Annotated in this window: 158 protein-coding genes (1 of these 158 cut by a window edge); 81 read left to right on the plus strand and 77 right to left on the minus strand. The window is 40.6% G+C overall.

Annotation, left to right across the window (positions count from 1 at the left end):
* The 22 genes from PASHI_RS06465 to PASHI_RS06570 all read left to right on the plus strand — a co-directional run.
* Nucleotides 1-1280, plus strand: the 3' portion of a protein-coding gene (locus PASHI_RS06465) for a Mu transposase C-terminal domain-containing protein (protein ID WP_062564970.1). The gene continues 907 nt to the left of window position 1, outside the view; only the last 1280 of its 2187 coding nucleotides appear in the window; its start codon lies beyond the left edge, outside the window; it ends in the stop codon at nt 1278-1280.
* Nucleotides 1281-1290: 10 nt separating this feature from the next.
* Nucleotides 1291-2853: an ATP-binding protein gene (locus tag PASHI_RS06470; protein WP_062564971.1), complete on the plus strand. Its 1563-nt coding sequence runs from the start codon at nt 1291-1293 to the stop codon at nt 2851-2853.
* Nucleotides 2853-3782 carry a TniQ family protein gene (locus PASHI_RS06475; protein WP_062564972.1) on the plus strand — a complete coding sequence of 310 codons (930 nt, stop codon included), beginning with the start codon at nt 2853-2855 and terminating at the stop codon, nt 3780-3782. The genes PASHI_RS06470 and PASHI_RS06475 overlap by 1 nt, the downstream gene beginning before the upstream one ends.
* A gap of 4 nt (nt 3783-3786) precedes the next feature.
* Nucleotides 3787-5397 carry a TnsD family Tn7-like transposition protein gene (locus PASHI_RS06480; protein ID WP_062564973.1) on the plus strand — a complete coding sequence of 537 codons (1611 nt, stop codon included), beginning with the start codon at nt 3787-3789 and terminating at the stop codon, nt 5395-5397.
* A 75-nt stretch (nt 5398-5472) separates the two neighbouring features.
* Complete coding sequence (locus PASHI_RS06485) at nt 5473-5790, plus strand: hypothetical protein (protein ID WP_062564974.1); 318 nt, start codon at nt 5473-5475, stop codon at nt 5788-5790.
* Between the two features lie 322 nt (nt 5791-6112).
* Nucleotides 6113-9619 (plus strand): DEAD/DEAH box helicase family protein, encoded by a 3507-nt coding sequence (locus PASHI_RS06490; RefSeq protein ID WP_062564975.1) that lies wholly within the window; start codon nt 6113-6115, stop codon nt 9617-9619.
* Nucleotides 9616-11577 carry a hypothetical protein gene (locus tag PASHI_RS06495; RefSeq protein ID WP_062564976.1) on the plus strand — a complete coding sequence of 654 codons (1962 nt, stop codon included), beginning with the start codon at nt 9616-9618 and terminating at the stop codon, nt 11575-11577. The genes PASHI_RS06490 and PASHI_RS06495 overlap by 4 nt, the downstream gene beginning before the upstream one ends.
* 5 nt (nt 11578-11582) lie before the next feature.
* Entirely contained in the window at nt 11583-12239 is a 657-nt protein-coding gene (locus tag PASHI_RS06500) for a hypothetical protein (RefSeq protein ID WP_062564977.1), read from the plus strand.
* Nucleotides 12240-12343: 104 nt separating this feature from the next.
* Nucleotides 12344-13510 carry a hypothetical protein gene (locus tag PASHI_RS06505; RefSeq protein ID WP_062564978.1) on the plus strand — a complete coding sequence of 389 codons (1167 nt, stop codon included), beginning with the start codon at nt 12344-12346 and terminating at the stop codon, nt 13508-13510.
* A 459-nt stretch (nt 13511-13969) separates the two neighbouring features.
* Nucleotides 13970-14308 (plus strand): hypothetical protein, encoded by a 339-nt coding sequence (locus PASHI_RS06510; RefSeq protein ID WP_062564979.1) that lies wholly within the window; start codon nt 13970-13972, stop codon nt 14306-14308.
* A gap of 666 nt (nt 14309-14974) precedes the next feature.
* On the plus strand, nt 14975-17659 hold the full coding sequence (locus PASHI_RS06515; protein WP_062564980.1) for an ATP-binding domain-containing protein: 2685 nt from the start codon (nt 14975-14977) through the stop codon (nt 17657-17659).
* A gap of 23 nt (nt 17660-17682) precedes the next feature.
* A complete protein-coding gene (locus PASHI_RS06520; RefSeq protein WP_062564981.1) occupies nt 17683-20493 on the plus strand; it encodes an ATP-dependent DNA helicase in 2811 nt (936 codons plus the stop codon).
* Between the two features lie 2 nt (nt 20494-20495).
* Nucleotides 20496-22439 (plus strand): tetratricopeptide repeat protein, encoded by a 1944-nt coding sequence (locus PASHI_RS06525; protein ID WP_062564982.1) that lies wholly within the window; start codon nt 20496-20498, stop codon nt 22437-22439.
* Between the two features lie 27 nt (nt 22440-22466).
* Complete coding sequence (locus tag PASHI_RS06530; protein WP_062564983.1) at nt 22467-23729, plus strand: hypothetical protein; 1263 nt, start codon at nt 22467-22469, stop codon at nt 23727-23729.
* Nucleotides 23730-24466: 737 nt separating this feature from the next.
* Nucleotides 24467-25471, plus strand: a complete 1005-nt coding sequence (locus PASHI_RS06535) for a leucine-rich repeat domain-containing protein (RefSeq protein ID WP_062564984.1) — start codon at nt 24467-24469, stop codon at nt 25469-25471.
* A gap of 500 nt (nt 25472-25971) precedes the next feature.
* Entirely contained in the window at nt 25972-27813 is a 1842-nt protein-coding gene (locus PASHI_RS06540; RefSeq protein ID WP_156426465.1) for a hypothetical protein, read from the plus strand.
* 18 nt (nt 27814-27831) lie between these two features.
* On the plus strand, nt 27832-29589 hold the full coding sequence (locus PASHI_RS06545; protein ID WP_062564986.1) for a HEAT repeat domain-containing protein: 1758 nt from the start codon (nt 27832-27834) through the stop codon (nt 29587-29589).
* 592 nt (nt 29590-30181) lie between these two features.
* Complete coding sequence (locus PASHI_RS06550) at nt 30182-31048, plus strand: lipase family protein (RefSeq protein WP_062564987.1); 867 nt, start codon at nt 30182-30184, stop codon at nt 31046-31048.
* A gap of 9 nt (nt 31049-31057) precedes the next feature.
* A complete protein-coding gene (locus tag PASHI_RS06555; protein ID WP_062564988.1) occupies nt 31058-32140 on the plus strand; it encodes a DUF4785 domain-containing protein in 1083 nt (360 codons plus the stop codon).
* Nucleotides 32141-32622: 482 nt separating this feature from the next.
* The gene (locus PASHI_RS06560) at nt 32623-33345 is read left to right on the plus strand and encodes a hypothetical protein (RefSeq protein WP_062564989.1); all 723 of its coding nucleotides are present in this window, start codon (nt 32623-32625) and stop codon (nt 33343-33345) included.
* Nucleotides 33346-34090: 745 nt separating this feature from the next.
* Nucleotides 34091-34675: an acyl carrier protein phosphodiesterase gene (locus tag PASHI_RS06565; protein WP_062564990.1), complete on the plus strand. Its 585-nt coding sequence runs from the start codon at nt 34091-34093 to the stop codon at nt 34673-34675.
* A 673-nt stretch (nt 34676-35348) separates the two neighbouring features.
* Nucleotides 35349-36887 (plus strand): glutamate synthase-related protein, encoded by a 1539-nt coding sequence (locus PASHI_RS06570; RefSeq protein ID WP_062564991.1) that lies wholly within the window; start codon nt 35349-35351, stop codon nt 36885-36887.
* 363 nt (nt 36888-37250) lie between these two features.
* On the opposite strand, the gene PASHI_RS06575 is transcribed toward PASHI_RS06570, so the two are convergent.
* The gene (locus tag PASHI_RS06575) at nt 37251-37559 is read right to left on the minus strand and encodes a hypothetical protein (RefSeq protein WP_058585610.1); all 309 of its coding nucleotides are present in this window, start codon (nt 37557-37559) and stop codon (nt 37251-37253) included.
* A 159-nt stretch (nt 37560-37718) separates the two neighbouring features.
* Between PASHI_RS06575 and PASHI_RS06580 the strand changes: the two genes are divergently transcribed.
* Nucleotides 37719-39032: a hypothetical protein gene (locus tag PASHI_RS06580; RefSeq protein ID WP_062564992.1), complete on the plus strand. Its 1314-nt coding sequence runs from the start codon at nt 37719-37721 to the stop codon at nt 39030-39032.
* Nucleotides 39033-39172: 140 nt separating this feature from the next.
* Here the strand turns inward: PASHI_RS06580 and PASHI_RS06585 are convergent, their stop codons facing one another.
* Entirely contained in the window at nt 39173-40120 is a 948-nt protein-coding gene (locus PASHI_RS06585; RefSeq protein WP_062564993.1) for a GlxA family transcriptional regulator, read from the minus strand.
* 119 nt (nt 40121-40239) lie between these two features.
* Between PASHI_RS06585 and PASHI_RS06590 the strand changes: the two genes are divergently transcribed.
* A complete protein-coding gene (locus PASHI_RS06590) occupies nt 40240-40776 on the plus strand; it encodes a cysteine hydrolase family protein (RefSeq protein ID WP_062564994.1) in 537 nt (178 codons plus the stop codon).
* Here the strand turns inward: PASHI_RS06590 and PASHI_RS06595 are convergent.
* Nucleotides 40757-41656, minus strand: a complete 900-nt coding sequence (locus PASHI_RS06595; RefSeq protein ID WP_062564995.1) for a LysR family transcriptional regulator — start codon at nt 41654-41656, stop codon at nt 40757-40759. The genes PASHI_RS06590 and PASHI_RS06595 overlap by 20 nt on opposite strands.
* A gap of 106 nt (nt 41657-41762) precedes the next feature.
* Here PASHI_RS06595 and PASHI_RS06600 point away from each other — a divergent pair, with 106 nt between their 5' ends.
* On the plus strand, nt 41763-42596 hold the full coding sequence (locus tag PASHI_RS06600) for a type 1 glutamine amidotransferase domain-containing protein (RefSeq protein WP_062564996.1): 834 nt from the start codon (nt 41763-41765) through the stop codon (nt 42594-42596).
* 43 nt (nt 42597-42639) lie between these two features.
* Nucleotides 42640-43794: an iron-containing alcohol dehydrogenase gene (locus PASHI_RS06605; protein ID WP_062564997.1), complete on the plus strand. Its 1155-nt coding sequence runs from the start codon at nt 42640-42642 to the stop codon at nt 43792-43794.
* A 180-nt stretch (nt 43795-43974) separates the two neighbouring features.
* Here the strand turns inward: PASHI_RS06605 and PASHI_RS06610 are convergent, their stop codons facing one another.
* A complete protein-coding gene (locus tag PASHI_RS06610; RefSeq protein WP_062564998.1) occupies nt 43975-44448 on the minus strand; it encodes a YqhA family protein in 474 nt (157 codons plus the stop codon).
* 189 nt (nt 44449-44637) lie between these two features.
* Here PASHI_RS06610 and PASHI_RS06615 point away from each other — a divergent pair, with 189 nt between their 5' ends.
* Entirely contained in the window at nt 44638-45360 is a 723-nt protein-coding gene (locus PASHI_RS06615) for a hypothetical protein (RefSeq protein WP_062564999.1), read from the plus strand.
* A 69-nt stretch (nt 45361-45429) separates the two neighbouring features.
* Here the strand turns inward: PASHI_RS06615 and PASHI_RS06620 are convergent, their stop codons facing one another.
* The gene (locus tag PASHI_RS06620; RefSeq protein ID WP_062565000.1) at nt 45430-46098 is read right to left on the minus strand and encodes a DUF1826 domain-containing protein; all 669 of its coding nucleotides are present in this window, start codon (nt 46096-46098) and stop codon (nt 45430-45432) included.
* Nucleotides 46098-47294: a zinc metallochaperone GTPase ZigA gene (gene zigA / locus PASHI_RS06625; protein WP_062565001.1), complete on the minus strand. Its 1197-nt coding sequence runs from the start codon at nt 47292-47294 to the stop codon at nt 46098-46100. The genes PASHI_RS06620 and zigA overlap by 1 nt, the downstream gene beginning before the upstream one ends.
* Nucleotides 47295-47730: 436 nt before the next feature.
* Here zigA and PASHI_RS06630 point away from each other — a divergent pair, with 436 nt between their 5' ends.
* The 4 genes from PASHI_RS06630 (at nt 47731) to PASHI_RS06645 (ending at nt 55190) form a co-directional block, all read left to right on the plus strand.
* Nucleotides 47731-49797, plus strand: a complete 2067-nt coding sequence (locus tag PASHI_RS06630; RefSeq protein ID WP_062565002.1) for a catalase — start codon at nt 47731-47733, stop codon at nt 49795-49797.
* Between the two features lie 60 nt (nt 49798-49857).
* Nucleotides 49858-50835, plus strand: coding sequence for a DNA topoisomerase IB (locus PASHI_RS06635; protein WP_062565003.1), 978 nt, complete (start codon nt 49858-49860; stop codon nt 50833-50835).
* A 135-nt stretch (nt 50836-50970) separates the two neighbouring features.
* A complete protein-coding gene (locus PASHI_RS06640; RefSeq protein ID WP_062565004.1) occupies nt 50971-51957 on the plus strand; it encodes a Kelch repeat-containing protein in 987 nt (328 codons plus the stop codon).
* A gap of 155 nt (nt 51958-52112) precedes the next feature.
* The gene (locus PASHI_RS06645; protein WP_062565005.1) at nt 52113-55190 is read left to right on the plus strand and encodes an Ig-like domain-containing protein; all 3078 of its coding nucleotides are present in this window, start codon (nt 52113-52115) and stop codon (nt 55188-55190) included.
* A gap of 138 nt (nt 55191-55328) precedes the next feature.
* Here the strand turns inward: PASHI_RS06645 and PASHI_RS06650 are convergent, their stop codons facing one another.
* Together PASHI_RS06650 and PASHI_RS06655 are read right to left on the minus strand one after the other, a co-directional pair.
* Nucleotides 55329-58127: a TonB-dependent receptor gene (locus PASHI_RS06650; protein WP_062565006.1), complete on the minus strand. Its 2799-nt coding sequence runs from the start codon at nt 58125-58127 to the stop codon at nt 55329-55331.
* A 313-nt stretch (nt 58128-58440) separates the two neighbouring features.
* Complete coding sequence (locus PASHI_RS06655; RefSeq protein WP_062565007.1) at nt 58441-59226, minus strand: IclR family transcriptional regulator; 786 nt, start codon at nt 59224-59226, stop codon at nt 58441-58443.
* Nucleotides 59227-59658: 432 nt separating this feature from the next.
* Here PASHI_RS06655 and PASHI_RS06660 point away from each other — a divergent pair, with 432 nt between their 5' ends.
* From PASHI_RS06660 to PASHI_RS06675, 4 genes are all read left to right on the plus strand, one after another.
* On the plus strand, nt 59659-60801 hold the full coding sequence (locus tag PASHI_RS06660; RefSeq protein WP_062565008.1) for a Gfo/Idh/MocA family protein: 1143 nt from the start codon (nt 59659-59661) through the stop codon (nt 60799-60801).
* Nucleotides 60802-60820: 19 nt separating this feature from the next.
* Nucleotides 60821-62596 (plus strand): sodium:solute symporter family protein, encoded by a 1776-nt coding sequence (locus PASHI_RS06665; protein ID WP_062565009.1) that lies wholly within the window; start codon nt 60821-60823, stop codon nt 62594-62596.
* A gap of 262 nt (nt 62597-62858) precedes the next feature.
* Nucleotides 62859-64355, plus strand: coding sequence for an alpha-amylase family protein (locus PASHI_RS06670; protein ID WP_062565010.1), 1497 nt, complete (start codon nt 62859-62861; stop codon nt 64353-64355).
* A gap of 263 nt (nt 64356-64618) precedes the next feature.
* Entirely contained in the window at nt 64619-65620 is a 1002-nt protein-coding gene (locus tag PASHI_RS06675; protein ID WP_054560730.1) for a family 43 glycosylhydrolase, read from the plus strand.
* A gap of 67 nt (nt 65621-65687) precedes the next feature.
* Here the strand turns inward: PASHI_RS06675 and PASHI_RS06680 are convergent, their stop codons facing one another.
* Nucleotides 65688-66500 (minus strand): DUF2306 domain-containing protein, encoded by an 813-nt coding sequence (locus PASHI_RS06680; protein WP_244269375.1) that lies wholly within the window; start codon nt 66498-66500, stop codon nt 65688-65690.
* A 224-nt stretch (nt 66501-66724) separates the two neighbouring features.
* Here PASHI_RS06680 and PASHI_RS06685 point away from each other — a divergent pair, with 224 nt between their 5' ends.
* The gene (locus PASHI_RS06685) at nt 66725-67861 is read left to right on the plus strand and encodes a helix-turn-helix domain-containing protein (protein WP_244269376.1); all 1137 of its coding nucleotides are present in this window, start codon (nt 66725-66727) and stop codon (nt 67859-67861) included.
* A 3-nt stretch (nt 67862-67864) separates the two neighbouring features.
* Here PASHI_RS06685 and PASHI_RS06690 read toward each other — a convergent pair whose 3' ends face one another.
* Together PASHI_RS06690 and PASHI_RS06695 are read right to left on the minus strand one after the other, a co-directional pair.
* A complete protein-coding gene (locus tag PASHI_RS06690) occupies nt 67865-69592 on the minus strand; it encodes a response regulator (RefSeq protein ID WP_062565012.1) in 1728 nt (575 codons plus the stop codon).
* Between the two features lies 1 nt (nt 69593).
* Nucleotides 69594-70133 (minus strand): heme NO-binding domain-containing protein, encoded by a 540-nt coding sequence (locus PASHI_RS06695; RefSeq protein WP_062565013.1) that lies wholly within the window; start codon nt 70131-70133, stop codon nt 69594-69596.
* A 192-nt stretch (nt 70134-70325) separates the two neighbouring features.
* Between PASHI_RS06695 and PASHI_RS06700 the strand changes: the two genes are divergently transcribed.
* A complete protein-coding gene (locus tag PASHI_RS06700) occupies nt 70326-71930 on the plus strand; it encodes a sensor domain-containing diguanylate cyclase (protein WP_062565014.1) in 1605 nt (534 codons plus the stop codon).
* A gap of 116 nt (nt 71931-72046) precedes the next feature.
* On the plus strand, nt 72047-73633 hold the full coding sequence (locus PASHI_RS06705; protein ID WP_062565015.1) for an RICIN domain-containing protein: 1587 nt from the start codon (nt 72047-72049) through the stop codon (nt 73631-73633).
* 57 nt (nt 73634-73690) lie between these two features.
* Here the strand turns inward: PASHI_RS06705 and PASHI_RS06710 are convergent, their stop codons facing one another.
* Nucleotides 73691-74839 (minus strand): hypothetical protein, encoded by a 1149-nt coding sequence (locus PASHI_RS06710; RefSeq protein WP_062565016.1) that lies wholly within the window; start codon nt 74837-74839, stop codon nt 73691-73693.
* Between the two features lie 264 nt (nt 74840-75103).
* On the opposite strand from PASHI_RS06710, the gene PASHI_RS06715 reads away from it, so the two are divergent.
* Genes PASHI_RS06715 through PASHI_RS06725 form a run of 3 tightly spaced genes read left to right on the plus strand, consistent with a single transcriptional unit; the run spans nt 75104 to nt 76718 of the window.
* The gene (locus PASHI_RS06715) at nt 75104-75958 is read left to right on the plus strand and encodes an alpha/beta hydrolase (protein WP_244269377.1); all 855 of its coding nucleotides are present in this window, start codon (nt 75104-75106) and stop codon (nt 75956-75958) included.
* Complete coding sequence (locus PASHI_RS06720; protein WP_062565018.1) at nt 75955-76512, plus strand: DUF2975 domain-containing protein; 558 nt, start codon at nt 75955-75957, stop codon at nt 76510-76512. The genes PASHI_RS06715 and PASHI_RS06720 overlap by 4 nt, the downstream gene beginning before the upstream one ends.
* Nucleotides 76512-76718 (plus strand): helix-turn-helix domain-containing protein, encoded by a 207-nt coding sequence (locus PASHI_RS06725; protein WP_054560721.1) that lies wholly within the window; start codon nt 76512-76514, stop codon nt 76716-76718. The genes PASHI_RS06720 and PASHI_RS06725 overlap by 1 nt, the downstream gene beginning before the upstream one ends.
* On the opposite strand, the gene PASHI_RS06730 is transcribed toward PASHI_RS06725, so the two are convergent.
* Nucleotides 76715-77485 (minus strand): AraC family transcriptional regulator, encoded by a 771-nt coding sequence (locus PASHI_RS06730; protein WP_062565019.1) that lies wholly within the window; start codon nt 77483-77485, stop codon nt 76715-76717. The genes PASHI_RS06725 and PASHI_RS06730 overlap by 4 nt on opposite strands.
* 156 nt (nt 77486-77641) lie before the next feature.
* On the opposite strand from PASHI_RS06730, the gene PASHI_RS06735 reads away from it, so the two are divergent.
* Nucleotides 77642-77890, plus strand: a complete 249-nt coding sequence (locus PASHI_RS06735; RefSeq protein ID WP_054560719.1) for a hypothetical protein — start codon at nt 77642-77644, stop codon at nt 77888-77890.
* Nucleotides 77891-77934: 44 nt separating this feature from the next.
* On the opposite strand, the gene PASHI_RS06740 is transcribed toward PASHI_RS06735, so the two are convergent.
* Nucleotides 77935-78585, minus strand: a complete 651-nt coding sequence (locus PASHI_RS06740) for a tellurite resistance TerB family protein (protein WP_062565020.1) — start codon at nt 78583-78585, stop codon at nt 77935-77937.
* A 182-nt stretch (nt 78586-78767) separates the two neighbouring features.
* Here PASHI_RS06740 and PASHI_RS06745 point away from each other — a divergent pair, with 182 nt between their 5' ends.
* The 5 genes from PASHI_RS06745 (at nt 78768) to corA (ending at nt 82512) form a co-directional block, all read left to right on the plus strand.
* Nucleotides 78768-79151: a hypothetical protein gene (locus tag PASHI_RS06745; RefSeq protein ID WP_055021296.1), complete on the plus strand. Its 384-nt coding sequence runs from the start codon at nt 78768-78770 to the stop codon at nt 79149-79151.
* A 167-nt stretch (nt 79152-79318) separates the two neighbouring features.
* On the plus strand, nt 79319-79531 hold the full coding sequence (locus PASHI_RS06750) for a helix-turn-helix domain-containing protein (RefSeq protein ID WP_054560716.1): 213 nt from the start codon (nt 79319-79321) through the stop codon (nt 79529-79531).
* 30 nt (nt 79532-79561) lie between these two features.
* Nucleotides 79562-80176 (plus strand): hypothetical protein, encoded by a 615-nt coding sequence (locus tag PASHI_RS06755; protein ID WP_062565021.1) that lies wholly within the window; start codon nt 79562-79564, stop codon nt 80174-80176.
* Between the two features lie 28 nt (nt 80177-80204).
* Entirely contained in the window at nt 80205-81434 is a 1230-nt protein-coding gene (locus PASHI_RS06760) for a serine hydrolase domain-containing protein (RefSeq protein WP_062565022.1), read from the plus strand.
* Nucleotides 81435-81555: 121 nt separating this feature from the next.
* Nucleotides 81556-82512: a magnesium/cobalt transporter CorA gene (gene corA, locus PASHI_RS06765; RefSeq protein WP_062565023.1), complete on the plus strand. Its 957-nt coding sequence runs from the start codon at nt 81556-81558 to the stop codon at nt 82510-82512.
* Nucleotides 82513-82572: 60 nt separating this feature from the next.
* On the opposite strand, the gene dps is transcribed toward corA, so the two are convergent.
* From dps to PASHI_RS06780, 3 genes are all read right to left on the minus strand, one after another.
* Nucleotides 82573-83091, minus strand: a complete 519-nt coding sequence (gene dps / locus PASHI_RS06770) for a DNA starvation/stationary phase protection protein Dps (protein ID WP_054551887.1) — start codon at nt 83089-83091, stop codon at nt 82573-82575.
* A gap of 226 nt (nt 83092-83317) precedes the next feature.
* On the minus strand, nt 83318-83737 hold the full coding sequence (locus tag PASHI_RS06775) for a CBS domain-containing protein (protein WP_054551886.1): 420 nt from the start codon (nt 83735-83737) through the stop codon (nt 83318-83320).
* A gap of 79 nt (nt 83738-83816) precedes the next feature.
* Nucleotides 83817-84827, minus strand: coding sequence for a substrate-binding domain-containing protein (locus tag PASHI_RS06780; RefSeq protein WP_062565024.1), 1011 nt, complete (start codon nt 84825-84827; stop codon nt 83817-83819).
* Between the two features lie 167 nt (nt 84828-84994).
* Between PASHI_RS06780 and PASHI_RS06785 the strand changes: the two genes are divergently transcribed.
* Entirely contained in the window at nt 84995-85798 is an 804-nt protein-coding gene (locus PASHI_RS06785) for a LytR/AlgR family response regulator transcription factor (protein WP_062565025.1), read from the plus strand.
* Between the two features lie 82 nt (nt 85799-85880).
* The gene (locus tag PASHI_RS06790) at nt 85881-86402 is read left to right on the plus strand and encodes a cytochrome b (protein ID WP_062565026.1); all 522 of its coding nucleotides are present in this window, start codon (nt 85881-85883) and stop codon (nt 86400-86402) included.
* On the opposite strand, the gene PASHI_RS06795 is transcribed toward PASHI_RS06790, so the two are convergent.
* The gene (locus tag PASHI_RS06795) at nt 86399-87442 is read right to left on the minus strand and encodes a GGDEF domain-containing protein (RefSeq protein WP_062565027.1); all 1044 of its coding nucleotides are present in this window, start codon (nt 87440-87442) and stop codon (nt 86399-86401) included. The two genes, PASHI_RS06790 and PASHI_RS06795, sit on opposite strands and share 4 nt — an antisense overlap.
* 248 nt (nt 87443-87690) lie before the next feature.
* Complete coding sequence (locus PASHI_RS06800) at nt 87691-88281, minus strand: LysE family translocator (protein WP_055198399.1); 591 nt, start codon at nt 88279-88281, stop codon at nt 87691-87693.
* 99 nt (nt 88282-88380) lie between these two features.
* On the opposite strand from PASHI_RS06800, the gene PASHI_RS06805 reads away from it, so the two are divergent.
* The gene (locus tag PASHI_RS06805) at nt 88381-88830 is read left to right on the plus strand and encodes an Lrp/AsnC family transcriptional regulator (RefSeq protein WP_062565028.1); all 450 of its coding nucleotides are present in this window, start codon (nt 88381-88383) and stop codon (nt 88828-88830) included.
* A gap of 98 nt (nt 88831-88928) precedes the next feature.
* On the plus strand, nt 88929-89738 hold the full coding sequence (locus PASHI_RS06810) for a hypothetical protein (protein ID WP_062565029.1): 810 nt from the start codon (nt 88929-88931) through the stop codon (nt 89736-89738).
* A 24-nt stretch (nt 89739-89762) separates the two neighbouring features.
* On the opposite strand, the gene PASHI_RS06815 is transcribed toward PASHI_RS06810, so the two are convergent.
* The 9 genes from PASHI_RS06815 to PASHI_RS06855 form a co-directional block, all read right to left on the minus strand.
* On the minus strand, nt 89763-90464 hold the full coding sequence (locus PASHI_RS06815) for a (2Fe-2S)-binding protein (RefSeq protein ID WP_062565030.1): 702 nt from the start codon (nt 90462-90464) through the stop codon (nt 89763-89765).
* A complete protein-coding gene (locus PASHI_RS06820; RefSeq protein ID WP_062565031.1) occupies nt 90439-92838 on the minus strand; it encodes a GNAT family N-acetyltransferase in 2400 nt (799 codons plus the stop codon). Before PASHI_RS06820 ends, PASHI_RS06815 begins: the two co-directional genes overlap by 26 nt.
* Nucleotides 92839-92857: 19 nt before the next feature.
* Nucleotides 92858-94045, minus strand: a complete 1188-nt coding sequence (locus PASHI_RS06825) for an MFS transporter (protein WP_062565032.1) — start codon at nt 94043-94045, stop codon at nt 92858-92860.
* Nucleotides 94042-95334, minus strand: coding sequence for a lysine N(6)-hydroxylase/L-ornithine N(5)-oxygenase family protein (locus tag PASHI_RS06830; RefSeq protein ID WP_062565033.1), 1293 nt, complete (start codon nt 95332-95334; stop codon nt 94042-94044). The genes PASHI_RS06825 and PASHI_RS06830 overlap by 4 nt, the downstream gene beginning before the upstream one ends.
* On the minus strand, nt 95327-96871 hold the full coding sequence (locus tag PASHI_RS06835) for a pyridoxal phosphate-dependent decarboxylase family protein (RefSeq protein WP_062565034.1): 1545 nt from the start codon (nt 96869-96871) through the stop codon (nt 95327-95329). Before PASHI_RS06835 ends, PASHI_RS06830 begins: the two co-directional genes overlap by 8 nt.
* A gap of 467 nt (nt 96872-97338) precedes the next feature.
* Nucleotides 97339-97908 carry a PepSY-associated TM helix domain-containing protein gene (locus PASHI_RS06840; protein WP_062565035.1) on the minus strand — a complete coding sequence of 190 codons (570 nt, stop codon included), beginning with the start codon at nt 97906-97908 and terminating at the stop codon, nt 97339-97341.
* Nucleotides 97901-98371: a DUF4920 domain-containing protein gene (locus tag PASHI_RS06845; RefSeq protein ID WP_062565036.1), complete on the minus strand. Its 471-nt coding sequence runs from the start codon at nt 98369-98371 to the stop codon at nt 97901-97903. The genes PASHI_RS06840 and PASHI_RS06845 overlap by 8 nt, the downstream gene beginning before the upstream one ends.
* Before the next feature lie 89 nt (nt 98372-98460).
* Entirely contained in the window at nt 98461-99096 is a 636-nt protein-coding gene (locus PASHI_RS06850) for a response regulator (protein WP_054560701.1), read from the minus strand.
* Nucleotides 99097-99099: 3 nt separating this feature from the next.
* A complete protein-coding gene (locus PASHI_RS06855) occupies nt 99100-100197 on the minus strand; it encodes a sensor histidine kinase (protein ID WP_062565037.1) in 1098 nt (365 codons plus the stop codon).
* Nucleotides 100198-100399: 202 nt separating this feature from the next.
* Between PASHI_RS06855 and PASHI_RS06860 the strand changes: the two genes are divergently transcribed.
* From PASHI_RS06860 to PASHI_RS06870, 3 genes are all read left to right on the plus strand, one after another.
* Nucleotides 100400-101212 carry a MipA/OmpV family protein gene (locus tag PASHI_RS06860; protein ID WP_062565038.1) on the plus strand — a complete coding sequence of 271 codons (813 nt, stop codon included), beginning with the start codon at nt 100400-100402 and terminating at the stop codon, nt 101210-101212.
* Between the two features lie 15 nt (nt 101213-101227).
* Entirely contained in the window at nt 101228-101881 is a 654-nt protein-coding gene (locus PASHI_RS06865) for a hypothetical protein (protein WP_054551859.1), read from the plus strand.
* A gap of 112 nt (nt 101882-101993) precedes the next feature.
* Nucleotides 101994-103361, plus strand: coding sequence for an alkaline phosphatase PhoX (locus PASHI_RS06870; protein WP_062565039.1), 1368 nt, complete (start codon nt 101994-101996; stop codon nt 103359-103361).
* Nucleotides 103362-103375: 14 nt separating this feature from the next.
* On the opposite strand, the gene PASHI_RS22135 is transcribed toward PASHI_RS06870, so the two are convergent.
* From PASHI_RS22135 to PASHI_RS06885, 3 genes are all read right to left on the minus strand, one after another.
* Nucleotides 103376-104068: an ATP-dependent Clp protease proteolytic subunit gene (locus tag PASHI_RS22135; protein WP_062565040.1), complete on the minus strand. Its 693-nt coding sequence runs from the start codon at nt 104066-104068 to the stop codon at nt 103376-103378.
* Between the two features lie 43 nt (nt 104069-104111).
* The gene (locus PASHI_RS06880) at nt 104112-105032 is read right to left on the minus strand and encodes an alpha/beta fold hydrolase (RefSeq protein ID WP_062565041.1); all 921 of its coding nucleotides are present in this window, start codon (nt 105030-105032) and stop codon (nt 104112-104114) included.
* Nucleotides 105033-105186: 154 nt separating this feature from the next.
* Complete coding sequence (locus PASHI_RS06885; protein WP_062565042.1) at nt 105187-107556, minus strand: TonB-dependent receptor domain-containing protein; 2370 nt, start codon at nt 107554-107556, stop codon at nt 105187-105189.
* A gap of 415 nt (nt 107557-107971) precedes the next feature.
* Between PASHI_RS06885 and PASHI_RS06890 the strand changes: the two genes are divergently transcribed.
* The 3 genes from PASHI_RS06890 (at nt 107972) to PASHI_RS06900 (ending at nt 113542) form a co-directional block, all read left to right on the plus strand.
* Complete coding sequence (locus PASHI_RS06890) at nt 107972-109225, plus strand: MFS transporter (protein ID WP_062565043.1); 1254 nt, start codon at nt 107972-107974, stop codon at nt 109223-109225.
* A gap of 143 nt (nt 109226-109368) precedes the next feature.
* Nucleotides 109369-112929, plus strand: a complete 3561-nt coding sequence (locus PASHI_RS06895) for an ImpA family metalloprotease (RefSeq protein ID WP_062565044.1) — start codon at nt 109369-109371, stop codon at nt 112927-112929.
* A 139-nt stretch (nt 112930-113068) separates the two neighbouring features.
* Nucleotides 113069-113542 (plus strand): VOC family protein, encoded by a 474-nt coding sequence (locus tag PASHI_RS06900; RefSeq protein WP_062565045.1) that lies wholly within the window; start codon nt 113069-113071, stop codon nt 113540-113542.
* Here PASHI_RS06900 and PASHI_RS06905 read toward each other — a convergent pair.
* Nucleotides 113539-115179: a BamA/TamA family outer membrane protein gene (locus tag PASHI_RS06905; RefSeq protein WP_156426467.1), complete on the minus strand. Its 1641-nt coding sequence runs from the start codon at nt 115177-115179 to the stop codon at nt 113539-113541. The genes PASHI_RS06900 and PASHI_RS06905 overlap by 4 nt on opposite strands.
* 233 nt (nt 115180-115412) lie before the next feature.
* Here PASHI_RS06905 and PASHI_RS06910 point away from each other — a divergent pair, with 233 nt between their 5' ends.
* Nucleotides 115413-116726 (plus strand): DASH family cryptochrome, encoded by a 1314-nt coding sequence (locus PASHI_RS06910; protein WP_062565047.1) that lies wholly within the window; start codon nt 115413-115415, stop codon nt 116724-116726.
* 115 nt (nt 116727-116841) lie between these two features.
* Entirely contained in the window at nt 116842-118524 is a 1683-nt protein-coding gene (locus PASHI_RS06915; protein ID WP_062565048.1) for a sensor domain-containing diguanylate cyclase, read from the plus strand.
* Here PASHI_RS06915 and PASHI_RS06920 read toward each other — a convergent pair.
* The 8 genes from PASHI_RS06920 to fucP all read right to left on the minus strand — a co-directional run bounded on the left by PASHI_RS06920 (nt 118510) and on the right by fucP (nt 128171).
* The gene (locus PASHI_RS06920) at nt 118510-119079 is read right to left on the minus strand and encodes a DUF2799 domain-containing protein (protein ID WP_062565049.1); all 570 of its coding nucleotides are present in this window, start codon (nt 119077-119079) and stop codon (nt 118510-118512) included. The two genes, PASHI_RS06915 and PASHI_RS06920, sit on opposite strands and share 15 nt — an antisense overlap.
* A gap of 119 nt (nt 119080-119198) precedes the next feature.
* The gene (locus tag PASHI_RS06925) at nt 119199-120866 is read right to left on the minus strand and encodes an asparagine synthase-related protein (protein ID WP_062565050.1); all 1668 of its coding nucleotides are present in this window, start codon (nt 120864-120866) and stop codon (nt 119199-119201) included.
* 112 nt (nt 120867-120978) lie between these two features.
* On the minus strand, nt 120979-122862 hold the full coding sequence (locus PASHI_RS06930; protein WP_062565051.1) for an acetate--CoA ligase: 1884 nt from the start codon (nt 122860-122862) through the stop codon (nt 120979-120981).
* A gap of 149 nt (nt 122863-123011) precedes the next feature.
* The gene (locus PASHI_RS06935; protein WP_062565052.1) at nt 123012-125228 is read right to left on the minus strand and encodes a tetratricopeptide repeat protein; all 2217 of its coding nucleotides are present in this window, start codon (nt 125226-125228) and stop codon (nt 123012-123014) included.
* A 2-nt stretch (nt 125229-125230) separates the two neighbouring features.
* Nucleotides 125231-125986, minus strand: coding sequence for a substrate-binding periplasmic protein (locus tag PASHI_RS06940; protein ID WP_062565053.1), 756 nt, complete (start codon nt 125984-125986; stop codon nt 125231-125233).
* An 84-nt stretch (nt 125987-126070) separates the two neighbouring features.
* Nucleotides 126071-126451: a hypothetical protein gene (locus PASHI_RS06945; protein WP_054560682.1), complete on the minus strand. Its 381-nt coding sequence runs from the start codon at nt 126449-126451 to the stop codon at nt 126071-126073.
* The gene (locus PASHI_RS06950) at nt 126451-126801 is read right to left on the minus strand and encodes a hypothetical protein (protein WP_054561182.1); all 351 of its coding nucleotides are present in this window, start codon (nt 126799-126801) and stop codon (nt 126451-126453) included. The genes PASHI_RS06945 and PASHI_RS06950 overlap by 1 nt, the downstream gene beginning before the upstream one ends.
* A gap of 80 nt (nt 126802-126881) precedes the next feature.
* The gene (gene fucP / locus PASHI_RS06955; RefSeq protein WP_058585556.1) at nt 126882-128171 is read right to left on the minus strand and encodes an L-fucose:H+ symporter permease; all 1290 of its coding nucleotides are present in this window, start codon (nt 128169-128171) and stop codon (nt 126882-126884) included.
* Nucleotides 128172-128326: 155 nt separating this feature from the next.
* On the opposite strand from fucP, the gene PASHI_RS06960 reads away from it, so the two are divergent.
* The gene (locus tag PASHI_RS06960) at nt 128327-129457 is read left to right on the plus strand and encodes an ROK family transcriptional regulator (protein ID WP_062565054.1); all 1131 of its coding nucleotides are present in this window, start codon (nt 128327-128329) and stop codon (nt 129455-129457) included.
* 33 nt (nt 129458-129490) lie between these two features.
* On the opposite strand, the gene PASHI_RS06965 is transcribed toward PASHI_RS06960, so the two are convergent.
* Both PASHI_RS06965 and PASHI_RS06970 read right to left on the minus strand, forming a co-directional pair.
* The gene (locus tag PASHI_RS06965) at nt 129491-131530 is read right to left on the minus strand and encodes a S9 family peptidase (RefSeq protein WP_062565055.1); all 2040 of its coding nucleotides are present in this window, start codon (nt 131528-131530) and stop codon (nt 129491-129493) included.
* A 141-nt stretch (nt 131531-131671) separates the two neighbouring features.
* Entirely contained in the window at nt 131672-132904 is a 1233-nt protein-coding gene (locus PASHI_RS06970; protein WP_062565056.1) for a TMEM143 family protein, read from the minus strand.
* 236 nt (nt 132905-133140) lie between these two features.
* Here PASHI_RS06970 and PASHI_RS06975 point away from each other — a divergent pair, with 236 nt between their 5' ends.
* The 3 genes from PASHI_RS06975 to PASHI_RS06985 all read left to right on the plus strand — a co-directional run bounded on the left by PASHI_RS06975 (nt 133141) and on the right by PASHI_RS06985 (nt 136361).
* A complete protein-coding gene (locus PASHI_RS06975; RefSeq protein ID WP_062565057.1) occupies nt 133141-134049 on the plus strand; it encodes a GGDEF domain-containing protein in 909 nt (302 codons plus the stop codon).
* Nucleotides 134050-134108: 59 nt separating this feature from the next.
* Nucleotides 134109-134693: a YqaA family protein gene (locus PASHI_RS06980; RefSeq protein WP_055021262.1), complete on the plus strand. Its 585-nt coding sequence runs from the start codon at nt 134109-134111 to the stop codon at nt 134691-134693.
* Nucleotides 134694-134774: 81 nt separating this feature from the next.
* Nucleotides 134775-136361: an L-lactate permease gene (locus tag PASHI_RS06985; protein ID WP_062565058.1), complete on the plus strand. Its 1587-nt coding sequence runs from the start codon at nt 134775-134777 to the stop codon at nt 136359-136361.
* Between the two features lie 58 nt (nt 136362-136419).
* Here PASHI_RS06985 and PASHI_RS06990 read toward each other — a convergent pair whose 3' ends face one another.
* Complete coding sequence (locus tag PASHI_RS06990) at nt 136420-138348, minus strand: phytase (RefSeq protein ID WP_062565059.1); 1929 nt, start codon at nt 138346-138348, stop codon at nt 136420-136422.
* Nucleotides 138349-138406: 58 nt separating this feature from the next.
* Complete coding sequence (locus PASHI_RS06995; protein ID WP_062565060.1) at nt 138407-140704, minus strand: TonB-dependent receptor plug domain-containing protein; 2298 nt, start codon at nt 140702-140704, stop codon at nt 138407-138409.
* A 284-nt stretch (nt 140705-140988) separates the two neighbouring features.
* Here PASHI_RS06995 and PASHI_RS07000 point away from each other — a divergent pair, with 284 nt between their 5' ends.
* Nucleotides 140989-141906 carry a GGDEF domain-containing protein gene (locus tag PASHI_RS07000; protein ID WP_062565061.1) on the plus strand — a complete coding sequence of 306 codons (918 nt, stop codon included), beginning with the start codon at nt 140989-140991 and terminating at the stop codon, nt 141904-141906.
* Nucleotides 141890-142888: an AraC family transcriptional regulator gene (locus tag PASHI_RS07005; RefSeq protein WP_062565062.1), complete on the plus strand. Its 999-nt coding sequence runs from the start codon at nt 141890-141892 to the stop codon at nt 142886-142888. The genes PASHI_RS07000 and PASHI_RS07005 overlap by 17 nt, the downstream gene beginning before the upstream one ends.
* Before the next feature lie 32 nt (nt 142889-142920).
* Here the strand turns inward: PASHI_RS07005 and PASHI_RS07010 are convergent, their stop codons facing one another.
* From PASHI_RS07010 to PASHI_RS07020, 3 genes are all read right to left on the minus strand, one after another.
* A complete protein-coding gene (locus PASHI_RS07010; RefSeq protein ID WP_062565063.1) occupies nt 142921-143991 on the minus strand; it encodes a cytochrome-c peroxidase in 1071 nt (356 codons plus the stop codon).
* A complete protein-coding gene (locus PASHI_RS07015; protein WP_062565064.1) occupies nt 143984-146635 on the minus strand; it encodes a TonB-dependent receptor plug domain-containing protein in 2652 nt (883 codons plus the stop codon). Before PASHI_RS07015 ends, PASHI_RS07010 begins: the two co-directional genes overlap by 8 nt.
* 289 nt (nt 146636-146924) lie before the next feature.
* Nucleotides 146925-149684, minus strand: coding sequence for a cadherin-like domain-containing protein (locus tag PASHI_RS07020; RefSeq protein WP_062565065.1), 2760 nt, complete (start codon nt 149682-149684; stop codon nt 146925-146927).
* Nucleotides 149685-149945: 261 nt separating this feature from the next.
* On the opposite strand from PASHI_RS07020, the gene PASHI_RS07025 reads away from it, so the two are divergent.
* The 3 genes from PASHI_RS07025 to PASHI_RS07035 all read left to right on the plus strand — a co-directional run bounded on the left by PASHI_RS07025 (nt 149946) and on the right by PASHI_RS07035 (nt 153166).
* The gene (locus PASHI_RS07025) at nt 149946-151298 is read left to right on the plus strand and encodes a magnesium transporter (RefSeq protein ID WP_062565066.1); all 1353 of its coding nucleotides are present in this window, start codon (nt 149946-149948) and stop codon (nt 151296-151298) included.
* A 157-nt stretch (nt 151299-151455) separates the two neighbouring features.
* Nucleotides 151456-152193, plus strand: coding sequence for a hypothetical protein (locus PASHI_RS07030; protein ID WP_208855482.1), 738 nt, complete (start codon nt 151456-151458; stop codon nt 152191-152193).
* Between the two features lie 67 nt (nt 152194-152260).
* Nucleotides 152261-153166 carry a tetratricopeptide repeat protein gene (locus PASHI_RS07035; RefSeq protein WP_062565067.1) on the plus strand — a complete coding sequence of 302 codons (906 nt, stop codon included), beginning with the start codon at nt 152261-152263 and terminating at the stop codon, nt 153164-153166.
* Here PASHI_RS07035 and PASHI_RS07040 read toward each other — a convergent pair.
* From PASHI_RS07040 to PASHI_RS07050, 3 genes are read right to left on the minus strand one after another with little or no spacing between them, the layout of a single operon-like run.
* Nucleotides 153163-153711: a hypothetical protein gene (locus PASHI_RS07040; protein WP_062565068.1), complete on the minus strand. Its 549-nt coding sequence runs from the start codon at nt 153709-153711 to the stop codon at nt 153163-153165. The two genes, PASHI_RS07035 and PASHI_RS07040, sit on opposite strands and share 4 nt — an antisense overlap.
* A gap of 59 nt (nt 153712-153770) precedes the next feature.
* The gene (locus tag PASHI_RS07045; protein WP_062565069.1) at nt 153771-154466 is read right to left on the minus strand and encodes a response regulator; all 696 of its coding nucleotides are present in this window, start codon (nt 154464-154466) and stop codon (nt 153771-153773) included.
* Nucleotide 154467: 1 nt separating this feature from the next.
* Nucleotides 154468-155985 carry an ATP-binding protein gene (locus PASHI_RS07050; protein WP_062565070.1) on the minus strand — a complete coding sequence of 506 codons (1518 nt, stop codon included), beginning with the start codon at nt 155983-155985 and terminating at the stop codon, nt 154468-154470.
* A 231-nt stretch (nt 155986-156216) separates the two neighbouring features.
* On the opposite strand from PASHI_RS07050, the gene PASHI_RS07055 reads away from it, so the two are divergent.
* Complete coding sequence (locus tag PASHI_RS07055) at nt 156217-157098, plus strand: dioxygenase family protein (RefSeq protein ID WP_062565071.1); 882 nt, start codon at nt 156217-156219, stop codon at nt 157096-157098.
* A 62-nt stretch (nt 157099-157160) separates the two neighbouring features.
* On the opposite strand, the gene PASHI_RS07060 is transcribed toward PASHI_RS07055, so the two are convergent.
* The 4 genes from PASHI_RS07060 to PASHI_RS07075 form a co-directional block, all read right to left on the minus strand.
* A complete protein-coding gene (locus PASHI_RS07060; RefSeq protein WP_062565072.1) occupies nt 157161-159680 on the minus strand; it encodes a TonB-dependent receptor plug domain-containing protein in 2520 nt (839 codons plus the stop codon).
* 137 nt (nt 159681-159817) lie between these two features.
* Nucleotides 159818-160798: a GGDEF domain-containing protein gene (locus PASHI_RS07065; protein WP_082710884.1), complete on the minus strand. Its 981-nt coding sequence runs from the start codon at nt 160796-160798 to the stop codon at nt 159818-159820.
* Between the two features lie 150 nt (nt 160799-160948).
* A complete protein-coding gene (locus PASHI_RS07070) occupies nt 160949-161326 on the minus strand; it encodes a DP-EP family protein (protein WP_062565073.1) in 378 nt (125 codons plus the stop codon).
* Nucleotides 161327-161349: 23 nt separating this feature from the next.
* Nucleotides 161350-164604 (minus strand): nSTAND1 domain-containing NTPase, encoded by a 3255-nt coding sequence (locus tag PASHI_RS07075; RefSeq protein WP_062565074.1) that lies wholly within the window; start codon nt 164602-164604, stop codon nt 161350-161352.
* A gap of 235 nt (nt 164605-164839) precedes the next feature.
* On the opposite strand from PASHI_RS07075, the gene PASHI_RS07080 reads away from it, so the two are divergent.
* Together PASHI_RS07080 and PASHI_RS07085 are read left to right on the plus strand one after the other, a co-directional pair.
* On the plus strand, nt 164840-165268 hold the full coding sequence (locus PASHI_RS07080; protein ID WP_062565075.1) for a hypothetical protein: 429 nt from the start codon (nt 164840-164842) through the stop codon (nt 165266-165268).
* Entirely contained in the window at nt 165265-165456 is a 192-nt protein-coding gene (locus PASHI_RS07085; RefSeq protein ID WP_054551820.1) for a helix-turn-helix transcriptional regulator, read from the plus strand. The genes PASHI_RS07080 and PASHI_RS07085 overlap by 4 nt, the downstream gene beginning before the upstream one ends.
* 46 nt (nt 165457-165502) lie before the next feature.
* Here the strand turns inward: PASHI_RS07085 and PASHI_RS07090 are convergent, their stop codons facing one another.
* Nucleotides 165503-166693, minus strand: a complete 1191-nt coding sequence (locus tag PASHI_RS07090) for an MFS transporter (protein ID WP_062565076.1) — start codon at nt 166691-166693, stop codon at nt 165503-165505.
* A gap of 267 nt (nt 166694-166960) precedes the next feature.
* On the opposite strand from PASHI_RS07090, the gene PASHI_RS07095 reads away from it, so the two are divergent.
* On the plus strand, nt 166961-167812 hold the full coding sequence (locus tag PASHI_RS07095; RefSeq protein WP_062565077.1) for a universal stress protein: 852 nt from the start codon (nt 166961-166963) through the stop codon (nt 167810-167812).
* Nucleotides 167813-167916: 104 nt separating this feature from the next.
* A complete protein-coding gene (locus PASHI_RS07100) occupies nt 167917-170049 on the plus strand; it encodes a TonB-dependent receptor (RefSeq protein ID WP_062565078.1) in 2133 nt (710 codons plus the stop codon).
* A gap of 398 nt (nt 170050-170447) precedes the next feature.
* Here PASHI_RS07100 and PASHI_RS07105 read toward each other — a convergent pair whose 3' ends face one another.
* The 4 genes from PASHI_RS07105 to PASHI_RS21805 all read right to left on the minus strand — a co-directional run bounded on the left by PASHI_RS07105 (nt 170448) and on the right by PASHI_RS21805 (nt 175400).
* A complete protein-coding gene (locus tag PASHI_RS07105; RefSeq protein ID WP_062565079.1) occupies nt 170448-171305 on the minus strand; it encodes an AraC family transcriptional regulator in 858 nt (285 codons plus the stop codon).
* Nucleotides 171306-171390: 85 nt separating this feature from the next.
* Nucleotides 171391-174258, minus strand: coding sequence for a prolyl oligopeptidase family serine peptidase (locus PASHI_RS07110; RefSeq protein WP_062565080.1), 2868 nt, complete (start codon nt 174256-174258; stop codon nt 171391-171393).
* A complete protein-coding gene (locus PASHI_RS07115; protein WP_062565081.1) occupies nt 174258-174809 on the minus strand; it encodes a hypothetical protein in 552 nt (183 codons plus the stop codon). The genes PASHI_RS07110 and PASHI_RS07115 overlap by 1 nt, the downstream gene beginning before the upstream one ends.
* A 450-nt stretch (nt 174810-175259) precedes the next feature.
* Nucleotides 175260-175400, minus strand: a complete 141-nt coding sequence (locus tag PASHI_RS21805) for a DUF2986 domain-containing protein (RefSeq protein ID WP_082710885.1) — start codon at nt 175398-175400, stop codon at nt 175260-175262.
* A gap of 156 nt (nt 175401-175556) precedes the next feature.
* Between PASHI_RS21805 and PASHI_RS07120 the strand changes: the two genes are divergently transcribed.
* Nucleotides 175557-177047: a dipeptidase gene (locus PASHI_RS07120; RefSeq protein WP_062565082.1), complete on the plus strand. Its 1491-nt coding sequence runs from the start codon at nt 175557-175559 to the stop codon at nt 177045-177047.
* 65 nt (nt 177048-177112) lie between these two features.
* On the opposite strand, the gene PASHI_RS07125 is transcribed toward PASHI_RS07120, so the two are convergent.
* The 4 genes from PASHI_RS07125 to PASHI_RS07135 all read right to left on the minus strand — a co-directional run bounded on the left by PASHI_RS07125 (nt 177113) and on the right by PASHI_RS07135 (nt 180187).
* On the minus strand, nt 177113-177904 hold the full coding sequence (locus PASHI_RS07125; protein WP_062565083.1) for a putative porin: 792 nt from the start codon (nt 177902-177904) through the stop codon (nt 177113-177115).
* A gap of 126 nt (nt 177905-178030) precedes the next feature.
* Nucleotides 178031-178459: an OsmC family protein gene (locus PASHI_RS07130; RefSeq protein WP_062565084.1), complete on the minus strand. Its 429-nt coding sequence runs from the start codon at nt 178457-178459 to the stop codon at nt 178031-178033.
* Between the two features lie 89 nt (nt 178460-178548).
* A complete protein-coding gene (locus PASHI_RS21810) occupies nt 178549-178701 on the minus strand; it encodes a DUF2256 domain-containing protein (RefSeq protein WP_082401584.1) in 153 nt (50 codons plus the stop codon).
* Nucleotides 178691-180187, minus strand: coding sequence for a cryptochrome/deoxyribodipyrimidine photo-lyase family protein (locus PASHI_RS07135; protein ID WP_062565085.1), 1497 nt, complete (start codon nt 180185-180187; stop codon nt 178691-178693). Before PASHI_RS07135 ends, PASHI_RS21810 begins: the two co-directional genes overlap by 11 nt.
* A 168-nt stretch (nt 180188-180355) precedes the next feature.
* On the opposite strand from PASHI_RS07135, the gene PASHI_RS07140 reads away from it, so the two are divergent.
* Both PASHI_RS07140 and PASHI_RS07145 read left to right on the plus strand, forming a co-directional pair.
* Nucleotides 180356-180643: an EF-hand domain-containing protein gene (locus tag PASHI_RS07140; RefSeq protein WP_055021451.1), complete on the plus strand. Its 288-nt coding sequence runs from the start codon at nt 180356-180358 to the stop codon at nt 180641-180643.
* A complete protein-coding gene (locus tag PASHI_RS07145) occupies nt 180640-181107 on the plus strand; it encodes a hypothetical protein (protein ID WP_062565086.1) in 468 nt (155 codons plus the stop codon). The genes PASHI_RS07140 and PASHI_RS07145 overlap by 4 nt, the downstream gene beginning before the upstream one ends.
* A gap of 55 nt (nt 181108-181162) precedes the next feature.
* On the opposite strand, the gene PASHI_RS07150 is transcribed toward PASHI_RS07145, so the two are convergent.
* Nucleotides 181163-181762 carry an FMN-dependent NADH-azoreductase gene (locus PASHI_RS07150; RefSeq protein WP_062565087.1) on the minus strand — a complete coding sequence of 200 codons (600 nt, stop codon included), beginning with the start codon at nt 181760-181762 and terminating at the stop codon, nt 181163-181165.
* Between the two features lie 188 nt (nt 181763-181950).
* On the opposite strand from PASHI_RS07150, the gene PASHI_RS07155 reads away from it, so the two are divergent.
* Nucleotides 181951-183873, plus strand: a complete 1923-nt coding sequence (locus PASHI_RS07155) for a S9 family peptidase (protein WP_062565088.1) — start codon at nt 181951-181953, stop codon at nt 183871-183873.
* A 60-nt stretch (nt 183874-183933) separates the two neighbouring features.
* Here PASHI_RS07155 and PASHI_RS07160 read toward each other — a convergent pair whose 3' ends face one another.
* Genes PASHI_RS07160 through yghU form a run of 3 tightly spaced genes read right to left on the minus strand, consistent with a single transcriptional unit; the run spans nt 183934 to nt 186552 of the window.
* Complete coding sequence (locus tag PASHI_RS07160; RefSeq protein WP_054561969.1) at nt 183934-184320, minus strand: hypothetical protein; 387 nt, start codon at nt 184318-184320, stop codon at nt 183934-183936.
* 58 nt (nt 184321-184378) lie between these two features.
* Nucleotides 184379-185677, minus strand: a complete 1299-nt coding sequence (locus tag PASHI_RS07165; RefSeq protein WP_055021473.1) for an MFS transporter — start codon at nt 185675-185677, stop codon at nt 184379-184381.
* A 35-nt stretch (nt 185678-185712) separates the two neighbouring features.
* Nucleotides 185713-186552: a glutathione-dependent disulfide-bond oxidoreductase gene (gene yghU, locus PASHI_RS07170; protein WP_062565089.1), complete on the minus strand. Its 840-nt coding sequence runs from the start codon at nt 186550-186552 to the stop codon at nt 185713-185715.
* A gap of 111 nt (nt 186553-186663) precedes the next feature.
* Between yghU and PASHI_RS07175 the strand changes: the two genes are divergently transcribed.
* A complete protein-coding gene (locus PASHI_RS07175; RefSeq protein ID WP_058585519.1) occupies nt 186664-187038 on the plus strand; it encodes a SpoIIAA family protein in 375 nt (124 codons plus the stop codon).
* Nucleotides 187039-187058: 20 nt separating this feature from the next.
* A complete protein-coding gene (locus tag PASHI_RS07180) occupies nt 187059-188066 on the plus strand; it encodes an endonuclease/exonuclease/phosphatase family protein (RefSeq protein ID WP_341860352.1) in 1008 nt (335 codons plus the stop codon).
* Between the two features lie 286 nt (nt 188067-188352).
* Here PASHI_RS07180 and PASHI_RS07190 read toward each other — a convergent pair whose 3' ends face one another.
* The 3 genes from PASHI_RS07190 to PASHI_RS07200 all read right to left on the minus strand — a co-directional run bounded on the left by PASHI_RS07190 (nt 188353) and on the right by PASHI_RS07200 (nt 190123).
* Nucleotides 188353-188712: a 2OG-Fe(II) oxygenase gene (locus tag PASHI_RS07190; protein WP_062565092.1), complete on the minus strand. Its 360-nt coding sequence runs from the start codon at nt 188710-188712 to the stop codon at nt 188353-188355.
* Nucleotides 188713-188733: 21 nt separating this feature from the next.
* Nucleotides 188734-189324: a rhomboid family intramembrane serine protease gene (locus tag PASHI_RS07195; protein WP_062565093.1), complete on the minus strand. Its 591-nt coding sequence runs from the start codon at nt 189322-189324 to the stop codon at nt 188734-188736.
* A gap of 112 nt (nt 189325-189436) precedes the next feature.
* Nucleotides 189437-190123 (minus strand): type 1 glutamine amidotransferase domain-containing protein, encoded by a 687-nt coding sequence (locus PASHI_RS07200; RefSeq protein ID WP_062565094.1) that lies wholly within the window; start codon nt 190121-190123, stop codon nt 189437-189439.
* A gap of 134 nt (nt 190124-190257) precedes the next feature.
* On the opposite strand from PASHI_RS07200, the gene PASHI_RS07205 reads away from it, so the two are divergent.
* The gene (locus PASHI_RS07205) at nt 190258-191169 is read left to right on the plus strand and encodes a LysR family transcriptional regulator (RefSeq protein WP_062565095.1); all 912 of its coding nucleotides are present in this window, start codon (nt 190258-190260) and stop codon (nt 191167-191169) included.
* On the opposite strand, the gene PASHI_RS07210 is transcribed toward PASHI_RS07205, so the two are convergent.
* The 6 genes from PASHI_RS07210 to PASHI_RS07235 form a co-directional block, all read right to left on the minus strand.
* Nucleotides 191166-191903, minus strand: a complete 738-nt coding sequence (locus tag PASHI_RS07210; RefSeq protein ID WP_062565096.1) for a dienelactone hydrolase family protein — start codon at nt 191901-191903, stop codon at nt 191166-191168. The genes PASHI_RS07205 and PASHI_RS07210 overlap by 4 nt on opposite strands.
* A gap of 89 nt (nt 191904-191992) precedes the next feature.
* A complete protein-coding gene (locus PASHI_RS07215) occupies nt 191993-193222 on the minus strand; it encodes a glycerophosphodiester phosphodiesterase family protein (protein ID WP_062565097.1) in 1230 nt (409 codons plus the stop codon).
* Nucleotides 193223-193257: 35 nt separating this feature from the next.
* On the minus strand, nt 193258-194115 hold the full coding sequence (locus PASHI_RS07220; protein WP_054561959.1) for a carboxylate/amino acid/amine transporter: 858 nt from the start codon (nt 194113-194115) through the stop codon (nt 193258-193260).
* Between the two features lie 99 nt (nt 194116-194214).
* On the minus strand, nt 194215-195642 hold the full coding sequence (locus tag PASHI_RS07225; RefSeq protein WP_062565098.1) for an amidohydrolase family protein: 1428 nt from the start codon (nt 195640-195642) through the stop codon (nt 194215-194217).
* Nucleotides 195643-195787: 145 nt separating this feature from the next.
* Complete coding sequence (locus tag PASHI_RS07230; RefSeq protein ID WP_054561958.1) at nt 195788-197926, minus strand: M3 family metallopeptidase; 2139 nt, start codon at nt 197924-197926, stop codon at nt 195788-195790.
* Nucleotides 197927-198142: 216 nt separating this feature from the next.
* A complete protein-coding gene (locus tag PASHI_RS07235) occupies nt 198143-198352 on the minus strand; it encodes a hypothetical protein (RefSeq protein ID WP_054561957.1) in 210 nt (69 codons plus the stop codon).
* Between the two features lie 197 nt (nt 198353-198549).
* Between PASHI_RS07235 and PASHI_RS07240 the strand changes: the two genes are divergently transcribed.
* Complete coding sequence (locus tag PASHI_RS07240) at nt 198550-199422, plus strand: mechanosensitive ion channel family protein (protein ID WP_058585510.1); 873 nt, start codon at nt 198550-198552, stop codon at nt 199420-199422.
* A 27-nt stretch (nt 199423-199449) separates the two neighbouring features.
* Here PASHI_RS07240 and PASHI_RS07245 read toward each other — a convergent pair whose 3' ends face one another.
* Nucleotides 199450-200778, minus strand: coding sequence for an IS4 family transposase (locus tag PASHI_RS07245; protein WP_062564240.1), 1329 nt, complete (start codon nt 200776-200778; stop codon nt 199450-199452).
* Nucleotides 200779-200868: the final 90 nt, after the last annotated feature.

A 200868-nucleotide genomic window follows, 5' to 3' on the forward strand; every position in this document is an offset into this window, starting at 1 on the left:
AAATAGATAGCACAACGGCTGATGTTTACATTCGTTATGAGTATTCAAACGATGAGCAATTGAGTATTGGGCGTCCAACAATTTACTTTGTTATTGATGTTGTTAGCTCAATGATAGTTGGTGTTCATGTATGTTTTCACGGTCCCGACTGGCAAGCAGAATCGCAAGCACTATTTAATGCTTTTACAGACAAGGTTGAGTTTTGCAGACAGTTTGGTATCGAAATAAGCCATGATGATTGGCCGTGTGCTGATATTTGTAACGAAATAACGTTAGATAGAGGCACAGAAAACAGCCATAACGCGATTACTTCAGTGTTAAAAGGCAAAATTGGTATTAAAGCTGCGAATTTTAATGCCTATCACCGTGGTGACTGTAAAGGCACCGTTGAAAAAGCATTCGATACTATACAAGGAGAAGCAATACCTCAGCACGAAGGTAAGGTTTATAAGGCTCCAAAAAAAGAAGATGCCCATCCATCAAGAGGTGCGGTATATACCTATCGCCAGTTTATGCAACGTTTGATTAAAGAAATCATCCATCGTAACAACACGGCAGCGAGAGTTGATAATCATAATTTTGAAATGTGTCGCGATGAAGTTGGCTTAACACCTCGTGATATTTGGAATTGGGGAATCAAGCAGTCAATTTTTCCACCCATTAAAAAATCTAAAGCCTCGCTGCTGTTTGCTTTGATGAAAAAGGAGCACGCTACGGTCACAGATAAAGGTGTCAGATTTAGAGGTGTGTTTTACAACAGCCCTGAAGTGATGGAACTCAAATGGCTGGATAAAGCGAAGAATGATGGTCGATTTAAAGTGGAAATTCGATATACCGATGTCAATTCTAGCCATATTTGGTGTCGTCATCCTGAGACTAAAAAGATAATTCAAATGGAGATCACGGAGCGAAGTTGTCAATACAAAAACCGACTATGGGCGCAAGTTTTAGCACATCAAGAAAAGCTGAAAGAGCTGCTGGCCCAACTTGATGAGAAGCGTTTTAGTGACCGTATTCTTGTGAATATGTCGCTCGAAGAGCTGGACAATACTGTAAAAGAAGAGCTTCGCAAGCTGAAGAAGTCTCAAGCGGTTAGCCCTGATAAGACTGTAAGAGAAAGAAAACAGCAACATGGTGATATGGAAAAACAAGTTCAATATCAACATTTGTTAATAGCGATGGAAGATGCAGCCAATTTCACTGAAACACCAGTTCCCCATGTGGTAGGTGGTGATGAACTATTAGACCCAACATACAAACGTAAAAATGTCGCAGCATAGGAGAATTCAAATGACAAATATTACATACATTTCACATCCAAACCCTAGCTGCAAAGGCAATCCGTTAATTGAAGGGTTAGGATACCCAATGTTGCAGGAAGAAGTTGAAAAGGCATGCGATGACGGCGTTACGCAATTGGGAACGTTAAACGAAGTTCCAGTTCAATACCACAGTTATTATATCCGAAGCGCAATAGATAATTTGGCTGAATGTTATATTGCCCGTGATGAAGTTTACGCTTTGTATGAGAAACTGCGTCGAATGATTGAAGCGGGGTACATAAATAGAAACCCCGCAGATCCTGTACTCAAAAATAAAATGCTTACGGCTGTTCACCAAGATGATGAAAATCAGCATGATGCGGTTCTCTTGAAAACCATTACGGGGCAGGACATAGATTCTATGCTAAGAGCAAACGGAAGCTTTTTGCTGGCAGGCCTAAGCGGAGCCGGAAAAACGTCTTTGATGCTTCGTATATTAAAGCTAATACAAAACGAGCTTTATCATTCAACTTACATCACTCCTGATGGTAATGAAATAGAAATTGAAGAGCTTCAAATCCCATATCTTTATGTGCAAATTCATAATCGAAAAGGGCAAAAAGCATTTCTAAAGACCGTGATAGAAGCTATTCAAGTCGCTACTAAAATTCCATATTTAACACGTGATGTAAAAAATGTCGATTCAGTTGATGATCTTATTCGTTTAGTTCGTAAATTAATGCTTAAACATTATGTTGGTATATTAGTTATTGATGAGGCTCAGAATATTGCACCAAATTTTGCTACTGATGATGACAAAAAAGCCTTAATTAAAAATGAGAAAACCTCAATTAAATTTATTGAGGAGATTTTTAACCGTATAGGCGTACCACTATTCTTTATTGGCACGTTATCGACTTTAAAGCTATTTGGTAAAGAAGTAACTATTAGCCGCCGAACTCTAATTGATGGGAGTCTTTTATTGTTAGGGGCAGATGTCGAAGGTGGCTTTTGGAACCGATTCTTCAAGGAAATAAACTTGTGTCATTTATTAGATGGCAAGCATGACCCTGAAGAGCACTTAAAGCGTCACCTGCATAGCCTTACACAAGGCATCCCAGCTATCGCGATTAGCTTAATGCGAGCCGTATTGAGTCATATGTCTAAGTTTGACAAGGGTGAGCAAGGCTTGACGATAAAAGCGTTATCTCACGTATTCCGTCAGCAGTTTTCTGAGCTTCAAAAGCCTTTAAAAGCTCTTAAAAATGAAAAATACCACTTATATGAAGACTTAGCGCCTTTAGCTGACTTAGTAGAGATCAATAAAGAGATTTCAAAGCAGTTGGCGGAATCTGAGTTTGAATTAAAAAATCGGGATAAGGAAAAGAAGGAGCAATTGATACTAGACACGGACAAAGAAGCGGAGGCAAAAGTCGAAAAAGAACTGAATAAAGTGCGCAAAGCAAAAGTAAAATCTAAACGGTCTAAAGTACCAGTGATGGATGCCAAGCTAGCTGCAAAAATTGGAACGAAAACCTTGTTGAAAGCTGGCTCTGGCCCAAAATCAAGTATTATCTCGGAAAATTCTTAATGGAGCAGTTACAAAAACTACTTCCCGGCGAAGATTTATTTGGTTTGGTTGGTCGCTCATATGTCATGAGTAGCTATAGGGGTTTCAGTGCTATGCGTCATGAATGGCAATTAACACATTATCGTCATCTGCCGGGCGTATTCATCAGCCGGGATTTTGAAAAACTGATTGAAGCTTTAAAGTTGGCTCCTAGTGATGTTCACGCCAAGCACACATGCTTCAATATGCTCAATTCATCTATTTCTCAAGATGAACTTGAACATCACCGCAATCTTTCAAAGAACGTTACTTTTAACATCAAAGGTAGTGAGCTAGCACAACCTTGGCGTTGGTGTTCTGAGTGTGTAGAAGAGGATATCGAAAGCTTTGGTATCCCCTATTACCATCGTGATCACCAAGTTCCCGGCGTGAAACACTGTTCTAAGCACAAGTGTGCGTTGGTCTCAAAGTGTAATTCATGTGGTAATGATGTAGGCCAATTGAAGCAGCAGCCAATTCCACCATTAGATGGGCATTGTATGAAATGCGGAAGTGAATTTGAGAGCGATACGAGACTTATATCGCCGAAAATGACCGTTGTTGAGTCAATCTGTTTAGATATGGCTTATGGGCGGTTAAATATATCACAGCAGCAACTCGCTTCTAGGGTTCAATATTATCTTGGGATAAGACAAGGTGATATAGAGCTTGATGTTGCTAGAGCCTCGATAAGAGCATTTTATAGAGATATTATCGAGTTTTATGGTGCAGATGAGCTGCGAGTATACTTACATACGGTAAAGGAGCAAAAGCAGGGATTAAAATGCCCAGCGCTCAAAAGTGGGCGAGTGTATAACCAACACTCTATTGGCTTGCCACTTCACCCAGTAGCAATAGCTGTCATTTGGCATTTCTTAAATGAAATGCTCGGCAAAGCAATAGCAGAATGATGTCATGTCTAATTTCAGTTATTCTCAATATATTGAAGGCGAGTCAATTTATGGATTAATCACGAATTACCATGTTGCGAGTTGTAATCGAAGCTGGAAACAGACAAATTTAGATATATTTGGCCGCACACACGTGCGGCTTCATCCGGTATTGCCCAATAACATCAACGCGATAGCACAATTCTTCAAAGTAGAGCCTGTATACTTGCTCAATCATGCGACTGGTTATCCACTATATGCGTTTTCACTGTCGAACCAAGCTTCTAAGCTAAAGAAAGTGCTCTTATCAGCAAAAGGGCAGTTAATTGCGAGTTATTCGCGGCAAGCCCCTTCATCGCTGCCATTAGCCAAGCAACACCGCTATTGTGCAAAGTGTATCGAAGAGTCATTCGAGACGTTTGGTACTTTGGCTTGGCGAATCGAACATCAACTTTACGGTGTAAGCCACTGCCCAGAGCATGGTGAGCCATTACTTTATCTAAGTTCAGGAGAAGGGGGTATAAACAGACACTACTGTTTACCAGAGGGAGGTGAACCAATCTTATTGGAACAAAATGAGAAAGCAGTCCGCCTATCAATCTTTGTCACTAAGTTATATCACTTACTTCAAGAAGGAAATAAGTCTCGAAGCGTGATTGATTTGTATACCGATTGGTTGATGATAAAAGGCTTTTTAACCAAATGCGGGCATATAAGAATGCGCTTTTTGGCTGATGAATTATTTAACTATTGGAAAGAACTATTTGAAGCTACTGAAGAGCTGATACCTCTTGAGTTAAGCAACTTTAATTATGTGGCGGATATCATTCATGAGCGCCGCCCAGTCCATTATTTAAAACACGTTTTGCTAATGGCTTTTCTCGCAAAATCGCCCCAAGATTTTTTTGCTTTGAGTAAAGTACCCAAACCCGCTCCTGAGCTTTTAAAGCAGCAAGACTCAGCATTGGAAAGTAATGTATTAAAGCTTCTTGATGATGGCAGCAGTCTGAGGGAGATCAGCGCTAGTTTAGGAGTATCAGTTGGCTATGTAAAACAACTGGCACTTCGTAATAACTATGAAATTGATCGACGTCGATGGAAGTTAACAGACGAAATAGAGCGAGATGTTTGGCGAAAAGCATTTGTTGGATGTCATAGAGCCGATATTGCAAAACATCATGGCATATCGGTTGGCACTGTTGAACAACTTATTCAAAGCCATAAAGGGTTATCTGATTGGCGACATCATATGGTCATGGCTAAACGAAGAGCGAAAAACCGAGCTGCTCTGTTGCAAGCTATTGGGACCAATCCTCAAATTACGCGAAATGAATTTAAGCGCTCATTTAGTTGTTATATGTGGCTTTACAAGAATGACCGAGAGTGGCTGTATCAAAATTTACCAGCACCACAAGCAAAAAAGTATTACCCATCAGTTGACTGGGCCGCGCGAGACAAATTCCTAGCGATCAAAGTAAAGTGTTTACCTGCCGAATCTAAATCATTATCTGAGTTGGACAGAGCATTAGGTGGACATGGATGGTTGCTTCACGATGCGAAGAAGTTACCTGAGACAATGAAAGAGGCAGCTAAAATTCTTGAAAATTCAATGGGTAGAAAAATAGTTAAGGATTAGCTCCATGGTTTGGTTATGTTTTTAATTGATGATTTCTTATCATGAACCACCCTCTTCATTTCAAAGGCTGGGTTTATGAATACTGTAGTTTCGAATTGGCAAATAGTATCAATTTTTGAAAAAGGTGAGCATGTAGGCGATGTCTTGTGGGCTATATGTGTTGATGATATGACATGCAGGTTTCATCGAGGAGACTATATTTGCACTTCTCAAATAATAAAAGTTAACGTTGACACAGATATAGTTAAAACCGCTAGTGGCAGTATTTACCAATTACTAGGCCAAGGTACGCATTCTTCAATTAATTTCGATGATTTTGAATTATTGAGAAACGGTTTTAGTCCGCAAGAGATAACAAAAATGAAATATGCTTCGAATAGTTCAGTACACTAACACCTCTAGTTATTTTGTAAATATAATTACTAAAAAGTAATTAAAGTTATATTTTCTATATGGTTGTTTTTTTAAATTATTGAAAATAAAGGTTATTATTTTTTGGTTCATACCTTGCTTTGTAATTAGCACTCTTTACTTTAAAAGATTTTTAAAAGTGAACTTCTCTATGATTTATGGCGTTGTTCTCATTTTAACTGGTTGTAATGTATTAAAAACATATACAGCCGAGCATTGTAATCTTAGTATGTATTCTTGTGAGTGTCTCAAAGTGTTATCTAATCTTTGGCGATATTGTTACAAGGAATAAGGATGTGACTAAATGGATAGTGAACTATATAAAGCATATATTGATCTTGCAGGCCCTGAAACTGTCAGACAAGAAGAGGGTTTCATTGCACTGGTAGATGCGCAAACAGGGTTAGGTAAAACCTATCAAGCTACAGAGCTTCAGTTGGAGCATCTAATCAGTGACTCTAGAAAGAAAATCATCTATACCACCAACCTAAGGGTTAATGTTACCGAAGCCTACGAGGCGTTGATTAAAAGAATCAATTTGCATAATGAGCTTTCACCACCTCAAAAAAAACAATTTCTTAAAAACGTCGTTCATATTCCTTCTCAAGAAAGTTCAATTAAATTGCTGCATGAAGATGATTGGCAAGTATTACTTGGAGAAGTTGAAGGAGCACATTATCGCAAGATTAGCATTCTACGAGACAGTATTAAAGTATTGGAACAAGCTGCACAGTCATTAAGTAATCAGCAGTTAAATGATGAATTAAGTGAGCGCTACAGTAAGCTGTTTAGAACGGTTCAATCAATATTCAAAGATAAATTAAACAAAAAAGAGTTCTCAGCAACTTCCGCCGTTAATGGAATACTTGAAAAGTTATTCCCTGCAAGTCGAATCGATGAAGATTCGACTCAAGTTATTTTTATGACTACGGCGAAGTTATTATATCCTTGGCATGCACTTAATAAGAATCACAGGATTAGTGATGTACTAAAAGATTCGTTGATCATTATCGATGAATTTGATCGCCAACAAGGTGAGTTCCTGAGTCACTTATTAAAGGGTGGTAAAGACTTTGATGTTATATCACTCGTTAGAAGGCTTTATTCAAGTTTTCAAAGCTTTAAGGTTCAAGGTGATGATGAATTTACAGGTGTCGATAAGAGCTTTAGTAAGTTCAGAGAGCAATTAAAAGAGTTTGATGCTAACTGGAAAGTAAACCTTCGACCATATATAAATGACGCGACCATTCAGGCAGGCATAGAAAACCAGAATAGAGTGTTTACTATGTTATCTGACAGAATGTCGTTACACACGATTAATTTTAAGCACGATGAGCTTAACTCTAAAATCGACGAGTTTAATGGATCACATGAAATAGGAGCTGGAGGGGAAAAAAGTTCAATCACTTATGTGAACAATGGCAGTCAACTTGTTCGTTCTTTTTGTAATGCTATGCTCAGCGCTACTAACACCTTGTCGAACAATTTGAGAAAAGCTGAAGGTAGTAAATCCCACTCAACCGAAGATCTTATTGTTAAAGTGCTGAACCACTTTGGTCTAGCGGAACTTAGCAAAGATGTCATCTCCTTGTTAAGTGCTAGATTGAGCTTTCGTGTACAAAAAGACTATAAAGCATATAGCTATCATGATAGTGGATTTGAAATAGCCAAGGTTAGTAAGTTTAGTGAATTAGATAATACCGCTACAGCAGCAACTTTTGAGTTAGCTTTGACGCCGACAGGGTTACTAGCAAACTGGGTATTGGAGGGAGCTAAAATACTGGGTATAAGTGCAACTGCCACTAGTCCTTCGGCTATTCACAACTTTGATTTAGCGTACCTTGGTAACGTATTAGGTGATAAATTTAAGCAGTTAAATGAGTTTCAAAAGCAAGGAATACAACGAGAGTATTTATCAAAGCGCCGCTATAAAGAACATCAGGTTAACATCGATGTACAACCTATCTCTGAAAACGAATTGCGTGGAGGGATTGATCTTCTATACAAAGAGTTCTTGGGAGCTAACATTGATGAGTTGATGTTAGAAAACAGATTATGTCAATTGCTAGAAGCTTCACCAAAATCAATCTCGTTTGCAAAAAATAGGGTGAACAAGTTAATTGGTGCTATTAAAAGGTTTTCAGAACATCATTCTAATCGATATCTGTTTTGCATGTTAAACAACAGCTACAAAGGACATGAATTTTTTAGGTTCATGGAATTTGTGGGCTGCAAATATGGAGTCAGAATTTTTGAGAACATAAATGCTGCCTCTTTTAGAAATGAGAAGTTTAACTCTGTTCTTCAATTGCTAGAGGAATCAGAAGAAAAAGTTGTAGTAATAACCAACTATCAAGCTACTGGGGCAGGGCTATCACCATCATATAAAGTTAATAATATAAGTGATTTTATTTATATTGGCCCAGAAGGTGAGCCACCACTACAAAATAAGACAGATATCGACTCAATATATATTGAACAACCTAAGAGTCTTATTGGTAGTTTTATTTTTGAAGATCAACCTGCGGAAGATAGAAGCCTTGCGATAAAGAAAAATATCCACGATGCACTAATGCTCCATGAAAAAGAGGTTATTGTTGCCAATGATGTGAAGCCAATTTTGAATAAGTTCATTGCGACTAATGCCAAGGGAATGTCAGTAAGTTCTTTGATTGGCTTTTATAAAGATACTGACGACTATAGATATGCTGTATTTAGGTATATTGAGCAAGCGTTAGGGCGTATGTGTAGAACTGAATTAAAGCAGAAAGAGATATGCATCATGTTTGATGCTGAGTTTGACTTCATTCAAACATTGGCATCAGATAACCGAGACTTGGCTTATTTATCTGTTGAGTACTCTTCTCTAATTTCGAAAATAAAATCAGACTTTAAGTATGAAGCAAAACAGAAATTAACTCATTCATACTCGGTTAAAGCGAGCCGGAACCACGCGCATATTCAAAGGTTAATCACGAGTGTCTACCGTCACCAAAATAGTGATGCGATTGGTCAATATAATCGATTAAGAAGTCTCGTACTGCAAGCACCAACAGCGTCAGAAATGCCAATTGGGGAGCGAAATCGATACTACATCCGGTCTAAAGTTTTAGGGAGCTATAGTTACCATATTGACTATAAAGACGAAAGCGGGGTAACGCAGGTGTTTATAAACTCTGACGATTATGCTGGTCAGAAAATCGTCTCAGATTCATCCGCTAAGTTGGATGCTCTCATGCAGAACGAAGTTGTCAAAGAACACTTTAATAAAAATGGATTCGCAACCTCATTTGGAAAACATGAATACCTAATAGCCCCCGCAATGTATGACATATACATGGGCGCACTAGGAGAAGAAACTGTTTTTGCCGTACTAAATGAGTTTGGCTATCAGGTAGAAGAAATGCCTGAAGGCACCATTGAATGGTTTGATGGCTTTTTAGAAATTGGCAATAGAATTTTATTGATTGATGTAAAACATTGGGATGTTGAAAAGTCATGCTTACAAAGGGATGACACGATTGAAAAGTGTAAAGCCAAACTGGAAAACATAAAGAAAAAAATACCAGAGCCTTTCAATGGCAAGCAAATACAAGCGATGTATATCAACGTGTCTTATGAAGACGGCAGTACAATAACAGGATCACATTTTTCTAATGGTGGAGAGTTGCTTGTTGAATCTGCTAAGTTGTTAGAAGCTGATGTTATCGATGTGCCCGGTATAATCGATATCAATACGGGACAGTCTAATATCCCGCCAATGGAACAACTATTAAACTTTCTTGAAACTTTAAAAGGATTTAGTAAATGAGCAGAAGCCTTACGACATTAATCGATGTAGTCATTAACCATGCTGAATTAGCCAAATTATTCGATCTTTACCAAGTTAGTTTTAGCACAGAAAAGCAGCAATTAAGTTGGGGTAAAAAGCTATCTAAAATTGATAAACATACATCGCCACTTGGTTTAATCTCGCATGGTGGAAAATATTGGATACTTTTAGATAAAGATGCAGAAGCACCAAAGAAACTCCCTGATATAGGGTTTGTGTCATCTAGCTTCGTAGATTGCGATGATCTATTGATAACTCGTTTGCTAACTAGAGCTTTAGGGAAATTGTCAGGAGAGCAAGTCTTTTCAGGTTTGGGTGAGACATACCTTTATTTAGAGACTGATAGTTTCAAAAAAGAAACCGTTCATAAATGTGTAAGCGTTGATATTAAAGAAAGTTTGCGCTTTGACTCCATGTTTATTGAGCTTAAAGGGACTGTTTTTTGCCCTACTGAAATGGTTTTTAAACCTCAAGCCGTTATAGAGCAAGCTCCTAAGTTTTCTTTTGATCTGACAACAGGAATGTTAAATCGGGATAAGAATGGCTCGCTGATGATAAATAGTCCGGGAAAAGGGAAGTATACAAGTAATGCTATTGATATATCGGGGCAAAAACCAATTTCGCTTAGAAAATCTAGAACTGGTGCACTACATCACTATGTCAGTTTGATGAACAAGACGTTTAATAAAGCATTTGAGATGAGTTTAAAACAGATTAATGCGGATTGGCGACAACATTACGGCAATGCAGAAATTAAAGCTGTATATAATAAAATCTACGATGTTGTGAACACCACTGGTGGTATTAACATTGTTAACGCTTCACTTTCTGAAGAAGGCTATAGAAAGCTTCAAAATGAAGAATGGCCTGTAAAAGTTAATTTCATTGCTAATGATGAGCTTAATGATAAAACGCCAACACTTGTTGTATTAGATAGTAAAGCAGAATATGAAACTGCTGGATTAGAAGATAAAAAACAGTCCTTTTATGGTCAAAATAAGGTTGTGCAAAGTACTTACAACAAAACGGTCATAACTAAAGATAGTAAAGCTTTAAAGGTTTTAATAGATACTTGGGTAAAAGAAATAGCGATTAAGCTGGAGTGCAAACAGAACCAGTTTTTGATCCAAGAGTTCAATGATTATTATTGGTTTGTGTCGGTTGAACAGCGATATAAGAATGACCCTGTTACTTATCATATTCTTAAGTGTACTGATGGTAATTTTACATATGAGTCAGGTGATGAATTTTATTTTGATGACTTAGGGATAGAGTTACCAGAAAGGCAGCGCTATTTTGAAAAGATACACTATGTAATCGATATGGGGTCGGGTGAGCCTAAAGTATGCTCAATCGTTCATGAAGGCATTGCAGCAGTCCCTGATGGAGCAATACTTTTTGATATTCTCAATCAATTAGAAAAGAGCAGTGTAGAGGGGATTACTAGGCATTATATTGACAACTTTTTATCAGCAAACAGTAAGTCTGGAGATCCATTAATATCACGCCTCAAGTCTTTATTAGAAACATTTCCGAGCAAAGGCGAGTTCTACAAAGACGAAATTAAAAAAGAAGGCATTCAATACCGCTCGAATGCTGAAAAATCCTTTTTCGATGAATACTTTGAGAAGACTGGAATCTTGTTAAATTATTCACTCAAGGGGCAACATAACGAGTATTTGGAATCACAAACAGGTCACTTTTACGATGCGGAACACTCTGCATATTTTGTTGGCATTCCGAAAGGTGGTTTCAAGTTCAGTCGTGGACAATTTAATCACATTCGTTTTTTGGATGGCCCAGATTATTTGAAGCAAAGGTGTGTCGAGTTAACAGCTACTTATTATGTGAGAAATAAGTCAGCAACGGTTTTACCCTTTCCTTTTAAAACGCTCTCAGAATATGTGGAACAACAAACAAGATTCGTGGAGAAATAAACTAAATGATACCAGCAGTATTGTATAGAGGAGCTGTGCCTAACATCTCTGTACAGAGGATTTGTAACTACAATCAAGGAGAGCCTTTAGGGCCGGGAATATATGCCACGGACAGTGAAGATACCCTTAGGTATTATACCAACAGAGGAAGAAGCGGTTATAAGCTCGTTATTGACATCAACTACTTGAACAGAGTTAGTGGAGTCATTGAGTTATCCAAAAAACTCAGAGAACAAAAGCCAGATGTCAAAGACAAACTTTATGTGGTTCTGAAAGAGCATTACGGATTTCTTGATTTAGATGAATCAAAGGAAGTTGTAGATCTTTTGTTCCACAGAGAATATGAAGTCAGCGATTATAATTTAAGGCAAAAAATAAAACATGAACAGCACTTTACTGAATCTCTATGGAAATTTCCGCACTTGATTGTAAAAACGTTTTTTGAATTTATGAAGCCGGAAGTTTGCCAGCCTCCAGAACCTAAAATCGTTCCAAAAGATGAAGACATTATTAAGAGTTTAGTTTCGGAAGGAATATGGATAGGAATTGGGAGTATCGAAGGCACAATTGTTCAGAGTGGAGCGATGGATTCTGGTATGCAATATTTGTTTTATGACGAGAATGCTATATGTAAAAACATAGAGCTTGGTAAGGAGGTTTGATATCTGTAAGGTGAATTGATTTCATTGATAAAACTATTTCGAGACAAAGGCAGTTAGCTGTGCATTTGCTAAGCTCAAATTTTTGGTAATAAGGTCTTGAACTAATGTCGGTCACTAAACTTACTATTGCTGAATTATACGAAGCTGTCTGGCAAAAGCCATTAAAAACACTAGCCGAGAATTGGCATATTGATCCATATGCTCTGAGTAAATTGTGTGATAAACACAAAATTCCACGCCCTCATAATGGTTATTGGACACAAAAAGCGGTTGGTAAAAACATATCTATTAAGCCATTACCGGGCGACATACCTGCATCTCGTTTAATTGATTTATCTTCATTGCAAGGAAATAAACGAGAGAAGTCGAAGGTACAAAGTTGTCCGTTGCCACCACCTAAAAAATCATTGGGCCGATACCCTCTTCTCAAAGGAATAAAACAATCGTTAGCTAAGCCACGTCATAAATATGATTATATTATGACCCAACAATTTGACGATACAAGTGTGCTCCGTCTTGATGTATCCATTGAGCAAAGAGACCGAGCGATAATTCTCATGCACAGTTTAATGTCGGTCTTCGATATTAATGGATGGCTTGTTAAAGTTGATAGTCACCGCTACGAAAAACGATTGACGAATATAGTAATCGTCGATGATGTCGAAATTCAGTTTAGATTGCGTGAGCGATTGAAGCAAAAGAAGCGAGAATTGACAGATAAAGAAAAAGTGGAGAAAGAGCATAATCGGTGGGTGTGGAAAGAAAATATTCTTGTTCCTAGCGGAATACTCCAGCTAAAGATTGATGCACCATTGCCACAAAGTATGAAGTCGTTATTTGAAGACAATACCAAGATTACACTCGAAAACCAGTTAGGCACCTTTGTAGAAAATTTAAGGCATAGTGCTGAGCATAGTAAAGTATTAGAAGATAAGCGGAAGATACAAGAACAAAAATTGAATGAGGAACGTAAGCGCAAAGAAAAGCTTGAACGTGCGATAAAAAGTGAACAAGAGCGAGTTCAGTTATTTCTTGGGATGTTTGCAAAATGGCAACAAGCCAACGAATGTCGAGAGTTTATCAATGAAGTCATTTCAAGTGAACTGGTTAAAGAGTTATCGCCTGAAGAGTTAATTAACTGGAAAATTTGGAGTGAGCGCATTGTTGATAACATAGATCCTCTAAAAAGCCCTGATTTAATGCTGTTGTTTAAGCGAAGCAAAGAGTTGGATGATTCAATAATTGAGGAAGCTTTGTTGAGACAAGCATAAGAGATGAGAAAGTCATATCTCAGGGGTTATAGTATAGGTCCTAACGAGGTTTATTTATTCTTTATGTTTGATCTAATTGAGTATAAAGGAGCCATAACCTTAGACAAGATATCAGAACATGATAGTGTTCATTAATTGTAACTGACTAGAGCTGAATAAATTTCGAAGTGTTGTATTCTCATTGTAGATGGCTTCGACTAGTAATTGCATTAAACTAGCGTTGGCTGATAAACCTGTCGAAGTAACAAAAATATTTATATTTAATCTATAGCTTTAATGAATTTAAGCTATTTAATTCATTGAGTTAGCTCTTTGTTTAAATAATAAACATTAAAATAATTGTTTATTTTAATGTTTATTAAGTCCTTTTAAAACAATGGTTTATTTTTGTTTTTTGCTTGATTTAATTGTTTTTCACTTCTATTACTTTTAAAGTGATAAAACCAATAGGTGATTAAAATGAAAACATTGAAATTCAAGACTCAATCATTCTCAAGTATCAAACAATTTAGTAAAGACTTGCTTAGCAGTAAGCAATTAGAAGTTAACTTGCCTGTTCAATGTCTTGATCCTCACTTCATACCTTTTCATGAGTTTGTCGAAAAATTTAATAAGGTGCTGACGGTAAATCAGATCGATACCGTAACGATACCTAATGCTGCGATTTCAAGTAGATGTATTATTGATATCTTGACTCTACTTATTGAATTAAAAGTTAAAATCACGTTCGAAAAGCGCTTGAACAAGTCTGAAATCAGTAAAATACCTTTGTCTATATTACGACGTATAGAAAATTAGCTATTAGTTCAGAGGCGACGCACTTTTTACCATGCATTTCTAGGATAAATTAAGTTACTTATTTGTAATTAAATCAACATTATACTTACTGTTTTGCTTGTAATTAATTGATAGTTTTGACTTTTGTTTTTGGTCTAATGCTTGTCCTCTATTGATTACTATGGTTATCCAATTCAAATAGGTGTAGCGAGATTATTTAGGCAAAGATATGAAAGAATCAAATCAAGAAACCTTCTGTCATTGCTTTGGTTGTGACAGACCAATCAAAGTCGGTGAAAGAGTACATAGCATTTCCTGTACAAGGGAAACGATTGTCTCATCTAATGCCGTTCAGCCTGACTACGGGGAAGGTTTGGGTACATGGTGCACCCCTTGCTTCTCCGAATTACTAAGAAAAGGCAGTTGTGATGTCGCTGTTGAACATTTCACAAGTGAAGATTAATGGATGAATCTATCAACTTTGTAACTGATTATTTTTGCTAGTAAAAAGCCATTTGAGAGTTGCTTCTTTCTTGTAATGTTTATAAATTAAATCGATAGGTTGATAAATAGTTACGGAAGATCAAAGAAAATATTATTGAATATCAATAATATTTTGTTCGTCCAGATATTTAATTGAGAGCCTCGAAGTTAAAGAACACCAGTTTTTCACAAGGAGTACGGTAGATGGATGTTAATTCCAATTTAAAGAAATTAGCTAATGAAACAGTGGATGTATTAAAGGAAATCGCTGATAAGGCAAAAAACTCTTCATCCCAATCGGATAACTCCAATTCCTCATCCCATCTAGCAGTCGTAAATACTTTTAATGATACTGGTGCTGTGAGTAGCATGAATAAAATTTCGAGTTCTGTTTTAGCTGCTAATCAAGCTCTACAAGATGAACCCGCAATTGCCAGAATCATTTATGATGACGGTGAGAAACGAAGAACGTTATACGTTGCTAGGAAAGGCTCGATTCGGCTAAACGATGATAATGAGTTAGCCAGTTATGGTTCACCAAAAGGACATCTTGCTTCACTAAATGTTGGAGATGAGTATAAAGTACCTATTGATGGTCAACTTCAGTTGGTTGAAGTAATCGAAACGTTAACTATTAAACCTAGTAAAGTCGAAAGTAATTGGGATTCGAGTTATTCAGTTTTTACGTCAGAAGATGAAGAAGTTAGCACTATTGCTCCTTCACTTAGAAAACTTTTTGAAACTGAAATTGACTTCTCAGATACGTCATCTTTAGATTTGCTTCTTTCAGACCAGCCTGACGGTGGCGTAGTTTCAGGTGTTGCGCATCAAGTTAGAGTGGCGATGAGCCTAAGAGATCAACCTATTCTAGATAAAATTCAATCTGAAATATTTAGATTGCCGTTAGATAGCCAGTTAATAATCTTGGGACCACCGGGAACAGGTAAAACAACAACTCTTATTAAGCGTCTGGGCCAAAAGTTAGATATTGATCTATTAGACCCTACTGAAAAATCGAAAATTAACAAGCTAGAATCAGGTGAGGCTGGACATAAAGCTAGCTGGCTTATGTTTACACCGACGGATCTACTCAAACACTATTTGAAAGAAGCTTTCGCTAAAGAGCAAGTACCAGCATCTAATGACCAGCTTAAAACGTGGGATAACTATAGTAATATTTTGGGCCGGAACACACTTTCGATCTTACAATCAGGCAATAGTAGTGGGTTTATTTTAAAACCTGATTGCTATTTAAATGTTAGCGCAAGAAGTAGTTTGCCTACCGTATACGAAGATTTCATTTCATTTCATCAGGTTCGAGTGGCTGATGAATTAAGTTCAAGCATAGAACAACTGTCGTCTTTTGAAGATGAGAGATTAAAGCAAATATGTAGTGGTTTATTAGGCATTAAGGAACGACTTACTGAAAATAACCTAATTGAGTTTTATCGTCAGCTTGAAAAATATCAAGCTGACATTACTCAAACTATTGAAGAAATAAAAGCTGGGACTGACAAGGATCTTAGAGGTTATTTAGCTCTTCAATTTAATAAAAATAAGCAGTTTATTGATGAGTTAACACGCGTCATCAATGATTGGAAAAATGCGAAACTGCAAGATTCAGAAAATGAAGAATTTGATGACGAAGATGAGGAAGAGGTAATTACGACAGCTCAGCAGCAAGCATTCAGTGATTACAAAAAGGCAATCCGAGCACTTGGTAAAGCTAAATTCTTAAAGCGAAGCACTCCTAAGGGAACTTTATCATCCACGATTATTGATTGGCTAGGTGATCGTCTACCTAGTCAAGAGGACCTTATTGACCTTGGTCGTTCAACTGTCATCATGACTGAGCTAAGAAAGTTTAAGAACGCTGAAGTTAGATATCTAAAAGGGATCTCACGCAGTTATCGCTTGTTTCGAAAATCAGAAGAAGTATTTAAGAACTGGTTTGAAAGTACGCCTTCAAAACCAAACTATATTGAACAGTGCGAGTTAGACATTCTCATTCTTGCTAATTTAAAAATAGCTAGAGCACTACTTAAAGAGCGATTTGTTCAGAAAAAAATTGAAAGCTCTGGAGTCATTGCAATTCAATCAGTAGCAAGTAGCTTTAAAAATCAAATCTTAGTTGATGAAGCAACTGACTTTTCTCCGATTCAATTAGCCTGTATGGAATCATTAACTGAGCCATCTATCGGCTCTTTTTTCGCCTGTGGTGATTTTAATCAGCGTATAACGGAGCTTGGAACAAAGAGTACTGAGCAACTAAATTGGATTTCACCAAAATTAAAAACAGAAAAAATTGATGTAGTTTATCGACAGAGTGAATTATTGAATCAATTTGCCAAAGAATTGTTAATGGGGATGAAAGGCGACATTGACTTCGTTGGACAACTGCCTAATAACGCCAATCATAAAGGTGTTCCTCCCGTTATTATTGAAAACACTCATTCAACAGGGGAATGTGTTAGCTGGTTAAAAGACCGTATCCTTGAAGTTGAGAGAAACGTTGGGCAACAAGTGGAAGGGTTACCAACAATAGCGATATTGGTCAATCATGAAGATGAAGTGATACCAATGGCAGAGGCATTAACAAATGAGTTGGAAGATCACAATATTCGTGCGGAAGCCTGTGTTGGAGGCAAATCGTTAGGTGAAGCTAACGATGTGAGAGTATTTGATGTTCAGCACATTAAAGGACTGGAGTTCGAAGCCGTATTTTTTGTGGGTGTTGATGTTCTCGCTAAGAAAAATCCAGAGCTTTTTGACAAATATCTCTATGTTGGTGCGACGAGGGCTGCTACCTTTTTCGGGTTAACGTGTGAAGGGAATGCTCCTAAATTAATTGCAGATCTTAAAACAAGCTTCTGTGATTACTGGCGCTAGTGATAAGAGTTGAAGGAGTAACGATGTCGAATTCAAATTTTTCATTTTTAAGAGATGGTTTTCAGTCTCTAGCTGATTTAGGTGGTGCTGCCGAGGATTATGTCCATCGAGATCCACAGGCCGCATTAGTTAAGTTAAGATGCTTTACTGAGTCGCTAGTAGGTTTTATCTATACAGAGCTTTCAATCGAAATTGATCCTGAAGCGGATTTGTTCAAACGGCTAAATAACAGGGGTTTTAAAGAAGTTGTTGACCACTCTATCGTAGCGAAACTGCATGCTCTGCGTATTGATGGAAATAAAGCGGCCCACAATAATGTTAAACATTCTAAAGAGCATAGTCTCTGGTTGTTGAAAGAAGCATTTTTAGTAGGCAAATGGTTTATCCAGACTATTAAACAAACCTATATTGATATTCCTGATTTTGTTGAGCCTAAACCATTGCCGGGACTAGCAGAAACATTATCTAATAATAAAGATTTGCAAGGGCAATTAGACCAACGCTCAGAAGCATTAAAGAGTGCCGAAGAAGAACTAAAGTTGCTTCGAGAGCAATTAGTTGAAGCACAAAGAACTCAAACTCAAAAATCAGAATATCATGTTCTTGAAGCATTCAAGCAAGCTGGTAAAGCCGCTGCGTCAAGCTTTGATCTTCAAATGAACATTACAAGAAAGAATATTGATATATTTGATGGTTTTCGACAACACTCATTAACTGAATCTCAATCCCAGCTTGTAAAGCAACTGGATCAGTTTTTAAACAAGGGAAATGAGCCTGTTTTTCTTTTAAAGGGTTATGCAGGTACAGGTAAAACGTTTATTACAGAAGGTCTAACGCAATATCTTACAGCAATTGGTCGCCAATTTGTTGTAATGGCTCCTACGGGAAAAGCAGCAAAAGTAATCAGTGATAAAATAGGTCAAGAAGCATCTACCATCCACCGAGTAATTTACAATTACGAAAATGTTAAAGAGTATACTTTGGACGGCCTTGAAGGCTCTGAGACGTTTAAATGTTACGCCGAAATCAAAGTAAATCAAAATACATCTGAGACAGTTTATATTATTGATGAATCCTCTATGGTTTCCGATACATACTCTGATTCAGAGTTCTTTCGGTTTGGTTCTGGTTATTTGCTTAAAGACTTACTCAGTTATGTAAATATTGATCACAACGACCATACAAAAAAAGTTATTTTTATTGGTGATAATGCGCAGTTACCGCCCGTTGGGATGAATATTTCTCCTGCATTGAGCGCTAAATACCTTCAAGATAAGTACCAGCTAAATTCAAGTGAATTTGAGCTTACAGAAGTTGTGAGACAAAAAGCTGATAGCGGTATTATGGACAATGCCAGAACACTAAGAGAGTCTATGCAGGCTGGTGTCTTTAATAAACTAGATTTTCAAGTAAATGAGAAAGATGTCCACGAGCTTTCAAGCGAAAGTCTCCTTACTCGATTTTTAAATGTTTGTGATAACAAGTTAGCAAATACTAAAAACTCCATCCTTATTGCTTCATCGAATGCACAAGTAAGCCAATATAATAGAGTCGTGAGGGAACATTTTTTCCCCATGCAAACTGAAGTCGTTGCAGGCGATAAAATCATTTCTGTTGCGAATCACTATGTAAAAGAAAAAGTTATTACCAACGGTGAATTCGGTATGGTTAGGCGAGTGCTTTCAGGGCCTGAGGTAAAAAAGGTAACACTGCGTAAGAAAGGTGAAGATGGCACTACAATTACTTTTACAGTCGAACTTCAATTTCGAGATGTTGAGTTAGGTTTTAGGGACGAAAATGGCGATGTCAGCTTTTTTGTCTGTAAGATTGTTGAAAACTTGCTCTATAACGATGAGCCAAGTTTAAGCTCTGATGAATATAAAGCATTGTATGTAGATTTTGTTAATCGTCATCCTGAGCTGAGAACTAAGGATAAAAAAAATGAGTTTCGTCTTGAACTATTGGCAGATCCCTATTTTAATGCCTTTAAGGTGAAATTTGGTTATGCCATCACTTGCCATAAAGCCCAAGGTAGTGAATGGCAAAATGTATTCTTAAAATGTAGCTCGCATCATAAAACCCTTAGTCAAGATTACTTCCGATGGCTATACACAGCCATAACAAGATCGTCTTCACAGCTTTTCGTTTTAGATCCTCCCAAAGTAAAATTAGGCACTGGGATCTCGCGTGTTGGAGGAAGCAATAATAACCCGGTAAATGATACTTCTTCTCATAAAGAGCAAGATTTGAATAATTCCAATCCAACATTGAATTGTGAAAACATTCCTGAGGGGAACCAGTTCTTGCGCAATTTGTACTTAGAAGTGAGCAATCAATTATCTAATACAGATATTAAGATAGTTGAGGTTACACATAATCAATATCAAGAAGTTTATCTTTGCCAACTGGGTGAAGAGTTTGGTACAGCAAGAATTTCATACAATAGTAAGAACAAAATATCAGCAGTGAATTGTAGTATGTACAATGCGACTGGCAATTTGTTATCTGAAAAACTTAGTTGTCTTAAAGGTAAACTAATTACTTCTAATTTAGGGTCAGCTTCCACAAATTTTGATTTCCCAGAACCATTTTTAGAGGAATTTCACGACCAATTGACCAACATCCTCAAAGAGCATGACATTTCAATTTCTGAAGTATTAGCGAGAGACTATACGCAAAGGTACAGCTTTCATAGGTCAGGTGAGACTGCCGTTGTTGATATCTTTTATAATGGAAAGAGTCAGTTCACGCGCTTGATGGGCATGAAAAACTTGTCTGGTTCGGAGAAATTAATGCATCAAGTAGAGGGATTGATTGAAGAGGCGTTTAATTAGTAATGTTTATTCAAAACAATAGCTCGTCGTCAAAAACTAACAAGGATGTTTTTGCTTTAAGAAAAGCAGGCAAAATAGACGAAGCATATAATTTAGCCATTGAATTAATTAATAGCTCTCCGAATGATGAGTGGAATGTTAAAGCTTTTGCATGGTGTCTTATCGATCTTGTAAAACGAGATGCCAAGCTCGGCAACAACAATACAACAAATCATTACTTGCAACAGCTTGACTCATTATCAATAGATCCAAATGACGAGATACTAAATAAGCAAGTTTTGTATGTTAGAAATATGGCGAGTCCCATATTTAAAGAGACACAACGAGCAAAGCAAGCGAGTAAAGAAGGGAAGCATCAGTTAGCGATAAATATATATACCAAAGCACTGTCAGAGCAGCCTGATAATCAAGATATTAGGAGCAGTATAGGCTGGGAAATATACAAACTAGCGAAAGCACAATTTAATAATGAAAACGTGAATGTTTTTGCCGTAAAGAAATTGTTGAATGATTACCTAAAACTTAACTGTAATGTTCCTTCTCTGTTACACAGCCTTTTCCTTGGCCTCGCAGACAAGCTTACCAGTCACCACAACTTCAACCTAGCCGCATTTATAAAAATATGGGGAATTCAAAACCTACGTGATGAGGACTTTGAGCCATATGTTGATGACGTCACAGGAAATAGTTATCCAAGTTTGGCCTCAAAGGTTGCTTTGCATGGTACGAAACAAGCAGTTGAACATAATGATCTTGAATCTTTACCTTTGCTATTAGAGGTAATAGATAGAGTTATTCCAAGTTCAGATGACCCTATTTGGTTGGAGTTAAATAAAGCGCGAGCGTTAAACCTACTTGGTGAGTATCAGAAGAGCTTTGATTTGGCAGTAAAAGTTGCAAAGCAAAAGGTTGGTGAATATTGGATTTGGGAGTTACTTGGGGATATACAAGGTAATTATGATAAAAGTAGTGCATTCAATTGTTATTGCCGGGCATTGTCCTCAAATCCAAAAGAAAACTTTATTGCTAACCTCCGATTAAAGTTGGCGGAACTTTTGATTGAACAAGGTAATTACTCAGCGGCAAAATATGAAGTTACTTGTGTTATGGATGCAAGAAACCGTGAGGGATGGTCGATACCAGAGAAAGCCGAGATGTTACAGAGTCAATCTTGGTTTTCGGCCACTGAAGCTGCGGCAAGTAATCAATCTTTATATAAAGATCATGCTGGAAAAGCAGAAGAGGTTTTATTTCAGAACTTACCTTGGATACATGCAAACCTAGGAAGTGTTTTTTCGTTACCAGATAAGCCCAACAAAAAAAGAAGAAAGATATATTTAAATAATAGCGAAGATAGATTTCCAGTGGAGATTACTCTTCCCGAAAATAGATTTTCGTTTTCATCTCTACAAGAGGGAGCTGCTGTTAGGTTTAAAGGTGAGTTAGACAGAATTACCAATCGTTTTACTGCTTATCAATTTGAAACAAGAACAACTGCTAATCAGTGGGATATTTTCTCATCATTTATTGGAGTGGTCGATCATGTAAACGTAGCCAAGAAGCTAGCTCATGTGATTTTTGATAAAGGTGTCGATACCGTTATTCCATTTTCAAAAACACCGGGGCGACTAATCGTTGGTGATTCAATTAAAGCAAAGCTGTCAAAGTCCAAGACAAAACATGGCACCAAGTACCAAGCGTTAACTATTGCCAAGTCTGATGAAAAGGCCAGTACCAATGTTTTAAAAGAATTCAGTGATGATGTCCGTGTTTCTAATGGGCTTGGTTTCACTTCGACTGATATTTTTATTGATAGAAATTTAGTTGAAGGTTGCGGTGTTGAAGATGGTGATATTGTCTCAGGAAAAGCCGTATTAAATTACAACAAGAAAAGATCAAGCTGGGGCTGGAAAGCGATAACTATTAATAATAAAGAGCGCTTTTAATATAAGTTTTGAAAGGGAGTTTTAACGTTGAGTGATGAACAATTTTTTAAGTACATAGATTCAGTTGCACTATGTCAATTTATCAATCAAGCAGAAGAATCAGTGATATATGCGGCTCCGGGGATAAGAAATGAGGTCGCAGACGAATTAGTTAAAATTTCCAGTAAGCTAGGTGATGGGATGGTAACTGTATGTTTGGATGTTAGCGAGCATACGGTTCGAATGGGATTTGGTGATATAGAAGCGATAAGTCAATTAGAGGAAGTATTAATCATAAATAATATCCCTCAATTGCGATTTGCATTGATTATTGTTGACGGTGTTGGCTATAGCTTTTCTCCAACGGCTTTATACCTCGAAAGTGAAAGCTCAACTAGCTTAGGTTTTAATTCAATTAAAATGACAGATGCGCAAGTGCTGGAAGCTACAACTAGGTTATCTCCCGCAGCCAAAGCAATTGCTTTGGCAACTTGCACATCTGAAGAAGAATATCAGAAAATATCAACAACCATTCCTGAGATCCCCAACAATCCGGTTCAACAGTCAGATATTGAGAAAATCGATCATTCTATCAAAGTTAACCCAGTAGCAAAGTTTGATATAACAAGGCAGGTCAGGGTTTATAGCTCATATTTACAATATGTAGAAGTTAAAATGACTGGTGTTGCGATACAGCGGCAAAAGATATCTATACCGAAAGTTTTCCAGTCTCTAGGAGATGAAGACAAGGAATTACAGAGTCGATTGAATACTAGTTTTGATCTGCTTGAAAAAGATAACAAACTATCTTCAAAAGAATTGGAAGACAAATTAAAGCAAATCAGAGACGATTTTTCTCCATCATTAGGAAAAAAGCATGGTCGAGTTATGCTTAAATGCAATAGAGATATATTTGATGAAGAGATTGAGTGTCTAAGAAGCGAGTTAAATGCTCATTCAAAAAATGTTAAAGAAAACCTTCAGAAAAGCATTGATGAATCGATAGACAAAATAGCTAAATATTACACACCTATCGTGGAACGGAATCCACCAAATAAATTGATTGGAACTCTTGGTAAAGACGTCGATAGTGATCAAATATTTAAATGGGCAAAAAGGCAGTTAGAAAGAGTTTTCCCAAGCGCGGAAGGTATGATTCAGAAAATGGAGTTATCTGTTATATTTAAAGATATCACTTACGAAAATCTAAATGATAAAGAGTTTTTAGATGCGGTTTTTAATGCGTTCCCAGATACTAACTGGGAGAAAGCGCATCAAGAATATTTAGCTGCTTCAGAAAGTAGTTCATAGCTTTATAGTGATAACTTGTTAAAAAGCGTGACGTTGTAACCGTAAACAATATAGATTTAAAGTGCATAGTCCGAATCCCTTGCTATTAAAGGGATTCAGGCGGTTTCCAAGTACTATTGCTTATCTAGCGAACTTTTTCTCAATAAAAAGGGGCAAAGTTTCCAACTAGGTTTGAAACAAGGCTTGTCGTAAGTCATTGAAAAATATAGGTACTGAGTTTCCGACTAGATCTGTCGTGATCAATTAAATTCAAATGCCAAAAAGCCGTTGCAGCAATGTAACGGCTTTTTTGTTGGAGAAAAGCTATCAGCTTTCAGCCGTCAGCTGTCAGATTAAAAACACAAGTTAGCGAGTTGCGAGGGGAAAGATCCGAGTTTTGAGGAACGAGATGCGAGTTGTAGGAGGTGTTTTAACGCTGAAAAAAGAGTTATCAGATATCAGTGATTAGAAGTTAGATTAAAAATACTCAAGCTAGCGAGCTTCGAGGGGAAAGAGTAAAGGAGCTTTAAGCCACAAGTTTGAAGTTAGACGTGCCTGCATATTGCTGCGGTTAAACTCGATACTGTAGGCGTGAAATTTATTTCTCGCGAAAAGCCTTAAATGACAACTTTGAAACAACCTGTGTATTTATATGGGTACAACCATCAAAAAACCTGTATTATGCATGCTTTGTTGTTGGGTGGCGAAACCTCTTACTTAACCACCTGATTATGTTGTTGAAAATTTAAGGTGAAATAATGCTAAAAGGGAACTTTGTGAGCATGAACATGGCTTTGGCCTGTTTGTTTGTATTAAATCTTGGGGTTGCTAGTGCTTCGGCTAATGACGATACACCAACAGAGGACGTGGTTGCAGATGCTAATTTCTTAGCGTGTTTACAAGAAAGTGGCTATAAAACTGTGGGTGAGGTGACAAAAATACATTGCAGAGATCGAGGTATTACTTCAGCCAAAGGGATTGAGCATTTTAGTAACTTAACAAAACTCGTCCTCAGTAATGAAGGGGATAGCTTCATAGTTGGTGAAATTGGCGGCATTACAAGTAGGCCTGCCGATAAGAAAGTGCCAAACCAACTGACCGAAATCGACATAAGCCGTAACAGCCAGCTTTTCCTTGTTGATTTAAGCCAAAACAACCTTACGAGTATTGATGTAAGTAACAACGAAGAGTTAGAGACTTTAATGCTGAGTGGCAATAAGCTTTCAAAGCTTGATGTAAGCAATAACAGTAAACTTACATGGATTGATCTTAAAGATAATAAGCTGACAGGCGAATTGACGCTTGTTAATTCTGAACTATATCAACTTAACCTGTCGGGCAATAAGCTCACAAAAGTAAATATACCGAGTGGCATTCGTAACCTTGAGCTTGCAAATAATCAGTTAAAAAACCTAGATTTAAGCAAGTTCAAGATGCTCAGCGAACTAAACCTAGATGCCAACCAGCTTAGCTCTTTAGACATAAGCCATAATAAAAAGTTAACTGCACTTTACGCCAGTAATAACCACTTAAGCACTATCGATTTAACAGCAAACCCCATGCTTCAAGTGCTCTTTTTGTCAAATAACAAATTAAAAAACATTGATTTACGTGAACATGCAAATTTAGTAGATATCAGCCTTTTTAATAATCCACTAAAAAAAGTAGATGTAAGCAAAAGCTATAATTTAGAGCTGTTAGAACTCGACAGTGGTGTTGAGTGCATAGGCATAGGTTGTGCAACAAGGTTTGAAGGGTATTAATAACAGCGTGTTGGGCAGAGCACAGCGAAACTCGATAAGTTAGCGAGGGTAAAGGGGAAAGTTCCCCGAACTCGCAAACTTGTGTTCGTAATCTGATAGCTACAAATGTTGGGTTTCGCTCCGCTCTAACCAACCTACAAGCTGATGCTCTTATGTTCATCGCGCGAAATAAATTTCACGCCTACGGATGAGCATTCCAATTTAAGTATGCGTAGGCACAATCTAATCTGACTTCTAACGACTGATATCTATTATCTCCTTCCTCGTCCCTCGCACCTATTAAAAATTTTTATCCCTCCATAATTCATCCATTATTGTGATTTACCATTTGAAATATGAACCTTTTGTACCCCAGTTTGGGTGGGTTAAAGCTTAACCGTTTCGAAAATAAGTCGGTCGGACTTTGAGTAGAAGTATGAGTTTTATTAATTAATAGTTTGTCGAAATTACAATCAATAATTAGGAATCGTAATATGAATCAGTGTAAAAGGATTAGTGCTGTGTTGACTTTATCCCTACTTTCAATAGTTGGGTGTTCTGATGATGACTCTACCGAACAAGAAGCTGTTGCTAATGTAGCGTTGAAATCTATGAGCCCAGTCTCTGATGACGTTTATCAACCAGGACAACAGATCACAGTTGATTTCAGTACCGAAACAGCCTTATTAACGAATGAACATGTTGGTGTTTCATTTATTTTAATTGAAAGAAGTAAAGTCGCTGAGCTCGAAACTGAAGATGAGCCTGATGGCTACGATTTGGGTGAGTTTTATATTGAGCAGTTACAAGAAGGCGAGCAAAATCATACGGCAACACTAATTTTGCCAAATGAAGATCTCGCTGCGGGTGAATTTATTATTGCCGCTTTTGTTGATACAAGTGGTGTGATCTCAAGTGAAGTTGATGTTACAGATAATAAGTCGCGTGGCATTGAGTCTGGTGACGAAACAACCTACAGCTCAGTAACCATTAGCGATGGTCATTACCATGATTTTGTTTTAGATAAACTTAAAGTAGGCGACGGCTTTGCTATTTTTCCTGGCCCGGGTAAAAGAGATACCACAGGTACTGGTGAACCAACACAGAAAGTACCTGATTTAATAGGTTTTATTAATGCCACCAAATTTGGTAATTCAGTAAACGAGGCTGACATCAGTGCAACAATAACCATCGGCGAAACGACTTATCATGCTCACTTATGGAATGAGCAAGCGCAAGCTTATATGGAGACGATGCGTATTAAGTTTCCTGATCATGAGCAATCTCATTACTTTCCTTGGGATGTTGCAGTAAATGGCGTATTGCTCAAAGCGATACACGATAATTTTGATCACGATGGTGGCGAAAACAGCTTTAGCATGACATTTACCTTCCACGACAACTCTGATGAAATTGAAGCTCATAGCGAAAATAATAGTATTACTGTTGAAGTACCTTATGCGCTTTATCATGATGAAGTGAGTACTGCAGAATCGGTAGAGCTAAATAGTAATAAAACAACAATAGCTTCAGCATCAGCGATGCAGACTACTGCTGCTACAGCAACAACGTTGGCAAAAGTTGGCAGTTGGAGTGCTACTTATGGTGACAGTGACGCTGTAGCAATCAGTCCTTCTTTTTATAGCTATATGAATGTTTCTTCTAGTAATGGTGGTTCTGCTGAGGGGCTAGTTGAAGCAGATTTAGATCTTTACCTATTTGATAAATCAGCGAGTTTGGTTAGTGCCAGTGCTGAAGCGAGTGCAAATGTAAGTGATGGTGAGATTACTTATGCAGCAAACTTTAGTGTGCTGGGTGACACTTTAATTGACGAGGGCGACACGTTAACGGCCTTAGACAAGTCTTTAGGATATAGCTGGAGCGAAGAGCAAAAAGTGGTTGAAACGACGTTCACCATTGTAATTGTTCCGGTTACAGTGGAGGCTGGCGTCACTGGCAGCTTGGATTTAGGAGTTGGTTTAACTTATAGCAATAGCCGAATTGACTTAGGGGGAGATATTGTTACTGCCAGCATGGATGCGTATGCCACTGCAGAAATAAATTTGGGCGTTGCAAGTGGCGGTGTTGGTATAGACTTTTTGATTATTGCAGATACATTTAATGCCACACTTTATGCGGATTTAGCTAAAGCTATCACTGATTCTAAAATAACCTTAGGAATTGATGTAACAAATGATATTGAGGCTATTTCCGGTGAATTTTATGTTTATGTGAAATACCCTAAATACAAGTGGTGTTGCAAGATTAAGACAAAAACCAAAACTCAAACTATCTACGATACCAGTACCTTGTACGATAAAAGCTGGACAATTTTAGACGAATCAGCAACCTTAAATTATTAGTATGAAGGCAAAGGTATAATGCGTTTAATTAAACTGAGTTTATTATTTGGCACTTTATTAGGCTATGCTTCGGCCGCTTATGCAGTGCCTCATTGTACTGTTTGGGGTGAACTTCAATCAAAAGCAGATACTAATATTGTTTCGATGAATAGCCCCTCAAAAAGCCAGTTTGACTTGCTAGGGCGGTTAATTTATCGGCCTTTGTTAGTTGCAGAGAAATTTCACTGGTTGGGTTTTGAGCTGTACCAAGCTCAAGCAAAGTTGAATAAAACAGTGAGTACCAGCAATGAGTATGCAGTGCCTTTTGCTGTGAAAATTAGCAATAACTCAGGTGAAGTTTTAGATTATCGGTTTAACGCTAAATTAAAAGTGGCCGATCAACAAAAGCTGATTGCTTTATACCGTGCCTTTCACCGTGCAAAACCCCCTGAAAATTTACAGGGGGATAAGTACTGGGTTAAAGAGCGTGACGATATCGGTCAGTACAAATCACTCTACACAGTGTTAGCTGATAACAAACTAAAGCGAAATAAACTCAGTTATTTAGAACCAACTGACTCTAGGCAAAGTACTAACGCAGCGAAAAAGCTAATGCAGTTAGAAACGGCGAACATTATTAGTGATGAGTTTATCTTTGAAAACGATAAATGCTGGTTAACAAAAACCCTCGGAAATAGTCATATTCAAGTCAGTAGTAGTGATGGAAGTATGAATATTGAAGTACTGCAAACACTAAGTTTAAATCGCTCGAATCAATCGATACCCAGTGATGCAAGATTACTACAATTACCTGAAGACCCTAATCAATGGGAGAATTTAAGCACAGATTGGGTTTACCCTAAAGCGCCGCCTCAACCCTTAAAAAATACTGAAACGTTTATCACAGCTTTAAAAAGTATGGATTGGCTAGAGGGAGACCGAAAAACGCTTCTGCAATTTCTTTATGACAATGATCAGTATTTGATGAGCTTAAAAGAGCTTATTTCAACTAAATCAATTGCAGATCCTTTGGAAAGTAAATTGTTTATGTACCTAGGTAAGCATGACTCAGTTAATTCAAAACAATTACTGACAGAGGTATTTGTTGAGCCTGGTTTATTTTCTCCAAATCAGCGCTTTAGAAGTTTAATGGCACTAAAATACAGTGAAAAACCGTTAACTGACTTACAGGTTGAGGCGATTTTTGAGTATTCCATGTCATATGGTCTTGATGAAGAAAATTCAAAGCTGGCTCATAGTGCTTTAATGGTAATGGGGGCAATAGCAAAAAATCAGCAGGGCAGTGAGTTTTCAACTCAGTTAACCCAAAAATTAGCTGATTCATTGAGCTCTAGTGCAACGGAGCAAAAAGCATCAGCCCTAATCACCGCACTAGGTAATAGTGGAGACTATGATCATCAACAGCTTATTGGTGATTATTTAGCTGGCGACAGTGCAAGATTACGACTAAATGCGGCAGAGGCCTTGGCAAAAATGCCAAGTAAAACCAGTTTGAATTACTTGAGTAATCAACTAAATCAAGAAACTGATAGTAAAACGCAAGGGGCGATATTAAAGGCTATGGGTAATAATGAGTTAGACGCAGAACAAGTCGATAGTATTTATGCCTTTGCTGACCCTAGTCACCCAAGAGATATTCGCAGCGCCGCTATATCGGCGTTAAGTCAACAAGCGAAGTCAAAACCAGAGGTTAAAAGCCGTTTAAAAGCGCTGGTTAAGACGGAAACTAATCAAAAGAACCTGCGCCAATTGATGAAAGCGCTGTATGGTTCGTAAAAGCATAAGTTAGCGAGATACGAGATACGAGGGGCGAGTTGTAGGAGGCGTTTTAACGCCGAACAGGTAGCAGAGGGTTTACCCCGCGTTCTCAAATTTAAAATACCCAAGTTAGCGAGTTACAAGGGGAAAGGGTAAAGGTACGAGTTTCGAGGAACGAGATACGAGTTGTAGGAGGCGTTTTAACGCCGAACAAAAAATGGAGATATTAGGTATCAGTTGTTAGAAGTTAGATTAGATTGTGCCTGCGAGTAGTTAAATTGAAATGCTCATCCGTAGGCGTGAAATTTATTTCGCGCGATGAACAAAAGAGCTATCAGATTGAAAGTTAGCAAGTTAGAAAGAGTAAAGGGGAAAGTTTACTCGCACCTCGCACCTCGCACCTCGCACCTCGCACCTCGCACCTCGCACCTCGCATCTCGCATCTCACCCCTTCTTTTTCTCCTAAAACCTAATAATTTGTACTTAAAAAACACACAAAAGTTAAATTAATGTAAATTTATTCTTGCTTTCGTACCTGTTTGGTCTATGTTTTTGGTCGGAGGTCACTCCTCCAACCTGATAGATAAAATGACAATCAACAGGAACACACATGAAAATAAAAACACTCTCACTAGTGCCAGCTTTAATGTTGGCAGCGGGTATCAGCCACAGTGCTTTTGCTGCGCAAGGAGTCGCATTTGTGCACGGTACAGGCCAGCAAAGCGATGCGTATAATGACTATTGGACAGGCAGTTTTGTCGACACGGTTCGTCAAGGTTTATCAAACAGTAGTAATTACACGGTCATTAATTGTGACTTTGATCAATACATGTGGGCAGACGCGGCATCTGGCTGTTTAGCAGGGCAGCTCACTACATTTATCAATAATAAAAACATCACTGATTTAACCCTGATCACCCATTCTAATGGCGGTAATGTAGTGCGTTGGATTTTATCTAACCCAACATGGGATAGCCGCTATCCAAATATTATTAGCAAAGTCACGCGTACTATTGCTCTGGCTCCTTCAAGTGGTGGTACGCCGTTGGCTGATGCGGTTATTGCGGGTAATTCGTTCGAGCAAAGCTTGGGTTGGCTTTTAGGTTACGGCAGCGATGCAGTAAAACAACAACAAGTATCCTGGATGGAATCGTATAACGCACAGTGGCTGTATGGCACACCGAACCGCCCAAATTTACCGTCTCGATTCGAAACCGTGGTGGGCAGTGATGTTGAGTCAGCGGTATGGGATAGCGATAGCTATTGTGGCGGTTATCAAAATCAAGTGGGCCTTGAAGTAACGCAAAACTGGTTAGATAGCTGCTCAGATGGCTTTTTAAATTGCAGTTCTCAGTCGTTAGCTGGGGTGGTGTGGTTTACCGATAAATCACGAACCCAAGGTGGTGAGCCTTTGAGTCATCAGCAAAGTCGACGTAACTGTTTTGGCTTGCCAAACATGCTTAAAAACCGAATTTAGGAGCCCGCTATGATTAATAAGTTAACCACAATTGCAACTGCAATAGTGCTTGTAAGCACAGCCGCAAATGCTAATGAGCAAACGGTTTATCAATTTCCTCAAGTTCAACCAGCATCAAGCGCTCAACTACAAACACTTGAAAAAGACAGTGTTGAATATTGGCAGAAAGTTTCGGGTAAAGAGCTTAAGCGTGGTGTGCCTGTTTTTGTAAACCAAGCTGATAACTTTATTCGCATTGCACCAAAAGCACGCTTTGATAGTGGCGAAGTATTTAAGCCTCATGGCTTACAGCTTGATAAGCTGTCGGTGCGAGATGACAACTTTAGACAAATGCCAATGCAAGCCATGGTTGCACGTGAGCAAATGGAAAATGCAGGATTTAGCGATGGCAGTGTTGGATTGAAGCTTGGTCAGGTAAATGGCAAAGCAATGTTAAGAACAAGCCAAGCGCTTAACGATAACGACACCTACTTGCTGCATGTGATTGAAAAAGGCTCGAGCAATGCCTTACATGCTAAATCGCAGTTTAAAGTGAAAGATCAGCAACAACGTGTTGCTATGCAGCTTAGTATGGGTAAAAAGCGCTTTAAAGATAGTGATGTGAAGTTAACACTTTCAAGCCCTGATGGCGAAAAACTAGATGTACGTTACGAAAATGGTGAAGCCGTATTTAATTACCCGCTTGAAACTTTGGGTGCCGCAAATGGTTACTATGAGCTTGAAGCCAGTGTAGACACTAAAGTGAATGGCCAAACGGTAAAACGCTCTATAAAAATGCCGTTTGTGCATAGCTCGCAAACCATTAGTATGGATAAAGCCAAAGTCACTGTGCTTGGTAATAACAAATACCAAGCCAAGGTGCCAGTGCAAGTGACTGACTCTGGCCGCTATGCTATTCGTGCTACGTTAACTGGCAAAGGTAATAAAGGTGAGCGCATCAAACTGGCAACCGTTGAAGTTGCTAAACAGATTGATAGTTACGGCAGTTTCACCATGCCCTTTGCAGTCACTCAAGTAGCCAAAGCCCCGTTCGAGCTGGTGGATATTGAGCTTACCGACCAAACGCGAATGTTAAAGTTTGCTGGGGAGTAAAGGATAGCTCTTATTGTATGTTGGGTGGAGCGAAGCGAAACCCAACAAGTTAGTGAGTTGCTAGGGGAAGGAGCTATCAGCTTTCAGCCGTCAGCTATCAGATTGAAAAGTTAGCAAGTTAGAAAGAGTAAAGGGGAAAGGTACGAGTTTCGAGGGGCGAGATACGAGGTGTTTTAACGCCGAACAAAAATGGAGATATTAGATATCAGTCGTTAGAAGTTAGATTAAAACAAAAGAGCTGTAAGCTTTAAGCTATAAGTTTTGAGTTGATTCTTCCTGCACATCACTATGGCTTAACACGTTACTGTAGGTGTGAAATTTATTTCGCGCGTAATAAATTTTGTTTTTCTCTATGTAGCGCGAAGCGCCTTGGGGCAGTTAGTTTAGTACTTGAACGTAAAGGAAATATATCATTAAGTAGGAATGTTGGCTTAATGGGAAAGTAATGGCAAAATTGTGTTTTAAAAATGGAAACTTAAATAATGGATTATAATCAGCCACTTTCGAAGCACTCCCTAGATTTAAACCTGAGCGACCGAGTTTGGTTTAGATATTCAACTTTCTATAAAAAGCCAGTATTGCAGGCTGATTCTAATACAAAACTAAAGTCGCTACCGGGCCTAGCTGTGCTGTCGGGCGGAGCTGAATTTTTATTTTTCTTTATGACTATCGCTATTGCTGTAATGAGCCTAGTGCTTCAAGAAACGATGCAGCCGATACCTGCTTTTGTAACTTGTGTGAGTTGTTATCTTTGTGTATTTGTTATCAAGCGAATTGTGATTTATAACAAATTTGGATTTGGTCGTAAGTGGGTTATGAGTATATCTAAAGACTCACTCGAAATAGATAGGCAAGCAATAGAGGGTAAAGCTTCAAAAGTTTTGCAAATCGCTAAGGGCGATATCCAAGAAGTCATTTTTAATTATACTTTTCACGGTAGAAGTGGTCATATTGTGAACGAAAAAACGGCCAATTTACACGCTTGTGAAATTCATCAAAAAAGTGGCGATGTTGTTACGCTAGATAGTATGCGAGTAGGTCTTTTTGATGTGCTGTATCTTTTAAAATTCCACGAGTACCCGCTACTATTCAGAAGTACAACTTCAGGCGGTGCAGGTAATATAGTTATTTTGATTATGCGGTTAATTTCTCTTTCTGCGATCATTTCGGCTCTTGTAATGTTGGCATTTAATTTAAAGTCATAAAGGTGAGTTATTTTATGGCTATTAGCTGGTAGGTTGGTTAGAGCGATTTAAACTCAACGTTTGGAGCCATCAGCTTTCAGACGTCAGCTATCAGATTGAAAAGTTAGCGAGATGTGAGTTGTAGGAGGCGTTAGAAGGTATTAGATATCAGTCGTTAGAAGTTAGATTGGATTGTGCCAGCACATAGTTAAATTGAAATGCATACCCGTAGGCGTGAAATTTATTTCGCGCGATATTTCTTAAATCAACGGGTGAGTTGTAGGTCGGGCTTCAGCCCGTAATGTTAGCGAGTTACAAGGGGAAAGGTACGAGTTTCGAGGGAGGAGATACGAGTTGTAGGAGGCGTTTTAACGCCGAAAAAAGTCGATTGGATAGGGAGCCCCCTTTACGAATCCAAAACCAACACTATGCTGTTAGCACCTAGCACCTAGCACCTAGCACCTAGCACCTAGCACCTAGCACCTAGCACCTAGCACTGTAGGCGTGAAATTTATTTCGCGCGATGATCTATTTAAAACGTGCCATGCAAGCATAACGCTTACCAGGCATTTGATTACGCGATATAAAATCGCTGCTACAATTTTGCTAACTCGCTAACTCGCTAACTCGCTAACTCGCTAACTCGCTAACTCGCTAACTCGCTAACTCGCTAACTTGCTAACTTGCTAACTTGCAACTCCTGCCCCTAGACCCTTTTACCTGTATTCTTTTACAATGCATAAAATGACTTTATTTAGAGAATGCGTTGAACTACTTGGCTCACCTTTATTTAGCACAACCGACGGCTGATTCACATTTTGGTAATTTGCTGGGGGACTTTGGTGGGCGTCGGTATTCTGCGCAGTTACCCAATACGGTTAAAAATGGCCTTGAAAATCATTATCTGGTTGATAGGTTTACTGACTCACATCCCCTTGTAAAAGAGGCTAAGCAGTACTTTTCGCCAGCACGTAAACGCTTTGCAAGTGTCGCGATTGATGTGGCGTTCGATCACTTTCTTATTCAGCATTGGCAGCGCTTTAATGACCAACCATTGGCTGATTTCAAACAGCACAGTTATGGTCTTTTAAATGCACGCCAAGCCATGATGCCTTCACGCATGCAGCAAGTTGTGACCAGTATGACCAACAATGATTGGTTTAAAGAATATGAAACACTCGAAGGGGTCGGCCTTGCCCTCGATAACATCGCCAAGCGTATTCGCTTTGCTAATAACTTTACAGGAGCCGCTGACGATATAGCCCGCCACTACCAACAATTAGACGCGGTGTTTTTAGCGTTTTTCCCCGAGCTGGTTGAACATGTGAAGCAAATGGGAGTGGAAAAGTAAAAGCTTTAAGCTGGTAGGTTGGGTAGAACGGAGTGAAACCCAACAAGTTAGCGAGTTACAAGGGGGAAGAGTAAAGGGGAAAGATACGAGTTTCGAGGAACGAGATGCGAGTTGTAGGAGGCGTTTTAACGCAGAACAAAAATAGAGATATTAGATATCAGTCGTTAGAAATCAGATTAAATCAAAAGAGCTTTAAGCTATAAGATTTAAAACCCAACAAACAAGCTGAAACTTGCCCGTAGGCGTGAAATTTATTTCGCGCGATGGTTATTATCAAAGAGGTAATTTGTAAGTCGGGCTTCAGCCCGTGAGTGTTAACGGTTGCTTTTCGCCATAAATAACGATCTACAATGGGTTATATCTGTGAAGTTTGCTTTTAATAATTCCTCTAAAGCGCAGCGCCTCTTATCCTCTATGTGAAAATTACCCACACTGCGGTTTACAAGCCGATTTACCTCTTACTTTAAAATATGAAATGGCTGATATCTTGGCTGCTTGTTGCGGTTATATAGTTGTTAATCGATAGATAAGTAAACTTCTAGGCGCTTAAGAGCTCGTTTTTTAACTGAGCTGAACTACCCTTTGTAAAGCAAGTAAGCCTTGAATTAATACTTACCTCAATCGCAGTACCTTGAACATAGCAATGTAATGTAGCAACCGTGAGGGAACAATAATGAGCAAACCCATAATTGCAGCCGTTTCGCCGAAAAAAGTCACCTTAGAGCAGGGGCAAGAGTATTACTTTTGTGCCTGTGGGCGTTCTAAAAATCAGCCATTTTGTGATGGCTCACATGCCGGAACCGATTTCAAACCCAAAGCATTTACTGCAGAAGAGTCGGGCGATGCCTATTTATGCCAATGTAAGCACACCGCTAATGCGCCATTTTGTGATGGTAGTCACAAGCAATTTGATCAAAGCCAAGTTGGTCAAGAAGGGCCGGGCGTACAAATTCAAGCCTCTGATTCGCCTGTAGCTACTGCAACCAAAGAGGAGCCCACCGTTGAGCTTATTCATCAACTGGCACGTGAAGGGTTATCAAAGCTTGGTCATCATGGCCCTATGGTGTCGATGGGCGTGCCGCGATATCAATTACCTAAGTGGGATGATTTACAACTAATGGTGGCACAAATGGCAACGCAACCTTTAATGGAAGATGTTGCTGTTAATACTGAGCTTGTAATTGGCCCGCGAGCGAAAAAGCCATTAAAGCTGGCTATTCCATTATTTGTTTCTGATATGAGTTTTGGGGCTTTATCTGAAGAAGCTAAAGTATCTTTAGCAAAAAGAGCAGAACTTGCTGGCACAGGTATTTGTTCGGGTGAAGGCGGTATGCTTCCTGAAGAGCAGCAAGCCAATTCACGGTACTTTTATGAGTTAGCAAGTGCAGGCTTTGGTTATAGCGAAGATAAATTAAAGAACGTTCAGGCCTTTCACTTTAAAGGTGGACAAGGCGCAAAAACGGGTACTGGTGGGCATTTGCCGGGCAATAAGAATGTTGGCAAAATCTCTGAGGTTAGAGGAATTGAAGCGGGTACTTCGGCGATTTCACCACCAACATTTAAAGACTTACACAGTGCGGCCGATTTCAAAAAGTTTGCTGATAGAGTACGCGAGGTAACGGGCGGTATTCCAATCGGTTTTAAACTGAGTGCTAATCATATTGAGGAAGATATTCAATTTGCGCTCGATGCGAGTGCCGATTACATCATTCTTGATGGTCGTGGAGGCGGTACAGGCGCAGCCCCTGAAATTTTTAGGGATCATATTAGCGTACCGACTATTCCTGCACTTGCCAGAGCAAGAAAGTACTTAGATGAACAAGGTGCAAGTGATGTTAGTTTGATCATTACAGGTGGTTTACGTTTACCAATTGATTTTGTAAAAGCGCTCGCTCTTGGTGCTGATGGGGTGGCGATTTCAAATAGTGCAATGCAAGCAATCGGCTGTGTTGCTGCGCGTATGTGTAATACCAATAACTGCCCAGCAGGGATTGCCACACAAAAGCAAGACTTACGTCAGCGCTTAAATATTGAAAAGTCGGCAAATCAATTAAAGAACTTTTTTGAAGCGTCAACTGAGTTAATGTCGGTAATGGCTAGGGCATGTGGTCATGACTCTTTAGCTAAGTTTAATGCTAATGATTTAGCAACATGGCACAAAGATATGGCGTTGTTATCTGGTGTTAAGTACGCAGGTGTTGGAATAAGTTAGCGAGTTAGAAACAGTAAAGTTAGCGAGTTAGCAAGAGTAAAGGGGAAAGGTACGAGTTCCGAGGGACGAGATACGAGACGTTTTAACGCAGCACTGGTAGCAGCGGGTTTACCCCGCGTTCTCAGAATAAAAATACCCAAGTTAGCGAGTTGCTAGGGGAAAGAGTAAAGGGGAAAGATACGAGTTTCGAGGGACGAGATGCGAGTTATAGGAGGCGTTTTAACGCCGAACAAAAATGGAGCTATTAGATATCAGTCGTTAGAAGTCAGATTAAAAACTCAACGAGTTAGCTAGTTACTTGACACAAGTGGTAGTCACTCTGGTGTTTTTAACTTGCTAACTTGCTAACTCTCAACTTACCCATTAATCGTCTGGGCCTTTTAGGGTAAACACTAAATGCCTGCGCATGTCTTTTAAAATCACGCCTTTTTTCAGCATTGCGCCACTTAGGCGTTTTTGCCATTTTAATAGCTCTGGGGTCGCTGCATCGAGTGATTGCTGGTTTTCAAATTGAAAACATAAAAGCAATGAGCCTGGGAATAAATGGTATTCCACATCAAACCAGCATTGCAACATGCCTTCAAGTTCTGCGCGACCTTGCTCTTCAAGGGCGTCGGCAACATTTAATACAAGGGCTTGCTGTTTTAATTGTACTTTAGAAAGCTTTTTCATTTAAAAACCAAAATCGAGTCGAAAAACTAATTATACCTAAGCTTTGATTGCTGCAACAACTTAACGTTCATTTGCACTGAGTGAAAAATAAAACTTGCTACCGTATTACACAAATATGGATAATAAAGATTGAATATTTATATTTTAAAGGATTAATAAATGAAGCAATTTCTTAAGCTACCTCTACACACTGCTATCGTACTTGCATTGACTGGATGTGGGGGGAGTTCATCAGACGAAAGCAGCTCTGGAAACCAAGGTTTAGGTGACGGAGGAGCTAGTGATTTACAAACAATATCTTTAAAAGCGCGCAATTATAGCTTTCGATGCTCTGATGTACCTTACCAAGCTGATATTGTCTTCCATGCTGAAAATGGTTCACCGATTGGTTTTGCTAAAACGAATGAAGAGGGAGTGTTCTCTGATACGGTTCCAAAAGGCACTAAACACATCTCAATCTTGGGGGAGACAGTAGAAGACGCTGAAAAATATACGTTTATTTCTTCTGAACTAGATATTGAAGGACGCTCAAACTTAGGTACCTTTAGTTTTTTTGACCCTAGCTTAAACTGTAGTTGTGAAGATTATCAACTTGACACTTCGCAATTAGGAAGTATTTCCTATGACTACACTTTAGGTTTGGATAATGGTACGACATTAGGTGATACTTATTCAGTGTGCCCTGAAGACAATAAACTTTATATTCAAGCTAAATCTAAATATGGCTACGATGCAAAAGCCGCGATTATTGAAATCCCTAAAAACTCAAACACGATAGAAATAAAAGAGTCTGATTTTATCCATCAAGGTGTTGAAGTTCTTGCTGATTATAACCCATATATCGACTATACCAGCACCCGAGGTTATTTTTTAGAAGAGCACCAATATCACCTTATTGATTTTTCATTTCTTAGCAACTCTGAATATCTTTATGTATTCCCATCAGCAACTGAACATAATTTTCATGTTCAAGTAAATTCTGAATCACAAAGTATAGAAAGTGGCACTATGAGAACCACTAGTTATGCTAGAAGTCGTGTGGATAATGACGGTAGCTTTGAACTAACTGCTTTGCCTGAAATTTCAAATGAAATTGGAGACAGCTTACTAAATTTCCTAAGTAGTTCTGATTTGAATTATGATTTTAGTAGTGCTGACAGTCGCTTTGCTCGTGTTTATTGGTCATTTAGCTTTTTAGTTGATGATGCAGCCGCAACGCGTTTTGATTGGCAAATTTCTGGAGGGATCCGAGGTGAAATACCTGACTTATCGTTTGGTAGTGTTTTCGCGGAACCTGTAGCTGACGTTACGGCAGAGAAGGTGAACATTTTACTTTATGGTTATGCTGGTAATAATACAGATAAACAAACTTATGAGCAGCTGTTAGAAACCATTGCTGAGGGGGGGCATCTCGCAAACCCTAAATTTAGTAACTATGTGTATTTATCAATAGATGCGGCAATTAATCGATAACTTCATAAGCCACCTTAGTTAAGGTGGCTTTTTAGAAATTGGTAACATTTAATACAAGGGCTTGCTGTTTTAATTGTACTTTAGAAAGCTTTTTCATTTAAAAACCAAAATCGAGTCGAAAAACTAATTATACCTAAGCTTCATGCTTGGCGGAATGCATTACGCCAGTCTCGCGGTGATAAACCAAACTGAGAACGAAAATGATGGCGTAAAGTAACAGATGAGCCAAAGCCGCATTGCTCGGCTAAATGTTCTAGTGGTAAATCAGTTGACTCAAGAAGTCGCTGTGCGTGGTTTAAACGTTGATTTAACAGCCACTGCCCAACACTCTGTCCAGTAAGCGATTGAAAGTGGCGGGTAAAGGTGCGTCGGCTCATGTGCATTTGCTCTGCGAGTGTATCAATCGTATGGTTGCTAGCTAAGTTTTTTTGCATCTGTTCAAGCAAGCTTGCTAAACGCTCATCAGCAACACTTTCGGGGACGGGTAGGGCAATAAATTGTGTTTGCCCGCCAGTGCGATACGGCGCAGTTACCATCATTCTGGCAATAGTATTAGTTTGCTCGCTTCCTAAAAATTTGCGAACTAAATATAAGCAACAATCAATGGCTGCCGCTGTTCCTGCCGATGTATATAGCCGATTATGTTCAAGGTAAAGCACTTGATTGTTAAGCTTCACTTTTGCAAAGCGCGCTTTGAAGTCATCGCTGTATGCCCAGTGGGTAGTTGCTTCAATATTATCTAAAAGCCCAATGTGCGCTAACGCATAAGCGCCTAAACAAAGCCCTACAATTATAGCGCCACGGCTATGCGCGTTTAGCAAACTGGTTGCTAATTCTTTAGAGGGGGCTGTTTCAGGTGATGGCCAAGACGGAATAATTATAATATCTGCTTGATCAAACTTTGTTATTGAGTGATGCGCTTGAATATCAAACCCCGCGCTTGAGGGCATTACAGCTTTACTTTCGCTGCACACTGCTAAGTTAAATTCTTTGATACCAGCCGAGCGAGCGCCTTCACCAAACACCATGCATGGTACTGCAAGGTGAAATGGACTGATATTTGGAAATGCGAATACTGCAACATTCATGGTAAAGCCTTATCAAACACTTTGGCCCAATATTATCGATAAATGGTGTTTGGGTCACTGTTTGATACGTTAAAAATTCAGCAAACTAGGCGTCAATACAATGAAAAAGGGTTTATACAATGACAAACACAGCATTACTAATTATCGACTTACAGAATGATTACTTTGAGGATGGCGCGTTTCCTTTATGGCAGGCTAAACAAGTAAAAGATCAGCTCGTCGATGTGATAAAACAAGCCACAGAGCGCGGGGTTTTACCTATTCATATTCAGCATGTTGCTGATCCTTCTCAGGGTTTAGCGCCATTTTTTAATGAAGGTACAGAAGGTGTTGATATTCATCCTGATATTTTAAATGCAGAACCAAAAGCCCCTGTGGTTGTAAAACACTATGCAGACAGCTTTCATCAAACTAATTTAGAAGATGTTTTAAAGCAGCATGGTATTAAAAAACTTTTGATCGCAGGCATGATGACGCAAAACTGTGTGACTCATACAGCTATCTCAGAGCAAGCTAAAGAGTACGACGTAGAAGTTTTGACAGATGTGTGTACCACAGTATCTGAAATGCTACATTTAATCGCACTAAATGCGCTTGCCCCACGAGTAAAACTGCTAGACGCAAAACAAGCCTTGCTTAGTTTGCAAAGTAATTAATATTTGCAAAGGCCGAAATAACATCTTTGGCAAATGCAATTCTGGGGTGTTTTAATGCCCCTTTGTTCCAAACTAAGTAAATAATGTTTTCTGGGCCTTCGGGCCCTAGTTGCACAAGCTCCCCGGCTTTTATCTGATCGCGACATAGGTAATCGGGTAATACAGAATAGCCAATACCTGAGCGAATAATATTGCTAATAGCACGTATGTCCGGGCAAATAGCAATGACGTTTGAGTGGCATTTTGCGTTGAATACAGCTTCAAAGTATTGTCTTATCAAAGGCAGCTCTTCATCATAAGCAACGACATTGTAGCTTGAGAGTAAATCTGCGGTAATGGTGCTGTCTTTGATTTCTCTTCCATGCAGACGGTTCATTACCAAAATTAGTTTTTCTTTATCGAGCACTAGGCTATCGAATAGTGCTGGATCAGGCGCTGATGCGGCAATAGCAATATCTGCAGTACCTGATTGCAAGGCATCAAAAATTCTCACTTTATTACCAATATGCAGAACAAGATTTACATTGCCAGATTGTAGTAAGTTGGCAATTTGTGGCCCTGACACACTACTAATATATTCGGCAGGTCCTGCGATATTTATAGTGCCATGTGCGGCATCAGAACGTGCCCGTATCGACATGATCTTTTGCTCTAATATATCGATATGACCAGAAACCTGCAGCGCTAAATCATGTGCCGCTGCAGTGGGGGTAACACCGCGGGCTTTACGCTCAAATAAAGATTTACCAACTACAGCTTCCATTGCTTGAATGTGTGAGGTCACCGAAGGCTGAGATAAGCCTAAATTAGACGCTGCCTTCGTAATATTTTTACAACGATAAACTTCAACAAAGGTTTTTAATTGCGTTAGATAAGACATGTAAATGTACGAGCCATAAATATTCTGATTGCTCCTCTTAATTTATCCGAATTCTACTCGCCCCGCAAACCAACTATGATGGCTGCACTTTCTAAGAGGATGAGTTATGAAAAAGATATTACAGCGACTAACGCTTGTTGCTGCATCAACTATGTCGATGTTTGCAGTGGCGGGTGAAGGTGAGGTGTTGGTTATTTTATCAAGTGAAACAACAATGGATTTAGCTGACGGCCAGAGTATTGAAACAGGCTACTACCTAAATGAGTTTGGAGTGCCAGCGAAAGCATTGGTCGATGCGGGTTATGAGCTTGTACTTGCAACACCCAAAGGTAATGCGCCTCAAGTAGATAAAAAATCAGTGAGTACCGACTACTTTGATGGTGATGAAGCTAAAATGCAGAGCATTCAGCGTTTTGTAGCATCGCTACCAGATATCAAAGATACCGCAAGTTTAAGCGAAATTTTAGCGGGTGACTTAAGCCAATATGAGGCTGTGTTTATCCCAGGCGGCCATGCGCCTTTAATTGATTTAGCAAACAACCCAGAAGTGGGTGAAATTTTGCGTCACTTTAATAAGCAAGGTAAGCCAACAGCGGCAATCTGCCATGGCCCAATTACTTTGTTGTCGGCACAAGTTCAGCCAAATTCTTATTATCAAGCGATAAAAGATGGCGAAAAAGCATCAGCCAATAACTGGATTTATGACGGCTATAAAATGACTATTTTTTCAGACCCTGAAGAGCGTGTTTTTGAAAGCAGTTTAGAAGGTAAAAAGCTTAAGTTTTATCCTGCTATGGCAATGGAAAAGGCCGGTGGAAATATGGCATTCGCTAGTGAGTGGCAGCCTAATGTGGTTGTTGACCGCGAACTCATTACGGGGCAAAACCCGTTTTCAGATAAATTATTAGCAGAAAAGCTTTTAGAAATGTTAGCTAAGTAAATTAGCTAATTAGCAATTTAAACCTAATTTAAGGGGCATTTAAATGTTGAACTTTATTTATAAAAATCAAACCGAAATTTTGTTTGGTAAAGGTCAAATGAGTGAGATCACGTCACGTTTACCAGAAAACGCTAAAGTACTATTACTTTTTGGTGGTGGCTCAATAAAGAAAAATGGCGTATACGACCAAGCAATGAGTGCATTAGCCGATGTTGACGTTATTGAGTTTGGTGGTGTTGAACCTAACCCAACATACGAAACACTAATGCAAGCTGTGGCAACTGCTAAAGAGCAGAATGTTAACTTCATTCTAGCGGTTGGCGGTGGCAGTGTTATTGATGGCGCTAAGTTTGTTGCAGCAGCCTATAACTTTGCAGGTGAGCCGTGGGATATCCTTGTTAAAGGTGCTGAGTTTAGTAACCCGCTTCCTATTGGTGCAGTATTAACTTTACCTGCAACTGGCTCTGAGAGTAACGGTAACTCAGTGGTTACTAAAAAAGAGACGTCGCAAAAACGTGCTTTTTCATCACCGAGTGTGCAACCTGTTTTTGCAGTACTTGATCCTGAATATACTTTTTCGTTACCAGAGCGCCAAGTAAGTAATGGTGTTGTAGATGCGTTTGTACACGTTATTGAGCAGTACTTAACTTACCCAGTAAACGCGCCATTACAAGATCGCTTTGCAGAAGGTATTTTACAAACCTTGATCAGCGAAGGGCCTAAAGCACTAAACGAACCGCAAAACTATGATGTAAGAGCCAATGTTATGTGGTCGGCTACAATGGCACTGAATGGCTTGATTGGTCAGGGTGTACCGCAAGATTGGTCTACGCATATGATTGGTCATGAATTAACAGCACTTTACAATCTTGATCACGCACAAACGCTGGCGATTGTTTTACCTGCGCTAATGCATGTTCAAAAACAGAAAAAGTCTATTAAAATTCAGCAGCTTGGCGAGCGAGTGTTTGGTTTTAATTATAACGATGAAGCCGAACAAATCGATAAAACGATTAAAGCAGTGCAAGACTTCTTTGAAGCAATGGCTGTTAAAACACGCCTTGCTGACTATGACCTTGATGAACAAGCAATCGACGCGGTTGTTAAAAACTTAGAAAAGAATGAAATAACTACTCTAGGTGAACACGGTGATATTGACTTAGCGAAGGTTAAGCAAATATTAGCGCTTGCACTTTAGGGCTTAAATTTAAAGGCGTAACATGAACTGTTACGCCTTTTTAGTGCTCAAAAATTGATTTGCTTGAACTGGCTAAAGAAACCCAAAAGGGAAGTTTACTTGAAAGATTTAATACCGCGATGAAAGAGCAATATCAGCTACGTTACCCTGAAAAAGCAAACTAACGTTGGTGAGTGTTCACTACTTCATTGAGCGCCATGCAAAGGTCGAAGCGGCAACCACAATCGCAATAGAAATACCAAGGTAGAGGGTTTCTATTGTGCCGCCGAATTCAACGGCGTGTTCTAAAAACAGAATCACTAAAATGACGGATGTTACCTGCACTAAGGTAATTTTTAAGTCATGAAAATCTTCGATATGAAAGGCGGCCAAAAACTGGCTACTCTTTGTGGTTGCAGGCGAAATGAATAGCCGGTAAAGGCTGATGGTAATAACTTGAAGAGTAATACCAATCAGTAATAAGTCGAGAATTTTTAAAAGCTCGACTATCATCTCTTTCCCTCCCTTAGCAGAGTCAGGCAAAGATATAACCGTTGTTTTAACAACATTAAAAACGATGTTCACACAGGTTATATAAACAAGTAACGATGAAATTGCTGTAGTGATAATCGCGATGATGACTAAAAACCGACTATTTTGAAAAAGGCGCTCCATATCAGCTCACATATATAAATTTCTTTGTTATACGAAGCTTAGCTGGTTTTTGATTAAATACAGCACGGCCATTAGCTAAGGGGACTTAACTTATTAGTTCTTTGAGTATTAACGTGCGAGCTCTGGTTCTGTATAAATTTAGGAACAAAAAGGTTGCTTCTATTAAGCATTAATACAAAAGGGATTTTTATGGGCTCGATGGCTAAGCACTCACTTGAACTGGATTTAAATGATAAAAAATGGTTTCGATATGCAGCCTTTAAAGGAAAATCGTCACTAACTGAAGAGTCAATAACAGAACTAGAATCTCTCCCAGGCTTAGCGACGTTATCTGGGTGGACCGAAGTTTTTTTTGCGCTTATGGTATGCGCAATTTCGCTATCTAGTTTTTATTTAGTAGATGCTTTTAACCCATGGCTGGCTTTTTTAGTTTGTCTTACAAGCTTTTTATTGGTGTTTATTACCAAACGCATCATGACTTACAAGAAGTATGGCTTTGGTTCTAAATGGGCAATGAGCATAAGCAAGGATGGGCTCAAAATTGATAAATTGACTTTTAAAGAGCACCAAAATCACACTCTCACCATTACTAAAAACGAAATCGCAGAGGTTTTGTTTCACTACACGATGGATCTAAAACGCAAACGAAAGTTTGGCGAACGACGAATTAGATTACCCACTTTGCATGTGTGTGAAATTCACTTAAAAAATGGCGACACCCATGAAATTGACGGGATGCGGGTAGGGCTTTTTAACGTGTTATATTTAATGGTTTTTCATGGCTACCCATTAAGCTTTAAAGGCACTTTTGCTGGTGGTGCGGGGAATGTCTTAATTTTGTTACTAAGGATGTTTGCTCTATCAGCAATTGCAAGTGCGCTTAGTATGCTTTTCATTAATTTAAAGCCATGAGCAGTTGTTGTGTGTTCTTGAATGAAATAGCGCCTATTAGAATTAATAGACGCAGTTGGTACGCTCGTATTAAGCAATAAAGTCGAGGGTTACAAGTAACCGTTTTTCGCCAGCAGCGAGTGCAGGTGAGCGATGCACAAGGCCTTTGCCTTCGTTATTTTGCCAAGTTTCGCCTTTTAATAGGGCTACATCACCCACATTAAGAGAGTGAATTTTAGTACTTGCTGTCATTAATCCTGATTCTTCATCACTTAATCCTTGGTGACCTGCGCCAAGTTTAGTGCGATCAAGCCCTGCATTTTGCAACCACTGTGAGCCACTACCACAATATGTACTGACTAACCGGCAAGGAACTCTGTCAACATGAAAACGTGGGCACATGGCACGTTCAAGTACTCTTAGGCGTAATCCGGTGCGCTTTAACTCAAATAAATAACAAAACATATCAACAAGCTGAGCGAGGTCGGCTTTAAGCTCTTCTGCTTGAGGTAGTTTTTCAAGGGCCTTATTTATGTCAGCCACAATGGTATTTTGATTGATCACAGCGTTAATACTGAGCTCTGGGTTGGCTGTAATACTCTCAGCTACTTCTGATTGCAGCTGCTCTGATAAGCTGCGTTGCCAAATTGCAATATTATGCTCAGGTTTATAAATTTGTGAAAACACCACAGGGCTTAGCGCTGTTGCTGCCGCTGATGGTAGGTTATCAGTGTCATGTTCTATTGCGTAGGCTGTCATTATGCTTCCTCCCAAACAGGAAATGGATCGGGCAGGGTTTGCCAAAGCGCTTTGCCTGCTAATAGTTCATCGTCGCAAAGTAAGCAGTTATCGAGAGCTTGAATGATCGCTGCTTGATTGAGGTTTTGACCAATAAAAACCAGCTCTTGGCGCATATCACCAAAGGGCTCTTGCCATACTTGGTTAATTGAATCTAAGTAGTCGCTATCTGTTGGCCACTGATCTTGCGGTAAGGCTTTCCAAAATACCCCGCCAAAACCATAGCGGGCTATGCCGCCAGCTTGATTCCATTGGCAAGCAAATTGTGGTCGAGAGGCTAACCAAAAGTAGCCTTTAGAGCGAAGTAGTTTGCCTTCGCGTTGATTGTTATGAATAAAGTTATAAAATTTTTCAGGGTGAAAAGGGCGGCGGGCCCCGTAAGTAAAGCTGCTAATACCGTATTCTTCGGTTTCTGGGGTATGCTCGCCGCGCAGCTCTTTTAGCCAGCCAGGTGCTTGCTGAGCTTTTTCAAAGTTAAACAGGCCCGTGCCGAGAATTTTATTGATATCAACTTGGCCATTTTCAATGGCAATAAGCTCTGCTGAAGTATTTAATGAGCTTAAAATGGCTTTTAAACTCTCAAGTTCATCGGCGCTAATTAAGTCTGTTTTACTAATTAAAATAACATCAGCAAACTCAACTTGATCAATAAGTAAGTCTGCTACGCTTCGCTCATCTTCATCACCTAAATGCTCGTTGGTTTCTTGTAAAAATTTGGCTTCGTTAAAGTCGTTTAAAAAGTTAACGGCATCAACGACCGTGACCATGGTATCAAGCCTTGCAACATCAGAAAGTGACACGCCATCTTCATCGGCAAAGGTAAATGTTTCGGCAACAGGAAGGGGCTCAGAAATACCCGTTGACTCAATAACCAAATAATCAAATTGGCCCGTTTGCGCTAAAGTGCGTACTTCAATGAGTAAGTCTTCACGCAGTGTGCAGCAGATACAACCATTGCTCATTTCTACTAGTTTTTCTTCGCCGCGGCTAAGCGAAACATCGTTTTTAACTGTTGCTGCATCGATATTTATTTCGCTCATATTATTGACGATTACAGCCACTTTTTTGTCTTCACGGTTATTTAAAATATGGCTGAGCACAGTGGTTTTACCTGCACCTAAAAAGCCAGAGAGCACGGTGACGGGAAGTTTGCTCATAGTAGTGACCCTTAATTAGATTAAACAAATACGATAAATGTTTTGTTATAATATATCAATAAAGGGGCGGTTAGGAATAGTTGTTATGTGTTAATGCAAGATAAAGGTTCACGGTAGTGAAGTGTAATACGCTATCGCATTGATTTTTATTAGTGAAAGCTGAGCTTTTGCTGTGTGCTTACCTACGAAGACGAAGTTAATAAATGCCGAATATTGAGTGTATTTTATGTGGGGAAGGGTAAATCTAAAGTAGGTGGTTTAGATTGTTTTAGTTAGAAAAAATTACACAAATTGTGTAATAAGTTTAATTACAGGTTATTTAATTTAATTTTAACTTATTGATATTGTTTGTTTTAATTTTGGCTTTTTACTTGCTTACTAGGTTTCCTAAATTTACGTAATAACAATTTAACGAGTTTAAAATAAAGGGAAACTTATGCCGGAGTCATTTAAATATTCAGGTCAAAAGGGGCATGGTGGTGAGCTACATCAACATGCAAATAATCAGTATTCAACAATGACTACAGCACAAGGTTGTCCTGTTAGTGATAATCAAAATTCCTTGTCAGCAGGGAAGCGTGGTCCAACATTAATGGAGGACCATATTTTCCGTGAAAAAATGTTTCATTTCGATCATGAGCGTATTCCTGAGAGGGTTGTGCATGCTAGAGGTTATGGGGCACACGGTTACTTTGAAACTTACGAAACACTTGAAGAGCTGACATGCGCGGATATATTTCAACGAAAAGGCGAAAAAACACCTGTATTCACTCGGTTTTCAACGGTCGCTGGTAGCAAGGGCTCGCCTGACTTAGCTAGGGATGTGCGCGGATTTGCTGTTAAATTTTATACAAAAGAGGGAAACTGGGATTTAGTTGGTAATAACATTCCTGTGTTTTTTATCCAAGATGCGATGAAATTCCCAGACTTGATCCATAGCGCTAAAGCTGAGCCTGATCGTGGTTTTCCGCAAGCTCAAACGGCTCATGATAATTTTTGGGACTTTATTAGCTTATCGCCTGAATCTATGCATATGGTCATGTGGGCGATGTCTGATAGAGCTATTCCACGTTCATTACGCTTTATTGAAGGGTTTGGCGTTCACACATTTAAGTTTATCAATAAAAATGGTGAGCAAAAGTACGTTAAATTCCATTGGAAACCTAAATCAGGCATGCAATCAGTGGTTTGGAATGAAGCTGTTAAAATTAATGGAGCAGATCCTGACTTTCATCGTCGCGATATGTGGGAATCAATTCAAAATGGCGATTACCCTGAGTGGGAACTTGGCGTACAGGTATTTGATCAAGCTTTTGCCGATGACTTTGAGTTTGATGTATTTGATGCCACAAAGCTTATCCCTGAAGAGCAAGTACCCGTTAAGATCATTGGTCGAATGGTTTTAGATAGAGTGGTTGATAATTTTTTTGCAGAAACAGAGCAGGTTGCTTTTTGCACACAAAACATAGTTCCCGGAATCGATTTTACACCAGATCCACTATTACAAGGGCGTAACTTCTCATATTTAGATACGCAAACAAAGCGATTAGGAGGGCCAAATTTCACTCATATCCCTATTAATGCACCTAAATGTCCAATGCACCACTTTCACCAAGATGGTCACATGGCAATGCATAACCCCAAAGGAAGAGTAAATTATGAGCCAAACTCTTGGCAAAGTGATGAAAACAATCCAAGAGAATGTCCTGTTCATGGCTTTAAAAGCTCTGATGATGAAGCGCAAGGTAGCAAGCTAAGGTATCGATCAGAAACCTTCAGTGATCATTACAGCCAAGCTAGGCAGTTTTATCTAAGTCAAACTAAGATAGAGCAATCACATATCCAGGACGCATTGATTTTTGAACTGTCAAAAGTGGAACATTTAGCTATTAGGGAGCGTGTGGTGTCTCATTTACTAAATATTGATAGCGAATTAGCTAAGTTAGTGGCCTCTGGTTTGGGTTTGCAAACAATGCCTGAACCTGCTGAGGCTGCACTAAAAACTCGCCAAGATTTACCTGTATCTGATGCACTGAGTATTCAAAAAAGTGCTTTGGCTACTTTTGAGGGAAGGAAGCTCGGTATTCTCGTTAGTGATGACTTTGACGATCAGCTATTTAATTCATTAGTTAGCGAACTAAACGAGCAAGGTGCGAACTTTGAAGTCATTGCAGCCCAGATCGGTGGAGCGAAAAGCTCTACTGGTGTTCACCTTGGAGCAGAGCAAGTTATTAACGGCGGCCCTTCTGTTTTATATGATGCAGTTGTTTTACTGACATCAGAGGAAGGTGCTAAAGAGTTAATTAAAATTCCAGAGGCGAGAGATTTCGTTTCTGATGCGTACTCACACAAAAAATTTATTGGTTTTACTGAAAGCTCAATGGAGTTGTTAAAAGCTGTTGGCTTAAATGAAGACCAAGACGACGGCATCATTAACCTAGAAACGTGCAAGGCATGTGACTTTCTTCAGACACTAACACAACTTCGTTATTGGCAACGATAACTCATCTTTCAAGGCGAGGGCTACTCGCCTTGAGTAATAATTATATAGTGAGAAGGTGCAGTGAAATTAATTTATGTTGATGATAATTTGCCTGGTATTACTCGAAAAAGTCACTCTAAATGTTGGCTTTACTACGACCCAACAGGTAAGCGGATTAATGATAAAAGTGAAATCGCCCGTTTAGATGCACTAGCATTCCCTCCTGCATACAAAGATGTTTGGTTTTGTCCTGAAGAAAATGGCCATATTTTAGCAACTGGTTACGATACAAAAGGGAGAAAACAATACCTTTATCACCCAGATTTCAGAGAGCAGCAGGAGCTAAAAAAGTTCGAAGTGTGTGAGCTTTTCGGAAATAAATTACCCTTACTAAGAGCAAAGTTAGCTGAATACTTAGAAGGTAATACACTTGATTATCAAAGGACAATAGCTGCAGTTGTTAGATTGATGGATTTAGGCTCTTTAAGGATAGGATCTAAACGTAACGCGAAAGAAAATAATAGTTTTGGAGCGACAACCTTACGTCGCCGCCATGCGAAGATAACAGGGAAAAATATTCGCTTAGAATATAAAGCTAAATCTGGCAAAGTGAGAGAGGTTAACCTTACAGATCGCGTTTTGAGCTCTATTATTAAAGAGTTGCAAGATTTACCCGGACAAAACCTGTTTCAATACAAAGAGGATGGTGAATGTATTCCCGTGACTTCATGTGAAGTTAATCAATTTATCCAGAATGTAATGGGAGAGGAGTTTAGCGCAAAACACTTTAGAACCTGGCGTGCGAGTGTTTTAGCATTCGAAGCTTTTTATAATGCAAAGAAAAAGCTCCCATTGTGCGACATGCTAGAAACGGTATCGAGCCATTTGGGTAATACGCCAACGATAGCCCGTAATTCTTATATTCACCCGGCGCTTATTGATTTATGTAAAAAGGATGAAAACAACCAGGTTAGTTTAAGAAAGCAATTAAAACTGCCCCGTAAAACGAAGTATTTGAATAGATACGAGCGAGGACTTCTACTCTTTCTCGGCCAGTAGATATGTCTATTCTGGTAGTCAAGCAATGCTATTTCCTGATAGCAACATTACAGAATAAGTAAGACTATTTGGCAGTGTACTAATCGGTACGACTGGCTTAACCTTTAGCTAATTGACTGCTTATTAAGGATTTATATGCGTTTAGCCAAACTGTTGTTAGCATTTTCTATTACTTGTTTACCTTATACGTTATCGGCAAAAGAGCTGTTAGCACCAAAGCTCCCTGAGGCTATACAAGAAATTTACCCTACAGTTATGAATCAACAGATTTGGGTTGCGGGTGGTATCTCTACTGAGCTGCCAGCATCAACGGGTAAGATGACTGCAAAAGTCCATTATTGGTCACCTAAGTATGCTAGTTGGCAATCAGCACCTAGTTTGCCTGAAGGGCGTCATCACACGTATTTAATCGCAGTAGAAAACAGATTATTTGCCTTTGGTGGTTTTGTTAATAGCCAAGGCCAGTGGACCAATAGCCGTGATGTGCTAATGCTAGATAAAGGCGCCAAAGCATGGCAAAAGGTGGCGAGTTTGCCTTTTGCGTTAAGTGAGACTGTGGGCGCAGTGCTTAATGGTAAAGTGCACTTAGCAGGTGGACGTAGCCCAAGCAGTGAGAAAAATGGCCAATGGCAGCATAGTTTAGATGTGAGTGCGCATTTAATTTTTGATCCTAAAAGCTTTACCTTCAAAGAAGCTGCACCCTTACCTTCGGCTAGAAACAGTGCGGCAAGTGCACAAGTAAACGGCCGTTGGTTTGTGTTAGGTGGCAGAACCGTTGGCGGCGAGCCTATCACTGACATGCTCGAATACTTACCTGAAACAGACACTTGGCAAGCACATGCAGCACTCCCTAAAGCACGAGCAGGGCATGCGGCGGCAGTTATTGATAATGCTATCACTGTGTTTGGCGGTGAACATCATAAAGGGGTTGACCGTGAGGTTTTTAGTTATGATTTAACCAAGCAGCAATGGCGCAAAACTTTCGAATGGCAAACACCTCGCCACGGTTTAGGAGCTGTTACGTTAAACGGCGAAATTTGGCTAGTGGGTGGTGCCACAAAGGTAGGGCTTTCTGAAACGAGCCGTGAAGTGACTTCATTAAGAAAATTAGTCGAACAATAGCTTGCTTTTAATTAGATACTTTTAGTTAAGAGTTCATAATCTAATTCTTGAATAAATGTCTCTAATAGAGGAAAATCGTCTGCTTAATCTCATAATAAGAAAACAGTTTTTTGTTGTGAGTAAAATAAAAATTATAAGTTGTTTAGGATAGGGAAATGACCAAGCTACCATACCTTGCGTTGCTATTTTGCTCGCAATCACTTTTAGCCACAGAAAATACTGCACATTATAACCAATATGGTGATGCGACACTTTTAAATTCGCAACAGATTAATTACGAAAAAACTTATTTTACTAGCCGCGATAAAAACAATTCGCAAGCAGATTTAGACAGAGCTTCAGGGATTAACTTATCCAATACCACTGTAGATGAAAGCTTAGATTTAACATCTGTATTTCGTCGTTACTCTTTAGGTAATTCAACAGGTCTAAATGGCCTTTATTCTGTAGACTTGCTCGGTAACGGTAATAAGCAAATTATTTCGGTGCAACAAAACGATTTTAATATTATTGAGTATAAAGATAATCAATATTCAGTCGTTGAAGGTTTCGATTCTCAGGATTACATCACTGATAGTACATTGTTAAAAAGCATTGCCGATGATACTTATTATTTAATACTTATGACGAGCAATCAGATAGTAAAAATTAATTTACTAACAATGAAAGTCGAAAGTACAAAGGAGGTATTTTCTAGCCAATCAGTAATGGCAAGAGATATTAATAACGACGGTCAGGACGAGCTCATTGCAATTGCCAATAGTCAGATCTTGGTACTAGACCAGTTAGACCTGTCTGTTATTTCTCAACTTGAGTATTACGGTAACAAATTTGTTGTTGGTTCGTTTACCGAACAAAATGTTCACGAATTAATGCTTGAAGATGGAAAATTGTATCGTATCTCTGAAAATTCAATAAATTATATAAAAACATTGAGTACGCAACTAACAGGTATCCATTTACAAAGTGTTGATACTAACCAAGATGGTTTAGATGAAGTAATCAATGGTAATGGTTGGTATTCGATTGAATTAATTAGTCCAAACACAGACAGTGTCATGTGGACAGCTAATAGCGAGTTAGACATTTCAAGAATTATAGTCGCAGATATTAATAATGATGGCGCTCAAGACCTAGTATATGGAGATGGTCAATGGGGGCAAATCCATGCTTTATCTTTAAGTACTGGTCAGGAGTTTTGGCAGATCAATAACCCTGAACACAGTGTTTCAAGTATTTTGGTAGACGATTTTAATCTTGATGGTAAAACAGATATTGCGTGGGGAGCTGGTTATACGTCTTCAGGTGATGATGGGTTTCATATTCATACTGTAGAAGATAAGTCTAAGCAATGGTCGCAAACGATCTATAGTTATTCACAGTTTTTATTAGGCCTTGCTGATATTGATGGTAAAGGTGGAATTGATGTTATTTTTTCTGAAAATGGCACAAATAAACTTCAAGTTGTTGATATCGAAACAAACGAGCAATTACTATCTAGTGTCGATTTAACCGATGGCTGGAATGACTACCAGTATGTGATTGCTGCTGATTTATTCAATGATGATAAAAATTATTTAATCGTTGCAGGATCAAAATCTTACAAAGGAAACATACAAGTATTTTCCCCAGATAATGGAAATTTACTGTATACAGTACCTTTTGAAAGTGGCGACCAAATTTCAACGATTGAAGCCTATGATATTAATCAAGATGGTTTCTTAGAGCTAATTGTTGGTAATGGCGCATCGCACACCGGAAGTGAAGGCTCTTATATACGAGTTTTTAACGGACAAACCGGTGAACTTATTAAGCGCTCACCTCGTTTACAGGACTTTTGGGGTGGGGTTTCTGGCATAGTCGCAGGCATAGATACACAACAAAGCAGTAAAGAGTTATTTGCTTTAACAGGTAACCAATTAGTTAAATATAACTACACTGATAATAGTGTAACTAATTACTCTTTAAACGACCGTTTTAAGTCGCTAGAGGGGGTTGTTATCAATGGTGAAAAAGCGCTTTATGCTGCCAATCAATATGGCCTTTTATTCTCTTTGACGGAAACTGGAGAAAAGTCTGAAGTTGCTAAATTATGTGACAATTCATTAAACAATATAGTATCTACACGTGCAGGCTTCATCTTATTTAGTTGTGAAGATAAGTTTGGAGAGTACGATTTAAATAATGATGAGCTGCTTTATGAAGTAGCGCGTGCAAATCAACGCAGTTCTATAGTAAGTGCAACTTATAATGGTGTGGATTATTCATTGCTTTCAGGAAAATCTATAGAGGTTTTCTCAAATGAAGCCCCAGCTCCTTTAGCTAAACCGCAAGATAGCGAGGTAACATCCCATGTGCTTTCGCCACTCGAAGTTAACCTTAATTTGAGTGATATTGACTTTGTGGTTTTTGAAAATAGTCCTAGCCTTGGCCAGTTGACGTTTATTGACCGTCAAACAGGACAGTTCACATATACGCCTCACGGCACTGTCGGTGTTGATGAATTAGCGTTTTATACAGTAAAAGGTCGTTCACGTTCTGAGCTTGCAAAGTTTACAGCTACGTTAACTAATCAGTCGCCAGTAGTTGATAATTCTACGATCACAACGCACTGGAATACGCCTTTGATTCTTAATTTGCCTGCCTCAGATGCAGATGATGAGCCACTTATTTTCACTGTAAAAAATGAGCCTCAACATGGTCAAATTGAATTACTTGATAAAAATACGGGTGAAATAAAATACACGCCGAGTGGTGAATCTTTACAGCCTGTTTCAATTACTTTTACCGCGAAGGACTCGCTTGAAGAGACTGCGCTTGCCAATGTTGTTGTTGAATTAACAAATACAACACCGACGGCTACAGATTTAAGTTATGAAACATATTACTCAACGGTAGTTAATGGTCGTTTTATTGGTAATGACGAAGATAATGATAAGTTAGAATTTGAACTAGTAACGAGCCCAAGTTCTGGTGAGCTTAGTTTTGATAAAGATACTGGATTATTTGTATACGAACCGACAGGGGAGTCTTCTTACTCAGTAAACTTTAGTTATCGAGCAAAAGATAGATTTGCTTCATCAGATACTAAAACAGTAGTTATAAACATTATTGGTAAAGCAGATAATTCAGGATCAAGCTCTGATTCCAGCTCAGACTCAGGCGGTAGTCTTTACTACTTAATGTCTTTATTACTTGCTATGGTTGCCTGTAGACGTAAATTTAAAGTATAAACAGGTACTTTTTTAGTACTTAAATTGTAAGGTGCTGTACCAATGATGTTGGTGCAGCATTTTTTTAGTTGGTTTCATAAAAAAAGCCTCCGTTAGGAGGCTTTGGGTTAGGTTCATCACCTACAACAACATAATGGGTTAGAAGGTTCCGCGAATACCTACGAAGTACTGGCGACCTGTAAAGTTGGTTGTCGCAATGATTGATTCGTCGTTATTGAAGTAACGGTCGAAACGCTCATTGGTTAAGTTGGTCACATTAAAGGTCAATGAGTAGTTGTCATTGATTTTGTAAGACGTACTTAAATCAAGCTGTTGGTAGTCGTTTACATGACGAGGACCAGCGAAGAAACCGAACGAAGGTTCTAGTAAGTATTTCTCACGATAGTTGTAAGATAAACGTACTGACGCTGGGCCTTTTTCATAGTAACCAACTAGGTTATATACATTTTTAGACAAGCCAGTATAGCTGAATGTTTGACCTTCAAAGCCATCACCAAAGTCAGTGTCACTGTCTGTGTAAGTATAGTTTGCTAGCATACCTAAGCCATCGAATGGCGCTGGTAAGAAATCAAAAGCAGTTTGGAAGCTAAGCTCTGCACCATTGATTGTTGCCGATGCCGCATTACGTGGACGGTCTACCGATGCCCAATCAATTCCGGCAATTGTTTCTGGTGAGCTTGAGTTAAATACAAAGCCATCAATGTCTTTTTGGAACAAAGCAACACTTGCTAAACCTGTATCATTGAAGTACCACTCAAGTGATAAGTCGAGTGAATCAGACTCAAATGGTTCAAGAGCCGGGTTACCCGCAGAGCCTGTCAGTGTGGTCGTACTAAATGTAAAGCGTGGCGATAACTGCGAAAGCGTAGGGCGCGTTACTGTTTTGCTAGCCCCAAAGCGTAAGTACACTTCGTCAGTTAGCTCTGCATTTAAGCTTAAGCTTGGTAACACATTGGTGTAACTACTGCCTGTTGAGCTAGTTTCACCAACTACGTCGTAATCACCGGCACTGCGGATGATGATTTCAACTGGTAATGCACCTGTAGCTTCAACATCGGTTGTTACTGCACGTACACCCACATTACCTTTTACTGGAATGTCGGCTACATCAAAGGCCATGTTCGCTTTAACGTATGCTGCAGCAATATCTTCTTCAACTTTGAATGAGCTGATGCTATCAAACTGTTGCTCAACACCGTATTTGTTATGGAAATCAATTGGATCACCAATCACAAAGCTGCGGATAACATTAGCGTTTGGTGCTTCACCTAAAAAGTCATCAACCGGGAAATCAAGTAAGTTAATCGCTGATGTAGGTAGTACATCAGGTACCCCATTTGAGCCTGTAAAGCTGTTACCTACATAGGCTTTGATTTCTTTTGAACGTTGTGTGTAACGTACACCTGTTTCTAGGCTTGTGAAGTACTCATTGTCTAAGAAGTACTTTGCGTCAACGGCAAACGACAGAGATGTATCTTTTACGTCACGTGCATTTGAGTTACCAAACGCTACACGGTAGTTATCAGGGTCATTTAAGTCAGTACCAGTAACATATAGGTCAGGGATACCATTATCTGGATTACGCGCATCATACACTACGTCAGCAAATGCTTGTAATAGCACGCTTTTAAGGTCGCGTGATTGCTCACCTTTAGAATAACCAATATCAAAATCAAGTTCCCAATCATCATTTGGCGCCCAATTTACATGAGTACCTAAAGCAAGCGTGTCTGATTCTATCTTAGTTAATTCAGATACGCTTCTAAACTGAGTTTGCGGTGCAACGGCATAAACCAGGTTATCGTTTTCTACCACAGCTTCGGTTACGAGGAATGGGAAAATACCGCCTACACCACGACCGTTTGGGTCATTTAGGTCGGCTGCAACCCACAGGCTAGGGTCTTGTGGGCCACGGAACTGGAATCGAGCAGGTAACTGTAGCGCTGTTTCATCTACATCGAATGTTGCATATAAACCATCAAATGTGATGTTTAACTCGTCGCTAGGTTGAAACTCGATTACTGCATTTAAGCCAGTACGAGTTCGCTCATCACCATAGTATTGAGTAAGGGGTTCGATAGGGTAAAGAGAATTAGGGTAATCGATACTACCATCATCTGTACCACCTGGCACTGTGGCAAGGTCAGGGCGAATTTCAACACCATCGCCAGTGCCTGGACCAAAGTTTACATTACCCCAAGAAAAATATTCGTCTTCACGGGTTCGACGCTCTGAGTAGGTTACACCAACGAGGACACCGAGTTTTTCATCGTCTGATTTCCAGTTCACAATGCCTGAAATACGCGGGTCGGTTGAATCTGGCAGCTCACTGTACACACCTTCAGCTGACCAAGCACCAGAAAAGCCAACTTCATCTGCATCAAGCGGTTTACGAGTTTTGATGTCAGCATTACCACCAATACCGCCTTCGAGTTGATCTGCTGATACTGTTTTATAAACGTCTAGCTGACCAATTAGCTCTGAAGGCAGTACATCTAAAGAAAATTGACGACCAATACTGCGACCTGATGCTAAAGAGCGGCCATTTAAAGTAACCTGTGTAAAATCAACTGGTAAGCCACGGATTTGTACATATTGACCACCTAGTCGGCCATCGGTACTGCCATTGGTGCCGCCATTTGGGCTACCGCGAGGACGGTCAATTGAAATACCAGGAACACGTTGCAAAGACTGCGCGACGTTTTCATCAGGGAATTTACCCATATCTTCAGCGGCAATTGAGTCAAGAATTTTGTCAGAGCCACGCTTGGTGGCGATAGCTTCTTTCAAACTCAGTCTCACACCGCTGACAGCGATTACTTCAATATCATCTTGTGCAACATCCTTAGCTGTACTTTGTTCCTCTGCCATTGCTGTGCTACCCATCAGGGATAAAGCAACAGATAAGGCTATTTGGCTTTTGGTGAATTTCATCATATTGACCCCCATCGCTCTCGGCGAATTATTCTCGTGAATGTTCAAATGTCCATTCAGTGATATATAAAGACTAAAAATCCGTCAACGCGCTTTGCTGACTGCGTTAGCTAGGTTTCTTAGTTAAAATTTCGCCAAGAATGATGTTTTATAAATGAAACAAAATGGTTGAATTTATGTTAATATTTATTTTGGGAAAATTCCTAAAATAGTATTAGCTAGTTGCGTATTCACCAAAAGAATTGCGCATACCAAAAGACCAGTATATTGCTTGAATATTTGTATGAGTGGAAAGTCATAAGAAAAGCACCATGATTTAGGCCTCTTCGTCAAAACCCATTTTCTGTGAAATTTGAAGTGAGGTTTCTTTTAACTTATTTATCACATGCTCGAAATCAGCATTACGCGATTCGTCACGGTACATCAGAATTGAGGTGAGCAGCACAGCAACGGCATTATGGTAATAATCGAAAATGGGCACGCCTATATCATATACGCCAGCAAGAACAGGGCTTGGCATGGCTTCATGACCTTGTTCTTTTACGCGCAGCCAAATATTTCGCAGTGCCATTAAATCAAGAGACAAGTCAGGGTGATTTTCTTGGTATGCTTTGAGCATTCGTTCACGGTTGTCGTACGATGCAAATGCTAATAGCACATGTCCTGCACAGTTATCGGTAAGGGGGCCTCTTCCTCCAACGGGTAGGGTTAAGCAGTTGCTGTTGGTATCATAATCTTGGTGAGACAAGATTAATCCACCACCGTCTGAATACACCACTAAGTGGCAAGATTGTTGAATTTCACTACACAATTCTTGGATGATAGGAAAGGCAACATTATTTAGGTGGTGAACTGGCGCGTAGCGGTGAGTAAGCCGATAAAGCTTGAGTGAGAGCCTATAAACGCGTTCAGTTTGAAAAAACTCAAGGTAGTGGAGATCATTTAGAACCGCCACCATACGAAAAATTTCAGCTTTTGATTTCCCTAATGAGTCAGAAATTTGTGTCAGATTTAACCCTTCCGGGGTTCTTGCGATTAATTCTATAATCGCCATGCCTTTCTCAAGAGCGGGCGCTTTATATTTAGTTTCTTTCTCTGTCATCGGGTACTTCTAATTACTTATTCTTAGATTAAAACCTTATACATAAGTGTAGTCTCAAAGAGCGCTTATGCACTGAAATATCACCTGAATTTGGTAATAAAGTAGCTTGTATATCCCAACTGTTTTGTTTTGGTCAATAAAGGTTTTCTGATTTTTATTTGAAAATTAAGTAGTTGAATTTATTTTTGAACAATGATTCACGTAAAGTTTTTGTTATCAAAGTGAGTGAATATAGCGCCTCTCGATAATAAATATTATTTAACGTACAGCTAACTAGAACCTTTATTAATTGAAGATTGTTTTGTATGTAAAACCCATGTTGAGCCGAATTTCATAAAAAAAATCCCATTCACAAAGCGCAGACAAGTGATTGACTGTTCAAGTGCAAGGTAACTAACTTGAGTTATTAATGTACCTTGCAGGAATAAAATTGTGAAAGTAGGAATTTGTGGTTTAGGCGACCGGTTAAGTTATGTTGCCAAAGTGATGCATGAGCTTATTCCAAATTTTGATTTGGTGGCTTATGCCGACCCTGAATCTGTAAAAGTTGAGTACATGCAGTCGCATGGTATCTCGATGCGCGCTTATGACGAACTTGCAGATATGTTGCAAAATGAGCAGCTTGATATGTTGATGATCGGCTCTCCAAATCATATGCATTTAGAGCACTTACGCCTTGGCATTGAAGCAGGATTACTCATTTTTGCAGAGAAACCTATTGTGATGTCTGAGCAGCAGACCTACGACGTGCTTGAGCTTATCGCTAAACATAATGCCTTCGATAAAATTTTAGTGGGTATGGTGCTTCGTTATGCGCCTTTGTATAAAGATTTGGTCGCAGCCTTATCATCTAAATTACTGGGTGAAATCACCAGTATTGAGGCATCAGAGCATATTCCGCCAGAGCATGGTGCGTTTTTTATGCGAGATTGGCGCAGACATCAGGGACTTTCGGGCGGCTTCTTATTAGAAAAATGCTGTCACGACTTAGATCTTTATCAGGGCATTGTGAAAAGTCGCCCAGCTAAACTTGCCAGTTTTGGCGGTCGAAGAACCTTCACGCCTGAGAACAAGCACTTAGGCAAGCATCCTGTCTATCATCAGCGCAAGTCACGCTGGAATGGCATAGATGAAGTGTTTGATAACGATTCTGAGTTGGTGGATCACCAAACCGCACTCATTCAGTATGAAAATGGCATAAATCTGAGTTTTCATACTAACTTAAATGTACCGAACGATTACCGACACTTTAGTGTATTTGGCACACTCGGTATGGCTGAAGGTGACTTTGTGCGTAACTATTTCAAAGTGCATGACTGTATTACCTCAGGGGCATTGATTGATAAAACGTACTTACACGATGATTCAATTTCGATGCACTACGGCGCTGAAGAAGAAATGGCGGCAGATTGGATTGCCTTTTTTGAAAGGGGGACTCCTTTACCGGTATCCATTGTTGACGCTTTGCAAGCGGGGCTGACCGCCATCAAGTTAGATGAAGCTAGGCAAACAGGTTCGATTATCGATATGACAGAAACATGGAAAAAATTTGATAGCTACCTAAATAAAAATTAAAACACATCGGGGGATTCACATGGTCTTAATTGATTGGTTAATAGTTGCATTTTATGTAGTAGCAGCGGTTGTTATCGGGATGCTCTTTACAAAAAAGGCCAGTGAAAGTACGGCTGATTTTTTTGTCGCAGGGCGATCTTTACCTTGGTATATCGCGGGCACATCCATGGTGGCCACCACCTTTTCATCTGATACACCCTTGTTTGTAGCAGGGGCTGTGCGAGAGCAAGGCATTTACGCAAACTGGATTTGGTGGGTGAGTGTAATTGGCGTGATAATTTCGGTGTTCTTCTTTGCTAATTTATGGCGAAGATCAAAAGCACTGACCGAAATTGAGCTTATCTCACAGCGATATGATAAGAGTAAAGCCACTGATTTTTTAAGAATTTTTAAAGCTATTTTTGATGGCGTGTTTGTTAACTGCATTATCATCGCATCTGTTACTCTCGCTATGTCGAAAATTATTGTGGTGATTTTAGGACTCTCTCCTGAACCCCTATTCAACATTCCTCTGTTTGGTGCTATCACAGCGACCACGCTTATTTTGATTGTGCTAGCTGTTGCAGCGGTCGTGTATACCGCGATGTCTGGTTTATATGGCGTTGTATATACCGATTTAATTCAATTTGCCTTGGCAATAGTGGGTTCTGTGGTATTAGCTATTATTGTCTATGTCGACTTACAAGATCACGGTGGCATCGTTGCTGCGGTTGAGGCATCACCTGGGTTTAATAGCGATACATTAAAAATGATCCCCGACTTTGAATGGGATCTAAAAACCGCAACTTTTGTTATTTTAGTTTGTATTGGTTGGCTAAATTACGCGCCCGGGTTTGGTTTTTTCTTACAGCGCACACTTGCTGCCCGCAGTGAGAAAGATGCCATGTTGAGCTTATATTGGTTTGCTTTTTGCCATCTCGTGTTAAGAAGTTGGCCTTGGATTATCGTGGGTGTTGCCTCTTTGGTTTACTTTCCATCGTTGGTAGATGCAGAGCAATCATACCCAATGATGATAGATGAATTCTTACCAGTTGGTTTAAAAGGCATTATGGTCGCCTCTTTACTTGCTGCTTTTATGAGTACGCTCGATACTCAACTTAACTGGGGCTCGTCTTATTTAGTCAATGATGTTTACGAGCCTTACTTAGTTAAAGGCCGAGAAAAAGCACATTACATTAAGGCTGCTCGGTTCAGCATGTTAGCCCTTACTTTGGTTGCTCTGATTGTAACGACTCAACTTGAAAGTATTCTAGGCGCTTATGAATATATTTCGGTAATCATCATTCCAATCTCTGTGGTACTTATCGCTCGCTGGTATTGGTGGCGAATAAATGTGTGGTCTGAAATTAGCGCGCTTATTACTGCCGTTATTGTCGGTAATGCGATGATGTACATATTACCCGATGAAGGCGAGGCTAAGTGGTTTGCCGTGCGCATGCTAGCAACCACGATGACAACCTTGGTTGTGTGCTTAGTTGTTACCCTAATGACCTCAAGTAAAACCCCAAGCCCAAAAACCATTGAGTTTTATAGTCGCTTAAAAATCCACGGCCGCGGCTGGAAAAAAGTCAGAGATTTAACAGGCATTGAACCAATCGCGGCGGGGATTAAAGATAACGCTATTGCTTGTGTTGCGAGTATTGCATTTATTTACTCGCTACTGCTCGGTATTGGTAATGCCTTATTTGAAGATTGGCAAACCTTTGGCTATTACTTAATTGTGATTGTGGCCTCTGGTTGGGTTGTAAAGCGTAAAATGCCGAAAGTGATAGCCTCATTAAGGCAAGAAGTATAACAATTTAAACTCCTAGTTGTGTCGCAAGCCATACGTTGTTTTTAAATAAGCATCGTATGGCTTTTTTATTAACATTTTTTAATTGGTAAATAAGAAAATTCATATTGATAAGAATATTTCATTTTTAAAATACCAATAATTTTAAAGCGTTAAATATGAAACGAATGAATGGTAGTTGCTTGTTTTTGTGTAATTTAATTGTTGCTCGTTTGTAAATTTAATAAGCTCGTTACATTCCTTATTTTCATGTGGTTTAGTTGCTATGAATAGTAAAATCCATAAAATCCTATCTGGTGTTGCCTTAGCAAGTAGTATTAATGTGGGTGCTGCAGAGTTACCTAAAGAAGTTAAATGGATGCAAGATGCCAAGTGGGGGATTAGTCATCACTATCTTGCTGGTGGCACTATGGATAATGCGTGGTACCAAATTACAGACTATAACGAGTGGAATAACTACGTTAATGGTTTTGATGTCAACGATTATGCTGATAAAGCCGCCAAGCTTGGTTATCGTTATGTAATTTTTACCATTACCCAAAACCGTGGTTACTTATCTACGACCAGTGATATTTACGATCTACACTCACCTGCATGTCCGAGTAAACATATTGCACCGGGTTGTATCACACAAGTTAATTCTAATCAGGCTGATTATACGCCAACCCGTGACCTTGTTCTGGATATGGCGCTGGCGCTTAAAGCAAAAGGCATCAAGCTAATTGCATATCTACCTTCACACTTAGGTGATAGATGGACGGGCAAAAAAGTGAAAGCGCCATACCCAGACTGGTTTATCAATGGCTTTGTGAGTGAAAGAGCCCAAACCTGGGGTGATAATATTGCCGGTTGGTGGTTTGATGGTTGGTATCAAGCAGATGAATCGCAGCAAGAACTTGCGGCTAATAATGACTACCCAGTAGCTGATCAGCTAGCGAAATCAGTGCGTAGTGGTAACCCGAATGCAGTGATCACTATTAGTGATGGTTTTGAGTACAGCTTTATTCCGAATGACCCACAAAGTAACTACACCCAAGGTGAGCATAATGAGCTACCGCCTATTCCAAAATCAGGTGAAGTAACCACGGCGCTCGGTACAAAAGTGCAATGGCATGGCTTTACGTATACCTCGCAAGAAGATCCATTATTTGGTGGCTGGGGGCAAGTTAAGCGCAGCTTAAAATACAGTAATAATGAGGTAGCAAACCGAGTAAAAGACATCGCAAGGGCTGGGGGGGTCACAACTTTAGATGTGGCTATTAATCCAAACGGCAGCTGGATAGTTGACCGCTTAGTGCAAATTCAAACGGTAGGAAACACGGTTGGTACAACATCTGACACCACTTATTCAGGCTTAGAGCTTGTAAACGATGATGATCCTCGAATTCAGTATAGCGAAAATGGCAACTGGGTGAGATCTGAGCAAACAAATACTGGCGAATATAAGCAAGATTTGCATATGACAACCGTTAACGGTGCGTCATTTAGTTATGACTTTAGTGGTTCGAGTATTGTCTTTGCGACCTCAAAAGATATTAACCATGGTGACGTTGAGGTTTTCTTAGATGGTAAATCACAAGGTATATACTCTATTTTTGATGGTAACAACTACCGTCAAGTTCAAAGTATTGTGTTCGAAAAACATGATTTAGCAGCTGGAGCGCATACCTTAACGGTTAAAAAAGTATCGGGAGATGTTATGCCTGTTGATGTAGTGCTCTCGAAAAAAGCAAAGAAAATATATAAAGCCAGATCGCTCTAGCGATATCTAAATCATGGGTGGATGGGGATCCCCCTTTTTATTCAAGCAAGTTTGAGGTTTAACTGAGAAGCCTTAAGCTTGCTGCTCCATATTAAACCTATTCCATGTAATGCTATTCCTTAACTTTCGCCAATAAAGCTTGGGCATCTTATAGCTTGTCCTTACATTTCTTTTCACTGTCTGTTAAAAATAATGTTATATTTGTGTTCTTACTTAAAAGTAATAAAATAATACAAATTAAAATTTAACGATCAGGTTTCAAGATGACATTACAAACAAATAGTCCGTTAGTAGAGCAGCGTGCCGATCCGTTTGTGCATAAGCACAGCGATGGTTTTTATTATTTTACAGGTTCTGTACCAACTTATGATCGCATTGAACTTCGTAAGTCTGCGACATTAGAGGGCTTAAAAGACGCTGAAACCTTTGATATTTGGTTTAAACATGACAGCGGCCCAATGAGCCGTCATATCTGGGCACCTGAAATTCATTACCTCGATGGCAAATGGTATATCTACTTTGCTGCCAGTGAAGAAGATGATATTTGGGCATTACGCCCGTATGTGCTTGAGTGTAAAGGTCAAGATCCGCTAAATGACGAGTGGGTTGAACTTGGCATGATGCAAGCGGCTGAGGGCGATGAAAAGTCGTTCACTGATTTTTCTTTAGATGCCACCATTTTTGAAAACAACGGTAAGCGTTACTTTTGCTGGGCAGAGAAAACCGGCGGTCAATTTGCTGCATCAAACCTGTATTTAGCGGAGATGGAATCTCCAATTAAGTTAAAAACAGCACAGTTTATGCTGACGACACCAGATTACGATTGGGAACGTGTCGACTTTTGGGTAAACGAAGGCCCGGCAGTACTTAAAAATAACGGTAAAATCTTCATTGCTTTCTCTGCAAGCGCAACAGGTGCATGTTACTGTATGGGCTATATGGAAGCCGATGAAAACAGCGATTTACTTGATCGTAATTCGTGGACTAAAACACGTATGCCTGTGCTTGAAACAAGTGTTGAAAAGAAAATTTTCGGCCCAGGTCATAACTGTTTTACAGTAGCTGAAGATGGTGAAACACCACTGTGTATTTACCATGCTCGTGACTATGAGCACGCAGTTGGTGAACCAAGTGTGGTGCCAAAAACAGACACCCGTCCACTTGAAGAGATTGTAAAAGATCCGCTTTACGATCCAAACCGCCACGCTCGAGTTATGGAAGTGAAGTACGACGAAAATGGTCGTCCACTATTTGAACTGTATTAATTTTATAGTGACGTAAATTAAGTTCATAAAGCCACCAATTTAGGTGGCTTTATTGTATGAGAGTCAGTTAGCCAACAATCGCAGGGTACCAGTTTGCCAAAGTCACCCCAAATAAGCCGATTAAGAACACGATTGATATTAGCGTCATTAAACAGGCTGTGCCGATAGTGATAAACGTAATATTTGTACGAGCTGCATAGTGAACAAGCTCGGCTATTAAAAGTGGTACTAAGTAAGAGCAAAGGCTAACAGCAAGTACGGCAGGACCTGTGAATGTGGCGGTATCGACGCCTAAGGTGCCAAATACTAAAAACCATGCAAATATCAGTAATCTAAAAAACAACACACCATTAGCAGCAAGATATAACCGTATAGCCCACCTTTGATGAGCGTTGAAGTTACGAACCCGTGCTGTTTTCACTGCAAATATACTTGATACGATAACAACTAAACCGCCAAACATTGTCAGTGCATGCATCAGTGTATTACCAACCGTTCCTCTTACAATCATTAAATACATGCCAGCAAATGAAATACAGCAAGCTAAAACAACAAATACACGGCCATTGTAGCGATGGAATGCTCTGTATTTTGCCCTCAGTTTTTCAATGAGTTGTAAGCTTCCGCCAAGGATCATCACTACCGCAAATAATACATGCACTGCATACATGAAATTCCCTGTGGCATCATTAGCAACATAGGCGGTGTTATTAAGTCGGTTCCAACTTGATAGACCTGTAGTTAACCCTGTCATTCCATAACCAAGAATGAGGTAAATCACAAAGCAAGTTTGCGCCATTAGCAGGCTAATAAACCAAAGCTTTTTACTGTATTCGAGCGCTTTTAAAGGTGTGAGTTTGCTATCTTTGTTAAACATCATCAATTCCATTACATTTTTCTAATACCGCTAATATAAAGGGCTAGAGCAAGATTTCTTCTCAAATTCGAAATTTGATCAATGAAATATTGTGTTTACTTTTGAGAACTCACACTGGGTTTGACACATTCACTAACAAACTCTTTTTGCTATGTTGATTTTGAAAAAGTAAACTCATCTGATTGGTAAATAATTCATCAAACTCCCAATTTAAGGTATGTAGAGTTATGCAAAATACTTCCCCTTATTACTTACTCGTTTTTGTTTGTATGGGGCTCATGCTGCTAAATGGTATGAAAAAAGAGAAGCAGCTTATTCATTATCTGTTTGCTGTATTTTGCGGTTCGCTTTGCATGGTTGGGGTGCAAAAAATCAGTGCACCAAGTATTGGTGTTTACAGTTATTTAATCGGCTTATTTACCTGCGCAACCTGTAATATGTCTTGGCTTATATCACGCACTTTGTTTCGTAAGCATAAGCCTATTGCTTCGGTACATATTGCCGTGGCAGTTGCTATTGCGGGTTTAATTATGTTTAACCAAACTTGGCATTATTTGGTGAGTATTGATGTGCAAGTTTTCCCTGAGAGCCAATTCATGTGGCGTTTAAAGCAAGGTATGGCCGAAATAACGGTGTTGCTATCTTCAAGTATTCTGGTGTTGTCTTTTTGGGAAGCGTTACAGGGCTATAAAGAGAAATCACAAACGCAAAAGTTGCAGGCAAGTATTTTTGCTAGTTGCTACTTTTTAGCGGTATTTAATGCCAGCATACTGCCTAAGTTTTTATTCAGTGAAAGCGAATTTCAACAATTTGAGCCACTTATAATTACCTCATCTGCATTGTTGATTGTATTTGCAATGCAGCTAGTAATGTTTTTGCAAAACCGTGCCCACAGTAGCGTGCCTGAAGCTGTTGATAGTAAAGTGGTGAACTCTGAAAAGGTAGTGAAAGCTACCCATCAGGCTGAACAATCTGAAAATAAAGAGGTAGAGCCTGAGCTTATTACTGATATAGAAGCACTGATCAATAAGCAGGTTTATTTGCAAACTAATTTGAAAATTTCTGACTTTGCACAAGCATTAGCAGTACCTGAGTATAAGATTAGCCGCACTATTCGCCATCATTTTAAAGCATCTAATTTTAATTTATTTATTAATCAGTACCGAGTAAAGCATGCACAAGGGCTGCTACTTAAGGACGAAGCAAGTCATTGGAGCATTTTAAGTATTGCAATGGAAAGTGGTTTTTCTTCGCTTGCTACCTTTAACCGTGTTTTTAAAAGCATTGTTGGGGTTAACCCAAATGAGTTTCGTAAGCAGAACAACTCATTAGTTGAACAAAAAGTCTTAGAGCTTACTGACTAGAAGTTACAGTGGCTTTTGCGTTAAATGCTCAGCAATGACCTCAAACATGGTTTGCACTTCTATTGGCTTGGCTATATAGCCTTGCATTCCTGATTCTTTAGCTTTAGTTAGGTCGGCTTCCATGGTGTTGGCGGTCATGGCGATGATTGGAATATGGGCAAACTTTGATTGCTGTTTGATTTTATTCGCTGCGGTATAACCATCCATTCTTGGCATTTGGCAGTCCATCAAAATACAATCGAAAGTGCCTTTTTCTACAGCTTCAATCGCTGCTATGCCATCTTCGGCAATATCAACAATAAAGCCATTTGAGCGTAGTATTTGCGATGCAACTTGTTGGTTAAGCGGGTTGTCTTCAACTAGCAGTATTTTTGAGCCGGCGAGCTTTTTAAAGCATGTATTGTCGACTCTGGTCTCTTTTTTCGTAGCGATACCCATCACATGCTCGAGGGTTTTTAGTAAGTTTCCTTTAATAATTGGCTTTAATAATATTTCTTCAACGGTTTTATCAAGTGTACTTAGCGTGTCTTTAACTTCTTGGTTTTCAAAAGATGCGAGAATAATGGTTTTTTTAATATCGATAGAAAGCTGCTTTTTGAGGTTCTCTAAAATGTTATTTTGCTCACAGTTTAGTACGTGCCAGTCTAAAAAAATGAAGTCGTAATTATGGCTAATATCGACCTTAGATAGCTTTTCATCTAGGCAATTAATCGTCTGCACATTGATGTCTAATACTTTGAGCATGTCATGTAAAATAGTTTCAGGTTTGTCGCTTTGCTCAATAATAAGAGCACGTTTATGTTTAAAAATGTCTTTGTCGTGGCAGCTTTGCATAGCCGATAGCGCAAATGACACGTCAAAACTAAAGCAACTTCCTTTGTTTAATTGGCTTTTAACCTCAATATGCCCACCCATTAGTTCGATGATCTTTTTACTGATAACAAGACCAAGACCCGTACCACCAAACTTACGGGTTGTAGAAACATCAGCTTGAGAAAAGGGCTTGAACACACTATTAACTTGCTCTTGTGACATGCCAATACCTTGGTCAATCACCTGAAAATTAATACAAATAGAGGTATCGGTTTTTGACTCTCTTGTCATTTTTAGCGTGACATTTTGCTGGTTCGAAAATTTAATCGCATTGCTTAGTAAATTTAATAATACTTGATTGAGTCTAAGTGCATCACCGATTAAAAACTCGGGTATGTCATCGTCAATATCAAAAATGACTTCGATGTTATTTTTCTCAATTAAGCTGCTGGCTAAATTAGCTAGGTTAGCGAGAAAGTCATTTAAGTTAAAATCATTGTTTTCAAGTTCAAGCTTGTTGGCTTCAATTTTAGAAAAATCGAGAATGTCATTAATAATCCCAAGCAGTGATTTGGCCGACAGTTGGATTTTCTCGACGTAATCATATTGCTTGTCGGTTAATTCAGTATCGAGGGCGAGGTGTGCCATGCCTAAAATTGCATTCATAGGGGTGCGGATTTCGTGACTCATATTCGCTAAAAACATTGATTTAGCTTGGTTGGCGGCATCGGCCATCTCTTTTGCTTTATTCAAATCTTGGGTGCGAAGGATAACTTCTTTTTCTAGATTTTCGGCGGCATGTTTTAGCGTCATATTTGCTTCATATAACTCTAAGGACTTCTGTTCTAAAAGCGCTTCGGCTTGTTTTCGAGCCTGGCGCTCTCGTTCTATTCTACGTTTGTAGAGTTCTTCATCCACATTAAGCTTCTTTTGTTAGAGTAAAAGTGGCAGATTGATAGTTATCGTCAATCTCACTTTTAACGGTAATAATTTCATTGAAATGCTCACAGGCGCCTTCAATCAAGCCCTCAGCTAAACATGCAAATGGGTTACCTGATCGATAAAACATTTGCATTTCGCAGTGACTAATTCGTTTTGTTTCAAAGCTTGGCAATTCTGCATCGTTGTAGAGCTTTTTGACCTCAATATGTACGTGTCGATCAATGGTATCAAGGAAATCAAAAGTATTTTCAACACTATCAAAGAAATGTGGATACAAAACAAAAAAGCGTTTTAACAAATGCTTACCGTAAGCATGAACCAGTTCATCAATGGGTTTATTTATATGTTTGCTCAATGAGCTGACCAACAATAGCAGCTCTGTATTATCGTAATTGCCAACGCTAGTATAAGCGCCGTTTGAAGTAAGTGAGTTTTCTTCGATGATTTTGTCTGCAACTTCATAAGAAAACTCATTTTCGACCATTTCTAAAAACTCGGTAAAGACAATACCTTTCATACGATAGCCCAATAAATCTTCATACTAAAAGTTTAGATGTAAAGAGAGATATTACAATTTTTCACCGGTGAACTTTAGTATGGATAAGGTTTCAAATTTGCTGAAAAATTAAAGCCTAGCAAGCAAACTGGCCAAACAAGGTTATACTTTTTAGTACTAATGTATTTTTGATTCTGCTGGGTTTAATGTTTTATGGTGATTGGTGCGAGGCTCAAAAAACGCTTATTACTTGCTTTCACCGCGGCGTGCTTTGCTATTTTGTTGGCGCAAACAATTATTCGGCATTTTTGGATTTTGCCAACGTTTGAAGCGATGACAAAACAAAATGATCGGATTGATATTCAGCGCGTGGAGTCACAACTTCAGCAAGAGATTGATGCGCTGTCAAAAATGGTCTTTGACAGCGCTGCTTGGGATACCATGTATGAAGCTGCACAGCAACGGGATACCCAGTGGTTCAATACTGACTATGTTATTGCAGACGCATTACAACGTTTAGACGTAAATGGTTGGTATTTATATGATACACAGGCAAATATTATCGGCGGTGGCAGTTTTAATAATGATTATAAGCCTTACTCACCAACGGTTTTAGAAAGCCCCAATTTGTTGATAAAAAACAATCTAATAATCTTATCTGACGATATAACCACTAGCCAATCTGAGTTAATCCATAAAGTCCGGTTTATTACTATAGATAAAACGCCTGCCGTGACGGTTGCTTACAATGTAACTAGGTCTGATGGCACAGGCGAATTTGTGGCTACGTTACTGCTTTGGAGCTTTATTGATGAAGGCTTTGTCGAAAATCTAACACCAGGGTTAGCAAATGATATTAGCTTTTATGGCACTGATGAAGCACCAAAATATAAGGAACATCTAATTAGGGTGTTTGGTGAAAAAAGGAGTGCACGCGAGACTACTCAACACAATCGGCGGCTTTACTTAGGAGTCAATGATCAAGCTGGAGACTTACTGTTTGTGCTATCTATAGCATCCCGTGAGCGGACTTACGACCGAAGTTTGTTTGATAGCTCTTTAATTACCGGTTTATTGATCTCTGGTTCTGTATTTATTTTGTTTTATTTATATATAAATCAACAGGTTTTAAGGCCACTCAGAAAGCTCTACATATTGGTAAATTCAGCAATCAGAAATAACGACTTTAGCGCTCGGGATGAGTATTTTGGCAATAACGAATTGCATCAGCTCGGGCGAGGTATGAATGAGTTGTTTAGTCTGATAGAAAATCAACGCGCAGAAATTTTAGAGCGCCACCAGAAGTTAAAACATATCAGTAATACCGACTCAATGACGACGCTTGCCAATCGTCGGGCATTGGATAAACATTTTGCAATGCTTGCCAGCGATACAGATTTAGCATCGCAGCCTATCTCAATGATTGTCGCCGATATCGATCATTTTAAACTCTACAATGACTACTATGGACATGATCAAGGTGACAAAGCGTTATGTGAAGTCGCCAATCTTCTTAAGGAAAATACCCAGCCAAGTAATCACTTTGTTGCCCGCTATGGCGGCGAAGAATTTGTAATTGTGCTCAGCAATACAGATAAGCAGGAGGCACTCAAAGTGGCTGAAACGCTACGAAACGCCGTAGCATCAGCTCACATAACTCACCAAGGCCGTGCAGACTTAAGCTATGTTACCTTATCGATAGGTGTTGCCAGTAAGGCTGCTAATGAGGCGTTTGATTCAGATAGCTTGTTTAAAATAGCAGATGACGCGCTTTATAAAGCGAAAAAGCAAGGTCGAAATTGCTGCGTTGCCGGATAGCTTTTAACATTTGTTTACATAAAATAAACATAAATGAATGTTTTTGGGTACGGATAAATTAAACTATCTCTTTAATAATATAATTTTATATTACAAATATAGTAAAGGAGATAGTCTTGAAGATTTTAAACCAAACTAAACTGTTAGCATTATGCCTACTAGCAGTTGCGTGTTTTGCTCAGAGTGCTGTTCATGCACAACAGTGTAGTGCTATGCCTGAATCTGGCACTGTATATTCCATTATTAATAGAGGCTCTGGCCTTGCACTTGATGTAAATACCAGTGATTCTAGCTCAGCCCCGAATATTATTAGCTACGAATACTGGGGTGGAAATAACCAAAAGTTTCAGCTTATTCAAGAAGCAGATGGCTATTGGATTATACGCTCTAAATTTAACAATAAAGTTCTTGATGTGTTGAACTCATCGCAATCAAATGGTGCAAATATAATTGCTTATGATGATTGGCAAGGGGCTAATCAACGTTGGTTGTTAAAAGCATCTTCATCGGGCGGCTTCAATATCGTCAATAAGTTAACTGGTAAATCTTTGACAGTTGCAGGCTCAAATAATACTGCAAATGTTTATCAAAATGATGATGCTGGGATCAGTTCACAAAGATGGTTTATTAATCCAGTAAATGGCGACTGTGGGACTACCGGAACCACTCCTAGTGACTTAATAGGCTTTGCATCTCAAGCAGGTCAAGATGGATTGAGCACAACGACGGGTGGTGGTAATAACACTGCCATCACAGTATATAGCTGTGATGATTTAAGTGCTGCATTGAGTTCTGGCTCTGCTGCGGTTATTCAGGTCCCAGATAACACCGTGATTGATTGTCGAACCGCCAATAGAACGGTACCAGCTTGTCCACTTGATTGTGGTCAATGGGGAGATTACGGTAAGACGTGGTACAGAATTCCCGTTGGTAATCAAAGCTGTAGTGAGTTGGGAAGTAGCTCAAACTCAACCGTGAATGTTACCCGTAATGATAGACGTATCATTGTGCAATCAAATAAAACGCTGCAAGGGTTAGGTAAAAACTCGAAAATAATTGGTGCTAGCCTCGTTATTAGCAAGCAGCGAAATATTATTATTAAGAACATTATGCTTGAGGATATTAACCCAGCCCTTGTAGAAGCAGGTGATGCTATTTCAATAGATGATAGTAGTCATGTGTGGGTGGACCACATGGCATTTAATAAAATCAGTGATGGATATATTGATGTAGACAATAGTCAAAACGTTACTTTAAGTTGGAATCGTTTTTATGGATATAACCCTCAAGTTTGCGCTAACCAGCATTGGTATACTCATTTATTCAGAAACTCTCAAATAACAGCGCATCACAATTTTTGGGATACAGCTGCAGGGCGAAACCCTAAAGTAGATGGCTATAACTCTCGTGTGCATATGTTTAATAATTACTGGAAGAACATTACTTATTTTTCAATTAGTGCGGGGAATGGCGCTGAGGTTTTAGTGGAAAATAATTACTTTGAAAATTCAGCGAAACCTCACTGGAATCAAGGCTCTGGTTATTTTAGTGCCTCAGGAAATGTTTACACTGGAAGTTCTGCAACTGATCAATATCGTGATAGCGGAGCAACAGTATTTGGTGATATTCAACTTTACCCATACCGCTTGGATGATCCAAATTCTTTGGGCAGTAAAGTGAATGGCGGAACAGGTCCACAATAAGTATCAATTGTGAGTTGGAAAAAGCTCAGCTATTACTTTATAGCTGAGCTTAACGCTTTAAATTGCAACCAAGCTTTGCTCAAGCATTGCTTTAATTTGCTTAACAATTTTCGCTTCTGTTTCTGGCTCAAATTGTTGAATACGTGGGGTGTGAATATGCCCTGTAGGGATGTCTGAATTAAGCTCATCACGTAGGCGAATACTACGATACGAAATTTCATTTGATAAGTAGCCACCGCCACCACCTTTTACCGCAGTCGCACCTTCTAATTCTTTAAGTGATTTTGGCTCAAATGCTTTTTCAAGCGTAACGACTTTATGATTGTCGTTGATTGGGAATGGCCCTTTGGCTTTTTGCATCTGCTTAACTGGTAAGCTGAAAGTTACAAACTCATTGCCTGGAAGAGGGCGGTCGTTAAGGCTCGAAATTTTCGGTGCAGTTGCTGTGCCGCCATACACAATATTGGCGTTATCGGGCGCCGTTACACTACGGCGTTTACCTGGAAAGCGTTCAAGATCAAAGTCTTTACCGCCCATACTAATAGTGGCAATCATATCGACATTGTTAAGTGCGTAATATGGCGCAAGTAATGATTCGATAATACCTTGGTCAAAGTCTTCGTAGCGTACTGGCACCATCACCGTATTGATCTCGGCGCTTATGCCATTGTAATTAATCACTTGGCCATCAAGTAATAATGCTGCAACACCGGATGGGTTACTTTGATTAATATTTCTATCTAATAAGAATGGATCAAAACCTGTAATTAAAATGCGTTTGTCGGTTTTTTTACTGTAATCAAGGTCGGTGCGGCCACGGCTGCCATTTTCAAGCATAGTTAATAACGCGGTTTGTTCGCTGTCGGTCATTGCAAACTGGGGTTTGCTGGTACGAATAATCTTGCTTGAAAGTAAACGCGCCCAATACAGCTCTCGGTCGTCGAAGCTGTTGGTTTTAATTATACGCGCTTTGGCATCGCGCCATAATTGTTTGGCGTAATCATCAATAAGGTCACTTGCTTGCTGATAACTAGCGGCAGCTTGCCACTGTTTTTCAAATTGGTTCACTTCATCAGAAAAAGCACTCAACACCTTTGGCATGGCTTTGCTGGCTTTTTCAATACGCAGTTCTTCAACGGTTAAATTGGCTGCAAATGCAGTAAATGACGAGGCAATTAAGCTAGTGGCAAGTAAAACTTTTTTCATGATTATCCTATTTAGTTACAGCACGTTTAGTAGGCTTGCCTTAACTATCCTATGGATAAATGCCAAGCGCAAATAAAATCGCTCAACACAGAATTTGAAAAATAATGAATTAAAGGAGATAGCGCTTTTGATCAAAGTTATTTCTCACAGGAAGGGCTTTTAATGTTCGATATTAAATAATTAATTATCGTTTTTCGGTAATTTTTGTTTGTTTTTTAACTTATCTAGTGCCATAGTAGTTTTTTTACTAGAAGGATCGTGAAAATGAAATTTGGTTCTATTGCAGTGGTTTCGCTGATTGTGCTGTTATTAACTGGTTGTACGACAATTAAAGTTGAGGAGTCTCACTTTTTATATCCGGATAAAAAAATAACGATGCAGGATATACAAAGTGTTAATGCCACCGCCAAAACGCAGGAGATAACTTTAAACACCGATGAAGGTACTAGACTTAAGGGTACCCTTATTAAAGTTGCAGATGCTCGTGCTACGGTAATTTACTTCGGTGGTAACCAGTTTCGCGTTAGTGCCGCAGGTGGGGAACCGGCAAAGCTACTTTTACCTTTTCAAGTTAATATTTTAATGATGGATCATCGTGGTTATGGGCTTAGTTCTGGAGTACCTAGCGTAGCTAATCTGCAAGCTGATGCATTACAGGTATTTGATTATGTAAAAGGCAGATCAGACCTAAATACTTTGCCTGTGGTGATCCATGGTCATTCTTTAGGAAGTATGATTGCAGGTTATCTTGCCAGTCAGCGTAACGTTGATGCTCTGGTACTTGAAGGGAGTGTGACAAATGTTGAACAGATGACAGCAGCACGAATTCCGTGGTTTGCTAAACCGTTTGTTAGTGTTGAGTTTAGTGAAGAGATTAAACAAGTCGATAATTTAAAAGCGTTACAAGTTTATCAAGCACCGCTATTAATAATTACCGGTGAAAAAGACACTCAAACTCCACCTGAGTTAGCTAAGTCACTATATCAACATGCAAAATCTCAGCAAAAGCAGATTTACATTGCAAAAGGGAAGCACCATTCTAATGCGTTAACAGGTAAGCAGTTAGCGACTCATTATGAGCAACTTCTAAAACAAATAACACTGAGTAAATCGTCATGAAAAAAATTGTTTGGATGAGTTCGTTTATCCTAAGCCTTCTATTTTTTACGCTTATTAGCTTGTTAGTAACAAGCATTATTGTGCTTTTCAGTGACAGTAATGTTTTAAGTTTTACACAAAGTAATGGTGCGCATATGTGGATTGGTCTTGAAGTCAGCGGCTCTTGGCAAGGAGTTGCACAAACATTAAATGAGCATGGTTTTGATAGTGTTTTATGGCTTGGCCTTGTGCAATTGCTACCGTTTATTCTGATCAACATAATTTTGATTCGGTTATTTTTGCTTTACCGACGTGGATCCTTCTTCGCTATTGAAAATATACAATGTTTTAAATGGTTAGGTGGCGTATTATTGGCGCAATTTGCACTAGTTGTGTGCTACCCGTCACTACTTATAACTCTTCTTAACTTGGCAACAGGATCAGATATCGGAAGGGTCGTGGCTATACAAGATACTGATATTATAGGCTTAGTGATGGGATTAATTATTTATGTTATTGGTTGGATCATGGGTCAAGCGCAGCAGCTACAAAAAGAGCAAGAGTTAGTGATTTAATGGCGATTATTATTGATTTAGATGTAGTGTTAGCTAAGCGAAAAATGAAGTCTGCAGAATTAGCTGAAGCGATAGGTATTACGCCACAAAACTTATCAGTTCTTAGAGCTGGACGAGCTAAAGCTGTGCGCTTTACGACCTTAGATGCAATTTGTAAGCACTTAGGTTGTCAGCCTGGTGATATTCTGCGTTTTGAGGATGACTAACGAAAAATAAGCTTTGTTTGTTTAGTTTGAGAGTCTTTCAATAACTTGCGGTATTTTGCTGGGGTGATGTGCATTATTGCTTTGAATTCTTTGATTAAATGAGGCTGATCGGTAAAGCCACATTCAAGTGCAATATCTGCAAAGCTCATTTCAGGGTTATCTTTAATTGCTTGTTTAGCAAGTTTTACTCGGTAGATACGCTCAAAATACTTAGGGGTGACGCCGCATTGATCCTTAACTTGCCTTTCGAGCTGGCGTTGACTGAGTGGGGCAAGTTGGTAAGCAGTTTCGAGTGGCGTTAACTCAATAAGGTTACGGATTAAGTGCTTTGAGTGCCTGTTGCTGTGGTTAATGTTTTTATTATCAGTAAAGTGGCGGCTAATAAGCGTAACAAACGCGGCTAAGCTGGCATTATTTTGCAGACCTAGTGCAATTTCACATAGGGACTGCTCTGCAAGGAGTGGGTGAGCGTTTCGCTTAAGTTCAGACAATACCGTTGGGTTAAAACGAATACCACAAAACTGTGCATCGTGTGAAAATGTGACTTTAGATGCTTGAGTCGATGTTTCTTGCACTGCATAAGGGGCAGCAAGCGGCTTGTCATCAAGTAAAACTTCACCAGCAACAGGAAACACAAGCCCTGTGGCACCATCGCAGGCAAGCCATTGCTCTCCTTGAGAGTGCGCTGTGGCATACCAAATAGCTTGTATGCTATCGGCAAGATTGCCCTTTGGGGTCATTAATTCTAGCGTTAAATGGTTACTCATTAAACTTCACTGCCTCTATCGATAGCGAAAGTATCATCAATTGAATAGCGTTGTGTCAATTTTTAGTCCAAATCTAAGCTACTCTAAGGGCTGTTATTCGCACCCTGTTTTTAATCCTGCTATGCTACGCCCATTAGCAATCACTGAGTATTTGAGATGATTAACGATAACGATGTAATTGAAACATTAGACGAGTTAGAAACATTTTTACGCCTAGTTGAAACTGGCGGTTTAGGGCTTGAGAATGTAACAGGTGTTGCCCTTGCAACCAATAATAGTGATGGCCGCCCATTTATTGCGGTACTTGATGATAAACATCAACTTTTACTTGGCCGTTACGTGACTAGTGAAGTGTATGAAAACGGTAAAGATATGGTGCGTTACGGCACTAAAAAACCGCATTAATCATTACTGGTTACGAGTTAAAGTGGGGCGAAGACGCCCCATTTTTATTGGTATTCGGCAAGCTCTCTGTGAATGCTCATTACCAGTTCATTAGGAATGCATAATTGGTTAGCGAGCGTGTCTAAGTAGTGTTTAGAAATAGCTTGGTTTAAATCAATTGCGCTGGCACTAGCTGCATATACTTCAATGCCCATTTGTGCGTTAGGCACAGCGGCAATCAACTCTGATAGTTGCATTGGTTTTCTTAGCTCATCAAACAGCATGGCCTTTTCTTGCACAGACAATTGCGTTGTTTCTACTTGTGCGAAGATTTTTTGTCTTTCTGTTTCATCAATGTGGCCATCAGCATAGGCGGCTGCAATCATAGCGCGCATCAGTAATAATTGCCCATCACTGTGATTATCGTCGATGACATCATTAAATGACTGCTCGGGCAGCGTGGCTGGGGTAAAATCAAAACCACGAGAACTAGTTTGCTGAACTGGAGCCGCTTTTTGTTCTGAGTATTGTTTATAGGCTTTCCAAGCAAGGCCACCGACAGCAGCAAGCGCACCATATTTTACGGCTTTTTTACTGCTCTTTTTACTTTTTCCGCCCATTAAGCTCGTTAGTCCGCCGCCAGCAACGCCTCCTAAAAAACCACTCAGCGCACCTGATTTATTTAAATTACCCACTAACTTTTGTAAGTCTTTCATTGTTCTCTCCTTGCAGTTATGTGCCCAGACTAGGTGATTTAAAATGAAAAGGAAACGAGATAAATGTTACAAAACACATCAGGTAACAATTATCTGCTTTAGGTACTTATCTTTAGCTTGCTTAAAATACACCCAGTACTATAAGTTAGGGTTTCTGTTTAATTAATAATAAGGAAAAACTCATGGCAGATAATTACACACCACCTGAAGCAAGCCTTCAGATGGCATCTGAAAATAACTCAGGGCAGGGGAAGGTAGACGATTTACCCGAGGGCATTAAAGGCTTTAGTTGGGGCGCTTTCTTGCTAAGTTGGATTTGGGCAATTGGCAACAGCACTTGGATTGGCTTATTGGCCTTAGTGCCTTATGTTGGTTTTATTGTGTCGATTTATCTGGGTTTTAAAGGCCGAGAAATGGCATGGCAAAATAAACGTTGGGATAGCGTTGAGCATTTTCAACGAGTACAAAAACAATGGTCATTTTGGGGCGTGTTGATCATTGGTGGCATATTTTTATTGGGTATTGTAGCGGCGATAGCTATCCCTGCTTACCAAGCCAATGTCTAACTTATAAATAGAGCGAAAAGCCAGTATTTACTGGCTTTTTTTATGCCTGAAATGGTCAAAATATGGGTTTAATTACTTACTGAGTTATTATGTTTATCATTCTTTGTTTTATGATAATCGTAAAATAAAGTTTGACAATCATAAATCCGCTGTGTACTTTTTAGACTATGAAAATACGAATCAACCTAGATATAGAATTGGCAAAGAACAAAATGCAGCTGAAAGAGCTATCTCAGCGCATTGATATTTCTATGACCAATTTATCATTACTAAAAAACGGAAAAGTGAAAGCGATCCGCTTTAGTACCCTTGAAGCTATTTGTGAAGAGCTTAATTGCCAACCCGGCGATATTTTGGTGTACGAACGCGATAGCGAATAACTTTCAACGCAACAGGATTTTGGAGGGCATATGCTCAACCGTGACTATTTACTACCCGGCATAGCAGCAGGATTACTCGCTGTCATTTTTCCCATGTACTGGATTTCAGTATTTGGCGAAACACTCGATGGCTTAGGAGAGGCGCTTAAGCTTGATTTACAAAGCTTAAATTTTTCAGACCTTGTGTTCGTGCTCATCGGTGCACTTGAAATTTACGTGTACCTGAGTTTACGCAAGGCACTAAAAGATATGTTTGATGTTGAAGGTGTACGCATACTGTTATGTGTGTTGGCGGTGTTGGTATTAGCTTTTCATGCCACTGTGTTATGTGATGTTTATCTTGCCGTAGCAGGTGATAAAGCATCGAATGATGTAGTAGAAAGTATTTCAATTATTGCCATGGTGGTCTCGGCTGGGAGTTTAGGCTTGTATGCCTTAGTAGGTTTGATCACAGCCGCGTTATTACTAACAAAGCGCCATGGAATGTCATCGTTGCTAACGGTGTTTTCTATCCTATTGTTGCTAATGTGCATCTTACAGCTAACGGTGATTTTTGCTTACTTGAATGTGTTTTTATTCCCAGCAGCATTATTAATTTTAATGGTGTTCTTTATCAAAAAACCTGAGCAAATCGAAGTGATTTAACAGCGCTTTGTAACACAAGGAATAGGGTATGAGCTGGTTTAAAACGATTCTGTTAACGCTATTTTTGTCATTTGTTTGGGCTGCTACCTGTGTATATGGTGGTGTCAGTGGTTGGTTTTTAAAACCCATTGCCGAAACGGGCAATACTGAGCAATTTATTGCTAATAGTCAGGTACTGATTGCCAACAATCACGCAAACATTGCTTATGTTTTGATTGAAAATGGCCAAGTGGTTTTTCAAGATTACTCAAAAAGCAAAGATGAAATAACCGCAAATACTCTGTTCCCAGTGGCGTCACTCAGTAAATTTATTACCGCCTATGGCGTGATGACTCTGGCAGAGCAACAACAAATTCGTTTAGATCACGCGATTAATGAGCAACTGACGGGCTGGCAGTTACCTGATTCAGAGTTTGGTAATCAAACTGTTAGCCTTGCTCATCTGTTGTCTCATACTGCGGGGCTTGGTGATGGTTTAGGCTTTGCTGATATTGAGCTAAATGAAACCGTACCAAGCTTGCTTGCGTCGCTAAACAAGCCGCTATCATCAACGGGTGTGCGGGAAATTAAAGTCACCAAGCCTGTGGGCGATTTTCAGTATTCTGGGGGCGGCTATTTGATGCTTGAGCTGCTGGTAGAAGAAAAAACGAATCAACGCTTTGCAACTTGGATGGCTGATAACGTCTTTAAGCCAGTCAATATGACTGATGCTAGTTACGATGTACTCACTGAGTTAGATAACATCGCACCTGCTTATGATAAAAGCGGGCAAGCTGCGGGGCATTTTCAATACGCATCGGCAGCGGCAACAGGCTTACTGGCAAGTAGCCATGACTTAATCGCTTTAGTGCAAGCATTAACATCACCTCAAACAGGGCAGTTAAGCCCGCAAATGATCAGTACCATGCGAGCGCCTTTGGCAATTAGCTTAGGCGCACCAATTTGGGGGCTAGGTACCATGCTTTATGCACCAACAGCATCGGGAGATTTTGTGTTTGGCCATGATGGCGCGAATGAGCCAGCAATAAATAGCACACTTCGCATCAACCCAGATAACAATGATGCAATCATCGTACTTAGTAGCGGCGGTGAACATATTGCATCAAAGCTCGGTTATGAATGGACGCTTTGGCAAACCGGTTACCCCGACTTTTTAGCGTTTGATGTTGCCTTGCAAAGTGCTTTTGTACCTTGCTTAATAGGCCTTGGCATTATCTTGATAGGTGTGCTTTTGGTGCGTTTCAAAAAAGCGAAATAAGCAATTGATGTTAGGTTTAAATTATTTTTCTGCTTTACCCTGTAATTAGTAGCATTGTCATTGTTCATTAACGTGAACAGCTATAGTATTTGCTTTACATTGATTATTCAGGGTAGGGCGCATGTTACGATTTTTTTCTATAGACCAAGGTGTGATCACAGAAACTGAGCCAGCTGTTGATACACCGCTTGTTACTTCTATTAAAAATGCCCACTGGATTGATACCATAAATCCGACCGAAGAAGAACGGCAAGCGCTGGCAAGCACGCTTAATATCACCTTACCCGGTGCTGATGATGTTGAAGAAATCGAGGCCTCTTCCCGTTGTTTTATCGACCATGAAGGCTTGCATGTGCATGCGCTTTTCATGTCACCAAATGAAGGGCGCTTTAATACGGTAACCGTGGCTTGTTTACTACAAGACAACTGCTTGCTGACAATCCGCGATGATGAACTAGCCGATTTTCGTCTTTTACGATTGCGTGCTCGGAAAGGGCAGGTAGCGTGTGATAATCCAAAGCAACTTTTGGTGACTTTATTTGACCAAAAAGTCGAAAACCACGCTGATATGCTTGAAGACATGCATCACCAGTTAGAAAAACTCAGTGCCTATGTACTTGAAGAGGATGACTCAGACTTAGAAGAAGCTGTTAGTCGAATTTCGCGCCTTGAAGATAATAACGGTAAAGTGCGTTTATGTTTGATGGATACGCGCCGGAATATCTCGTTTTTACTGCGCCACCTAGGAGCGCCGACAGAAGACCGCGAATCACTACGTGAAATTGTACTCGATATTGATACCCTTATGTCTCACTGTACATTTTTGTTTGATAAGGTGAATTTTTTAATGGACTCGACTCAGGGTTTTATTAACATCGAACAAAACCAAATTATAAAAACCTTCTCTATTGCCTCAGTGGTGTTTTTACCGCCGACCGTTGTCGCCAGTATCTATGGGATGAATTTTAACAGCATGCCTGAACTGCAATGGGCATGGGGTTACCCGTTTGCAATTGGCATTATGTTGCTGTCTGGCTTTGCACCTTACTTGTTCTTTAAACATAAAGGTTGGTTGTAACAAAGCATAAAAAAGCCCAGCAAATGCTGGGCAAGGGGTCTTCGGATAGACCTAGGGGGTTTAACCTTTCAATTCGCCGGTAGACGATTCGATATGTGCACGAACAAACCATTGGAATTGTTCTAAGTCAGCCAGTTGGCCGGTGATCATATCTTCAGAAACTGGGTCTAGCTCACCAAGCTTATCGATAGCTGCACGGTGGTCTTTATTAACACCGTTATACACTTTATCAAGCGCTGTTAGGTGGTCAGTAACTAAGCCTTTACCAATTGAATAATCTTGCCAAGTACGGCGTTCTACAATTGATTGTGGTGTGCCAACAGGTACGCCGCCCATAGTTGCAATACGCTCTGCAATCGTGTCAGTCATCTCTTGCACTGCGCTTACTTGCGGGTCTAACATTTCGTGTACACCAATAAAATTAGGACCAACAACATTCCAATGAATGTGTTTTAAAGTGAGGTGTAAATCGATTAAAGCGACCATGCGCTGGTCTAGAATAGCAATCGTGTCAGCTGCAGCTTGGTCTTTAACACCAGGTGCTGTAAATTCTGCGATTTTTGATGATGAATTACTCATTACTCCTCCGAGATTATCTATAAATTTCCTTTCGCTTTTAAATTAAAAAGCGTGTGTAGTTATATAGAAGCAAGCGTTGTGCCTAAAATGGATTTTTCCTTAACCTTATGAATTTAAATGTTTAATTTAATTTTGTTTTGAGGTGGGGAGGTTGTGGTGAGGTATGAGTATGAAAACTCTGCACACCTTCTGTAAAAAATTCAGTGTGCAGATACAAAGTTACGACTTAAGAAAGTAATGCAGCCGCTAAACGAACAAAGTCAGATGAAGTTAGAATGCCCACTAGGTTATTATCTTTATCAACCACAGGCATGCAGCCATGACGGTTTTCAACAAAAAACTTAGCAACTTCGTGAAGCGGTTGCTCTGGCGAGATACTGGTAAAATCGGTAGCCATAATATCAACTACTTTAGTTTGCTTTTCTTTGCGTTCAAGGGCGCTGGCGCTGTAATTAGCCATGATATTCATTACCTGAGCAATCATGATTTTTTGCGTTAACATGCCAACTAAGCCACCGTGCTCATTGATCACTGGAATATGACGGACATTCTTCTCTTTCATTAGATTATGAGCATCATGCAGGGTATTTTGCGCACTTATGGCGAATGGGTCTGGCGTCATCAAATCACTAACTAGGTGTGTCATGGCTACATCCTTACAATTAATCAAGTTGTGGTAAGTCTAGCGCTTATCGAGTTAATTGCACTTTAGTGAGATCAAAGTTTTAGTGATTAACGGTGCAAGTACCTGCATTATTTTGCTGACAATAATGAAAGTCCAAATAATAGTGAGACTTAGCTGGTCGTTCACCTTTAGTGAGGTATTGATACATCAATTCTGCAGAAAGTCGGCCCATTTCAAATGGGTTTTGACCAATATTGGCCGATGATAATCCTTGCTGTAATACTTCTAATTGCATTTGCTCAGTATCAGCAGAAACGATCACCACCTCTTGATTGGCAATGCGTTGTTTATGTTTAGCAATCACGTTTGCATAGTTAGAGTTAAATTGAGCAAAACCCGCTACCGCTAAAAATAGTGGTGGATTTTCAAGGTTAAGCAGTTTGTCGAGTTGACCGAGGGAGACTTCTCGCTTGCCTAAGCTATATAAAGGGCATCGATCAAACTCACTCCAGCCATTTTCACCGCTTAAACGTTTATCTTTTTGCCCAGATAACGCATAGCGAACACCTTCAATGCGCTTGTTTAAATTAGGTGTTGTTGAGTGCCCTGATTGAATACAAACTTGGTTATTTTCTTTGTTGGTGAATTTTTTTAATTCGTTACCTAAGGCCACACCATAGTCAAAATTATTGGTACCCACATAGGCTAAACGGTACTGCTGATCTTCCTCAAGCAGATCAGAGTCAAAAGTGATCACAGGAATGTTGTTATCTTTAAGCTTTTTTAATGCTCTTTCAACAAGGTAATTGGAATCTGTGGTTGCGATTAATAAACCACTAATGTTGTTTCTGCGAACTAGGTCGGTGATCACTAATACTTGCGTGCGAATATCTTGAAAGTCTTTGGGGCCGTCGTAAATACATTCAAAATCGAGATGCTGTTTTGCAAATTGCTCACACCCTTTAAAGGCTTGCTGATAAAAGCTATCGTTTTTGGTTTTACCCACAACAGCTACCACATATTTAGCCTGAATTGGCAGGGCAAAAAGCCAAAAACTGGCACACAAAAGTACCCAGTTTAATTTAAAATTTAATAATACTTTTAAAGGCATAGCACTACATATTGCAAGTTAAGTATAAGCACGAGCTAATTATAGTGGCAGAGTTCGAATTTACCAGTCAGCATTTGCATCAATCAACTGGCTTTAACATATAATGAAAAAGCCTTTTTAGGGAAGCGGCTATTTTTGCTACCTTTTATGACTCAAATGGAGTGGCTATGAGCATATATAAATACTGGCAGCAATTAACAACACTTTGGCAAAAGGCCGCTTTTTTATGGGGGGCTTTTTTTATTCTATTTAATGCATATTGCTTTTTTTGGCGTCATTTAATTGCGGGAGGCCAATATCAGTTTATTGACTCACAAATTTTTTGGCTTAAAGAGTGGGGGGCTTTATGCGCTTTAAATATTGTTCTGGTGGCTTTTGTTGATTTAAAAGCCAGAATTAATAGCAACTTATTTGTTTTTATTATTACGTGCGCAGTGACTATTTGTTCTTTGGTGATGTTACGTATTTTTGTTGATTACTCTTTTTATGGCTATGCAATTGCGGCTTCATTCATTCAGCTTTTACCAAAGTACTTAATCGCATGTTGTTTGGTATTGGCGTTATGGCGAGTATGCAGCATGTCGCTCTTGTCAAAAGCAAAGAACGACAAGCCTGAGAAAGGTCTATCTGAATATATTGAAATAAACCATAAAGGGGTTGTTAAGAGACTCACCCCAGAATCAGTATTATTTATTAAAGCTGCCGGTAACTATGTAGAAATACAAACATTAACCGAATGCTTTTTAAAAAGAGATACCATCAAAAACATTCAAGCTCACTTACCTTGCAATGAATTTAAGCAAGTGCACCGCAGCTACCTTGTAAATTTAGCCCATATTGAAGATTTTAATCTTCATAAAGCAAATGCAACTTTAAATATGAAACTAGGGTTTAGCATTCCTGTTAGCAAAACTTTTAAACCAGCATTAGCAAATGTATTAAGTGAGCCAAGTGTATTCGTCACAGAATGAAGGGTTTCGTCACAATCTTATTTAAAACAAAAGCTTAATCTTTACTATTGAGTCATGAAAACAGTTTTTAAGGATAAAGTTCATGACAAAAAAGACACAGAAAACACATAAGTTACTGCATTGGCTCAGTGCGCTATTAGTCATTAGCGTACTTGTTTTGGGTTACTACATGACCTGGGTGACTGACTACAGTTTGTATCATTGGCATAAATCAATTGCGGTGATCATTGCCGTCGTCTGGCTGTTAAGAATAGTTTATAGGCTCTATCAGCCGTTTCAATCTACTGTACAAACAAGCTTAACTAAGTGGTTGCATTTATATCATTGGGGCTTGCTAATCTTGCTAGCTGTAATGTTACTGTCAGGTGCTTTTTATAGTGGTTTCGGCGGCTTTGGTATTGCCGTTTTTTCATGGCAGTTAGTGGCTAGTAATTATAACGAAGCGGGTCAGGCCGTTGCGTCAAGCGCCTGGTTAAGCGATTTTGGCTGGCAAATTCATATTTTATCTGGCTACGTGCTATCAGCTGCTCTTTCAATCCATATTTTAGCTGCGCTTAAACATCACTTCATAGATAAAGACGCGACCCTAAAGAATATGATTTAAGCGTTTATTTTAATTTGGTTTCGACCATTATCTTTCGCCTCATAAACAGCTTTGTCTGCGCGGTTTACTAAGCTTTCAAAGCTGTCATTTGACTGCCAGTTGGTTAAACCAAAGCTAGCGGTGACAGGTATACGGTGCTCTTGATAAGCTATTTGACTGCCTTCGATGGTTTTACGAAGGCCTTCTAAAAATTGTGTCGCTGACTTGATGTCGGTAGCAAAGAACAACAGTAAAAATTCTTCACCGCCGAGCCTGCAACATAAGTCTTCTTTTTTCAAATGGTGTTTCATTAGATCAGAGAAAACTTCGAGTACTAGGTCACCGCCATCATGCCCATAACTATCATTAATACGTTTGAAGTAATCAATATCAACAACACAAGCAAATAAGCTAGAAGTTTGGCTCGGGCTGAATAGTTGCTGCTGTTCAATAATGAATTGTAGTCCGCGGCGATTGTAAAGCCCGGTAAGTGGATCTTTTAAAGACAGCTCCAAATAGCGTTTTTTTTCATCCACTAACAGGGTAGTGATGAGACCAAGGCCAGTCATAACAAACACGGTTGCATGGGCAATAACCGTGAGAGAGTATAAGGTCGCTAAGTTGTGTTCATGGGTAATAATACTCAGCTGCGAAATAGGCACTAAAAGAAGAATACACTGCGCCATCGACAACACTGTATTACCTATGTTCTTCTCACATACAGCACGCTTTGTTGTGTAGTAAATAAGTGCAGGTAGAACGCTTAGCGTAAAACAGGCTTCAACAAGGGCAAGTTGATTTATATTTTGAGTAAGGAGGGCAAATACAGAAAAAATAGCACCATGCGCAATGATTATCTTATTGAAGCGGCTGGGTTCATCATGGTTATAAATGGATAATTGCAGTAATGTCATGGAGATCATATAAATCACCACACCAGAACGAAAACTTGGCGTAAGGTCTAATAAGTCTTGGATCCAAAGCCATGCAAAGCCAATTACACCAAGGTAAAAAAACAGGTTAAATAAGTAAATCGAGCGGTTATTAAAACTACTGCGCATCAGGCGCGTGGCTATAATGGAGCAGGTTACTACCGTAATGAGTAAGAAGACAAAAAAGCCGTGGTAAAAGTAATTCTCTACGTTACTAGCCATGAGTCACACTGAAAAGCTCTAGGTAAATAAAGCTTAGCACAGGAAAAATTACTCACCTTTAAATCCTATCTATGATTCAAAAATGCTTTAATCGTTAGTTCATTTATTGATAGCTAAGCTTTCAATACACTACTGCCAAGCAAAATTTGCTCAAATTAAAACAAACTAAACATCACTGAAGCAATTAATAGTATTGCCATTAGGTAGTTAAATGCTTTTAAGCGCTTTGGGCTGGCAAGCCAGTGTTGCAGCTTTTCGCCAAGTAAAGTCCACGAGCTGACACACGGCAGGTTAATTAAGCCAAATACGAGGCTTACGATTAACACTGAGGTGAGGTTTTTGTCTGGGGCATACAAACTAACCGCGCTTAATGCCATTGCCCACGCTTTTGGGTTCACCCATTGAAATAGTGCAGCCTGAATAAAAGTAAATGGCTTACTTTCACTACTGGCTTTTTGTTGTGCGTTACTTGTGGCAATTTTAAACGCCAGATAGAGCAAGTAAGCAATGCAAAAAACCTTTAATATCAAATAGCTTGGAGGGAATAAGTCAAATAGCTGCATGATGCCAAGGCCCACCAAAACCAGCATCAACATAAAGCCTAGCGTCACGCCAAGTAAGTGTGGTGTGGTTCTTTTAAAGCCAAAGTTAGCACCTGAGCTCATCAACATTAAGTTATTTGGTCCAGGGGTAATTGATGACACCAAAGCAAATAATGCCAAGGCTGTTAAAATTTCAAAACTCATCGCTATCTCTCCATTTGAATTGAGATGCAATTATAAGTTGTAATGCGCGCAATTTTTGCGCTTAATGTTGTTGTGTATGTTTAAGATTCACAATCAAAAATGAAAAAAGATAAAATTAACGACAGAATATTGCGTGAGCTTAAACGCAATGGCCGAATTGCCAATGCCGAGCTGGCAGATAAAGTGGGTTTATCGCCATCGGCATGCCTTCGTAGAGTGCAAGAACTAGAAAAGCTTGGGGTTATTGCAGGGTATCGGGCGGTTATTAATAATCAGGCTGTTGGCCTAGGTTTTATTGCTTATGTTGGGGTTGGGCTAAATGAGCACTCAACAGTATCTCAGCGAGCATTCGAACACGCTCTTGAGTTTATTGATGAAGTAAAAGAGTGCCACAATGTAACTGGCTCGTTTGAATATTTGCTGAGGGTTGAGACGGCGGATCTTAAGTCCTATAAAGCGTTTCATGCAGATGTACTCGGCTCAATTCCACAGGTACGAACCATTACCACTCATGTCGTGATGGAATCACCGAAGGATGAACGCGCTTAACAATAGAGTTTGTACCTTTTTTGTCATTAATTTATTGCGAGCTATAAGGCCTTAGTCTAGAATCTTCGCGTTAAAATAATAATATATAAGGAAATTACGTGAAAACGTTTAAGCCTTTTTTGGCGTTTATAGCTTTAGGTTTATTAGCAGGTTGTCAATCTACAACCGAAACAGGTGTATCGATGGCACGCTTTGAGAGCCCAGAGATCAACAGTGACCCCTTTCATTTTCGTGCAACCGTTGGTACAGATACAAGCAAGATCATTGCGAAAGATACCAGCGAGAGTACTTCAACGAGTACAGCGATAACGACTTCGATGAGTATGACCTTAGGTTATTCGACGGAGCTTACCGTAGGGGCTGGTATTGGTGGCGATCATGATTATGAAAAATATGCTATTAAACATCAGTTTTATGGCAGCCCTTTAGAATCGGCCGTCGAGAAAAACTTCTCTATGGCCCTCAGCCTTGGCTATATTCGCAGTGAAGATGCGGGGTATGGTCCACTATTAGCGGGTAATTATGATGACGATACCTATGATTGGGGTTTATCGCACGATACTTATGATATTGCACTTATTTCAGGATACCGATTAAGCTCAAAAGCCTTATTATACGGCAGTGTCTTTTATCAAAAAGGCACTATCGATGTTGATTATACCCAAATGTATTACCGTACAGAGGAAGGTGATGTATTTTTATCGGGTGCATGCAGTGATACGCCAGAGCAGTGCCTTGATTTTAGTGCTGATTACGACGGTCATAATGCTGGTGTCAGCATTGCACTTGAATATGCATTTACGCATTGGTTCGCTATTACAGGTGAAGCGGTTTATAAATCGATGAACTGGTTTGATCGCAGTGAAAGCGAGACTGCAGCAAATGTAAACTTTGAATTTAGGTTCTAGGTTCAGCTTTTCGAGAAAAAGGCATTAGCAATCGCTAGTGCCTTTTTTGTTTAACGGACAGTTAGCGCAATAATCAGCGGTTACAAGTTGGTAGTGTAAGCAGCAGGTTTTACGCATAAATGTCAGCTTATTGCTTTGATCACTAAAGCGATGTTTACCACATAGCTTTTGCCATGGTTGAAAACGCTTTGCTATAAATTCTATCGATTTCTCTGGCCAGCAAGCGATTAACGCTGCGTGGAAAGTATCACTTTGTAAACGTTTTAATAATCCTTTATTTAGCCTGTATTGCAATGGCACGTTATTATACCAAGCTTGCTGGTGGTCAAATAAATGATTGGCTGCCAGTTCAATCAAATCTGCATTATTAAAAGAGTCTTGTTGAGCCATGATATTTAAATTAGTCAAACCATAAATATGTGAGCCCATTACCCGCTGCTTAATATTGACCAGATCAGGAATGCAACCAAGGTGCTCTACACTGGCTACTAATAAGTAAATAACTTGCCAGCTCAGTTGTAAGTAGAGATTGATTGCGACATATCCCTCAGTAACATTTGCCCCTCTTAATTTTATAGCGTTAGCCAAATCGGTTAATTGCTTGCTAGTTAAACATTGACTACTAAACCATTGTTCATCAATTGTTGGAGTTAAGAACGTCAGCAGTGAGCACTGCTGACGTAAGGCTAACTCAAGCTTATTATGCTGTTGTGTTTGCAAGTGCATATTGCGCCAATGGGTTTTGTAAATCACCTGCATACTGCAAGCTTGAAGCTGGGTCGGTTATATCAACCATTTGTTGATTGTTACGCAGCTGTAAGCGGTTTAAGCAAGACAATGGGAATGACTCAGCAAATAAATCATGCTCAGCAAACTTGTCTTTTAGCGCTGGGTGGCTCGCCTGATACTGAACAATTGTATCGGCGACGGCTTGCCAAAATTGTTGTTCGGTCAAAAGGCCGTCAGTTACTAAAATTGCCGAAAGGTAGCGGAAGAAGCAATCGAAAATATCAGTAAAAATAGACAACACGGCAACGCCTTCTGGAATGGTTACCTTAATCCGCTTTATTTCATCATTCAGCTCGATATTACTATTTAATAAGGCAATTTCTTCACCAATGTCTTTAATGAATACGCCTACCGGCACATGATTGTTAAATCGAACGATGAGGTTTTCACCATGTGGCATAAAGACTAAATCATACTGGTAAAAACAATGTAGCAATGGTGTCATATAGGCCCGTAAGTAGTGGGTTAGCCACTTATCAGCACTGAGCCCCGATTTGGCAATTTTAGCACTTACAAATGAACGGCCTTCGCTATCGATATGAAGCAAACTTGCCATAGTGGCAAGGCTTTCATTCTCGTCCATGTATTGAGCGGGATTTTCACGCCAAAGAGCCGCCATCATTTTCTTATAAGGGTTATCGCCAAGCGCTGGATGAGTGTAATACTGCTCATCAAAGCCAAGGGTTGCGACTTCTCTTAAAGGTTGAAACTTCAGTGATTTTAAATAGCTATCTTGGTTTACTAAGTCGAACAACCATTGATTTATTGCTGGAGTTACTTTCATATAGGCGCTCGATAAGCCCCGCATAAAGCCCATATTTAAAATCGATAAGGCGGTTTTAACATAGCATTTGTGTGGTTTGCTGATGTTATACAGGGTACGAATTGATTGCTGCGGTAAATAACTATCTTGCGAATAGCCTAAGCACACAATGTGTTTTTGCGAGATATGATAGCTATAAACATGGACTAATTTGTTAAACCACTGCCATGGATGCATAGGAAATAACAGATAGTCACTTGGCTTTAAACCTTGCTCAGTCAGTGCTTTTTCAAAGCGCAAACGCTCAGCTACATCAAGCTCATCGGCAATCAAGCTTTCGTATTTATAATCATCGGTACTTTTAAAGGTGGTATGCTGTTTGTGGCACGCAAGCCATATTATTTGAAATGGGTTTGCGGCTTCTGGGGTATATTGGTGAAAATCTTGTGAGTTAAAACCAATGCGGCCATTGTTTGCAATAAAGCTTGGGTGACCCATGGTCATTTGGGTTTCGATCACTTGAAAATCTGCGTCTGCTAATTGCTGAGCGCTATAGCGATTATTTTTAAATTTAAATGCAAAGCCACTGAGTGTGCTCGCGAGTTCTTCGAGATAGGTGCCAAGCATTGATTTATCTATGTTTAACTTGTCATTACACTCAAGTACAAACGCGATAGCGTCTAATGGTTGGCTGTTGTTAAGCGCCATTTTAGTAATGCTATTTGGCTCAACTTGCAGGTGATTAAGCAACATAGGCTCACCTTTAAACTGATAGCTTTGTCCACCCATGGTATGCAACACATAATGGTTAGGTTTGTCACTGTCGTAGCTAAACAGTCGTTCGTGATAAAACTCACTGAGCATTTTGGCAATCAGTAAACGGTTTGCGTATTGCCAAGCCTGTTGGTCTAGGTGAGAATTACTGCTAGAGGGCGTTGCTTGTTGCACTGCAGGCCCTTGCTGTGAAGTGTCGAATCGAGACGAAAGATGCTGTAAGTAATTAAAATGATCTTTTTCTAAACTACCTAGTAATGCAGTTTTCTCACCTAATTTAATAACTTTATGATGGCTGAAACCTGCCTTTAAGTTAAGGCGATGAATTTTATGATTGGCTACATCTGGCTCCACAATCACTCGCTCACATGAGAGGGTATTAAACATAAACTCTAATACCGACTGCATAACAGCAAGGCTAAACCCTGCAACAGAGAACTGCTTTGGAGCAAGTAAAATATGCATGCCCAAATCGCCGTTTTTAAGCGCTAGGTGGTTCTCAAGTTTCAGTATTTGAGGTTTGTAAATTTCAATTAAAGCAATGGGTGTTTGGTTTATTTCAAGCAAATAGGCTTGTTGAGCCTCATCTTTATTGAGTGTTGTATAAAATTCTAAAATTTCTTCGGGTGAATGTTCCATTGCTCCCCAAAACTGGGCTTGGGGGTGTTTAAGCCAAGGGGTAATAATCGTTAGATCGTGTTCAGGGTTTAATGTTCTGATTTTTACATCACCAAGCAAAGCGTGCTTGATAGGAGTTTCAGTGATGTTTTTCATAATTGTATTCTCTTAAAAATTAATAACTGTGAATAGGGTCTGTTGAGGTATGTTTGTTGCGTAAAAAAAGCAGATAAAACAAACATAAAGTGATGGCAAAGCCGACAGAACCCGTCAGTAATGGGGTGTTAAGTTCAAAGCGAGATACTAAATCTCCCGCTAAAAATGAGGCGCAGATGACACCGATATTTTGTATAAAATGAAGCTTGGCAAAGTCGCTTGAGTAAAAACGTGGTTCGCTCATTGCAAACAACATGACTTGTAGACGCACAGTTAGTAAAAATAGCCCAATAGCAAATACAACACGGCCGAACACAAGCCATTGCCAGTGTGAACTAAGTTGTATAAATAGGCCGATACTGCTCAACACAAGTGCATAAGCGATTGTTTTACTGTGCTTATTGGTTGCGGCTTTGTTTCTGGTTGTAATCAAAATGACAAGCGCAACCCAAGCAGGGATAGCAAACACAGCGCCAGCTAAAAGAGCGTTGCTGAATTCGCTTACTTGTTGCCAAAGTAGCGTAAAGTATGGCGTTGCTAAGAACATGCTGAAGTACACGCCCATAGATATAACCCCTAAGCGAATAATGTAGCCAGGGAAACGCTGTCGTTTTACTGATGATGCGGTTAATTCCCGTGGCTTGTAGCTTACTTTTAATAAGTAAATTAAATACAAGCAGAGCATAACCTGTAAGGAGTCACCTGCAGCCATCACTAAATATAAAAAGCGCGGCTCAATACTTTGGATGATCAAGCCACCTAATAAAGCACCGCCAATACCACCAAAGTGTAAAAGCACGCTAAATAAAGCAACGACACCGAGGTGCTGTTGTTTTTCTTCGATACTTAGAACAAAGGGATAAATAAGCAGGTAACTTGCTTTAAATACCAGCATGAGCTGTGATAACAGCCAAAAGCTCCACACGTTTTCGCTGTAAAAGCACGCAACACCCAATAGCCCTGCAATTATTTGGGTGATCACCCATAAATACAGTTCGTGCACGTGCTGCGCTATTTTCGCCCATACAGGGAAAGCACACATCACAGTGATGCAGCAAACAGCAATATAGGCACCAATGTGATTACTTGATTGCAAACCAAATTGGGCACTAAAAAACTGCGGGTAAAAGGGCAAAATCATGGTGTCGCAAACAACAGATATAATCGTCAGCAGCACCAAGCTTGACTTTAATGCGGGTTGTTTCATGCTATTTGCTTCTGTTTTTCGTTGACAACATCGGGTAAACCAAACTCTTGAAAGGCAATTTGTGTTTCAACAGGGTAGGGGGCATAACCTAAGATTGAGCGCAGAATATGGCTGTTTCTGTAGCAGGCCATGCCTAGATCTGGCGTTACAAAACCATGACTATGTAGCTCAGCATTTTGTACAAACAACCTTTGTAGCTTGTCGATACTGTAATTTCGCTCAACAGCAAAGCACCCGTTATCTAGCCAATTTATTTCGCTCATTAAGCCACTTAGAAAATCGGGTAGCTGATAACTAAAGCCTGTTGCCATAATGACGTGATTACTATGTAAGCTAAACTCAGCCTGCTGTTCACTGTGTTTAAAAACTAACTTACTGCCTTGTTTTTTAATGAGCTCGCTGTTGGTCAATAACCTTGCTCGGTTTACCCCTTGAATATCAAGTTGGTAGAGCTGATCATAAATCTGATTAATTAACTCTGAGTTGATGCCTTTGTATAAATTACGTTGCTTGGCTAGTAACTCCTGTTTGGTTGTCTGTTCTAGGTTATAAAAGTAATCAACATACTCAGGAGAGGTCATTTCTAGCGTGAGTTTCGTGTACTCAAGAGGAAAGAAACGCGGCGCTCGCGTTACCCAATTGAGTTGGTAGTTATGCTGTTTAATGTCACACAACAAATCATAAAATACTTCAGCAGCACTTTGCCCTGAGCCAATCACAGTGATGCTCTTGCTATTTACTAATTCATCCCGTTTAAACAGATATTCTGTGGCATGGCAGAGCTGTGTATCTTCAGCCTGAACAGCGGGTGGGTAATAAGGTGAGGGACCTGTGCCCAGTACCAAGTGACGACAATAAAGCGTTTTTGTTTGCTTTGCAGATTCAACAGTGAGTACATAGAGCTGCTTTGTTTGATCAAACTGGCTATGAATGACTTTATGGCCAAATTGTATGTTACTTAATTGGCTTGCTGCCCATTGGCAATACTGGTTGTATTGCTCACGCAGTAAAAAGAAGCTTTCTCGAATATAAAACTGATACAGCTTACCTTGTTGTTTCGCATAGTTTAAAAAGCTGTATGGATTGGTTGGATCTGCCAATGTAACTAAATCCGACATAAACGGTGTTTGTAACGTAACACCATCGAGCATCAGCCCAGGATGCCAATTAAATTCATCACGTTGCTCTAAAAATAGCGAATCAAGTGTTTCAATTGGTTCAGCTAAACATGCCAAACTGAGGTTGAACGGACCAAGACCCACAGCAATTAAATCGTATACTTTATTCATGGCTAGTTTCCTCAACTTTTAGGCGTGCCTTGATGCTGTAGGCGCAGGCTTTAATATCAGCTGCAATGCTTTTAATGTCTTCAATTTGTGTGTTTGGATTAAGTAACGTGAACTTTAAGTAGTTGATACCTCTGAATTTGGTGCGAGCAATGGCACACTCACCTTGTTTGAATAGCTCATCTTTAATTTGATAATTAAGCAGGTTTAATTGCTCATCACTGAGGCTTTTATCGTTAAAGCGAAACACTAAGGTGCTCAGTTCAGGTTGGTGAATTAGCTCAAATTCTGGGTCTTGTTTGAGCGCCACATAACTACTACGGGCTAATGCCATAACAGAAGAAAACACTTTGCCAATCTGTTCGTGGCCCATAATGCGTAAAGTTAGCCAAAGTTTTAGGGCATCAAAACGGCGAGTCGTTTGAATGCTTTTATCAACAAGATTTGGTGCTGCTTGTGGGTTGTCGTTAAACGGATTTAAATAATCAGCATGATGAGTTAAATGTTTAAATTGCTTTTTATCAGCAACAATAAATGCGCTACTACTGACAGGTTGTAAGAATGATTTGTGGTAATCTAACGTCACCGAGTCAGCATGCTCAATGCCATTGAGTAAGTGACGGTGATCATCAGCAGCAAGTAGTCCACAGCCATAAGCGGCATCGACATGAAGCCATAAATTATCAGCTTTGCACCGCGCTTTTAGCTTATCTATAGGGTCTATTGAACCAAAGTCAGTTGTGCCTGCAGTAGCGACAAGCGCTATAGGAATATTGCCTTGTGCTTTACACTCATTAATAGCTGTATCAAGTGCGGTTAGGTCCATTTTAAATTCTTTATCAACTGCAACTGGAACAACCGCGTTATAGCCAAGGCCCAGTAAAGCGGCGGACTTTTGAATACTAAAATGGCTGACTTCAGAGCAAAAAATACGGTAGCGATGGGCATCAGGACTTAAACCAAAATCGCGAATAAGGTGCCCAGACAAGCGCTCTGCAGCATGGTCTCTAGCAAGTAACAATGCCATTAAATTAGATTGACTGCCGCCACTTGTGAATATGCCATCGGCAGTAGCACTTAAGCCAATGCGTTCGATACTCCAGTCAATTAACTTTTGCTCAATGAGCGTCCCGCCAGCACTTTGGTCCCAAGTGTCTAACGAAGAATTTATAGCAGTTAATAACTGTTCGGCTATTACCGCAGGGTAAGCAACGGGGCAGTTTAGGTGGGCAACATATTTTGGATGATGAAAGTAGACTGCATGATCTAAATATAGAGATTTTACTTCGCCTAGCGCTTGCTCAACGTTATTGAGAGGTTGATTTAGTTCAATACTGGCAATTAGTTTACTCAGCTCCTTATGACAGACACCAGAATGAACTTGTTTTGCTGAACGCAGTGCTTGATGGATAAGCGACAGTGTTTGCATTGAAGCCATCTCATATTTGAGCAAATTATTTTCGTTAAAAATAAATGCTTGGGGTTGTTCATCAACATTTATTGATGAATGAGTATTAAGCACGGGGGCTAATTGATTCACGACTCAATTCCTTCTCAGTTAATTTGAATCGGGATCGTAATGATAGCGATTCTCAATATCAATAATAATAAATCATTAATTTACTTTACAATTTAATTACCTTTTGTAGGTTGAAGGTGTTTTGTTTTTTATTTTATCTAGTAATAAATAATTGTAATCAGATCAAAGACTATAACTAAATTAATCCCTTTTTTAGGTTCTAATTGGCAGCGTTGTTTTACTTTTTCGATGAAAATGAGCACAAATAAAAGCAATAAAGCCATCATTTAAGAAAACTTTAATAGGTAGGTGAGAGGTTTTAATCGCTAAGTAAACACACTTTGAGCTGCTATAAAATGCGTAAGCAAAGTGAGGATTCTGCGAATAGTTATTTTAAAAAAGCTGGGTTACAAAGTGGGTGAGGATTAAATTAAATGAAAATAATCTTGCCATTGCTCTTTACGAGAATGGCAACAGGAAACTTTAGCTTATAAAAACACATAAGCAGCGGGGAGTAGCATACCGCTAATGACTAATACAGAGCGGCTGCCCCATGGGCTATTTTTACCCTTGATCATAAACAAGCCGCTGATTGCTAAAAACAGCAGCAGCCCAGCAAAAATATCAGAAAAAATCACCCAAGAAGCTTTTGTCTCGTTCAAGTGTAAGCGGTTAAATGCTTGAAATACATGACGAGGCTCAATGGCTTCATAGCTTATGATATCTTTATTGAGTTTAAGGCTGAGGTTGTTACCGTTTTTTAAAAACACCTTAAACTCTTGCGGCGACACCCAATAAGAAGCCTTTACCGGCTCGCTTACATCAGCATGGGAGATAATTTGCTCAATCAGCAACGCGTCATTATCTAATTGCCAAGTTTCATCGCTCACACGGATTTGCTGGTGGCTTACTTTGTAGTTTGGGTTCCAATCATCTTTGTGGTTCACTGCAATGCCAGAAACCGCAAAGATAATTACTAAACCAACACAAAAGTAACCAATATCGCGGTGTAAGTTTCTGTTTAGCTTAAACCAGTTGATACTTGATTTGTTACTCAATGATTTCAACTCCGCTCGGTACGAGCTGATAAATAGCCATTGCTTCAGTCACTGAGTTTGCATCAAAGCTTTCGCCTGCTTGCTGCGCTTTGTGAGCAAGTAGCGCTTTAGTGCGGCCAAGGCTAAGCTGAATTTTATCGAGCTTACCAGTTACGATAGCTTTACTGCCTTTAGCCGTCATCGGGAATACCATGTCGCCATCTTCAACTTTGATACGTAAGTTTTCAAAGCGTTTGTCAGATGCAAGCGTCATCCAGCAACCACGTTTTTCGCAAACCCCAGTGATAGTCCCTTCCACGGTAATTGGACTTGCAAGGTAATCGTCTGGTGAGGCCATAACCGTCGAAATTTTAATGAGTTTGTCACTGTCGACTGGATTGCCAAACTGTAAGCTAAAGGCGTGTTGGCTAAAGCTTAAAAGCGCCAATGAGAATGCAATAAATATTTTTGATTTTAGGAACATAGCGGTTGCTTCTTGAAATAAAATTAAGCCTTAGTTTAAGCGATTTACTTGTATGATAAAAGTTTAATGAGATTAAAAATGATTTGCAATTATATCAAGCCTAGATCAATTGCTTTTAATGCTGCACGGGTTCTATCACGTACATCTAGCTTTCTGAGAATAAAAGACACTTGATTACGGATAGTCCCTTCAGACTTATAAAGTGCCTCGGCGATTTCACTATTTGAATAGCCTGCAGCGATTAAATTGAGCACTCTAAGCTCGCTTTTACTTAATTTATCAGGAGTTGCTAAAGAAGTATCGGTTGTTTTAGTGGGCTTATTCAAAATTCGCTCGGTGATCGCAGGAGCTAGCGCTGAGCCACCTTTAGCAAGTGTTTCGATGGCGCTGACCAAGCGCTCTAAATTAATATCTTTTAACGCATAACCCTTAGCGCCATAGCGAATACATTCTAGCACTTGTTCACTATCATCAAAGGTCGTGAGTACCAGTACTGGTTGCCTCAGCTGTTGTGCTTGCATACTTTTCAGTACGCCAATACCGTCTAGAATAGGCATGCGAATATCAAGGAGTACAACATCAATAGAATGTTGCTTGAGCATCTCAAGAGCCGTTTGGCCATTGTCAGCCTCAGCCACGACTTGAATATTTGCTTTAAGGGCGAGTAAGCTTTTTAAGCCTTCTCTTAATAATGTTTGGTCATCAACGAGTAATACCCTAATCATTTTTTACGCCAAAGTATGTGGATTAAGTTTATGAGGTAACGTTGCAGCAATCGCAAACCCATTATTATTTTGTTCAAACTCGATTGCCCCTCGCACTAAAGCTAAGCGCTCTTGCATGCCTGTTAAGCCATTGCCTAAGTTCAGCTTGGGCATTTCGCCGCCGTTATCATAAATAGTGAGATGCACTGAATCAGCTTGGAGGTCTAAGCTTACCGACAGCTCGGTCGCATCACTGTGCTTAATACAATTCGTAATCGCTTCTTGCACAGTATGAAATAACGTTTGTGCTAATAACGTATCACTTATTTTTATATTTTCATCGTAGTTGAGTGTGACATTTAAGCCTGTAACATGGCTGCACAATGAATTCAGCGATGCATGTAAATCAATGGTTTGGTTTTCTCGCATTGACGAGACAGAGTCACGCACATCATTTAATAACAAGCGGGTAATTTGCTGTGCTTTAGTTATGTGTTTTGGTGCTTCATGGTTAGCACAATGATTGGCGACTTCTAAGTGAATACTGAGTCCTGTAAGGTGGTGGCCAAGGGTATCATGTAAATCTCTGGCAATACGAATACGTTCATCGCGAGTTGCGGTGTCGTTTAAAAGTGCTTGAGTTGCTTTTAATTCACGTAATAAATGGGCTGCTTGTTCTTTGGCTTTACGCTCAGAAATAAGCCGAGTAGCAAAGCGATAGGCAAAGCTATTGTATAAAGTGAAAGCCAACCCGTTGAGCAATACAAATTGCTTATCAAAGCCATAGTGAAGCGTCAGCGCCATCAAAAAGGACAGGCAAATGAGTAAATAGAGGCTGGCTTTGTTTGGCTCGTAATCGCTGAATTTAACTAAGAAAATGATCAATAGAATTGCAACAAAGCCAATATTAAATAGCCACATCAATAGCACAACATTAGCGATAGTGAAGTTCAAAATACGGGTTTGATAGTGCTTAAGTCGTGATCTGAAAAACTCAAAATAAATTAAAAAAGCAAAAAAGCTTATAAATAACACACTGATCAAAAACGTATTTATTGTACTAAAACTTAGCTGCGCCGATTCTGCTCTTTGCGACCAAGCGTGCAGAGTATAAATAAACACAAACCCCCAGGTGATAGCTGAGAGTATGAAATCGCTTCGATGTATCAACGTTTGCAAGAGTTTGTTCATACGCTTAGTTTAATCCGCAATTATTCGTTTATGTATATGACAAATGTCACGATTAAATATGTGACATTTGCAGCAAGTCAGCCCTAATGGTGAGGCGTTAAACTGCATTAAAAACCAATATAGGGACATTATCATGACCAAACATGAATTTCTGCGAAATAGTCTTTTTTCTTATCTGTTGATCACAGCTTATTGTTTAGCTGCATTATTTGTTGATGATGCCAAGGCCGATGAGCAATCACAGCAATGGCAAATGGAGGTCGGTGCTGCACAATTGGCCATTGATACAGCATGGCGAGATTACGATATTCAAACCATGGTCTTGCCATACTTCAACGCCCGAAAAGGCAACTGGCGCATTGGGCCTAAATATGGCTTAGTGCAATATGCCTTTTTACAAGGCGCAGAATTTGAAGCGTCAATGGGGCTTAGTTTCCGAGATGAAACCTACGATAGCAGTTTAATCTTTAGTGATGAGTTGTCGGATGATGAGGTTTTCACTGACTATAAAGACGGTAAAGGTGAGCTAACCTTCAAAACTCAGCTGCAATATAAACAGCTTTTTGTTCGTTTAGCGCAAGATATTTCGAATCATTCCGATGGACTTACGTTTCTTGCCCGCTATAACCTACCGATTTATGGCCAAGGATTAGGGTTACAGCTAAGTGCTGATCTCGGTTTTTATTGGCAAGATAAAAAATACACTCAATACCTGTATGGCATAGCTAATGGCAATATCGCCCCTGAGTTTGGCAGATATGAATATCAGCCAAGTGCAGCCCTTAACCCATTCACCTCGCTAAACCTGACTTATGTTTTTAATAAGCAGTGGTCTTTTTTTACGAGCTTGCGGTATGAGCAACTTGACTCAACTATCAAAAAAAGCCCGCTAGTGGGAGAAACTGCCAAGCAGCAATTCACTGCAACTATAAATTATCGTTTTTAGAAAAAGGGATGAGCAATGAATTATCTACTGAGATTATGCATTTTACTCTTACTTACTGGTTGTAATAGCGCTGAAGAGGAAGTGTTTGACGAAGACGATTTATACCAAGGTGTCTATGAAAGTGACTATTATGTTTATAACTTTAGCGAGTACCCGGTTGATTTTTATATGATGAACCTACGAAATAACACACCAACAAGCGCAATTTATAAGGAGCAGAACTTCCAACAATCAATCGATGGCTACGGTGGTTTTGAAAAGCTTAACTTTAAGCGGTCTGTGGTCGGAAAGGTTGGCTTTGCAGCTTTTTATGATGCTGAAATAAAAGCTCATCTACAAAAGTGGGTTGTTAGTGATATAGCTAATTATGTGATCATTTATATGGATGGCGAAACGCTGAAACTGGCTTTTTTAGCACGCACTGAGGCTGTAGATAGTGGTGATTACCCTGTGGTTAGGCTGGTTAGTTTTATCGGCAATACGAACTACAGCTATAAACTTGCTAATAGTGAATTAACTGAAGCAACAGCAACAGCTTATATACCGCTAACTCATTGCGCTAGTGACTTACAAATTGCAGGTTTTGAATTTGATTTTTGTAACTTAGAGCAGCGTGGTTACTTAATTGTGCTGCTACCTAATGAGCAACTAGCAATCATCAAAGAGTAGTGCTTTATGACAATTTCGTGAATATTGTGATAATGTAACTTTTTATCGTTTCATTGCTTTATAATGCCTTTTTTATTTGTATGATAAAGCTGGTTTTTAGCTTGGAGTTAGCATGGTTTCACGTCGAGAATTTTTAGTAGGGGCGGGCACATTGGCCTTTTTAGGATTATCAAAAAGTGCCATAGGTAAAGTGTCGTTAGGTGATTTAAAAACAACGGCTGTGGGCTTTGGTCCGTTAATTCCTGATCCAGATAAATTGCTCGACTTACCTGAGGGCTTTAGTTATCAAGTCGTTTCAAGCCTAGGTGAGAAAATGTCTGATGGGTTTACGGTTCCGGACAAAGCCGATGGCATGGGCTGTCTAGCGCTTGGTAATGACCGTGTTGCATTAGTGCGAAACCATGAGCTAAAGCCAAAAGACTTAGCGAAAGCTGAAGCAAGTATTGCCAATCATAAAACACCTCTGGCTTTTGATACTAACAGTGACGGTGTGGCGTTCCCGGGTGGCACAAGTCATATCATTTATAACCTAAAAACCCATCAAAAAGAGCAAGAATACTTGTCATTGGTCGGCACTATTCGTAACTGTTCTGGCGGTATCACGCCTTGGGGCACCTGGCTTACGTGCGAAGAAACCACAGATACCAAAGCTGATGGATTTAACCAAGATCATGGTTATATTTTTGAAGTACCCGCAAATAGCAAAGGCTTAATTAAACCTGAGCCATTAAAAGCCATGGGGCGATTTAATCACGAAGCGGCTGCCGTTGATCCGCGCACTGGCATTGTTTATCTAACAGAAGACAAAGGTGATAGCGTCTTTTATCGCTTTATTCCAAATGAATATGGCAAGCTGCACAAAGGTGGGCAATTACAAGCTATGGTGGTAAAAGGTAAACCACAATTCGATAGCCGTAACTGGAATAATAAAGCCATGGGGCTACATCAAGTGCTTGAGGTTGAGTGGGTCAATCTAGATAACCCTGAAAGCCCGAAAGACGACCTACGCCTACGCGGATACAAACAAGGTGCAGCATTGTTTGCTCGCGGTGAAGGTATTCACTGGGGTGATAAAGAGCTTTATTTTTGCTGTACCAATGGTGGTAAAAAACAACTTGGTCAGGTTATGAAATATCAGCCATCAGAATTTGAGGGCACAGATAAAGAAGCACAGCAGCCTGGTAAAATCTCGTTGTTTGTAGAAAGTACCAGCAAAACCCTATACAACTTTGGCGATAACCTAACTGTGTCACCTAATGGTCATTTAATTGTTTGTGAAGACCAATACACCGATGTGGTTGATAATCATCTTCGCGGTGTGACACCCCAAGGCCAAGTTTATAATTTTGCCCGCTTAGTGGCGCAAACCGAGTTGGCAGGTGCCTGTTTTTCACCAGATGGTAGCACTTTGTTTGTGAATGTTTACTCACCTTCAAAAACACTTGCTATAACAGGCCCATGGCATAAGTTTAGTGTTTAACAAATAAAAGAACTTTACTCTAATTCATCAATTATTAGTAACGGAAAGCTCTTTGCCGAGCGGGGCTGCCAATCTGCAAACTCAATATTGCTGACATTCAGTGTATTGAGTGCTTTTTTTGAGTAGCTCCAGCCTCTGGCTTTTTGTGCCACAGCTGCACGCTTTAGCTCTTCAGATAAACCAATGGTTAGCAAGTCATGCTTAACACCGCGTTTTGCATAAAAGGCTTTTTCACGAGCCACGGCTTTTGCAATTATTTCGTCGTAATGAGTGCGTAAAGCCTGCCACTTGGTTGTTTTTTCTGGCTCTTTTAAATGGCTTACCATGGCATCAATATCGCTATCTCGCCAGCGAGCTGAAGCGGCATCGCCGTGCCAACCGACAATGGCGTTCTTAGCTATGGTGGTAGGGTTTCCTGCAAGCAATACGTAATTCGCACACGACGAAAAGCAAAATTGTTTTATATGAACTTTTAAATTATGCGCTAAAATTAATTCGGCGAGGTCCATACCTAAATCAACGTTTCCGCCACCACTGGTAATTTGTATGCTGTTTATGCTTGGCTGCTCAGCCAAAAGCTGTTCAACATGTTGATTGTTTTTGGCACTAATTTCGCCCTGATAAATAATGCGCTGCTCGCTTAGTGACACACCGGCAAAGCTTAACCAAGGGATAATTAAAAACAGACTAAAAAATACACGCAACATAAAACGCTAACCTTATAAATTGTATGATAATTCTATCATGCTTTTAGGGTTTTTTAGCGGCTTTTTTGGCGCTGACTTTAGCTGCGTGTTTAGCAATCCACTTAGTCATTTTTTTCATTAAAGCGGGCGGAAAATCATGACCCATACCAGGAACAACTTTTAACTTACTGCGCTTTATTAACAGTGCGGTGTTGATACCCGCAGACAGTGGCATAACAGGATCAGCGCTGCCATGAATTACTAATGTGGGGGCTTTAATCTTTTTTAGTAATTGCTCGCGATAAGGCGTTGCGGCAATGGCTGCAAGCTGACGTTTAAAGCCTGTTTGATTCGTGTGGGCCCGCTCAATATAGCGTTCTGCGTTGGCGTATAAAGCGTGTTCATCTTGTGGGTAGGCAGGGCTGCCAATGAGTTGGTTGAGCCTAACATTGTAATCAATCGCGGCTTCTTTATTACTGCTTCGGGGGCGTATTTTTGCGAGCTTTACTAGCAGGTTAATGTTTGAACCCGAAAACGATAACGGCGAGCTACTCGACATAATTGAAGTTAAGCTCAGTACACGTTTTTTATACTTTGCCGCGGCAATTTGCGCAATCATGCCACCCATCGAAGCCCCCACTAAGTGCGCTTTTTTGATATCCAGTGCATCCATTAATTCTTTTACATCGCGAGCCATGTCATCGAGCGAATAGGGCAGCTTTGAGCGAATGGGTAATCTGCGGCTAAGCCAATGCTTTACGAGACTCGGCTTGCCTAACTCATCTAACGATGAGGATAGCCCTGCATCACGATTATCAAAACGAATAACCCGAAAGCCTTTTTCTACCAAGCCAAAATAAAGCGACTCTGGCCAAACGGTAAATTGAGCACCTAAGCCAATAATTAAGATGATCACTGGCGCATTACTATCGCCTTCATCTTGATAACTAATACAGATACCACTGGCTGTAAGGATATGTTCCATAGACTGACAAATAAGCTTACGCAGGTATCATCAGCTTAGTGTGTGAAGTTGGCAGTTTAGTGACAGTAAAAAGAATACTGACAGTAGGAGTAATAGTGTAGTTAGAAAAATAGACAGCACATGACTGCATGCTGCCTATTTTCAGGGAGTTTTCTTAGAAGTAAGCAGTAACGCCAATCCAGAAATTACGGCCTTTATCTTTAACGTTGTAGTCGTCTGTGAATGTGACTTCGCTAACTACACCGCGACCTGTTAGGTATTCATACTCACCATCGCCATTTAGGTCGGTATAGCTTGTGCTATACGAGGTGAAATCTTCGTCTAATAGGTTGTTTACACGGGCATTGATTTGCACGTACTCATTTACATAAAACTGCGCACCTAAATTAAGTAGGTTGTAGTTTTTGTAATACAGCGCTTTGTCGTGCACGTTATCCCAACCGCGGTAACGGTCTGAACGATATACACCTTGTAGGTATAAGTTCATAAAGTCAGTCGCTTCCCAGTTTAGGGTAAGGTTTGCCATGTGCTCAGCTGAGTTAGTTAATGGTTGACCTTCTTCAGGACCGCTCTTTTGTTCGCTATCAGTCCACGTGTAGTTACCGTTAACAGACACTGTTTTAGTGATAGTGTATTGACCCGCAATTTCAACACCTTGAAGGTCTACTTCGTCGATATTGATCTTTTGGCTGTAGCTATCGTAGCCAAGTTGATCGTACTGGCCTAAGTTCACACAAGGACGTACATCGTTAGTTTGTTCACAGCTTAAAATAGTGTCGCCGCGGGCAATTTTGTCTTCAAACTTGGTGTTGTAGTAAGTCACATTCATGTTGTGATCGCCATCAAGAGAAGTCCAATAAAGTGCAACTTCAGAGTTCACACTGGTTTCTGGTTCTAAATCTGGGTTACCCGCAAATGGGCTTGTGCCCTGACCACCAAATCCGGTGATACCGTCGTAAAGATCGGTGGTTTGCGGCGTTTTATAACCTGTACTTACACCTCCTTTTAAGGTCCAAGTGTCAGAGAGGTTATATACACCGTAAACGCGCGGTGATACTTGGCTGCCAAATACATCATGGTCATCGTAACGAGCACCTAATGTAAAGGTGAAGTTGTCAGTTGCCATCCAGTTATCTTCGGCAAAGATTGAGTACATGTTTTGCTCTTGTACTTGACCTGCTTGGTCACTTTCAAGGCCAAATACGCCGTCTTTTAATTCACCGTCGATAAGCTGACCACCAATTGCTAGGTTATGGCTACCAAAGCTGCCCGTGATAGGAATATCAAAGCGTAAGTCATAGGTATATTGGCTGCTTTCAAGTGGGCGAGCAGGGCGCGGTAAGAATGTTTCTTCGGCTAAGTCTTTACGTGCTTGTTCGTCCATTCCCTCGTATTCGCCTGTACCATCGTACATAGCTTGTAGCTCTAATCGCTCGCTTACACTCAGTGGTAAAGTACGGCCATTGTTTTGCGTATCAACATAAGATACAGAGGCCTTAACCGTTGCCCAATTAAGCTCACCATCGTAGCTGAGTGACCACCATTCACGGTCAAACTCTTGGTCTGCCGCATAACCTGCGCGCGGGTTTACTTGGCCGCGGCGGTCTTGCCAAATTGATTCAATGTTATCTTTAGTACCAAGCGGGTAAGTAATGGTGCCTGATTCGATGTCGTAGCTTGGCGTGTTGTCGTACACTTGGCTTGAGTTATCGTAATCAAAACGTAAATGATGCGACTCAAACGGTGTATAAGTTAAAGTAAAACCATACTGCTCGTTTGTATTATCAACGGTACGACCGCCACTACCAAAACCTAATGAACGAGCATGTACAACACCATTAGGATCGGTTGCTGGTTCAAATGTTGGCGATGATGCTTGTTGCTCGTAAACGCTGCCGCGTACACCTAAGCTTAATACGTCTTTGATAAGCGGACCTATCACACTAAAGTCAGTGGTAATGTCATCACCAAAATCATCGTTTTGTTGTAATGAACGGCTAAAAGATACTGCACCACTCCAGCTGTCTGTGTGCTTTTTAGTGATGATATTAATTACACCACCCAGCGCATCTGCACCATAAAGTGTTGATGCAGGACCGCGAATTACTTCAACTCGCTCAATCGCATCAACCGGTGGTACGTGGTTAAACGCGTTGCCACCAAAATTGTTTGGGTAAATGTCGCCATGGTTATTTTGGCGTTTACCATCAATAAGTAACAGGGTGTATTCACCTGTTAAACCACGCATACTTACACTGCCTTGGCCTGTTTTATCACGAGTTGTGCCAATGTCGATACCTTCTAAATACTGCACAGCATCAAGTACTGAGGTGAAGGCATGAGACTTAATATCTTCATTGGTGATAATTGAAATACTTGCAGGCGCTTCGGTAACTTTTTGTTCATAACCTGTTGCTGTGATAACTAAGCGTTCCATATCTTGTTTTGGCTTAGCGTCATCAGCAAAGGCTGAAAAATGTGTTGCTATGGCAAGTGCCAGTAAGCTTGGTTTTATTGATTTCATTGTAGGTTTCCAGTTCTTTTTGTTGGTTATCCCTTTGAGGAACGCTGCGTATATTACAGAAATGAAAAATACAATCAATAATTATTCTTATTTAGATTAATCTTTTTCAAGTTGGCTTAACAGTATTCACAATTAAGTTGCGTTTGTTTTTTAGCTAATTAATACCAACCCGCTTAATTAAGTAGTCTATTTTGAGGCAATAAAACCTCGTTGATAGCAAGGCAAAAATTTCGTTATTTAGTTGTTCTAAATGAGAAATTTTCAACGCAGTTAGCGACAGGTTTAATCCCTCAAAATGATTAAGTATTATTGCGGGTTGGTATAACACGTTGTTACAAACAAGTTTTAGATTAAATACCTAAGGCAGATTCAGTTCCTGTATAGTGTTTTAATCATCATCATAAAAATTAAAATAATGAATTCAGATATCTCTTTAGCGCGCTTTAAGCAGTTTCCTGTGCTTATGTGGATCTTCCTATTTGGCTCGTTTATTACCCGTGGCAGCTATTACATGGTGTGGCCATTTCTTGCGGTGATCTTGTATGAAAAGTTTGCTTTATCGGCGACAGAAGTTGGTTTGGTACTTACCAGTGCTGCCGTGATTTCGGTGTTTACCAGTTTTATTGGCAGTAGCCTCTCAGATAAAGTGGGCCGGCATACGCTGATGTACATTACCGGCGTGTTGTATATTATTTCTTTCTCGCTGTTGGCTGAGGTAGAAACCGTGGCCGGTTATGTGATTGTGATGACCTTATGCTCGATTGCGACTGCACTTTGGCGACCACTAACCAGTGCGGCGATTGGCGATATTATTGATGATGCACAAACTCGTGAGCTGGCCATGCAGTCGCTGTACTTTATTGTTAATGTGGGCTGTGCGGTGGGTCCATTAGCTGGGGTATGGCTAGGTTTAACCGGTGAGCAGTCGAGCTTTTATATTACCGCAGGGGCATTTGCTATTTTATTAGTGCTGCTTGTTTGGGGCTTTAATTTCAGTGATAAAGCCGCCAAAAATACTGCCGCAATCGACGAGCCAGAAGAGAAAAAACCAGCTGTACAAGGCAAGCAAATCTTACGTATTTTATTTGCAGATAAACTGCTGCAATGTTTAATTTTAGCCAATATTTTGTGCATGTTTATTTATGCGCAAATGGATAGTTCACTCATACAATACCTAACTCGTGCAGAGGCACCCGACCTACTTGCGTTGATTTCTGCGCTTATATTTACCAATGCGATAGTGATCATTTCAAGTCAATTTCTGCTGTTAAAAATGATGGCGCGATTTAGCCTAACGGTACGAATACAAATTGGTTTGGTGCTATTAATGGTGTCGCAATTTTGGCTAGCACTTAATCCAATCGATTTATTTTGGGGCTGGATTGGTGCGATAGTGGTGATGAGTTTGGCCGAAACCATTTTGTTTCCGACGATGAATGTTCACCTTGATAGGCTCGCACCATCACACTTACGTGGAGCCTACTTTGGCGCGGCTTCGTTTTATGATTTAGGGTTTGCTTTAGCACCACTCGGTGGTGGTTTAATTTTAGATTATTACGATGGCCCAACCTTATTCTTTATAGCGGGAGGGCTTTGTCTTGTGGTGATTTACTTATACGCCATACTCGAAAAGTTACCCAGACCCGATTTTGCAAACCCAAGCTCGTAACCCTTAAATAGCCCCTTTATGGGGCTTTTTACGCTTTAACAATTAATGACAGCGATATCAATTTACGTATTTTTTCCGAGATATTAGTTTGTAGTATCGGCTTATAATGTTAAAAAGTTGTTTACCATACCAATAAGAACTCAATGAACGCACCTTACTCTTTGTGCAAACGCTCGCTATTATGCTCGGCTGTATTGCTAACACTTGCTGCTTGTGGCGGCTCAGGCTCAGATGAAAAACAAACAACAACCCCTCCTGTAACCGAAACACCACAAAATCAAGCGCCGCAAATCAGCGGTCAATCACAGACTTTACGTGTTGGTGAAACCTTGAGTTTTAGCCCTGAAGTCTCTGATCCAGATAATGACCCACTTACTTTGTCTGTAACAAACTTACCAAGTTGGCTAAGTTTTAATGAAGCCTCAGCAAGTATCAGTGGCACGCCTGAGCAAGTAGGTAAGTATGCAAACATTGAGTTTACGGTCACTGATGGGCAGCTCTCTGCACAGCTTTTGATTGATATTAATGTAGAAGCCAAACTTATTGAGAATACACCGCCAACGCTCACGTCCACCCCATCAGATAGCAATGAAGGCCAAGCTTATACTTACCAGCTAACATTTACTGATGCACAAAATGACACTGTGGTAGTAAGTGAAGTTAGTAAACCTGATTGGCTTAGCTTTGATGCGACTAACCTTAGTTTTAGCGGCACGCCCTTGTTTGCGAATACGGGCGAACAGCAAATTCGTTTTCGTTATTCAGATGGCGAAGTGACCCAGCAGGCAGAGCAAACATTTAACATCGCTGCCAGAGCAAACTCAGCGCCTGTGGTGTCTCCACTGAGTAGTGAAGTTCGTGCTGAGCAGGCTTTGAGTGTGCAGTTAATCAGCACCGATGCAGACAACGATGAAGTGAGCTTAACCGTAACAGGGTTGCCAACGTGGCTAAGTTTTGATGAGCAAACTAGCATCTTATCAGGCACCGCGAGTAATGAAGATCTTGGTGAGCATAAATTCACAATCACAGCCTCTGACTCACGTGTACAAGCAAGCTTCGAGTTTGTGTTAAACATTACTCAAAGCTATGTAGCTGAGGCACTAGAAACGGGTAATGCGCTAGTTGTGCCAAACAGTGAATTGCTACTTGATGCGACCATTAATGAAATTGATACCCACAAAGCGCGCTTTCAAAGCATTAAAAATAGCTTATTTGCTTTTGGCTCAAGCTCCGCTCTTGATGAATTAAGCTGGTATCCAACATGGGATGCAACGTTATTAAATGCCACTTATCCATTCAATGAGCCAGTTCTACTTACCAACAATAGTTGGCAAGATGGTTACGAGACAAAAGTCAGAAACCTTGCAGTTGTCGGTACTAGTGATGGGGAGCAGGGCCGTTACTTAGTATTTGGTAGTAATCCTTATCGAAATACCATTAACGAGCAAATGACTCAGTTTTTGAAAAACAGCACCACCTGGTTAGCTGGTAGAGAAATAACCGCAGAGCAGCCACTTAAACTTGTATTAGCGCAACTTGATCAAAGCTATTACTTTCAAGATAGGATCAAAACGCGAGAGTGGTTTGATAGTCAATATGAAGGCATGGTGAGCTATAACGACAATGCTAGTTGTGACAACGACGCTTTAGCGGCGTGTTTAACAACTGACACGGATGTACTGATTATCTCTCAGCATGAGCGTGAAGGATTAAATATTGATAATGTTGTGGCTGCAGTAAAGCAAGCGCAAGAAAACGATATAGCAGTGATATATATTCAGCGTGATGGTAGTCAAACAGCACTCGGTAAAGCGCTATTTGAATTACTCCATGTGAGCGTTGCAGGTGATAACTATTGGCACCGATTAGAACTGGCACAGTGGAACCCAATTGCTATCAACGACAGCTTGCCAACTGATGCGCAAACTATTAAAGACTTACTTAGCCGCTTTAAAAGCAGCGAATTTAGTGTTGATTTAAGTGCCTGTGATAATCGTAGCTGCCCAGCTGAAAGCCAATATCAGCAACAGTTTAGTGATGCGGCAACGATCATTAATTCGGTTTTTAGAGGTTTTGACCAAGCGAAAACAGATATCTTTACAGAGCAGGGCTATCGCTTTTACCAGTTACTGGCGCTGCTTGCAGATCATTATCGCCAAGTTGTAAGCTTCCCGATGGATAAGCTAAGCACCGATAATACAAGCTTCTTTCGTGCCCTGTTTACTGATCATGCGGTATTAAATATATGTAAAGTTAACCCACTTCAAGTTGATATGGGTAATTTCAGCCGTAGTGATTTTAGTCATGTAACACCTAAAACCGTCACCGTGAATATGCAGAGTAAGGCGTATTTTCGCTCAACGGGTGTGTATGCCTTGCCGGGGCAAACGTTTGCTATTAAACGCACCGATAATCAAGCAGTGAATACTAAGGTGTTTGTTAATACTCTGCGTGATGGTGCAACACATTACATGAGCAGCAATGGCTATAATCGACCCGCTAAATTGCAGTCAGTTCATGTGCCTATAGAGACAAATGAAACAGTCTATTTTACGTCACCTTATGGTGGGCCAATTCAAATTGAGTTTGATAAAAATGATTTAGATGTCAGCTTTGAATTTAGCAATGTAGGTGAGCACCCGTATTGGCGTAGCAGCAGTGATGATGAGCGCTTTGCTGAGTTGCTTGAAAAAGGTGACTATGATTGGGCTGAGGTCGCAACTGGTGGCTTTGAAGTGCATTCAAAGCTCGAAAAAATGCGTATTTCAATTAACGATGGTTATTGGCCTGTAGCGTCTGACTTCGCCCATGCAGTAGAGCGTTATACTCATAACTATCCGCATGTACTTGCTGGTTTCAAAGGGCCGGGCATCGATGTGGTTAGCGAAATTCATGACTTTGCGAGTGCACGCAATATCGAAGTACAAACAATTGATATTGTAAAACATATGAATGCAGACCAACCGACCTGTGGTTGGGGTTGTTCTGGTAATCCGTATGACGCAGGTTGGAATTTTAATCCAACTGGGCATGGCGATATCCATGAATTAGGACATGGTCTTGAAAAAGGGCGCTTTCGTATCGAAGGGTTTGGTGGCCATTCAAATACCAACTTTTACTCCTACTACAGTAAGTCGAAGTTTGAAGATGAAACGGGCTTTTCGGCATCGTGCCAAAACTTGCCATTCGAGAACTTGTTTGATCATTTACAAGCCAGTAAACAAAGCGCAGATGCATTTGCTTATATGCAAGATTTAGCAATGTCTCAGTGGTCGCAAAGCCACGCTATTTATTTACAAATTATGATGGCCGCACAGGCACACAATAAGCTTGAAAACGGCTGGCATTTATACCCTCGCTTACACATTTTGGAGCGTGCGTTTAATCTAGCTGATAACAGCGAGACTAATTGGCAGGCACAAAAAGATGCACTTGGCTTTTCAAGCTACAGCTTGTCGGAGGCACAAAGCATAGGCAACAATGATTGGTTATTAATAGCGCTTTCAGAAGCAACCGAGCTCGATTTGAGCAACTACTTCAGCATGTGGGGCATGGCAACGTCAGACAAAGCAAAACAGCAGGTTAAAGCAAAAAACTACACGGTATTAGGTGATGTTTACTATGCCTCATCTGCCACAGGTTATTGCACGACGTTAAATCAAACAGAGGTTGCAATTGATGGGGCTCAAAGCTGGCCTGAATAATACACCGCTTTGTTAAGTTGATTGGTATTTGTATTTAAAACGCCAGCGAAAGATTTCGCTGGCGTTCTTACCATTAGATTAGTGAAATTAGCTACAACTGCTACCTTTATAACTCACACATTAAACGTTGAGGTGTAACATGGCTGTTTCTGCAATCCCAAAAGGCTTCCATGCGGTAACCCCATATTTGGTTATTGAAGGTGCCACTAAGGCGATAGAGTTCTACAAACACGCTTTTAATGCAGAGCTTGTAATGCAAATGCCCTTGCCTGATGGTGGAGTGGCGCATGCTGAAATAAAAATAGCCGACTCTCATATTATGCTTTCTGATAATTGCCCTGATGTGCAATTTAAGTCGCCGCAACAACTTGGCGGTACACCGGTGAGCATTATGCTGTATGTTGAAGATGTCGATGCTGTTTTTGCTAAAGCTTTATCGCTTGGGGCAAAAGAGCTGCGCCCAGTACATGACCAGTTTTATGGCGACAGATCAGGGACTCTAGAAGACCCTTTTGGCCATATTTGGACTATAGGCACACACAAAGAAGACCTAACCGAACAAGAACTTATGCAGCGCATGGGCGAGCTTATGAGTAAAGAGCAGGATGCTTAAAAAGTGGTTTCAACCGACATTCCTATTTGCCATGAATCAACGTCTTGGTAACTGCCCAGAGGCGTACTAAAGTCGATATGGATCACATTGTCGTTACTTGAACGCGATGAATATAGGCGAATACCAACACCTGCACTGGTTAGCATTGAATCTGAAATATTTGCAGTTTCAGTGCTGCCAAATGCTTGGCCTACATCAACAAAGCCAACAAAGCCTACATCTACAAACTGATACAGATTGATGTTAGGGTACATTCTTAGTTCCGCCGTTGCTTGTACGCTTGAAGTACCATGTTGGTAACTTTCTGGGAAGCCACGCATACCTTCTTCACCACCAACAGCCAGTGGTTTGTCAGCAAATTCATGGTTTTGCCAATGACCATTTAGATGCGCATAAAAAGCAAATGAGTCTGACCAGCGATAGTTCATTTGTGCTTTTGAATAAAGCGCTAAACGGTCATCAAGCTCAGTTCCGACATTGCCTTTCATTCCAGCGGCAAATCGATACAAGGTGTTATTGTTGAACCACGCTTTGGTAAGATTTGTATCAAATAAAAAGCCTTGGCCAAAATTTACGGTATCGATGGCAAACTTTGAATTTAGCTCCCAACCGAGGTTAACGTCTTCGTTGTGGTTTATTAGGTCAATATCGTGCAATACGGCGTAATTGTCTTCTAGCCAATGTAATCCGACCCAAGGCGCTGCAATGGTATAATCGTTAAGGCCGTCAAGCAAAGGTTCTGTTTCAAAAGGGCGGTAACTAATATCTTGATAATCAATCCCGGCAAGCCAGTGAAAGGTTTGCTGACTGTCTTGCGATAAAATTCCGCCGTAAGCAAACTGGGCGATTAATTCATCGGTAAAGAACTCTGAAAGGGTCATACCATTTTGATAGATATAACTTTTTTGCTTTTGTGATTTAGCAAAGTAGCGCATTAGTGCGTCACTGCTGCGTTGATAAAAAGGCTGATGATAATCCACTAAAAAGACTTGCCCGTCATCGTAATCATCAGCTTGTAAAGTGAGGGTTGCATGAGGCTGCCAAGGCACTGGCATTTGCAGCACTGAGTGGTAGCCTGAGCGTTCATGATCTGATTTGTACTTTAATGATGCGCGAATACCGTAGCCTAAAAAGTTTTCTTCTTTAAAGCCTAAGCTGTATTTATTATTGCCGCTACTACGGCCAAAATTAATGGTTGGCAATAAACTCCAGGTATCCCAGGTATCGATATGCACCACGCGAGGCTCATCTTCAAGGCAATCTTTTGTATAGCTAACCTTGGCATCTCTTAAGTATTTTTTGCTGCGCAGAATACGCTCAGCTTCTTGTAGCTGACGCTCACTGACTTGGTCACCCTCTTTGAAGGTTATTTGCTCACTAACAACTTTGTTTTTGGTATCTATGTGCAGCCAGTTTATAAAGCGATGTAGGGCGGTTGTCTCGGGGTCATTTGGATCGAAAATCGTATGCGTATCAATGTTGAGTTTATCAACCGTGATGTCTTTGTCTTCGCTTAACTCTGCAGTGGTTTTGCTTTTTACTTCACAAACCACATCTAAGCTTAAAGGCTCGTTTGCATAAACAGTCCCTGTAGCAGTGCATGTTATTAATAAAACAGGTGTTATTTTATTCATCATTTTATGCCTACTAAATACCAAGGAGACGCAGCGTGTTTGGCTTTATCAACCTTAAATTCTTTACAGTTATCAGCATAAAATCGCTAACTTAAGAAAAACTTAACTAAAACTTAAACTTCATTGAAGATTGTAAGTTTATGATTAATAAACGTTATGCTAACTATCTGTGGCGAAGTTAATCGACAAATAGCTGGCTTACGTATGATTTCTTAAGGTTTCTAATAGAGTAAATAATGAAAAAGCGTGTTTTATATTGGCTGCAAAATGATTTACGCCTAGTCGACAATGAAATTCTATCTGAGTTAGCTGATTTTGATGGCGAGCTTGATTTAGTGTTTGTGATTGAACCGCGCTGGTTTAGGCAAACTAACTATCAATCAAAACCGTATGGCATGCATAGACACCATTTTTTACGTGAGAGCCTAGCAGCATTTGCACAAGCAGTTGAGAAGCTTGGGCAAACACTCCATGTGCTTAGTGGTGAGCCTGAGCAAGTAATCAGTCAGCGATTACAAAAGTACGATATTGAAACTTTGGTTTGTACCGAGCAAGTTGGCGTTTATGAGCAAAAACAGCTCGATAAAATCAAAGTGTTATGCCCAGAAGTGACGGTGAAAACCTATCAACAAGATACCTTGTTTAAAGAAACGGACTTGCCTTTTCAGCTTGATGACCTACCTAAAAACTTTACTGCCTTTCGCAAAAAGGTAGAAGCTGAGCCAACCTTTATAGCAGCGCCACAACAAGCTGCTAGTTATTTACCTCACCCAGTTCAGCTATGCCCTGAGCAAACTATAGATGATGTTCCTGTTCACTCAGGAAGTTTTAAAGGTGGCTTAGTTGCAGCCCAACAGCATTGTAATGCGTACTTTTCATCTAAAGCACCAAGTAGTTATAAAGAAACTCGTAATGAATTAGACGGCTTTAGTAACAGTACTAAGTTCAGTGTTTGGCTCGCTGGTGGCACAATTAGCGCAAAACAGCTATACCGAGAAGTTGAAGTGTATGAGTTACAAAACGGTGCAAATGAGTCGAGCTATTGGATAAAGTTTGAATTACTGTGGCGCGAATATTTTAAGTGGCATGCAATGCGCTCTGGCGCAACACTCTTCCAGTTTAAAGGGCAAAAGCACAGTGCACCGCTGACGACTTTTAACAGCCAGCGCTTTAATGCGTGGTGCCAAGGTCGCACGCCATTTGCTTTGGTAAATGCAATAATGCATGAGCTTAATGCTACAGGCTATATCTCTAACCGCTCGCGGCAAATTGCGGCAAGTTGTTTAGTTAACGAGCTTGAACTGGATTGGCGCTATGGCGCAGCGTATTTCGAACAGCAACTCATCGATTACGACGTGGCTGCAAACTGGGGGAATTGGCAATATATTGCGGGTGTCGGCGTTGACCCTAGAGGCGGTCGACATTTTCATATTAATAAGCAAACAGCCCTTTATGATCCTCTGGCGCGGTACATTCGAAAATGGCAAGGAGATCAAACCATCGTAAGCACAATCGACAGTGTTGATGAGGTGGATTGGCCAAAAATGTAATAGCCTGCGTTAGATCAATATTCTTCACGGATTTTTAGTGTTTTTTTATTTTGTTAACTAAAATAATGATTAAGGCTTACTTTTATTTCGGGTGAGCTAGTTAACAAGGCTAATTATGGCATTTAGTGAAGGGTATGATGCGATTAAATCGCAGCTTGGATTAGACATTGCTCAGCTAATTCTCGACAGTGGGGATGCGGGTATCTGGCTTTGGAATGTACAAACAGGCGAAACCATTTTTAATGATAAGTGGGCCGATATTATCGGTTATTCACTGCAAGAATTATTGCCAGTTTCAATTGAAACTTGGCTCAGCTTTGCTCACCCTGACGACCTGTCAAAATCGGAACAGCTATTAAACGCTCACTTTAAAGGTGACTCTGAGCGCTATATTTGCGAAGCACGAATGAAGCATAAACAAGGGCACTGGGTTAAAGTGCTCGATAAAGGCAAAGTGCAAAGTTGGGATGAAAATGGCAACCCTGAGTGGATGTTAGGCGTTCATATCGATATTACTGAACAGTGGTTAAAAGAGCGTGAAATTGAGTTTTTACATGCTAAGTTGCAAAAGTTTACTGATAACTTACCGGGGTTTGTTTATCAGTATGTGGTCGAAAATGATGGCACCGCATATTTCCCTTTTGCCAGCTCCAAAGTCTTCAACATTTATGGCTGCACGGCAGAGGATATAAAAAAGTCTGCTGATTTAATGATGCATATTATCCATCCAGATGACTTAAAGCGCGTTATAAAAAGCATTGAAAAATCGCGAGTCGAATTATCCGAGTGGCATGAGGTTTATAGAGTCAATCACCCAACTAAAGGGGGGATTTGGGTTGAAGGAAAGTCCTCACCAATTGCCCGTGCTAATGGCAGTGTTGAGTGGAATGGTTATTCAGAAGATGTCACTGAAGAAGTTAAAAGTAACGAAAAAATACAGCTGCTTACTGCGGTCTTTACCACAACAAGTCGTGGTATATTGATCACCACCCCTGAGCCTAAAATTGTGGATGTTAACCCTGCTTTTGAGCAAATTACAGGCTTTAGTAAGGCAGAAGTGCTTGGTAAAAATCCATCTATACTCTCAGCTAAGCAGCAACCCAAAGAGTTTTTTGAAAAGATGTGGGAGCGTTTATTAAGTACTGGCCGTTGGCAAGGTGAAATATGGAACAAGCGCAAAACTGGTGAAGTATTTCCTGAGTTGTTAACCATAGATGCTATGTATGACGAATATGGCCAAGTGAGTCATTACATTGGTGCATTTGATGATATTTCGCAGGCAGTAGAAAAGCGCCAACTGCTTGATGAATTAGTCAATCAAGACCCACTGACTAAGCTGTTAAATCGGCGTGGTTTAGATATTCAGTTACACTCATTTTCTCATCATGCGGCGAATGAAGGTAACCAGTTCTCGTTGATTTATGTCGACCTTGATAACTTTAAACTGGTAAATGATACCTTTGGTCACGAGCAGGGCGATAATCTACTTCTAGAAATCAGTGAGCAGCTTTCACTTCAGCTGCGTGACAAAGACATATTAGCGCGCATTGGTGGCGATGAGTTTGTGATTGTGTTGCCAAATTTAGCAAAGCTCTCTGTTTGCCAAGACATTGCTGGACGCTGCCAAAAAGCAGTTGAAGGCGTAGCAAAGCGCTACGCAACCAAAGTGCCTGTGAGTGCTAGTTTTGGTATCGCGCTTTACCCAGAGGATGGTAAAAATGCCAAAGAGTTACTCGCCACTGCTGACGAGCAAATGTATAAGATGAAGCTTAAACATAAAGCATCACCACTCGGTTGATATTTCGACACTCGGCAATTTATTTAAAAGCGGAAGTAAAGCACGCTCTTTGCGTAAATCTTTGCGCTCGTTTTCTAAATCTCTTCGTTCTCGATATAGCGCTTTTTGCTGGCCATTATCAAGCTGATTGCTGTTAAGCTCTGCACGAATATCTTTTAGGCGACGGTCTATGTCGTCAATTCGGTCATCAATGTATATCAGCCTTTGTTGTACTTGATATCTGTCGTTACCTTCTTGCCATGCTTTACGAAACGCCGTGCTATTACAAACACCATTGTAAGATGCGCCTTGCATACCAAGCGTAAAGCCATTTTCGGGCTCACAATACACTGCCAGACCTTGATCGTATCCCACTTTATATTCAGCAATATCGGCACTTACGCCATATTCGCTGCATTGTGATAAGGCATCGATGCCATCACGATACTCAGTGCCATCTGCACCATGTTTATAACCAATACCATGCCAATTGGCTTGTAAACATTCATCTTTACTGACTGAGGTACAGCCTGCTAATACGATTAATGGCAGTAGAGGAAGTATCCATTTTCTCATTAAAGTCTCAGCTTAAATTATTAATAACTGACTTGATTCTAGCCTGTAATATTATTTTTTAGAAAGTAGTTTTTGTATTTCATAATAATGCCCTCAGATGAGGGCATTGTGACTACCAATTACCACTGACAGAACCGCTGAGCAATGCGTATATTTGGCTGAGCATTCTTTAAGTGAGCTAACTGTAATAAGCATAACGCGGTAAAGTGACTGCGTTTGATCAGTTGATGGCGATCAAAGCGCATGATCTCGTACCACAGCTTAAAGAGCTCGCCAAAACGCATCAGATTGTTATTGTTAAACTGCCACTGTGATTGGTAATTTACCTTGATAGGACAAGGCATATGACCCGGATAGGCTTGCCAGGGGGCAAGCATAGCACGTGGGTAACTGGTTTTAAGCCAGCGTTGATAAAAGCGGTGCTTACGAACATATTCAACAGGGACAGCTAAAGGATATTGTAGTACCTTCCACGAATAAAACGGATGAAAGAACTCCATTTTAAATTCGCATACTTGCTCGTTTGGAATGCTCAAATGATGGTGTTGATCATTGAGTAGCAAAAACAATTGAAATGCTTTTTCGAGTGGTAGCTCGGCTAACGGTTTAAAACTAAGTTTTAGGTTATCAATTAATTTTTGTTGTAGTAGTGACGCATTATGTACCACTGACTTTGGCAAATAAGCGTACTGCTGATCTAAATAAGCTTGAATGAGCTTATCAAGATTGTTTTCTTTTGCCGCATCATAAATAGCGTCGCCATAAAATACGGCACCTAAGCCAACACTGCCACCATTACCAGACCAACTAATTTGTGGTCTTGAAACGGTTTTATATTCATTGTGATGTGCTTTGCGCCAGTATTTGCCAAGGCGCTGCTCAACAGAGAGCGTTTGCGTGTCGCGTACTTGCACAACTTCAAGTTTAAGGGCATTTTGCGAAGCATATTGTTTTGCGCAGTAGAGATCTTGGCTATCTGATTGCGAAAAATTAAACGACTTAAGCTCAACACCTTGGCGTAATAGCTCGCAGTTAATTAACCGTGAATCAAGGCCGCCAGACAAGGTGCTCAGCACTTTTTTATCGGTGTGCATCGCTTTTGTTACCACACTGCGAAAAGCCTGAGTAACGCCTTCAATTGCATCGGTCACCTCTCGGTTTTGTTTGGCAAGGGCGACCCAATCAAAGTAACGCTGTTTTACCACGCCGTGGCTGGCATCGAAACGTAATATTTCGCCTGAGTATGAGCATTTAATGTTTTTGTAAGGCGTGTGATCTAATAGCGGGTAACCAAGCACAGCAAGCTCTGTGAGTGCTTCGGCATCGCTTTCAAGCTCAATACTCAGCTGTTTAAATATCCCCAAGTTGGTTGAAAACAGTAAGCCTTGCGCCGTTTTTAAGGTGTAAAACGGTTTTAAGCCAAGTGGGTCGGTGGCAAGTACTAAGCTGCCTAATTGGCTATTAAACTGGCAAAAGCTAAATACCCCTTCACATTGCTGTAAGCAAGTGTTGAGCGAAGCTGTATTGGCCATGGTTTTTAAATCATCACAGCGCGAGCTGCTCAGTAAAGGGTGACCAATCAGCGTTGCAATTTGCGACTCAGTTTGCAACCAACTCGCTTGTTGGTAAGCATCAAAGTCATAGTGAAAAATAGCTCCATTATCGCAATCAAAGCGCTGAACATCTGCTTTTTTATAGCGATTAAATACATCAGCTAGTTGATTAATATAATGAAATTCTGTTTTGCCTAATTCATTGAATTGGATATAACCTGCGATAACAGCCATGTTAACCACCTTTTCGTTTGCTAACTTACATGTAAAGTTGCAAGCCATAGGCCAAAACGAATAAAGGCCTTAAACAAGGCCTTTGGTAACATTACAAAATTACAAACGCAGATCAGCGATTGTTAAGTTGTTGGTTGATTTCATCAAATATACTCGCATCATCAATGGTTGATGGAATTTGCAGTTCTTCACCATCGACCAATTGGCGTAAGTTCTTTCTGAGTATTTTCCCTGAGCGGGTTTTTGGGAGGCGTTCAACATGCAAAATGTTTTTCAGGCAGGCAATGGCGCCAATTTGATTTCTTACCGAGTGCACTAACTGTTGCTCAACTTCTTTGCTATCGCCAAGATAATCGTCTTTGAGCACTATCATCGCCATGGGTAATTGCCCTTTGAGTGCATCGTTAACACCAAATACTGCACATTCAGCAACAGCAGGGTGGGCTGCTACAATTTCTTCCATTTCACCGGTTGATAAGCGATGACCCGCAACGTTAATTACATCGTCGGTACGACCCATAATAAATAGATACCCATCGTCATCAATATAGCCGCCATCACCAGAGAGGTAATAACCTGGGTACTCGCTTAAGTAGCCCGCTTGAAAGCGTTCATTGTTTTGCCAAATTGTTGGTAAACAGCCCGGTGGTAAAGGCAGTTTAATTACAACTGCACCGCTTTCGTTTGCAGCGCACTGCTCACCATTCATATCAAGAATTTGTACATCAAATCCCGGTGTTGGCACCGTTGAACTACCCGGCTTAGTAGCAAGTTGTTCAATACCAATTGGATTACACGCAATTGCCCAACCTGTTTCTGTTTGCCACCAGTGGTCGAGTACAGGCAAGCCGGTGTTGTCTTTTAGCCATTCATAAGTGGGTGGATCTAGGCGCTCACCGGCCAAGAATAAGCGTTTTAAACTTGAGGTATCGTATTGTTTAAAGCCCTCAGCGGTAGGGTCTTCTTTTTTAATTGCGCGAAACGCAGTAGGAGCACTGAATAAAGCGGTGACTTTATAATCTTCTACAACACGCCAAAACGCACTGGCATCTGGGGTTCTTATTGGTTTGCCTTCGTAAAGTACGGTGGCACAGCGATAAATGAGCGGTGCATAAACAATGTATGAGTGACCAACCACCCAGCCAATATCTGAAGCTGCCCAAAATACCTCGCCGGGTTTCATGCCATACACGGTTTCCATGCTGTAATGCATTGCAACTGCGTGACCCCCGTTTTCTCGAACCACCCCTTTAGGTGTGCCTGTGGTGCCTGATGTGTAAAGAATATAAAGCGGGTCGTCGCCTGCAACAGGCACTGCATCGACTGCACTTGCTGCATCAGAGGCTGATTGCCAATCGATGTCTCGGCCATCTTGCATCTCGGCAATCGCTTGCTCACGCTGAAATACAATACAGTGTTCAACAGCATGCTTGGCAGTTTCGAGTGCTTCATCAAGCAGTGGTTTATATTCAATCACATGATTAATTTCGACCCCGCAAGACGCAGTAAGCACAAGCTTAGGCTTTGCATCATCAATACGCACCGCGAGTTCGTGTGGTGCAAAACCACCAAATACAACGGAGTGAATGGCACCAAGACGCGCGCACGCTAGCATACCAATAACCGCTTGTGGGATCATTGGCATATAAATGACTACACGGTCACCTTTGCTTACGCCAAGGGATTGCATGAGTCCTGCAAATTTAGCAACTTGAGTTTGTAACTCGCCATAAGTGTATTGTTGTTTGGTATTGGTAACAGGAGAGTCGTAAATCAGTGCAGTTTGGTCGCCATAGCCTGCTTCGACATGTTGGTCGAGGGCTAAGTAACAAGTGTTTAATTGACCATCGGCAAACCAATGGTAAAAATCATTATCGTCATATTGATAAGGGGCACTTGGCTCTTTAAACCAAGGAATTCGTTTACTTTGCTCAAGCCAAAACTGACCCGGATCGCGCTGGAACTGTTGATATTGTTGTTGATATTCGCCCGCCATTGTGAGGCTCCTATACTTTTTAGTGAGAGACCCTAAAAAATGTAGGTGTTTTTTTGATTAAATAATATGCGACCTTGGTCGGCATTAATTGGGCTAAATGTCGTGAAATCGCCCTGTTTAGGGGCGATTTTAGGGAATCGTGGTGCTAATTAAACCTGTTGTTCACTAATAAGCGGTAAGCAAATGAGGATCTTAACGCCACCTAGCTCACTATGCTCAGCTTTAATAGTGCCTTTGTGTGTTTCAATCAGGCTTTTACAAATTGCAAGCCCAAGGCCTGAGCCGCCTGTTTGACGGCTGCGCGACTTATCAACGCGGTATAAACGTTCGAATATTTCAACTAACTGATTATTGGTAACGCCGGGTGGGGTATCTTCAATACTAAAAGTAATACTCTGCTCTGAGGCCATTGCTATAAATTTAATTTTGCCGGGTTTATCAGTATAAAAAGTACTGTTTGATAAAAGGTTCGTCAGTACTTGCTTAATTTTATCGATATCCCATGTGACTTTGATATCAGCAGCAAGGTGAATGTTACAAGTAAATTCAAAGCCTTTGTTTTCTACAAAAGCAGTAAAGTCTTGCTGCCAAACGGATAATACATCAGCAAGTAAATAGGGTTTTAGTTTCAGATATAGGCTATCGGAGTCAGCTTGTGCTAGTTGATGGATATCACGGATCAGTACATTGATATCGGTAAGTTTTCGATTAATGGCATCGTAAGAGGCATCTACGTCTTTGGCGATATTGTATTGCAATGCTTCAACTTGCAATTGTAGTGCTGTGAGTGGCGTGCGAATTTCATGAGACACATCGGCTAGTAAGCGGTTCTTTTTATCAACGACTTCTTGGAGTAGCTGTGCTCGTTCACTGGCAAGCTTACGCTTTTTAAATGAGCGGTAACCAAAGCCAGATATCAGCAAAATCACGCAGCTTAAGCCCAGTAACCACGCTTTGAATTGCCATTCACTTTCGCTTAGTTGAGCCGCTTGAATTTGCTTTTCAGCACTCAATTGGTTGATTTCTTGCTGATTTCGCATAAAAGCTACTTGGCTTTGCATCGCGGCCACGGTTAAGTCGTGCTGATTTTTACCGGTACTATCTTCAAGGGTTTGATAGCGGTTTTGCGATTCAAATGCTTGTTTATACAGTTGTAAAGCAAGGTAAGAGTCAGTGAGTAACTTATTTAAACTAATTTGATCTTCAACATCTTGCAGCTCATCAGCCTGTTTTAAAGCCTGCTCTGCGGTTTTAATTGCTTCAGCGTGATCATCAAGGGCTTGATAAATACGTGTTTGAGTGATCCCTAAAGATACCAAGTGTGAGCGAAAATTATAGTCAGTAGCGATTGCCAAAGCGCGGTTGATATAGGCTTGCGCTTCACTTATGTTATTTTGTTTTAAAGCAATTAACGCCATTAAATCGTACGAGCGACATAGCCCTGTGTTTGAAGATGATTGCTGATAATAGCTAATCGACTTTTCTGCGTAATCTGTGGCTGTAGCAAGTTCGCCTTGTTTTAGCGCAGCGTAGCCGACCTTCATGGCACTGTTACCGATGTCGACTTTTGAGCCAATTTCTAAATCCAACACGTGGGACATTTTAAAGTGCTTTAACGATTGAGCACTGTCGCCCATACGGCGGTAAACTTCGCCAATTTCGTAAAGCGAATCGGCTATGCCTTTTTTGTCATCAAGCTTTTGATGCAAAGAGAATGATTGAGTTAAACTTGCAAGCGCCGCATTGTGATCGCCAATAATGGCTTCGATTATTCCTAAGTTTAGTAATGCCGATGCATACGATTTTTCATCATCAAACTCATTTAAGATATTAACAGATTTTTGTGCCTCATTTAGGGCGGCTATGTATTTATCTTGCCAGCGTAAAATGGCTGCTAATCGCTCATAAGACTGGGCAATCAGCACAGAATCTTTTATCTGTTTAGCAATAGCTAATGCATCTCGGTAGTGCTGCTCTGCTGTTAGAAAGTTACTTTTTCTGCCTTGTGCGTAGCCCTGAATAAGCATCGCTCGTACTGCAATAGCCTGATTACTTTGCTTTTGTCCGTACTCCAGTAGCTGCTCTGCATAGCTCAGTGCTTGATCATAATCACCACTGCTCACATTCATAAATGCCAGCGATTCGAATGCCTCTTGTATGATGTTAGGCTCATTGACGAGAGTTGAGTCGTTAGTTAACTGCTCAAATATTTCAGTGGCTTGGTTTGGGTTACTATTGCGTAGTGACTGGGCTTCGTTTAGCTTTTCTAACGCTTGTTTAGGGGTAATAGCATAGGTGCTTAGCGTTAGACAGCTAAGGGCACAAGCTAAGGCTAAGCTTTTATAAAATAATGGAATGTTTTTCATTTTTAATTAGGTAAAGGCAACTGCCATTTTTGTAATATTGCTTGGTATTGACCACTTTGCTTCAAAGCTTCAACCGCGTTTCTTAATTGCGCTGCGAGTTGTTTATCTAAATTAAGGTTTGCAGCTAAATAAAGACCTGAAGGAAAGTCATCTAAGTGTAGGCTTTTATGAATGTCACTTGGATCAACCCCAGATAATGCCAGTTCGTTTTGCAAAGTCAGGGTGTTGGTCAGCACAAAGTCTATGCGCTCTTTTTCAAGCAATTGCCAAAGTTGATGGTAATGACTGACTAGCACCAAATTTTTATCTTCATTAAATCCGGCTTGCTTCAAGTAATGCTCACTTGAATAGCCTCGAATAGTCGCGACACGGTACTGCTGAGCTTGCTTTAAACTAAATATTTTGTGGCTTTTGCTCGCAAGGTCAACGAGGTAAGCGTCCGAAAAATAGGTTTGTGCTAACCACTGAAAGCGACTCTCACGAGCTGGGTTTTTTAGTAGCGAAATCATTAACATGTTTGGATTGTTTTCGAGCTCATGAAAAGCCCGCGCCATAGGCATAATTGCGAATTCGCTGGGGATGTTTGCGTGTGTTAAGGCGGCTTTTACTACTTCAACAAGTGCACCATCGGCTTCGCCTTGCTGATTTTTAAAATGGTAAGGAGGTAGATCTTCAGCGATAAAGGTCAGTGTTTTCGCAGCCGTTGCACAACTGATGAAACAAAGCATGGTAGCAATCAGTAATGAGCGAAACAGCATAAAGATCCTTTATCCTTAAACAAGTAATTAACATACTAAAGAATCTTAATGAAAAGGTATAGGTTTTTAATTGCCAAGTCAGATTTAGTTGCTTTTTTTACTGCGGGGTGCCCCTAGCAAGATACCGATATGGCAAACACACACAGATAGAAAAGCACTCAAGCCCAATGCACCGCCATAGCCATGCAAGCGCGGCACAAGGTATTCAAACAACAAAGCAAACAATATTGAAGCAATGGCTAATGTAAAAATGCCAAAGCGTTTTGGTGCGCTCATGCCAATGAAAGTCCCCCCAAAAAACGCCACGCTGTAAAGTTCTACATCAACAGGGAATAGGCTTAAAATTGCAAATGCAATAATGCTGGTGGCGGCTGAGGCGCGAATGCCATCAAAGCGATTATGATGCGCTAAAAAGTAAGTAGAGTAGGCACCAAGTAAAGCGGTAATTGTAATAAACAAATCCATTAAAAGACTCCTTTTGCAAGCATGTAAAGCGCCACACTGGCAAAAGCAACGCTACCAAGACGACCACCAAAACCTGCAAATAGGTTCATAGTTAATACGTAAAGGCTGGCACCAATTAAAGAGATAAAACTCAGCTCCCAGTAGCTGTTGATTAAACTCGATGAGCACATACCAGCAAAACTACCAGCGTAAATGGCTGCATAAGGATGGTTACCAAAACGAGCAGGAAAAGGAATAAATGTGCCAACTAAACCGGTAAATGCAGCAGATAACACAAGGGCAACATTGGCTTGGTCATGAAGTAAAAAGCAGGAAAAACAGCCAACAGAAAAGGCCAAAAACTTGACCATAAAAAATGTAATATGTGCCATTAATTGACGATACACCTCGCTTAAGTAGGTAAACGAGGTGCATTATCTCATTGATGCGTTTAGTCCTGCAACTGCGCTTTGGCGGGTATTGCTGCTACTTTGGTATGGTGGCCATACAAAGCAACAATTAAAAAGCAAACAAGTGGTACAACAAACGAAACAGCAGTGTTAAAGGCATCTATAGTTGCGGCTTGGATCAGAGGTAAAAATGCGCCCCCTAAAATTGCCATTACTAAACCTGCCGCACCCACTTTTGCATCTTCGCCGAGGCCTTCAAGTGCTGTGCCGTAAATGGTTGGAAACATCAAAGATAGACAGCTTGAAATAGCGACAAGTGCGACTACGCCCACTAAATTAACTTGGGTGGTAACAATAAAACAAAGCACGGCTGCAACTAAAGCCATAAAACGCAGTAATTTAGCGCCGCTAATAAAGCGCATTAACCAAGTCATAATGAATCGAGATACTAAAAACACCAGCATAGAATATTGTAAGACTTGGCCGCCGGTAACTTCTGTAGTGTTAAGTGCTTCCATTGTGTAACCAATGGTGTAGGTCCATACACAGGTTTGTGCGCCTACATTAAAAAACTGTGCCAGCACACCAAATCGGTAGTGTTTATTTTGATATAAATGTTGAAAGGTTTTTTTAAGTTTACGCGGCTGCGCTGCGGCTTTTGTTACTGTGGCAGGAGAGCGGCTAAAAAAGATACATAGCCATAGTAAGATTAAGCAACAGGCCATACCCACATACGGCACCATCACAGCATCTAGTTCTGCACTTACAACGGTTTTTAGTTGCGCTTCACTCATTAGGGCACGGCTTGCGCTATCAGCTTGATTTAAGTTCGGTAAGATCAACGTCGCCGCTAAAAACACACCAATATTAGTACCAACAGGGTTGAAAGCTTGCGCGAGGTTAAGTCTACGGGTTGCTGTTTGCTCGCATCCTAACTGCATGACATAGGGGTTTGCCGAGGTCTCTAAAATAGACAAGCCACCAGCAAGAATAAACAAGGCCAATAAAAAGTGGCTATAGAGCATGGTTTGGCTAGCAGGGTAAAACAATAAGGCACCACAGGCGGCCATAGCTAAACCCACTAACAGCCCCGTTTTATAATTAAACCGTCTATTGATCATGGCTGCCGGTAAAGCTAAGCAAAAATAAGCACCGTAATAACTAAACTGCACAAGTGCTGATTGCAACGCACTCATCGAAAATGTTTTGCTAAAAACTTTCACTAATGGGTCTGTCATATTGGCCGCAGTACCCCAAGCAGCAAAGCAAATTGTAAGCAGAATAAAAGGCCAAAGCATTTGGCGCGATACAATAGCAGGCTGTGTTTGCATAGTTCACCAGATTAATGTGTTCATATTGTTGTGGCCGACAGTATTCACGACTATAAATAATAAATCAACCTAGTTGATTTATTATTTTGACTGGTAGATAGTACGCCAAAAAGGTCTAATAGGCCGCTTATCAAGCTTATATCAAGAAGGATGTTATGAAGAGCAGTTTATCGCGAGCACCAAGAAGCAATAACGAGCGCGCAATCTTAAGTTTAATTAGGCAACAGCAAAGCATGCCTAAAGCACAAATAGCAAAAGCGTTAGCCTTGTCTGCTCAGGCGGCAACAGTAAATATCAACAAGCTCGAAGAAGATAAGCTATTGCTTCGTGATGCACCTGTAAAAGGACGAGTAGGGCAGCCAAGCGTGCCGTTTAGGCTCAATCCAGATGGCGCATTTAGTTTTGGTTTGAAAATCGGGCGACGACGCTTCGACCTGATACTCGTTGACTTACAAAGCACGCAAAGAGCATCGGTATCTGTTGAGGTGAATGAAGCATCGGTTGATGAGCTTAAATCATTCTTAGAAACACATATCCCACAATTAATCAGTCAATTAGAACCTGAACTGCGCTCACATGTGTGTGGGCTTGGTGTCGCTATGCCGTTTGATATTTGGCAATGGCAAGCCGCTTCAGATACTGCAACAAATACCCTTAGCCAATGGCAAAATTTCGACTTAAAAGGTTACTTAGAAAGTCAGTTCCAGTTTCCTGTTTATATTAGTAACGATAATAACGCTGCCTGCTGTGCAGAACTAAGCCTTGGTAACCCTAATAACTACAGCGATTTTTTGTATGTTTATTTGGGGGCTTTTTTAGGTGGGGCTGTGGTGATTAACCACCAGCTTCTCGAAGGTAAAAGTGGTAATGCCGGTGCTATAGGCTCAATGCTAAACGCTGATCGGGAGCAGTTACTTAGTCAATGTTCATTACTATCATTGCAAAGCGAGTTTGATAAGCAGCAACTTGGCATTTCAGTGTATGAGCTAACTGACAGTCAGTTTACAGAGCATAAACGACTCGTTCAGCCTTGGCTTGAAAAAGCCGCTGAGGCTATCAGTATTGCCATGCATAACAGTTTGAGTCTATTAGATATGCAAGCTGTGATTATTGATTCGCCGTTACCGAGTAAAGCGCTTGAACAGCTCAAGCAGTTATCAATTGCAGCATTTGCACGTTTAGATAGTCGTGGACTACGTAGCTGTGAAGTGGGTTTAGGCGTGTGCGGGGAAAAAGCGCAGTCGATAGGTTCTGCTCAACTTGCGCTTAGTCATCATTATTTTTAAGCAGGAGTGAGCAGCTCACTCCTGCTTAATTCATTACTTCTGATATTGTTTGAACCACGCAAGGGTGTATTCAATTTTCGAAATCATACGTGATGGACGACCCGCAATACCATGTGGTGAGCCCGGCACACGAATAAGCACGGTATCTACCTTTTGCAGTTTTAATGCTTGATAGAACTGCTCTGACTCTGAAATAGGCGTACGGCGGTCTTCTTCACCTGTCATGATCAATGATGGCGTGGTTACGTTACCCACTAATGAAAGCGGCGAACGTTTCCAGTAGTGCTCCACATTATCCCAAGGCATGCCAGGGAACTGGTTACGAATTTGACCAATATAGCTGTCGGCTGAAAGAGTTTTACTTAACCAGTTGATCACAGGCTTGGTAATTGCCGCAGCGTTGAAGCGGTTTGTTAAACCAACCGCATAAGCCGTTGCAATACCACCTGCTGAACCACCAGCAATAAATAGGTTATCTTTGTCGATAAAGCCTTTAGTAATCATGGCATCAACTGCTGAGTTGTGATCGGCAAAGTCTTCTTCAGAGCTGTATTTACCATCTAGCAGTAGTGCAAAGTCTTTACCGTAACTTGTTGAACCACGGTAATTCACATACACAACCACGTATCCTTCAGCGGCATAACGCTGTAATTCAGCAGTAAAGCTTGGGCCATAGGCAAGATGTGGGCCGCCGTGAATTTCAACCATTAATGGGTACTGTTTGCTTTCATCAAAATCAGGTGGTGTGATATACCAACCTTGAATAGCCTGGCCGTCGAACTGCGATTTAACATTCAGCTCGTGCACTTTACCAAGCTTCTTATGGCCTAATACATCTTCGTTTAATGAAGTTAGCGTTTTACTTTTACCTCTGTAGATGTAGCCTAAATCAGCTGGGCGGTATTCGCTGCCTGTGGTGTACGCAATAGCGCCATTATTGGCCATGCTAAAACTACCGCTAATATACGGACGACCAATCGAAGTGCCCGATACGGTATCAGTTAAGTCAGTGACCTTACCGCGGCTGCTTACTTTAGCGAGCTTACGCTTACCAAAGTCGTCGTACTGAATAACAAAGTCACCATCGCCTGACCACTTATAATCAGCCACTGAACGGTCTAATTTTTCAGTAATATGCTTGATTGATTTATCGTCTAAATCGAGCATAGATAGTGTTGAGTTAATGTAAGGCACAGGGGCATTGTCACGCGCAACAAAGGCAAGTTCATCACCGTCTTGTGCGTAACGCGGGTTGCTTTCACGGCCAGGTAAATCAGTTAGTTGCGTAAGCTCGCCTGATTTTACATTGATTTCGTATAGGTCTGACTCAGTTGTGCGATATTCCCACTCATCATTGCGATCAGCAGAAAAAGCTAGTTTTGTGTTACTTGGATCCCAAGCAAGTGGACCATAGTGCTGATAATCACCCGATGTTAATTGGCGTGGTGTGCCACCCGAAACAGGAATAACAAAAACGTGACGGTATGAAGGCTCTAAAAAGCCTGCGCCATCAGCTTGATAGCGTGCTTTTTCAAACACTCTCACTGGTTTTGACCACTCAGCACCTTTAGGTTTTTTCGGCAGTTTTACTGATTTAGCGAACGCAGATTTACCTTCAGGAATACTCATGGTGAAGGCAATTTGTTCAGAATCATTTGACCAAGTTAAGTTACGTACTGATTTTGGTAGTTGCGTTAATAATGCCTGTTTGTCTTGTGCTAACCAATAAACGTGAAGCTGATTTGAGCCACTTGAGTTGCTGGTAAAAGCAATTTTCTTGCTATCTGGAGACCAAGTAGGTTGGCTATAGTTATGTTCATCAGAAAACAGTGGTGTGTGTTGACCAGACTTTATATCGTACAGCCAAAAGCTACGCTTATTACCATCTTTCATGATGTCGTAGCCGCTGCGAACATAAACGATTTTTTTACCGTCTGGGCTTATTTGTGGGTCGCCTGCGTATTCAAGTTGAAAAATATCTTCAGAGACAAATTTGTCGTTAGCATATACTTGAGCTGTTGTTGCTGCGCACAGCAAACTTGCTCCAATAAGGATTGTTTTTTTTAATTGCATGGAATGGTCTTTTTTTAGCCGTAAAATTTTATCCTAAAAGCAGACCATTTACTGCGCAAGCACATTGAGACCAAAATGCCGTAACGAGAGTTAAATAGACTCAAACTCGATTTGTACTTGCTAGTAGCTGATTTTAAAGGCTTAGGCAAACTTAAAATAGTCATCCCAACGCGTATCTAAACGCTGTTTAGCCTTATCTAAATCAACCGCTGTATAAACGTCATTTTGTTGATTAACTAGATCAAGCCTTACTAGCTTGTCTAAAGCGTCATCAATTTCAAAGTCGAGCTGGCAATTATGTTGCTCCTTAAACCATTGCTCAATTTGACTATCTAATTGCTCTGCCGTCATCGCTGATTCGCTTTTTAGTAAAAAGGTGTAGGCAAGCAGCGCCTCTTTAACATCCTCTTCTTCAGCTGCATCAACTAGAGTATGAAAAACACCTGCATTGTTATCTAGGTTTTTAAAATACAAGTTGTCGGCCAGTGCTTTCATAAAGCGAATTTTACGGTTTTTAAACTTGCTCCATTCTTTAAAAATAAAGCTGCCAAATACCCCCATGCCGATTGCAAAGGTAATAAAATGTTGCTGACTCATATGTACTTCTTCACTGCGCCAACCACCCCAAAAGGCAATCAGAGCAATCAGGAGTAAAATTGACGCGCCTAATTTTGTTACCAACACCACAGCACCGCCAATCAGTGCTGATGAACCAATAATCAGTTTATCTATCGGGCGCATTTTTACTTCGCTATTCGGAAACAGCATTTCTAAATCGGCTTTTGGCACATTCTGGAATAATTTGACAATGGTTGAATTTGGTTCAAAGCCTACCGGCATTTTACCTTTTTCTAAAAAGTACTGCTCGTCTTTAAAGCGAATGAATATGGCAACGCGATCATAGTTAGTAAATTGAATCTGCTTTTTCTTAAGCCCCCAAAAACTGCGCAGCGTCTCAGTTTTTTGCGACTCGCCGCGACGGTAAAAGACCACTTCTGCAAAGTCATCAAACTCAACGGCTAAACGCACTTTAAATAAAGACTCTTCATTGAGCGCATCTTGTAAGTCTTGATTGGTAATGGTTTCAAAATTGGCAGCATTGAGTACGGTGGCAAAGTCTTTTGCAAAGGCAGATTGGTAACTGGTACGTTGCTCGTCGGTAATCGGTATTAGAGTGCGGGTGTCGCTATTTGGGTCAAATGGCGCATAGTTGTTTTTTAATGACTCCAGCAGCTCGTGATATTGATAATGAGTCACGCTTTGCAAAAGTGTAGCAAACTCCATAAACGAACCTGATTGCGATTTACCTAAATAGGCTTGGCAAAGGTTGATGATGTCGTGTTTTCGAAAAGGAATAAATCGTGCGTCGCTCATTGATTCTTGCTGTGTCATTTAAATTGTCAGCGATGATAAAAAAATAACAGCAGAATTGCGACCGTTAGTGGCAAATAGCATGAACTTAGACTTTTTTACTGACTAAAACGGCTTATTTTTAGACTTTTTACTCCAGTAAAAACGCTGGTTTTTGCCCTTTAAAGCGGCTTTATCATGCACTTTTAAATTTGCTTTGCTAATGTTTAGTTCATTGCAGTACGTTGTCGTGATTAGTTATGAATAAGCAAGCATCCCCTCCTGAAGTAAAGGCTGAGTTAAACTCAGTACCACTCATAATAAAGCAGTTATTTATTAGTTCTTTTATTGTCTTTTTGTTGCTGATAGTGATCACTTATCTGTATTACTTTAATCGGCTCGAAAACGATATCTACTTAAATGGCGTGCTAAGTGACGCCATCAATTTGCTCATTTTGATTTGTATTTTCGCGTTTGTGCAAACCTCGGTGGTTGCTAAGCGCAGTTACTTATTTTTAAGTGTGGGTATCTTCCTTTGGAGCGTTGGGCTTACTTTTGATTTTTTAGACGAGCTGGTATTTCAACCAATCTGGGTCGGCATTTACATCGAAGATGTTACCCGCACTTTAGGGATGCTAGTAACTGGGTTTGGTCTTTACCTTGCCCTTACAGACTTAGCTAAAACCCGCGAACAGCTTGAGGAAGAACTAAAAACCGATGTATTAACAAAGGCGTATAACCGTCGTTATTTTTATCATTATGTGCAGCAAAACCAAGATAAGCCACACAGCCTAGTGATAGTTGATATTGATCATTTTAAAGCGATTAATGATGAATATGGCCATGATGTTGGCGATCAGGTATTGATAGATTTTGTTTATCAGTGTCATCAAGCATTAAATGATGACATTCTATTTGCGCGAATAGGCGGTGAAGAATTTGCATTGTATGTTGCCACTGACGACGCTGATAAGTTACGTGCTACCTGTGAGCAACTGCTGAGCCTTGCTAATAATGTGATGGTGACGCCGAGTAAAACGCTCAGCGTGAGTGTGGGTTCGGCTATAAAACGTGCCACAGAGACATTTAGCAACACTATGAAACGTGCCGACCAAGCGCTTTATTTGGCAAAAAATCAAGGCCGTAGCCGTTATATTCATAAACCGTAAGGGACGGTTAAGGGTTTTTGTTGTAACCTATACCGCAACAAAACTCCAAGGGATGAATAATGGCAATTGCTAAAAAGTTAAAGCAAAAAACACGGCAGTTTATCGACTCTAAACATATGCTCAAATCAATCACGGTGGCATCATTTTTAGAGTCAACCATAGTGCCTATTCCTCTTGAAGCTGTGCTTGTTCCGTTAATGCAAGCCCGCCGCGAAAAGCTTTGGTTAATCGCATTAATGGCGACCATTGGTTGTATTATTGGTGCTATTTTTGGTTATGCCCTCGGCTACTATCTATTTGATGTAGTGGGGGACTGGGTGATTAATACCTTCTCAAACCCTGAGCAGTTCGAGCAAGTTAAGCAAAAAATGCAGGCACAAGGCTTTTGGTTTGTATTGACGCTCGGTATTGTGCCTATTCCATTTCAAATTGCCATGCTTGCCGCTGGAGCAACTAAGTATTCAATTTTTCTATTTTTACTGGCAACGGTTATTGCTCGTTCAATCCGCTACTTTGCCCTTGCTGCAGTTGTTTATTACGCGGGTAATCAGGCAGAGCGAGTTATTCAAAAGCACAAAACCAAAGCTTTAGTCGCTATTTCGGTGTTAGTACTGTTACTTTGGTGGCTCAGTACACTCATTTAACAAATAAAAAATACTGATTATGGTTATCCTGTCTATACTTTGAATTAAGGAAAGCGCTTAATAAAAACAACAGGATGACCCATGAATACCCTAGTGGCTGCACTGCCTATTTTGGTGCTGATCTGGATGATGGTAAAACGCAGCCCCATCGCTTCTTACATTGCCTTACCCATAACAGCGCTAATCGCTGCTTTACTGCAACTGTTTTTCTTTCAAGCTGATTTAAGGCTGTTGCTTGCTAATTCGTTTGCTGGTGTGTTGTCTGTTATGACGCCTATTTCGATTATTGCTGGAGCTATTTTACTTAACCGCATGTTGGCAATATCAGGGGCCGAAACCACGATAAAACACTGGCTCGAATCAATTAGCAGTAATCAAGTTGCGCAGTTGATGATCATTGGTTGGGCGTTTGCATTTATGCTCGAAGGCGCATCGGGCTTTGGCACGCCTGCGGCCATCGCGGCGCCTATTTTGGTCGGGCTTGGTTTCTCGCCTTTTAAAGTGATTATTTTCACTCTTATTTTAAACTCGATCCCCGTATCTTTTGGTGCAGTTGGCACACCAACATGGTTTGGCTTTTCGGCGCTAAACTTAGATGACGGGCAAGTGCTGGCTATCTCAAGATGGACGGCGCTTTGTCATGTTATTGCTGCTTTGGTTATTCCTATGATTGCGCTGTGTCTTGTTTTACCACTAAAAAAGGTGCGTCAAAATAGCGTATTCATTTATTTAAGTGTGTTTTCATGTGTCTTACCTTATTGGTTGTTTGCCCAGTGGAACTATGAATTTCCATCGTTGATAGGTGGTGCAGTGGGTCTATTAGTGACTATCTATTTAGCAAGTAGGGGAGTGGGTTTAGATAAATCAGCTGCGAATATGCAAAGATCAAAAAACAAGGTCGAGTTCACACCTAAAACGCTATTTGTAGCGTTATTCCCGTTATTGCTCTTGATTGTTGTGCTGGTGATAACCCGTATTCATCAGTTGGGCATTAAAGCATTGCTAAACGACGAAACGCTCTGGGTGAGTATTCATTTGGGCTTTGCACAATTTGAATTAAGCAAAGCACTGATCTTATCTTTACATGAGATATTCGGCACCTCAGTGGGGTGGTCATATAAAACCTTGTTTGTACCAGCGTTGATCCCGTTTGTATTAGTGGTGCTGATCTGCGTTCCGTTACTTAAAATGAGCAAGTCACAAGTAAAGCAAATGTGCTCCGACACCTTAGGCCGTATTGCTATGCCATGTATTGCTTTGATCGGGGCGCTGGTGATGGTGAATGTTTTAATGCAAGGTGGCCATAATGCGCCCATATTTTATATGGCGAGTACCTTTGCTGATTTAAGCGGGGAGCACTGGGTGTTATTTGCCTCCTACTTGGGAGCTCTCGGCACTTTCTTTTCAGGTTCGGCAACGGTGTCTAATCTTACCTTTGGCGGTATTCAATATGGTATTGCACAGCAAGTGGGTTTGTCAGAAACCTTAGTGCTTGCGTTGCAATCAACGGGGGCGGCGATGGGGAATATGATCTGCATTAGCAATATTATTGCTGTAGCCAGTATTGTTGGAGTGAATAATCAAGAAGGGCCAGTGCTTAAGAAAACCTTTTTGCCTATGCTAATTTACGGTGCAATAGTTGGGTGTTTTAGTTATCTATTTTACTGATTAAACATGTGCAGATAAAAAAGGTGCCCAGATAAACCGAGCACCCTTACGGAGTAATTTATTGAATGGCTTTTTTTACTTCGCGCCAGTCAATAATCTTAAAGTTTTGCGGTGCTTGCGGCATACGGTTGTAACCATCTTGCACAATTAGCACCCCTTCAGGGTAGCCCGGTAACGCAGCCGGTGTTACCGTTAGACCATCGGTTTCTGATACGCCATCTATTGCTAACTCTAGGTTATTGCTGATTGCAAATTTACCCGCAAACTCTAGGCTAGGGGTATTGCCATCAATAATTTTATAAAGCACATAGCTGTAATCACCTTGGCTAGAAACCACTAAATAGCGGGCATCTTTTGCGTGGTAGATTTCCATGCCTTCTACATCATCAACCAACATATCGTTCACAGTTTGCAGCATTACAGGTTTATTTCCTGCTGTTGGCTCAGCGCCAATAAACCAAATACCTTCGTCTTCTTCACCTAAAAATAGCTGTGCGGTTTTATCATCAGCACTGCAACCTTCAGGTTGGCTCGGTACACTAAATTCGCGTACTAGTTGTGCTGATACGCTCTCATTATTACCAGTTAGTTTGTATTGCTGAAATAGGCCTGATTTGTCATTCATAAACACATAGTTGCCTGTGTTTGATGAGTACATACACATACCGTAAATTTCTTTTAGAGTCGTTGGCAGCTCAGCAAGATGTTGCACCTGATTGTGAGTATCGACGCTATAAACACTGATGCTGTTGTGAGTACGGTTACTACCTGCAATCCAGGTATTTGTTGCGTTGTTGATACTTGCATGTTGGCGCACATCAACATTATTTAAACGGCCTGTTTCTAGCGCTTGTAGCTCTTTGCCTGCAAGGTCATACACCATTAAACCACGGCGTTTATCGGTACCTAAGATCAGGCTTTTTGCTGCATTTTTAGGGTTTACCCAAATAGCAGGGTCATCGGCGGCATCACCAAAAGCACGTACTGCATCGGTTTGCGCTTGTGCATTGATGTAAGTAACAGCGGCTGTTTTAGCGCTATTATGTTGTTTAGCCTGCCCATCTATTTGACCTTTTACATAATGACCTGATTCGTCATCGTATAACACGATATCAGCTTGCTCATTGTTAAAGCGCACTGCGGCAGATTCAATCGCCAGTTCACCAGCAAATTGCCAGCTGCTAAAACGTTTAGTACTCTTTTCGTAGCGATGTAATTGGTTATCTTCAGAGGTGGTGAACCATAAGCTACCATCATCTGTTGTGCTTAAACCGCCAACTTCAGGCGCTAAGCTGCCAAATGGCGACATCAAAGCCACGGGCTTTTTATCGGCGCGCGATTCAGCATCTGCGTTAATTTGCCAAATGCCTAGCTCGCCTTCACTTAAATAAAGAGTTTTACTGTTATCATCAACCGCACAGCCTGATGTTTCACTTACGCCAGCAAACTCACGTAATTCAAGGTTTAATGTGCGTTTGTTTGCCATATCAAACACCAGTGTTTCGCGGATAAGACCACGAGCGTCTGCCACAAATGCCGATACTGCTTGAGTTGTCGGGTTAGCAAATAAACACACCGCCTCAGGTTTTGCTTTTGGTGGGCTGATACGGCTAATTTCAGTTAGCTGCCATTTAGCTGCTTTTTGTAAGCTAAAAATCACTGCTTGGTCAGCTTCGTTGTCGATGCTAGCAACAAGGTAACTGTTTTTGCTGATTGCCTTAACAGACAGCGCTTCAAAATTACCTTTTTGTAATCCGTGCTGTTTACCTGTGGCATCAATAAGTTGTAGGCCTTGGCTTTGTGAGCTTAATAGCCAAGTGTCATCAGCAAGGGCTGCCGCTTGTGAGCCTTGCATATTTTCAGTTGTGCCAAAGGCTGTTAATTGGTTTTTGCTTGGTGCCTCGGTTGCCGTTGTTTGGCTACACGCAGCTAGGGTGCTTAGCATTACTGCACTGGCAACAAGATTGAGTGGTTTTTTAAAATTCATGGGATCCCCAAATATACAACAAGGCAGCAATGCGCTGCCTTAATAACTCTTATGTGTATTAAAACGCGTAGCGCAGCATTAACTGAATAACAGGGCCTGCTTCTTCAGACTCCAGTTCATACTCGTCAAAGTCGCGGTTGATTTGGTCATCAACCGTGTCGAACTTGTTAAAGGTTTCGTCTTTACTTGCATCTAATAGGTTTGAGCCCACTAAACGAAGCGTGACGTCTTTCCAGCGTTTTTCTACGAATAGTTCAAGGTCTGCGCCGTAGTGTGTGGTTACTTCTTCACCCACGATACGGCCATAAGCATCACCTTGTTTACGGTAAGTTGCACCGAACGAAGCCCCTAAATCAGGTAGATCTTGGATAAAACCAATGTTAAATACGTAGTCAGATTGGTCGTTGAATTTACGGCTACCAAAGGTGTCATCTACTTCTGAATCAAGCCATGAGTAGTTAAAGAATACCCCGGTGTTTGGCATGCTAATGGCGCTTAGCGGCGTTGATAAATCAAGCTCGATACCTTTTACGTTGCCATCACCGGTGTTACGCGGTTGCAAAATGTAAGTACCATCACCTTCTGAACCTTGTTGGCCTGTATTAGCTATTTCGATAAGGTCAGTGACATCGCGGTAGAACACATTAATACCCACGACACCGCTTTTACCTAAACGATACTCATAACCTAAGTCCATACCCCACGATGATTCTGGTTGTAGGTCTGGGTTACCTAAAAAGTCGTTATCGCCTAACTCTTTTTCAAGTAGAGCAGGGGTGATGTAATCAAAGTCAGGACGACGTAAGCTACGTGCAACCGACGCACTGACACGGCCGTTTTCAGAGACGTTATAGCGTAAATGTGCCGATGGTAAGAAGAAGTCATAATCGTTTTTAGCGCTGACACCTTCTGCTTTGTCAGTAATGGTTGAGTCGGTTGTTTCGTAGCGCACACCTAACTCCCACGAGAAGTCTTGGTCTTCGTGCTTAACTAATGCAAATACATCTAAGCGGTCTTCTTCGAGTTTATTGACGCCACCAGCGGCTGCTTCAAACTCGTTGTTAAAGCCTGCCAGTGACAGTGGTGTTTTGCTGAACTGATCCCAGCTAGTAAAGCTTTGTTCGCTTTCACCTTCGGCTTGATAAACCGCAGTATCGCGCTCTTTACCTTGTACAAAGGCACCGAATTGAATCGTTTTGTTCTCGCCTGCAAATAAGCTATGTTGCCATTGTAATGACCATTCTTTGTCATCTAGGTCTACAGTTTCTTCTTCCTCAAACACCATAGGTAGCTCAGAAGTATCGATTTCTACTTCTTGCTCGTAAACAGACTCTTCAAAGCTTGCAAAACCAAGCTTAAATTTACTGGTGCCACCAAAAAGGGGTAACTCATAACCCGAGTTGATGTTGTAGTTGGTTTGATCGATGAAAGATACATTGGCGTTGTCGGTCTCAAGGTTACCGCCTTCAACAATTGAGTTATTGATTGCTGTTGGGTCGTCATATTCGAATGAACGCTCATCTTCAGTACGGTCGGTATCAACCCAAATTGCGCTGATATCGAACTTGCTGCCATTATCAAAAGCAATTTCGTAGCTGGCGTTTAGCGAGGTGTCGTCACCGTCACGGATGTCTGATTGATCTTCGCGGTTATCGAATTCTTCGGTTTTGTAATTGGCGTTATTCTCTGGGCTGTCGCCATAGCGTAGGCTTGATTTTTGTTTTGGGTTATAACGGCCTTGTAGGTTCGCACCAAGTAATAAACGGCCGCCAGCAAACTCAGTGCCGTAAACACCAGCAAAGCTTTCTTTTAATTCGCCATCGTCATAACGCAGGCCACCCGCACGAAGGTAACCACCATCTAGGCTGTAACCGTCACGCAATACAATGTTTAGCGTACCGGCAATGGCATCGGCAGAGCGGTTTGCACTTGAAGCACGAATAATTTCTACACGCTCAATTAGTTCAGCAGGAATACGGTCAACAAAGAATGAGCGGTCAGCACCTGCACCAGGTACTTCTTCACCGTTGATAAGCACCTTTGTGTAAGCTGGGCTTAAGCCACGCATACGGGCGCCATCAGACTCTAAAACATCTGATAAAAACGTCACACTCGGTACACGTTTTAATGCATCACCGGCAGTCAGCGGTTCAAAACGTTGAAAGTATTCTTGTGAGTATTCAAGCGTCGGTGCCAGCTCTTGTGAGCGGTTGCGATAACCAATCTCGCCATATACAACAAGCTCTTCAGAGACTTTTACTTTTTTCTCATCGCTGCTTTGTTCGTCTTGTGCGTAAGCGGCAAATTGGCATAAGGCGAGGGCGCTTACTAACGCCTTCGTTTTAAATTGTTTCATGGGTTTGCTCCTGGTTGTCCTTGGTTTGATGAGCAAAGTACGCAGCTTAAATGACGCAAATGTGACAGAAAATCGCTAACAGCCAGTAAAAACAAGTGATTAGAGGCTTTTAAAAGTACTTTTGAGCTGCAATAACCCCATCTTTTTAAGGCAATTACAGTACTTAAAGGGTTTAACAAGGTTTGACTGTCGTTTTGCTGTCACATCATTGAGCTAATATGACCCTGCTGCTTTAAACGCTAACGAGTTAGCATGGCAGCGTGAATTATTGTTAGGTACTGAGAATGCGATATAACCCTTTTACTCATCATCGATTTTTAACCAATGCCGTTATTGCTCTGTTTGTAATTGCGTTTTTGCTAAGCGCGCAAGCAGGAGAATTAAAGCCTTTTGCTGATATCGCATGGTTAGATATTTTAGGCGAGGGTGGCATTGTGCTTATGACCCTTACTTGGATAGCTGCGCTGCTTATTTCGAGGCCGCCCGGCAAAGTCACCAGCTTTTTAGTGCTTGGGCTTGGGCTTTTTATGTTTTCAGCTTCCCTTGATTTATTTGATGAGTGGTTACATCAACCAACCAATACTTGGCTTACTTGGATAGAATCATTGCCTGCGCCGATAGGCATGATTTTCACAAGCCTTGGGCTGTATCAATGGCATCAAGAGCAATACGTACTGAATAGGCAGTTAAAGCGCCGTGAAGCACTGCATCGTGAGCATGAGTTAGTATGCTCAATAACAGGGCTGTATAAGGCTGATTACTTACAAGCAGTGTTAAAAGAACAATTAAGTGAGCCACAGCCACTGCAACTGGCCGCCATTGATATTCGTGGTTTTGCTGATTTTAACGCTGAATTTGGCTTTATCGAAGGCGACCGCTTACTCCGTGAAGTGAGCGAGCTTTTATTGATGAATTGCCGCCTTAGCGATGTGGTGTGCCGCTATGCAGGAGACTGCTTTATGGTGCTAATGCCAAACACCAGCGCAGTACAAGCGAAAGAGCAGGTGGCGCAAATTACCTCGGCGCTGAGCCATTGTGCATTTAAGGTCGAAGGTGCAAAACACGCTAAGTTTCAAGATGTAACAGCGGCCTTAGTAGAAAGTATGCAAGGCGATACACCACAAAGTTTAAGCTCGCGTTTACACGCTAAGTTACAACAACAAAAACAACAAAGAGTCAGCCATTGTGAAGCCGTATCTTAATCAAGATGACAAATACCTCACCGCACAGGGCCTGATCACCACGCTGGTGGAGCTGGCCTTAAGTCGCGGCATTGCACTACATAAGTTACTCAGAGGCACAGGGGTGTTTGAGCAAGACTTAATGAGTGTGCAGCATCAGTTTAGTATTTCACAGCAAGTGCGTTTATTGACGCAGTTTAAGCAGTTGATGAAATCTGCCGACAGCGGCTTTTTATTAGGCAGTCAACTGGCAAACGATACCTCTGTTGCTGCTCAAGGCGTGTTACATGCAGCGCACATCGGCCAAGCTTTAAAGCAGTTACACAATTTGCGCATGCAACTGGCACCTTTGTTATTTAGTTATAGTTATGTGCATAACGAGCAGTATTACATTGTGCTGCAAAATGCTGTGGGCTTGGATGATGAAATCAGCCAGTACGTAATGGAAATTTATAGCGCCGCGTTTTACCAAATCCTTAAAAAAGTAGCGGGTGAGCGAGTCCCTTGTCAGTTTGAGTTTGCCTATAAACGCGCCAGACATAGCCAAGAATACGAGCAGCATTTAGGCCTTAAAGTCGCTTTTGAAAAGCCTATAACCCGTTGGGTATTGAATAAACAAACGCTTAGGCTCACTAACCCCGCGTTTAGTAGTTTTAGGTTCTCACAAATTAACTCGCAACTAGCGGCATTAAATTCTGCAAATAGCACCTTTGTTGAAGCCGTGAGCCGATTAATTTATCAAACTCCGGCGTTAAATTTAGATCAAGTAGCCAGCCAATTTGCCATGAGCCCTGCAACCTTCAAGCGTAAATTAAAAGCTCATGGCGTACGTTTTTCTACCTTGTATGATGAGCAAAGTAAGCGCAAAGCGATTTACCTGCTTGCCATACGGGAACAATGTAATGAGCAAGTTGCCATGCGCTTATCATTTTATGATATTGCTAATTTCAGACGAGCGTTTAAACGCTGGACCGGGCTTACGCCAAGTCAATTAAAGGGGTAAGAAAGCCCGCTCTTATCGCTAAGAGCGTGCAGTTAAAGGGTTTCTAAAAATGCGATGAGTGCATTTTTTTCATCCTTACTGAGCTCTAACTTATGCAGTAACTCAGTTGTCTGTGGGTAGTTTGGATCATCTTTAAATTTTTTTCTCGGTTTTGGCCTTGCTCCACCTGCGTTGTAGAAGTTGACTATCCCTAGCAAACTTTGAAAGCCACCATGGTGCATCCAAGGCGTACTTTGTTGTAACGCTAAAAGAGAAGGGGTTCTAAACTTGCCAATATCAGCGGAGTCTTGGGTGGCATCAAAACGCCCTAAATCTTGAAGTTTTCTACCATAAAAATGTAGCCCCGTAACATGGAATTCATTGTCGCTGAGTAAAGCACCTTCATGACAAGTCATACACCTCGCCTTGGTTCTAAATAAATGTAAGCCTTCAAGTTGTTGATCGTCTAAAAGTGCGACAGCTTCACTAGGACTCGTTTGCGCTTTATCGATAAACCGCGTGAATAATGACTCAGGTACATCAAAGGTGCGCTCAAAAGCAACAAGCGATAGAGCTAATAGCTCCTTATTAAGCGCTTCTTTGCCAAAGGCATTGAGTATTGGTTTTTTATAGTCCTCAGCCCTGTTTATTTTATTAAGCACAAGCTCAACCGAACTGCCCATTTCTATTGGGTTTTCAATTGGCATTAATGCTTGCTGAGCTGCAGTTTTAGCTCTGCCATCCCAAAAGAAGCTTTGCCAATGATCAATACCAATAATGGCTTGGGTGTTTCGCGTTCCGACTTGACCGCCAATGCCGACAGCTAACTTTCGTCTGTCTGAAAACGCCAATCGAGACTCATGACAACTTGCGCAGCTTACCGTGTTATCTCGTGACAAGCGGGTATCGTTAAATAGTTTTTCACCTAATGCGATGATCTCATCACTTTGATTAATCGGCTTGGCTTTTAAAGGTTTGAGCGGTGCAGCTGGCACATCTTTACTGCTAATAATAGCTGGCCACTCATGCTGTGGCTTTGCGTATAATTCTCGTAATGACTGCTCTTGCGCAAAGGCGCTCGCTGTAAAAATGCTGCACGTAAAGAGAAATAACCATTTATTCATAGTTATACGACACCCCTAACCAAAACATTCTACCGGGTTCAATACCTGAGTTTCCTTCTGTAATAGCATGGCTACGTGCATTGAATAAGTTGCTGATATCAAGGCGAACTTCAACAGATTGAGATTGACTTATTTGATAATCCCAACGGCTACTTAATGCAAACATAATGCGAGAATCAAAGGTATGTGCTTCGTACTTTGGCACAAATATTTCAACTGCTTCACACGTAGTACACTCACTACCAATACCAATTCGTTGATCGCTACTAGACTTAATAGCGGTTGTGTAACTGCCGCTGTAGGTTGCTGTTAAACCAGTTGAAAAAGTATCAGTCCAATCTGTATTCCAACCAAAGTTAGCAGTTACTGGGCGACCAAAATTCGCTTTTAGGGTATCTAACTCAGATAAGCTCATGAGCTCACCCTCATAGTAAACCAGTGACTCAATAGGGGTGTTGTCGGGTGTTGCAGTGTAGTCACTATTGCTTTCACTATTTTGGCTATAAGATGCATTGGCCCATATTGAATGGTCGCCAAATTTTGCATCCCAAGACAGTGAGTAACGTTCGCTTTCGCCAGTACCATTATTATAAATAGTAATATATTGATAACCATCGTTTTTTAGGTTGGTTTCTTTATTTCTAGATAGCTGGTCTTTTTTGTCGCGATGTACGTATTTCACTGCAAAGTTACCGAAACTCTCGGTAGCATGGCGAAGACCTAGCGCAATTTCATCATCGTAAGGGCTTTTTACATCGTCAAAAATATAACGAAAGTTACCTGTGTAAGAAGAAGGAAGCCAAGCTTGTAAGTAACCACTTTGAATAGGACGGTACTCACGATAAGCGAACTTTTGTTGCTCTTTAATTTTATAACCGAGTAGGCCTGCATCGTAATAACGGTTTAAACCAGCAGTCAGTAGTGTATTGCCATCGTTAAATACGTCATAACCCATTGATAAGCGTGGCGCGATATTGTGATTTTTGAAAAAATCATCGTAGTCGTATCTAACACCTAAATGAAAATCAAACTGCTTCCAAGTGATCACATCGGTTGCATACAGTGCTGCTTTATTTAAGCTTACATCGATATTTTCACGTGGCGTGACAAGACGGGAGTTAAAATACTGGGCTGTTGTCGCGACGTTATTCGAGTAGGCAAGTAAGTGCTCTGGGTTATTAAAGTCGATACTACCGCCTAATTGTTCGGCAAGGGTATCTAAATCAACATAAAAACTTTGCTCAACACAATCAAGGGTATAGCCACTACAATTAAGTTGTGCGTTGGTTGATGAGTATTGAACTGGTGAGTCATACTTATAATAGTTTTGTTGGCGAGTACGCTCATAGTTTTGATGGTTAAGTTCAGCGCCCACGCGAATGGCATGTTCGGTATTGCCCCACTTTTTACGCTCAAGTGTTAAGGTATTTCGCCAATTAAAGCTGGTTTGCGTATTATCAAGATTGCCATAGCCGCCGTACTCTGAAACAGGAGTTGAGTCGACGCTTTGATCGGCTAATTGACCCCACTCTTTGCCTTTTGCTTGAAGCCAAATGTAATAATGCTCAGGGCCTGTGCGATTGTTATCACTTTGGCTCATATTGAATTCACTGCTGAAGTGACCAAAGCGAGTTTCTTCAGCTAAATTTGCAGTAAAACCAATGCTGCCACCCTCAACTTGATAGTCACTATTGAGAACGTCTTTCAAGTACGAGTCTGAAGTATATGGGGCATACATAACGCTTAAATCAAGTGAATCAACCCAGCCATCGCGATAGCTGTACTTCAGTAAGGCATTGATGTTTTCTCTACTTTCGACCTTCTGTGCTGAGAGCGAAATATCCGAAATATCACTTTTTAAATAGCTAACGCTCATTAGTAACGCATGCTGTTCATTTAACTTTTTTTGGATTGAAAAATCGATATTCGTTTTTTCATAGATTGGCGGCTCAAGGTCGTCTTTGCCCTCTGCGGTGTCATCAGGCTCATCGTTATCGATTATATGGTACTCCCCCCAATCACTGCGATTACCACGGATACCAAAGCTCACACGAGTATCTGTAGAAAAAGGTGAAATTGTTTCGGCATCGACCACGCCACCAGAAAAGTCACCAAAGTCTGCTGGAATGTTATGGTCGTAAACAGTAATCGACTCAACAATTTGACTGTTAATATTCATGCTCTGCACACCGCCTGACACCTCATTTTCAGAGGCTCCAATACGGCTCGCACTGGCAGGATCAAGACGATTGTTATAATTCATACCATCAATCATAAAGCCTGTTTGCCAAGGCTTTGCACCCGAGATACTTATTTCAGGGGCGCTAATTTCAGCAAGGTTATCAATTGAGTAGTAGTCTTCACTTAATTGCACGCCCGGTAGTAAGGCAATCAATTCGTTGATATCACCATTACCTTTAGGGGTTGCTTCGATGAAGTCTCTATCTAAATAGGCACGACCTATCACCTCAGGTACTTCAATTCCGATGTATTGCCCTTTAACAGTAATGCGCTCTATCTCTTTGCATTGCTTATTGTTCTTATCGTTACATTGAGGATCTGTTGTTTGTTGCTTTACTTCATTAGCGTGTAAAGGGCCATTAAGTAAAAGCATCAAACACGCTGATAAGTAGCGCATTTGCATGGTAAAACTCCTGAAATAGTACCAATTAGGTTAAAGAGAAGGCCGCTTAGGAGCTGGCAATAGTTAATTACCTTTATTAAATAGCTTAATTTGTTGCATATTTTGCACAAAGGTAAGAGCGGGTGATTGTATCAATTAAAAATGCGAATAGAAATAGATCTCAATTGTATTTGTTGGGTTTTTAACTTTTTAAGGAATATTAAATTCTTTTAGTTTGTGTTTTTATGAATTTTTTGAGGTTTTTAACTTGACGGGCGAGGCATGATTGCCTCGCCGTGATATGAACGTACTACTCCCCTAAAGGAGTTAAATCGATACTGTCTTCAATACCATCATTGTCGGCATCGTTATCAGCAATTAAGCCTGAGTCGGCAATTGCTTGCTCTGATGCGCCTGATAAGAAGAAGTTGGGTTTACCATCGTGGTCCGTATCGATACTCGCAATCGAAGATGTAGGGAAGTCATCTCTTTGAGCTAGTAAGTTAGCATAAAGGGCTGTAAGTGATAGCTTATCAGCTTCTGCATTGACCGAGTGCTCAATTAACTCTTTTACCGCGGCATCATTGCCAAGTAGGGCTTGAAAAGTAAGCAATGTTTCAAGGTTGCTTTGTATAACTTTATCGTCTTGTAAGAGTATAAACGTATTTGCATTTGCTACAAATGGTTCTAACATTTCAATTGTTTCAGCATAAGCTGAAGCATATTGCTCGTTATTTACTTGGAATCTAACTAATGATGAGGTGAGAGAGTAGCTTTCGAATAGTCCACCACTTATTTCACCAGTGCTAAGTGTCGCGTAAAGTGCTTTAGTAAGTAGAGATTTATAGTCATTAATATCAAGGTTTGATTGTTCTGATTGAAGTGTGGTCAAGCTGATATCTAACCAATTTAATGCCATATCAATTAGCCCAGCTTGCACAAGGTAACCGAGTGAACTTAATCGCCATTCTATTTGTGTTTGTTTTTTATCAAACAAATTAATTAGAGTGTTAAGTTTTTCTGCGGTGATAGCTATCGATTCAGGTTGAGATACGAGCCCGAAAGTAGCTAGCTGGTGATTCAATGCATAAGCAGCTGCGTCGGTAGTGAAGTTAGTATTATTTTCAATAAAGTAAGTATCTATAATATCTGAACAGCGCTGTGCGTAATTTTTAGCTTGTTGCTCATTACCTAATGCTATTGCAAGATCGACTAGACCAGCACAACCATACCGGTCAGTAATGTAAGTAATTCTAGTCTGGCTTAAAACATAGTCTTCAGAAAATAGTATATCTGCGGCGTAATCCGCCAGAATTAGGCCAAGTTCATTTTCACCTCGAACTCGAAGAATATCAGCTGCACCAGGTTGGCCTGATGAAGTTATAAGTGTTTGATAGAAGCTTGTTGCATTAGGTGATTCGCCACTCATAAAGTATTCTTTCGCGTTTTGTACTGCATCATCTATGGTGATACCTGCTTGTAGCTTGTTAGCTACTTCATAAGCAAAAGAGAATTCAACAGCATCATCTTTGTCGTCTTGATCTGTGAGTAAAGCAAAAGCGGGATTATTTGAAAGCTCTACATCATATAAAGCTTTAATATTTGCTGTTAAAACTTCTAATGGATAGGTGTATGAAGCTAAAGTTGCTTCTGCATATGGGCTTGCAGTAAAGCTATATGTATTATCAAAACCAACAACACCATAATATGAAAGCGCTAAGTTCGTATAATATTTTGCCAAATCAACTTCATTGAGTTGTATAAAAGATTGAGCAGACCATGCAATGTAAAGTGCCCGCATACGCTCAGTTGGTTGGCCTTTGTAGTCACCTGACTTTTGTATAAAGTAACCGATTTTTTCACTTAATTCGGCCATGGCTTGAGTGACTTTTACTCCTTCATTTCTTACTGTTTCTTTGTGGGTTGCAGCATATTGCTCTTTAGAAGATTCAACGGTTTTTTTGATTGCAGATATGAACCTAATATAAGTCTTATTATATTCTTCTGTATAAACTTCATTTGCATAAAGTTTTAGTGTGTCTAACATGGCTTGAGCGGCCTCAGTTTGGCCAGCTGCGTTGTATTGATTCGTTAGAGTCAGATAAAAGCCCGGATCTGAGTTGCTGATATTATCCAGTCCTTTTTCAGCAAGGTATTGATTGTAAAGAGTTGCAGCATCTTGTCTAAATGTTAAAGCTTTTTCACTTAAATTTATTAAATCAAGAGATTTTGCTGCATCTAAATAGGCATTTGCTTTTGTGTCTATTGCTGTAATTTTGTTGAAGTGTTCGTCTGCTTTTTCGGCAAAGCCTGCAATAAGGTAACCAATAGCTAATTGTGTGTTTACTTCGTCCATGTAAATATCGTCATTGATATTTTCACTAATCGCTTCAGCTTGTTTTAAATGAGACTTATCTGAGCTGTAGTAGTAATTGAGCTTATCTTCGTTCGTAACATACGAAGGTTTTAATTCAATGGTTGCGCTGATAGGCGAGCTAATATTGCCATCGGTAAATTCAATAACAAAACTGTCGTTAATTTCTGACAGCGTTTCTGCGGTAAATGTAAATGCCCCTGTTTGTTCATCTAGAGTAAGGGTACCGTTGGTAGGAGGCGTTACTAAAGAGACAGTTACAGTGTCACCGTCGGCATCATTAAAAGTTAATGAACCTTCAGTTGTTGTTGAGGTGGTTACAGTGATTGACTGGCTCGTAAGCGTTGGTGCATCGTTAACGTTGTTAACCGTAAAAGTAAGTAATGCATCAGTACTTAAGCTGCCGTCAGTGGCGATAACGGTTACTGTGTCTTGGCCTGCAAAATTTTCTTTTGGGGTATAGGTAAATGTACCATCAGCATTTAAAGCAAATAGTCCGTTACTTGCTGCAGAGCCTAGGGTATAGCTAACAGCGTCATCATCTGCTGCCACAACTTGGCCCGTAATAGATGTGTCTTCATCTAATGTGAATGTTAAGTTGCTGGTGAACTCAGGTGCATCATTACTATCTGAACCACCGCATCCAGTGAGAGAAAATGCAATCACAAGTGGTAAATACTTTATTCTATTTTTCATGCTGATACCCGTATTTATTATTGAGAAAGTTAAGGAGGGCTGAGATGTTATCATTATAATGCGAATGATAATAGATCTTAATTGTATTTGGGTGTGCTTTTTTATGCAATTGTGACTCTCTAGCTTGAAACAGTGATTTAAAAATGATGTTTTACAGCTGGGGATAATTGTTTGGTTTCAAAAAATATACCTTTTCAGAGCAGTTATTTTTCCCGAGCTGCGTTAGACTATTGTTATTGATGTAATTAACCGAGGTCTCAAATGATTGAGTATCCTGTTGACCAACTTCCCCAGTTAATTGATGATTTGCTTCAGTGTGACACCACAACACGTAAAAATAAGTTACTTGCTGATGCTAAAGAAAAGCTTTCTACTGAACATTTATCGTTATTGTTTGAAGCCTTACCTAAAGAGCAGCGTTTAGAAATATGGCAATTACTTGATGAAGATACACAACATGAAATCTTCATTAACCTAGGTGGCGATAGCTGTCGTTGGTTATTGCAAAGTCTAGATGAAGCCGAAGGCTTTAAGTTACTTGACGAAGTGAGCGTAGAAGAGTTACTTGAACTTGAAGAAATTATTCCTGAGCGCTTTGTTGATTATGCACGCAGACAACTTGATGAAGTTCAAACAAAACAGTACGACCTTGCACAGCAATATAATCCAGAGCAGTTAGGTCACTGGCTCGATTTTGATGCGCTAAAAGTGTCAGAAAAACTCACCGTGGCAGGCGCGCGTAAAATTTTTCAAAAAGGTTTACCGCAATATACCGAGGTGATTTATCTAGTCAGTCGTAAGGGCACTCTCATTGGTGAAGTGGCTATCAACGCTTTATTTAAAGCTAATGATAACGACAGCCTGCTGGATTACGCGAACCTTGATGTATCGGCTTTACATGCTGATGACGACCTATACGAAGCCGCTGAAGTGGTTATTCACAGTGAGCAAATGGCGATGCCAGTTGTTAATGCCGACAACAAACTATTAGGTCGATTATCAGTGTCATCAGCTTATGAATTGCGCCAAGAAGTCACCGACGAAGCGGCTGCAAAAGCCGGTGGTCTTCGTGAAGACGAGGATCTGTTCTCAAGCGTCACTAAATCGGCAAAAAACCGCGGTATTTGGCTTGGTATTAACTTAGCAACGGCGTTTTTGGCCTCTTGGTTTATCGGTTTGTTTGGTGCAACTATCGAGCAAGTGGTTGCGCTGGCGGTATTAATGCCGGTTGTCGCTTCTATGGGCGGTATTGCAGGTAGTCAGACGTTAACGGTAATTGTGCGCGGTTTAGCGCTTGGTCAGGTTACCGACTCCAACCGTAGAGCACTGCTGAAAAAAGAGCTAAGAGTGGGGGCGCTAAATGGTTGTGTTTGGGCCTTTGTGATTGGTGTACTCACTTATTTTTGGTTCAACGATGGCATGTTAAGTTTAACAATTACTATCGCTATTTTACTTAACTTGGTTGCTGCTTCGTTATCAGGGGTAGTGATCCCATCGATTTTAGATAAGCTTAAAATCGATCCAGCCCTTTCAGGTTCTGTGATCCTGACCACAGTCACCGACATCGTTGGCTTTGTCACCTTCCTAGGTTTAGGTAGTTTACTCCTTCTTTAAGGGATCGGATGCTGGCTAAAGTAGTGTTTAGCCGGCTTTTACTAGATTATCCTCCCTCTAATGTGAAGTTTTTCAAAGAACATAAAATAAACACTTTTATTTACCTAATACACAGTTATTATGAATTGTGACTCAGTCAAACTAAAAGGACGTTAATATGGTACTAGGTAAAAAAGGTGCGCTCGCTGCTTTATCGGTAATTTCAGTGTTTAATGTATCAGCGGCGCAAACTACAACTGGTGAACAAACTAAGCTGAGCGAAGATCCCACCAAGGTCGTCACTCAGTTTGGAGCAAGTTATTCAGATGAATTAAGGATCACCGGTTCGCTAAGTTTGGGAGCAGTTAAAAAGCTTAATGCCAGTGTGAGTGCCAATGGCGATGAATGGCGTGTTGGTGGCTCGTGGCTATTTGATATTGGCATTGTTAATTTTAACTTTGGTAAGCAAAGTTATGATCAGGGAGCTGAGCGTACAACCTATAGTGTTGGCACCTTTATGCCACTGAGTTACTTTGATATTGCGCCCTATGGTTGGCAAATTTTCGCTATGGGTGGTTATAGCCATGTTGATGGTGAAATTGCTTGTTTAGCAGGGCAAGGTGCGTGTTTAACAACAGAAATACCTGGCCCTGAGGGTTGGGTGCTCATTCCAAACAGTAGTGATGGTGGTTACTTGGGCGCGTTTGCTTTAAAGCCATTATCCGAAAAATGGACATTAATGACTGCTGCGGCTTATTCGGTGGGGTCTAACGATTATTCAGGGTATTTCGCCGCTATTGGTGCAAGTTATCAATTTGATAAGCAACAAAGTTTTAAACTATTTGCTGCAACAGAAGACAGTGATTATGGCTCAGATCAAAACTTAGTGCTGGGTTACACCTATCAATTTAATTAAAAACTACTGTTATAAGTTGTTAAATTTTGTTAGTTTTCTGAGTGAGTTATCGCTGAGAAAATAGAGCATGAAGAAAAAGTTAGCCTTGTTATTGTTAGGATTATCGAGCCTTAATGCCAATGCCTCTGAAAACTTTAGTGATCATGAGATGTTTTGTGAGCAACAATCACAAATTAGTTGCTTAGATTACATTAATCAACAGCTAGCAAGCAGTGAGCTTGGCTCTGCGCGTTGGTATGAAATTAAATCTTATCAGTTTGATTATTTCTACGACAAAATGGAATATCAAATCTTGAAAGATAGCACTGAGCCTTTCATTACCAGTGAAGAGTTACCTGTTGTATTTCAGGTGCAAGTTTACTTTTATTACGCCAAATCAATGCATTATTTAGGCGACTTCGAAACAGGTCGTAAATATGCCACAAAAGCATTTGAAAAACTGCAAGCAATCTTCGACTCCTTTGGTAACCCTATGCGTATGGTTGAATTGGCTAATCTACAATACGTGTTTGGCAACAAAGAAACGGCATTGCAAATTCTTGATAGGGCAGAGCGACGCTTTGGCAAAAGCAAAGATCCCATTTTCCACTTTGAACTGGCTTCGAATAAAGCAAATGTTTATCACTCATTAGGTGATATAGACGGTGCACTTGCAAATCGAAACACTGCCGCTGATTGGATTTTAAAAACCAACCATAACCGCAAAATCTCTGTTGCTTTAGGTAATTTAGCTCGTACCCACCAACTTCTGGCAAATTATGAGCAAGCCGATGAAGTTTATGTACAGTCTCTTAAGTACATGGATACAGATTCAGATCGACATGTGATTGCTATTTATAAGTTACGTCTTGCTGAAATCAATTGGCAAGCAGGAAAGCAAGATCAAGCATTAAAATGGTTTAAGCAAGTGCATAAAGAAGACATTCGGCAATCACATGCGAAACTTTACGCACATCTAGGTAACGTGCTTTAGATAGTGTAAAAACACCCTGGTTTTTCGTCTTCACCCGGCGCTAAAATTTGTAGATGGGTTGACTCACCTTGTTCCATCAAAGGCTTCATAGTTTTATCAAACTGCTTAGCGGCATGTTCAATTAATTTTGCTTGCTGTTCCAGTGCTTTAAAATCGGCATCATGAGCAGCCATAAGTTTATTGAGTTCTTTAGCCAGCTTATCTTGCTCTTTTAATAAACTTTTATTAATTCGCAAGTGGTTCTCGTCTTCAGCAACTGCTTCTTCGGTGATTGCTTCTATTTGCTCAGAGTACTCAGAAACTTGTAGCTCTATGTCATTAATTGGTTGCTCAAGTGCTTCAAGTTTTACTTGTTCACGCTCAAGCTCTAGGTATGCTGCAATTTGCTCGTTATTGAGGGGACTTTCGCTTACCTTTTTACAGTCTTTAAAAGTGATAACGCGATAATCACCTTGGTTGTTTGTTGTGCTGGCATTTGAGAGGCCAATACAGGCAGTAGTGGCTGTGATTAAGAGTGCACTTACGCTAATACGTACTAAATTCATAATGATGTCCTAATGGGTTATGTTATTTAGTTAGTCGTCGCAAGTGTGAAAAAGGTTGTTTAAATTTTAAATTTATATCCCACGCCATAAATTGACTCAATGTAATGGCTATCAGGATCGGCTTGAGTCAGCTTTTTACGCAAGTTTTTAATGTGCGAATCAATACTGCGCTCGTAGCTCTCAAAGTACTTCCCTTGGGTCATGGTCAGTAAATCTTGGCGTGAAAAAACTTTATTAGGTGAGGCAATTAATATTTTTAATAAACTAAATTCATTAATTGTAAGTTTCAGTTCTTCATTTTTTACCAGTACTTTGTATTCGCTCGGATCAACAATAATATTGCCCGCTTTGAATGTACTAGGTTTGCTACTTGGCATTCGGCGTCGTTTTAAAATAGCTTTCACACGCGCCATTAACTCTTTTGGTTTGAATGGTTTAGTAACATAGTCATCGGCACCAACATCAAAACCAATTAAATGATCAATTTCTTCAACCCGTGCCGTAAGCATAATAATAGGCACATCACTGAATTGTCTTATCTTGCTACACAACTCGATGCCGTTAGTGCCAGGCAGCATGATATCGAGAATAATCAAATCAGGGTTTAGCTCATTAACAGCATCCAGTGCGCAGTTGCCATCGTGAATTAGGCTTGTTTTAAACCCTTCAAGATATAAATACTTTTCTATTAATTCGGCAATTTTAACTTCGTCTTCAATAACGAGAATATGCTGTTTAGCTAAGGTTTCTGACATATTATTGCGCCTCTGCAAGCGGGAGTTTTAACGTTATACACAGACCGCCTAAACGGCTTTTAGTTGCATTAATTTTTCCCAGGTGGGCTTCAACAATTGTTTGGCAAATTGCCAAGCCTAAGCCAAAACCGCCGGTTTTTCTGTTACGAGAGCTATCGGTGCGATATAAGCGATCAAATAGTTTTTCAAGAGCCTCATCAGGAACACCGGGGCCTGAATCTTCTATCGACAAAAATACATGATGGTTAGACACGGTTAAATCTAACCAGACTTTTTGCTGTTCATCTGTATAGCGTAAATTATTTTCTAAAATGTTTTGTAGTACCTGCGTAATACGATTTTGGTCGGCCAAAACCATTACCGTTTGCTCTGGTAAGGTGGCATTAAGCGTGATGTTTTTGGATTGAAATTTAAACGCATACTTATGCGCTTGTAGGGCTACCAAGGCATTAAAATCAATGGCTTCCATGTGATAGTTAAAGCTGTGTCTGTCAAGTGAGCTGACTTTATGTAAGTCGTTCACAAGTCGGCTTAACAGCGCCACTTCTTCTTGCAGTGAGCTTATTGCTTTTTGGTTTGGTTCGATAATGCCATCGTTAATAGCCTCTAATTCACCCTCTAAAATAGTTAATGGCGTGCGTAGTTCATGAGAAATATCCATAAGCCATTGGCTTTGCTGCGACTCAAAGCGTCTGAGCTCTGTGGCAATACGATTAAAATCATCCGCTAAGGTCGCAAATTCATCACTACTGTTGACGGTTATTTTGGTCTCAAACTCTCGCTCTGCAAGGGCTTTTGCGCCTTTTTTCAGCTGCGAAATAGGGTTAGTAAAATGACGTGCGAGTAAGTAACTAAATAATAACGCAATTAATAAACCAATCCCTGCTGTCCACAAACTGATATTAATTTGTGTATTTAGGTAATGCTGAGTTAGCGCGCTAACATGATTGCGGTTAGCATGCAGCTGAAGCACCGCAACAACCTCGCCATTGTGGGTGATTTCTTGCTCGTTCACGACCTCAGTTTCGGTATTGCCTGCAATCAATATTTCGCCTTTTTCATCAAGCAAACTTAGGCGCTTTTCAAAGGGCATGAAGTCATCAGCCATGGGGTTATTGCGAGGTGGCGGCTCATGCATGTCAGCAAAGTTTGCAAGCTCGTTAAACTCATTTGGTGGGGCAAATTCAGGTGCTTGATCGAACGATGGTGGCATCCCAAAGTCATCGGGGGGTGGCATCGGCTCATTTTGCATATGCTTTTCAGGAGGCCCATTTAATGGAAAAGGGTCGGGCTCTCCTGGTTTTGGGCTATTGGGCGAAAACAATAAACGGCTTGAATGAAAATTACGGTTGATTAACTCATACCACAGGGCTTTAGAATCGATAAACATCCCAATCGAACCCGTTTGCTGATACTGCAGGCTAATTTCAGAGGCTATTCGGTTAAATGCTTCGTTATCTATATCTTCAAATACATTATTTAGCATACGCTTATTGGAAATTGCATTCAGACCAAACATGGTCAGCACCAGTAGTAGCGTAATGATAAGATTGGTAATTAAGAGTTTGTGAATTAACTTCATAGATGTAATAGTAAAATGTAATAGCCAGAAATGAATATACTATAAATGTCTATTTTTTGGCATGTGCATCCTAGTCACTCTATAAAAGCACCACTTTTTCTACACAAAGTCTCTACATTTGTTCTTTATACTCGACGTTAATTACTCATGTTAGCGAAGGGGCACAAGATGACTTTAAAACCTGAACTTTATACTCGAAGAAAAATGCTTAAAACATTAGGTGTTTCAGTTGCTGCTGTGCCTATGTTGGCATTTTTAGGCTGTAACTCAGATACAGTATCGTCAACAGATACAACATCAGATACAGACACTTCAACAGGCACAGATACCAGCACTGATACAGACGATACAACAACCACGAACGACAGTGATTATGTATCGGGCACAACAGCACTTATTACTGATGACTTTCCTGATGACAGTATTTTTGAAACATCAACAGCATGTGTGTTAGCACTTACTGAGGCAACAACCGAAGGCCCATGTTACTTCCAAGCTGATTCAGACGAAGATATTTCGGATGGCCTAACGGGTTTACCTATGATGCTGTGCTTACAGTTAATTGATAGCGACTGTAACCCATTAGCAAATTATGAAATCTCGGTTTGGCACTGTGATACCAGCGGTATTTACTCGGGCGATACTAGCAGTAGTTCTGATAGCTCACGTTTTGCCGGTGACTTCTGTACAGGTGGCGATGCCGAAGCTGAGGCAAGTACTTGGTACCGTGGTTCATTGATCACAGATAGCAGTGGCCGTGTGAACTTTAAAACGCATTTCCCTGGTTGGTATTCTGGCCGTACTATTCATATTCACTTTAAAGTAGCAAACAACAATAACGACTATGTAATTAGCCAGTTCTGTTTTACTGATGCGTTTGCAAGAGAAATTTGTACCACTCACAGCGATTACAAATCACGCGGTGAACAAGATACAACTCTTGCTAGCATCGATAACGTGTTTGGTAGTGATTATGAGCAGTTTATTTTAAACACAGCACAAAATAGTGATGGCACTTTATTGGCGTATCACACTATTCAAATTAGTTAATTTATTCACTCATCATTGTAGGTTAGGGCGTGTTAGCAATTACTGCTTTCACGCCCTATTTTTTAGAAGCTATAAGTGATATTACCGTAAATAAAACGGCCATCTAAGCTGTATGGCGCAAAGCCACTATAAGGGAAAATTTGGTTGAAATCGCTGTAACCAATATTACTTACAGTATCTTGAGGGTACTGATCGAATAGGTTATTGGCGCCTAATGCAAACTTCCACTGCTCATCAGGGCGGTAAGCCACTTCTAAGTCAGCAATCCATTTAGCATCAAGTACTTCATCACCATCTTCACTGCTTGCAGTATCAACTACTTCACCATAACGAGTTGCTCGTAATGTTGTTTGGAAGTTTTCATAATCCCATGTTGCAGATAGGTTCCATTTATCGGCTGGAGTACCTTTTTCAAAGCGTGTGATTTCACGACGAGAGAAATACTCGTAGCTATCGCCAAGCGCCTCTAATTCAGGTGGATTTTCTTTAACGTGTGTTACTTCAGTGTCGTTAAAGTTAACCGCTGCACTTAAGCGTAAATCACCATAGTTTTCTAAGCCTAGTGAGTAGGTCGCAACAATATCAACACCTTGCGTACGTGAATCAATGGCATTAGTAAAGTAACGAACGCGCTGCGTATTTACTTCGCCTGCTTCGGCTAAAATCGCTTCAACTTCAGGGCCGCTTAAGTTTTCAGACAATACGATACGGTCGTCAATTTCAATGCGATACGCATCAAGGGTTAAGCTAAAGCCGCCTTGCGTAAAGATGAAACCCGCCGTCATATTAACTGACTCTTCAGCGTCTAAATCACGAGCTCCCAGTGCTTGCGCTGCTGGCTCATCAACAGGGAATAACCCCACTTCATTTGGCACGCCATTTTCAAAAACAGTGCTTACTGATTTATAAGATGTTTGGGCAAGTGAAGGCGCTCTGAAACCTGTGCTAATTGCACCACGTAGCGACAGCGACTCGTTAATGCTGTAGCGCGAAGCAAGTTTTGAGGTAAAGGTACTACCAAAATCACTGTAATCTTCAAAACGACCTGCTAAAACAAGGTTCCAATCTGTAGTTAGGTAAGTATCAAACTCTGCAAACACCGCAATGTTATGACGGCTTTTATCTGTTGCACTTTCTGGTGAGAAACCAGGTAAAACTTGCGCGCCACCGGCAGCAACTGGGTTGCCATCGTCATCTAATACAGTGAGATAAGAGGCTCTTTCACCTGCTTTGATTTGGTAGTTTTCGTGACGATACTCAGCACCAATCGTAACAAACACATCATCAGGTAAACCTAAATCTAGTGTGTTGCTAGCATCCATGTTTACTAGGTATTGTTCATACACAAGCGAGCCATCATCAAATTCTGTAGGGCTGCTAACACCCATCGAGGTATTTAAGCTGTTGCTTACGCCAATACCAAAATCGTTGCGACCATAATTGGTGCTTACATCCCAAGCCCAATCATTAGTTTCGCCATTTAAGCCAATTGCAAATGAGTAGTCATCTACATCGGTATCAATTTGCGGTAAGAAACCGTCAGGATACACTTCAGTTAAGTTACGAGAATCTTTAGCGCGACGATAAAAACCACCTGAGTTACCTTTACGGTTTGAGTAACTTGCAAATGAGTAAAGCGACAGCGAGTTATCAAACTCATAACCTAGGTTATAAAAAAGCGCGAAGTCTTCGGTATCGGCTTTACCAAAGCGGTGGTTATAGCGGTCAAAGTCAAATTCACGCGAATCTAAATCGCCATTCTCATCACGGCTATATTGCTCACGTGCATCAAAGCCAGAGCGATTTGTAGGCTCGTTATTACGTGACTCAATCGACACGTTAATAAAGCCATTATCGCCTAGTGCAAAGCCCGCATTAGCACTTGCTGTGCGCGTAATGCCGTCGTTTACTTCACGGTCGCTGCCAGTTTCAAAGCTTAAGTTGCCTTCGCTATCCGTTGTGGTGTTTAGTAGCTGAGGAGAGCCAGCCATTTGTGTGTCGTATTCACCGTATGTGTAGCTCACGCTACCGCCTTCATCGGCATCTTTTAATACAATATTGATCACACCGGCAATCGCGTCAGAACCATATTGAGCTGCAGCGCCATCACGCAGAATTTCAACACGTTTAATCGCAGAAGTAGGTATGTTATTTAGATCCACTGCCGTTGAACCACGGCCAACCGTACCATTTAAGTTTAATAATGCACCGGCATGGCGGCGTTTACCATTAATCAGAACTAATGTGTGATCAGGGGCAAGGCCACGTAAAACAGCCGGTTTCGCGTGGTCAGTGCCATCAGCAATGGTGGCACTCGGGTAGTTAAAGCTTGGTAATTGTGATGCCAATACTTGGCTCATATCAAGCTGGCCTGTGCTTGATAGATCGCGGCTTGTTAATAAATCGACAGGCACGGTACTTTCAGAAATGCTACGAAGGCTACGGCGAGTACCTGTAACAGAAATAACCTCAACATCTTGAACGGTGTTGTCAGTTGTTTGCTCAGCAGCGATTGCAGTCACTGATGTAGCTAGTGTACTTGCAATAGCGAGTTGCAAAGGTACTTTTTTAAAAATTGTCATTGTTGGATCCCATCTAACGTTGATTTCGCTTCGCAGTTTATCAATAAAAAAGGAACAAACAAATAACATAAAAGTATACTATATGATTATCTAAACAAGCTATTTAGCTCACTGTATTTACATTATATTAACCTTTATTATGCGCTAATACTGATTTTATTTCTGCCCTCTGTTTTTGCTCGGTATAAAGCAGTATCTGCTGCGCAAATTAATGCCTCAGAAGTGCGGTATTGATTATTAAACTCGCAAGCAATTCCTTGACTTACACTTATTCTAAAATCACTTGGTAAACCTATATCAGTAAATGGCATGTTATTTACTTTTATTTGAATATGTTTAGCAATGGCGGCGGCCGTATCTTTTTGACAGCGGGGTAATATAATGGCGAATTCTTCACCACCATAACGGGCTGCTAAACAATCGCGAGAAGGGAGTGACTCTGCGATTATACTTGCTACTTTTTGTAAGCATTTATCGCCTTTTACATGACCAAATCGGTCGTTAAATAATTTAAAGTAATCAATGTCGATTAATATAGTGCTAATAGCTTGGTTGGTTTGTACGCTTTCTTGCCAGTTTTCTTTTAATGATTCTTCAAGGGTTAATCTATTTGCAAGGCCGGTTAAATGGTCAGTGGTGGCCTGTTTAATTAAGCGGTTATATTGTTCTTTGTGTGATGATAAATCATGTAATACACAAATAAATAAATTTTCTGCAACGGCAATGTTTTTTGGCAGGCTCGATATACATAAATCCGCCTCAAGGGTTTTACTGTCGGCACGGTTTATTTTAACTTCGTTTGGCCCAAGACTTATCGGCGAGTCTTTATGGTCTAACCAACTGAGTAGGGTATACATGTATTTATCACGGTCGGTGTCGTGTAGGTAATGTAAAATGTTTTGCCCGATTAACGCTTCTTGGTTGTCACCTAAAAGCTGTGCTGCCATCGGGTTTGCAAATTCAAACGTGCCTTGGCCATTAATGATAAACACTCCCTCAGGAATGTTCTGAAACATTTGGGCAATCAGTGCAAGTTGCTCTGAATTGATAGACTGCGGTAGTGCGTTTTTCGTTTCTGGTTTTGCAGTGCTTGGTTGTTCATTTTTATTAGTAGACACGTTCGTTTCCTTTTTGCCGATGCAAACGATTTTGGTGTCTATAAAGTTACTTAAAAAAGTGCAAATTAACCTTCCGGTAATCTTCTGGTTTTAATTTGTTGTTTTATAATGTAAAAAAGCTCCATAAAAGGAGCTTAAAGTGAGTGTTTTTTAGTTTTCTTTTTCGTTCTCAACTTGTGGATCTGCACTTTCATAGCTTGTGCCATTGCACTCAACGATGAAAATCATACACGCAGTACCGTTATTTTCATCTGAATCGACAATCTCAATTGTTTGACCATTGTTAGTGACTTTAAAGCTAAAGTCTTGCTCGCAATTACCTTCAAGGTTTGCAAATTTAGCACCTGTAAATTGAAAGCCTGCATCCACTGTTGCATCATCAAGTGTATAAATACCTAGGCTGTTTCTTTCATTGACAGTGCCGCCTCCAGAAACTTGCTGACCGTCTTGGAAGTATGTGAATACAGCTTCATTTTTAGTGTTAAGTGTAACATTCACTGTAAAGTTAAAAGTTTGACTTTCGCTCATTGTTATTACCTTCTAGTTGTTTTTTATAGATCAAAGTTAGTAATACCTAACTCTATTAGTTTGCTTTTAATTGTACCTACCTCACTTTCCTTGTTTAAACATTTGTAAGCTTGAATAAGTGGGTAAGTTCTTTTTATACTTTTATCGCCGTTATTATTTTCTTCAATTGCATTAATAGCTTCTTGGCATGCTTGTTGTCTTGCTATCTTGTCTTCAGCAAGCTTTGCTTTAATTAAATTAACCTTTATCAGAGCAGCGAGGTTTTCTATTTTGCTAGTGTCAGAAATTCTCTCTATAAAGTCTGAGTTGCTTTCTAACTTTAACAAAAGGTCTTCGGCTTCTCTTAAAAGGTTTCGATTGATATAATAATGAATCACCCCAATTTGAATATTTATTGAGGTTGTATCTGAAAACCCTTGGTTATTAATGTAACTCAAAACATCTTTTACTCTTTCACTTTTTTTGCTTTTATCTAACAGCATTAATTGGTATGCAAGTGATCTATAAAAGGTGCGTTGAAACTTTTGATTTTTTGGATCTTGTATTATTGCTTGATTAATCGCATTGGTTGCTTTTTCTGCTTTTAAAAATGCCGCTTTCTTATTTGGGAAGTAGCTCAATAAAAAGCTTTGCTGCATATAAGTGTTTGCTAAATAATTATATATGCTTGCATCATTCGGTGACGTTTCAAGCATGTTGATTAGCTCTTGAGAGGCTTGCTCAAGTAGTTCGAGTGCAGCGTTAAGATTCCCTTGGCTTTCTTCTGTGGTTGCAATCCAGCTAATGGTGTCTGTTTTATCGCGTAATAAGTTTTTGTTATTAGGTTTAAGCTCAAGGGCTTGGTTTTTAAGTTTTAAAGACTCAGTAAAGCTCTGCTTTGCGAGCGCGTAATTAAACTGCTTTAAATACAGCGAGCCAAGTGAATTGTGTGAGTAAGATAGCTCCATAATTGAATTAAAGTCATTAGGGGCAAGCTGATACATTTTTTCACTGTAAGCCAAGTAACGTTTGAACATTGGCTCAGTTGCTAAATAATTACTTTGCTCATAAGTTAAATTACCAAGCCAAAAGGCATTGGCACCTGCGAGCATTAAAACATCTAGGTTATTGGGTTGAATTTTTAGTAATGATTCTAGGCGCGTTCGCGCATTTTCAAAGGCGGTGAAGGCTTCGTCGGTTTTGCCGCGAGAGTAGGCCACTTCACCCATGGCCTCTAAGGTTTGAGCGTATTGAAAACGGTTATTAAACTGGGCTTGTTTATCGCTAAAGTCAAACAACGAGGCAGCTTCTTCATCTTGATTGGTAAAATACTCAAGGGCTTTGTTGCTAATACCATCAAGTAAATCCATACGCCTTACGCTTCTGAGTTTGTCGGCAAATTCACCGACCATAAAACCCAATAAACTCTCAGCTTCTTGGCGTTTTTGTTTTGCTATTTGTTCGGCGTGATAGCTGCGCACGCTCATAAATGTGGCAATAAAGGTTAAGCACACAAGTGCAGCCGCCGTTATTTGTAACACGCGTTTTTTACGTTTCGCTTTGTTGTTAGAAGCTTTAATTAACGCTTGTTCGTCGCTCGATAAGCTAAACATAGGGTTTTTAACTAGGCTTTGTGCTTCTTGCAGCGGTTTGCCTTGGGCTAATAAAAAGTCGCTGTGTTTATGTTCTAGCAGCCATCGCTCGGTGGCAAGTTGCACACGGCTTTGAATTGCTAAGCTTTGTTGATGCTCTTGCACCCAATCTATGGCGCGTTGCCAATGGCGCAGCAGCGCTTCGTGGGCAAGGCTAAAACAGGCTTGCTCATTTTTAAGGTGCGACACAAACAAGCGGCTATCGACCATAGCCTGAACAAGCTTGGTTGCAGCAGGGCAGGTTAATTCGCTCCAACGCGCAGCGCGGCTGGTGAGTGTTTCGCCATCTGGGTTTAAGGTGATCAGTTTAGAAAGTACTGCGGCAAGTTCAGTTTGTTGGTCTTTGGGTAATTGGCAAAATACCTGTTCGGCTTTTTGGCCGATGGCTCCTTCGATGGTGCCAAGCGCTTGGTATTCAGAGAACAATAATTCGTTGTCTGGGCTGCGCTGTAAATAAAGCTGTTGCAAGGTGTATTGCAGCATTGGCAATGCATCAGGGTTATTGGCAGTATCGTTACAAAGTTGTTCATCAAGCGGTGTGTGATGCTCTGGGTGATGTTGCCAACTTAAGCCTGCTGCAAGTGCTGGCAAACGGATCATTTGCTTAAGCTCAGAGCGAGTTGGCGCTAATAAGTCAAAATGTGCGCCATTGGCTTTGCCCGACATTAAACTTGGTTGACTCACTACTTGCGGGTAAAAGTCATTACGACAGGCACTAAAAATGATCATGCAGCCACTTGTTGCTAAGCGCTCAATAAGTGCTAAAAGCTGGTTGCGCTCGTCATCGCTAAATAGCGGCGATGACAATAGCACTTCGAGCCTGTCGATAAATAAAAATAAATAGGGCGCAGTGCGCTCTTTATTTAGCGCTGCAAGTGCTGTTTTACAGCGGGAAATAACCTGTTCTGGATCTGTTAATAACAATTCAGCCAACGCATCTGCGCTTATATCGCTAAGTACAGGTGCGTCGTTTATTTCTAAATCGAGCAAGGTTGAGGCTAAATCAAGCAGTAAGCGCTCTTTGCTGACATCGGCAAAGTCGAGTTGGCAGTAACTATGTACTCTAATACCATCGTAGCCATTACTCGACATTAAAGCGGGCAATACACCTGCGTTAACTAACGACGATTTACCTGAACCACTGGCTCCCAAAATTAAGCAAAATGCACGACCAAACTCAATTTGAGCCGACACTCGCTGTAGCAAAGTGGCAATTTGTTTGTTACGACCAAAAAATACATCGGCTTGCTCTGGTGCAAACGCACTTAAGCCAACAAAGGGCGAATCACCTTGCCAACTGGTTTGGCTGGCTTTTTGTTCTTCGTTGAGTGGAAAGTTGATTTCGGCAATAACCCGATAACCACGTTTACGAATGGTTTCTATGTAATGCGGGTCGCTTGCTTTATCGTCAAAGGCTTTACGTAATTGGGTGATCACTTTATGCAGGGGGTTGTCACCGAGCGCCACATTGGGCCAGCAATGGCTGATAATTTCTTCACTTGTTAGTAGCTCACCTTGTTTTTCGCAAAGCAGCAGTAATACATCCATCGCCTTGGGTTCAAGATGCTTTGTTTGTTCACCGCGTCTGATTGAATTAGTAGCCGGAGTAACTTGCCATTCGCCAACGAAAAACAGTGCCGTATTCATAGTGTTATCTTCATTGTTATTGTTAGAAACGCAGTCCGATTGGCCGGTTTTTAAAAGATTACGGAATTCTTTGATTAATACAATATTATGAGATCAACAGCAAGCGCCTTGCCTTTTTTGAGATTAAAAAAATCATATTTATGTCGTGTATAAAAATTTTTGTAAAGTTTATTTGACTTTTTGTGTTACTAGGTTAATCTTTAGTCAAGTTTACTTTACTTTTAAGGTGAGAATAATGAATCAAACAGGATTAACCTTTAAACAACGTAATAAGCAGAACACGCTAAACCTCGCTAAATGGACATCAGCATGGGTGATTACATTAGCAATTGCCTCATTTGGGCCGCATTTTTTATGGCAAGAGCAGGCTATTTTTAGTGTTGTAGCAATCTTAATTAATGTAGTAGTTGGCATCATGATGATTTTATCGAACAAACGACAACTTCAAGGAATGGATGAGCTGCAGCAGCGTATGCACCTCAATGCAATGGCCATTACCTTGGGTGCAAGCTTGGTATTTGGTTTAGCTTACTCGGTGGTGCAATCAAGTGGTTTAATAAGCTTTAAAGAAGATATATCGCACCTCGTGCTCTTTATGGGCTTAACCTATTTAGTGAGTCTTTTAACGATGAATAAGCAGTTAAACGACGAGGGCGAAGAATGAAAAACCGCTTGAAAGTGCTTCGTGCTGAGCACAACTACACCCAAGCGAAACTCGCAGAGCTTTTGGATGTGTCAAGGCAAACCATTAATGCGATTGAAAAAGGTAAATTTGACCCAAGTTTGCCATTAGCATTTAAAGCCGCGCGTTTATTTAACCTGAGTATCGAAGAGATATTTCAGGATGAGTAAGTCTGATAGCCTTCAGCCTTCAGCGATCAGACTTACAGCTGACAGCTTAAGGCTTACAGCTTTGTCTTTTCATCTGCATCGCACTTAACGACCACATTAAAAAGCCCCCTAAGAATAGTGCCGCCGAAACATAGCCTGTTTGATTAGGGAGTGCGCCTTCGGCAATAGCCATGCCGCCAAGCCAAGGGCCAATCGCATTGGCAGTATTAAACGCACACTGTACCAGCGCACCAATCATGGCATGCCCTTGTGGTGATACATCCATTAATAGCGATTGGATCACGGTACCTAAACCAACACTAAAGCCAATAAAGAAAATCACCGCGTATAACAGCCAAATATTATGGCTTGCGCTTACATAACTGGCTGCAAATACTACAGCACCAATTAGCGCTGCGCCTGTGGTTTTCAGCGGTGAGTGGTCGGCGGCTTTACCTAATACATAGTTACCCAAAGTACAGCCAATACCAAACATAATCATAGCAATAGAGATAGTGTAAGCAGGGGTATGGGTGACTTCTAAAATAGTGTCGGCAATGTAAGTGTAAACACAAAATACGCCACCAAAACCAATAATGATGATACCCAGAATAGTCCATACGAGCTTGTTCTTTAATACACTTAACTCATCGAGAATCGATGTTGGCGCGGTATTTTTTACGTTAGGTACGTATTTCACAATCAATACCAAGGCAACTAACGCAAGTACAGCGGTACCTGCCAAACAATAACGCCAGCTAAAGTTTTGCCCCACTAGGGTGACCATGGGCACACCAACAATAGTGGCAATGGTTAAACCCATAAATACTTTTGACATAAAGCTTGCGCGTTTATCGGCAGGGGCAATGTCGGCTGCCAATAAAATAGCAGCGGCGAAGTAGGCACCGTGTGGTAAACCACTTAAAAATCGAAATAAAATAAGTTGCTCAAGCGAGTTTGCAAAAGCACTTAAACCATTGAATAAAAACATCATACTGACAAACATCAACAGTGCATTTCGCTTACGCATGTTGGCGGTTGTGATCATAAATAGTGGCGCACCGACAACTACGCCTATCGCGTAAGCACTGATGGCATAACCACTTTGCGCTGGCGTAGACGAAAATGTTTCGCTGATCAGGGGCAACATTGGCATCATAGAAAACTCTGATAGGCCCAAAATGAATGTGCCTAAAGCCAATACTATCAGAATGGTAAACGTGCTTGCGTTGCCTTGGGAGTTGGCTACGTTAGTCATGTAATTCCTTTAAAATAAATTTAAAAACAAAATAGATTTTTGATAATTGAAAATGCCAGTAACAAATACTTTTTTCTGGAGTAGAGATGTGTGCCCAGCGCTATTGTAATACAAATTAACGGGGTTGATACAGTACTTTTTGGAACGTTCTATATTTGTTTGCTATAAGAAAATAACCTGAACTTCTTAAGTCTTTGCTGTTCAAAATAAATACAGAGAAAAAGCCAACTATACTTGGTGAATTAAATTGGTTTAAAGGAGAGTGTAATGAAAAAGATATTTGCTTGTATCGACGGTTCATGCATGACCGATGCGGTGACAGAAGCGGCTATTTGGATTTCTAAGCGCTCCAGCCATCCAATTAATTTCCTGCATGCATTAGAGCCACCTTTGCCGCAGGGCAGTGATGATTTAACCGCAATTATTGGCTTAGGTTCGCAAACCTCATTGTTAGAGCAATTGGCAAAACTTGAGCAAGAACGCAACAAAGTAGCGTCGCAGCATGGTCAATTATTGCTAGATGAAGCAATGAAAAAAGCCGAGCATGCAGGCCTAACCGAGATTGAGCAACAGCAACTTTCAATGAGTCTTGTTGATGCCTTACTTGAACATGAAGACAATGCCCGTGTGATGATTATTGGCCGCTCTGGTAAAGGCCATTACGATGATTTTAAAGTACTGGGCTCGCATATTGAAACGCTGATCCGTCAGGTGCATACCCCGGTTGCGATTGTGCCGCCGCAATTTCATGAGCCTACAAACTTTATGCTGGCTTATGATGGCAGCGAAAGTACCGACAAAGCGATTACACAAATTATCAATGGCGGGATTTTATCCGGCTTAGATTGCCACTTGGTGATGGTTGATAAACAAGACGGCCACTGCCAAGACAAACTTGATACTGCCTCAGCAAGGCTGGCTGAAAATGGCTTTAATGTGAGAGCGCGCATGCTCGATGGCGATGTTTACCAAGCGCTGTGGCGATATAAAAGTGATCACGCCGTTGACTTAATGGTGATGGGCGCATTTGGTCACTCTAAATGGCGGCAATTCTTTTTAGGTAGCACGACCTTAAAAATGCTTGAAGATAGCCGTATTCCTTTAGTGGTGTTGCGCTAAGTTATATACCTGTGACAGGGTGCGACAATATGTCACGTGTTCAGACTAATTAATGGGTTTTATAATCAGCGTCATTAATTTTTTGCATTGATTTTAAAAGAGTTATGAACACGCAATTTTCTCGCCCTGGTTTTTTATTTTCTAAAATTGCTGCAGCACTTAGCTGTGTTTTAAGTATTTCGGCCTTTGCTGATGATTCTATTGAAGTGATAGAGGTACAAGGTCATGCCCAAAATAACCATCAATTAGTTGGCTCTGCAGACGCGTTACTGAAAGATTTAGGTGTTGATTTTTCAGCTGCCGGAGGGGTGTCTAACTTGCCTGTGCTGAACGGCATGATGGGCGATAGAGTTAAGGTTTTAGTTGATGGTGCTGATGTTACAGCAGCGTGTGCTAACCAAATGAATCCGCCACTCTCTTATGTGTCGGCAAACCAAATTGCCTCTTACAGTGTTGTTGCTGGTGTATCACCGGTAAGCAGTGGCGGTGATAATATTGCCGGTGTTATTAGAGTAAATACGATTGCCCCTGAATTTGGTGATACAGACTCAGTGAACTGGCGCGCAGGCTATGTTACCGCCCAGTACAAAAGCGTTAACGATAGCCAAGCATACGCGCTAGGTGCCAGCCTTGCGAGCAAACAGTTTAGCTTGTCTTACCAAGGCAGCTTTGAAGATGCGAACAGCTATGATGATGGGCATGATGAGCGTGTACTTGATACCTTATATCGAGTGCAAAATCATGCGTTAACGGGCGCTGTTCGTGATGAGAAACAACAGCTTGTAGTTAAACTGACGCATCAAAAAATTCCTTACCAAGGCTTTGCAAATCAATACATGGATATGACCGATAACACCAGCTATGGTTTCGTTGCTCAGTATCAACGTGAGCTTGAAAATGGTGATTTGCAGGTGCAAGTGAACGCGCATGATGTAAAACACGAAATGGGTTTTTTCAGTAATGAGAAAACCGGCATGATGCCAATGAATACCGATGCACAAGATTACAGTTACCAAGTTCATTGGCGCACTGATTTATCAAAACAGTCATCATTAATGCTTGGACAAGAATACTACGGTTATCGAATTGATGATTGGTGGCCGGCGGTTGAAGGGTCAATGATGATGGGCCCAAATGAATACGTAAACATTAACGATGGCAAACGTGACCGCCTTGCGGCATTTGCTGAGTACCAAAACCAAGTAAACCAAGCATGGTGGGTGTCGGCAGGTGTTCGAGTTGAGCAAGTCACCACAGATGCTGGCGAAGTGCAGGCTTATAACGAAGGTGGCATGAGCGGTATGGCTAATATGGGCTCAATGATGGATATGTCAAAAACCGACGCCCAAGCTGCGATGGAATTTAACCAATTAGACCGTAAACGTGACGACACTTTAGTTGATATCAGCTTGCTTGCTCGCTATCAATTATCGAATAACGATGAGCTGCAATTTGGTTTAGCTCGTAAAAACCGCGCACCTAATTTATATGAGCGTTACAGCTGGGGTGTAGGTACGATGGCAACCACCATGATTGGTTGGTTTGGCGATGGTAATGGTTACATTGGTAACCCAGATTTAGAAGCCGAAACAGCTCACACATTGAGCTCTAGCTACACCAAATTAGCCAAAGACGACAGCTGGCAAGTAACCGCAAATGTTTGGTACACGCAAGTAAGTGATTATATTGATGCTGAAGTGACTAAGAGCTTTAATCGCACCGATATGGCGCATACTAAGCGTAATATTCTTACATTCACTAACCTAGATGCGACACTTTACGGTGCAAAACTGGCAGGCTTAATTGAACTTTACAACACAAAGCAAGCAGGAAAGTGGCAGTTAAAAGGCTCACTAACCAGTACTCATGGCGAGCGTGATGATAACAATGAAGACTTATATCAAATTATGCCACTGCACACTGAGCTGAGCTTAGAGCACGAATACAAAGGCTGGCAAAACGCACTTAGCTGGCAATGGGTTGATAGTAAAACCCATGTTGATGAACGCCGTTTAGAAAACCAAACCGACAGCTATCAGTTACTGGCTATCTCAAGTCAGAAAACGTGGCAAAATTTAACCTTTAAGTTAGCAATTACCAACTTACTTGATGAATACTACCAACAGCCACTTGGCGGTGTAAGTATTGCTAATTACAAGCAAGATATGAGCAATGGTTTTGAACAACTTGCCGGACAGGGCCGCTCGTATAATGCCAGTGTGAGTTATAGGTTTTAGGGAAGGGAGTTGCTAGAGTAAAGTTAGCGAGTTGCTAGGGGAAAGAGAGCTGTCAGCTTTCAGATTAAAACCAGAGTTTCTAGTTACGAGAGTAAAGTTAGCGAGTCAGATCACGTGCTTGATACAAATGTGAAATAAGCTGTCGTAGGCGTGAAATTTATTTCGCGCGAGGGTGCTTGTATTGAGTGGTGGTTGAGACGCGCCAAGCAAGCGTGACGCCTACGGTGTAGGAGGCGTTTTAACGCCGAACAGCTTTATTTTATTCACGGCTAAAGCCGCTCCCACGTTTTTTGATGTAGGCGTGAAATTTATTTCTCGCGTTATCTTTTTATATTGCGCGATGTAAAATCCCGCCTACAATATCTCGCATCTCGCATCTCGCATCTCGCATCTCGCAATCATTTTATCGGCAAATATATATCCGTTTGCAGGTCACATTCATCAACTTCATGGATAAGGTTGAGGTAATGAAAGAAGCAAGGGAAGTCTCTGACTTCTTCGCCGCTTTGCACTAGCCATTCACGGTATAAGTAGTAAACTGTATCGCTAATAGTATCATGAGAGCCATTATGACGAACAACGGCGCAGCGTCCTGCTGGAATTTCACCATTTCGCACACCTTGCGGGTTTTCAGTAATCGGTGAGGTGATACTGCCTGCAAAGTCAAAACGAAACGCATGGTCTTCAGTGGTGGCCGGATCGCTATACGGGATCCCATACGTGTTACTGGTTTTAACAGGTGAAAAGCCTGATTCTTTGCGCCACTCAATAAATTGTGCAGCGGTATTCATCAGGGTATTAGCATCGCCATGGTGGGTTAATAAAGCCACCGGCTGTGCTTTAAAATCAACAATATTTACATTCATAGGGCAAACCTTTTTGTCAGGTAATGAAAATTCAAACTGTGTGTGCCAATTGGGCCAGTTTGGTTTGCTTCTGAATTCGCTTGGCGACTGTGTAAAGGTGCGCTTAAAAGCACGACTAAATGCTTCAGGGCTATCAAATTGCGCTTCTAATGCAACATCAATAATTTTAAGTTGATGCTCAAATGCAAGTCGAAATGAGGCACGCTTTAAGCGCGCAAGCTGCGCATATTTGGTAACGCTTAGGCCAACTCCAGCGACAAATAAACGATGAAAATGATATTTCGAACAACATGCCACCTCACTGAGTGTCTCCAGTGATAAAGGTTCATCAAGATGCTGGCTAATGTAGTCACATACTAGCTCAATGCGTTGTTGTTGCTTCGTTTTCATGGTTACTCGTTAATGCTTTTCAGAAGTGGGGCCAGTTTGCCATGGCCCCTAAGTCGTTACCTGATTGAAATTGCGCATTTTGAGTTTAGTTGATAGCCGTCACTTTAAAGGTGTTTTGATAGAGCAACTGTTGGTTTGCGCCCATCACATCTAAAGTCCACGTACCTGGCGTCGATGTTTCATCTAAAGTGCGGTAGGTAGACCATTCGGTAATTGGGTCGCCCCACAGAGTCTGATAGTAAACAAAATCATTGAGCGCTTTATCGTCAGGAGTGAAGTGCCATTTGGTAAACACAACAAGTCGATCTCTACGAGTATCGAGGCCATCACGATTCATGTAAAACTCTATGCCAAAGCGTTGTTCATCATCGAGTTTATAGATGAAATCTAATTGCTTTGATAGCTGTTCTATTTCAGGTTCACCGTTAAACTTATCGGAAAGTACTAGTTTAAATAATCCTTTGCGTTCTAACTCCAAAATAGCATTCGGGTAATTCAAGCCATAAAGCTTAGCTAAGACACTGTGAAGACCTTTTAGCTCATTCTCGGAGTAGTTTCCTTCTTGCATAATGATTGATATTTGTTCTCGAACATGTTGACGAGATTCATGATCAACTTTATTTGCATAGCTATTAAGCATAGATAAACACTTATCTACATCTCTGATTTCATTATCAGCGATACAATAGATAGAGGCTAAGTTAAATGCATTATCAACACTATGTTCTTTATCAAAGGCTGTTTGAAAGAACTCTTTTGCTTTATGATAATCCGGTTTAACTAGCTTACTCACAGAGTATATATAGCCTAAACGCTCCAGCGCTTGCTCATAGCCTAATTCTGCCGCTCGAGTGTAATACTCAATAGCTTTTTTAATATCGATTGGTCTATTATCACCACGATGATAATAACTACCGACATTAAACATGGCTCGATCATGATCTAAGTTGGCAGCTAATTGGTAGTAGTCAAAGCTTTCTTTTTTACGATCAGTTTCTATTGTTTTACTGTCAAAAGTATCTGCTAACAATATGGCATCACGTTGAACCGCTTTCTTTTCTGATTCAGTATAATTAGTCAATGTACTGTTTAGATTAAGTTTTCTTTCAAGAAAGTCGTTAGCTAAAGCTGCTTCTATTTGATCGTAATACCAAATCTGATGGCCATGCCCAGAGCGCTCGAAAAACGCTTTTTCAACATCATGACCTAAACGCTTTAAAACATAGTACAAGCGATTACTTTGCTCAAAGCCCGATATTTCATCTTGTTTACCAGCAATAATAAGAACAGGGGCTTTTAAAGATGTAGCCTGGTAGACGGGGGAAATATCTTTTAAATCTTGGCTATATTCACCAACCGTGCGCTCTATAAGCTCTTGATAATCTTTAGTTAAAGCGATATTACTTGCGTTATAAAGCAGAGGTAAGTCATAAATACCAAAACTTGCAATCACGCATTCATAAATATCAGGGTGTTTAATTGCCAGCATCACCGCAGAATAACCACCATAGCTTGCGCCAATAGAGCAGGTATGTTTAAAGCTATATTGTGAACGAATATGAGCCACTGCGGCAGAAATGTCTTGTTCGATAAGGTTACCAAATTGACCAACACCGCTTTCTAAAAATTCTTTACCAAACCCTGCTGAGCCTCTGAAATTAACACGTAAAATAGTAAAGCCTCGAGAGGCAAGGTATTGCACTTCAGGGCTAAACTCATCACTTTCACGAATACCTATTGGGCCACCATGTGGCATCACTAATAATACCTGCTTATCGTTGTTAATAGGTTTGGTTAAGTAACCTTCAAGATTAGTTCCATCGTAGGCTTTAAAGTTAAAAAACGTTGTTTTAGCGTACGTTGCGTCTTTATTTTTGGCGACAGAAAACAGTAACTCTATGTGATTTGTTTCTGATTGGTATAAATAGTATTTGCCAGGCACTGTGGCTGAGTGACTAAATAAAATTTGTGTTTTACCATCGATAGAGCTATCAACCCAAAAAAACTGTTCGTCTCCTAAAGCTTCCGCAACTTTGCTATGCAATTGCTCGTAGGCGTCAATAAAATAATCGGTAGTATATTTACCATGCTTGATATACGAGGCGGCAATAAGATTGCCATTATCATCAAGTTCGGCGGACTGAATGTCATATTTTGGATGTTGATAAAGTGTGTCGGTGATTTCTTGCGTGTTAATATTAAAAAGGCTCACCTGGCTCTTATCGGTATTTTTGTTGGTAATGACGGCAAGGTGATCTTGGTCAGTAAATCCAATTGGAAAAAACTGATAATCTGCGTCAGTGAGAGTAAAAATCGGGATCCACTTATTAGTACCAATAACCTTATAGAAGAACTGTAAACTCTTTTCGTCTTCATCAAATTTCGCAGTAAAAAGCTGTTGTTTGTGCTCGTCAAAGAAGTAGCTAAAGGCACCTTTTAAACCTTTCTCGATGGGAGTATAAGTGCTGTAATCATTATTGTATAAGGCTGTTAAGGGCACTTGATAAAGCAGTGTGTTTTTCTTATCTGGTTTAGCAAATAAGATATGTTCAGGATCACTGAGTAACCTATCTACGATGTAGCCTTTTGCTTTAACTCTATGCTGTTCAATTTTTGGTTTTTTTTCGCCTTCAATAACATTCACGACGACTTCAAAATCGTCACTATCGCGACTTTTTACACTGATAAAAATATCATCGTCTGTTAACCATTGATAATTGTAAAAATCATTATCCTCGTCGAGTTTGACGATATAGTACATTTTCATCGAATCCATATCGATGATATTGAGAGTTTTGGTTTTATCTTCTTGCGCTTCTAAAAAGCTGATCCAACGGCCACTGGGCGAAACCTTCACTTGGCTTTGATCGGGCGAATACATTAGGTCTTCACTCGATAACATTTCAGCATGCAAGGGAAAAATAAAAAATAATAAGATAAGTAGCTTTTTCATTATTTTGCTTCCTGCTGCGAAAATGTTTGTTCCAAATAATCAAAGAATGAGTCTTCCCCAGGGCCGCCATAATTTAGCGAGCGACCAGACAAAATCGTTGGGAAGTTTTGTTCCATGTATTGCAGTGCTTCAGAACTACGGTTTTCTAAAACAATATGAGAGCGTGTGTTCCAGTAACCTACAGTTGTTATGTCTAAATGGCCAACATAATTAACTTTGTTAGGGGCAAGTGTGAATTGCCAACTTTCTTCATCGTTATCAAATTTGAGAAATGAGTAATGACTTAAGTTCAAGCGTGTGATGGTGTAATCACCCAATGGTAGATTCGCTAAAATATAATTGCTACCACTTCGAATGTCCTTAGCCGTAAGAACAAGCGACTTTGGACCATCAATATAAATGGCTTTTAAACTGCGGTTAGTTTCAATGCCAATCAGTAGGTAGCCTTCATCGGCTTTAGATAGTGTGTCTCGGTCTTCTTTTATGTTGGTAACTTTAGATGCGCATGCACTTAACAAAAGCGCACAGCTAAGCAGCAATAAACTTCTCATTCCCTTGTATCTTATTGTTGTTATTTTATTAATTTTAAAATACTTAAAAATCGGAACTATGTGAAGCAGAATTTGTGAATGAGTGTGAAAAGAGTTGAGTTGCTAGACGTGAAATTTCTACGCGCAAAAACAGAGTCTCTAGCTACTAGAGTAAAGTTAGCGAGTCAGATCACGTGTCTGATACAAATGTGAATTGAGGTGTTGTAGGCGTGAAATTTATTTCGCGCGAGGGTGTTTGTTTTGTGGTGGCGTTTGAGACGCGCCAAGCAAGCTTGACGCCTACGGTGTAGGAGGCGTTTTAACGCCGAACAGCTTTATTTTATTCACGGCTAAAGCCGCTCCCACGTTTTTTGATGTAGGCGTGAAATTTATTTCGCGCGTTATCTTTTTATATTGCGCGATGTAAAATCGCGCCTACAACCTTACCGCTGACCGCTAGGTATTTTAACTTTACTGCTCAGCTTCTTGCTGTGCTAATTTTTCGCGTTCTGCCTTTGAGATGTAGGTCGGTTTATTGCTTTTATGCAATTTTGCATTGGCGCGCTTATCTTTTTGCTTAAGTTTAGTGAAGATCTTTTTTCTGCGGTTCATGAGTCTAACAAACGAATTAATAGGGTGAGTGGCTATTGTACCTTGTTGGTATTTTTAAGCGATCTATTTTGCTTGAATTAGAGATGTTATGTCGGCGTTATAAGCGTTACAATCAAGGCGACTTTCTAAAAACCTTCTTAAACTCTGGAGCTTATCTTGAAACATTCATTACTTGCTGCATTTTTATTAAGTGCTTTCTCTAGTCAGGCTGCTGTGTCTGAGCAAAGTGAAAAGCTGGCTAACTACGCGGTAGAGCAATATCAACAAGCGCAAATTCATACCTTAGAGAATTTAGTTTCGTATCCAACGGTAAATAAAGAAGGGCTAGCGACTCCAGATAATCCAGATTTCATTGGCTTTAAGTCGTTCTTAAAAATGAAAGCGGCGCAGTTTGGTTTTGATTATCAAGATTTAGGCTACACAGTGTTAATTGGCATGGGGAACCAAGCTGATAAAGTAACCATAGTAACCCATGGTGATGTGCAACCAGCAGATGCCAGTAAATGGCAGCAAAGTCCATTTAAAATGGATAAAACCTCTGAACCAGGAAAGCTAATTGCACGTGGTACAGAAGATGATAAAGGCGCTATTGCCACAGCATTGCATGCGATGAAGGCGATTAAAGACAAGGGTATTACATTAAATAACCGTATTGAATTAATGGTTTACCTTGCAGAAGAGTCTGACTGGGCACCACTCGAAGAGTTCATGAAAACCTATCAGCAACCAAAATACGCAGTCACTATTGATGCTTCATACCCTGTGGTTGTTGCAGAAAAAGGTTGGAGCTTAATTGCCCCGACTTTCTCAGCGACCTCTGCACAAATTGGTTTATATGTTAGTGACTTAAAAGGCGGCGCCTTTGTTAGCCAAATCCCTGAAGATGCTAGTGTGTTAGTACATAATGCTGATGCGGCGACAGTGGCTAAATTACACGACAATGTCGTTAAGCTTAAAAACGTCAAAGTGGCGATGACAGAGCAAGACAATGGCTTGTTAGTCCAAGTGAAGGGGATTTCAGCGCATTCATCTGAACCAGAAGCGGGTGAAAATGCCATTGCGCACCTTGCAGAAATCTTTAAAGGTATTGATCTTGAGAACAATAGCGATGGTCAAGCAATTGAGTTTATCAATCAGCTAATTGGTCTTGATTTATACGGCGCGCAATTCGGTGAAATTGGTTACAAGCATGACTTTATGGGCCCGATGACGGTTTCGCCAACCTTATTAAGCCGCGATGGTAACGAGATTAAATTGTCGATTAATATGCGTCGTCCGGTAGGTAAACAAGAAGCGGTGCTTAAGCAGCAAATTAATGAAGCGCTTAGCGCTTGGCAAACTACTAATGGTGTTACGTTAAAAGACACGAAAGTGGTGATTGGTACGCCAATGCTGTTAGATGGTGCGCCTCATGCAGAAGCATTACTCGATATCTTTAAGCACTTTACCGGCGATAAAGACGCGGGCTTTGTGTCAATTGGTGGTGGCACAAATGCTAAGTTATTTGATAATGCGGTGTCATTTGGTCCATCAATGCCAGGTAAAAAGTACACAGGTCACTCAGAGCATGAGTTTATTACTGAAGAGCAGTTAGCACTGAACTTAAAAATGTACACTGCAATGATGATGAAACTAGGTAATATGTAATTCTATAAACTGAAAACGCCACTTTATAGTGGCGTTTTTGTTTAAAGCTGTTGGCTCATATCAGTTTAAAACTGGGCAACAAACTTAAGGTTATAAAGTTCAGCAGAGCCGCTTTCAGTGTAATTCGCGGTTAAATAGTATTTATCATTAATAAAGTACTTGCCTTGTAAAACGAGTTCAGAATCATCCAAACCTGCGCCTATGGCATAGTGATCGCCGAAGTAGTAGCTGATCATGGCACTGCTTGCTGAATCATAAAGGCTGTCTTGGTGGCCAACATCGACGGTAATGTAATGGCTGCCGCTTAAATGATTAAAGTATCTGGCAGAGATATTCCAAACGTCGAGTTCATCATCTGTTTCTGCGCTAAAACCAAGGTAATCCTTATCGTTTATTTGGAGGTTATACTGCGCTTTTAAGCGGAAATAATCATCACCATATTCACGTACATCCCTATTTACAGAGACTTTTAAGGCATCGGCAAATAAATAGCCTATTCCTAAGGTATAGTCATCAGCATCATCAACATCGTAAATTTCACCTGTAACAAACCAGTTTTTATAAAATCCTTCACCAAACAAGCCAAGATAATCAGTGTAATCGCTATTAAAGTAATTCACTCGAATGTTTGAATCTGTATCTAGGTAGCCATAATCATCAAGTACCCCAGAGCTCTGTTGCTCCTCAAAGTAGTAATGACTCACTAATTGGTAAGCATTAAAACTATATCTGTGATTCTCTATGTGCGTATAGTCGATACTATTGAACCATTGTTTACTCACCTCTTGTTCTGTTGCGATAGAGCTGTTTGAATAAGCAAGTATTGCCAGAGCAATAGGGGCTAGTTGTTTAAACATACATATCCTTGTTGTATTTGGCTTTATTTCATAAAGATAATACAACAAGCAGCTACTTACATTGTAATAAAGTGTTGTGGGTCTGTTAGTTTGTGAAAAGGCCAAGCAGTGCTTGGCCTACAGAGATTAGTTAAGCGTTGTGGTGAGTGATATTTCGGCATTCATCAGTTTAGAAATAGGGCAGCCTTGCTTGGTTTGCTCACAAAGTTGCTCAAACTTTTCGCTCGAAATTTCTTTTATCTTTGCACTAACATCAAGTGCAATGTGGCTCACTTCGAAGCCATCATCAACTTCATCAAGGCTCACTGTTGCTTTGGTCGTTATGTCGTCAGCGACAAAGCCTGCTTCAGTTAGTGCAAGCGATAGTGCCATGCTAAAACAGCTACTGTGTGCCGCTGCAACCAGCTCTTCAGGGTTAGTACCTGGCTTATCTTCAAAGCGAGTGTTAAAGCCAAATGGCTGTTTCTCAAGCGCGCCACTTTGACTAGAAATATAGCCTTTGCCAGATTTAATATCACCAGACCAACTCGTATGTGCAGATTTTTTAATCGTCATCGTCATCTCCTTTGTAAATTTTTTCGACAACCGTGAAAGGCTTTCAGGGTTTTGTGCCGAAAACTATGAGTTAACGATATAAGTGCAACTTAAACGCCAATATTTCTTTTTGCTTCACGCTTGCAACGTTCTGAGCAGTACTTTACATGCTCCCAGTCACGTTGCCACTTCTTACGCCACATAAATGGCCTGTCGCAAACGGGGCAGGTTTTGCTGGGTAAATTAAGCTTTTTATGAGCCATGTCGTTGTCTTTTAAGGCTTATCACATGCTTATTCAGTACGGCTTTTGTGCCACGCTTTACATCATCACGTTCTCGAAATGACCATAATCGCTCACGTGCTTGTTTGGCTGCATGCTCAATATCTACCATAGGCTCAGGGTAGTCTTCGCCGAGTTTAAAGTTATTAAATAAGGCCTCCATTGGCGGTTGTTGCCATGGCTGGTGGAGATCTTCTATGGGTAAGTTTTTAAGCTCAGGGCACCATGTTTTAATAAATATGCCCTCTGGGTCTTTATCTTCAGATTGCTTTATTGGGTTATACAAACGAATCGTGTTGGTTCCTGTGACAGATGCTTGCATTTGGATTTGTGGGTAGTGAATACCAGGCTCAAAATCTAAAAAATAACGCGATAAAATAAAGCTGACTGATTGCCAATGAATGTTCATATGATGAGTCATAAAGCTGACTAACATAGCGCGCATTCGAAAATTAATGTAACCCGTTGCTGCTAGGCAGCGCATGCACGCATCAATAATGGGAATGCCTGTTTGACCTTGCTCAAAGCGCTTTAGGTGCTCAGCAACATGTTCATCATCGCGATAAGGGTAGTGCTTGTAGCCCGCATTTTGCGGTGCAAACTCCATACTGCATTGAGTTTCGAATTTTTGCATAAAATGGCAATGCCAGTGAAGCCTTGACTCGAAAGCATGTAATGAGCGACGCCAACTTAAAGGCTGCTTTGCTAAATAGTATTTTAGAGTTTGATAAACTTGTCTGAGGCTCAGGTTGCCAAAGGCTAAGTAAGGCGAAAGCCTAGAGCATGAATCTCTACTTTTGGAAGGACTCGAGATGCCACTTTGATAGCTCTTTGCACGCTCTTCAACAAAGCTCTGTAGGCAAGCTCTGGCTGCATGAGGGCCACCATATTGAAACTGCGGGTCGTGCTTTAGAAAATCATCAGCACAGGTTGCTGCTAGGTAATTATTAGGCAGAACTGCATTAAATGCTTGCCAATTTGGCGTTACAAGACGTTGGTTCATCACGCCATGCCAATGTGTTTGCCAATCAAATTGTTTAGGTCGTGCTCGTTTTACACCTCCAAGTGGCGTTTCGTGCCATGGAATTATTTTACTGTTTAGCCAGCGTTTGACCTGTTTATCTCGCTCAAAGCTATTGTAAAGACCTATTTCTTCATGACTATAAACCCCTACGATATCAAAATTTTCACTAAGGGTTTCTAACAAGGTAATCATTTCTTGATTATAAATGGCGATTTCAGCGTTATATTTTTCGAGCTGTTGGTTGATGTCTTTAAGTGACTGAGCAACAAAACGCCAGTGCCTAAAGCTGTAATGGGGGTCTTCGAGTAATAGGGGCTCAAAGTTGTAAATAAGTAAGCAAGGCAGCTCTGATGCAATTGCACTGGCAAGTGGCTGATGATCAGATAGTCGTAGGTCACGTTTAAACCAAACAAGATTTACTTTTTGTTTTTTTGAGCCTGCCATAAACGTGGAGTTGAAAATTGCTTTGGTGATTGTACGTAGCAAGTCACAACTTAGATTAATTACTAAAGCAATCCACAAAGTTTCCACATTTGTAGCATATTGCCCACACACTTTTGGATGGTATTCAGATTATGCTTACGGTCAATTGAATGACATAAGAGGTTCGCTATGAAGCAATTATCTGCACTTTCTGTTTTAGCTATTTCGTTGTTAGCCACAGCGCCCGCTTGCTTTGCTCGCGACCATCAAGGCGGTCCACCCCAGCGACCTGACTTTGCATCGATTGATATAGATGGCAATGGGGCGATTGATTTTACTGAGTTTAGTGAACAGCCTATGCCAGAAGATATGCTGCAAACCATTTTTAATGACATGGATGCTGATCAAAATGGTGAAGTAACTGAAGACGAGTTCAACAACCATAAACCACCAAAACGTAAGGAAAATCAACGATGATCAACAGTGTTTCATCGGGTGCGAATTTTCAGCCCATGCAACGACCTAAAGCAGAGCCATTGACCAGTAAGCAAACAGAGTTAATGAATGAAACCTTAGCTCAGTTTGATCCCGAAAACTTAACTGCAGAAGATGCACAATCTATTATGCAAACATTTATGGATGCGGGTATTCAACCGGGTCAAGAGATGGAAGCAATTATGGCTGAAGCTGGCTATGATGCCGCTGAAGTCGGTGAATTAGGTCGTCCTGAAGGTGAGCGTCCGCCTGGTCCGCCACCACCGCCGCCAAGTGGTAACTCACTTGAGCAGGTTGATAGCGAAGAAGTTGTCAGTTATTTAGATGAGCTGTTAGCGCAATATTCTGATCAACTGGGAGAAGAAGATAAAGAAGCGATTCTAGCCTCTGTGCAAGAAAAGTTTGGTTTATCTGAAGGTGATTCGCTGTTATCGGTCACAGCGTAAATCACAAAGCGGTCATGATGACCGCTTTTTTATATCTAGCTTTATTAATCACATATTAAAGTGACGCGGTGAAAGCCTTTATTTCGTTTTGTGCTGTTTCTAAGCTTTGCTCTGCATCTGGCATTGCAAGGCCTTCAGCGTAAATAAAGTTAACATCAGTCATACCCACAAAACCAAGTACATCTTTTAAGTATTTAGTTTGTGTATCCATGTCGGTGCCTTGATATACACCACCACGCGCAGCAAGTACCACTACTTTTTTGTCTTTAATTAAACCTACAGCGCCTTGCTCTGTGTATTTAAATGTAATACCAGCACGAGCAATACGATCAATCCAAGCTTTGAATGTTGATGGAATACCAAAGTTATACATTGGCATACCAATAACAATCAGTTCGTTATCGTTAAGTTCAGCAATTAAATCGTCAGAAATTGCAGCAAGTAGCTTTTGCTCATCGCTACGTTCGTTTGCATCAGTCATCCAAGCAGCCATTTCTGTCTGCGTTAAGTGAGCAATCGCATTGTCGCTTAAATCGCGAGTTGTTACTGAAATTTGTTGGTTGTTAGCAAGCTGCTCAACAAATAGTTGGCTAAGCTTGGTTGAATTACCTTGTTCACCATTTAAAGATGAATTTAACACAAGTACTTTTTTCATCATGTCACCTAAGAAAACTGAAGTTGTGCAGCTATTATAATTAGCAAAAATTAAATTAATAATGCTATTAATCGAGCGTTACGTTCGTTTTAAACGAATGGAAGAGGTGTCTAATTTTTTTGAATTAGTCTTTTTTTGTAATTTAATGTTACTATTGCCGCGACAATAAAAAAGAAATGGACTTTATTATGAAGTACTTACTGCTTACTCTTTTTGCAGTGCTGAGCTTAATGCCTCGTGCTGCTGAAAACACACAACTCCCTGTAGAATCATTCGCCTCTTTACGCGCTTTTAGCCAAGTGAAATTTTCGCCAAATGGTAAAAATTTATCGTTTATTCGAAATGTAAATGGTGAGCTGGTTTTAATGGTTTATAACCGTAAAACTAAAGAAGCTGATTCTATTATTCGTTCAGATAATCACACTATTTTCTTCGATTGGTATGAATGGGCAAATGATGAGGTACTACTTTTAGGTGCCCGCTATATTCAACGTCAATTTGGCGGCCCTAAATATACCTCTACCCGTTTATATGCATATAAAATTGGTGGTGATGGCAAGGCGAAACTGGCTATAAAACCTAACTTTAATCGTGATGAACGCCAACCGCAATTTGGAGATCAGGTAATCAGCTTTTTACCCGATAAAAAAGATAAAATTTTAGTTCAAGGTGATTTTGATGTTGCCAATGCCCCTGGCGTGTATGAACTTGATTTAAGTACACTTCGTAAGAAAAAAATTCAGCGCTCACGTAGTAAAGTGATTGATTGGACAGCAGACCGCCAAGGTAATGTGCGTATTGCCCTAAAAATGGATGAAGACGAATTTGAATATATTCTTTATGACGAAGATCGAGATAACCGTAAAACGTTATTCAAATATAAAGCATTTAGCCCTGATGTAGTGACTGTTTTGGGCTTCGATAAAGACCCTAATATTCTTTACTTCAAAGCTCTTAAAGATGGCTATGATGCGCTTTATAAAATGGACCTAACGACCATGAAAAAAGAGTTAGTGTTCAGCGATGATAACTATGACTTCGACGGTCATATATTCTATTCATCTCTTACAGGTGAAGTAGCAGGGTTTACGCACTCTCAATTAGATGAGGGGATCCGTTACTGGGATGAAGATTTAAACAACCTTTATAATGGCTTACGCGCTGTATTGCCGGCAGATAAGTTTGATATTGATATTATTGATACCAGTAAAGAACAGCGTCAATATGTGGTTTACGTTTCAGGTGAGCAAATCCCTGGTACCTATATGTTGGGTGACCGGGATTCTAACGAATTAACTGCATTTGCCTCGGCATTTCCAGATGTTGATGAAACTGTTTACAGCGGTAAAAAGAAAATTAGTTATAAAGCCCGTGATGGGTTAACTATTGAAGGGTATTTAACTCTACCTGTGGGTTACAAAGAAGGTGATAAGTTACCAACAATTGTGTTCCCTCATGGCGGGCCAATGGCTCGTGATTACGCTGGTTTTGACTATTGGACTGCGTTACTTGCTTATAATGGTTATGCAGTACTGCAACCAAACTTCCGTGGTTCAAGTGGCTATGGGCATGAATTTGAGATGGCTGCAGTTCAAGGTTTTGGTAAAGAAATGCAAGATGACTTGCAAGATGCGGCGAATTGGCTTGTTGAAGAAGGTATCGCTAATGGAGATAAAATTTGTATAGGCGGGGCAAGTTATGGTGGCTATGCTGCATTAATGGCAGTGGTTAAACACCCAGAAACATTCAAATGTGCAGCAAGCTTTGCTGGCGTTACTGATCTTGAGCGTATTGTTAGTAAAGCGCGTTATTTCACTAATAAAGAAATTGTGCGTAAGCAATTTGGAACTGATGGCGATAAACTAGAAAAAGTGTCGCCTGTTAATTTTGCAAAGCAAATTAATCGTCCGGTGCTATTGGTTCATGGCTCTGATGATAATGTAGTGCCTGTTTATCATAGTCGTGAAATGGATGATGAACTTAAAGACGAAGGCAAAGATGTTACTTACATTGAGCTCGAAGATGGCGACCATTACTTATCGCACCAGCCGTATAGAATTAAAACGTTGAAAGCGTTTTTAGAGTTCTTCGATAAGAACTTGAAAAACTAGAATTAGCAAAGAAAAAGGCGACCTAGGTCGCCTTTTTTAATACCTGATTCTGCGTCAATTTTATTTATAAGCTAATTCAGCATCAATATTGCGCATTAAGTTGGTAACCCAATTGATATATTGGCGGTGGATTTTTTTACCATTGTAATCAAGGTTTATCGAATCTTTGTAATCAATAGAATATTCTTGCTCGTTAAACGTAATATCAACGCGTAATTGGTGTTTACGAATATCAAGTTTACCTAAGATTTGGCCTTCGGCATTTGAACGACACGTCCAGCCTAGTTTCATACATGCTTTTAAAATATTGGTTTTGATACTTTCAAGGTCATGTTGGCCAGACGCCATTTGCGGTACAGGGTTTGCGTCAAAGTTACGAATAGGCACACTGGTGCTACAAGCAGAAAGTGTAAGTAGCGTAAGAAGTGCAAGAGCTGCCTTTTTCATAGTAAGTCCTTTTTGGAAATAAAATCAGCGCGATTATGCGCTTTTTTTACTGTAGGGTCTAGGCATCGGGTAAAAACCACGCACTAATTGCACCAAGTAAGCCTAAGATACTATAGAAAAAAATTAACTCTGCAGTCGTTAAGTAGGTATTTAGTAAGCCGACGCTACCTAGTAGTAATAATATAACCCCGATCACCGTATTACTAACAGAGACATAGTCTGTGCGCTTGTTTCCTTCAGCCATATCAACAAGGTAGGTTTTACGACCAAGGCGAACTCCTTGATGAGCTACGGTGAGTAAAAAATAACAGAGCGGTAATAGCCAAAACTCATTGAGCGTTTGTGGGCTCAGATAAGCAACTAAATAAACGGCGAAACCGTTGAGGGTGACGAGCATTGCAGCAAACACTAATACCTTGCGGCTCGATAAGTCACTTAGTCGACCCCAAATTGGCGCAGAGACTAAGCTGGCAAGCCCAGAAAGCGCCATAAACGTAGCAAGTAGTGAAAAGTCGAAAGCCTGTTCACTAGCAAGAACGATATAAAACGGGGCGCTCAAAGCAGAACATAGCAACAACGCACGAGTGATAATAAAGTGAGCAAATTGTTTATCTTGGTAAAGCAGTTTTAATTTTGATAAAGCATGCAAAAAGCCGTTTTCAGCGCCCTCGGTTGCGCCCTTGTATTCTTGAATGCGGCTATAACTGAGCGCTGCAAACAGCCACATTAAAGCGGCCAGCATTAAAGCAACATACACCCCATTTTCATAGCCAAGGCTTTGTAGATACCATAAACCAAGACCAAATGTGAGCGTTGCAAATCCTGCAAAACTCGCAGCAAGACCGCTAATGCTGCCTCGTTGTTGTTTAGGTATGACCTTGCCTAATACATCTTTTGCAGCAATGGAATTAAAGCCACGAGCAAGGCTAAAGATAATCAAAATAGCGATGATAGCAAAACCTGCCGTTGCACCTTGAAGTGTTAAAGCACAAATAAGCATGCCTACAATACATAAAGCTTGCACTATGGCGCCAATCACCCATACCCACTTTCTGACAGGCAGCCTACGAATAGCACTTGCGATGGCCAGTTGTGGCAACATTGAGCCTGACTCACGAATAGGCACAAGCCAAGCAATAAAACTACTTGGTACATTAATGCTTTGTAAAAGCCAAGGCAGGGTCACTTTAGGGTTTAACAGGGCATCTGCAAACTTACTAAATAGTTGGCTTACTAATAAGGTAAGAAAATTGCCGGGCACTACTTTACAAGCAGCTTCATCAATTGCTTTGCAGGCACGGGCATCCTCGGTGTTACTGAGGCGTTGGTAGATATCTTCTTTACTGAGCTTTTGCATACTTTTTATTTTTATGAAAAAGGGCATTTAAGCCCTTAAAAATCTTCCTTAGAGTGGCGCTCTGCTAACTGCTCAGCTTCATCACCCCATGTTTTGTTTACTCTGCGACCTCTTTGCACTGCAGGGCGGCGCTCAATTTGTTTTGCCCAGCGCATCACATGGCTATATGACTCAACATCTAAAAACTCTGCCGCATCGTATAAATTGCCAAGTACCAAGCTGCCATACCAAGGCCAAATAGCGATATCGGCAATTGAATATTCGCTACCAGCCATGTAGTCATGGTCGCTTAAATGACGGTTTAATACGTCTAACTGGCGTTTTACTTCCATGGTGAAGCGATCAATTGGGTACTGCATCTTGAAAGGGGCATAACTATAAAAATGACCGAAGCCTCCACCTAAGTATGGGGCAGAGCCCATTTGCCAAAATAGCCAATTTCGACATTCTGTTTTACTAGCGTGATCGCTTGGGATCAGCGCATCAAACTTTTCTGCCAGGTATTGTAAAATTGCACCTGACTCAAACACGCGAGTAACGGGCGTTGTACTGTGATCCATTAAGGCTGGGATTTTTGAATTAGGGTTAACACTTACAAACCCTGAAGAGAACTGGTCACCATCGCCAATTTTAATTAAAAATGCATCGTAGTCAGCTTCATCAATACCAAGCTCTAATAGCTCTTCGAGCATGATAGTCACTTTTTGGCCGTTTGGTGTCGCAAGCGAGTAGAGTTGTAGGTCATGTTTACCAACGGGCAAGTCTTGCTCGTGGGTTGCACCTGAGACTGGACGATTAGTCTTCGCCCATTCACCACCCTTTTCTGCATCCCATTGCCACACTTTAGGTGGCGTATAACTGTCGGTATTACTCATTGAAACTCCTAAATTGTGCTTTAATGAATGTCATTACGAGATTACCATCCTAGTTGATCAGATAGAGCAAGGGAAGTACAGTTATTAATTATGAATAACCAGGAGGATGTCATGAAAAAGCATGGTTTAGCCATTGGCCTTGAGCGAACTGGCACGACTTTTTATCTCACAATTAAAGTAGTCGGAAAGCTTACCCACGAGGATTATAAAACTCTCACTCCTCTTATAGATAATGCTGTAGCAGCAGTTCCGAGTGCAAAAATAAGAGCCTATGTTGATATTACTGAGTTAGAAGGCTGGGAGTTACAAGCGGCGTGGGATGATTTTAAGTTAGGCCTTAAACATAACAAAGAGTTTTGCCGTATAGCTGTGCTTGGTAACAAAAACTGGCAACAAGTGGCAAGCAAAGTGGGTAACTGGTTTATCAGTGGCGAAGTGAAATACTTTGAAGATCCGATCATTGCCACTGAGTGGTTACACGAATAAGGAGTTAAGTAATAAAAAACATTCAATTAAAGGTAGCAACGTTTAATTTATATAATTATTTAGCGCCACCTGACGCATTTTATGATTTTCAGCGCATTTATAGCGCTGAGCAGTGGGCCAAAAAGCAGCGCTGGTTGGCCGATTACCTTAAAAATCAGCAGCCAGATATTATTGGCTTTCAAGAAGTGTTCAGTATCAATGAACTAAAACAACAAGTTAACGCAGAGGGTTACCCTTATTTTGCAGTCGTTGATGAGCCAACGGTGATTGATGACTTTATTTATCGCGATCCGGTTGTGGCCATTGCCTCACGCTATAAAATTGTAGCTGTCAGTCAGGTTGAGGCAGAGCAAGATGATGCTTTAGCGATGGGCTTGAGCGATAATTTTAACTTTAGCCGCAGTATTATTCGCGCGACACTTGAAGTACCTCACTTAGGACACGTCGATTGCTATGTAGTGCACTTTAAATCTAAGCGCAGCATGCTCCATCACCAAGATGATGAAAGCCACAGCGAACAGCAAAACTTAGTAATGCAATTAAAATCACAAGCCCTTGGGCGCTGGGCATCAAGCATGCAGCGTGGCAGTGAAGCAGCGCTGTTACTCGTTGAAATCATTAAGCGCAGAGCACACACCAATAACCCTGTGATTGTGATGGGGGACTTTAATAATGAGTTACACGATGGTGTGCTTAACCATTTAATCGCTGACCACCTTCGTTTTAGCGGTCATAGGCAAAATAGCCCATCTCGTTCAGAGTTCAAACTACAAGATAGTTGGCAACTCTATCAGCGCCATGTTGTCACCGAGAACGACAGAGAAGCCACCCACTATTTTGGTAGTAGCAGCTCAGTATTTGATTATATTTTGTTATCCCGTGAGTTTGATGCCGGGTTTCAGGGTAGCTTTTTTGAGGTGGTTGATTATCACACCTATGATCAGCACTTGATCAACCCCCAGTTTGCCTATGATGATCAAAGTACCGACCATGGCGTTGTGATGGTGACAATGAAGTTAAGGAGTTGAAACTGACCACTTTCTGCTGCTAGTGTTGAACTATAAGCTATAAGGGAGCAAGCTTTGATGGTTAAACTCAAATGGAAGTTAGTAGCAGGTATTCTAGGTGGAGTAGTACTACTTTTATTCGTAATAAAGTACACATCTGTTATTGTTCAAATGAAAGATAACATTACTACGTCTTTATTTTACGTATTATTTTTACTTACAGTAGTAGCACTAGTATTGTTATTTAGGTTTTTTATGAGCCTATATAAACAATTGAAATATAGCTTTAAACGTGGGAGTTAACTTATTAATTTTTTATCCAGCCGATACTTAAAAGATATCGGCTGCCAGACGTTACCCGCGTTACCTGATGTTCGCAGATATCAGGACGGAATAATTTGATTCGTGAGCTTTCATAGAGTGGGGCAGAGCAGATAAACTTCCCACCTGCACGCGCTTTTTTGAGTACAATATTAAGCCTGAAATGTTTACCACTAGCGACTTTATCGGTGTGAGCCGCTATTTCACTGCCCTCAGGAAAACGCAAAATATACATATCAAATTTAATTGGCCAGCGGGCTGTGCAAATTAGCATTTTATCGTAGCCTGAAAGTTGCCTGCCTTTTTCAAAACGAAAGAGCTTCTTAAATAGTGTAGGTGTGGTCATTATTATTTAAAAGTTGTCAGTTTAAAGCTTATGGCTCTTTTGCCTATCACGCTTTGCCATAATATAGCCGATGAATGCGCCGCTAATTGCGCCGAATAAATGGCTTTCGAATGAAATATGAATGCGCTGCGGAAAGACACCCCAAATCAGGCCGCTGTATAACACAACAACAGCAATACTGATTAAAATGGCTTTGAATGAGCGGTGCATAATGCCGTAGCAAATTAAGTAGCCCCATAAACCGTATATAACACCACTTAAACCAACATGAATGTTGCTGCGGCCAAATAGCCATACTAGTAATCCACCAATGAGCGCAGTACCGGCAAACACCAGCCAAAAGCGTTTTACGCTAAATTGGCAAACTAGCCAGCCGAGAATAGCAAATGGCACTAGGTTACTAAAAAGGTGTGCCCAGCCACCATGTAAAAATGGCGCAAAAAACACCCCTGATAAACCAGACATTTGCCTTGGCAAAATACCTAAACCGTTTAAGTTTATGCCGGGTAGGGTATTAATTATTTGCAGTACCAAGCACACCAGCATAATGCCTAAAATTGCGAATCGCTTACTACTGATAGGAGGAATTTTGACAGCTTTTTTTTCAGTCATGATGAGAAGCTCTTAAATCAATGTGACCGAATGAGTATAACTTATTAAAAGTGAAGGTAAACACCTTGATATGCAAGGTGTTTACTAAAGGTCTAGGGCATGTTGACTTATTTTAACCTAATTTGGTTAATAGTTTTTTCGCAGCAAGCTCAGAACTTGCAGGGTTTTGCCCTGTGATTAGTAGGCCATCTTCAATCGCAAGCTCGCCCCAATCATCGGTTTTTTGATACTGACCACCTTGTTTGATTAGCTCATCTTCAACAAGTAATGGCACAACATTGGTAAGTTGTACGGCATCCTCTTCTGAGTTACTAAAGCCGGTTACTTTTTTATCAAATACCACAGATTTACCAGCTGCATTTTTCGCATTCAGTAATACGGCACTGGCGTGACATACTGCACCCACTGGTTTCTCTGAGTTAAGAAATTGCTCTATCAAGCTAATTGAATCTTGGTTATCAACTAAGTCCCATAACGGACCATGGCCGCCAGGGTAGAATACCGCATCAAAATCATCGGCTTTAACTTCAGCCAGAGGTTTAGTATTAGCCATTAAAGTTTTTGCCGCACTGTCTTGCTCAAAACGTTTTGTGGCATCGGTTGCTGCATCAGGGGCTGCACTATTTGGATCAACCGGAGGTTGGCCACCTTTAACAGAGGCTAAAGTTACCTCTGCACCGGCATCAATAAAGGCGTAGTAGGGCGCCGCAAATTCTTCGACCCAAAAGCCCGTTTTATGGCCTGTATCGCCAAGTTCATCGTGTGAAGTGAGTACCATTAAAATTTTCTTAGCTGACATAGTGAATCCCTTTTTGTGTATTAAACATCGTTAATAACACTATAGGGGTGAAAATCGAGTTAAACAACGCACATAAATTTGACTTCATTGGTTTAATAATTGATACAATTATTCAGGTTAGATTAGGAGTTTGTATGAAAGTATCGTTTGAGCAATTAAAAAGCATGGTGGTGTTTGCCCACATTGTGCAGCAAGGCAGCTTAACTAAAGCGGCTCAACAACTTGGTTTATCAAGGGCCGTTGTCAGTTACCACTTAAAGAAATTAGAACAGCAATTAAAGCTGACGTTACTTAATCGCTCAACGCGCACCATGACCCTTACCGAAGCTGGTATGGCTTATTATGAACGTTGTCAGGCTATCACCGAGCACGCTGAAGCTGCTAACTTACACCTTGAGAACTTAAAGAGTGAACCGGTTGGGGTTATTAAATTGAGTTGTCCGGTGAATGTTGGTTTGCAACTTGTGGTACCGGCACTGGCTCAGTTTAAGCGTTTGTATCCGAAAATAGATATTGATTTACAGCTTAGTGATGATGTGGTTGATATCATCAAAGAGGGCTTTGACTTAGCGATTAGAGGCGTGGCCCTTGAAAGCTCAAACTTACAAGCGACTAAACTTGCAAGTATGGCTACCTGCTTATGTGGCTCAGTCGATTACTTTTCAAAATACCCTATACCAAAGAGCATTGCCGATTTAGCAGAGCATACATGGGTGGTGTATCAACCAAGTAGTGCTGTTGTCACGCTCGAAAAAGACAAACGCCGCTTTGAGGTGGCAGTTAGTGGTGGCATAAGTACCAATAATGCTGCTGCTCGAACTGCCTTTGTAGAAGCTGGGCATGGCTTAGCGAAGATCCCAGTTTATGATGCATTGCCCAGGATCAAAGCGGGATTGTTACGCACAATATTAGATGATTACAAAACTGCCGATATTGAACTTTATGGCGTATTCCCGCCAGGGGCGGCGGGAAGTAAAAAACTGCGGGTTTTACTTGATTACTTGAAGGATTATTTTACTAATCAAGTAGCCACTATGACGATTTAAACAAGCGTGCGATTAAATAAAGCGACTGCTTGTTGATACATGCTGATGGCAAGGACTGGGTCGTATCGGTCGCCTTCGTCGCGCATAAACGCATGTTGGGCGTTCACTTCTTGCCACTGGTAATTAATGCCTGTTGCCACAGCTTGTTGGTAAATTTTAAGGCGGCCTTCCTTTGGTACATGAGGGTCTTGTTTACCCCAAACAAAGTGGATCTCACCTTTAATATCTGCCATGCGCTCAAATGAGTTATTACCTGCTTGTGCTGGTAAAGTATCGCTGTGTATATCTGTTGCGTATAAACAAAAAGCGGCTTTGATACTTGGGTTTAATGCAGCACGGTATGCAAGGTGACCACCAATACATACGCCCATCGCACCTACATTTCCTGTGCAGTAATCTTGCTGACGTGCAAATGCAATTAAGGCGTCAGTATCTGAGTCATGGCTCTCAAGCGGTTTTGCCCATTTGTCGGCATTGCCTTTGTCTTTACCAGCATCATCATAGGCAAGTACTGTCCCAATAGGATTTAACTCATGAAAAACTTCTGGCACTAACACGACAAAACCATGACCAGCAAGTATTGCCGCAGAGCGTGCAATTGGTGCTGTTTCTTGGAAAATTTCAGAATAGAAAATAATACAAGGGTATTTACCTTCTTCTAAAGGGCGATAAATACTGGTGCGCATTACACCTGTGTTGGTCGATATGTCGTGGCTCTGGTGCTGAATAATCATGTTTATCCTTGTAAAAAACGGTTTAGCTAATAATACCTCAGCCCCACCTTTTGGACGAGTCAAAGCCCTTGAAATTTATTGATGCTCAGTTAACTCTCTGAGGCAGGATACTGCATACAGCTTGCGTAATAGGTAAGAGTAGCAGGCCAGTCAGAGAAAATAGCCATCACACCCACTTGCTTAGCAAGGACGTCTACCACTTTCATCATTTGCCCATCTTGTTTAATTACACTGGCAATCGACTGGTAATAATAACCACCGCCATTATTTAATGGACCAGAGCGCTCTAAACTCCAAGTAATGATGTTCAGTCCGGCTTGTTTAGCTTTAATAGCATAAAGCGATGGCACGATTTTACCTGACTCATCAAGGCTTAAAAGCATCCACATTGGCGGTGCGATAATGCGTACTCCATCGTTATACAGAGCTTGCATTGATGGCTGCCAAGTTGTTTCATCCATAGCATCAAAGTCTGCTTGCTCATCTCGGCCATCAAGATAAATACTGTTGCTTGCAAATTCAGGGTGATTGTTTAGCCAATACTTCACATCTTCAAGATTAAATGATTGCGGATAAACATCTTGGCTATTCACACCTAAATCCCGATACTCATCAAGCATTTTTTGCGCATAATCTTGCTGGCTAAAACCGTTAAATGGCATGCTAACTTCTGGGCTTTTTAGCTCGGGTGTCATTTTTACACCTAGTGATTTGAATAACTCAATGCTTTGCTGGTGGGTCATAACAGTACCACTGTTTGCGTATAAATCAGTGCGCCAGCTTGGTGTTCCTTGCATATATTCTGCGACGGTTTTGGCGTTTGGGTTGGCGCCATCCATTTTAGCCTTTAAGGTTAAAAACTCAGCCTGGGTGATATCGCTGGTGCAGCATTTAGCCTGAGCTGGTTGGCCGTCTTTGGCCGGAGTAAAAGGTTGGCTGCATTTTGCAGCCAACTCAGGAATCGCTAAAATGTTGGTAGTGGTGTGTAAATCGCACTGTGAATGGCGACACACGAGTTGTTTGTCTTTAGTAAAGGCGACGTCACATTCGAGTACGCCAGCGCCCATTCTTGCAGCGGCTAAATATGACTCTTTGCTGTGCTCAGGAAACTGCATAGGGGCACCGCGATGACCAATTACAAAATCAGTCTTATAGAAAGGGCCATTACCGCATGCGGCAAGTTGCAGCTTTAAAGGTCCATCAGGCATATTGTCGATTAAATAGTAAGGCCTAGCACCCACTTGCACTGCCTGCTCCTTGGGCAGACTCTTACAGCCTTGAATAACGAAAACTAAACAACATAAAACCAGTGCGCGCATATCAGCATTCCTCTAATCGAATAGAGTTTAGCCTATCATGACTCCGTGGCAGTTTTATTAAGTTTCTGATTTATAATAAGTGCTAATAAGATAATCGCTGCGCCGATGGCAAGCTTGATGATATCGGCATCACGATTCCAAATCACAATGTTGACGATGATCCCTGCTGGGATCAGTAGGTTATTCATTACAGCCAAGGCACCTACATTGACAATAGTCGCGCCCTTATTCCACGCGAAATAACCAAGCCCTGAAGCAATCGTGCCTAAGTAAATTAATACGCCCCATTGTGTAGTAGTGGTGGGTAGCTTACTGGTATCACCAAATAAGCCGTAACAAATCAGTGCGACAATTAAAGCGCCAATAAAGAACCAAGCAAACACCCGAGAGTGGGGGAGTTGCTCATCTTGCATTAAACGTTTGTAAGTTACTTGACCGGTAGCAAAGCAAATATTAGCAGCCTGAACCATTAACATACCAATAAGGTAGTTTTCATCGACGCCTTCATAGCGAATAGCAACGGCACCTAAAATAGCTAGCATTGCGGCGAATAAAAACTTGGCATTAAAACGTTTTTCAAGCAAATCGTTTAATAAAGTGATGTAAAGTGGCGTCATTACCGTGAATAGCAGTACCTCGGGCACGCTAAGGTACAAAAACGAATGGTAATAGAAGCTGTACATCACACCAAGTTGTACTGCGCCTATTGCCATGAGCTTTAGTGCTAAGGCTTTAGGGGTTTTACGCCAGTGTAAAAAGGGCAAAAACACGCAAGTTGCTAAGCCAATGCGCATTAACACACTAAACCATGCATCCACTTGGCCTGCTAAATAGACACCAATAAGACTAAACGAGAAGGCCCAAAGCAGGGTTACAGCAAATAAGTAGGTCATGTTAATCGAGTTATGTGCAAAAAAGGGCAGTGTATATGAGATGGCTGAAAATTAAAATTGCCCATGACGGATAATACGCGGTCATGGGCAATGGGGGGGTTAGGGTTGACTGGCAACAAAGGCTTTTGCTTGTTGCTTTAATCGCTCGAGTGCGTTGCTATCGTAAAACGTGCTGTGCGAGACAACACCCTTTAGTGTTTGTGTATTACGAATATCAATAAGCGGGTTTTCTGAAAGCAAAATGAGATCGGCTACTTTCCCTTCACTAAGCGCACCGTATTGCTGTTGTTTATTTAAAAATTTAGGCCCCGCGAGTGTTGCGGCTTGCAGCGTTTGCAGTGGTGTTAGACCATATTCAGTAAAAATACTCAGTTCTTGGTGTAAAGAAAGCCCCGGATAAATATACGAATTTAAAAAGCCAGCATCTGTGCCTGCAATAATGCTCACACCTGCTTGTTGGGCGATAGGGAGTAACTGTGCGGTTTTAATAAAACGCTCTTTGCGCTGTTTGATTTGTGCAGGGGTGTCTTTGTTAGCTCTATCAACTCGCCATTGATATGTCGCTTTTAAACCTTTACCTAAAAAATCTAAATAGGCATCGTCTTGATGATTGTCTTCATCAATGTAAGCCGTTATTTTGCCACCAATCAAGGTCGGCACCACGGCGGTGTCGTTGTTAGCAAGAACCGTAAACTTCTCAATGGCTGTCGGTTCATCAAACTGCGTGGTGATAATAGGCAGCGCAGTGCGATAACTCAGCTCTTTTGAAGCAACCTTTGCAGAAATATCTGCTTCGTTTTTAGCCGCAGCTTTAAGCATATAGGTCATATGCTCAATCGCATCAAGACCCGCCTTGGAGACATCAGTCACAGACAATGAAAATGGAATATGCCCCGAAATTTGATAACCGCGCTTTTTAACCTCATGCACGGCTTTTATGTAGAGCTCAGGCGTTAAAGCGCTGTCGGTAATTTTGATAAAATCAACGTCCATGCTGTCTAATAGATCCATTGCAGCATGCATTTCTTCAGTCGTTTCTACTTCTAAATCACCGGGCCAAATAGACCCTTTACCTTCTAATTTCGGGCCTGAGGTGAAAATAGTTGGGCCCACTAACTGACCTTGTTTTACTTGTTCACGCCAGCTAAGTACAGATTCACTTAGATCAGCTGCAGCATCACGAACGGTTGTTACGCCGTAGGCTAAATACAATGGTAATAGCTGTTTATTCTCTTCAATAAGCTCATCACCACCGCCAAAATGGACATGCATATCCCATAGACCAGGCATGGCATACTGACCTTTTGCATCAATCAATGTTGAGCTTTGGTATTGGCTACTTAAAGGTTTATCGCTGCGTTTGATGATAATTCCATCGCGAATAGCAAGAGATTGTTTTGCTGCGATAGCTCCAGTTTGCACATCAATAATTTGGGCGTTTTCTATCACGATGTCAGCGTGCTCATCTGGGGTTGATGAACATGCAGCTAAAGCTGAGCAAAGTCCTAAAAGTAAGGCGTTTTTCATGTGTGAACTCGTGTTTTTCTTTGAGGTTAGCAAAAACGAGTTATCTGACAATTGCTTTGAGGTGGATAGGAGTAAAAGCGGGGTGAAAATTTAATTAATACTTAAAAAGTATGAGGGTTACCCCTCATACTCTAAACAACAGTGATTATTCAACTAAACCACGACGCTTTAATAGTGCGTCTGTTGTTGGTTTTTGACCACGGAACTCAATGTAGCTTTGCATTAAGTCGCGGCTGTTACCTTTAGATAAAATCTCTTTACGGAAATTATCACCGTTTTCACGTGTTAAACCACCTTCTTCGGTCATGTGTGCAAACGCATCTGCTGCGAATACTTCAGTCCAAAGGTAAGCGTAATAACCCGCTGAGTAACCACCGGCAAAGGTGTGGCTGAAGTAGCAAGACTTATAGCGTGGTGGTACTGGGTAGTACGCGATACCGTGCTTGTCTAATGCATCATGTTCAAACTTTTGTACGTCTGTGATATCAGCATCAACACCAAATGAGTGCCATTCCATATCAAGCAGTGCCGCCGCTAAATACTCAGTAGTATCAAAGCCTTGGTTGAATTTTTGTGACTCAAGTACTTTATTTAAAAGCGCTTGTGGAATTGGTTCACCTGTTTTGTAGTGCTTGGCATAGTTTGCAAGTACTGTTGGTTCAATATTCCAGTCTTCGTGTGCTTGCGAAGGGAACTCAACGAAGTCACGAGCAGTTGCTGTACCCGCTAAGCTTGGGTATTTAACATCAGAGAATAAACCGTGTGCAGCGTGACCAAACTCATGGAACATAGTCGTTACTTCAGAGAAAGTCATGAGTGTAGGTTGACCTTCAGCTGGCTTAGGAATGTTCTGCGCGTTGTAGATCACAGGCATAGTGTCTTTAAGACCGCTTTGGCTAACATAGGCACTCATCCAGGCACCACCACGTTTACCTTCACGTGCGTAAGGGTCCATGTAGAATAGACCTATAGCGCTACCGTCTTCGTTAAATACTTCAAACACCATCACGTCTTCGTGATAAACCGGTAGGTCTTTACGCTCTTTAAACGTAATGCCGTAAAGTTTATTCATCGCAAAAAATAGACCGTCGTGGATCACTGACTGCATCTCAAAGTAAGGCTTAACTAAAGCTGGGTCTAAGTCGTACTTCTCTTGGCGAACTTTTTCAGCGTAAAACGCCCAGTCCCAAGGTTGAAGCGCAAATGTTTCACCTGACTTTTTAATTACTTGTTGGATTTGCTCTGCTTCAGCTTCTGCTTTAGCAACCGCTTTCGGTGCTAAGTCATCAAGGATGCCGTAAACATTTTCAGTTGTTTGCGCCATACGATTAGTCATTACATACGAAGCCCAGTCTTTATAACCAAGTAATGCCGCTTTTTCTGCACGTAGCTTAGTTTCTTTGATGATGATAGGGCTGTTTGTTGCTTGTGCACGCGTTGAAGAAGTTGTCCAAATCTTTTCACGAAGCTTGCGGTTTTCAAGGCTTTGTAAGATAGGTTGGCGAGTCGTGTTCACTAGCGTGATCATGTAACCTTCTTTACCTGCTTTTTTGGCAGCAGCTGCAAGGCTTGCAATTTCACCTTCAGATAAACCAGCTAGCTCGCTTTTATCTTTAACTAAAATCACATCTTCTTTAAATGATTTTAAGATATTTTGTGAAAACTCAGTTGAAAGCTTGGCAAGCTCTGCGTTGATTTCACGCATTTTTGCTTTTTCAGCTTCAGTTAGTTTTGCACCCGCGTTAACGAACTTTTTGTAGTAGTAATCAACAAGGCGTTGATCTTCAGCATTTAAAGACGCTTTGTTGTCGTAAATGCTTTGTACGCGAGCAAATAAAGCTTTGTTTAGGTAAATGTCATCAGTGTGAGCTGACATAATCGGCGCCATTTTAGCGGCGATACGTTGGTACTCACTGTCAGAGATTAAACCTGATAAGTTAAAAAATGCCGCAGATGTGCGGTCTAATAGCTCACCAGAGAACTCCATTGCAACAAGGGTATTTTCAAATGTTGCTGGTTCTGGGTTGTTTGCAATCTTTGCAATTTCAGCTTTTTGCTGTGCGATGCCTGCTTCAAACGCTGGCTCGTAGTCTTTGGTCGAAATTTTATCAAACTCAGGGGCCATGTATTGTAAAGGGCTTGGCTTGAAAAGAACGTTTTCAACATTAGCTGTTTGTGTTTCAGCGGCAGTTTCAACTTGAGTTTGAGTGTCGGCTTGTTGTGAACTACAAGCAGATAATAAAAGCACACTAGCAATCGTAGTTGCTACTAAGGTCTTACGCATGAGAGCTCCAAAAATGTGGATAAATCTTTTCTAACTTATCAAATTTTTGGCTAGAAACAATCAAGTTTGTCGTTTGAATGGGGAATTTGAACGCAAATAAAGCTGTTGAGGGATAAAAATGTGTAAAAAGCCATCAATTGTGTATTAATGGCTCACTTAAGTAAAAAGTGGCACTAGCTGCCAGTTTAAATCTTGATGGTAATAAATCACCATAGGTTAGTTGTAACCCAACACAAACTTTTTCTCTGAGCCAAAGCTTTCAGGCATAGCGTTGCCAAACTCTTTGTTAATTAAATTCAGTGAGTGTTCTTGCTCAGCAAGTAAGTTTAAGATGCGGTTACGGTACTCTAAACTTGATTCAAATAAGTTTAGATCAACCAAGGGTTGTAAAGTAGCAAGTTTTTGTGTGAGTGTCATTTGTGACATTGTGTTCTCCTCGTGCTATTCAAAGCCTGTGAAACCTCAAGCTCTCTCTATGTATATAGCAGCTGTAGTCTAAAATAGTTAATAATTAGCGCATATTGCGCATAAAGAACTTAGTATTTACCAAGTTTTCACCTATTATGCCGTGCTAAACTTAGTCACAACTGAACCAAACTGATTTTTACTAGGAATGTTAATTTATGACCCTTGCTGATCTGCAATCTGCATTATCGTTTGTATTGTTCACCTACAATGATGTGCAAATTACTGTACTAAAAGTAATTCAAGTGCCTTTGGTGCTGTTTTTAATGTGGTTTGTGGTTACCTGGATTGGTCGATTAATTAAAAAAGCATTACTGGCAAAAAACCTAGGCCCTGACGCGGTTCATTTATTTACCCGTATTTACCTTGTTGTGACCATCGCAGTGCTTGTGTTTACCTCGCTAGAGGTACTCAATATTCCTCTAACGGCGTTTGCATTTGTTTCTGGTGCCATTGCAATTGGTGTTGGTTTTGGTGCGCAAAACATTATCAATAACTTTATTAGTGGTTGGATTTTAATGTGGGAGCGACCAATTCGTATTGGTGATTTTTTAGAAGTGGGCACAGCTAAAGGGGTGGTTGAGACAATTAATACCCGTTCCACTCGTATCCGTCGTAACGATGGGGTGCATATGCTGGTACCAAATAGCCAGTTATTGGAAAACACAGTAACTAACTGGACCTTAATTGACCGTAATGCCCGTTCATTTGTGAATGTTGGCGTTGCTTATGGTTCAGACGTGGTGCTTGTAGAGAAGCTGATGAAGCAAATTCTTGATGATCACCCAGCCATTTTAAAAACACCTGCATCATCTGTGTTATTTGATGACTTTGCTGATAGCTCTTTAACTTTTAGCGCTATTTTCTGGGTGTGTGCTGAATCAGAAGCCCCGCTTCGCCAAGTGCGCAGTGAGCTGCGTTTTAGCATTTATAAAGTATTTGCTGAAAACAACATTACCATTGCATTCCCGCAGCGCGATATTCATATCGATGGTGAGATAGCTTTAACAAGGCGTAATAACCAAAAATAAAAAAAGCGGCTTAGCCGCCAATGCCAGTCAGTTAAGCTGACTGGCATTTCTTTTTTTATGTGGGTACTTTGATGGCTTAGGCTTTATCGCTCTTGGGTATCGCCTATCTTCTCTTCTAGGTGGCAGTTTAAATAGTCTCAGCGTACCTAACAGATGCTCCCAGTGAATTGGAATATTACCGGGGCTCATAATTGATATTGATGAAAAGTATTGAATAACTGCCATCGAGCAGCTTGAGAAACTGAGTTGGTTAGGCCATATTCCTTCAGCTTTTGCTGCTAGGGTCATCAACCTTCGAATTAAATTGTATGCGAGGAGGATCCCCCATAGCTCCTGTCTAACCATATCAGGGCGCTTACTCCGAAGGTGGTATGTGCTATCTAGCATTGTTTGCTTTATTTCTCGATACCCTAATTCTATTTCCCAGCGATGGCTGTATAAATCAACTATTTCGCTACTTGGAAAACGAAGTCTATCTACCATCGAGGTTAATATTCGGTAATTTTTACCTTTTATGGTTTTACTAACCAGTCTTGCTTTAATAACTTCGGGAACATCGGGGAAATTCTTTTGCGCATGCTTAGTGGTTTTGAGCTCAATTATCAGGTCATTGTTACCAACCTTAGAAACGACTTCGTATTGTAAATCAGGTCTTGCAGGTATTAGCCAATGCCTTTCTTCTCCAGTGCTGTGCCATCGATTTAACAAGCCCAGTGAATAGTACCCTTTATCAAACATGGTCAACGAGTGGTTAGGTGTACGCTCAATCAGTCGTTCAGCAAGCTTCATTTCATTCGTCTTATAGTTATCAAACTCACTGCTTATCAGTTGGTGGCTGGTGAGTTCCATATGACAAACCATGCGAATTTGTGGGAATCCTGTATCACCATATTGGTTGCTAGCCGATGAGAATGCTTCACGATTCTCATCTGAATCGGCCGTACGCCAAACAACACCATCAACCGCTAATAAATTTAACCCAGCCCACGTGTCAAACTCTTCTGTATGGTACATATTATCAGCAGCTTTATTAAAGACTTGCTTAACGGGGTCATCACCTAATCGCTGGCGAGCTTGAACCATGGCACTCGGGGCGACTAACTGATTTTTGCCAGGCAGCATAATGTCTAGTTTATTCGCAATATTCCAGACAGATTCTTTACGAAATAATGCCATGCCAATAACAGACCAAAGCACAGCTTCTAAAGGCAACCTGCGCTTTCTAACTGTGGCTACTCCAGCTTGTTGAAAGCCTTGTTCAATCAGGTCAGAAGATAAAATTTCAGATAATTTTTCAAACGTGTGATAACGAGTGCTTTCTTCGAAAGCAGAATGAAGAGCTTGTTCTATATTCACAAAAAAATCCGTAGTTAGTTGCCTAACTACGGATTGTGCATGATCATTCTGATCGGTCAACTGATCAACTTCTTAACTGATCAGCATTAG

Origin of the sequence: Pseudoalteromonas shioyasakiensis, from assembly GCF_001550135.1 — a bacterium.
Taxonomy (GTDB): Bacteria; Pseudomonadota; Gammaproteobacteria; order Enterobacterales; family Alteromonadaceae; genus Pseudoalteromonas; species Pseudoalteromonas shioyasakiensis.

Excerpts from the sequence above, each read along its gene's own strand:
- PASHI_RS06775 (WP_054551886.1), bottom strand. The coding sequence starts at position 83,737 with ATGACACACCTAGTTAGTGATTTGATGACGCCAGACCCATTCGCCATA.
- PASHI_RS06890 (WP_062565043.1), top strand. The coding sequence starts at position 107,972 with ATGAATTCAGATATCTCTTTAGCGCGCTTTAAGCAGTTTCCTGTGCTT.
- PASHI_RS07165 (WP_055021473.1), bottom strand. The coding sequence starts at position 185,677 with ATGCAAAAGCTCAGTAAAGAAGATATCTACCAACGCCTCAGTAACACC.
- PASHI_RS06560 (WP_062564989.1), top strand. The coding sequence starts at position 32,623 with ATGGATTATAATCAGCCACTTTCGAAGCACTCCCTAGATTTAAACCTG.
- PASHI_RS07145 (WP_062565086.1), top strand. The coding sequence starts at position 180,640 with ATGATCAACAGTGTTTCATCGGGTGCGAATTTTCAGCCCATGCAACGA.
- PASHI_RS06700 (WP_062565014.1), top strand. The coding sequence starts at position 70,326 with ATGGTGATTGGTGCGAGGCTCAAAAAACGCTTATTACTTGCTTTCACC.
- PASHI_RS07060 (WP_062565072.1), bottom strand. The coding sequence starts at position 159,680 with ATGACAATTTTTAAAAAAGTACCTTTGCAACTCGCTATTGCAAGTACA.
- PASHI_RS07225 (WP_062565098.1), bottom strand. The coding sequence starts at position 195,642 with ATGAAAAACGCCTTACTTTTAGGACTTTGCTCAGCTTTAGCTGCATGT.
- dps (WP_054551887.1), bottom strand. The coding sequence starts at position 83,091 with ATGAGTAATTCATCATCAAAAATCGCAGAATTTACAGCACCTGGTGTT.
- PASHI_RS06925 (WP_062565050.1), bottom strand. The coding sequence starts at position 120,866 with ATGGCTGTTATCGCAGGTTATATCCAATTCAATGAATTAGGCAAAACA.
- PASHI_RS06525 (WP_062564982.1), top strand. The coding sequence starts at position 20,496 with ATGTTTATTCAAAACAATAGCTCGTCGTCAAAAACTAACAAGGATGTT.
- PASHI_RS06815 (WP_062565030.1), bottom strand. The coding sequence starts at position 90,464 with ATGCACTTGCAAACACAACAGCATAATAAGCTTGAGTTAGCCTTACGT.
- PASHI_RS07055 (WP_062565071.1), top strand. The coding sequence starts at position 156,217 with ATGACTTTAAAACCTGAACTTTATACTCGAAGAAAAATGCTTAAAACA.
- PASHI_RS06550 (WP_062564987.1), top strand. The coding sequence starts at position 30,182 with ATGAAAATAAAAACACTCTCACTAGTGCCAGCTTTAATGTTGGCAGCG.
- PASHI_RS07230 (WP_054561958.1), bottom strand. The coding sequence starts at position 197,926 with ATGCGTAAGACCTTAGTAGCAACTACGATTGCTAGTGTGCTTTTATTA.
- PASHI_RS06845 (WP_062565036.1), bottom strand. The coding sequence starts at position 98,371 with ATGTTCCTAAAATCAAAAATATTTATTGCATTCTCATTGGCGCTTTTA.
- PASHI_RS21805 (WP_082710885.1), bottom strand. The coding sequence starts at position 175,400 with ATGAACCGCAGAAAAAAGATCTTCACTAAACTTAAGCAAAAAGATAAG.
- PASHI_RS06575 (WP_058585610.1), bottom strand. The coding sequence starts at position 37,559 with ATGAAAAAGCTTTCTAAAGTACAATTAAAACAGCAAGCCCTTGTATTA.
- PASHI_RS07035 (WP_062565067.1), top strand. The coding sequence starts at position 152,261 with ATGAAGAAAAAGTTAGCCTTGTTATTGTTAGGATTATCGAGCCTTAAT.
- PASHI_RS07130 (WP_062565084.1), bottom strand. The coding sequence starts at position 178,459 with ATGACGATTAAAAAATCTGCACATACGAGTTGGTCTGGTGATATTAAA.
- PASHI_RS06910 (WP_062565047.1), top strand. The coding sequence starts at position 115,413 with ATGAAAAAGCGTGTTTTATATTGGCTGCAAAATGATTTACGCCTAGTC.
- PASHI_RS07105 (WP_062565079.1), bottom strand. The coding sequence starts at position 171,305 with ATGAAAACGAAGCAACAACAACGCATTGAGCTAGTATGTGACTACATT.
- PASHI_RS07025 (WP_062565066.1), top strand. The coding sequence starts at position 149,946 with ATGATTGAGTATCCTGTTGACCAACTTCCCCAGTTAATTGATGATTTG.
- PASHI_RS06620 (WP_062565000.1), bottom strand. The coding sequence starts at position 46,098 with ATGACAGCCTACGCAATAGAACATGACACTGATAACCTACCATCAGCG.
- PASHI_RS07240 (WP_058585510.1), top strand. The coding sequence starts at position 198,550 with ATGACCCTTGCTGATCTGCAATCTGCATTATCGTTTGTATTGTTCACC.
- PASHI_RS07070 (WP_062565073.1), bottom strand. The coding sequence starts at position 161,326 with ATGAGCGAAAGTCAAACTTTTAACTTTACAGTGAATGTTACACTTAAC.
- PASHI_RS06695 (WP_062565013.1), bottom strand. The coding sequence starts at position 70,133 with ATGAAAGGTATTGTCTTTACCGAGTTTTTAGAAATGGTCGAAAATGAG.
- PASHI_RS06785 (WP_062565025.1), top strand. The coding sequence starts at position 84,995 with ATGAGCATATATAAATACTGGCAGCAATTAACAACACTTTGGCAAAAG.
- PASHI_RS06895 (WP_062565044.1), top strand. The coding sequence starts at position 109,369 with ATGAACGCACCTTACTCTTTGTGCAAACGCTCGCTATTATGCTCGGCT.
- PASHI_RS06505 (WP_062564978.1), top strand. The coding sequence starts at position 12,344 with ATGTCGGTCACTAAACTTACTATTGCTGAATTATACGAAGCTGTCTGG.
- PASHI_RS07040 (WP_062565068.1), bottom strand. The coding sequence starts at position 153,711 with ATGAATTTAGTACGTATTAGCGTAAGTGCACTCTTAATCACAGCCACT.
- PASHI_RS06500 (WP_062564977.1), top strand. The coding sequence starts at position 11,583 with ATGATACCAGCAGTATTGTATAGAGGAGCTGTGCCTAACATCTCTGTA.
- PASHI_RS06605 (WP_062564997.1), top strand. The coding sequence starts at position 42,640 with ATGTTGAACTTTATTTATAAAAATCAAACCGAAATTTTGTTTGGTAAA.
- PASHI_RS07095 (WP_062565077.1), top strand. The coding sequence starts at position 166,961 with ATGAAAAAGATATTTGCTTGTATCGACGGTTCATGCATGACCGATGCG.
- PASHI_RS06990 (WP_062565059.1), bottom strand. The coding sequence starts at position 138,348 with ATGAATTTTAAAAAACCACTCAATCTTGTTGCCAGTGCAGTAATGCTA.
- PASHI_RS07100 (WP_062565078.1), top strand. The coding sequence starts at position 167,917 with ATGAACACGCAATTTTCTCGCCCTGGTTTTTTATTTTCTAAAATTGCT.
- PASHI_RS06515 (WP_062564980.1), top strand. The coding sequence starts at position 14,975 with ATGGATGTTAATTCCAATTTAAAGAAATTAGCTAATGAAACAGTGGAT.
- PASHI_RS07195 (WP_062565093.1), bottom strand. The coding sequence starts at position 189,324 with ATGACTGAAAAAAAAGCTGTCAAAATTCCTCCTATCAGTAGTAAGCGA.
- PASHI_RS07030 (WP_208855482.1), top strand. The coding sequence starts at position 151,456 with ATGGTACTAGGTAAAAAAGGTGCGCTCGCTGCTTTATCGGTAATTTCA.
- PASHI_RS06685 (WP_244269376.1), top strand. The coding sequence starts at position 66,725 with ATGCAAAATACTTCCCCTTATTACTTACTCGTTTTTGTTTGTATGGGG.
- PASHI_RS06760 (WP_062565022.1), top strand. The coding sequence starts at position 80,205 with ATGAGCTGGTTTAAAACGATTCTGTTAACGCTATTTTTGTCATTTGTT.
- PASHI_RS06580 (WP_062564992.1), top strand. The coding sequence starts at position 37,719 with ATGAAGCAATTTCTTAAGCTACCTCTACACACTGCTATCGTACTTGCA.
- PASHI_RS07175 (WP_058585519.1), top strand. The coding sequence starts at position 186,664 with ATGAAAAAGCATGGTTTAGCCATTGGCCTTGAGCGAACTGGCACGACT.
- PASHI_RS07140 (WP_055021451.1), top strand. The coding sequence starts at position 180,356 with ATGAAGCAATTATCTGCACTTTCTGTTTTAGCTATTTCGTTGTTAGCC.
- PASHI_RS07205 (WP_062565095.1), top strand. The coding sequence starts at position 190,258 with ATGAAAGTATCGTTTGAGCAATTAAAAAGCATGGTGGTGTTTGCCCAC.
- PASHI_RS06510 (WP_062564979.1), top strand. The coding sequence starts at position 13,970 with ATGAAAACATTGAAATTCAAGACTCAATCATTCTCAAGTATCAAACAA.
- PASHI_RS07010 (WP_062565063.1), bottom strand. The coding sequence starts at position 143,991 with ATGAATAAATGGTTATTTCTCTTTACGTGCAGCATTTTTACAGCGAGC.
- PASHI_RS07115 (WP_062565081.1), bottom strand. The coding sequence starts at position 174,809 with ATGAGAAGTTTATTGCTGCTTAGCTGTGCGCTTTTGTTAAGTGCATGC.
- PASHI_RS07050 (WP_062565070.1), bottom strand. The coding sequence starts at position 155,985 with ATGTTTGGTCTGAATGCAATTTCCAATAAGCGTATGCTAAATAATGTA.
- PASHI_RS06490 (WP_062564975.1), top strand. The coding sequence starts at position 6,113 with ATGGATAGTGAACTATATAAAGCATATATTGATCTTGCAGGCCCTGAA.
- PASHI_RS06650 (WP_062565006.1), bottom strand. The coding sequence starts at position 58,127 with ATGATGAAATTCACCAAAAGCCAAATAGCCTTATCTGTTGCTTTATCC.
- PASHI_RS06865 (WP_054551859.1), top strand. The coding sequence starts at position 101,228 with ATGAATTATCTACTGAGATTATGCATTTTACTCTTACTTACTGGTTGT.
- PASHI_RS06920 (WP_062565049.1), bottom strand. The coding sequence starts at position 119,079 with ATGAGAAAATGGATACTTCCTCTACTGCCATTAATCGTATTAGCAGGC.
- PASHI_RS06755 (WP_062565021.1), top strand. The coding sequence starts at position 79,562 with ATGCTCAACCGTGACTATTTACTACCCGGCATAGCAGCAGGATTACTC.
- PASHI_RS21810 (WP_082401584.1), bottom strand. The coding sequence starts at position 178,701 with ATGGCTCATAAAAAGCTTAATTTACCCAGCAAAACCTGCCCCGTTTGC.
- PASHI_RS06970 (WP_062565056.1), bottom strand. The coding sequence starts at position 132,904 with ATGAGCGACGCACGATTTATTCCTTTTCGAAAACACGACATCATCAAC.
- PASHI_RS06825 (WP_062565032.1), bottom strand. The coding sequence starts at position 94,045 with ATGAAACAACCCGCATTAAAGTCAAGCTTGGTGCTGCTGACGATTATA.
- PASHI_RS06640 (WP_062565004.1), top strand. The coding sequence starts at position 50,971 with ATGCGTTTAGCCAAACTGTTGTTAGCATTTTCTATTACTTGTTTACCT.
- PASHI_RS06885 (WP_062565042.1), bottom strand. The coding sequence starts at position 107,556 with ATGAAATCAATAAAACCAAGCTTACTGGCACTTGCCATAGCAACACAT.
- PASHI_RS06555 (WP_062564988.1), top strand. The coding sequence starts at position 31,058 with ATGATTAATAAGTTAACCACAATTGCAACTGCAATAGTGCTTGTAAGC.
- PASHI_RS06535 (WP_062564984.1), top strand. The coding sequence starts at position 24,467 with ATGCTAAAAGGGAACTTTGTGAGCATGAACATGGCTTTGGCCTGTTTG.
- PASHI_RS06980 (WP_055021262.1), top strand. The coding sequence starts at position 134,109 with ATGGCAATTGCTAAAAAGTTAAAGCAAAAAACACGGCAGTTTATCGAC.
- PASHI_RS06495 (WP_062564976.1), top strand. The coding sequence starts at position 9,616 with ATGAGCAGAAGCCTTACGACATTAATCGATGTAGTCATTAACCATGCT.
- PASHI_RS06470 (WP_062564971.1), top strand. The coding sequence starts at position 1,291 with ATGACAAATATTACATACATTTCACATCCAAACCCTAGCTGCAAAGGC.
- PASHI_RS07135 (WP_062565085.1), bottom strand. The coding sequence starts at position 180,187 with ATGGCAGGCTCAAAAAAACAAAAAGTAAATCTTGTTTGGTTTAAACGT.
- PASHI_RS07190 (WP_062565092.1), bottom strand. The coding sequence starts at position 188,712 with ATGACCACACCTACACTATTTAAGAAGCTCTTTCGTTTTGAAAAAGGC.
- PASHI_RS06720 (WP_062565018.1), top strand. The coding sequence starts at position 75,955 with ATGAAAAAAATTGTTTGGATGAGTTCGTTTATCCTAAGCCTTCTATTT.
- PASHI_RS06725 (WP_054560721.1), top strand. The coding sequence starts at position 76,512 with ATGGCGATTATTATTGATTTAGATGTAGTGTTAGCTAAGCGAAAAATG.
- corA (WP_062565023.1), top strand. The coding sequence starts at position 81,556 with ATGTTACGATTTTTTTCTATAGACCAAGGTGTGATCACAGAAACTGAG.
- PASHI_RS06675 (WP_054560730.1), top strand. The coding sequence starts at position 64,619 with ATGACATTACAAACAAATAGTCCGTTAGTAGAGCAGCGTGCCGATCCG.
- PASHI_RS06905 (WP_156426467.1), bottom strand. The coding sequence starts at position 115,179 with ATGATGAATAAAATAACACCTGTTTTATTAATAACATGCACTGCTACA.
- PASHI_RS06710 (WP_062565016.1), bottom strand. The coding sequence starts at position 74,839 with ATGAAAAAAGTTTTACTTGCCACTAGCTTAATTGCCTCGTCATTTACT.
- PASHI_RS07150 (WP_062565087.1), bottom strand. The coding sequence starts at position 181,762 with ATGAAAAAAGTACTTGTGTTAAATTCATCTTTAAATGGTGAACAAGGT.
- PASHI_RS06850 (WP_054560701.1), bottom strand. The coding sequence starts at position 99,096 with ATGATTAGGGTATTACTCGTTGATGACCAAACATTATTAAGAGAAGGC.
- PASHI_RS06610 (WP_062564998.1), bottom strand. The coding sequence starts at position 44,448 with ATGGAGCGCCTTTTTCAAAATAGTCGGTTTTTAGTCATCATCGCGATT.
- PASHI_RS06985 (WP_062565058.1), top strand. The coding sequence starts at position 134,775 with ATGAATACCCTAGTGGCTGCACTGCCTATTTTGGTGCTGATCTGGATG.
- PASHI_RS06790 (WP_062565026.1), top strand. The coding sequence starts at position 85,881 with ATGACAAAAAAGACACAGAAAACACATAAGTTACTGCATTGGCTCAGT.
- PASHI_RS06915 (WP_062565048.1), top strand. The coding sequence starts at position 116,842 with ATGGCATTTAGTGAAGGGTATGATGCGATTAAATCGCAGCTTGGATTA.
- PASHI_RS06630 (WP_062565002.1), top strand. The coding sequence starts at position 47,731 with ATGCCGGAGTCATTTAAATATTCAGGTCAAAAGGGGCATGGTGGTGAG.
- PASHI_RS06590 (WP_062564994.1), top strand. The coding sequence starts at position 40,240 with ATGACAAACACAGCATTACTAATTATCGACTTACAGAATGATTACTTT.
- PASHI_RS07075 (WP_062565074.1), bottom strand. The coding sequence starts at position 164,604 with ATGAATACGGCACTGTTTTTCGTTGGCGAATGGCAAGTTACTCCGGCT.
- PASHI_RS07235 (WP_054561957.1), bottom strand. The coding sequence starts at position 198,352 with ATGTCACAAATGACACTCACACAAAAACTTGCTACTTTACAACCCTTG.
- PASHI_RS06795 (WP_062565027.1), bottom strand. The coding sequence starts at position 87,442 with ATGCGCAGTAGTTTTAATAACCGCTCGATTTACTTATTTAACCTGTTT.
- zigA (WP_062565001.1), bottom strand. The coding sequence starts at position 47,294 with ATGAGCAAACTTCCCGTCACCGTGCTCTCTGGCTTTTTAGGTGCAGGT.
- PASHI_RS06730 (WP_062565019.1), bottom strand. The coding sequence starts at position 77,485 with ATGAGTAACCATTTAACGCTAGAATTAATGACCCCAAAGGGCAATCTT.
- PASHI_RS06595 (WP_062564995.1), bottom strand. The coding sequence starts at position 41,656 with ATGTCTTATCTAACGCAATTAAAAACCTTTGTTGAAGTTTATCGTTGT.
- PASHI_RS07215 (WP_062565097.1), bottom strand. The coding sequence starts at position 193,222 with ATGCGCGCACTGGTTTTATGTTGTTTAGTTTTCGTTATTCAAGGCTGT.
- PASHI_RS06475 (WP_062564972.1), top strand. The coding sequence starts at position 2,853 with ATGGAGCAGTTACAAAAACTACTTCCCGGCGAAGATTTATTTGGTTTG.
- PASHI_RS06930 (WP_062565051.1), bottom strand. The coding sequence starts at position 122,862 with ATGGCGGGCGAATATCAACAACAATATCAACAGTTCCAGCGCGATCCG.
- PASHI_RS06520 (WP_062564981.1), top strand. The coding sequence starts at position 17,683 with ATGTCGAATTCAAATTTTTCATTTTTAAGAGATGGTTTTCAGTCTCTA.
- PASHI_RS07080 (WP_062565075.1), top strand. The coding sequence starts at position 164,840 with ATGAATCAAACAGGATTAACCTTTAAACAACGTAATAAGCAGAACACG.
- PASHI_RS06485 (WP_062564974.1), top strand. The coding sequence starts at position 5,473 with ATGAATACTGTAGTTTCGAATTGGCAAATAGTATCAATTTTTGAAAAA.
- PASHI_RS07200 (WP_062565094.1), bottom strand. The coding sequence starts at position 190,123 with ATGTCAGCTAAGAAAATTTTAATGGTACTCACTTCACACGATGAACTT.
- PASHI_RS06745 (WP_055021296.1), top strand. The coding sequence starts at position 78,768 with ATGGCAGATAATTACACACCACCTGAAGCAAGCCTTCAGATGGCATCT.
- PASHI_RS06935 (WP_062565052.1), bottom strand. The coding sequence starts at position 125,228 with ATGAAAAACATTCCATTATTTTATAAAAGCTTAGCCTTAGCTTGTGCC.
- PASHI_RS06975 (WP_062565057.1), top strand. The coding sequence starts at position 133,141 with ATGAATAAGCAAGCATCCCCTCCTGAAGTAAAGGCTGAGTTAAACTCA.
- PASHI_RS06870 (WP_062565039.1), top strand. The coding sequence starts at position 101,994 with ATGGTTTCACGTCGAGAATTTTTAGTAGGGGCGGGCACATTGGCCTTT.
- PASHI_RS07020 (WP_062565065.1), bottom strand. The coding sequence starts at position 149,684 with ATGAAAAATAGAATAAAGTATTTACCACTTGTGATTGCATTTTCTCTC.
- PASHI_RS07210 (WP_062565096.1), bottom strand. The coding sequence starts at position 191,903 with ATGATTATTCAGCACCAGAGCCACGACATATCGACCAACACAGGTGTA.
- PASHI_RS06805 (WP_062565028.1), top strand. The coding sequence starts at position 88,381 with ATGAAAAAAGATAAAATTAACGACAGAATATTGCGTGAGCTTAAACGC.
- PASHI_RS06600 (WP_062564996.1), top strand. The coding sequence starts at position 41,763 with ATGAAAAAGATATTACAGCGACTAACGCTTGTTGCTGCATCAACTATG.
- PASHI_RS06900 (WP_062565045.1), top strand. The coding sequence starts at position 113,069 with ATGGCTGTTTCTGCAATCCCAAAAGGCTTCCATGCGGTAACCCCATAT.
- PASHI_RS06665 (WP_062565009.1), top strand. The coding sequence starts at position 60,821 with ATGGTCTTAATTGATTGGTTAATAGTTGCATTTTATGTAGTAGCAGCG.
- PASHI_RS07160 (WP_054561969.1), bottom strand. The coding sequence starts at position 184,320 with ATGAAAAAGGCAGCTCTTGCACTTCTTACGCTACTTACACTTTCTGCT.
- PASHI_RS06655 (WP_062565007.1), bottom strand. The coding sequence starts at position 59,226 with ATGACAGAGAAAGAAACTAAATATAAAGCGCCCGCTCTTGAGAAAGGC.
- PASHI_RS06940 (WP_062565053.1), bottom strand. The coding sequence starts at position 125,986 with ATGCTGTTTCGCTCATTACTGATTGCTACCATGCTTTGTTTCATCAGT.
- PASHI_RS06545 (WP_062564986.1), top strand. The coding sequence starts at position 27,832 with ATGCGTTTAATTAAACTGAGTTTATTATTTGGCACTTTATTAGGCTAT.
- PASHI_RS06645 (WP_062565005.1), top strand. The coding sequence starts at position 52,113 with ATGACCAAGCTACCATACCTTGCGTTGCTATTTTGCTCGCAATCACTT.
- PASHI_RS06670 (WP_062565010.1), top strand. The coding sequence starts at position 62,859 with ATGAATAGTAAAATCCATAAAATCCTATCTGGTGTTGCCTTAGCAAGT.
- PASHI_RS06945 (WP_054560682.1), bottom strand. The coding sequence starts at position 126,451 with ATGGATTTGTTTATTACAATTACCGCTTTACTTGGTGCCTACTCTACT.
- PASHI_RS07090 (WP_062565076.1), bottom strand. The coding sequence starts at position 166,693 with ATGACTAACGTAGCCAACTCCCAAGGCAACGCAAGCACGTTTACCATT.
- PASHI_RS07125 (WP_062565083.1), bottom strand. The coding sequence starts at position 177,904 with ATGTTTAAACAACTAGCCCCTATTGCTCTGGCAATACTTGCTTATTCA.
- PASHI_RS06830 (WP_062565033.1), bottom strand. The coding sequence starts at position 95,334 with ATGAATAAAGTATACGATTTAATTGCTGTGGGTCTTGGTCCGTTCAAC.
- PASHI_RS07015 (WP_062565064.1), bottom strand. The coding sequence starts at position 146,635 with ATGCAAATGCGCTACTTATCAGCGTGTTTGATGCTTTTACTTAATGGC.
- PASHI_RS06950 (WP_054561182.1), bottom strand. The coding sequence starts at position 126,801 with ATGGTCAAGTTTTTGGCCTTTTCTGTTGGCTGTTTTTCCTGCTTTTTA.
- PASHI_RS06570 (WP_062564991.1), top strand. The coding sequence starts at position 35,349 with ATGAGCAAACCCATAATTGCAGCCGTTTCGCCGAAAAAAGTCACCTTA.
- PASHI_RS06585 (WP_062564993.1), bottom strand. The coding sequence starts at position 40,120 with ATGAATGTTGCAGTATTCGCATTTCCAAATATCAGTCCATTTCACCTT.
- PASHI_RS06800 (WP_055198399.1), bottom strand. The coding sequence starts at position 88,281 with ATGAGTTTTGAAATTTTAACAGCCTTGGCATTATTTGCTTTGGTGTCA.
- PASHI_RS22135 (WP_062565040.1), bottom strand. The coding sequence starts at position 104,068 with ATGTTGCGTGTATTTTTTAGTCTGTTTTTAATTATCCCTTGGTTAAGC.
- PASHI_RS06715 (WP_244269377.1), top strand. The coding sequence starts at position 75,104 with ATGAAATTTGGTTCTATTGCAGTGGTTTCGCTGATTGTGCTGTTATTA.
- yghU (WP_062565089.1), bottom strand. The coding sequence starts at position 186,552 with ATGAGTAATACCGACAGTTATACGCCACCTAAAGTGTGGCAATGGGAT.
- PASHI_RS06860 (WP_062565038.1), top strand. The coding sequence starts at position 100,400 with ATGACCAAACATGAATTTCTGCGAAATAGTCTTTTTTCTTATCTGTTG.
- PASHI_RS07000 (WP_062565061.1), top strand. The coding sequence starts at position 140,989 with ATGCGATATAACCCTTTTACTCATCATCGATTTTTAACCAATGCCGTT.
- fucP (WP_058585556.1), bottom strand. The coding sequence starts at position 128,171 with ATGCAAACACAGCCTGCTATTGTATCGCGCCAAATGCTTTGGCCTTTT.
- PASHI_RS07045 (WP_062565069.1), bottom strand. The coding sequence starts at position 154,466 with ATGTCAGAAACCTTAGCTAAACAGCATATTCTCGTTATTGAAGACGAA.
- PASHI_RS06820 (WP_062565031.1), bottom strand. The coding sequence starts at position 92,838 with ATGAAAAACATCACTGAAACTCCTATCAAGCACGCTTTGCTTGGTGAT.
- PASHI_RS06615 (WP_062564999.1), top strand. The coding sequence starts at position 44,638 with ATGGGCTCGATGGCTAAGCACTCACTTGAACTGGATTTAAATGATAAA.
- PASHI_RS07085 (WP_054551820.1), top strand. The coding sequence starts at position 165,265 with ATGAAAAACCGCTTGAAAGTGCTTCGTGCTGAGCACAACTACACCCAA.
- PASHI_RS06965 (WP_062565055.1), bottom strand. The coding sequence starts at position 131,530 with ATGCAATTAAAAAAAACAATCCTTATTGGAGCAAGTTTGCTGTGCGCA.
- PASHI_RS06680 (WP_244269375.1), bottom strand. The coding sequence starts at position 66,500 with ATGATGTTTAACAAAGATAGCAAACTCACACCTTTAAAAGCGCTCGAA.
- PASHI_RS06995 (WP_062565060.1), bottom strand. The coding sequence starts at position 140,704 with ATGAAACAATTTAAAACGAAGGCGTTAGTAAGCGCCCTCGCCTTATGC.
- PASHI_RS07155 (WP_062565088.1), top strand. The coding sequence starts at position 181,951 with ATGAAGTACTTACTGCTTACTCTTTTTGCAGTGCTGAGCTTAATGCCT.
- PASHI_RS07110 (WP_062565080.1), bottom strand. The coding sequence starts at position 174,258 with ATGAAAAAGCTACTTATCTTATTATTTTTTATTTTTCCCTTGCATGCT.
- PASHI_RS06960 (WP_062565054.1), top strand. The coding sequence starts at position 128,327 with ATGAAGAGCAGTTTATCGCGAGCACCAAGAAGCAATAACGAGCGCGCA.
- PASHI_RS06480 (WP_062564973.1), top strand. The coding sequence starts at position 3,787 with ATGTCTAATTTCAGTTATTCTCAATATATTGAAGGCGAGTCAATTTAT.
- PASHI_RS06740 (WP_062565020.1), bottom strand. The coding sequence starts at position 78,585 with ATGAAAGACTTACAAAAGTTAGTGGGTAATTTAAATAAATCAGGTGCG.
- PASHI_RS06750 (WP_054560716.1), top strand. The coding sequence starts at position 79,319 with ATGAAAATACGAATCAACCTAGATATAGAATTGGCAAAGAACAAAATG.
- PASHI_RS06780 (WP_062565024.1), bottom strand. The coding sequence starts at position 84,827 with ATGCCTTTAAAAGTATTATTAAATTTTAAATTAAACTGGGTACTTTTG.
- PASHI_RS06880 (WP_062565041.1), bottom strand. The coding sequence starts at position 105,032 with ATGGAACATATCCTTACAGCCAGTGGTATCTGTATTAGTTATCAAGAT.
- PASHI_RS06735 (WP_054560719.1), top strand. The coding sequence starts at position 77,642 with ATGATTAACGATAACGATGTAATTGAAACATTAGACGAGTTAGAAACA.
- PASHI_RS07220 (WP_054561959.1), bottom strand. The coding sequence starts at position 194,115 with ATGACCTACTTATTTGCTGTAACCCTGCTTTGGGCCTTCTCGTTTAGT.